General features: G+C 62.4%; 182 protein-coding genes, 1 tRNA gene, 1 pseudogene and 1 riboswitch (1 of these 185 cut by a window edge). Of the genes and pseudogenes, 99 read left to right on the top strand and 85 right to left on the bottom strand.

Features of this window, described 5'->3' with window-relative positions; genetic code table 11:
• Nucleotides 1-63: 63 nt before the first annotated feature.
• Nucleotides 64-1209, bottom strand: a complete 1146-nt coding sequence (locus H8A92_RS02340; protein ID WP_229194253.1) for an alpha/beta fold hydrolase — start codon at nucleotides 1207-1209, stop codon at nucleotides 64-66.
• A 102-nt stretch (nucleotides 1210-1311) separates the two neighbouring features.
• Here H8A92_RS02340 and H8A92_RS02335 point away from each other — a divergent pair, with 102 nt between their 5' ends.
• Nucleotides 1312-1812, top strand: coding sequence for a hypothetical protein (locus H8A92_RS02335; protein ID WP_229194252.1), 501 nt, complete (start codon nucleotides 1312-1314; stop codon nucleotides 1810-1812).
• Between the two features lie 227 nt (nucleotides 1813-2039).
• Here H8A92_RS02335 and H8A92_RS02330 read toward each other — a convergent pair whose 3' ends face one another.
• Both H8A92_RS02330 and H8A92_RS02325 read right to left on the bottom strand, forming a co-directional pair.
• Nucleotides 2040-3584, bottom strand: coding sequence for an acyl-CoA synthetase (locus H8A92_RS02330; RefSeq protein WP_229194251.1), 1545 nt, complete (start codon nucleotides 3582-3584; stop codon nucleotides 2040-2042).
• 188 nt (nucleotides 3585-3772) lie between these two features.
• Nucleotides 3773-4945 (bottom strand): acetyl-CoA C-acetyltransferase, encoded by a 1173-nt coding sequence (locus H8A92_RS02325; RefSeq protein WP_229194250.1) that lies wholly within the window; start codon nucleotides 4943-4945, stop codon nucleotides 3773-3775.
• Between the two features lie 108 nt (nucleotides 4946-5053).
• On the opposite strand from H8A92_RS02325, the gene H8A92_RS02320 reads away from it, so the two are divergent.
• From H8A92_RS02320 to H8A92_RS02280, 9 genes are all read left to right on the top strand, one after another.
• Nucleotides 5054-5782 (top strand): TetR family transcriptional regulator, encoded by a 729-nt coding sequence (locus H8A92_RS02320; RefSeq protein ID WP_420831279.1) that lies wholly within the window; start codon nucleotides 5054-5056, stop codon nucleotides 5780-5782.
• A gap of 45 nt (nucleotides 5783-5827) precedes the next feature.
• A complete protein-coding gene (locus H8A92_RS02315) occupies nucleotides 5828-6586 on the top strand; it encodes an SDR family NAD(P)-dependent oxidoreductase (RefSeq protein WP_066513200.1) in 759 nt (252 codons plus the stop codon).
• A gap of 162 nt (nucleotides 6587-6748) precedes the next feature.
• A complete protein-coding gene (locus H8A92_RS02310; protein WP_229194249.1) occupies nucleotides 6749-7555 on the top strand; it encodes an enoyl-CoA hydratase/isomerase family protein in 807 nt (268 codons plus the stop codon).
• Between the two features lie 41 nt (nucleotides 7556-7596).
• Nucleotides 7597-9462, top strand: a complete 1866-nt coding sequence (locus tag H8A92_RS02305) for an AMP-binding protein (RefSeq protein WP_229194248.1) — start codon at nucleotides 7597-7599, stop codon at nucleotides 9460-9462.
• A gap of 164 nt (nucleotides 9463-9626) precedes the next feature.
• Nucleotides 9627-10754 carry an acyl-CoA dehydrogenase family protein gene (locus tag H8A92_RS02300; RefSeq protein ID WP_229194247.1) on the top strand — a complete coding sequence of 376 codons (1128 nt, stop codon included), beginning with the start codon at nucleotides 9627-9629 and terminating at the stop codon, nucleotides 10752-10754.
• Nucleotides 10755-10767: 13 nt separating this feature from the next.
• Nucleotides 10768-12015: an acyl-CoA dehydrogenase gene (locus H8A92_RS02295; protein WP_229194246.1), complete on the top strand. Its 1248-nt coding sequence runs from the start codon at nucleotides 10768-10770 to the stop codon at nucleotides 12013-12015.
• A 26-nt stretch (nucleotides 12016-12041) separates the two neighbouring features.
• A complete protein-coding gene (locus H8A92_RS02290) occupies nucleotides 12042-13286 on the top strand; it encodes an acyl-CoA dehydrogenase (RefSeq protein WP_229182002.1) in 1245 nt (414 codons plus the stop codon).
• Nucleotides 13287-13288: 2 nt separating this feature from the next.
• On the top strand, nucleotides 13289-14002 hold the full coding sequence (locus H8A92_RS02285; protein WP_229194245.1) for a nitroreductase: 714 nt from the start codon (nucleotides 13289-13291) through the stop codon (nucleotides 14000-14002).
• 78 nt (nucleotides 14003-14080) lie between these two features.
• A complete protein-coding gene (locus H8A92_RS02280) occupies nucleotides 14081-14491 on the top strand; it encodes a hypothetical protein (RefSeq protein ID WP_229181998.1) in 411 nt (136 codons plus the stop codon).
• Here H8A92_RS02280 and H8A92_RS02275 read toward each other — a convergent pair.
• A complete protein-coding gene (locus H8A92_RS02275) occupies nucleotides 14488-15492 on the bottom strand; it encodes a helix-turn-helix transcriptional regulator (protein WP_229194244.1) in 1005 nt (334 codons plus the stop codon). The genes H8A92_RS02280 and H8A92_RS02275 overlap by 4 nt on opposite strands.
• 82 nt (nucleotides 15493-15574) lie before the next feature.
• On the opposite strand from H8A92_RS02275, the gene H8A92_RS02270 reads away from it, so the two are divergent.
• A complete protein-coding gene (locus tag H8A92_RS02270; RefSeq protein ID WP_229194243.1) occupies nucleotides 15575-16228 on the top strand; it encodes a glutathione S-transferase family protein in 654 nt (217 codons plus the stop codon).
• A 12-nt stretch (nucleotides 16229-16240) separates the two neighbouring features.
• The gene (locus H8A92_RS02265) at nucleotides 16241-16675 is read left to right on the top strand and encodes a DUF6157 family protein (RefSeq protein ID WP_229194242.1); all 435 of its coding nucleotides are present in this window, start codon (nucleotides 16241-16243) and stop codon (nucleotides 16673-16675) included.
• Nucleotides 16676-16884: 209 nt separating this feature from the next.
• On the opposite strand, the gene H8A92_RS02260 is transcribed toward H8A92_RS02265, so the two are convergent.
• Together H8A92_RS02260 and H8A92_RS02255 are read right to left on the bottom strand one after the other, a co-directional pair.
• On the bottom strand, nucleotides 16885-17670 hold the full coding sequence (locus H8A92_RS02260) for an enoyl-CoA hydratase/isomerase family protein (protein ID WP_229194241.1): 786 nt from the start codon (nucleotides 17668-17670) through the stop codon (nucleotides 16885-16887).
• Between the two features lie 11 nt (nucleotides 17671-17681).
• The gene (locus H8A92_RS02255; RefSeq protein ID WP_229194240.1) at nucleotides 17682-18794 is read right to left on the bottom strand and encodes a cyclic nucleotide-gated ion channel; all 1113 of its coding nucleotides are present in this window, start codon (nucleotides 18792-18794) and stop codon (nucleotides 17682-17684) included.
• A gap of 338 nt (nucleotides 18795-19132) precedes the next feature.
• Between H8A92_RS02255 and H8A92_RS02250 the strand changes: the two genes are divergently transcribed.
• Together H8A92_RS02250 and H8A92_RS02245 are read left to right on the top strand one after the other, a co-directional pair.
• Nucleotides 19133-19801 (top strand): Crp/Fnr family transcriptional regulator, encoded by a 669-nt coding sequence (locus H8A92_RS02250; protein WP_229194239.1) that lies wholly within the window; start codon nucleotides 19133-19135, stop codon nucleotides 19799-19801.
• Nucleotides 19802-19830: 29 nt separating this feature from the next.
• Nucleotides 19831-20712 carry a DUF6537 domain-containing protein gene (locus H8A92_RS02245; protein WP_229194238.1) on the top strand — a complete coding sequence of 294 codons (882 nt, stop codon included), beginning with the start codon at nucleotides 19831-19833 and terminating at the stop codon, nucleotides 20710-20712.
• A 68-nt stretch (nucleotides 20713-20780) separates the two neighbouring features.
• Here H8A92_RS02245 and H8A92_RS02240 read toward each other — a convergent pair whose 3' ends face one another.
• The 3 genes from H8A92_RS02240 to H8A92_RS02230 are packed head-to-tail and all read right to left on the bottom strand — an operon-like array spanning nucleotide 20781 to nucleotide 21483.
• Nucleotides 20781-20999 carry a hypothetical protein gene (locus tag H8A92_RS02240; RefSeq protein WP_229194237.1) on the bottom strand — a complete coding sequence of 73 codons (219 nt, stop codon included), beginning with the start codon at nucleotides 20997-20999 and terminating at the stop codon, nucleotides 20781-20783.
• A 58-nt stretch (nucleotides 21000-21057) separates the two neighbouring features.
• Nucleotides 21058-21273: a hypothetical protein gene (locus H8A92_RS02235; protein WP_229194236.1), complete on the bottom strand. Its 216-nt coding sequence runs from the start codon at nucleotides 21271-21273 to the stop codon at nucleotides 21058-21060.
• Nucleotides 21274-21291: 18 nt separating this feature from the next.
• A complete protein-coding gene (locus H8A92_RS02230) occupies nucleotides 21292-21483 on the bottom strand; it encodes a hypothetical protein (RefSeq protein ID WP_163160618.1) in 192 nt (63 codons plus the stop codon).
• A gap of 231 nt (nucleotides 21484-21714) precedes the next feature.
• Here H8A92_RS02230 and H8A92_RS02225 point away from each other — a divergent pair, with 231 nt between their 5' ends.
• From H8A92_RS02225 to H8A92_RS02215, 3 genes are all read left to right on the top strand, one after another.
• The gene (locus H8A92_RS02225; protein ID WP_163160617.1) at nucleotides 21715-21921 is read left to right on the top strand and encodes a hypothetical protein; all 207 of its coding nucleotides are present in this window, start codon (nucleotides 21715-21717) and stop codon (nucleotides 21919-21921) included.
• A 98-nt stretch (nucleotides 21922-22019) separates the two neighbouring features.
• Nucleotides 22020-22382 carry a PRC-barrel domain-containing protein gene (locus tag H8A92_RS02220; RefSeq protein ID WP_229194235.1) on the top strand — a complete coding sequence of 121 codons (363 nt, stop codon included), beginning with the start codon at nucleotides 22020-22022 and terminating at the stop codon, nucleotides 22380-22382.
• Between the two features lie 197 nt (nucleotides 22383-22579).
• The gene (locus H8A92_RS02215) at nucleotides 22580-23341 is read left to right on the top strand and encodes a Crp/Fnr family transcriptional regulator (RefSeq protein ID WP_229194234.1); all 762 of its coding nucleotides are present in this window, start codon (nucleotides 22580-22582) and stop codon (nucleotides 23339-23341) included.
• Between the two features lie 161 nt (nucleotides 23342-23502).
• Here the strand turns inward: H8A92_RS02215 and H8A92_RS02210 are convergent, their stop codons facing one another.
• A complete protein-coding gene (locus H8A92_RS02210; protein WP_229194233.1) occupies nucleotides 23503-24903 on the bottom strand; it encodes a TAXI family TRAP transporter solute-binding subunit in 1401 nt (466 codons plus the stop codon).
• 428 nt (nucleotides 24904-25331) lie between these two features.
• Here H8A92_RS02210 and H8A92_RS02205 point away from each other — a divergent pair, with 428 nt between their 5' ends.
• Nucleotides 25332-25685, top strand: a complete 354-nt coding sequence (locus H8A92_RS02205; RefSeq protein WP_229194232.1) for a DUF3307 domain-containing protein — start codon at nucleotides 25332-25334, stop codon at nucleotides 25683-25685.
• Between the two features lie 170 nt (nucleotides 25686-25855).
• Entirely contained in the window at nucleotides 25856-26263 is a 408-nt protein-coding gene (locus H8A92_RS02200) for a hypothetical protein (protein WP_229194231.1), read from the top strand.
• A 7-nt stretch (nucleotides 26264-26270) separates the two neighbouring features.
• Here the strand turns inward: H8A92_RS02200 and H8A92_RS02195 are convergent, their stop codons facing one another.
• Both H8A92_RS02195 and H8A92_RS02190 read right to left on the bottom strand, forming a co-directional pair.
• Nucleotides 26271-26606, bottom strand: a complete 336-nt coding sequence (locus H8A92_RS02195; protein WP_229194230.1) for a YkgJ family cysteine cluster protein — start codon at nucleotides 26604-26606, stop codon at nucleotides 26271-26273.
• Nucleotides 26606-27304 carry a helix-turn-helix transcriptional regulator gene (locus tag H8A92_RS02190; RefSeq protein WP_229194229.1) on the bottom strand — a complete coding sequence of 233 codons (699 nt, stop codon included), beginning with the start codon at nucleotides 27302-27304 and terminating at the stop codon, nucleotides 26606-26608. The genes H8A92_RS02195 and H8A92_RS02190 overlap by 1 nt, the downstream gene beginning before the upstream one ends.
• Nucleotides 27305-27475: 171 nt before the next feature.
• On the opposite strand from H8A92_RS02190, the gene H8A92_RS02185 reads away from it, so the two are divergent.
• Together H8A92_RS02185 and H8A92_RS02180 are read left to right on the top strand one after the other, a co-directional pair.
• Entirely contained in the window at nucleotides 27476-27709 is a 234-nt protein-coding gene (locus H8A92_RS02185) for a hypothetical protein (RefSeq protein ID WP_163160609.1), read from the top strand.
• Between the two features lie 64 nt (nucleotides 27710-27773).
• On the top strand, nucleotides 27774-28505 hold the full coding sequence (locus tag H8A92_RS02180) for a glutathione S-transferase family protein (RefSeq protein WP_229194228.1): 732 nt from the start codon (nucleotides 27774-27776) through the stop codon (nucleotides 28503-28505).
• Here H8A92_RS02180 and H8A92_RS02175 read toward each other — a convergent pair.
• Nucleotides 28502-29137: a pyridoxamine 5'-phosphate oxidase family protein gene (locus H8A92_RS02175; RefSeq protein WP_229194227.1), complete on the bottom strand. Its 636-nt coding sequence runs from the start codon at nucleotides 29135-29137 to the stop codon at nucleotides 28502-28504. The two genes, H8A92_RS02180 and H8A92_RS02175, sit on opposite strands and share 4 nt — an antisense overlap.
• Nucleotides 29138-29266: 129 nt before the next feature.
• On the opposite strand from H8A92_RS02175, the gene H8A92_RS02170 reads away from it, so the two are divergent.
• Nucleotides 29267-30160: a LysR family transcriptional regulator gene (locus H8A92_RS02170; protein ID WP_229194226.1), complete on the top strand. Its 894-nt coding sequence runs from the start codon at nucleotides 29267-29269 to the stop codon at nucleotides 30158-30160.
• 17 nt (nucleotides 30161-30177) lie between these two features.
• Here the strand turns inward: H8A92_RS02170 and H8A92_RS02165 are convergent, their stop codons facing one another.
• Both H8A92_RS02165 and pobA read right to left on the bottom strand, forming a co-directional pair.
• Complete coding sequence (locus tag H8A92_RS02165; RefSeq protein WP_229194225.1) at nucleotides 30178-30633, bottom strand: PaaI family thioesterase; 456 nt, start codon at nucleotides 30631-30633, stop codon at nucleotides 30178-30180.
• Nucleotides 30634-30920: 287 nt separating this feature from the next.
• Nucleotides 30921-32090, bottom strand: coding sequence for a 4-hydroxybenzoate 3-monooxygenase (pobA, locus tag H8A92_RS02160; protein ID WP_229194224.1), 1170 nt, complete (start codon nucleotides 32088-32090; stop codon nucleotides 30921-30923).
• 271 nt (nucleotides 32091-32361) lie between these two features.
• Here pobA and H8A92_RS02155 point away from each other — a divergent pair, with 271 nt between their 5' ends.
• The 9 genes from H8A92_RS02155 to H8A92_RS02115 all read left to right on the top strand — a co-directional run bounded on the left by H8A92_RS02155 (nucleotide 32362) and on the right by H8A92_RS02115 (nucleotide 41495).
• On the top strand, nucleotides 32362-33384 hold the full coding sequence (locus H8A92_RS02155; RefSeq protein WP_229194223.1) for a TRAP transporter substrate-binding protein: 1023 nt from the start codon (nucleotides 32362-32364) through the stop codon (nucleotides 33382-33384).
• Between the two features lie 131 nt (nucleotides 33385-33515).
• On the top strand, nucleotides 33516-34082 hold the full coding sequence (locus H8A92_RS02150; protein WP_229194222.1) for a TRAP transporter small permease: 567 nt from the start codon (nucleotides 33516-33518) through the stop codon (nucleotides 34080-34082).
• A gap of 18 nt (nucleotides 34083-34100) precedes the next feature.
• Nucleotides 34101-35405, top strand: a complete 1305-nt coding sequence (locus tag H8A92_RS02145) for a TRAP transporter large permease (RefSeq protein WP_229194259.1) — start codon at nucleotides 34101-34103, stop codon at nucleotides 35403-35405.
• A 4-nt stretch (nucleotides 35406-35409) separates the two neighbouring features.
• Complete coding sequence (locus tag H8A92_RS02140; protein ID WP_229194221.1) at nucleotides 35410-35871, top strand: DUF3237 domain-containing protein; 462 nt, start codon at nucleotides 35410-35412, stop codon at nucleotides 35869-35871.
• A gap of 344 nt (nucleotides 35872-36215) precedes the next feature.
• Nucleotides 36216-37010 (top strand): crotonase/enoyl-CoA hydratase family protein, encoded by a 795-nt coding sequence (locus H8A92_RS02135; RefSeq protein ID WP_229194220.1) that lies wholly within the window; start codon nucleotides 36216-36218, stop codon nucleotides 37008-37010.
• Complete coding sequence (locus tag H8A92_RS02130; RefSeq protein WP_229194219.1) at nucleotides 37007-38890, top strand: feruloyl-CoA synthase; 1884 nt, start codon at nucleotides 37007-37009, stop codon at nucleotides 38888-38890. The genes H8A92_RS02135 and H8A92_RS02130 overlap by 4 nt, the downstream gene beginning before the upstream one ends.
• Before the next feature lie 20 nt (nucleotides 38891-38910).
• Nucleotides 38911-39672 (top strand): SDR family NAD(P)-dependent oxidoreductase, encoded by a 762-nt coding sequence (locus H8A92_RS02125; RefSeq protein WP_229194218.1) that lies wholly within the window; start codon nucleotides 38911-38913, stop codon nucleotides 39670-39672.
• Nucleotides 39673-39733: 61 nt separating this feature from the next.
• The gene (locus H8A92_RS02120; protein ID WP_229194217.1) at nucleotides 39734-40153 is read left to right on the top strand and encodes an acyl-CoA thioesterase; all 420 of its coding nucleotides are present in this window, start codon (nucleotides 39734-39736) and stop codon (nucleotides 40151-40153) included.
• 190 nt (nucleotides 40154-40343) lie between these two features.
• Nucleotides 40344-41495 carry an ABC transporter substrate-binding protein gene (locus H8A92_RS02115; RefSeq protein WP_229194216.1) on the top strand — a complete coding sequence of 384 codons (1152 nt, stop codon included), beginning with the start codon at nucleotides 40344-40346 and terminating at the stop codon, nucleotides 41493-41495.
• Between the two features lie 351 nt (nucleotides 41496-41846).
• Here H8A92_RS02115 and H8A92_RS02110 read toward each other — a convergent pair whose 3' ends face one another.
• The 3 genes from H8A92_RS02110 to H8A92_RS02100 are packed head-to-tail and all read right to left on the bottom strand — an operon-like array spanning nucleotide 41847 to nucleotide 45390.
• A complete protein-coding gene (locus tag H8A92_RS02110; protein ID WP_229194215.1) occupies nucleotides 41847-42578 on the bottom strand; it encodes an ABC transporter ATP-binding protein in 732 nt (243 codons plus the stop codon).
• Entirely contained in the window at nucleotides 42575-44344 is a 1770-nt protein-coding gene (locus tag H8A92_RS02105) for a branched-chain amino acid ABC transporter ATP-binding protein/permease (RefSeq protein ID WP_229194214.1), read from the bottom strand. Before H8A92_RS02105 ends, H8A92_RS02110 begins: the two co-directional genes overlap by 4 nt.
• Nucleotides 44345-44349: 5 nt before the next feature.
• On the bottom strand, nucleotides 44350-45390 hold the full coding sequence (locus H8A92_RS02100; RefSeq protein WP_229194213.1) for a branched-chain amino acid ABC transporter permease: 1041 nt from the start codon (nucleotides 45388-45390) through the stop codon (nucleotides 44350-44352).
• Nucleotides 45391-45569: 179 nt separating this feature from the next.
• Between H8A92_RS02100 and H8A92_RS02095 the strand changes: the two genes are divergently transcribed.
• On the top strand, nucleotides 45570-46088 hold the full coding sequence (locus tag H8A92_RS02095) for a MarR family winged helix-turn-helix transcriptional regulator (RefSeq protein WP_229194212.1): 519 nt from the start codon (nucleotides 45570-45572) through the stop codon (nucleotides 46086-46088).
• A 52-nt stretch (nucleotides 46089-46140) separates the two neighbouring features.
• Here H8A92_RS02095 and H8A92_RS02090 read toward each other — a convergent pair whose 3' ends face one another.
• From H8A92_RS02090 to H8A92_RS02040, 11 genes are all read right to left on the bottom strand, one after another.
• Nucleotides 46141-47424: a glycerate kinase type-2 family protein gene (locus H8A92_RS02090; RefSeq protein WP_229194211.1), complete on the bottom strand. Its 1284-nt coding sequence runs from the start codon at nucleotides 47422-47424 to the stop codon at nucleotides 46141-46143.
• A 21-nt stretch (nucleotides 47425-47445) separates the two neighbouring features.
• The gene (locus H8A92_RS02085; protein WP_420831281.1) at nucleotides 47446-48633 is read right to left on the bottom strand and encodes an ABC transporter substrate-binding protein; all 1188 of its coding nucleotides are present in this window, start codon (nucleotides 48631-48633) and stop codon (nucleotides 47446-47448) included.
• A 251-nt stretch (nucleotides 48634-48884) separates the two neighbouring features.
• Nucleotides 48885-50111: an ABC transporter substrate-binding protein gene (locus H8A92_RS02080; RefSeq protein WP_229194209.1), complete on the bottom strand. Its 1227-nt coding sequence runs from the start codon at nucleotides 50109-50111 to the stop codon at nucleotides 48885-48887.
• Between the two features lie 158 nt (nucleotides 50112-50269).
• Entirely contained in the window at nucleotides 50270-51496 is a 1227-nt protein-coding gene (locus H8A92_RS02075) for an ABC transporter substrate-binding protein (RefSeq protein ID WP_229194208.1), read from the bottom strand.
• 240 nt (nucleotides 51497-51736) lie between these two features.
• Nucleotides 51737-52963 (bottom strand): ABC transporter substrate-binding protein, encoded by a 1227-nt coding sequence (locus tag H8A92_RS02070; RefSeq protein WP_229194207.1) that lies wholly within the window; start codon nucleotides 52961-52963, stop codon nucleotides 51737-51739.
• A gap of 117 nt (nucleotides 52964-53080) precedes the next feature.
• Nucleotides 53081-54310 (bottom strand): ABC transporter substrate-binding protein, encoded by a 1230-nt coding sequence (locus H8A92_RS02065; protein ID WP_163160469.1) that lies wholly within the window; start codon nucleotides 54308-54310, stop codon nucleotides 53081-53083.
• A gap of 29 nt (nucleotides 54311-54339) precedes the next feature.
• Nucleotides 54340-55356, bottom strand: a complete 1017-nt coding sequence (locus H8A92_RS02060) for a branched-chain amino acid ABC transporter permease (protein ID WP_229194206.1) — start codon at nucleotides 55354-55356, stop codon at nucleotides 54340-54342.
• Nucleotides 55357-55358: 2 nt separating this feature from the next.
• Nucleotides 55359-56237 carry a branched-chain amino acid ABC transporter permease gene (locus H8A92_RS02055; protein WP_163160471.1) on the bottom strand — a complete coding sequence of 293 codons (879 nt, stop codon included), beginning with the start codon at nucleotides 56235-56237 and terminating at the stop codon, nucleotides 55359-55361.
• A 12-nt stretch (nucleotides 56238-56249) separates the two neighbouring features.
• A complete protein-coding gene (locus tag H8A92_RS02050) occupies nucleotides 56250-56963 on the bottom strand; it encodes an ABC transporter ATP-binding protein (protein ID WP_028339070.1) in 714 nt (237 codons plus the stop codon).
• Nucleotides 56960-57757, bottom strand: coding sequence for an ABC transporter ATP-binding protein (locus tag H8A92_RS02045; protein ID WP_095731499.1), 798 nt, complete (start codon nucleotides 57755-57757; stop codon nucleotides 56960-56962). Before H8A92_RS02045 ends, H8A92_RS02050 begins: the two co-directional genes overlap by 4 nt.
• A gap of 69 nt (nucleotides 57758-57826) precedes the next feature.
• The gene (locus tag H8A92_RS02040; RefSeq protein WP_163160473.1) at nucleotides 57827-58693 is read right to left on the bottom strand and encodes an IclR family transcriptional regulator; all 867 of its coding nucleotides are present in this window, start codon (nucleotides 58691-58693) and stop codon (nucleotides 57827-57829) included.
• Nucleotides 58694-58873: 180 nt separating this feature from the next.
• Here H8A92_RS02040 and H8A92_RS02035 point away from each other — a divergent pair, with 180 nt between their 5' ends.
• The 5 genes from H8A92_RS02035 (at nucleotide 58874) to H8A92_RS02015 (ending at nucleotide 66434) form a co-directional block, all read left to right on the top strand.
• Nucleotides 58874-60970 carry a 3-hydroxyacyl-CoA dehydrogenase NAD-binding domain-containing protein gene (locus tag H8A92_RS02035; RefSeq protein ID WP_229194205.1) on the top strand — a complete coding sequence of 699 codons (2097 nt, stop codon included), beginning with the start codon at nucleotides 58874-58876 and terminating at the stop codon, nucleotides 60968-60970.
• A 175-nt stretch (nucleotides 60971-61145) separates the two neighbouring features.
• Entirely contained in the window at nucleotides 61146-62837 is a 1692-nt protein-coding gene (pimA, locus tag H8A92_RS02030) for a dicarboxylate--CoA ligase PimA (RefSeq protein WP_229194204.1), read from the top strand.
• Between the two features lie 188 nt (nucleotides 62838-63025).
• Entirely contained in the window at nucleotides 63026-64216 is a 1191-nt protein-coding gene (gene pimC, locus H8A92_RS02025) for a pimeloyl-CoA dehydrogenase large subunit (RefSeq protein ID WP_229194203.1), read from the top strand.
• Between the two features lie 160 nt (nucleotides 64217-64376).
• Nucleotides 64377-65522, top strand: coding sequence for a pimeloyl-CoA dehydrogenase small subunit (pimD, locus tag H8A92_RS02020; protein ID WP_229194202.1), 1146 nt, complete (start codon nucleotides 64377-64379; stop codon nucleotides 65520-65522).
• Between the two features lie 138 nt (nucleotides 65523-65660).
• On the top strand, nucleotides 65661-66434 hold the full coding sequence (locus tag H8A92_RS02015; RefSeq protein WP_163162334.1) for an SDR family NAD(P)-dependent oxidoreductase: 774 nt from the start codon (nucleotides 65661-65663) through the stop codon (nucleotides 66432-66434).
• Between the two features lie 202 nt (nucleotides 66435-66636).
• Here the strand turns inward: H8A92_RS02015 and H8A92_RS02010 are convergent, their stop codons facing one another.
• Nucleotides 66637-67830 carry an O-succinylhomoserine sulfhydrylase gene (locus H8A92_RS02010; protein ID WP_229194201.1) on the bottom strand — a complete coding sequence of 398 codons (1194 nt, stop codon included), beginning with the start codon at nucleotides 67828-67830 and terminating at the stop codon, nucleotides 66637-66639.
• Nucleotides 67831-67907: 77 nt separating this feature from the next.
• Nucleotides 67908-67987: riboswitch (SAM riboswitch) on the bottom strand.
• Between the two features lie 118 nt (nucleotides 67988-68105).
• Here H8A92_RS02010 and H8A92_RS02005 point away from each other — a divergent pair.
• From H8A92_RS02005 to H8A92_RS01995, 3 genes are all read left to right on the top strand, one after another.
• On the top strand, nucleotides 68106-69212 hold the full coding sequence (locus tag H8A92_RS02005) for a 2'-deoxycytidine 5'-triphosphate deaminase (RefSeq protein ID WP_229194200.1): 1107 nt from the start codon (nucleotides 68106-68108) through the stop codon (nucleotides 69210-69212).
• 193 nt (nucleotides 69213-69405) lie between these two features.
• On the top strand, nucleotides 69406-70455 hold the full coding sequence (locus tag H8A92_RS02000; RefSeq protein ID WP_229194199.1) for a hypothetical protein: 1050 nt from the start codon (nucleotides 69406-69408) through the stop codon (nucleotides 70453-70455).
• Between the two features lie 241 nt (nucleotides 70456-70696).
• A complete protein-coding gene (locus H8A92_RS01995; protein ID WP_229194198.1) occupies nucleotides 70697-72139 on the top strand; it encodes an MATE family efflux transporter in 1443 nt (480 codons plus the stop codon).
• Nucleotides 72140-72321: 182 nt separating this feature from the next.
• On the opposite strand, the gene H8A92_RS01990 is transcribed toward H8A92_RS01995, so the two are convergent.
• The 4 genes from H8A92_RS01990 to H8A92_RS01975 all read right to left on the bottom strand — a co-directional run bounded on the left by H8A92_RS01990 (nucleotide 72322) and on the right by H8A92_RS01975 (nucleotide 74711).
• Nucleotides 72322-72738 (bottom strand): SRPBCC family protein, encoded by a 417-nt coding sequence (locus tag H8A92_RS01990; RefSeq protein ID WP_229194258.1) that lies wholly within the window; start codon nucleotides 72736-72738, stop codon nucleotides 72322-72324.
• A gap of 127 nt (nucleotides 72739-72865) precedes the next feature.
• Nucleotides 72866-73225, bottom strand: a complete 360-nt coding sequence (locus H8A92_RS01985) for a VOC family protein (RefSeq protein WP_229194197.1) — start codon at nucleotides 73223-73225, stop codon at nucleotides 72866-72868.
• A gap of 57 nt (nucleotides 73226-73282) precedes the next feature.
• Entirely contained in the window at nucleotides 73283-74122 is an 840-nt protein-coding gene (locus H8A92_RS01980) for a helix-turn-helix transcriptional regulator (protein WP_229194196.1), read from the bottom strand.
• 10 nt (nucleotides 74123-74132) lie between these two features.
• Nucleotides 74133-74711 (bottom strand): methylated-DNA--[protein]-cysteine S-methyltransferase, encoded by a 579-nt coding sequence (locus H8A92_RS01975; protein ID WP_229194195.1) that lies wholly within the window; start codon nucleotides 74709-74711, stop codon nucleotides 74133-74135.
• Nucleotides 74712-74880: 169 nt separating this feature from the next.
• Here H8A92_RS01975 and H8A92_RS01970 point away from each other — a divergent pair, with 169 nt between their 5' ends.
• Both H8A92_RS01970 and H8A92_RS01965 read left to right on the top strand, forming a co-directional pair.
• Nucleotides 74881-76428, top strand: coding sequence for a glycosyltransferase family protein (locus H8A92_RS01970; protein WP_229194194.1), 1548 nt, complete (start codon nucleotides 74881-74883; stop codon nucleotides 76426-76428).
• Nucleotides 76429-76727: 299 nt separating this feature from the next.
• The gene (locus H8A92_RS01965) at nucleotides 76728-77975 is read left to right on the top strand and encodes a tyrosine-type recombinase/integrase (protein WP_229194193.1); all 1248 of its coding nucleotides are present in this window, start codon (nucleotides 76728-76730) and stop codon (nucleotides 77973-77975) included.
• A 278-nt stretch (nucleotides 77976-78253) separates the two neighbouring features.
• Here the strand turns inward: H8A92_RS01965 and H8A92_RS01960 are convergent, their stop codons facing one another.
• The 4 genes from H8A92_RS01960 to H8A92_RS01945 form a co-directional block, all read right to left on the bottom strand.
• Nucleotides 78254-78925, bottom strand: a complete 672-nt coding sequence (locus H8A92_RS01960; protein WP_229194192.1) for a response regulator — start codon at nucleotides 78923-78925, stop codon at nucleotides 78254-78256.
• 194 nt (nucleotides 78926-79119) lie between these two features.
• Complete coding sequence (locus H8A92_RS01955) at nucleotides 79120-80292, bottom strand: type IV secretory system conjugative DNA transfer family protein (protein WP_229194191.1); 1173 nt, start codon at nucleotides 80290-80292, stop codon at nucleotides 79120-79122.
• 982 nt (nucleotides 80293-81274) lie between these two features.
• Nucleotides 81275-81535, bottom strand: a complete 261-nt coding sequence (locus tag H8A92_RS01950) for a hypothetical protein (protein ID WP_229194190.1) — start codon at nucleotides 81533-81535, stop codon at nucleotides 81275-81277.
• Nucleotides 81532-81960 carry a hypothetical protein gene (locus tag H8A92_RS01945; RefSeq protein WP_229194189.1) on the bottom strand — a complete coding sequence of 143 codons (429 nt, stop codon included), beginning with the start codon at nucleotides 81958-81960 and terminating at the stop codon, nucleotides 81532-81534. The genes H8A92_RS01950 and H8A92_RS01945 overlap by 4 nt, the downstream gene beginning before the upstream one ends.
• Before the next feature lie 242 nt (nucleotides 81961-82202).
• Here H8A92_RS01945 and H8A92_RS01940 point away from each other — a divergent pair, with 242 nt between their 5' ends.
• The 3 genes from H8A92_RS01940 to H8A92_RS01930 all read left to right on the top strand — a co-directional run bounded on the left by H8A92_RS01940 (nucleotide 82203) and on the right by H8A92_RS01930 (nucleotide 85522).
• The gene (locus H8A92_RS01940; protein ID WP_229194188.1) at nucleotides 82203-83759 is read left to right on the top strand and encodes a glycine-rich domain-containing protein; all 1557 of its coding nucleotides are present in this window, start codon (nucleotides 82203-82205) and stop codon (nucleotides 83757-83759) included.
• 81 nt (nucleotides 83760-83840) lie between these two features.
• Nucleotides 83841-84605, top strand: coding sequence for an FkbM family methyltransferase (locus tag H8A92_RS01935; RefSeq protein WP_229194187.1), 765 nt, complete (start codon nucleotides 83841-83843; stop codon nucleotides 84603-84605).
• A 203-nt stretch (nucleotides 84606-84808) separates the two neighbouring features.
• Nucleotides 84809-85522, top strand: a complete 714-nt coding sequence (locus tag H8A92_RS01930; RefSeq protein ID WP_229194186.1) for a TIGR02391 family protein — start codon at nucleotides 84809-84811, stop codon at nucleotides 85520-85522.
• A gap of 451 nt (nucleotides 85523-85973) precedes the next feature.
• On the opposite strand, the gene H8A92_RS01925 is transcribed toward H8A92_RS01930, so the two are convergent.
• Nucleotides 85974-87563 (bottom strand): recombinase family protein, encoded by a 1590-nt coding sequence (locus tag H8A92_RS01925; protein WP_229194185.1) that lies wholly within the window; start codon nucleotides 87561-87563, stop codon nucleotides 85974-85976.
• A gap of 202 nt (nucleotides 87564-87765) precedes the next feature.
• On the opposite strand from H8A92_RS01925, the gene H8A92_RS01920 reads away from it, so the two are divergent.
• From H8A92_RS01920 to H8A92_RS01905, 4 genes are all read left to right on the top strand, one after another.
• Nucleotides 87766-89109 (top strand): hypothetical protein, encoded by a 1344-nt coding sequence (locus H8A92_RS01920; RefSeq protein ID WP_229194184.1) that lies wholly within the window; start codon nucleotides 87766-87768, stop codon nucleotides 89107-89109.
• Nucleotides 89110-89370: 261 nt separating this feature from the next.
• Complete coding sequence (locus H8A92_RS01915; RefSeq protein WP_229194183.1) at nucleotides 89371-89742, top strand: helix-turn-helix transcriptional regulator; 372 nt, start codon at nucleotides 89371-89373, stop codon at nucleotides 89740-89742.
• Nucleotides 89736-90254: a hypothetical protein gene (locus H8A92_RS01910; protein WP_229194182.1), complete on the top strand. Its 519-nt coding sequence runs from the start codon at nucleotides 89736-89738 to the stop codon at nucleotides 90252-90254. The genes H8A92_RS01915 and H8A92_RS01910 overlap by 7 nt, the downstream gene beginning before the upstream one ends.
• Nucleotides 90255-90321: 67 nt before the next feature.
• Nucleotides 90322-90657, top strand: coding sequence for a DUF3768 domain-containing protein (locus tag H8A92_RS01905; RefSeq protein ID WP_229194181.1), 336 nt, complete (start codon nucleotides 90322-90324; stop codon nucleotides 90655-90657).
• Nucleotides 90658-90972: 315 nt separating this feature from the next.
• Here H8A92_RS01905 and H8A92_RS01900 read toward each other — a convergent pair whose 3' ends face one another.
• From H8A92_RS01900 to H8A92_RS01865, 8 genes are all read right to left on the bottom strand, one after another.
• Nucleotides 90973-91245, bottom strand: coding sequence for a hypothetical protein (locus tag H8A92_RS01900; protein ID WP_229194180.1), 273 nt, complete (start codon nucleotides 91243-91245; stop codon nucleotides 90973-90975).
• Between the two features lie 16 nt (nucleotides 91246-91261).
• Nucleotides 91262-92266, bottom strand: a complete 1005-nt coding sequence (locus tag H8A92_RS01895) for a nucleotidyl transferase family protein (protein WP_229194179.1) — start codon at nucleotides 92264-92266, stop codon at nucleotides 91262-91264.
• Nucleotides 92259-94100, bottom strand: coding sequence for a hypothetical protein (locus tag H8A92_RS01890; protein ID WP_229194178.1), 1842 nt, complete (start codon nucleotides 94098-94100; stop codon nucleotides 92259-92261). Before H8A92_RS01890 ends, H8A92_RS01895 begins: the two co-directional genes overlap by 8 nt.
• 382 nt (nucleotides 94101-94482) lie before the next feature.
• Nucleotides 94483-94863 carry a hypothetical protein gene (locus tag H8A92_RS01885; RefSeq protein WP_229194177.1) on the bottom strand — a complete coding sequence of 127 codons (381 nt, stop codon included), beginning with the start codon at nucleotides 94861-94863 and terminating at the stop codon, nucleotides 94483-94485.
• A 264-nt stretch (nucleotides 94864-95127) separates the two neighbouring features.
• A complete protein-coding gene (locus tag H8A92_RS01880; RefSeq protein ID WP_229194176.1) occupies nucleotides 95128-95499 on the bottom strand; it encodes a helix-turn-helix domain-containing protein in 372 nt (123 codons plus the stop codon).
• A 578-nt stretch (nucleotides 95500-96077) separates the two neighbouring features.
• Nucleotides 96078-96872, bottom strand: a complete 795-nt coding sequence (locus tag H8A92_RS01875; protein ID WP_229194175.1) for a lysozyme inhibitor LprI family protein — start codon at nucleotides 96870-96872, stop codon at nucleotides 96078-96080.
• A gap of 170 nt (nucleotides 96873-97042) precedes the next feature.
• Nucleotides 97043-97246, bottom strand: a complete 204-nt coding sequence (locus tag H8A92_RS01870) for a hypothetical protein (protein ID WP_229194174.1) — start codon at nucleotides 97244-97246, stop codon at nucleotides 97043-97045.
• A gap of 70 nt (nucleotides 97247-97316) precedes the next feature.
• Nucleotides 97317-97850 (bottom strand): tail fiber domain-containing protein, encoded by a 534-nt coding sequence (locus tag H8A92_RS01865; RefSeq protein WP_229194173.1) that lies wholly within the window; start codon nucleotides 97848-97850, stop codon nucleotides 97317-97319.
• Between the two features lie 98 nt (nucleotides 97851-97948).
• Between H8A92_RS01865 and H8A92_RS01860 the strand changes: the two genes are divergently transcribed.
• Nucleotides 97949-98176 carry a RodZ family helix-turn-helix domain-containing protein gene (locus H8A92_RS01860; RefSeq protein WP_229194172.1) on the top strand — a complete coding sequence of 76 codons (228 nt, stop codon included), beginning with the start codon at nucleotides 97949-97951 and terminating at the stop codon, nucleotides 98174-98176.
• A 242-nt stretch (nucleotides 98177-98418) separates the two neighbouring features.
• On the opposite strand, the gene H8A92_RS01855 is transcribed toward H8A92_RS01860, so the two are convergent.
• Entirely contained in the window at nucleotides 98419-99426 is a 1008-nt protein-coding gene (locus tag H8A92_RS01855; RefSeq protein ID WP_229194171.1) for a hypothetical protein, read from the bottom strand.
• Nucleotides 99427-100150: 724 nt separating this feature from the next.
• Complete coding sequence (locus H8A92_RS01850; protein WP_229194170.1) at nucleotides 100151-101584, bottom strand: hypothetical protein; 1434 nt, start codon at nucleotides 101582-101584, stop codon at nucleotides 100151-100153.
• Between the two features lie 826 nt (nucleotides 101585-102410).
• Between H8A92_RS01850 and H8A92_RS01845 the strand changes: the two genes are divergently transcribed.
• From H8A92_RS01845 to H8A92_RS01835, 3 genes are all read left to right on the top strand, one after another.
• Nucleotides 102411-103307 (top strand): S1/P1 nuclease, encoded by an 897-nt coding sequence (locus tag H8A92_RS01845; protein WP_338026491.1) that lies wholly within the window; start codon nucleotides 102411-102413, stop codon nucleotides 103305-103307.
• Between the two features lie 306 nt (nucleotides 103308-103613).
• Complete coding sequence (locus tag H8A92_RS01840) at nucleotides 103614-105476, top strand: recombinase family protein (RefSeq protein ID WP_229194168.1); 1863 nt, start codon at nucleotides 103614-103616, stop codon at nucleotides 105474-105476.
• Between the two features lie 122 nt (nucleotides 105477-105598).
• Nucleotides 105599-105814 carry a hypothetical protein gene (locus tag H8A92_RS01835; protein ID WP_229194167.1) on the top strand — a complete coding sequence of 72 codons (216 nt, stop codon included), beginning with the start codon at nucleotides 105599-105601 and terminating at the stop codon, nucleotides 105812-105814.
• Between the two features lie 105 nt (nucleotides 105815-105919).
• Here H8A92_RS01835 and H8A92_RS01830 read toward each other — a convergent pair whose 3' ends face one another.
• Nucleotides 105920-106072, bottom strand: a complete 153-nt coding sequence (locus H8A92_RS01830; RefSeq protein ID WP_229194166.1) for a hypothetical protein — start codon at nucleotides 106070-106072, stop codon at nucleotides 105920-105922.
• Between the two features lie 159 nt (nucleotides 106073-106231).
• On the opposite strand from H8A92_RS01830, the gene H8A92_RS01825 reads away from it, so the two are divergent.
• A complete protein-coding gene (locus H8A92_RS01825) occupies nucleotides 106232-108841 on the top strand; it encodes a P-loop NTPase (protein WP_229194165.1) in 2610 nt (869 codons plus the stop codon).
• 3 nt (nucleotides 108842-108844) lie between these two features.
• Here H8A92_RS01825 and H8A92_RS01820 read toward each other — a convergent pair whose 3' ends face one another.
• The 5 genes from H8A92_RS01820 to H8A92_RS01800 all read right to left on the bottom strand — a co-directional run bounded on the left by H8A92_RS01820 (nucleotide 108845) and on the right by H8A92_RS01800 (nucleotide 113100).
• Nucleotides 108845-109153, bottom strand: coding sequence for a hypothetical protein (locus H8A92_RS01820; protein ID WP_229194164.1), 309 nt, complete (start codon nucleotides 109151-109153; stop codon nucleotides 108845-108847).
• A gap of 188 nt (nucleotides 109154-109341) precedes the next feature.
• Nucleotides 109342-109536, bottom strand: a complete 195-nt coding sequence (locus tag H8A92_RS01815) for a hypothetical protein (RefSeq protein WP_229194163.1) — start codon at nucleotides 109534-109536, stop codon at nucleotides 109342-109344.
• Between the two features lie 12 nt (nucleotides 109537-109548).
• A complete protein-coding gene (locus H8A92_RS01810; protein WP_229194162.1) occupies nucleotides 109549-110505 on the bottom strand; it encodes a replication-relaxation family protein in 957 nt (318 codons plus the stop codon).
• Between the two features lie 122 nt (nucleotides 110506-110627).
• Complete coding sequence (locus H8A92_RS01805; protein ID WP_229194161.1) at nucleotides 110628-112733, bottom strand: ATP-binding protein; 2106 nt, start codon at nucleotides 112731-112733, stop codon at nucleotides 110628-110630.
• Entirely contained in the window at nucleotides 112723-113100 is a 378-nt protein-coding gene (locus H8A92_RS01800; protein ID WP_229194160.1) for a hypothetical protein, read from the bottom strand. Before H8A92_RS01800 ends, H8A92_RS01805 begins: the two co-directional genes overlap by 11 nt.
• A gap of 1396 nt (nucleotides 113101-114496) precedes the next feature.
• Between H8A92_RS01800 and H8A92_RS01795 the strand changes: the two genes are divergently transcribed.
• From H8A92_RS01795 to H8A92_RS40925, 6 genes are all read left to right on the top strand, one after another.
• The gene (locus H8A92_RS01795) at nucleotides 114497-114874 is read left to right on the top strand and encodes a hypothetical protein (RefSeq protein ID WP_229194159.1); all 378 of its coding nucleotides are present in this window, start codon (nucleotides 114497-114499) and stop codon (nucleotides 114872-114874) included.
• A 331-nt stretch (nucleotides 114875-115205) separates the two neighbouring features.
• A complete protein-coding gene (locus tag H8A92_RS40930) occupies nucleotides 115206-115499 on the top strand; it encodes a helix-turn-helix transcriptional regulator (RefSeq protein ID WP_338026490.1) in 294 nt (97 codons plus the stop codon).
• A gap of 92 nt (nucleotides 115500-115591) precedes the next feature.
• Complete coding sequence (locus H8A92_RS01785; protein ID WP_229194158.1) at nucleotides 115592-116227, top strand: NYN domain-containing protein; 636 nt, start codon at nucleotides 115592-115594, stop codon at nucleotides 116225-116227.
• Nucleotides 116228-116332: 105 nt separating this feature from the next.
• Nucleotides 116333-119161 (top strand): TrlF family AAA-like ATPase, encoded by a 2829-nt coding sequence (locus H8A92_RS01780; RefSeq protein WP_229194157.1) that lies wholly within the window; start codon nucleotides 116333-116335, stop codon nucleotides 119159-119161.
• 202 nt (nucleotides 119162-119363) lie between these two features.
• Nucleotides 119364-119437, top strand: a tRNA-Gly gene (locus H8A92_RS01775).
• A gap of 44 nt (nucleotides 119438-119481) precedes the next feature.
• Nucleotides 119482-119877 carry a DUF3551 domain-containing protein gene (locus H8A92_RS40925; protein WP_338026489.1) on the top strand — a complete coding sequence of 132 codons (396 nt, stop codon included), beginning with the start codon at nucleotides 119482-119484 and terminating at the stop codon, nucleotides 119875-119877.
• 443 nt (nucleotides 119878-120320) lie between these two features.
• Here H8A92_RS40925 and H8A92_RS01765 read toward each other — a convergent pair whose 3' ends face one another.
• Complete coding sequence (locus H8A92_RS01765; RefSeq protein ID WP_229194156.1) at nucleotides 120321-121340, bottom strand: LLM class flavin-dependent oxidoreductase; 1020 nt, start codon at nucleotides 121338-121340, stop codon at nucleotides 120321-120323.
• Between the two features lie 247 nt (nucleotides 121341-121587).
• Between H8A92_RS01765 and H8A92_RS01760 the strand changes: the two genes are divergently transcribed.
• Nucleotides 121588-122754 carry an NADH:flavin oxidoreductase/NADH oxidase gene (locus H8A92_RS01760; protein WP_229194155.1) on the top strand — a complete coding sequence of 389 codons (1167 nt, stop codon included), beginning with the start codon at nucleotides 121588-121590 and terminating at the stop codon, nucleotides 122752-122754.
• A gap of 36 nt (nucleotides 122755-122790) precedes the next feature.
• Nucleotides 122791-123720, top strand: coding sequence for a dihydrodipicolinate synthase family protein (locus H8A92_RS01755; RefSeq protein WP_229194154.1), 930 nt, complete (start codon nucleotides 122791-122793; stop codon nucleotides 123718-123720).
• A 6-nt stretch (nucleotides 123721-123726) separates the two neighbouring features.
• On the opposite strand, the gene H8A92_RS01750 is transcribed toward H8A92_RS01755, so the two are convergent.
• The 4 genes from H8A92_RS01750 to H8A92_RS01735 all read right to left on the bottom strand — a co-directional run bounded on the left by H8A92_RS01750 (nucleotide 123727) and on the right by H8A92_RS01735 (nucleotide 127455).
• A complete protein-coding gene (locus H8A92_RS01750) occupies nucleotides 123727-124896 on the bottom strand; it encodes a cytochrome P450 (protein ID WP_229194153.1) in 1170 nt (389 codons plus the stop codon).
• Nucleotides 124897-125005: 109 nt separating this feature from the next.
• Entirely contained in the window at nucleotides 125006-125803 is a 798-nt protein-coding gene (locus H8A92_RS01745; protein WP_229194152.1) for a helix-turn-helix transcriptional regulator, read from the bottom strand.
• Between the two features lie 233 nt (nucleotides 125804-126036).
• Nucleotides 126037-126399 carry a nuclear transport factor 2 family protein gene (locus H8A92_RS01740; protein WP_229194151.1) on the bottom strand — a complete coding sequence of 121 codons (363 nt, stop codon included), beginning with the start codon at nucleotides 126397-126399 and terminating at the stop codon, nucleotides 126037-126039.
• A gap of 108 nt (nucleotides 126400-126507) precedes the next feature.
• Nucleotides 126508-127455 (bottom strand): LysR family transcriptional regulator, encoded by a 948-nt coding sequence (locus tag H8A92_RS01735; RefSeq protein ID WP_229194150.1) that lies wholly within the window; start codon nucleotides 127453-127455, stop codon nucleotides 126508-126510.
• A gap of 68 nt (nucleotides 127456-127523) precedes the next feature.
• Here H8A92_RS01735 and H8A92_RS01730 point away from each other — a divergent pair, with 68 nt between their 5' ends.
• Both H8A92_RS01730 and H8A92_RS01725 read left to right on the top strand, forming a co-directional pair.
• Nucleotides 127524-128600: an aromatic ring-hydroxylating dioxygenase subunit alpha gene (locus H8A92_RS01730; RefSeq protein WP_229194149.1), complete on the top strand. Its 1077-nt coding sequence runs from the start codon at nucleotides 127524-127526 to the stop codon at nucleotides 128598-128600.
• A 351-nt stretch (nucleotides 128601-128951) separates the two neighbouring features.
• Nucleotides 128952-129947, top strand: coding sequence for an alpha/beta fold hydrolase (locus H8A92_RS01725; protein WP_229194148.1), 996 nt, complete (start codon nucleotides 128952-128954; stop codon nucleotides 129945-129947).
• Between the two features lie 62 nt (nucleotides 129948-130009).
• On the opposite strand, the gene H8A92_RS01720 is transcribed toward H8A92_RS01725, so the two are convergent.
• Both H8A92_RS01720 and H8A92_RS40730 read right to left on the bottom strand, forming a co-directional pair.
• Entirely contained in the window at nucleotides 130010-130360 is a 351-nt protein-coding gene (locus tag H8A92_RS01720) for a RidA family protein (protein ID WP_163153534.1), read from the bottom strand.
• A gap of 107 nt (nucleotides 130361-130467) precedes the next feature.
• Nucleotides 130468-130590: a hypothetical protein gene (locus H8A92_RS40730; protein ID WP_274613184.1), complete on the bottom strand. Its 123-nt coding sequence runs from the start codon at nucleotides 130588-130590 to the stop codon at nucleotides 130468-130470.
• 613 nt (nucleotides 130591-131203) lie between these two features.
• On the opposite strand from H8A92_RS40730, the gene H8A92_RS01715 reads away from it, so the two are divergent.
• A complete protein-coding gene (locus H8A92_RS01715) occupies nucleotides 131204-131455 on the top strand; it encodes a histidine kinase (RefSeq protein WP_229194147.1) in 252 nt (83 codons plus the stop codon).
• Between the two features lie 274 nt (nucleotides 131456-131729).
• A complete protein-coding gene (locus H8A92_RS01710) occupies nucleotides 131730-135113 on the top strand; it encodes an adenylate/guanylate cyclase domain-containing protein (RefSeq protein WP_229194146.1) in 3384 nt (1127 codons plus the stop codon).
• Nucleotides 135114-135256: 143 nt separating this feature from the next.
• Here the strand turns inward: H8A92_RS01710 and H8A92_RS01705 are convergent, their stop codons facing one another.
• The gene (locus H8A92_RS01705) at nucleotides 135257-135739 is read right to left on the bottom strand and encodes a lipocalin-like domain-containing protein (protein ID WP_229194145.1); all 483 of its coding nucleotides are present in this window, start codon (nucleotides 135737-135739) and stop codon (nucleotides 135257-135259) included.
• A 295-nt stretch (nucleotides 135740-136034) separates the two neighbouring features.
• On the opposite strand from H8A92_RS01705, the gene H8A92_RS01700 reads away from it, so the two are divergent.
• Together H8A92_RS01700 and H8A92_RS01695 are read left to right on the top strand one after the other, a co-directional pair.
• Nucleotides 136035-136490, top strand: a complete 456-nt coding sequence (locus H8A92_RS01700) for a lipocalin-like domain-containing protein (RefSeq protein ID WP_229194144.1) — start codon at nucleotides 136035-136037, stop codon at nucleotides 136488-136490.
• Nucleotides 136491-136848: 358 nt separating this feature from the next.
• Nucleotides 136849-137205 carry a hypothetical protein gene (locus tag H8A92_RS01695; RefSeq protein WP_229194143.1) on the top strand — a complete coding sequence of 119 codons (357 nt, stop codon included), beginning with the start codon at nucleotides 136849-136851 and terminating at the stop codon, nucleotides 137203-137205.
• A gap of 343 nt (nucleotides 137206-137548) precedes the next feature.
• Here the strand turns inward: H8A92_RS01695 and H8A92_RS01690 are convergent, their stop codons facing one another.
• Entirely contained in the window at nucleotides 137549-139207 is a 1659-nt protein-coding gene (locus tag H8A92_RS01690) for an FAD-binding dehydrogenase (protein WP_229194142.1), read from the bottom strand.
• Nucleotides 139208-139483: 276 nt separating this feature from the next.
• On the opposite strand from H8A92_RS01690, the gene H8A92_RS01685 reads away from it, so the two are divergent.
• The 6 genes from H8A92_RS01685 (at nucleotide 139484) to H8A92_RS01660 (ending at nucleotide 144817) form a co-directional block, all read left to right on the top strand.
• Nucleotides 139484-139948, top strand: coding sequence for a hypothetical protein (locus tag H8A92_RS01685; protein ID WP_229194141.1), 465 nt, complete (start codon nucleotides 139484-139486; stop codon nucleotides 139946-139948).
• Nucleotides 139949-140097: 149 nt separating this feature from the next.
• Nucleotides 140098-140286, top strand: coding sequence for a hypothetical protein (locus tag H8A92_RS01680; protein WP_163153520.1), 189 nt, complete (start codon nucleotides 140098-140100; stop codon nucleotides 140284-140286).
• Between the two features lie 18 nt (nucleotides 140287-140304).
• Nucleotides 140305-140895 carry an SCO family protein gene (locus tag H8A92_RS01675; protein ID WP_229194140.1) on the top strand — a complete coding sequence of 197 codons (591 nt, stop codon included), beginning with the start codon at nucleotides 140305-140307 and terminating at the stop codon, nucleotides 140893-140895.
• Nucleotides 140896-141052: 157 nt separating this feature from the next.
• Nucleotides 141053-141994: a transporter substrate-binding domain-containing protein gene (locus H8A92_RS01670; RefSeq protein WP_420831280.1), complete on the top strand. Its 942-nt coding sequence runs from the start codon at nucleotides 141053-141055 to the stop codon at nucleotides 141992-141994.
• Between the two features lie 239 nt (nucleotides 141995-142233).
• Nucleotides 142234-143874, top strand: a complete 1641-nt coding sequence (locus H8A92_RS01665) for a lysine--tRNA ligase (RefSeq protein ID WP_229194138.1) — start codon at nucleotides 142234-142236, stop codon at nucleotides 143872-143874.
• A 157-nt stretch (nucleotides 143875-144031) separates the two neighbouring features.
• Nucleotides 144032-144817, top strand: coding sequence for a class II aldolase/adducin family protein (locus H8A92_RS01660; protein ID WP_229194137.1), 786 nt, complete (start codon nucleotides 144032-144034; stop codon nucleotides 144815-144817).
• A gap of 179 nt (nucleotides 144818-144996) precedes the next feature.
• On the opposite strand, the gene H8A92_RS01655 is transcribed toward H8A92_RS01660, so the two are convergent.
• A complete protein-coding gene (locus H8A92_RS01655; RefSeq protein ID WP_229194136.1) occupies nucleotides 144997-145650 on the bottom strand; it encodes a S24 family peptidase in 654 nt (217 codons plus the stop codon).
• 199 nt (nucleotides 145651-145849) lie between these two features.
• Between H8A92_RS01655 and H8A92_RS01650 the strand changes: the two genes are divergently transcribed.
• On the top strand, nucleotides 145850-146194 hold the full coding sequence (locus H8A92_RS01650) for a DUF952 domain-containing protein (RefSeq protein ID WP_229194135.1): 345 nt from the start codon (nucleotides 145850-145852) through the stop codon (nucleotides 146192-146194).
• Nucleotides 146191-147288 carry a quinone-dependent dihydroorotate dehydrogenase gene (locus tag H8A92_RS01645; RefSeq protein WP_229194134.1) on the top strand — a complete coding sequence of 366 codons (1098 nt, stop codon included), beginning with the start codon at nucleotides 146191-146193 and terminating at the stop codon, nucleotides 147286-147288. Before H8A92_RS01650 ends, H8A92_RS01645 begins: the two co-directional genes overlap by 4 nt.
• Before the next feature lie 198 nt (nucleotides 147289-147486).
• Here H8A92_RS01645 and H8A92_RS01640 read toward each other — a convergent pair whose 3' ends face one another.
• The 5 genes from H8A92_RS01640 to H8A92_RS01620 all read right to left on the bottom strand — a co-directional run bounded on the left by H8A92_RS01640 (nucleotide 147487) and on the right by H8A92_RS01620 (nucleotide 153004).
• Nucleotides 147487-148809: an MATE family efflux transporter gene (locus tag H8A92_RS01640; protein WP_229194133.1), complete on the bottom strand. Its 1323-nt coding sequence runs from the start codon at nucleotides 148807-148809 to the stop codon at nucleotides 147487-147489.
• A 120-nt stretch (nucleotides 148810-148929) separates the two neighbouring features.
• Nucleotides 148930-149664: an MBL fold metallo-hydrolase gene (locus tag H8A92_RS01635; protein WP_229194132.1), complete on the bottom strand. Its 735-nt coding sequence runs from the start codon at nucleotides 149662-149664 to the stop codon at nucleotides 148930-148932.
• Nucleotides 149665-149686: 22 nt separating this feature from the next.
• Complete coding sequence (locus tag H8A92_RS01630; protein WP_229194131.1) at nucleotides 149687-149992, bottom strand: DUF6460 domain-containing protein; 306 nt, start codon at nucleotides 149990-149992, stop codon at nucleotides 149687-149689.
• 97 nt (nucleotides 149993-150089) lie between these two features.
• Nucleotides 150090-151949 carry a cisplatin damage response ATP-dependent DNA ligase gene (locus tag H8A92_RS01625; RefSeq protein ID WP_229194130.1) on the bottom strand — a complete coding sequence of 620 codons (1860 nt, stop codon included), beginning with the start codon at nucleotides 151947-151949 and terminating at the stop codon, nucleotides 150090-150092.
• The gene (locus tag H8A92_RS01620) at nucleotides 151946-153004 is read right to left on the bottom strand and encodes a ligase-associated DNA damage response exonuclease (RefSeq protein WP_229194129.1); all 1059 of its coding nucleotides are present in this window, start codon (nucleotides 153002-153004) and stop codon (nucleotides 151946-151948) included. Before H8A92_RS01620 ends, H8A92_RS01625 begins: the two co-directional genes overlap by 4 nt.
• A gap of 130 nt (nucleotides 153005-153134) precedes the next feature.
• Between H8A92_RS01620 and H8A92_RS01615 the strand changes: the two genes are divergently transcribed.
• The 4 genes from H8A92_RS01615 to pdeM all read left to right on the top strand — a co-directional run bounded on the left by H8A92_RS01615 (nucleotide 153135) and on the right by pdeM (nucleotide 159198).
• Nucleotides 153135-154061, top strand: coding sequence for a methyltransferase domain-containing protein (locus tag H8A92_RS01615; protein ID WP_229194128.1), 927 nt, complete (start codon nucleotides 153135-153137; stop codon nucleotides 154059-154061).
• 172 nt (nucleotides 154062-154233) lie between these two features.
• A complete protein-coding gene (locus H8A92_RS01610; protein WP_229194127.1) occupies nucleotides 154234-155460 on the top strand; it encodes an ABC transporter substrate-binding protein in 1227 nt (408 codons plus the stop codon).
• 234 nt (nucleotides 155461-155694) lie between these two features.
• The gene (locus H8A92_RS01605; RefSeq protein WP_229194126.1) at nucleotides 155695-158463 is read left to right on the top strand and encodes a ligase-associated DNA damage response DEXH box helicase; all 2769 of its coding nucleotides are present in this window, start codon (nucleotides 155695-155697) and stop codon (nucleotides 158461-158463) included.
• Between the two features lie 63 nt (nucleotides 158464-158526).
• The gene (gene pdeM, locus H8A92_RS01600; RefSeq protein ID WP_229194125.1) at nucleotides 158527-159198 is read left to right on the top strand and encodes a ligase-associated DNA damage response endonuclease PdeM; all 672 of its coding nucleotides are present in this window, start codon (nucleotides 158527-158529) and stop codon (nucleotides 159196-159198) included.
• Between the two features lie 215 nt (nucleotides 159199-159413).
• Here the strand turns inward: pdeM and H8A92_RS01595 are convergent, their stop codons facing one another.
• Nucleotides 159414-160277 (bottom strand): LysR family transcriptional regulator, encoded by an 864-nt coding sequence (locus H8A92_RS01595; protein WP_229194124.1) that lies wholly within the window; start codon nucleotides 160275-160277, stop codon nucleotides 159414-159416.
• 96 nt (nucleotides 160278-160373) lie between these two features.
• On the opposite strand from H8A92_RS01595, the gene H8A92_RS01590 reads away from it, so the two are divergent.
• Together H8A92_RS01590 and H8A92_RS01585 are read left to right on the top strand one after the other, a co-directional pair.
• The gene (locus tag H8A92_RS01590; RefSeq protein ID WP_229194123.1) at nucleotides 160374-161297 is read left to right on the top strand and encodes a DMT family transporter; all 924 of its coding nucleotides are present in this window, start codon (nucleotides 160374-160376) and stop codon (nucleotides 161295-161297) included.
• Nucleotides 161298-161387: 90 nt separating this feature from the next.
• Nucleotides 161388-162716 carry an NRAMP family divalent metal transporter gene (locus tag H8A92_RS01585; RefSeq protein ID WP_229194122.1) on the top strand — a complete coding sequence of 443 codons (1329 nt, stop codon included), beginning with the start codon at nucleotides 161388-161390 and terminating at the stop codon, nucleotides 162714-162716.
• A 30-nt stretch (nucleotides 162717-162746) separates the two neighbouring features.
• Here the strand turns inward: H8A92_RS01585 and H8A92_RS01580 are convergent, their stop codons facing one another.
• A complete protein-coding gene (locus tag H8A92_RS01580; RefSeq protein WP_229194121.1) occupies nucleotides 162747-163220 on the bottom strand; it encodes an Lrp/AsnC family transcriptional regulator in 474 nt (157 codons plus the stop codon).
• 152 nt (nucleotides 163221-163372) lie between these two features.
• On the opposite strand from H8A92_RS01580, the gene H8A92_RS01575 reads away from it, so the two are divergent.
• Nucleotides 163373-164674: an aspartate aminotransferase family protein gene (locus H8A92_RS01575; protein WP_229194120.1), complete on the top strand. Its 1302-nt coding sequence runs from the start codon at nucleotides 163373-163375 to the stop codon at nucleotides 164672-164674.
• An 8-nt stretch (nucleotides 164675-164682) separates the two neighbouring features.
• On the opposite strand, the pseudogene H8A92_RS01570 reads toward H8A92_RS01575, so the two are convergent.
• The 5 genes and pseudogenes from H8A92_RS01570 to H8A92_RS01550 all read right to left on the bottom strand — a co-directional run bounded on the left by H8A92_RS01570 (nucleotide 164683) and on the right by H8A92_RS01550 (nucleotide 172071).
• A pseudogene (locus H8A92_RS01570) lies at nucleotides 164683-165464 on the bottom strand (TIGR02186 family protein).
• Nucleotides 165461-166390, bottom strand: a complete 930-nt coding sequence (locus H8A92_RS01565) for a TSUP family transporter (RefSeq protein WP_163160703.1) — start codon at nucleotides 166388-166390, stop codon at nucleotides 165461-165463. The pseudogene H8A92_RS01570 and the gene H8A92_RS01565 overlap by 4 nt, the downstream one beginning before the upstream one ends.
• A gap of 267 nt (nucleotides 166391-166657) precedes the next feature.
• Nucleotides 166658-167509: a COG3904 family protein gene (locus H8A92_RS01560; RefSeq protein ID WP_229194119.1), complete on the bottom strand. Its 852-nt coding sequence runs from the start codon at nucleotides 167507-167509 to the stop codon at nucleotides 166658-166660.
• 115 nt (nucleotides 167510-167624) lie between these two features.
• The gene (locus H8A92_RS01555; RefSeq protein ID WP_229194118.1) at nucleotides 167625-171206 is read right to left on the bottom strand and encodes a tetratricopeptide repeat protein; all 3582 of its coding nucleotides are present in this window, start codon (nucleotides 171204-171206) and stop codon (nucleotides 167625-167627) included.
• A 277-nt stretch (nucleotides 171207-171483) separates the two neighbouring features.
• Nucleotides 171484-172071, bottom strand: coding sequence for a PadR family transcriptional regulator (locus H8A92_RS01550; protein ID WP_229194117.1), 588 nt, complete (start codon nucleotides 172069-172071; stop codon nucleotides 171484-171486).
• A 162-nt stretch (nucleotides 172072-172233) separates the two neighbouring features.
• Between H8A92_RS01550 and H8A92_RS01545 the strand changes: the two genes are divergently transcribed.
• From H8A92_RS01545 to H8A92_RS01530, 4 genes are all read left to right on the top strand, one after another.
• Entirely contained in the window at nucleotides 172234-172641 is a 408-nt protein-coding gene (locus tag H8A92_RS01545; RefSeq protein WP_028334612.1) for a nuclear transport factor 2 family protein, read from the top strand.
• A gap of 216 nt (nucleotides 172642-172857) precedes the next feature.
• On the top strand, nucleotides 172858-174645 hold the full coding sequence (locus H8A92_RS01540) for an acyl-CoA dehydrogenase C-terminal domain-containing protein (RefSeq protein ID WP_229194116.1): 1788 nt from the start codon (nucleotides 172858-172860) through the stop codon (nucleotides 174643-174645).
• A 137-nt stretch (nucleotides 174646-174782) separates the two neighbouring features.
• On the top strand, nucleotides 174783-175991 hold the full coding sequence (locus H8A92_RS01535; protein WP_229194115.1) for an acetyl-CoA C-acetyltransferase: 1209 nt from the start codon (nucleotides 174783-174785) through the stop codon (nucleotides 175989-175991).
• A 19-nt stretch (nucleotides 175992-176010) separates the two neighbouring features.
• Nucleotides 176011-178224: an FAD-dependent oxidoreductase gene (locus H8A92_RS01530; RefSeq protein ID WP_229194114.1), complete on the top strand. Its 2214-nt coding sequence runs from the start codon at nucleotides 176011-176013 to the stop codon at nucleotides 178222-178224.
• Nucleotides 178225-178542: 318 nt separating this feature from the next.
• Here H8A92_RS01530 and H8A92_RS01525 read toward each other — a convergent pair whose 3' ends face one another.
• On the bottom strand, nucleotides 178543-178770 hold the full coding sequence (locus H8A92_RS01525; protein WP_229194113.1) for a hypothetical protein: 228 nt from the start codon (nucleotides 178768-178770) through the stop codon (nucleotides 178543-178545).
• 315 nt (nucleotides 178771-179085) lie between these two features.
• Complete coding sequence (gstA, locus tag H8A92_RS01520) at nucleotides 179086-179703, bottom strand: glutathione transferase GstA (RefSeq protein WP_229194112.1); 618 nt, start codon at nucleotides 179701-179703, stop codon at nucleotides 179086-179088.
• 129 nt (nucleotides 179704-179832) lie between these two features.
• On the opposite strand from gstA, the gene H8A92_RS01515 reads away from it, so the two are divergent.
• The 3 genes from H8A92_RS01515 (at nucleotide 179833) to H8A92_RS01505 (ending at nucleotide 182515) form a co-directional block, all read left to right on the top strand.
• The gene (locus tag H8A92_RS01515) at nucleotides 179833-180345 is read left to right on the top strand and encodes a MarR family winged helix-turn-helix transcriptional regulator (RefSeq protein WP_229194111.1); all 513 of its coding nucleotides are present in this window, start codon (nucleotides 179833-179835) and stop codon (nucleotides 180343-180345) included.
• Between the two features lie 93 nt (nucleotides 180346-180438).
• Complete coding sequence (locus tag H8A92_RS01510; RefSeq protein WP_229194110.1) at nucleotides 180439-181809, top strand: glutamate--cysteine ligase; 1371 nt, start codon at nucleotides 180439-180441, stop codon at nucleotides 181807-181809.
• 151 nt (nucleotides 181810-181960) lie between these two features.
• On the top strand, nucleotides 181961-182515 hold the full coding sequence (locus tag H8A92_RS01505; protein ID WP_420831278.1) for a PAN domain-containing protein: 555 nt from the start codon (nucleotides 181961-181963) through the stop codon (nucleotides 182513-182515).
• Between the two features lie 142 nt (nucleotides 182516-182657).
• Here H8A92_RS01505 and H8A92_RS01500 read toward each other — a convergent pair whose 3' ends face one another.
• From H8A92_RS01500 to H8A92_RS01480, 5 genes are all read right to left on the bottom strand, one after another.
• Complete coding sequence (locus H8A92_RS01500; RefSeq protein WP_229194108.1) at nucleotides 182658-183224, bottom strand: nucleotidyltransferase family protein; 567 nt, start codon at nucleotides 183222-183224, stop codon at nucleotides 182658-182660.
• A 108-nt stretch (nucleotides 183225-183332) separates the two neighbouring features.
• Nucleotides 183333-183677: an MmcQ/YjbR family DNA-binding protein gene (locus H8A92_RS01495; RefSeq protein WP_229194107.1), complete on the bottom strand. Its 345-nt coding sequence runs from the start codon at nucleotides 183675-183677 to the stop codon at nucleotides 183333-183335.
• 146 nt (nucleotides 183678-183823) lie between these two features.
• Nucleotides 183824-184594, bottom strand: a complete 771-nt coding sequence (gene lepB, locus H8A92_RS01490) for a signal peptidase I (RefSeq protein WP_229183437.1) — start codon at nucleotides 184592-184594, stop codon at nucleotides 183824-183826.
• A complete protein-coding gene (gene tldD / locus H8A92_RS01485; protein ID WP_229183436.1) occupies nucleotides 184594-186018 on the bottom strand; it encodes a metalloprotease TldD in 1425 nt (474 codons plus the stop codon). The genes lepB and tldD overlap by 1 nt, the downstream gene beginning before the upstream one ends.
• Nucleotides 186019-186295: 277 nt before the next feature.
• Entirely contained in the window at nucleotides 186296-186751 is a 456-nt protein-coding gene (locus H8A92_RS01480) for a winged helix-turn-helix transcriptional regulator (protein ID WP_338026487.1), read from the bottom strand.
• A 115-nt stretch (nucleotides 186752-186866) separates the two neighbouring features.
• Between H8A92_RS01480 and H8A92_RS01475 the strand changes: the two genes are divergently transcribed.
• The 3 genes from H8A92_RS01475 to H8A92_RS01465 are packed head-to-tail and all read left to right on the top strand — an operon-like array spanning nucleotide 186867 to nucleotide 188399.
• Nucleotides 186867-187259: a DoxX family protein gene (locus tag H8A92_RS01475; protein ID WP_229194106.1), complete on the top strand. Its 393-nt coding sequence runs from the start codon at nucleotides 186867-186869 to the stop codon at nucleotides 187257-187259.
• 10 nt (nucleotides 187260-187269) lie between these two features.
• Complete coding sequence (locus H8A92_RS01470; RefSeq protein WP_229194105.1) at nucleotides 187270-187773, top strand: DsrE family protein; 504 nt, start codon at nucleotides 187270-187272, stop codon at nucleotides 187771-187773.
• Nucleotides 187774-187805: 32 nt separating this feature from the next.
• Nucleotides 187806-188399 (top strand): TlpA family protein disulfide reductase, encoded by a 594-nt coding sequence (locus H8A92_RS01465; RefSeq protein ID WP_229194104.1) that lies wholly within the window; start codon nucleotides 187806-187808, stop codon nucleotides 188397-188399.
• Between the two features lie 21 nt (nucleotides 188400-188420).
• Here the strand turns inward: H8A92_RS01465 and H8A92_RS01460 are convergent, their stop codons facing one another.
• Nucleotides 188421-188975 (bottom strand): invasion associated locus B family protein, encoded by a 555-nt coding sequence (locus H8A92_RS01460; protein WP_163159557.1) that lies wholly within the window; start codon nucleotides 188973-188975, stop codon nucleotides 188421-188423.
• 586 nt (nucleotides 188976-189561) lie between these two features.
• Between H8A92_RS01460 and coxB the strand changes: the two genes are divergently transcribed.
• The 6 genes from coxB to H8A92_RS01430 form a co-directional block, all read left to right on the top strand.
• Complete coding sequence (gene coxB, locus H8A92_RS01455) at nucleotides 189562-190401, top strand: cytochrome c oxidase subunit II (RefSeq protein WP_229194103.1); 840 nt, start codon at nucleotides 189562-189564, stop codon at nucleotides 190399-190401.
• 81 nt (nucleotides 190402-190482) lie between these two features.
• Nucleotides 190483-192099, top strand: a complete 1617-nt coding sequence (gene ctaD / locus H8A92_RS01450; protein ID WP_163159555.1) for a cytochrome c oxidase subunit I — start codon at nucleotides 190483-190485, stop codon at nucleotides 192097-192099.
• Between the two features lie 63 nt (nucleotides 192100-192162).
• On the top strand, nucleotides 192163-193101 hold the full coding sequence (locus H8A92_RS01445; RefSeq protein ID WP_229194102.1) for a heme o synthase: 939 nt from the start codon (nucleotides 192163-192165) through the stop codon (nucleotides 193099-193101).
• A gap of 38 nt (nucleotides 193102-193139) precedes the next feature.
• Nucleotides 193140-193304, top strand: coding sequence for a CoxF protein (locus H8A92_RS01440; RefSeq protein WP_212012421.1), 165 nt, complete (start codon nucleotides 193140-193142; stop codon nucleotides 193302-193304).
• A 5-nt stretch (nucleotides 193305-193309) separates the two neighbouring features.
• A complete protein-coding gene (locus H8A92_RS01435; RefSeq protein WP_163159552.1) occupies nucleotides 193310-193939 on the top strand; it encodes a cytochrome c oxidase assembly protein in 630 nt (209 codons plus the stop codon).
• A 91-nt stretch (nucleotides 193940-194030) separates the two neighbouring features.
• Nucleotides 194031-194715, top strand: partial view of a cytochrome c oxidase subunit 3 gene (locus tag H8A92_RS01430; protein WP_229194101.1) — the 5' portion only. 212 nt of this gene lie beyond the right edge of the window; 685 of the gene's 897 nt are visible here — the first part of the coding sequence; the start codon lies at nucleotides 194031-194033; the stop codon falls past the right edge of the window.

The following is a 194715-nucleotide window of genomic DNA, read 5'->3' as shown; positions in this document are numbered from 1 at the left end:
GGCCGATTCAACTAAAACCCATCCCGCTCTAGAGCGACTGATTCGATCAGAACCGAAGTGGCTCTACCTTGCGCGAGCGAGGAACTGAAGCAGCAGCCGGCTCACTTCGTCCGGCTGCTCCTGCTGCACCCAATGGCCGGCGCCGTCGACCAGGTGACAGCCGATCATGTTGGTACAGGCTCTCGTCTGCATCACCTCGAACACGCCGGGCCGCTGATAGGTGCCCCAATCCTGCTTGCCCGAGATGAACGCCGATGGCTGATCGATGCTGCGGCCGCTCCAGGTCTGCAATTCCGGCGTGAACGCGCCTGACGTACCGCAGCGGTACCATTGCAGCCCGCCCTGGAACCCGGTGCGCTGATACTCCGCGCTGTAATAGGCGAGGTCGCGATCCGGCAGCCAAATGTTGGCGGCGATCGCCTCGCGTGACGGCATCTCCTCGGCCACCGTCGCGGCCATGTCCTTGGCGAGGTCCATTACGTAATAGGTCGGCAACTTTGCCAGCTCGCCCGCCGACCAGGATTGCAGTGGATAGGGCTTGTTGCCTTCCCAGTCCGCGCTCTTGTGATGATAGTAGGCGCGCAGGAAGTCGTGCACGCCTTGCGGCGCGCGATGCATATCGTCATTGGCCTGATACGTCGAATAGTACCATTGGTAATGCTTGCGCGGTCGCGGCAGCGCGGCCAGCTCCCGATGCACGGGGTCTTCGCTCGCGGATTTGGCCGGTTCATTGGCCGTATTGAACGGCAGCGACGGCGGGCCGGAGAACGGCGCGCTCATCATCACGACCGCGCGGAACACGTCGGGGCGGATCAGCGCGCACCACGCCGCGACCGACGAACCGAAATCGTGCCCGATCACGGCGTCGACGTGGGTGTAACCGAATGCTGCGACCAGCCCGAGCGCATCGCGCACCAGATTGGGCAGGCGGAACACGGCGAGGTCGCCGTCGTAATCCGCGCTCCAGCCGGTGGTGCGGCCATAGCCGCGCTGGTCGGGCGCGATCACGTGATAGCCGGCCGCAGCGAGCTTCGGCATCACCTTGCGCCAGGAAAACGCCAGCTCCGGAAAGCCGTGCAGCAGCAGCAGGCAGGGCCGGCCGGGTGTTTCGAAGCCGGCTTCGAGCACATGCATGCGAAGGCCGTTGATCCCGTCGACATAGCGCGAGCGGATGGTGGAGGGCAGCGGGACGTCGGGGAGCGTTTCCATCTGAGATCACCTGTCGGGCGTCGTCGCAGAACCAGCGCATTTTGCTGTATGCTGACGGCCATTGATTCACGATAGCAACTTTGCCCAGGGGATGCATACCGCATGCGCCACGCGAGGATTGCAGAGCTGACCGGCTCGATGTCGCGTCTCGGTCTAACGGTCGTGGCCCTGATGCTGATTCCGGCGGTTCGTGCCGCCGACATCAAGGAGGTGACCGAAAAACTGCCGCACGCCTATATCGGCGAATTCCTGTGGGACGACGACAACACGGTGCAGAACGTCGTCATTACTTTCGACAAGGTGCAGGCCTTGAACGAGCAGAACGCGGAAGCGCGTGGCTGCGGTTCATATGAGGTCGGCCGGAGCGTGACCAAGATCGGCGTGCAGATGTTCATCCGGCTGTCCGATCTCGAGGTCGAGATTTTTGAGCGTTCGCCCGACGGCAATGGAGCGTTCGAGACCGAGGGCAGCCATCGCGGCAAGCTGTCGGACGATCTTCAGCAGATCGATGCGCAGTGGACGACCACGGCCGATGGCAGGCACGGCCAGCTGCATCTCCGCGCCGCGGCTTCCGCCGCCTGCGAGCCGGCCGCAGCATTGTAGGTCGAAGGGTCAGGCGCAGGCGGGTATCCATGCGCTCCTCGCCCTCCCTGGAGGGTAGGCGTGGATTGCTTTGCATGACTTCGGAATATTAGAAATGTATCCCTGAGTTGCCCGACGTGTCAAGTTGCCCTGTCGAACGCCGGCAGCCGCCGGCTCCTTTGCATGGGGTTGTTTTCGATATTTTGGCCGCGCGCCCGCGGCGCCCTCGAGAAGAGGGCGAACCGCGATCACGGCCTGGCAGGCGCCTTCGGCCAATACCGGTCGCGCAGATGGCGCTTCACCAGTTTGCCGGTCGGCGTGCGCGGCAGCTCCTGCTCGAAGTCGATGCTCTTCGGGCATTTGATCGGCGACAGATGCTGGCGGCAGAACGCGATCAGCTCGGCCTCGAGCGCCTTGCCGGCCTTGGCGATGTCGTGCGGCTGCACCACGGCCTTGACCTCTTCGCCCATCTCGTCGTTCGGCACGCCGAACACCGCGACGTCGGAGACCGCGGGATGCGTGATCAGCACGTCCTCGGTCTCCTGCGGGTAGATGTTCACGCCGCCGGAGATGATCATGTAGCTCTTGCGGTCGGTCAGATAGAGGAAGCCCTCTTCATCGAGATAGCCGACGTCGCCGAGCGTCGACCAGCCCTTGGCGTTGTAGGCCTTCTTCGTCTTCTCGGGATCGTTGTGATAGGTAAAGACAGGCGCGTCGGCGAAATAGACCTGGCCGATCTGGCCCGTCGGTACCTCCGCCTCGTTCTCGTCGAGGATTTTGACCTTGCCGACCACCGCGCGGCCGACCGTGCCGCGGTGGGTCAGCCATTGCTGCGAGGTCGAGACCGTGACGCCGTTGCCTTCGGAGCCGGCGTAGTACTCGATCAGGATCGGCCCCCACCATTCGATCATCCTGGCTTTGACGTCGACCGGGCAGGGCGCCGCGGCGTGGATCGCGCCCTTCAGCGATGAGACATTGTAGCGGGCGCGCACCTCGTCGGGCAGCTTCAGCATGCGCACGAACATGGTCGGCACCAGCTGCGACTGCGTCACCTTGTGCTTCTCGACCTGTTTCAGGAATTCCTCGGCGTCGAAATGCTCCATGATGACGGAGGTGCCGCCGAGCACCGTCGCCATCATGTTGAAGCGCAGGGGAGCAGCGTGATAGAGCGGCGCCGGCGACAGGTAGATGCTGTCGGCGTTCATGCCGCACATGTCGGCGGTGAGGATCTGCAGGAACGGGTTCGGCACGTCGATCCGGTTGCCCTCGAACTCCTTCTTGATGCCCTTGGGGCGGCCGGTGGTGCCGGAGGAATACAGCATGTCGTAGCCGGCGACCTCGTCGGCAACAGGCGTGGTCGGCTGCGCACCGGCTTCCTTGTCATAGGAGCGGAAGCCCGGCGCCGGCTCGTCCATCATGTAGAACAGCGGCTCGCCGGGTTCGCCCTTGACCAGGCCCTTCACCTTGTCGGCGCATTGCGGGGTGGTGATGAACACCTTGGCGCCGCAATCCTTGATGATGTAGGCGATCTCCTCTTCCGTCAGGTAGCGGCTGATCGCCGTGTAATAGAGGCCCGAGCGCTGCGCGGCCCAGCAGATCTCCATGAAGGCGAGGCGGTTTTCCATCAACAGCGCGATGTGATCGCCGGGCTTCAGCCCGAGCGAGCGGAACAGATGCGCGCCCTGGTTCGAGAGCTCGTCGAGCTCGCGATAGGTGATCGCCTTGCCGCTGCCCGCCATCTGGTAGGCGATCTTGTTCGGATGGTTACGCGCGTGGATGGACGGATGGGTCATCGTGTTTCCTCAGGACGTCAAAAGTGGTCGTCCCCGCGAACGCGGGGACCCATCACCACCGATTTTTGTTGTTGGACTGGGTTGTGGCCCCAGCCGGGCCTAACCACGGGCATCTGTGGTTATGGGTCCCCGCGTTCGCGGGGACGACATCTGTTGCGTGGAGGCTGCGTGCCTCGTTTCTCGCGACGTTACAGACGTTCGACAATCGTGACGTTGGCCATGCCGCCGCCTTCGCACATGGTTTGCAGGCCGTAGCGCTTGTTGCGCTGCTTCAGGGCATGCAGCAGCGTCGTCATCAGCTTGGTGCCGCTGCCGCCGAGCGGGTGGCCGAGCGCGATCGCGCCGCCATTGACGTTGAGCCGGGCCGGGTCGGCGCCGGTGGTCTTCAGCCACGCGGTCGGCACCGAGGCGAACGCCTCGTTGACCTCGAACAGGTCGATGTCGTCGATGGTCATGCCGGCCTTCTGCAGCGCGCGCTGGGTTGCCGGCAGCGGCGCTTCCAGCATGATCACGGGGTCGCCGCCCATCATGGTGAGGTGATGGATGCGCGCCATCGGTGTGAGGCCGAGCGCCTTGAGGCCCTTCTCGTTGACGACCATGACGCCGGAGGCGCCGTCGCAGATCTGGCTGGCGCTGGCCGCGGTCAGCTTGCCGTTCTCGGCGATCAGCTTGACGCCCTTGATGCCGTCGAGGCTGGCGTCGAAGCGGATCCCTTCATCGATGTGGTGGGTGTCGGTCGAGCCGTCGGCGCGGGTGATCTTCACCGGCACGATCTCGTCCTTGAAGTGGCCGGCTTGTGTCGCCGCGATCGCGCGCTGGTGGCTGTTATAGGAATATTCGTCGAGTTCATCCTTCGACAGGCCGTACTTCTCGGCCATCATCTCCGCGCCGGTGAACTGGCTGAAGACGATGTTGGGATACTTCGCCTCGATGCCGGGGCTCTTGTAGTGGCCGAAGCCGTTCTTGGCGGGCAGCGAGGAGGCGAGGCCCATCGGCACGCGGGTCATCGATTCCACGCCGGCGGCGATCACGCAGTCCATCGTGCCGCTCATCACGGCCTGCGCCGCGAAGTGCAGCGCCTGCTGCGAGGAGCCGCACTGGCGGTCGATCGAGGTGGCGGGCACGCTCTCCGGCAGCTTCGAGGCCATCACGGCGTTGCGCGCGATGTTGGTGGATTGCTCGCCGGCCTGCATCACGCAGCCCATGATCACGTCCTCGACCTGCGCGGGGTCGACACCGGTGCGATCGACCAGCGCATCAAGCACGGTGGCGGCCAGATCGGCCGGATGCCAGCCGGCGAGACGCCCTCCCTTGCGGCCGCCCGCGGTGCGAGCGGCGGCGACGATATAGGCCTCGGCCATGTCTGATCTCCCTGATGTTTCTGGATTGGGCTGGTAAGTTGGGCCGGATTTAAGGGGCAGCTCAGCATTTAGTCAATCAATCAATTAACTCTTGAGTGCAGCCCCGCCATGGGCTTATGTGCGGCCTCGATTTACCGTCGAGCCCCAAAACAGAGCGGGACCAGAGCGCAGTTGAACACCAGCGTACCGACGAAACTTCCGGCCGGAAAGAATGCCACTGCCGACAAGCTATTGGTGGCAGCGAGCGAGCTGATGATCGAGCGCGCCTCGATCGAGGTCTCGCTGTCCGACATCGCGCAGAAGTCGGGCGTCAACGCCGCGCTGGTGAAATATCATTTCGGTAACAAGGACGGGCTGTTGCTGGCGCTCTTGGCGCGCGACGCCGCCACCGAGATGTCGCAGCTCGAATATCTCATCGGCCAGCCGATCACGCCGTCCGCGAAGCTGCGCCTGCATATCGGCGGCATCATCCGCGCCTATCACCAGTTCCCCTATATGAACCGGCTGATCCACTATCTGCTGCACGAGAGTTCGCCTGCCGCGGCCAACGAGGTTTCGAAATTCTTCGTCGCGCCGCTGCTGGATTTTCACCGCCGGCTGCTCGCTGAAGGCATCAAGGCCGGCGAATTCCGCAAGATCGATCCGGTGCTGTTCTACACCAGCCTGATCGGCGCCTGCGATCACCTGTTCTTCGGCCGCCACGCGATGTCGCGCGCGGTCGGCGTCGGTCCGGTCACCGACGAGGTCTGCCGCGAATACATCAAGCACATGGAAGCCTTGATCTTCGGCGGCGTGCTCAATCCCGATAAGGAAACGGCAGCGGTCGCCGCCGGATAACAAGTTCAAGTCTAGAGAAGAAACGCTCAAGGAAAGGTTGTTCCCATGCAGTTGAAAGACGTTGCCGTTCTCATCACCGGCGGTGGCTCCGGCCTCGGTGCCGCAACCGCGCGCGCCATGGCCGCCAAGGGCGCCAAGATCGGCGTGATCGACCAGAACAAGGAAAACGCCGAGAAGGTCGCGGCCGAAGTGAAGGGCGTGGCCCTGCACGCCGACGTCACCGACGAGGAAGCGATCAAGGCGGCGATCGCCAAGGCCGAGGCCGCGCACGGTATCGCGCGCGTGCTGATGAACTGCGCCGGCATCGGCGGCTCGCAGCGCATCGTCGGCAAGGACGGCGTCTATCCGCTGGCGAAGTTCGTCCGCATCATCAATGTCAACCTGATCGGCACCTTCAACGTGCTGCGTCTGTTCGCCGAGCGGCTGGCGACCGAAGCCCCGATCGGCGAGGAGCGCGGTGTCGCGATCAACACTGCGTCGGTCGCGGCCTATGAAGGCCAGATCGGCCAGATCGCCTATTCCGCCTCGAAGGGCGGCGTCGTCGGCCTGACGCTGCCGGCCGCGCGCGACCTCGCCAGCCTCAAGATCCGCGTCAACACCATCGCGCCCGGCCTGTTCCTGACGCCGCTGCTGATGGGTCTCAACGAAGAAGCCCGCAAGAGCCTCGGCGCCCAGGTGCCGCATCCGGCCCGCCTCGGCGACGCTTCGGAGTACGGCAACCTCGCCGTCCACATCGTCGAGAACCCGATGCTCAACGGCGAAACCATCCGCCTCGACGGCGCCATCCGCATGGCCCCGCGCTAGCGGCGAATTCCACTGTCGTCCCTGCGAAAGCAGGGACCCATACTCCGCGGCGTCTGTAACAGGCAAACCTGGCAGACGCCGCGCAAAACAACAAAAGCCTGCGGTTATGGGTCCCGGCTCGCGCTTCGCTTGGCCGGGACGACGGTCGGGAGGACCATGCGCGTGTCTCAGCCGCTGCTGATCGAACATCACGATGGAACAGATTGGGTCACGCTCAATCGCCCGGAAAGCCTCAACGCGCTCGATCCCACGATGATCGATGCGCTAAATACTTACTTCCAGGGCCTGCAGCGCAACCGCGACACCCGGGTCGTGGTGCTGAGAGGCGCCGGTGCGAATTTCTGCGCCGGGCTCGATCTCAAGCACGCGATGGCGCGCCGCGGCGGGCAGACCGAGCCGCCCGGCGTCACCGAGTCGCTGGACTCGCAGCGCCGCATTGCCGACATCGTGATGCTGATGCGGCGTTGTCCGCAGCCGATCATCGCGCTGGTGCAGGGCGCGGCCGCCGGCGGCGGCTTTGCACTGGCGCTCGCCGCCGACATCCGCATCGCGGCGAAGAACGCGCGGATGAACTGCGCTTTCATCAAGCTCGGCTTGGGCGGCTGCGATATCGGCACCAGCTATTTCCTGCCGCGCCTCGTCGGCGTGTCGGTCGCTTCCGAGCTGATCCTCACGGGACGCTTCATCCACGCTGAGCGCGCCCTTGCGGTGGGCCTGGTGTCCGAGGTGGTCGAGGCCGCTGATCTCGACGCTGCAGCCAATCCTTACGTCGATGCGATGATGACGGCCTCGCCTGTAGGGCTCCGCCTCTCGAAAGAATGCATCAACATGAGCGTCGATGCCGGCTCGATCGAGGCCGTGATTGCGATGGAGGATCGCAACCAGGTGCTGTGCAGTCGCTCCGAAGATTTCCAGGAAGGCATCAGGGCCTTCCTCGAGAAACGAAAGCCTGTCTATATCAGGCGTTGAGAACAGATCCTCAAAAGGACAAGAATTCCGGCAGGCGCAAAATGGATGGAGACGCGGCGATGCTGACGAAACCGGCCTTTCGCAAGGTGGATTGGCTCGCGCGTGACATCGCGGTCGAGCGGCGCGCTGATGGTACCGTCGTGCTGAAGTCGCGGATTCCGCTGCAGGCCTACGAGACGCACATCCCGGCCTACCTCGCCAAATGGGCGACGCAGGCGCCGGAGCGGATCTGGCTGGCGCAGCGCGGTGGTCCCGACCGGCAGTGGCGCAAGGTCTCCTACGGTGAAGCCAAGCGCACCGTTGATGCGGTGACCCAAGGCCTGCTCGATCTCGGTATCGCCGACGGCCGGCCCGTCGCCATCCTGTCAGGCAATTCGATCGAGCACGCGCTGATGACGCAGGCCGCGATGCAGGCGCGGTTGCCGGCCGCGCCGGTGTCGCCGGCCTATTCGCTGATGAGCCAGGATCATCTCAAGCTCAAATATCTGTTCAATCTGATCAAGCCCGCCGTCGTGATGGTGCAGGATGGACCTGCCTTCGAAAAGGCGCTGAAGGCGATCGATCTCTCCGGCATCACGGTGGTCCACGTCCTGCGGCCCTGCGAGGGCATCGAGAGCGCGGCGTTTGCCGAACTCGCGGGAACGAAGGTGACGGCCGATGTCGACGCGTCGATCGCGAAGATCACGCCGGACACCGTCGGCAAGCTGCTGTTCACCTCAGGCTCGACCGGCATGCCGAAGGCCGTCATCAACACCCAGCGGATGATGTGCGCCAACGCGGCGATGATGATGCAGGTGCGCCCGCGTGAAACCGCCGGCCCGATCCCGACCGTGCTCGACTGGATGCCGTGGAATCACACCATGGGCGGCAACGCCGCGTTCAATCCGGTGCTGGTCGACGGCGGCACGCTCTACATCGACGACGGCCGGCCGATGCCGGGCCAGCTCGAGGAAACCATCAGGAACCTGCGCGAGGTGTCGCCGACCTATTACGCCAACGTGCCGGCCGGCTATGCGGCGCTCGCGGCTGCGATGGAGAAGGACCAGGCGTTGTGCGAGAGCTTCTTCAAGAACCTCTCGATCATGGCTTATGGCGGCGCCCGGCTGCCCGACGATCTCTATGACCGCATGCAGGCGCTTGCGGTGAAGACCACGGGCGAGCGCATCGTGTTCTACACCGGCTGGGGTTCGACCGAGACCGCGCCGACCTCGACCGGCACCTACTGGGACACCGAGCGCGTCGGCCTGATCGGCCTGCCGTTCCCCGGTGTCGAGCTGAAGATGGTGCCGTGCGGCGCGAAATACGAATTGCGGCTGCGCGGGGTCAACGTCACGCCAGGCTATTTCGGCCAGCCGGACCTCACGGCGAAGATGTTCGACGAGGAAGGCTTCTACTGCATCGGCGATGCCGGCGTGTTCGTGGATCCTGCTGATCCGCTGAAGGGCATCATCTTTGCCGGCCGCGTGGTCGAGGACTTCAAGCTGACCACCGGCACCTTCGTCCATGTCGGCTCGCTGCGCACCGATGCGATCGCTGCCGCGACGCCGGTCGTGCATGACGCGCTGGTCGCGGGGCAGGATCGCGAGTTCATCGGCCTGCTGTGCTGGCCGAACCTGCACGCCTGCCGCCAACTCGTCGGCAGTGCGGATGCGAGCTACGAGGACGTGATCCGGCATCCCGAGGTGGTCGCGTGTCTCAAGAATGGTCTGCAGGCGCACAACGCATCCACCACCGGCAGCAGCATGCGCATTGCGCGTGCGATGCTGATGGTCGAGCCGCCGTCGATCGACGGCAACGAGCTCACCGACAAGGGTTACATCAACCAGCGCGCGGGCCTCGAACGCCGCGCCGCGCTGGTGGAGAAGCTCTATGCCGGCAAGCCCGGCGACGACGTGATCGTGCTGTGATGAAACCAGACTCTCTCCTCTCGTCAGTCCGGGATGCACCGCAAGGCGCAGGCCCGGAATCCGTCAAGCCGCATTATCCGTTGATCGATGGATTCCGGGCTCGCGCTTCGCGCGCCCCGGAATGACGGCTAATTGAAACGACAAGAACGAAAAAGGAAAACGCCATGAATTTCGATTTCTCCGACGAACAGAAGCAGATGCGCGACGAGGCGCGGAAATTCCTGAGCGAACAGTGCCCGCCGAAGGCCGTGCGCGAGGTGCTCGACGGCAAGGCGCCCTACGACAAGGCGCTATGGAAAGGCCTCGCCGAGATGGGGTTCCTGGGCGTGGCGATCCCGGAGCAGTTCGGCGGCGCGGGTGCCGGTCATCTCGAACTCTGCGTGATCGCCGAGGAAATGGGCCGCGCGCTGGCGCCGGTGCCGTTCTCCTCCACCGTCTATCTCGCCGCGGAAGCGATCCTGATCGCAGGAAGTGACGCACAGAAGCAGAAGTGGCTGCCGAAGATCGCCTCCGGCGACGCCATCGGCACGCTGGCGCTGTTCGAGGGCAAGGGCAATCCGTCGCCGAAGGCGGTCAAGGTCACGGCTAATGGCGGCGTGCTGAACGGTATCAAGAAGCCGGTCGCTGACGGTGCGATCGCTGATTTCGCCGTGGTCGCTGCACGCACCGGTTCGAGCGGGCGCGAGTCCGATATCTCCCTGTTCATCGTCGATCTCAAGGCCGGTGGCGTCGAGGTCAAGTCGCTGACCAATATCGATCTCACCCGCGGCCAGGCCGAGTTCACTTTCAAGGACGCCAAGGCCGAGCCGCTCGGCGCGACCGGCGAGGGCTGGAGCGTCATCACCCAGGTGCTGGATCGTGCCGCCGTTTTGACGGCGTTCGAGCAGGTCGGCGGCGCCGACCGCGCGCTGGAGATGGGCCGCGACTATGCGCTCGACCGTATCGCGTTCGGCCGTCCGATCGGCTCGTTCCAGGCGGTCAAGCACATGCTGGCCGACATGTATGTGTCGGCGACGCTGGCGCGCTCGAATTGCTACTACGGCGCCTGGGCGCTCTCGACCAATGCCGGCGAATTGCCGGAAGCGGCCGCAGCGGCGCGCATCAGTGCGACGCAGGCGTTCCAGCACTGCGCCAAGAACAACATCCAGGTCCATGGCGGCATGGGCTTCACCTGGGAGTTCGACTGCCACATGTACTACCGCCGCGCCAACGCGGTGGCGCTGGGTCTCGGCAGCCTGTCCTATTGGGAAGACGCGTTGATCGACCGCATGCGCAAGAAGAACGCGGCGTAAGCGGGGGACCGTCATGAATTTCGACGACACCCCGCAGGAGGCCGCATTCCGCGCCGAGGCGAAAGCCTGGATCGCGGCCAATGCGCCCAGGCAATATGAGGACGAGCTGCGCAAGGCCTCGCTCGGCCGCGTTGCGCTCAAGGGCGCCAATATCCTCGAAGTGGCAAAAGCCTGGCAGAAGAAGAAGGCGGATGCCGGCTGGGCCTGCCTGCACTGGCCGAAGGAGTATGGCGGCCGCGGCGCCTCGCCGATCGAGCGCGTGATCTGGCAGCAGGAGGAGGGCCCGTTCGGCCGCCTCAGCTCGATGTTCATCATCGGCCACGGCATGTGCGGCCCGACCATGATGGCGTTCGCCGGCGAGGAGCAGAAGCGCAAATATCTGCCGCCGCTCGCCTCCGGCGAGAAGATCTGGTGCCAGCTGTTCTCGGAGCCCGCCGGCGGCTCCGACGTCGCCGGCCTGCGCACCCGCGCCGAGAAGCAGGGCGACGAATGGGTCATCAACGGCCAGAAGATCTGGACGTCAGGAGCGCATTATTCCGACTACGGCATCCTGCTGACCCGCACCGATCCTGACGTCGCCAAGCACAAGGGCCTCACCATGTTCTTCCTGGACATGAAGAGCCCGGGCGTCGAGGTCAGGCCGATCAAGCAGGCGAACGGCGCCTCCGACTTCAACGAGGTCTATTTCACCAACGTGCGGATTCCGGACTCGCAGCGGCTCGGCAATGTCAATGACGGCTGGAACGTGTCGCTGACCACGCTGATGAACGAGCGGATGTCGATCGGCGCCGGCGTCGCCACCGGCTTCCCCGAGCTGTTCGATTTCTGCAACAGCCTGATGCTGGAGGATGGCCCCGCAATCGAGAACCGCGCGGTGCGCTCCAAACTTGCGAACTGGGCGGTGAAGGCGAGCGGGCTGAAATACACCAGCATGCGCGCGATCTCCGCGCTGTCGCGTGGTGAACGCCCGGGACCGGAGAACTCGATCGGCAAGCTGGTCGCCGGTTCGATGATCCAGGACGTCGCGACCTACGCGCTCGATCTGCAGGGTGCCGCGGGCGCCTTGAGCGGACCCGAAGATGCCGAGGTCGCCGGCAAATTCCAGGCGATGCTGCTGCGTGCGCCGGGCACCCGCGTCGAGGGCGGCACCGACGAGATCATGCGCAACATCATCGCCGAACGCGTACTCGGTCTGCCCGGCGACATCCGGGTCGACAAGGACGTTCCCTTCAACAAGATCCCGACCAAGGGCCGCGCCTGAGCGCGCGCAACTGAAAGAGGTTCGCCATGAATTTCGATGACACGCCGCAGGAAGCCGAATTCCGCGCCGTCGCCCGCAAATGGATCGCTGCCAACGCGCCGAAGGAATTCGAGGAGGAGCTCTCGAAGTCCTCGCTCGGCCGCATCCGGCTCGCCAAGCACGACATGGTCGAGGTCGGCAAGGCCTGGCAGAAGAAGAAGGCGGAAGGCGGCTGGGCCTGCCTGCACTGGCCGAAGGAATATGGCGGCCGCGGCGCCACGCCGATCGAGCGCGTGATCTGGCAGCAGGAAGAAGGCGTCTACGGCAAATTGACCCAGCCGTTCCAGATCGGCGAGGGCATGTGCGGCCCGACCGTGATGGCCTGGGGCAGCGAAGACGCCAAGCGCCGCTATCTGCCGAAGCTCGCCTCGGGCGAAGAGATCTGGTGCCAGCTGTTCTCCGAGCCCTCGGCCGGCTCCGACGTTGCCGGTCTGCGCACCCGCGCCGAGAAGAAGGGCGACAACTGGGTCGTCAACGGCCAGAAGATCTGGACCTCTGGCGCGCACTATTCCGACTACGGCCTGTTGATCGCGCGCACCGATCCGAATGTGCCCAAGCACAAGGGCCTCACCATGTTCTTCCTCGACATGAAGAGCCCCGGCGTCGAGGTCCGGCCGATCAAGCAGGCCAACGGCATGCAGGAGTTCAACGAGGTCTATTTCACCGACGTCGTGATCCCGGACAGCCAGCGGCTCGGCGCAGTCGGCGAGGGCTGGAGCGTGTCGCTGACCACGCTGATGAACGAGCGCATGTCGATCGGTTCGCGGCTTGCGACCGGCGTCCCCGAGATGTTCGAGTTCTGCTCCAATTTGATGCTGGAGGACGGTCTTGCGATCGACGATCCGGCGGTGCGCTCCAAGCTTGCGAGCTGGGCGGTGAAGGCGAGCGGGCTGAAATACACCAGCTACCGCGCCATCTCGGCGTTGTCGAAGGGTGAGCGTCCCGGTCCGGAAAACTCCATCGGCAAGCTCGTCTCCGGCCTGATGCTGCAGGACATCGCGACCTATGCGATGGATCTTGAGGGCGCGGCAGGCAGCCTCACGGGCACCGATGAGGAGCAGGCCAACGGCCAGTTCCAGCAGATGCTCTTGTCATCGCCCTCGATGCGCATCGCCGGCGGCACCGACGAGATCCTGCGCAACATCATCGCCGAGCGCGTGCTGGGTCTGCCTGGCGATATCCGCGTCGACAAGGACGTGCCCTACAACAAGATCCCGACCAAGGGGCGTTGAGCATGGACGCGAAGACACCCGGCGCGCGCTACCCGACCGAAGACCGCATTGGCGCGCTCGAGGAATTGCTCAACGAGCGCTATTCGGTACGCGCGTTCCAGCCGCGCGAGGTGCCGCGCGACGTCATCGAGCACATTCTCACCACCGCGCAGCGCACCGCGTCCTGGTGCAACAGCCAGCCCTGGGAAGTCCTGATCGTCTCCGGCGAGGCCAAGGAGCGGTTTCGCAAGGCGATCTATGCCGAGGCCTCGCGCGGCCTCGGCGATGATTACGACTTCACGCCGCCGCGCGAGTATGTCGGCGTCTATCTGGATCGCCGCCGCGAAAGCGGCTTCCAGCTCTACAATACGCTCGGCATCGCGCGCGGCGACAAGGCGGCCTACGCCAAACAGGCACTGGAGAATTACAATTTCTTCGGGGCGCCGCACATTGCCGTGATCCACACCAACGAGCCGCTCGGAATCTATGGAGCGATCGATTGCGGCGGCTATGTCTCGAACTTCATGCTGGCCGCGCAGGCGCTCGGGCTCGGCACCATCCCGCAGGCTGCGATCGCGCGTCATTCCGGCCTGATCCGCCGTCACTTCAACCTGCCTGATGACCGCCGGGTTGTCTGCGGCATCTCGTTCGGCTATGCGGATCACGGGCACAAGGTGAACAGCTACCGCACGTCGCGCGCAACTGTGGCGAATACTGTCACATTCGTCGATGTATAATTTCCTCAAGGCGGGAAGGTCGGTTCACCCTTCCGCCGAGGACAAGAAGAAACGGCAAGAAGAACGTCTTGAACAACAATGGCGAATAACGCCTCCCTGACGCCGGCTGAGATCAGCTGGCAGCTGCACCGTCTGCCTGCGCTCGAGCGCGACGCGTTCATCGCTTCGCATTATCTCGGACAGCCCGTCGCCTGGAAGACCCGCTTCTTCGATGCGATCGACTGGGGCGCGGGCTCAGTGCTGCAATTCAGCTTCCTGCAACGCGGCTGGCACCGCCATTCGCGGCTCGACAATCCGATTTATGCCTATATCGACATCGAGCAACATCCGGAAACGCGCGGCCTGCGCCGCGGCCGGCGGATCGATCTCGAAGGCACGATCAAGGGCATCGATTTCGTGACCGGGATTACGCTCGCGCTGGACCGGTTCGAAATCCTGCCGGTCAATTTTCTCGACCGCTTCGTCATCAGCTCCGACAGCCGCTACTAGCGCTTGCGTCCCGCCACCGCGCGGCGCGGTGTCGCCTCGACATAGCGTGCGGCCATCGCGCTGGTGAATTCGGTCATCTTCTCGCGCAGCTCGTCGGGCGCGATCACCTCGGCCTCGGCGCCGAGCCGCAGCAGCTCGGTCGCGGCATGCCACACCGTCTTGCCGACCGGCATGGTGGCGACGTGCCATCCGTCGGCGTCGGTGTTATCGGCGAGCCGCATCCGCGCCTTCACGTAAGGATGCGCCAGCGCATCGAACAGCTTCAGCCCGAGCGGCGACAGCCGCACCGTGGCCTCGTTCGGATGCAGTTCGGCTTCGAGCCGCTCGATCGAGGCGCGCCAATAGGCAGCGAGATCGAAATCCGCCGGCCGTGTGAACGGCGTCTCGAGCGCCGTGCAGTCCAGCACCCGCGCGACGCGGTAGCTGCGCACGCTGCCGTCGACGAGGCCGGCGAGATACCAGCTGCCGCCCTTCAGCACGAGACCGAGCGGCGCCACCCGCCGCCGCTTCTCCGCCTTCCAGCTCTGGTAGCGGATCTGGATCAAATGTTCGCGCAGCACCGCGCCGGCGATGGCGCGCAGGTGCTTCGGCTCCTCGGTTTCGCCGAACCAGCCGGGCGCGTCGAGGTGGAAGCGCTGCTGCATCCCTCTCGCGTTCGGGCGCAGGTTCTCCGGCAAGGCCGCCATCAGCTTGGTTTGCGCCGCCACCATTGCGGCGTCGAGCCCGAGCGCGGCGGCGGGGCCGGGCAGGCCGGCCATGAACAGCGCCTCGGCCTCGCCCTGCGACAGCCCGTTCAGCCGAACGCGGTAGCCGTCGAGCAGCCGGTAGCCGCCCTCGGCGCCGCGATCGGCATAGACGGGGACGCCGGCGGCGGCGAGCGCGTCGATGTCGCGATAGATCGTGCGCACCGAAACCTCATTGGCTTCCGCCAATTCGGGCGCGGTGACCTGCCCCCGTGCCTGCAGGGTGGTGAGGATGGAAAACAGCCGGCTCGCGCGCATCGTCAGATCATACCTGACACAAGATGTCAGGTATAGGCGGACATAAGGAGGCCATGCCCCCGACGGCGCAAGGAGACTGCCCATGACCACCTCTGCCACCACCGACCGCGTCACGCTGTATTACTCGCCGCAGAGCCGCGCCACCGGCACGCGGGTGCTGCTGGAGGAACTCGGCGCGCCCTATGATCTGCACGTCCTCAACATGAAGGCGGCCGAGCAGCGCAACGCCGCCTATCTCGCCATCAATCCGCTCGGCAAGGTGCCGGCGATCCGCCATGGCGACGCGCTGATCACCGAGCAGGTCGCGATCTTCATCTATCTCGCCGACCTGTTTCCGCAGGCCGGCCTGACGCCGGCGCTGACCGATCCGCGCCGCGGCCCGTATCTGCGCTGGATCGCCTATTACGGCTCGTCGTTCGAGCCGGCGGTGATCGACCATTTCATGAAGCGCGAGCAGGCGCCGATCACGCAGTCGCCCTATGCCGATTACGACACCATGCTGGGTACGCTGGAAGCACAGCTCGCAAAGGGGCCCTATCTGCTCGGCGAGCGGATCACGGCGGCCGACATCCTCTGGGGCATTGCGCTCTCCTGGACCATGATGTTCGGCATCGTGCCCAAAAGGGACGTGTTCGTCCGCTATGTCGAACGCATCACCGCGCGCCCGGCTTTCCAGCTGATCTCGAAGGCCGATGACGAGATGGCGGCGCAGCATGCAGCGGCGACCGGCGTGTGATACGATCGACGGATGGTCAAGGAGCTCTACACCACCAACGTCGTCAACACCTTCATCCGTGTCGCGGAGGATTGCCCCGCGCGCGTCGGCGAGGAGCCGCGGCCCTATGGTGGCAAGCCGACGGTAGGCGCGCTGCAATACGCCATGCTTGCCGGCGCGCCCTACAAATACACGTCCGACGACGTCGTGTTCGCGACGTCGTCGGCCGGCCGCGCGCTCGGTGCGAAGGCGACGAAGAAGGAACGCAGTGCGGCCCGCGAGACGTTCTTCTCGAAAGGCCAGGCCTGCATGCGCGCCTCGCCGCTCGGAAAACGCTTCGGCTGGGGCGTTCACGCCGACGCCGAAGGCCGCATCGCGATCTACGCCGTCGACAGCAAGCGCTATCAGGCGCTCGCCCGTGACCCTGAGATCGCGCAGACGAGCGCGATGCGGTCGAAGCGGGTGTAGCGACACTCCGTAGCGGATACGACGGGCCCGCACACCGATAGCCCCGTCATCCCCGCGCAAAGGCTTCGCCTTTGTCGCTGGAGCAAGCCTTGCGGCGCAATTGCGCCGCTGGGCGAGCCTCGAAGGATGAATCGGCCACCAGCCGGGCCGCCGACCCTTCAAGACGCGCGTTCCGCGCTCCTCAGGGTGACGGCGTTGATAGTGCCGACTTAGAACTGCGGTGCCCGCTTCTCCGCGAACGCCTTGATGCCTTCCTTGATCTCGTCGCCGCGCATGCTGTCGCGGTGGCGCTGGTCGGCGGCGGCTTCGTCCAGTTCGCCGCGGGCGAATTCGTTGACCGCGCGCTTCATGCCGGCCATCGCCTTCGGCGCATTGCCGGCCAGGATCGTCGCAAGCTTGTCGACCTCCTCGTCGAGCAGGTCGAGCGATACCATCGCGGTGAGGTAGCCGATCCGCAGCATCTCCGGCGCCGAGATCTTCTGCGCGGTCAGGAACAGCATCTTGGCGTTATCGACGCCGAGCCTCGTGACGTAGCGCTGGATGCCGCTCTTGTAATAGTGCAGGCCGAGCCGCGCTGCCGGCATGAACATTTCCGCGGTATCGACGCCGATGCGGAAGTCGCAGGCGAGTGCAAGGTCGGTCGAGCCGCCATAGACGCCGCCATTGAGCCGGCAGATCGTCGGCACGCTCAGATCCTCGAGGCGGTTGACCACCACCTCGAATGCCGAGCCCGCGCTCTGCTGCTCGTAGGCGCTCACCGCGCGCTCGGCCACCGAGTTGAGGTCGTAGCCGGCCGAGAACGCGCGTCCGGTTCCGGTCAGCACCAGCACGCGGATCGCAGGATCCGCCTCGATCCGGTCGAACAGTCTGACGAGCTCGCCGAGGTCCTCGGCCTGCAGGCGGTTGAGGTGCTTCGGCCGGTTGAGGCGGATCGTGGCGCGTGCGCCTGATATTTCGAGCACGGGTCCGCTGGCGGTGTCGGCCAACTCGGCCATATCGGTCTCCATCATTGATTCTCGAGTTCGCGTCGCTTCGCCTCGGCGTCGATGGTCTCGGCGAGATCGGGATGCCTTGCCATCAACAGGCGGAAATCGACCAGGTCAAGCACCAACAGCTTGGTGACCTTGCTGGTCGAGACGTTGGCGCCCCGCTTGGCGTTGCCGAGCAGTGCCATCTCGCCGAAGAACGCGCCCTCGCCGAGCTTCACCTTGCGTCCGGGCAGGTCGACCTCCACCTCGCCGGCGGCGACGAAGTACATGCAGTCGCCATTGGTGTCCTTGCGGATGATCATGGTGCGCGGCGGCAGGTCCATCGTCCGCAGCACCTGGGTGACGTCGGCGATCGCGGCAGGGCCGAGATGCGCGAAGAACGGCACCTTGCTGACGGTCTCCCAGGTTCTCAGAAAATTGTCGCGGCGGGTTTCGGCGGCAAAGCCGGTCGCCAGAATACCGGTCCACAGCCCGAACACGCCGAGGCCCGAGATCATAACCATGGCGGCGACGATGCGGCCGAGCGGGGTGATCGGCACCACGTCGCCATAGCCGGTCGTGGTCAGCGTCACCACCGCCCACCACAGCGCGGCCGGCACGCTGCCGAAGGTCTGCGGCTGGACGTCCCGCTCCAGGAAATATTCGGCGACAGAGGCCAGAAACACCACCATCAGGAAGATCACGAGCACGCTGAGCAGCGGGCCGGACTCCACCACCAGCACGCGGCGGAGCTGGCGCAGGCCGGGGATGCCCGGCACCACCTTCAGCACCCAGAGCACGCCGAGCAGCCATGCGGTCTTCGGCTCGAGGCCGGCGAGCAGCGCCAGCGGCACGGCCAGCGCGCCGATCGCATCGACGATGCCGGCGCTGGACAGCTGGTAGAACCAGAACTTGTCCTGCCGCCGCATATGGCGCACCCGCACCAGCCATTCGAACACGAAATAGGCAAGGCAGGCCCAGAGCAGCGCATCGACCCAGTGCGGCACCGCGTCATAGGCCGGCGCGACCGTCAGCAGCGTCATCATCGCGACACCGACGGTGACCGCGACATAGGCTGCCGTGGTCATGTTGCGGCCGGCGGTGGCGGAAACGAAGCGCGTCAAGGCCGGAAGGACGAGCGGCTTGGACATCGGAACGGAGCTTGCCTGTCGCTGAACTGCTGGAATCGAGGCCCTGCGAATGGCGGGGCGTGCGTCACAAACTGCCTCTCCCGGTTGAGGCCGTCAACGCGCAGGCTTGCTGCGGCATGATCACGGCGAAAGTCCGATATGTTGGACAAATGGCCTAACCTTGTTGGCCCGATTTTGCGCCCGCGAATGTGAGAAATCAGACAAATCGTCGCTTTTTCCCCGTATATCGGGGATGCTGGGCGACGCGATGGCTATGCGGTGCGGGCAGGCAACCCGGTCAGGAATGAAGCGACTAATAAGGCGATCTCATTCACTTCTTGAGAATTGGCTGGTTTCCGATGGATACCTCACATCTCGCGCAGCACGCCGGCGCCGCCGGCAGTTTCTTCGCATCGATCTTCGTGGTCGCCACGCTGTCGATGCGCACCATGATCCCGCTCCGCGTCTTCGCCATCCTGACCAACATCATCCTGATCGCGACCGCGGTCCCGACCCACAATTACCCGACGCTGATCCTGCATGCCGTGCTGCTGCCGGTGAACACCTATCGTCTGCACCAGATGCTGCAGCTGGTCCGCAACGTGAAGCGATCGGTCAACAGCGATCTCTCGATGGATTGGCTCAGGCCGTTCACGACGGAGCGCAAATTCAAGGCGGGCGAAGTCCTGTTCTACAAGGACGAGAAGGCCGATAGCATGTTCTACATCGTCAGTGGCCGCTTCCGCCTGGTCGAGTCAGGCATCGAGCTGCCGGTCGGCGCCCTGGTCGGCGAGTTCGGAATGCTGTCGCCGTCGAACACGCGAACCCAGACGCTGGAGTGCGTCGAGACCGGCATGGTGCTGTCGGTGACCTATGACCAGGTCGAGCAGCTTTACGTCCAGAATCCGGCGTTCGGCTTCTACTTCCTGCGTCTGTCCAGCGCCCGCCTGTTCCAGAATATCGCGACGCTCGAGCAACGGCTCGCGCAGCACGCCACCCCACAAGTGGCGGAGCCGAAACCTGCATGAGCCCGGCGACGAGTTCTGGAGGCGCCGCAGTGCCGGATGACGACAGTCTGCTGGCTTCGCTTCGCTATCTCTTCGCCGACATCATCGGCGACGAGGACGCGGGGCCACCGGTGCTGCCTGACGCCTGCCCGGACCATCTGAGGCCGACCGTCACCGAGGCCATCGATCTATTGATCGCCTATCAGAGCACGAGCTACGCCCAGCTCTATATCGACCGGCTCAAGCGCTTCGTCGGCCGCCGCGGCGTTGACGATGCGCTGCTTGCCGAGATCGCGCGGCTGATGGCCGAGCGCATGGCCTATGAGGACGCGATCCGCATCGCCCAGCTCAAGCTCGGCGAAGTCCATGCGGCGGGCGGCCTCGCGGCGCGCTCGGTCGACGACGTCAAGAAGCTTCGCCTCGACGAGTTGATCGATGCCTTGCCGGCGATGGTCGCCGATCCGGTCCTTGGCGTGCTCGATCAGTTCGGCTGGCGCCGTCGCCGGGTCTCGATCCGCTTCAGTGCCAACAACCGCTTCAGCGTTCGCCGGCTCAGGATCGAGGCTGGCCTGAAGCGCTGGCGGCTGTTCTCGGGGCGCTATGCCAAGGAGCGTGCCTGGGTCGAGCGCTGGCTGCACATGATCGACCGCAGCTTGACCAAGCAGCCGGGCGCAGCCCCAGCTGTCGTAGAGACCGCGACCATGATCCAGGGCTACGGCGATCCCTATCGCCAGGGCATCGCGGACTGGCACGTGATCATCGACGGGCTGGTCAAGCCGACGTTCGACGGCGTGCTCGAGCTTCCCGACCTTGCCGCCGCCATCAATGAAGCCCGCGAAGCTATCATGCCCGACCCGCGGCAGGCCGCGCTGAAGCGCAAGATCGCCGAGATTCGCGCGCGGGCGCCGGCAAACCCATCACCGTCAACCTGAGGTGCGCGAAGCGCGTCTCGAAGGGTCGGCGGCTCGAGTGAAGGTGCTTGCGTCTCTCCAAGACTACTCTACCGCTTCATGTGTGGCGGCTCGTCGTAGCCGTGGCGGCTGGAATAGAACAGCAGACCCATCAGACCAGCGCAGACCGCAGCGAGAAGCACGATGCCGATCGTGAACAGGACGATGCCATAGGTCGGCACCGGAGCCTCGACAGTGAGCCCTTCATAGGCGTAAGCGCCGACGGCGACGAGAAGCACCAGCAGGCCGATGCTGATTGCAATGCGCATGTGAATCTGCCTCTGCTGAAGGCCAAGGGCAGATGGCAGCTAAGGCAGCTTGCGCTGACTATCCCGCTGCGGCGGTGACCTTGGCCAACGCCTGTCGCCCGGCTTCGGTGAGCTCGGAAAGCGTCGTCCTGCCGTTCTTGGCGCATTTGATGATGTATCGGGCAACGCGCCGGCGGGTGTCATGTTCCTCGCCATGCAGCGCGTCGGCGCAGACCTGGTCGAGCGCAAAGTTCATCGCAGCGAGCGTACGTGAATCAAATCGTTCCTCGATCATCGCAGCTCTCCCTTGAGGCTATTTGCGGAGCGTCAGTGATTCGCTGATCTCCATCACGGCCTCGCTCTGTCTGGCCTTCTTCATCAGCGTTTCGCGTTCCCGTCCCGGCGGCAGCTTGCGTGCTGCAATGCGTGAATCCTCGGCGAATTTCTGCAGGCGGTCTTCGAACGATCCGGGAGGCCGTGACCTGTTGCGCTTCTTCTTGATCATGCCGCCTCCGAGCTGGAACCAGCGATACTAGGCATGCTCCCCGCGACCCGTCGTTAACCCATGACATCGGGTCGACCGAAATCGTCGGCAGGACCGCAGGAACGATCTCCGGCGCCACGCGTAAGGCCCATGCGTTCGCTGCCTTGCTCCCCGAAAGGTGGCAGACCACTCCGGTGCCGGGCCTCGGCGAATTTCATCGCCGGGGCCCGCATATCTTCAGGGAGATCAGAAATGGCACATTCCAATCACGGCATCGTCAAGGACGACAAAGGTCAGGAACAGCCAGTCGACAAGCAACGCGCGCAGACCGCGCACAAGACCGACACCCGCAAGCCGCGGGCGCGCGAAGCGACGCGGGATCCGAAATTAAGTGACCCCAGCAAGACACCTGGCTCGGGCATGACGTCAGACGATGACGGCGAGCCGCCGACCGGCTGAATCGCATTTCGCCGTGCAGCAACTGCGGCAATGCGGCAGGAACGATCACTTTTCTCCGTTGTTGGCTGTTGGCCTGAGAGAGCAATGGAGGATTTGACATGGCGATGGACGAGAAAGAGCTCGGAAACCTGATCGGCAGCGACAAGGTCGAGGGCACCGCGGTTTATGGATCGGACGAACGCAAGATCGGCTCGATCGAGCGCGTGATGATCGACAAGGAGAGCGGCCGGGTATCGTACGCCGTACTTGGATTCGGCGGTATTCTCGGTCTCGGCAACGATCATTATCCGCTGCCATGGCAATCGCTCAAATACGACACCAGACTGGGCGGCTACGTAACAGGCGTGACCGAGACCCAGCTGCGCGGCGCACCGAAATACGGCAGCGAGCGGGATTGGAATTGGGCCGATATCGGCACCACACGTGCGGTGAACGATTACTACGGCGTGCCGTTCGTCTGAGCGGCGTCCGCCAAGGGCCAGCATTTCCCCGGTGACGCCCGCCGGAGACTGAGTTGTACGGCGCCTGAGGATGTAACCGTCGCATCATCCGGCGTCTGTACACTAGTGAACAGACGTCAATAGCTGTGCAATGTAACATACGTTATTGAAGACGGCCCGGCAGTTACCCGATTAAACATTCGGGGAGATCAATGTCGTTGGCGTCGCTAGTCCGGAAATTGGAGCAGTTCGTACGGCTTTCGTCGGTAGACCACGCCATTCTCAATCGCGCGTCGACCGAGCGCGTCCGGCATTTCGGTCCGCGCGTCGATATCGTCCGTGAAGGCGAGAAGCCGAAGGACGTTCATTTGATCCTGTCCGGCTGGGCCTGCCGCTACAAGCAGCTCGAGGACGGAAGGCGCCAGGTCGTGTCGTTCTTCCTGCCCGGTGATATCTGCGACGTGAACGTCTTCATCTTGCGCGAGATGGATCATTCGATCGGCACCATCACCGCGGTGTCGATCGCCGACCTCTCGCGCGAATTCTTCGACAAGGTCGCAGCCGCGCATCCGCGGATCGTGACCGCGTTCTGGTGGGAGACCTTGGTCAATGCGGCAATCCAGCGCGAATGGACCATGAGCCTCGGCCAGCGCACGGCGCTGGAGCGGATGGCCCATCTGCTCTGCGAGATCTGGCTTCGCCTGCGTCTCGCCGGCCTGACCCGGGGCGACAGCTGTGACTTCCCGCTGACCCAGGGCGATCTCGCCGACGCCACCGGGCTCTCGAAGGTGCACGTCAACCGAACCTTGCAGGAGCTGCGCGCCGACGGCCTGATCGTGCTCAAGGGAAAGACCCTGGCGGTGCCCAAGCTCGACCGGCTGATGCGTGCAGCCCTGTTCAACCCGAACTACCTGCACATGGATCACGAGGGACGGCAGTTCGATGCCGTCATGACGCCGCCGGATGCGGTGGCCGGGTGATGCGCCGCGCGGCGCGGCAATGTCGCGAGAGTGCGGATGCATGACGCATTGCCCGCGCCACACAGTCGCTGTCGTCCCTGCCTAGTGCGCAATTGCGCACGGGTGCGGGGACGACAGTAGGGTGTGAGGAGTTGCCGGCGCATGCCGACGACCGCCCCGCCTCACCCGTTCGCGGTCTTCACCACCACGAGATTCTCGTCCGCTGCCGGCGGGTGGCGCTTGAGGTGATCGCGGCGCAGCGCGATTTCGTCGCGGACCAGCTCGTAGCCGAGCTTGAACGTGTCCATCCCGTCGCCGGAAACGGTGCCGTCGCGCAGGCCGATCACCGCGCCGCGCAGGATCGCCTCGAGCTCGTCCTGCAATGCGTGGAGGTCGTCGGCGCAGGTGGTATGCGCGACGCGCTCGCCGATGTCGAGGATCCGGCCCGCCAGTTCGCTGGCCTTCTCCGGGGCGACGCGGGTGATCTTGGTGTAGATCGCGGCGAAGATCGAGCCGATGATGCTGAGCGCGGCAGCGGCGAGATACATCACGTCGCTGTAACGATCCATGAACGACTTGGTGTCGTCGTTGATGTATTCGGCCGCGCCCTGATGCGCGACGATGAAGGCGTCCTTGTCGGTCGCCGCGGGCTCGATCTTGGAGGCGAAGCCGTCGTCGAGCGCGAGCTCGGACTTGTTCTCGTAGACGATGCGCGCGAGCTCGGCGGCCGTCGTCGTGGACATCGAGGATTGCGCCACCAGCAGCCATTCCAGCCCGATGGTGTCGACCTCGTCGTCGGGAATCGCCGGCGCGGATGACAGCATGCCGGTCGAGACGGTCTCCTCCGATATTGCCGGGTATTTGCGCGCCAGCGCCTTGGCCGCGTCGATCGCATTCAAGGTGAAGCCGCCGGAGCGCTTGGCATATTGCTCGTAGGCCTTGTCCTTGACGATCTTCGAGGCATGCTCGATCGCAACCACGGCGCCGAAACCCGAACCGAACAGTTTGTCGAACGGCGTGTTCGGCGGCGCCTGCTGCACCCGCTGCGCCGCATCCGGGCTGTCGGAAATCTCCAGCGCGCTGCGGACGAAATTCACGCTGTTCTCGCCGTCGCCGACCACCGCGATCCGCTTCTTCTTGAGCTCGGCCAGCGACTTGATCTTCTTGCCGCCGGGGCTGAGCACCAGCACCACATCATGCTCGAGGATCGCGATGGCGCGGGCGCGCGGCGGCACCTTTGCATCGGTGCGCAGGATGGCAAGCGTTGCGTCGCGGCGATCGAACTGCGCCAGCGCCTTGACGTTGTCGGGATTCGTCGCGATCTTCAGCCGCAGCCGCGATGAATTGGCCTTCAGCACGGCCGCGAACTTGGCGGCGAACCTGGCCTCCGGGCCATTGGCGTCGCCGACCGCGAACACCAGCGTTTCCGAATCGCGCAGCCAGAGGCGGCCGCCGGCCACGGTGATCGCGCTCAAGAACAGCGTCAGCAGGGTGAAGATGATGATCTGCGCACGGTTGCTTTTGGCGACCGGTGGGCGTGGCCGTGGCGGCATCGGCGAAGGCGCGGAGGCTTCGGCGCTCATGGCTTATGACCTGGCTCATCACCCGTCCGGGACGGCCCGCCGCCCGCAAATCCAATCGGCGCCGCGCTGCCCGGTGAATCCGTAAATGACTATAAAAGAAAGAAAATTTCCTATGCTGCTGACGATATACCTCCCCGGAGGGAATGCAAACCGGACACCGGCCGTAACCTTAATCTCGGTTGGTCTGCGCCGCGATGCCACATGACCATCGCCACTATCGACGCCCCAACCCAGATGTGATTTTCGAGAGAGCCGCAGGTGCATTCCGCCGCCGGAGGTGTCATAAATGAGACACGCTTGGTTTTTCGGAATCGTGCTGACGGCCTGACCCGGATTTCTTGCAATCACATTCACCGAAGTAAAAGGGCGTCAGCTTGTTGTTTCCTGCCATGTCATCGTCGGTGTCGGTTGGTGCCCTGGTGGGATGGATGTTGCTTCTCACGGCGAAGCACATCATCGCTGACTTCATGCTGCAGAACGCCTGGATGGCGATCGGCAAGGACCAGAGGACCGGCTGGGCCAAGCCGCTGCTCGCGCATTGCCTGATCCATCTCGCGGTCGCGCTGGCGCTGATCCTGGTGGTGGCGCCGCGGTTCTGGTACGTCGCCTTCATCGACTTCGTGATCCACATCATCGTCGATCGCTGCAAGGGCATCTGCGCTTCGCATTTCGGCGTGACGCTGGAATCGGGGCATCCCTGGTTCTGGACCCTGATCGGGGTCGACCAGGCGCTGCACCACCTCACCGGATTTGCGCTGTCGATCTACATGGCCGCGAACTGAGCGGCTGACGGACGGCTCTTCCTTCATTTCGAGTAACCGACCACCGCGCTTGCGGCGGGTGGATGTGATTCGCGTGCAACGGGCAAGCCTCTCCGGGGACGACCGGGGGCCGTGGTTAACCTTTCGTTAGAGGATTGCGCGGCATCTTCCCGATCGAGGGGGATTTGCAAATGTTTTCAAGCCGCGACGCCTTCGAGAACGATGCCTGCCCAGTTGCGGACGACCTGCTCGGCCAGATGTACCGCGCCAATCCCAACGGGCTTTCGCTGCTGGTTGCCAATGTCGCGCCCGATGACAGGGCGAGGCTGGCGCTGTTCTGCTATCGCCGCAGCCATCTGCATGCACTCGCGGTGGCGATTGCGTCGAGCTGCAGCGAGTGGCAGTTGGTGAATTTCGGCGGCCGTGTCGGGTCGACGCTCTACGCGCTGTCGCGTGAGCCGGCCCGCGTCGCGACCGTGTCGCATGGCGGCCGCAAGCCGATCACGCTGTCGACCAAACCGTTGTCGACCTTCGCGCCTGTTGTCGATGACGAACTCGACGACGAGGACGTCAGCGAGACGGTGACTGTGACGGCCTAAGCCGCGCTCAATCCGGCTGCGCGCTCGCGATGAGCGGCAGCCCGTGACGGCGCCGCGCCATCGCGCATTCCGCGTCGCCCGGCTGGCAGGTCCGGCACACCTCCGGCCGCACCGCATAGACCACGCAGCGCGTTGCCTCTCCGATCTTCCCCGACAGCGCCGAGCAACGGTCGCCCTCGCAGCGCATGCCTGATTGTCGCGCATTGACGAATTGCGCCGGGATCAGATCGAGCTGCGCGTCATCCTCGATCGTGAAGCGCGGCCAGTTCTCCGAATAGCTGCAGCAGGCGCCGCAGGATTGGCAGGGGCTTTCGCCGGCCGTGTCGATTGCGTCGCCGGCCATCAGGTGTCCTTCGGTGCTTCCCAGACCAGGCTGCGCCGCCAGCGTGCCCTGAGCAGGTCGCGCCGCTCCGGATACTTCTCGTCGTGATAGACCGCCGTGACCACGCGGTCGGTGCGGAAGCTGCGGAAATCCCTGCGCAGCTCGCACCAGGCGGCGAGCAGCCGCACCGCCTCGTGATAGCCGACCGCGATCGGCCAGATCGTGCGCTCTGAGTCGCGGCCATGCTCGTCGCGATAATTGAGCGTGATCTTCTTGCCTTCGTGGATCTGGCTGCGGGTCCGGACCATATCGATGCGGTCCGGCTCCCGGTTCCAGGCCGAGCGGGCGCGGCTTGCCGGCTCCAGCACGAACGGCCGCAGGCGATCGGGCACGGTCTCGGCGATCTTGGCCATCAGGTCCTCGGCGGCGCGCGCCAACGCCGGATCGGCATGGCCGACCACCCATTGTGCGCCGAGCACGCAGGCCTCGATCTCATCCGGTGTCAGCATCAGGGGCGGCAGGTCGAAACCCTTCTCGAGGATGTAGCCCATGCCGGCCTCGCCGCGGATCGGCACCCGCTGCTCGATCAGGCTCGCGATGTCGCGATAGATCGTCCGCTTCGAGGTCTCGAGCTCGGCTGCGATCGCATCTGCGGTCAATGGCTTACGGGTGCGGCGGAGCACCTGGATGATCTGAAACAGCCGGTCGGCGCGTCTCATGGCAGTTCTCTCGGCAATTCTCTTGGTCGCTCTCTTGACGAGTGTCTTGACGGGTTTCGCAGCGTCTCGGCGCGTCGGCTTTTCTGCGTCCCGTCCGGCTGCTGCTGACAGCATGTTGGCAGCAGGTGGGGGCTATATCAGGACAACACCTCAAGTGAAGGGAATTTGTCCATGACGAATCTTGATGAACTCGGCTTCCGGCAAGCGCAGAGCTTCGCGCTGGAACAAATGGTCACGGTCTACTCCACCTCCGGCGACCTGCGCTGGGCCCTGGTCGCGCTGATCGCACAGTCGATCAGCACGGTTTGGTCCTACGGCCGGGCCCGGCTGGTCAAGCGCGTTCGCGAGGCGGTTCGCCGCCTCGCGCCGGTCGGCCCGCTCGACAGTGAATGCCACTACTGCTGACACCATGCTGGCAGCAGGAGGCCGCTAGCTTCAATTCACGACAACAGGCGATCGGGAGCTTCATATGATTACGCTTTTTGGCTTTGGCGCGGGCTTCGGTCTGCCTGAAATCAGCCCCTTCGTGACCAAGACCGAGGTCCAGCTCAAGATGGCCGGTCTTGCCTACACCAAGGAAAAGGCGATGCCGCCGGCCTCTCCCAAGGGCCAGCTGCCGTTCATCGCCGATGACGGCGAGACGATCGCCGATTCGACCTTCATCCGCGCCCATATCGAGGGCAAATACGGCTTCGATTTCGACGCGCCGCTGAGCCTGCAGGCGCGCGCCCAAGCCTGGGCCTTCGAGCGCATGATCGAGCATCACGTCTATTGGGCGCTGGTCGGCGCGCGCTGGATCGACGATACCAATTTCGCCAAGGGGCCTGCGCATTTCTTCGACGGCGCGCCCGATCATATGCGCGACAAGATGCGCGAGGATGCCCAGTTCCGCGTTGCCGAGAACTATCTGCTCAGCGGGCTCGGCCGTCACGGACCCGACGAGGACATCGATCTCGCGCTCCGTTCGTTGTTTGCGCTGTCGGTGCAGCTCGGCGACAAGCCCTATCTGATGGGCAACGCCCCATGCGGCACCGATGCCACCGCGTTCGGCGCCTTGGCGGGAATCCTGACGCCATTCTTCGATTCGCCGCTGCGCGAGCGCACCGAGAAGTTCGACAATCTCACCGCCTATGTCGGCCGGATGATGCAGCAATACTATCCGGAATTCGCCTGGGCACCGTTGCAGCAGCAGGCAGCCTAAGCGGGCGCGGCAGGAGCAGGCCGGCCCTTCAATGCGGCCAGCTCCGCCTCGAGTTCGGCGATGCGCTGGTCGCGTGAGGCCAGCGCTGCTGCCACGTCGGCCGCGTCGAATTTCTGCGGAATGTGCTGCGGGCAGTTGGTGTCCCACGCCGCGATCTTGAACAGGATCACCTGCTCGGGCCGCGCGCGATAGCCCTGCGGCATCAGCGAACGCGTCAGTGCCGGATCGTCTTCGACGACACGCGCTTCGCCCCACAGCTTCACGCGCTGGCGATGCGCATAATCCATCACGAAGATATAGGCCTTCGCATTCTCCGAGAGATTGCCCTGCGTGATGAACTGTCGGTTGCCGCTGTAATCGGCGAACGCGATGGTGTCCTTGTCGAGCACCTTGATGAAGCCCTTCGGACCGCCGCGATGCTGGATGTAGGGTTGGCCGTCGGCCGAGGCGGTCGCGAAATAGAAGCTGTTGGTGTTGGCGAGGAAGGCGGCCAGGTTCTCATCGACCTCGGTGCGCCAGCCGCCGTGCGCCTCGACCTCGGCATAGGTGTCGCGCGAGCCCTTGCGGGTCTGGATCGCCTTCACCGCCGGACTGAATGCGATATCGCTCGCGTATCTGCGAACGTCTGACATCTGAGCCTCCAGGAAGGGTGCCATGACGGGCGCCAAAACGGTCATGCCCGCGCCGTAAGATGGGCGTTTCCGGATCGCAAGCAATCTTGTGAATTGACACTTCACTATTGCCGATTATGCAATAGTTCCATGGACCGGATCGATGCCATGCAGGCCTTCGTCGCGGTGGCGGACCTCGAGGGGTTTGCCCCCGCTGCCCGCAAGCTTGGCCTGTCGCCCTCGGCCATCACGCGGCTGATCGCGGCGCTGGAGGAGCGGCTTGGCGCGCGGCTGCTGCAGCGAACCACGCGGCAGGTGACGCTGACCGACGCCGGCTCCCGCTATCTGGAGCGGGCGCGGCGGATCCTCGCCGATGTCGAGGAGGCCGAGGACGCCGTGGAGAGCGAGCGTACCCGCCCCGAAGGCCGCCTCGTGATCTCGGCGCCGTTCGGCTTCGGGCGGCTGCATGTCAGCCCGGTCGTGACAGCCTATTTGAAACGCTATCCCGATGTCGGCGTCGACCTGCGGCTGTCGGACCGCCGCATCAATCTCGTCGAGGACGGCGTCGACCTCGCGGTCAGGCTCGGCCACCTGTCGGATTCGACGCTGGTGGCACGGCATGTCGGCCAGATGCGCCGCATCGTGGTGGCCTCGCACGGCTATCTCAAGCTTCGTGGCGAGCCGAAGCGGCCGGCCGAGCTCACTGCCCATGACACCATCCAGTTCGGCGCCATGACGGCTGTGCCGGATTGGCGCTTTATGGAAGACGGCCAGGAAATTCGCATCACACCTACGCCGCGCTTCACCAGCAACAGTTCGGATGCCGCCATCCAGTACGCCGAGCAGGATGGCGGGCTGACGCGGGTGATGGCGTACCAGGCCGCCGAATCACTGAAGGCGAAGCGGGTCCGAATCGTGCTTGCCGCGTTCGAGCAGCCGCCGGTGCCGATCCACGTCGTCTACCCGACATCCCGGCTGCTGTCGGCCAAGGTGCGGACCTTCATCGATCTCGTCACCGAGATCACCGACTGGCACTTCGGCTAGATCAGCGCGAAAGCGCTTTAGCTCGCCGGCGGCTTCTTCGGCACGACGCGGAACGTGCCGCTGGCACGCGCGATCGTCACGCCATCGGCCTTGATCAAACTCTGCGCGAAGCAGATCGTGCGGCCGGTCTTGATCACATCGCTCTCGATCGCGAGCCATTGCCCGACATCGGCGGAGCCGACGAAATCGACCGTCAGCGAGATCGTCACATACGAGGTGGTCCAGCCGGTCGCTTGGCCGCAGCTATAGCCCATCGCGTTGTCGGCGAGCGCTGCGATCAGCCCGCCATGGATCAGGCCGCGGCCGTTGGTGTGCGGTCTCGCCAAGCGGAGACCGATGATGACGGACCGCTCGGTCTTCTTCTGGTACAGCGGCTCCCATGGCTCGGTGAGCGGGCTCTTGCGGAACAGCGGCTCGAAGCCTTGCGGGACGTCCTGGGGAATGTCGGGGGCGACTTGCGTTTCGGTTGTCATCTGAAATCTCGCTAGTGACGTTGGGTTGACGCCATTGAACGCGATGTCGATGACGGTTTCACCGCCTACAAAGTTTTAAACGGGATTCGCTGACGTGTTTGAATGCGGCCCGGGTCTGTCGCCACACCTCCAGCTGTCATCGCCCGGCTTGACCGGGCGATCCAGCATCCCAGAGACAGTACAGCATGAATCGAGAAGCCGCGGCATACTGGATACCCCGCATGCGCGGGGTATGACGGCTGAGGGTGCAACGGCGAGGTTGCTCGACGAAAGGGGCGGCGACCTATCTAGAACGGCAGGCCCACATAGTTCTCCGACAGCGAGGTCGATGCCGCTTTCGAGCTGACGAGATAGTCGAGCTCGGCGATCTGGATGCGCGCGGCGAATTCGCCCTCGTCGGGGAATTTGTGCAGCATCGAGGTCATCCACCAGGAGAAGCGCACCGCTTTCCAGACCCGTGCCAGCGCCTTGGCCGAATAGCCGTCGAGCCCGGCGGAGGATTTCTCGTCGTAATATTCGCGCAGCGCCTGAGATAAATAATGCACGTCACTGGCGGCGAGATTGAGGCCCTTGGCGCCGGTCGGCGGCACGATATGCGAGGCGTCGCCGGCCAGGAACATGCGGCCGAACCGCATCGGTTCGGCGACGAAGCTGCGCAGCGGCGCGATGCTCTTTTCGATCGAGGGGCCGGTGACGATCTCGTCGGCGGCCTTCTGGTCGAGGCGCCGCTTCAATTCATCCCAGAACCGCTCGTCCGACCATTGATCGACATGATCGTCGAGCGGACACTGCACATAGTAGCGGCTGCGATGGCTCGAACGCATCGTGCAGAGCGCAAAGCCGCGCTCGTGGTTGTTGTAGATCAATTCCGGCGAGACCGGCGGCGTCTCCGACAGGATCCCGAGCCAGCCGAACGGATACACCCGCTCGTAGCTCGTGATCGCCGACGCCGGCACGCTGGCGCGGCTGACGCCGTGGAAGCCGTCGCAACCGGCGATGAAATCGCACGTGATTTCGTGGCTGACGCCGTCCTTGACGTAAGTGACGCGCGGGTGGTCGGTGTCGAAATCATGCGGCTTGACGTCGGCGGCGGAGTAGACCGTGGTCAGGCCGGCGGCCTTGCGGGCGTTCATCAGATCGAGCGTGACCTCGGTCTGGCCGTAGATCGTCACGGTCTTGCCGGTCGTCGCATGCATGTCGATGCGGTGCCGCGCGCCGCCAAAGGCCAGTTCGACGCCGTGATGCACCAGGCCTTCCTGATGCAGGCGGGCCCCCGCGCCGACACTGTCGAGCAGCGACACCGTGCCTTCCTCGAGCAGGCCGGCGCGGATCCGTCCCAGCACGTAATCCGGGGTCTGCCGCTCAAGAATGACGTTGTCTACGCCGAAAGTATGAAGTAGTTGCCCAAGCAACAGTCCGGCCGGACCGGCGCCTATGATTGCTACTTTTGTCCGCAATACCTGCTCCTCCCGATCGGATAGGCTTGATCCGGGCACCCGCATCTCGGCGAGCGCCGTCAACTTGCCAAGGCAACTATATCATATAACAGTTTTGGCAAGGCGGATTTGCAGGGGATGTGCGTTCGCCGCAGCGCAAGATGCCGGAGGGACCGGGTGCGACGTGGCGTCCGCCGAGCGGATTTCGGCTTGAATATTCGCGCGAATTAGATAACATGTTAAGTAATGAGACCGGGCACGAAGCCCGCCGTCCTGGAGAGGAGGAGACGTGATGAGGAAGAGTTTGCTGGCGCTGCTGATGGCGGCCGCCGTCGTGCCGGCCGCGGCACCTGCCGTGGCGCAGGACAAGACCGTCAATCTCAAGGTGTCGCTGTGGGTCCCGCCGGCGCATCCGCTGGTGCCGGCGACGCAGGCCTGGGCCGCCGACATCGAGAAGGCGTCGGGCGGCACCATCAAGGTCACCGTGTTCCCGTCCGAGCAGCTCGGCAAGGCGTTCGACCATTACGACATGGCGCGTGACGGCATCGCCGACGTCACCTATGTCAATCCCGGCTATCAGCCCGGCCGCTTCCCGATCGCGGCCGCCGGCCAGCTGCCGTTCGTGTTCTCCGACGGCAAGAAGGGCACGCTGGCGCTGAACGAGTGGTACCACAAATATGCACCGACCGAGATGAAGGACACCAAGCTCTGCTTCGCCTTCATCCACGATCCGGGCGCGCTGCACGGCAAGAAGAAGATCGTGCTGCCGAGCGACCTCTCCGGCGTCAAGGTGCGGCCCGCGCAGAGCACCATCGGCGAGATGGTCAAGATGTTCGGCGGCACCAACGTGCAGGCCTCCGCGCCGGAATCGCGCGACGCGATCGAGCGCGGCGTTGCCGACGAGATCACCTTCCCCTGGGGCTCGATCTTCCTGTTCGGCATCGACAAGGTGGTGAAGTACCACATGGACGTGCCGCTCTATACGACGGTGTTCACCTACAACATGAACCTCGCCAAATATAATGCGATGTCGGATGCCCAGAAGAAGGTGATCGACGATCACTGCTCGCCTGAATGGGCCTCCAAGGTCACCGATCCCTGGACCGATTTCGAAGCCAACGGCCGCACCAAGATGAAGGCGCTGCAAGGCCACGAGGTCTATCCGCTGACCGCGGATCAGCTCGCCGAATGGAAGAAGGCGGTCAAGCCGCTGCACGACAGCTGGGCCGAGGCCGTGAAGAAGGCCGGCGGCGACGCAGAGAAGATCGATGCCGATCTGCAGGCCACGCTGAAGAAGTACGAGGCGGGGATTTAAGGCGCTGCCGAGGCAAATGAGGTCGTCATGCCCGGGCTTGTCCCGGGCATCCACGCCTTACTGCTGAACGGTAACGAAGACGTGGATGGCCGGGACAAGCCTGGCCATGACGCGGGGTGGGATCTCGAAGCATGGCTGCCAATTCAGAAGTTTCCCAAGACGGCGCGATCACCGGGCCTCCCGAGCCGGCGCGCAAGAATTTCATGGACCGCTTCATCGATTCGATCGAATGGGTGGCGGCCTTCTTCGTCGGCGTCGTCGCGCTCAACACCTTCACCGCGGTGTTCATGCGCAAGTTCTTCGCGGTGACGATCCCGGACTACTATAATTTCGGCCAGTTCCTGCTCGGCATCCTGATCTTCTGGGGCATCGCGGCGACCAGCTATCGCGGCACCCACATCACGGTCGATCTGGTCTGGGCCAATGCCACGCCGCGCTACCAGCGCTGGATCGACATCTTCGCGACGCTGGTGCTGCTGTTCGTGGTGAGCGTGCAGACCTACACGCTGATCGACAAGGTGATCGACACCAAAAACAGCCACATCGTCACCATGGATCTCGGCGTACCCGTCTGGCCGTTCTTCCTGGTGTCGTGGATCGGCGACGTCTCCGCCGTGCTGCTGATCGCGATCCGCACCTACCGCCTGATCTTCCATCCGGAAGATATCCACGATGCCAAGATCAAGACTGCGGAGTAGAGGTCCATGAGTCTTGATCTGAGTCCCGAGGCTGTCGCCGTCATCGGCTTTGTCAGCCTGTTCGTGCTGATGCTGCTGCGCGTGCCCGTCGGCATGGCGATGGGCCTCGTCGGCATCACCGGCTTCGGCTACCTCACGGGCTTCGCGCCGGCGCTCAAGCTGGTCGGCCAGACCACCATGCGCACGGTGACGGATTACTCCTTCGGCGTGATCCCGATGTTCCTCTTGATGGGCGCCTTCGTGTCCGTCTCGGGCATCAGTCGCGAGTTGTTCCGCGCCGCCAACACCTTCGTCGGCCACTGGAAGGGCGGGCTCGGCATTGCGACCATCGCGGCCTGCGGCGGTTTCGCCGCGATCTCGGGCTCGTCGGTTGCGACCGCCGCGACCTTCTCGGCGGTGGCCTATCCCGAGATGCGCCGCTTCGGCTATCCGCAATCCTTCTCCACCGGCGTGATCGCGGTCGGCGGCACGCTGGGAGCGATGCTGCCGCCATCCACCGTGCTCGCGGTCTACGGCATCATCACCCAGCAGGACATCGGCAAGCTGTTCATCGCGGGCGTCGTCCCGGGCCTGCTCGCGATCCTGATGCACATGATCACGATCGGCATCATCGGCGTGACCCGCCCGGGCTTCCTGCCGGCCGGCAAGAAGGCGTCGTGGGGCGAGCGCGCCATGGCCATGCGCGACGTCTGGTCTCCGCTGCTGCTGTTCCTGTTCGTGATCGGCGGCCTCTATGGCGGCTTCTTCGTCCCGACCGAAGCCGGCGCGGTCGGCGCGGTCGGAGCCTTCATCATCGGCATCCTCAGAGGCAAGCTGACCAAAGAGGGCATTCTGCAATCGCTGCTGCAGGCGACGCGCACCGCGGCAGCGGTGTTCACGGTGCTGATCGGCGCGCTCTGCTTCGGCTATTTCCTCACCATCACCCAGACGCCGCAGAACGTCACCGAATTCCTCACCGGCCTCGGCATCGGCCCCTACGGCGTGCTGGCGCTGATCCTGCTGATGTATCTGGTGCTGGGCTGCCTGATGGATGCGATGGCGATGGTGATCCTCACCGTGCCGATCGTGTTTCCGGTGGTGACGTCGCTCGGCTTCGATCCGATCTGGTTCGGCATCATCATCGTCATGACGGTGGAACTCGGCCTGATCCATCCGCCGGTCGGCATGAACGTGTTCGTGATCAAGAGCGTGATCAAGGACGTCAACATGTCGACGATCTTCGTCGGCGTGCTGCCGTTCGTGATCACCGATCTGATCCGGCTGGTGATCCTGATCCTGTTCCCGCTGCTTGCGACCTGGCTGCCGCAACGCATGATAGGCTAAATCCATGACTCCGGAGCTTCAGACCAGATACGTCTTCACCATCACCGCCCGGATCGCCGAGGTGACCTCCGCCGGCGACATCGGCACCGGCGTCCGCCGCATCATTCCGATCATCGGCGGTGAGGTGAAAGGCGAGGGGATCAATGGAAAGGTGCTGCCCTTCGGCGCCGACTTCCAGATCATCCGGCCCAACGAGCTGACCGAGCTGGAGGCAAAATATGCCTTCGAGACCGACGACGGCGCCGTCGTCTATGTCGAGAACAAGGGCATCCGCTTCGGGCCGGTCGAGCTGCTCGAGAAGCTCAAGCGCGGCGAGCCGGTCGATCCGAAACTGATCTATTTCCGCACCGTGCCGAAATTCGAAACCGGTTCCGAAAAGTACCGCTGGCTCATGGAGCACATCTTCATCGGCTCCGCCGCCCGCCACGCCGACCGCGTCGTGATCGACGTGCATCAGGTGTTGTGAGGGCGCGCGTCACCGTCCAGCGGACACTGCTTCGTTCGGCATCTTGGATCGAGACCCATCTTCACCGTCGTCCCTGCGAAAGCAGGGACCCATACTCCGCGGCCTCTGTTGTGAATGGGACTCGTCATTCGGCGTCGCGCAACAATGACCATTTGTGGTTATGGGTCCCTGCTTTCGCAGGGACGACGGCTAGAGAGAGTTGCGTATATCAGCTCGAACCGATGATGGGTGGTGGTCGTGGGGGCAATGCAGACCGTTGCTCCCGGATGCCCCGATCATCCCGTCTTGACTCCTGCGATGATAGTTATAAAACATAACTATTCTGAACAGGAAACAATAACGCCATGGGAAACGCTGCCGACGCGGGTGATGCCTCGCTGCTCAGGATCGAGACGCGAGGGGCGGTGCTGACGGTCGGGCTCAACCGGCCCGCCAAGCGCAATGCGCTGAATGACGGCATCATCCTGGCGCTGCGGGATTGTTTTTCGGCCATCCCTGAGGACGTCGGCGCGGTCGTCATCCATGGCGTCGGCGATCATTTCTCGTCTGGTCTCGATCTGTCCGAACTGACCGAACGCGACGCCACCGAGGGCCTGGTGCATTCCCAGATGTGGCACCGGGTGTTCGACCGCATCCAGTATTGCCGCGTGCCCGTGATCGCTGCACTGAAGGGCGCGGTGATCGGCGGCGGGCTGGAGCTGGCCTGCGCCGCGCATATCAGGGTTGCCGAGCCGTCGGCCTATTTCGCGCTGCCCGAGGGCCAGCGCGGCATCTTCGTCGGCGGCGGCGGATCGGTGCGGCTGCCGCGGTTGATCGGCGTGCCGCGGATGGCGGACATGATGCTGACCGGCCGCGTCTATTCGGCGACCGAGGGCGCAGCCTATGGTTTCTCGCAATATCTCACCGAGGCCGACGGCGCGCTGCCGAAAGCGCTGGAACTCGCCGAACGCGTCGCCGCCAATGCGCCGCTGACCAACTTCGCCGTGTTGCAGGCGCTGCCGATGATCGCCGAGGCCAATCCGCAGACCGGCCTCCTGATGGAATCGCTGATGGCAACGGTGGCGCAGAGCGACAAGGAAGCCAAGAAGCGGATCCGCGCGTTCCTGGATCGCAAGACCGCCAAGGTGAAGCCGACATGAGCGTCAGGGCTGACATATCTGCGTCCGCGTCCACTGCGAGCGCGCATCCGTTGCGCCCGATCTCGTTCGGCAACCCCGATGTCACCGTCGAGCGCCGCGACGACGGCACGATCTATCTTCGCCCGAAGCTCAGGCTCGCCGAGTTTCCCGTTCGCCTCACCGACCGGTTGCATCACTGGGCAAACGCCGAGCCGAACCGCGTGTTCATGGCCGAGCGCGCAGCCGGCGGCGGCTGGCGGCAGATCACCTACGCGCAATTGTATGAGGCCACGCGGCGCATCGCTTCCGCGCTGATCGCGCGCGGATTGTCAGCCGAGCGGCCGATCGTGATCCTGTCGGGCAATTCGATCGATCACGCGCTGATCGCGCTGGGTGCGCTCTATGCCGGCATTCCGTTCTGCCCGGTGTCGCCGGCCTATTCGCTGGTGTCGCGCGACTACGGCAAGCTCGGCTTCGTCATCAAGCTGTTGACACCGGGCCTGGTCTTCGCCGACGACGCCGATAAATTTGCCGATGCGTTGCGTGCCAATGTCGGACCCGATGTCGAGATCGCTGCAAGCCGCGGCGCGGTGCCTGGCCGCGAGGTGACGCGACTTGCCGACCTCATGGCAACGGCGGAGGATCCACGCCTCGATGCGACGCATGCGGCGATCGGTCCGGATACGATCGCGAAATTCCTGCTGACGTCGGGTTCGACGGGAAATCCCAAGGCCGTCATCAACACCCAGCGGATGATCTGCGCCAACCAGGTGATGCTGCGCGAGACGCTGGCGTTCCTGAAGGACGAGCCGCCCGTCATCGTCGATTGGCTGCCGTGGAATCACACCTTTGGCGGCAACCACAATGTCGGGCTGACGCTGTTCAACGGCGGCTCGATGTATCTCGATGAGGGCAAGCCGATCCCCGGCGGCATCGAGGAGACCGTGCGAAACCTGCGCGAGATCTCGCCGACGGTCTATTTCAACGTGCCCAAGGGCTATGAATCGCTGCTGCCCTATCTGCGCGATGACGCGGCCCTGCGGGCGAAATTCTTCCATCGGCTGCATGCGATGTTCTTTTCGGGCGCCGCGCTGTCGCCGTTCATCTGGAACAGCCTCGATGCGCTCGCCGTGCAGGAGAAGGGCTACCGCGTGCCCATGCTGACTGGGCTCGGCGCCACCGAGACCTCGCCGTTCTTCATGTCGGTGCGGCCCGATACCAGCCGTTCCGGTCACGTCGGGCTTCCGGTGTCGGGCAATGACGCGAAGCTCGTCCCCAACAACGGCAAGCTCGAAGTCCGCGCCAAGGGCCCGAACGTGACGCCCGGCTATTGGCGGCAGCCAGACCTGACCGCCAAGGCGTTCGACGAGGAAGGCTTCTACAAGTTCGGGGATGCGCTGAAGCCCGCCAACCCCGGTGATCTCGATGCCGGCTTCGATTTCGACGGCCGCATCGCCGAAGATTTCAAGCTGGCGAGCGGCACCTGGGTCAGCGTCGGGCCGTTGCGGGCGCGCTTTGTCGGCACCTGCGCGCCGCTGGTGCGCGACGTCGTGATCGCAGGAATCAACCGCGACGAGCTGGCGGCGATCGTGATCCTCGATCTCGATGGTTGCCGCCTGATCAATCCGGCGCTTGCCTCCGGCGACATCGCGGCCGCGGCCAACGATCCGCTGGTGCGTGCCGCCTTTCGCGAACGCTTCGCGCGCGTGCTTGCGAGCGCCACCGGTTCGTCGAACCGGATCGCGCGGGCGATCCTGCTCGATACGCCGCTGTCGATCGATCGCGGCGAGGTCACCGACAAGGGCTCGATCAACCAGCGCGCGGTGCTGGAGCATCGCACCGACATCATCGAAGCGCTCTATGCGCCGGTGCCGCAGGCATCGGTGATCACGTCAGTCTGACTCTCAGAGAGGAGAACGCCATGCAGTTGAAGGACCAGGCCGCCATCGTCACCGGCGGTGCATCGGGATTGGGCGCTGCGACCGCGCGCCGGCTGGCCGCGCAGGGCGCCAAGGTCGCGGTCTGCGATCTCAATGCCAAGCTCGCCGAGAGCGTCGCGGCCGAGATCGGCGGCATTGCCGTGGTCTGCGACGTCGCCGATGCGGCGGCCGCCGAGGCCGCAATCGCTGCCGCCGCCAAGGCGCATGGTCCGGCGCGGGTGCTGGTCAACTGCGCCGGCATCGGAGTGGCAAAACGCGTGATCGGCCGCGAAGGCCCGATGGCGCTCGCCGATTTCGACAAGGTGATCAAGGTCAACCTGATCGGATCCTTCAACATGCTCCGGCTCGCGACCGCTGAGATGGCGAAGCTGGAGCCGCTCGCGACCGGCGAGCGCGGTGTCGTGATCTCGACGGCTTCGGTCGCGGCCTATGACGGCCAGATCGGGCAGGCGGCCTATTCGGCCTCCAAGGGCGGCATCGTCGCGATGACGCTGCCGATCGCGCGCGAGCTCGCGCAATTCGGCATCCGCGTGCTGACGATTGCGCCCGGCCTGTTCATGACGCCCTTGCTGGCCGGCCTGCCGCAGGAAGCGCAGGATTCACTCGCCGCCGCGATCCCGTTCCCGCGCCGGCTCGGCCAGGCCGACGAGTTCGCCTCGCTGGCGCTGCACATGATCGACAATCCCTATCTGAACGGCGAAGTGGTGCGGCTCGATGCCGCGCTCCGGATGGCGCCGCGCTGACGCATGATCCGGAAGAGCTTGCCGCTCTTCCGGATCGATCACGCTCAATCGAGGACAAACCATGTTCGTCAATCGGCGCGACGTACAGATCCAGTGGGGCGATTGCGACCCCGCCAATATCGTCTATTACCCGCGCTACTTCGCGATGTTCGACGACTCGACCTCGATCATGTTCGAAGCCGCCGGTTGCTCGAAGCAGGACCTCGTCCACAAATATGGCCTGGTCGGCATTCCCATGGTCGACACGCGGGCGAAATTCCAAATCCCGTCGACCCATGGCGACTGGATTACCATCGAGAGCCGGATCGAGAGCATCAAGCGCTCGAGCTTCGAGGTAGTGCACCACGTGTTCAAGGGCGAGGCGCTGGCGATCGAGGCATTCGAAACCCGGGTGCTGGTCGGCCGCCATCCGGACGATCCGGCCAGGCTGAAATCGGTGCCGTTTCCGCAGGAGATCATCGACCGCTTCATGAAGGGCTGACGTGTCCGTGATGGGCTGACTCGCGGCCCCTCATGACTCGACTTTTGGAGCATGATCCCCGCGCAAACGCGTTCCGCGTTTGTCGCGAGGGAAAACCGGTTTCCACTTTTCCGGATCATGCTCTAAAGAAGGGGCTGAATTGGCCCGTAAAACCGGTTTAAACCAAAAACTTACTTGCAGGGAGGAATGAATGAGGAAGGCCACTCTCGCCGCAGCAGTGCTCGCAGCAGTCATCGCGCTGCCGGGCGCGCCCGCACTGGCGCAGACCAATGAAATCACCATCGGCATCTCGCTCTCGACCACGGGCCCCGCCGCGGCGCTCGGCATCCCCGAGCGCAATGCGCTCGATTTCGTGCCGAAGGAGATCGCCGGCGTGCCGCTGAAGCTGATCGTGCTCGACGACGGCGGCGATCCGACGGCTGCGACCACCAACGCGCGACGCTTCGTCACCGAGTCCAAGGCCGACATCATCATGGGCTCCTGCATCACGCCGACGACGATCGCGGTGTCGACGGTCGCCAACGAGGCCGGCATCCCGCATTTCGGTCTCGCGCCGTTCCCGATCAACGACGCCCGCGCAAAATGGTCGGTCGACCTGCCGCAGTCGATCCCGATCATGGGTAAAGTGCTCTACGAGCACATGAAGGCGCACAACATCAAGACCGTCGGCTATATCGGCTATTCGGATTCCTACGGCGACCTCTGGGTCAACGACTTCAAGGCGCAGGCCGTGCCGATGGGTCTGACCATGACCGATGAGGAGCGCTTCGCGCGTCCGGATACGTCGGTCGCCGGCCAGGTGCTGAAGCTCGTCGCCGCCAATCCCGACGCCATCCTGATCGGCGCCTCCGGCACCGCCGCGGCGTTGCCGCAGAGCGCGCTGCGCGAGCGCGGCTACAAGGGCCTGATCTACCAGACCCACGGTGCTGCCACCATGGATTTCATCCGCATCGCCGGCGCGTCCGCGGAAGGCGTCATCATGTCGGCCGGCCCGATCATGTCGCCGGAGACGCAGGCAGACGGCGCGCTGACCAAGAAGCCGGGCCTTACGCTGAACGCGGCCTATGAAGCCAAATACGGCGCCAACAGCCGCAGCCAGTTCGCCGGTCACTCCTACGACGCGTTCCAGGTGCTGAACCGCATCATCCCGGTGGCGCTGAAGACCGCAAAGCCCGGTACGCCGGAATTCCGCGAGGCGATCCGCCAGGCGCTGATCTCCGAGAAGGAGATCGTCGCGACCCAGGGCGTCTACAACTGGACCGAAAAGGACCGGTACGGCCTCGACGACCGCTCGCGCATCCTGCTGACGGTCAAGGACGGCAAATACGTCCCGGCGATGTGAGCCGGCCACGATCCGTGAAATGAAGAAGCCGGTCCTGAGGGGCCGGCTTTTTTCCTAGCGTCCGCTGGAGAGTCATCTCCTCCGAAAATTGCGTAAGGCGGGCACGTTGCTCGGGCTCCCTCCCCCCTTGCGGGGGAGGGGTGGGGAGAGGGGTAAGCCCCGGGCAAGATGATCGATAGGAGCGTCGCTATCGCAATCTCGGTCGTGCCTAGTTAAAGCGCGTACTGCGAGAGCATGCCGTGTGGCACCCCTCTCCCTAACCCTCCCCCGCAAGGGGGGAGGGAACCCTACCGCCGGTGACTCCCTCACATCAATCCGGTCGGCGATCCGTCCGCCTATCACCATCCGCCCTCAAATCGCGCTCTCGCCTTCGTGCTGGAAGCCGAGATAGCTGGCGGCGACGCCCTTGTTGGCGGCGATGTCCTTGGCGGTGCCGGACAGCACGAACTCGCCGAGCTCCATCACATAGGCGCGGTCGGCGATCTGCAGCGCCGCCTGGGCATTCTGCTCGACCAGCAGCACCGAAACGCCGGCCGAGCGGAGCTCGCCGACGATGCGGAAGATGTCGGCGACGATGATCGGGGCGAGGCCGAGGCTCGGCTCGTCCAGCATCAAGAGTTTCGGTGCGCCCATCAGCGCGCGGCCCATCGCCAGCATCTGCTGCTCGCCGCCGGACAGCGTGCCGGCGAGCTGCTTGCGCCGCTCCTTGAGCCGCGGAAACAGCGTGTAGACCCGCTCCAGCGAGACGGCAGCCGTCGATTTTGCAATCCGGAAGGCGCCAAGCTCGAGATTGTCCTCGACATTCATGGTGCCGAACAATTCGCGATGCTCGGGCACGAGGCTCAGGCCGGTGGCGACGCGGTCCTCGATGTCTGATGGCGCCATGTCGACGCCGGCGAAGGTGGTGCGGCCCCTGACCGGCAGCACGCCCATGATGGCGTTGAGCAGCGTGGTCTTACCGGCGCCGTTGGCGCCGATGATGGTGACGATCTCGTTGGCTGCGACGTCGAGCGAGACGCCGCGCACGGCCTCGACCTTGCCGTAGGAGATGTGGACGTCGGTTACCGACAGCAGCGCGCTCATGCGGCGGCTCCGAGGTAAGCCTTGATCACGTCGGGGTTGCGCTTGATCGAGGCCGGCGTGCCCTCGGCGATCTTGGTGCCGAAATCGAGCACCACGATGCGGTCGGCGAGATCCATCACGAACCCCATGTCATGTTCGACCAGGAGCACCGACATGCCGCCGTCGCGCAATTGCCGGAGCAGCGCGGCCAGCCGCTGCTTCTCCATGTGGCGCAGGCCGGCGGCCGGTTCGTCGAGTAACAGCAGCATCGGATCGACGCACAGCGCGCGCGCAATCTCGACGATGCGCTGCTGCCCGAGCGACAGCGAGCCGGCGAGCTGGTCGATCTGGTCCGAAAGCCCGACGCGCGCGATCTGGCGCGCGGCTTCCGCCAGCAGCTTCGCCTCGTCAGTGCGATCGAGCCGCAGCATGCTGGAGATCGCGCCGGAATTGCCGCGCAGATGCGCACCGATCGCGACGTTCTCCAGCACGGTCATGTCGGGCACCAGCTTGACGTGCTGGAATGTTCTGCTGACGCCGAGCTTGACCACCTCCTGTGGCGGCGCATTCGCGACCTCGTTGCCGAGCACGGCGATCTTGCCGCTGGTCGCGGCGAGGACGCCGGTAATCAGGTTGAACGTCGTGCTCTTGCCGGCGCCGTTCGGGCCGATCAGCGCGACGATCTCGCGGGCGTTAACGTCGAACGACACGTCGTTCACCGCGAGCACGCCACCGAACTGTTTTCGCGCCCTGTCGATGTGCAGCAGCACCGATGATGTTCCCGGCGCGCGCTCGCGATGCTCGAGCTTCACCGATGTGTCCGGCGTCTTGCGGGCCGGCTTGAACGGCAGCTTCGACATCAGCCAGGGCCAGACGCCCTGCGGCGCGAGCTGCAACAGCAGCACCAGCATGATGCCGAACACGATGGTCTCGAGCTGGCTCTGGCCGCCGAAGATGTAGGGCAGGTAGCTCTGCAGCACTTCCTTGAGGATCACGACGATCGCGGCGCCGAGCACGCCGCCCCAGACGTAACCGGCGCCGCCGACGACGGCGATGAACAGATACTCGATGCCGGCCTGCGCGCCGAACGGCGTCGGGTTGGCGGCGCGCTGGAAATGCGCGTAGAGCCAGCCGGACAGGCCGGCCAGCACTGCCGCGTAGATGAACACCAGGAGCTTCGCGCGCGGCGTCTGGACGCCGAACGCTTCAGCGGCGATATGACCGCGCCGCAGCGCGCGGATGGCGCGCCCGGTGCGGGAGTCCAGCAGGTTCATGGTCAATAGTGCCGCGAGCAGCACCGCGACCCAGATCGCGTAATAGATCGTATCCGGGCTCAGCATCTTGAATGAGCCGATCGAGAGCGGCGGGATGCCGGAAATGCCGTCGTTGCGGCCGAGGAATTCGAGCTTGCTGAAGAGATAGAACAGGCCGATGCCCCAGGCGATGGTGCCGAGCGGCAGATAATGGCCGGACAGCCGCACCGTGACGAGGCCGAGCAGCACGGCCGCAATGCCGCTGACCAAGAGCGAAGCCGGCAGCGTCAGCCACGGCGAGACGCCGTAGGCGGTGGTCAGCACCGCGGTGGTGTAGGCTCCGAAGCCGCAGAACGCGGCCTGTCCGAACGAGGTGAGGCCGCCGACGCCGGTGAGCAGCACCAGCCCCATCGCGACCAGCGCGGCGAGGCCGATATTGTCGAGCAGCACGATCCAGAACGGCGGGATGCCCGGCAGAAGCGGGATCACCGCCAGCACGAGCGCGAAGATGATGAGAGGGAGTCGCTGCGTCATCGCGCTCAATCCTTCTCTTCTTCGACCTGGGGTGCTGCGAGCGAACGCAGCACCAGGACGGGAAGGATCAGCGTGAACACGATGACTTCCTTGAAATTGCTTGCGTAGAACGACGAGAAGGCCTCGACGATGCCGACCACGATGGCCGCGACCGCGGTCAGGGGGTAGCTGACCAGGCCGCCGATGATCGCGGCGATGAAGCCCTTCAGGCCGATCAAAAAGCCGGTGTCGTAATAGAGCGTGGTGATCGGCACGATCAGGATGCCGGAAATCGCGCCGATCACGGAAGCGAGCAGGAATGCGATCTGGCCCGATAGCGTGGTGCGGATGCCGACCAGACGGGCGCCGAGCCGATTGACCGCGGTGGCGCGCAGCGCCTTGCCGGTCCTAGTGTAGCCGAAGAACAGCCACAGGGCGACGATGAAGCCGACCGTCAGGCCGTAGACCGCAAGGCTCTGGCCGGTGAAGCGAAGCGGACCCGCGGTTACCGCGGCGCTCGACAGCGCCGGGCCGCGCAGGCCTTCGGCGCCGAAGAACACGAGGCCCAGGCCCTGCAACGCCAGATGGCAGCCGACCGAGGCGATCAGCAGCACCAGCACGGAAGTGTGCGCGATCGGCTGGAAGGCAATGCGATAGAGGAACAGTCCGATCGCCGCCACGATCAGCAGCGCGAGCGCGATGTTGACGGCGACCGGCGTGTGGGGACCGACCAGCGCGTAGACGAGGCCGAGCAGCGCCACAGGGAAGACAATGTTGAGCGCGACCGAGCGCATCACCAACCGGGCGTGCAGCGCCTTGCGGGCGAAGAACAGGTCGAGGGCGAAAGCGACGAGGCCCATCGCGACGGCGAGCCGCGCCGTGCCCGGCACCTGCCCGGTCGCCAGCATGGCGTAGCTCAGCGCGCCGTAGGTCACGAATTCGCCCTGCGGGATCAGGATCACCCGCGTCACGGCGAACACCAGCACCAGGGCCAGCCCGAGCAGTGCGTAGATCGCGCCGTTGGTGATGCCGTCCTGCAGCAGGAACAGCATGATCGTTGTGTTCAAGGCCGAGCGCTCCCCCTTAAGCGTCGGGCCGCCGCAGCCGGCTGTGCCGGTCGGGTCGGCCGATATCGACTGTTGATAGCCGTCGATATTAGATATAGCGGATAACAATTATTAGATATAATCTCAAGGTCCCCGATCGTCCCGCCGGGTTTTTGTACCGGGATTGCGAGCCTGGAGCGATGACTGTTTCCAAGACCGCCGCCGATGCCGTCCGATCGTCGCGTGCCCTGCGCAAGGAACCGGTCGATCCTGCCGGGGACGACAGCATGCTGCAACTGGGCGAACTGTCCGGATTGCTCGGCTATTCGCTGAAGCGTGCGCAGCTCAGGGTATTCGAGGACTTCCTGCGCTGCGTCGCGCCGTTGCAGCTGACGCCGGCGCAGTTCTCGGTGCTGCTGCTGCTCGACAAGAATCCCGGCCGCAACCAGACCGAGATCGCCAACACGCTCGGCATCCTCAGGCCGAATTTCGTCGCGATGCTCGATGCGCTGGAAAGCCGCGACCTTTGCGCGCGGATGCGCTCGACCAACGACCGCCGCTCCCACATCCTGGTCCTGACCGACAGGGGCCGCGCCGTGCTGGCGCGCGCCAAGAAGCTGGTCGCCAACAAGCACGAGGCGCGGCTGATCGAGGTGCTCGGCCCGGCCAACCACGCCGCGTTGCTGGAGATGCTGGCAAAGCTCGCGCAGGAGTTTTGAGGCACGGTCATTCCGGGCTCAGCCCTTCGGGCTGCCCCGGAATGACCGTGAATTAGTCGACTAAAATCACCCTGACATCATTCACGTTGGTCAGCGTCGGCCCGGTCAACAACAGATCCCCGGTCTGCGCGAAGAAGCCGGTGGCATCGTTGTTCTCGAGATAGGCCTTGGGATCGAGGCCGATCGATTTCACCTTGGCGAATGTCGCCTGATCGATCACCGCGCCGGCAGGATCGGTCGCGCTGCCGGCGCCGCCATCGGCGCCGTCGGTGTCGGCGGCAAGCGCCGCGATGTCGGGTGTGTCCTTGAGCAGGTCGGCCAGCGCCAGCGCGTATTCCTGGTTGGGGCCGCCGCGGCCGTTGCCGCGCACGGTCACCGTGAGCTCGCCGCCCGAGATGATCGCGACGCGCTTGCCTTCGCCGCGTGCCTTCAGCGCGAGCTGCGCGTGCGCAGCCGCGACGTCGCGGGCCTCGCCTTCGAGATCGGCGCCGAGCGCGATCGTCTCGTAGCCGGCGTCCTGCGCGACCTTCACCGCGGCGTCGATCGAGGCTTTCGGCTTTGCCAGAAGCTCGAATGTCGCCCGCGCAAAGGCGGGATCGCCGGGCTTGCAGCTCTCGTTCCGGGGGTCGTCGAGCGCGCGGCGGACCGCGTCATCGACGGAGAGATTGTATTTGGCGACCAGCGCGCGGGCATCGGCGAGCGTGGTCGGATCCGGCACCGTCGGGCCCGAGGCGATCGCGGACGGATCGTCATGCGGCACGTCTGAGATCGCCAGCGTGACGATCTCGGCGGCGTGCTGCCCGGCGCGCGCCAGCCGTCCGCCCTTGATCCGCGACAGATGCTTGCGGACGATGTTCATCTCGCCGATCGGCGCGCCGGAGCGCAGCAGCGCGCGGTTGACCTGCTGCTTCTGCGCAAAGCTCACCCCCTCGACCGGCGCGATCCAGTTCGCCGAGCCGCCGCCGGTCAATAGCACCAGCAGCAGATCGTCCGGCGTGGCCTCTGCCGCGAGCCGCAGCGTATCGTCGGCCCCGCGCAGGCCGGCTTCGTCGGGCACGGGGTGGCCGGCCTCGACCACCTTGATGCGGCGGGTCGGCACGCCATGGCCGTGGCGGGTGGTGGCGATCCCGACCAGCCGCGACGGCTCGAGGCCAAGCGTGTCGAGATAGTGCCGCTCCGCCGCCGCGGCCATCGCGCCGGCGCCCTTGCCGGCAGCGAGGCAGATCACGCGCCCCTTCGGTGCCGGCCGCAACCGCGATGCCAGCACCACATCGGGATGCGCAGCCGCGACCGCAGCATCGAAGATCGAACGCAGGAAAGGACGACGGTCGGTCATGGCTGTGCTTTCGCTAAGTGGTCAGTTTCCGGCGATCTCGCCGCTGATGACGTCGCCGAACAATTGCCAGCGCTCGCCCTTGAACTGCATCAGCTGCAATTGCTCGATCGGCTGGAAGTCGGCAGGACCAGTCGACAGCGTTACGCCCGGCAACAGTCCACCTTGTGCAAACTGCTTCAGGCTTGCGGCCTGCTTCATCACATTGGCGCGGGTGAGGTCATCGCCGCAGCGGCGCAGCACCTCGACCATGGTGGTCGCCATGTTGTAGCCGGTCATCGCCGAGGCATCGACGCGGTTGGTGTCGGGCATGTACTTGGCGAGCAGCTCGTCGAACGCCTTCATGCCGGAATCGTCCTTCCACTGCGGATCGCTGGCATCCTTGGCGTAGGCCGCCGAGATCACGCCCTGCGCATTGTCGAGCCCGGCCGGCCGCATCACGGTTGCGGTGGATGCCGAGACGTTGGAGACGATCGTCACCGGCTTCCAGTTCATCTCGCCGAGCTTCTTGATCGCCTGGGCGCCGAACTTCGGCGTGGTGAAGAAGATGATGACATCGGGGTTGGATGATTTCAGCCGCACCACATGGGAATCGATGGTCGGCTCGGCGACCTCGTAGCTTTCCTTGGCGACGATCCGCGCCGGATCGCCGGCAAAGCCGTCCTCCAGGCCCTTGAGGTAGTCCTTGCCCATGTCGTCGTTCTGGTAGAGCACGGCGACCTTGGCGGCGGGCTTCTCCTTCAGCAGATATTTCGCGTAGATCCGCGACTCGCTCTGGTAGCTGGGCAGCCAGCCCATGGTCCATGGGAAGGTTTTCGGGTCGTTCCACTTGGTCGCGCCGGTGGCGACGAACAGCTGCGGCACCTTCTTGGCGTTGAGATATTTCTGGATCGCGGTGTTGGAGGCGGTGCCGAGCGTGCCGAACAGGAACAGCACCTCGTCGCTCTCGACCAGCTTGCGCGCCTGCTCCACGGCCTTCGGTGGCGAATAGGCGTCATCATAGGAGATGAAATTGACCTTGCGGCCGTTGATGCCGCCGTCGTCATTGACCTTCCTGAACACCGCGGCCATCGCCTTGCCGACCACGCCGTAGGCCGACGCCGGGCCGCTATAGGGCACGATGTTGCCGATCTTGATCTCGGTATCGCTCGCTCCGGTGTCGTATTTCTTCTGCGCCAGCGCGGCGCTGCCGCTTGCGGCGAGCAGGGTCAGGCCGAAGAGGGCGGTTGCGGCACGGTGAAGGACGGGCGTGGACAATTTGCGGATCTCCTGTTCTTGCGCGCCCGGCGGGCGCGCTCGGCTTCTTGTTGGCTCTGCCGCTTCGATACCTAGCGTATCGTCCGCCGAAGTGTAAACGGCCCGTGTCCTTCGGTTTTCCGGATAGAGCGATGGCAACCGAAAGGCAAAGAAAAAACCCTGCGATCGGGTCGCAGGGGGCAGATTTTTCACGATGTGGAAAGGTCTCAGCCGCCGACGTCGGCGCTGATGACGTCGCCGAACAGTTCCCATTTCTCGCCCTTGAACTTCATCAGCTGCAACTGGCTGATCGGGGCGAAATCATTCGGGGCGGTATTGATCTTGACGCCGGGCAGCAGCACTTCGGTGCGGAAGTCATGCAGGCTGGCGGCCTGCTTCATGATGTTCTCGCGGGTGAGGTTGTCGCCGCACTGCTTGAGCACCTGAACCAGCGTCTGCGCCACGCCGAAGCCGACCACGGTGCCGCCGTCGAGCTTGTCGCCCTCGGGGAAATCCTTGGCCATGAAAGCGTAGAATTCCTTCATGCCGGGATCATTGTCCCATTGCTTGTCGGAAGCATCCTTCAAATAGGCGGCGGAGATGATGTCCTGCGCGTTCTCGAAGCCGGCCGGCTTGATCACGCTGCCGACCGAGGCCGACACGTTGTTGAGGAAATGGGTCGGCTTCCAGCCGATCTCGGCGACCTTCTTGATCGCCTGGGCGGCGAATTTCGGCGTCGCGATGTCGATGAACACGTCGGCGTTGCTGGCCTTCAGCTTGACGATGTTGCTGTCGATGGTCGGCTGCGACGTCTCGAAGCTCTCCTCGGCGACGATCATGCTCGCGGCCTTCTGGCCGAGGCCGTCCTTCAGCCCCTTCAGATAGTCCTTGCCGTAATCGTCGTTCTGGTAAAGCACCGCGATCTTGGCGTTCGGCATGTTCTTCAGGATGTACTTTGCGTAGATCTGGGTCTCGCTCTGGTAGTTGGGCTGCCAGCCCATGGTCCAGGGAAAGTCCTTCGGGTCGTTCCATTTGGTGGCGCCGGTGGCGACGAATAGCTGCGGCACCTTCTTGGAGTTCATGTATTTCTGGATCGCCGAGTTCGACGGCGTGCCGAGCGAGTTGAAGATCAGCAGCACTTCGTCGCTTTCGACCAGCTTGCGGGCCTGCTCCACCGCCTTCGGTGGCGAGTAGGCGTCATCGTAGGAGATGAAGTTGATCTTGCGGCCGTTGATGCCGCCGGCGTCGTTGATCTTCTTGAAATAGGCGGCCTCGGTGCGGCCGATGATGCCGTAGGCGGAGGCCGGTCCGCTGTACGGCATGATGTTGCCGATCTTGATCTCGGTGTCGGTGGCGCCGGTGTCGTATTTCTTCTGGGCAAACGCAGCGCTGCCCGATGTCGCGACGAGCGCCAGCGCGGCCCCGAGGACCGCGAGTCTTGTGGTAGCGGACATTGATGTCTCTCTCCCTGTTGTCAGACGAATGTGTCATGGCCCCCTGTTTCGAGGGCTCTGTTGTTATCGGATGAAATTACCAGCTTAGGCGGGCCGCCTCAATGAAAAGCCCCTGCGACAATGCCGCAGGGGCCGCGTCTTTAGTCGACAATTCCCGGCTAGCCGCCGACGTCGCCGCTCAAGATTTCACCAAAGCGGTCCCAGGTCTCGCCCTTGAACCGCATCAATTGCAGCTGCGAAAGCGGCGCGAAGTCGGTCGCCGAGGTGTTGGCCTTGATGCCCGGCAACAGGCCGCCGAGCTCGAGGTCGCGCAGGCTGGCAGCCTGCTTCATGATGCTCTCACGCGTCAGATTGTCGCCGCACGCCCGCAACACGTGCTCGAGGCCCTGTGCGACGGTGTAGGCGTACATCACGGACGCATCGGCGCGGTTTGCGTCGGGATAGTACTTATCCAGGAATTCGTTCCAGGCGATCATGCCCTTGTCGGTCTTCCACTGCGGATCGGTCGGATCCTTCAGGTACTGCGACGAGATGATGCCCTGGGCGGCCTCGAAGCCCGCCGGCTTGATCACGCTGCCGATCGAGGACGAGACGTTGTTGAGGAAGTGCAGCGGATGCCAGTCGAGCTCGGCGTTCTTCTTGATCGCCTGGGCCGCGAATTTCGGCGTCGTGATGTTGAAGAACACGTCGGCGCCGGAGGCCTTGAGCCTGACGATGTGGGAATCGATTGTCGGCTCCGTCACCTCGTAGCTGTCCTCGGCGACGATCATGGACGCTGCCTTGGCGCCGAGCCCGTCCTTGAATCCCTTCAGATAGTCCTTGCCGTAATCGTCGTTCTGGTAGAGCACCGCGATCTTCGCGTCCGGCTTGTTCTTCAGGATGTACTTCGCATAGATGATGGACTCGCTCTGGTAGTTGGGCTGCCAGCCCATCGTCCACGGAAACTCCTTCGGGTCATTCCACTTGGTGGCGCCGGTGGCGACGAACAGTTGCGGCACCTTCTTCTGGTTCATGTATTTCTGGATCGCCGAGTTCGGCGGCGTGCCGAGCGAATTGAAGATCATCAGCACTTCGTCGCTTTCGACCAGCTTGCGCGCCTGCTCGACCGTCTTCGGCGGCGTGTAGGCGTCGTCGTAGCTGATGAAGGTGATCTTGCGGCCGTTGATGCCGCCCTCGGCGTTGATCTTGCGGAAATAGGCCTCCTCGGTCTTGCCGATCACGCCATAGGCGGAAGCCGCTCCGCTGTAGGGCATGATGTTGCCGATCTTGATCTCGGTGTCGCTGGCGCCGGTGTCGTATTTCTTCTGGGCAAGTGCTGCGCTGCAGGATGCGGAGACGAGCGCGAGCGCAGCAGCAAATGCCGCCAATTGTCGTGTTACGGACATGCGGTTTCACTCCCTGATGGCAGATGATGTGTCGCGGCCCCCTGTTTCGAGAGCTCTTCATTAATCGCAAAAGCTATCATTTTACCTGGAGGCTCTCAACGAAAAGCCCCCGCGGCATGGCCGCGGGGGCTGCGTCTTTAGTCGCGCTCGCCGATCTGCCCGAGTTGTCCGCGGAGATTGCGGCGCGTTGAGGTAACGCTGTCGAGTTGAGCGCGCGGATGCCGACGAAAATCGAGAAGTTCAGTTGCTCAGATTGCTCGAAATGATGTCACCGAACAGCTCCCACCTTTCGCCCTTGAACCGCATCAGGCGCAATTGCTTGATCGGCGCGAAATCGGTGGCCGAAGTGTTGATGCTGATGCCCGGCAGCAGCGTGCCGGGGACATAATCCTTCAGGCTCGCGGCCTGTTTCATGATGTTGGCACGGGTGAGATCGTCACCGCACATCTCCAGTACCTGCACCATGGTCTGCGCGGCGGCGTAACCGTAGGAGGTCGCGCCGTCGAGCTTGTTGGCGTCGGGATAATTCTTCTTGAGGAAGGCCAGGAATTTCTCCATGCCGGGATCCTTGTTCCATTGCGGATCGGCGCCGTCCTTGAGATAGGACGCCGACAGGATGCCCTGCGAATTCTCGAAGCCGGCCGGCTGCATCACGCCGCCGACCGAGGCCGAGACATTGGCGACAATCTGCATTGGCGTCCATGCGATCTCGGCGGCCTTCTTGATCGCCTGCGCGGCGAATTTCGGTGACGTGATGCTGATGAAGGTGTCGGCGCCGGCGGCCTTCAGCTTGACGATGTGATTGTCGATCGTGGGTTCGGAGGTTTCATACGCCTCCTCGGCGACAATCATCGAAGCCTTGTCGCCGAAGGCCTCCTTCAGGCCCTTGAGGTAGTCCTTGCCGAAATCGTCATTCTGGTAGAGCACGGCAACCTTGGCGTCGGGCTTGTGCTTCATGATGTATTTTGCGTAAACCCGCGCCTCGTCCTGGTAGGACGGCTGCCAACCCATGGTCCACGGATAGTTCTTGGGGTCGTTCCACTTGGAGCCGCCGGAACCGACGAACAGCTGCGGCACCTCCTTCTCGTTCATGTACTTTCGGATCGAAGCGTTGGTTGCGGTACCGACCGAGCCGAACACCAGCAACACCTCGTCGTCTTCGACCAACTTGCGGGTTTGCTCCACGGTCTTGGCCGGCGAGTAGCTGTCGTCATAGGAGATGAATGTGATCTTGCGGCCGTGGATGCCGCCGGACTCGTTGATCATCTTGAAGTAGGCGGCCTCGGTCCTGCCGATCACGCCATAGGCGGAGGCGGGACCGCTGTAGGGCACGGTGTTGCCGATCTTGATCTCGGTGTCGCTGGCCCCGGTGTCGTACTTCTTCTGCGCCAGCGCGACATTGCAGCTCGTCAGGATCAGAGCGAATGCGGACAACAGCGCCGCCAGGGACGGACGTACGGCAGTCATGTTTCCCCACCTCGGGTTCTTGGTTCTGAGTATTCAATACGATCGGCACAGGGCGTCAACAAAAAGCCCCCGCGACTGAGATCGCGGAGGCCCGTTGTTTATTTCCGCAGTGCAACGTTATTCTGAGGGAACGTCGCCCGAAATGATGTCACCGAACAGTTCCCATTTCTGACCCTTGAAGCGCTGCATCTGCAGCTGGGCGATCGGGGCGAAGTCGGTGGCCGAGGTGTTGATCTTGACGCCGGGCAGCAAGGTGTCGGGCGTGAAGTCCTTCAGGCTCGCGGCCTGCTTCATGACGTTGGCGCGGGTCAGGTCGTCGCCGCACATTTCGAGCACCTTGGCGAGTGTCTGCGCGGCACCATAGCCGTAGACGTAGCCGCCGTCGGTCTTGTCGGCGCCCGGCATGTACTTGTCGAGAAACTCGGCCCACTTCTTCATGTTCGGATCGTTGGCCCACTGCGGATCGGCGCCGTCCTTGGCATAGGCTGCCGACAGCACACCCTGGGCGTTGTCGAAGCCGGCCGGCTGCATCACGCTGCCGACCGAGGCCGATACGTTGGTGATGATCTGCAGCGGCTTCCAGCCGAGCTCGGCGGTCTTCTTGATGGTCTGCGCGCCGAATTTCGGCGTCGTGTAGATCAGCAGGACGTCCGGATTGGCGGCCTTGATCTTGACGATGTGGCTATCGATCGACGGCTCGGAGATCTCGTAGCTCTCCTCCATGATGATGCTGGAGGCGGCCTTGGCGCCAAAGCCGTCCTTGGTACCCTTGAGGTAGTCTTTGCCGAAATCGTCGTTCTGATAGAGGATCGCGACCTTGGCGTCGGGCTTCTCCTTCATCAGCCATTTGGCGTAGATCTGGGCTTCGCTCTGGTAGCTCGGCTGCCAGCCCATGGTCCACGGGAAGTTCTTCGGGTCGTTCCACTTGGTCGCGCCGGTGGCGACGAACAGCTGCGGGATCTTCTTGGAGTTCAGGTACTTCTGGATCGCGGTGTTGGACGGCGTGCCGAGCGGATTGAAGACCAGCAGGACCTCGTCGCTCTCGACCAGCTTGCGCACCTGCTCGACCGCCTTGGGCGGCGAATAGGCGTCGTCATAGCTGACGAAATTGACCTTGCGGCCGTTGATGCCGCCGCGATCGTTGATCATCTTGAAGTAGGCTTCTTCGGTCTTGCCGATCACGCCGTAGGCGGAGGCCGGTCCCGAATAGGGGATGATGTTGCCGACCTTGATCTCGGTATCGCTCGCGCCGGTGTCGTATTTCTTTTGGGCGAATGCGGCAGTGGACGTCGCGGCAACAGCGACGATCGCCGCGGAAATCGCGGCGATCCGAACGGTAGAACGCATAATGTCTCCTGGTTGGGTTCTAAGGACTCTTAGTTTTTCTTGAGCTTTGCGGCCAGTTGCTGGGCGATGATCGCAATCTGCCTGGCGCCGTGCGGCACGAGGAAGATGACGAGGAACAGCAGCACGCCGAACACGGCACCGGAAAGGCCCTTGGAAATGCCTTCCGCGATGTTGGGCACGAAGATGATGAAGGCGCTTCCGACGATCGAGCCGGGTAGCCAGCCGACGCCGCCGACCACCATGCCGAGGAACAGCGAGATCGCGAGCTGGATGGTGTAGCCATCCGGCGCCACGAACTGCACCGCGATTGCGCCGAGACCGCCGGCGACGCCGGTGATGCCGGCCGAGACGCCGAACGCCAGCGTCTTGTACAGCGCGACGTCGACGCCCATCGCGGAGGCCGCGATCTCGTTGTCGCGGATCGCCATGAAGGCGCGGCCGGACCGCGAGCGCAACAGGTTCACCGAGGCGAGGTAGATTCCGATCGAGACCGCCAGGGTGAAGTAATAGAGCCACATGTCCTGCGACATCGGCAGGCCGAACGGCGCATCGGGCTTGGTGACCACGAGGCCCTGCACGCCGCCGGTCCAGTGCTCGAAATAGCCGAGCTTGAGGAGCTGCGGCATCGCGGTGGCGAGCGCAAAGGTCGCGAGCGCGAGATAGACGCCGCTTAGCCGCAGCGCCGGCTGGCCGAACAGGAAGCCGAAGCCGAAGCAGACGATGCCGGCGATCGGCAGCGTGAGGGCATAGTTCATGCCCGCATGCTCCATCAGGATCGCCGACGTATAGGCGCCGACGGCGTAGAACGCGCTCTGGCCGAGCGAGAACTGGCCGCTTCCGCCGGTCAGGATGTTGAGCGCCATCACCGCCAGCGCGTAGATCAGAAGCATCGTCATCTGGAAGATGATGAAGTTCTTCACGAACAGCGGGATCAGGATCAGCGCGGCAAGCACCACGAGCGAGGTGCCATAGCCGAGCGTCATGGCGCGCTTGGGCACGGCCTCGACGGCGGGGGCTTCTGTGACGATTTCTTCAGCGGCGCTCATGATCAAACTCGCTTGACGATGGCGCGGCCGAACAGGCCTGCCGGTTTAACGACCAGGACGACGATGATCAGCGCAAGCGCGATCGGAAGTTTCAGTTCATTGCCGACACCGGGGATGTAGGTGCCGACCAGGTTCTCGAAGATGCCGACCAGGAAACCGCCCATCACAGCGCCGAACGGACTGGTCAGGCCGCCGAGCACGGCTGCGGCAAATCCGTAGATCAGCACGCCGAGCATCATGTTGGGCTCGAGGAACACCACAGGGGCGATCATCATGCCGGCGATCGAGCCGATCGCGGATGCCATGCCCCAGCCCAGTGCGATCATCCACGAGGTGTTGATACCGACCAGGCGGGCCGATTCCGGCAGCGACGCGGCCGCGCGCATCGCAAGACCGACCCGGGTGAAGCGGAAGAAGAAGAACAGCAGCGCCAGCATCAACAGCGTGATGCCGATCATGCCGGCCTGATGGGTCGAGATCAGCTGGCTGCCGAGGAACGGCGAGGAGCCGAACGGCGTCGGATATTGCTTGATGGTGAAGTCCCAGATCAGGCCGGCGACCGAGTTGATGATCGCGTAAAGCGCGATGAAGCCGGCGACGTTGGTCAGGATGGGGGCCTTGGCCAGCGGCTTGAACAGCAACCGTTCGATGACGATGCCGGCGGCAAACGAAAAGGCGACGGTGAGCACGAAGGCGCCCCAATACGGCACACCCCATTGCATCAGCTGCCAGGACACGAAGGTCGAGAACATCGCCATTTCGCCCTGGGCGAAATTCAGATGGTCGATGGCCTGGTAGATCATCACGACCGCGAGCGCCATGCAGGCATAGATCGCGCCGGTGGCGATGCCGGCCAGGACCTGGTTGGCAAAAAGCTCCATTGTGCCAGCTCCTCAGTAGCCGAGATAGGATTTGCGGACGTCTTCGTTGTTCGCGATGTCCTTGGCATTGCCCGACATCACGATCCGTCCGGTTTCGATCACATAGGCCTGGTCGGCGAGCTCGAGCGCGAGCTGCGCGTTCTGCTCGACCACCAGGATGGTCACCTTTTCCTCGCGATTGATCTTGCCGAGGATACGGAACAGGTCACGCACGATCAGCGGCGCGAGGCCGAATGACGGCTCGTCGAGCAGCATCAAGCGGGGCCGGAGCATCAGCGCGCGCGCCACCGCGAGCATCTGCTGCTCACCGCCGGACAGCGTGCCGGCCTGCTGGGTGTAGCGCTGCTTCAGCACCGGGAAATGCTCGTACATCCGCTCGATGTCGGAGCCGATCGCCTTCTTGTCCGGACGGCTGATGGCGCCGAGCTGCAGGTTTTCCTCCACCGTCATGTTGGTGAAGGTGCCGCGGCCTTGCGGCACATGGGCGATGCCGAGCCGGACCACGTTCTCGGTCGAGCGCGTGCCGATCGGCTTGCCCTCGAACTCGATCGCGCCGGTCGAGCGCACCATGTTGCAGATCGCCCGCAGCGTGGTGGTCTTGCCGGCGCCGTTGGCGCCGAGCAGGGTGGTCAGCGAGCCCTCGTTGAGGGAAAAGCTGAGGCCGTGCAGGGCCTGGACCTGGCCGTAATAGGCACGCAGGTCCTTGACGTTGAGCATCGTGGTCATTGGTCCTTGCTCCCCAGATAGGCCTTGATGACATCAGGGTCGGCCTGGACCTGGGCCGGCGTGCCTTCGGCCAGCTTGCGGCCGAAATTGAGCGCGACGACGTGGTCGGCGATCGACATCACGAGACCCATGTGATGCTCGACCAGCAGCACCGTAATTTTACGGTCATCGCGGATTTTGCGGATCAAATCGCCGAGCACGTAGACTTCCTCGTGATTGAGGCCGCCGGCCGGCTCGTCGAGCAGCAGGATCTTCGGATCTGCGGCCAAAGCGCGCGCCAACTCGACGCGCTTCTGGGTGCCGAAGGGAAGTCCCGAAACCACGGTGTGGGCGACGTCCTCGAGATCGAGATAGCCGAGGATGTCGTGCACCTTCTTGTTCATGTCGTTCTCGCCGCGGCGAACCCAGGCGAGCCGCAGCGAGTCGCTGACGATGTCGCTCGAGGTGCGGGCATGCGCGCCGACGCGCACATTGTCGATCACGGACAGGTTGGGAAACAATGCGACGTTCTGGAAAGTGCGGCCGATGCCGATCTCGGCGATCCGGTGCGGCGGGCGCGACAGGATGCTCTTGCCTTCCATCAGGATGTCGCCGGACGACGGCTGATAAAGCCGCGACAGGCAATTGAACAGCGTCGTCTTGCCGGCGCCGTTCGGCCCGATCAAGCCGAGGATCTGTCCATGGCGCATGTCGAACGACACGCCATTGAGTGCGATGATGCCGCCGAACACGACGCTGACGTCGCGAACCGCGAGCAAGGGATCATTCCCCTGCGCGAGCTGTGCCTGCGTCATCTCGTCTCGCCCGCCGTCTTCGAGCGGTGCGAGCCATCCTGCGATGTGCTTCGCAGGATGTGATGGAGGCTATCTGATCCCCTCGGCCAAACGTGCAACTTTCCCTCCTACTCTAGACTTTTTGCTTTGTTCTTTTTTGGATTGCGGCGCCATTCCACCGAGCGCCTGCTCGATGTTCCTTACCATCGCGACAAGACGAGGTCCAATGTCGTTGAGCAATCTATCTTCCGTGAAGCGGAATGCCGGCGCGCCGCAATTGAAGGCGTAGGGGCCGGTTCCGTCGTTCAGTCTCAATGCAACGCCAACCGCGGCGACGTCGTTCTGCCAGTCGCCGGTCGACATGGTGAAGCCGTGCTTCGCCACCGTCTCGCCGGCGCGCTCGATGCCGTCGCGCATCTTGGCCCAGCGGCTGCCGTAGTGATCCCGCAGCTCGCGCAATAAAGCCGCACGCTCTTCGGGTGGCAATGCCCAAATATAGGCACGTCCCATCGCGGTGGTTGCGATCGGCACGCGCGAGCCGACGTCGAGCTGAACGCCGAGCGCCAGGCCGTTCCGGCTCTGGCCGAAATAGATCATGCTGTGGCGATCACGGCCGCCGACCGCGACGGCGCCGCCGGTCGCGCGCATCACTTCTTCTCGATAGGGCTCGGACAAATGCCGAACGCCGAGATTGGCGAGCGCGGCATAGCCCAGCGCCATCGCCGACGGCGCAAGCTGATACTTTTCGAATTTCGGTACAGGTGTAAGGTATCCCAGCTTGGTCAGCGTGTAGGTCAGCCGGGAAATGGTTGGCTTCGGTAACTTGGTGCGGGCTGCAATCTCCTGATTGCCGAGCAGCCCGTCATTGGGTTGAAATGCGCGCAGGACGTCCAGTCCGCGGGAAAGCGCGACGACGAAATTGCGATCGGTCGCTGCTTTCTTGCTGGCGCGCTTCATCCCTATCCTTGTCCTGCCCTTGTTATGCTCGTTGACAAGGCTCGTGCTTCAAAATAACCCTCCGTGTCAAGATGTGGAATTAAATTTCGCAGTGCGAAATTGGTCTAATCGTAGCGGCTCGACGCAAGTCGTGCAGCTACTCAACACAAGTTCAAGAACAAGCATCCAGGGAGAGTCCCGGTGAGTGAAGTCGTCAAGCTCGAACGTCATGACAACATTGCCGTCGTCACGGTTAACAGTCCGCCAGTGAACGCGCTGAGCGCGGCCGTGCGCGGCGGCATCTTCGATTGCATCAAGAGTGCGATCGATGACGCGCAGGTTCAGGGCATCGTGCTGACCTGCGCCGGCCGCACCTTCATCGCCGGCGCCGACATCACGGAATTCGGCAAGCCGCCGAAGCCGCCCGGCCTTGCCGAGGTGCTGAGCCTGATGGAATCTTCGCCGAAGCCGATCGTTGCCGCGATCCACGGCACCGCGCTCGGCGGCGGCCTCGAGGTCGCGCTGGCCTGCCACTATCGCGTCGCCACCAAGGACGCCAAGCTCGGTCTGCCCGAGGTGAAGCTCGGCCTGCTGCCGGGCGCCGGCGGCACCCAGCGCCTGCCGCGCGCGGTCGGTCCCGAGCTCGCGGTCAAGATGATCGTCGGCGGCGACCCGATCAGCGCGGACGCTGCGCTGAAGGCCGGCCTGATCGAGGAGATCGTCGAAGGTCCGGCCTCGGGCGGTGAGGCATTTGCGCGCAAGGTGGTCGCCGAGAAGCGTCCGCTGCGCAAGCTGCGCGATGACGACTCCAAGCTCGCCGCGGCCAAGGCCGACCGTTCGATCTTTACCAATGCGGTCGCTGCGCTGACCAAGAAGTCGCGCGGCCTCGAGGCGCCGTTCGCCGCGGCCGATGCCGTCGGCGCCGCGATCGACCTGCCGTTCGACGAAGGCCTGAAGAAGGAGCGCGAAGGCTTCCTCAAGCTGATGAACGGCGACCAGTCCAAGGCGCAGCGCTACGCCTTCTTCGCCGAGCGCGAGGCCGCCAAGATCTCCGGCGTCCCCGAAGGCACCAAGGGCCGCAACGTCGCCCGCGTCGCCATCCTCGGCGCCGGCACCATGGGCGGCGGCATCGCGATGTCGTTCGCCAATGCCGGCATCCCGGTCACCCTGATCGAGACCGGCGAGGAGCAGCTCAAGCGCGGCATGGGCATCATGCAGAAGAACTACGAGGCGACCGCCGCGCGCGGCGGCATCCCGGCGGACGCGCCCGCCAAGCGGATGGCGCTGATCAACGGTGTCGTCGGCATCGAGAACGTCGGCGACGCCGATCTGGTGATCGAGGCGGTGTTCGAGACCATGGCGGTCAAGAAGGAAGTGTTCGGCAAGCTCGACCAGTATGCCAAGCCGGGCGCCGTGCTGGCCTCCAATACCTCCTATCTCAACATCGACGAGATCGCGCAGTCGACCAAGCGTCCGCAGGACGTGCTCGGCATGCACTTCTTCTCGCCGGCCAACGTCATGAAGCTGTGCGAGATCGTGCGTGCCGACAAGACCGCGCCCGATGCGCTGGTCACCGCCGTCTCGATCGCGCGCAAGATCGCAAAAGTGCCGGCAGTGGTCGGCGTCTGCGACGGCTTCGTCGGCAACCGTATGCTGGCGCAGCGCGGCAAGCAGTCCGAGAAGCTGTTGTTCGAAGGCGCGCTGCCGCAGCAGGTCGATGCCGTGGTGACGAAGTTCGGCATGCCGATGGGCCCGTTCGCGATGGGCGATCTCGCCGGGCTCGATATCGGCTGGCGCTCGCGCAAGGACCGCGGCATCAAGTCGGAAATCGCGGACGCACTCTGCGAAGCCGGCCGCTTCGGCCAGAAGACCGGCAAGGGCTACTACAAGTATGAGCCGGGCTCCCGCTCGGCGCTGCCTGATCCGGAAGTCGAGAAGCTGATCGACGAGACGCTGGCGCGCCTCGGCCGCAAGAAGCGTGTCGTCAGCGACGACGAGATCCTCGAGCGCATGATGTACCCGATGATCAACGAAGGCGCGAAGATCCTCGCCGAAGGCATCGCGGCGCGTCCGTCCGACATCGACGTGGTCTGGCTCTATGGTTACGGCTGGCCGATCTATCGCGGCGGCCCGATGTACTGGGCCGATACCGTCGGCCTCAAGCACATCGCCGATCGCCTGGCCTACTACGCCAAGGAGACCAACGATCCCTCGCTCGAGCCGGCGCCGCTGCTGAAGAAGCTCGCCGACGAAGGCAAGACCTTCGCCTCGCTCGCCGCGGCGTCGAAAGCGGCGTGATTGGCTTCGACGACGCGAAGGCGGTGACAGGGTTCCCTCCCCCCTTGCGGGGGAGGGTAGGGAGAGGGGCGGCGGCATCGGGACTGCCCGAATGGTACCCCTTCCCCCCACCCCTCCCTGCAAGGGGGAGGGGAGCCCGCGCGCCGGTGCTCACCTTACGAAAGCGAAGACGTTCATGACTGGTCATCCCGGCGAACAATATTATCCGAGCGGCGTGAAGTGGAGCGATGAGATTACGCGCGGCACGCTGCCGGACCTGCTCTCGAGCGCGGCGGCCGAATACGGCGCCCGCCCGGTGCTCGAATTCCGCGACCGCCAGATCAGCTACAGCGAGCTCGAGTCGCTGGTAGAGACCGCAGCCGCTGCCTTCCTGCGCGCCGGCTACGGCAAGGGCACCTCGGTCGCGCTGTTCCTCGGCAATTCGCCTGATCATCCGATCAATTTCTTCGGCGCGCTCAAGGCCGGCGCCCGCGTCGTGCATCTGTCGCCGCTCGACGGCGAGATCGCGCTGTCGCACAAGCTGTCGGATTCCGGCGCGCGCGTGCTGGTCACCAGCAATCTGTCAGCGCTGTTGCCGACTGCGTTGAAGTTCCTCGCCAAGGGTCTGCTCGACCGCCTGATCGTTTGCGAGGACGACAATTGGGGCAAGGCCGGCACACAGCAAGCCGCGCTGCCCGACAATCCCGCGATCATCACCCACAAGCAGTTCATCGACGGCGCGACCAAGCCGGCGCAGTGGCCCACGGTCGACGTCGAGGACGTCGCGCTGCTGCAATATACCGGCGGCACCACGGGCCTGCCCAAGGGCGCCATGCTCAGCCACGGCAATCTCACCGCGGCGGTGTCGATCTATGACGTCTGGGGCAGGCCCGCGCGGCTCGAGCGCAACGCGGTCGAGCGCGTGATCTGCGTGCTGCCGCTGTTTCATATCTATGCGCTGACCGTCGTGCTGCTATCGGCGATCCGGCGCGGCCATCTGATCTCGCTGCATCAACGCTTCGACGTCGAGGCCGTGATGCGCGACATCGAGGTCAAGCGCGCGACGGTGTTTCCCGGCGTGCCGACGATGTGGATCGCGATCGCCTCGCTGCCCGATCTCGACAAGCGCGATCTCTCGTCGCTGGTGGTCGCCGGCTCCGGCGGCGCGCCGCTGCCGGTCGAGGTCGCAAAGGTGTTCGAGCGCCGCGTCGGCATGAAGCTGAAGAGCGGCTGGGGCATGACCGAGACCTGCTCGCCCGGCACCGGCCATCCCAAGGAAGGCCCGGAGAAGCCGGGCTCGATCGGGCTGATGCTGCCCGGCATCGAGATGGACGTGGTGTCGCTGGAGGATTCCACCAGGGTGATGCCGGTCGGCGAGGTCGGCGAAATCCGCATCCGCGGCCCGAACGTCACCAAGGGCTACTGGAACAGGCCGGCGGAGACCGCGGAGGCCTTCGTCGGCGACCGCTTCCTGACCGGCGACATCGGTTACATGGATGCCGACGGCTATTTCTATCTGGTCGACCGCAAGAAGGACATGATCATCTCCGGCGGCTTCAACGTCTATCCGCAGATGATCGAGCAGGCGATCTACACCCATCCTGCCGTGCAGGAGGTGATCGTGATCGGCATTCCCGACGATTACCGCGGCGAGGCGGCCAAGGCCTTCATCAAGCTGCGCCACGGCGAGAAGGCGTTCTCGGTCGACGAGCTGCGCACATTCCTTACCGGCAAGGTCGGCAAGCATGAATTGCCGGCGGCGGTCGAGTTCGTCGCCGAGCTACCGCGCACCCCGGTCGGCAAGCTGTCGCGTCACGAACTGCGCCAGCAGCAGCCGAAAACATCTCAAGGCACACAACAACAGACTGCATCAGGATCCCGCTCATGACCGGTGCGGCGCATCGTAACGTAATATCGTCGTCCCGGCGAAAGCCGGGACCCATACGCCGCGGCTCTTGCAAGGGGCACAAGCGGCAGCCGGCTTCGCCAATCCCGACGGCCGGTGGTTATGGGTCCCGGCTTTCGCCGGGACGACATCGAGATTGACGAAGCATTGAACTTCAAAAGGAGGATCCGATGGATCTCGCTTTCACCAAGGAAGAGATAGCGTTTCGCGAGGAGGTACGGGAGTTCTTCAAGAACAACGTGCCGCCGGAGATCCGGCGCAAGCTGCAGGAAGGCCGTCATCTGTCGAAGGACGAGATGGTCACCTGGTGGCGCATCCTCAACAAGAAGGGCTGGGGCGTCACCCACTGGCCGAAGGAATATGGCGGCACCGGCTGGACCACCGTGCAGCACTACATCTTCAATGAAGAGCTGCAATCCTATCCCGCGCCGCAGCCGCTCGCCTTCGGCGTCAGCATGGTCGGCCCGGTCATCTACACCTTCGGCAACGAGAAGCAGAAGAAGGAATATCTGCCGCGCATCGCTAATGTCGACGACTGGTGGTGTCAGGGCTTCTCGGAGCCGGGCTCCGGTTCGGACCTCGCTTCGCTGAAAACCACGGCCGAGCGCAAAGGCGACAAGTGGATCATCAACGGCCAGAAGACCTGGACGACGCTCGCCCAGCACGCCGACATGATCTTCTGTCTCTGCCGCACCGACAAGAACGCGAAGAAGCAGATGGGCATCTCCTTCATCGTGTTCTCGATGAAGTCGAAGGGCGTCACCGTGCGCCCGATCCAGACCATCGACGGTGGCCACGAGGTCAACGAAGTGTTCTTCGACGACGTCGAGGTGCCCTACGAGAACCTGATCGGCGAAGAGAACAAGGGCTGGGATTACGCGAAATTCCTGCTCGGCAATGAGCGCACCGGCATCGCCCGGGTCGGCGTGTCGAAGGAACGGCTGCGCCGCATCCGTGCACTCGCCTCCAAGGTCGAGTCCGGCGGCCGTCCCGTCATCGAGGATCCGGCGTTCCGCGAGAAGCTCACGGCCTGCGAGATCGAGCTGAAGGCGCTGGAACTCACCCAGCTCCGCGTCGTCGCCGACGAGGGCAAGCACGGCAAGGGCAAGCCCAACCCGGCGTCCTCGGTGCTCAAGATCAAGGGCTCGGAGATCCAGCAGACCACAACCGAGCTGCTGATGGAGATCATCGGTCCGTTCGCCGCGCCCTATGACGAGCACGGCGACGCCGGCTCGAACGAGAGCATGGATTGGACCGCGCAGATCGCGCCGAGCTACTTCAACAACCGCAAGGTTTCGATCTACGGCGGCTCCAATGAGATCCAGCGCAACATCATCAGCAAGGCGGTGCTGGGGCTGTAGGCCACAAGTTCGGTGTCGTCCCCCGCGCATGCGGGGGACCCAGTACGCCGAGGCGGTCATGATTCCCAATGAGCGCCGCGGCGTACTGGATCCCCGCTTTCGCGGGGATGACGAGTGGAGATCAGGGCAGGCGCCCGCGTGATTTTGGAGAGATGGTAAAATGGATTTTGATCTGTCCGAGGAGCAGCGGCTTCTCAAGGAAAGCGTCGACGGGTTGCTGGCGGATGCCTACGACTTCGATGCGCGCAAGAAGTACATGAAGGAGAAGGGCGGCTGGAGCAAAGCGCTCTGGGACAAGCTCGCCGAGCAGGGCCTGCTTGGTCTGCCCTTTGCGGAGACCGATGGCGGCTTCGGCGCGGGCGCGGTCGAGACCATGATCGTGATGGAAGCACTCGGCAAGGCGCTGGTGGTCGAGCCGTATCTGGCCACCGTCGTGGTCGCCGGCGGCTTCCTGCGCCATGGCGGCTCGGCCGAGCAGAAGGCCAAGTACATCCCGGGCATCATCGACGGCAGCAAGACCTTCGGCTTTGCCCAGCTCGAGAAGAACTCGCGCTATGACCTGTTCGACGTCGTGACCACGGCCAAGAAAAAGGGCGACGGCTGGGTGATCGACGGCGAGAAGTTCGTCGTGCTCAACGGCGAGAACGCCGACACGCTTGTCGTGACCGCACGCACCAAAGGCGGCCAGCGCGACAAGGCCGGCATCGGCGTATTTCTCGTCCCGTCGGACGCCAAGGGCGTCACCAGGAAGGGCTATCCGACGCAGGACGGCCTGCACGCGGCCGACATCACCTTCACCAATGTCGAGGTCGGTGCGGATGCTGCGATCGGCGATCCCGAGAACGGCCTGCCGTTGATCGAGCGCGTCGCGGACGAAGCCCGCATTGCGCTGTGCGCGGAAGCCGTCGGCGCGATGGACGAGTCGCTGAAGGAGACCGTCGAGTACATCAAGACCCGCAAGCAGTTCGGCGTTGCGATCGGCTCGTTCCAGAGCCTGCAGCACCGTGCCGCCGACATGTTCGTGGCGCTGGAGCAGGCCCGCAGCATGTCGATGTTCGCGACCATGGCGTCCGACTTCACCGATGCCAAGGAGCGTTCGTCCGCGGTCGCGGCCGCCAAGGTGCAGGTCGGCAAGTCGCTGAAGTTCGTCGGCCAGCAGTCGATCCAGCTGCACGGCGGCATCGGCATGACCATGGAAGCCAAGATCGGCCACTACTTCAAGCGGCTGACCATGATCGAGAACACGCTCGGCGACACCGACTACCACCTCCGTCGCGTCAGCGAAGGCGGCGGCCTGTTGGCGTAAACTACGCGAGACTGCACCTGCACCAAGATCGTCATGCCCGGGCTTGTCCCGGGCATCCATGTCTTGGCGGGACAAAAGACGTGGATGGCCGGACGAGCCCGGCCATGACGGGAACAAGAACACAAGGGAGCACGTCAAATGAAAAACACCCCGTTCGATCTCACCGGCCAGGTTGCGGTCATCACCGGCTCGAGCCGCGGCATCGGCCGCTCCTCGGCGGAGCTTTTGGCAAAACTCGGCGCCAAGGTCGTGGTCTCCTCGCGCAAGGCGGATGCCTGCCAGGAGGTCGCCGACGGCATCAAGAAGGCGGGCGGCGATGCGCTCGTCATTCCCTGCAACATCGCTCGCCGCGCGGAGGTCGAGGCACTGGTCTCGGGCACCATCAAGCATTACGGCAAGATCGACATCCTGGTCTGCAACGCCGCGGTGAATCCCTATTACGGACCGCTGCTCGACATCACCGATGAAGCCTTCGACAAGATCATGGGCTCGAACGTCAAGAGCAACATCTGGCTTTCCGCACTGGCGATCCCGCAGATGGCTGAACGCGGCAAGGGCTCGGTCGTCATCATCTCCTCGATCGGCGGCTTGCGCGGCTCGACCGTGATCGGCGCCTACGGCATCTCCAAGGCGGCGGACTTCGCGCTGTGCCGCAGCCTCGCCGGCGAATGGGGACCGAAGGGCGTGCGGGTCAATTGCGTGGCGCCGGGCCTCGTGAAAACCGATTTCGCCCGCGCGCTGTGGGAAGATCCGGACAATCTGAAGCGTCGCACCGCCTCGACGCCGCTCCGCCGCATCGGCGAGCCCGACGAGATCGCGGGCGCAGTCGCCTATCTCGCCTCCGACGCCTCGACCTTCATGACCGGCCAGACCATCGTGGTCGACGGCGGTGTGACGACGGCGGCGACGTAAGCGCTGTTCCCTCGGGATGACGCGGTGATTGCTCAGCTTGCTCAGTGTCATCACCCGCGCATGCGGGTGATCCAGTATCCCAGAGACCGCAGTGCTTGAGCCGAAGGGCCGCGGCGTACTGGATCGCCCGGTCGAGCCGGGCGATGACAAGGGGCATATGCGATAGCTTTCCTGCGCAAGCGAGAGGGGAGCTCAGCCCGCCTCACACCTGCTCCAGCGCGCGCTGGAAATCCTCGATCAAATCGTCGGGATGCTCGAGCCCGGCCGAGAAGCGAATGAAGCCTTCGCTGATGCCGAGCTCGGCGCGGGCCTCCGGCGCCAGGCGCTGATGCGTCGTGGTGGCGGGATGCGTGACCAGGCTCTTGGCATCGCCGAGATTGTTGGAGATGCGCGAGATCTTCAGCGCGTTGAGGCAGCGGAAGGCGCCGGCCTTGCCGTCCTTGACCTCGAAGCCGACCAGCGTCGAGCCGGCGCCCATCTGCTTCTTCACCGTCGCGGCCTGCGGATGATCGGGGCGGCCGGGATAGACCAGCCGCGTGATCTTCGGATGTTTCGCGAGCGCCTCGGCGATCTTCGCCGCGTTCTCGGTCTGCGCGCGAACGCGGACGCCAAGCGTCTCCAGCCCCTTCAGCAGCACCCAGGCGTTGAACGGCGACAGCGACGGGCCGGTCTGGCGCATGAAATTGTGGATGTGCTCGGCGATGAAGGCCTCCGACGACAGGATGACGCCGCCGAGACAGCGGCCCTGACCGTCGATGTGCTTGGTCGCGGAATAGACCACGACGTCGGCGCCGAGCGACAGCGGGCTCTGCCAGATCGGCGTCGCGAACACGTTGTCGACGATCAGCCGGGCGCCGCCGCTATGCGCGATCTCTGCGATCGCAGCGATATCGAGCACGTCGAGCGTCGGGTTGGTCGGGCTCTCCAGGAAGAAGGTCTTGGTGTTCGGCCGCAAGGCGCGCTGCCACTGGTCGAGATCGAGGCCGTCGACCAGCGTCGTCTCGATGCCGTAACGCGGCAGCAGGTCCTGCACGACGTAAAGGCAGGAGCCGAACAGGGCCTTCGACGCCACCACGTGATCGCCGGCCTTCAGCGGCGCGAGGATCGCAGTGGTCACCGCGGCCATGCCGGTCGCAGTCGAGCGCGCGGCTTCCGCGCCCTCGAGCTCGATCATGCGGCGCTCGAACATCGCAATCGTCGGGTTGGAATAGCGCGAATAGATGAAGCCGGGGTCCTGGCCCTTGAAGCGCGCCTCGCATTGCTCGGCGGTGTCGTAGACGTAACCCTGGGTGAGAAACAGCCCTTCCGACGTCTCCCCGAACTGCGAGCGCAGCGTGCCGCCATGGACCAGGCGGGTTTCGGGACGGAAGCGGGCGGTACCTTCAGATTCAGACATGTGACCTCCGAAGTGGCCATTTTCCTTTCGAAAACGGCCACAAAAAAACCGGCCTGGAGAAACCTCCACAAGCCGGGATCACACTGTCCCCGGCCTGTTTAGCGACTTATTTAACGTGGCTGCAAGCCGGCCGGCTCAAATCACCACGGGATAAGTGCAGCTGATATTCCCTCGCGCCCTTTCCGTCAAGACGGTCATCGGATAACCCGTAAAAGCCCATATTTTGGGGCTTGATGGCCGCCTGGAGATTTTGGGCCATCCCGAGGGACCGTGCCGTGTCGTTCACGCTGGAAGATGAATCCAACGGAATCCTGCCCGACCGCATGATCGCGGAGATGGCGGAGGCCGGCCTCATTCTGCCCGCCTACGACTTCGTCGAGAGCCAGATCCAGCCGGCGAGCCTCGACCTGCGCCTCGGCGACATCGCCTACCGCGTCCGCGCCAGCTTCCTGCCGGGGCCCGATGCCACCGTTGCCGAGCGGATCGACCAGCTCAAGCTGCATGAGATCGATCTCTCCGACGGCGCGGTGCTGGAGACCAATTGCGTCTACATCGTCCCGTTGCTGGAGAGCCTGGCGCTGCCGCCGGAGATCGTGGCTGCCGCCAACCCGAAGAGCTCGACCGGACGGCTCGACGTCTTCACCCGCGTGATCGCCGACGGCACCCGCCGCTTCGACATGATCGGCGCCGGCTATCACGGTCCGCTCTACGCCGAGATCTCACCGAAGACGTTTCCCGTCCTGCTGCGCGAGGGTTCGCGGCTCAGCCAGGTCCGCTTCCGGATCGGTGAAGCAACGTTGACCGCCGACGAGCTCGATGCGCTGCATGCTGCCGAGCGGCTGGTCGATGCCGACAATGCCGATCTCACCCATGGCGTCGCGCTGTCGGTCGATCTCTCCGGCGAGAGTTCGGGCGGCTTCGTCGGCTATCGCGCCAAGCGCCACACCGGCGTGGTCGATGTCGATCGCCGCGGCGGCTATTCGGTCGACGAATTCTGGGAGCCGATCAAGGCGCGCTCCGACGGCAGCCTCATCCTGGATCCCGGCGAGTTCTACATCCTGGCGTCGAAAGAGGCCGTGCAGGTGCCGCCGGATTACGCCGCGGAGATGGTGCCGTTCGACCCGCTGGTCGGCGAATTCCGCGTCCATTATGCCGGCTTCTTCGATCCCGGCTTCGGCTATGCCGGCGCCGGCGGAAAGGGCGCGCGCGCCGTGCTCGAAGTGCGCTCGCGCGAGGTGCCGTTCATTCTCGAGCATGGCCAGATCGTCGGCCGTCTCGTCTATGAGCGCATGCTCGAGCGTCCCGACGCGCTCTACGGCCAGCGCATCGGCTCGAACTATCAGGCGCAGGGCCTGAAGCTCTCCAAGCATTTTCGCGTGTAGCGGAATTCCTCGGCTGTCATTCCCCGCGAAAGCGGGGAATCCAGTACGCCGCGGCCTCTCGATCGATAACGACCGTCTCTGGAATACTGGATCGCCCGATCAAGTCGGGCGATGACACCGAGTGTGTGCTGGTTGCGTCGTCTCGCTGGCGATGACACATTCCGGCGAACAACAACAACAAACGGGAGCAGACATGACCGGAGAGCAAAACGCGCGCGAGGCGCAGTGGCGGAAGTGGCGCAGCGTCGCCGATCTCTATCACGCCTTTTTCACCGGGCTGATCCTCACCGTGGTCACGCGGCGCGACACGGCTGACGCCGCCGAATTCGTCTTCCGCGTGTTTCGCCGCCAGCAGCAGGAGCGCTTCCTGCCCGGTCTGAAGAAGCTTGGCCTCGACGGCCTGCCGCCGGCGGTCGCCGCCGCGCAGTATCATTATCTCTCCAACTGGATCGGCGGCGTGCATGTCGAATACATGTACGAGACCGACCGCAAGGCCTGGATCCGCTATCCGCCGCCGCGCTGGATCTGGAAGGGCACGGCGATCTGCGGCGTGCCCGGCGAGGTCTCGCGCGCGATGCTGCGTGGCTGGCACGCCAACAATGGTGCAGCCCTCGGCGATCTCAGGCTCGGCTTCGTCTGCACCAAGCAGAGCGTCGACGGCCAGGACGGGCTCGAGGGCTATTACTGCGAATACGATCATCCGCTCGAACTCGACCAGCGCCTGGTGTTCGCGCGCCATCTCGAGGCGCCGCTGTTCGATACCAGGACCGCGCCGGCGTTGCCGGTCGACAGCTGGCCTAAGCCGCGGCTCGAGAAGGCCTATCGCAACTACGCGATGGAATATGTGAAGACGGCCGCGCCCGTCATCGTGCAGGTGTTCGGGCCCGAGGATGCGAGCTATCTGTTGCATCTCGCCGGCAAGCTGATTGGCATGCAGTATTTCGATGAGGTCGCGCAGGCGCTCGGCGGTAGTCCTGGCCGCGCCACGGAATTTGCCGCATTCCTGCGCACGCTGTTCGAGTCGCAGGACGACGTCGCCGAGATCAGCGAGTCCGAGGGCCAGTTCGAAATCCGCCAGCAGGGCTGGAAGCTGATGGCCGACGTCGCCGATTATCATCCGGCCTGCGCCAGCGTGCTGACAGGTCTGCTTGAAGGGCTGGCGGCCGGCTGCGGGCGGCATATTCCGGTGCATCTGAAGCCGAATAGCAGCGCCGGCGCGCCGTTCGTCTGGTCGGTCGGCTAGATCAGAGGTTCATCTGGGTTCACCTGCAATCGCGCAGGCCCCCCTTGCGTCCCGCGCACGTGGATTCCGCCGCTGCCATGGTAGGGAAACACCATGGCGCGGCTCCCAGACTGCGCAGAGCGCGATCAGCAAAAGTGGGTACCGGTTTTGCGCCTGATCGCGCTCTGAATCATAAATTTAGGCGCATGACCTCTTCGCCAAACCGCCCACACTTTGGCGGGTCATGCGCCGTGGAGCAGAAATGTCCGACCTCGGCCTCGCCGAAATACCTGTCGACGAACAAGAGCGGCCGCTGCCGCCGCCGGTCACCAGACCGGCGCGCAACGCACTGCTCGACGGGCCGATCCTGCGCACGCTGTTGTGGCTGGCGTGGCCGAACGTGATCGCGCTGTCCGCCGGCACCTGCGTGGTGATCGCGGAGACGTCCTATATCGGCCGGCTCGGCGTCGAGTCGCTCGCGGCGATGGCGCTGCTGTTTCCCTGCGTGATCCTGACCATGACGATGTCCGGCGGCGCGATGGGCGGCGGCGTCGCATCCGCGATTGCGCGTGCGCTCGGTGCCGGCGAGATCGACCGTGCCTCGACGCTTGCGATGCATGCGCTGATGATCGGCCTGACCTTCGGTTTGACGTTCATGTTCGGCATGCTGATCTTCGGTCCGCGCCTGCTCGAATTGCTCGGCGGCCGCGGCAACGTGCTGGCGCAGGCGATCGCCTATTCGCAGATCTTCTTCGGCGGCGCGATCCTGCCCTGGCTGATGAACACGATGGCCGGCATCCTGCGCGGCACCGGCAACATGAAGCTGCCGTCGACCATGATCCTGTCCTCGGCGGTGTGCCAGATCATTCTCGGCGGCACGCTCGGGCTCGGTCTTGGTCCGGTGCCACAGTTCGGCATGCGCGGCGTCGCCGCGGGTTCGCTGATCGCCTATTCGATCAGCATCAGCGTGATGGGCTGGTATCTGTTCTCGGGCCGCGCCCGCGTGAAGCCGAAATTGAAGGGGCTGCGCGTGCAGTGGGCGATGTTCATCGACATCCTCAGGGTCGGCGCGGTCTCCTGCTTCTCGCCGCTGCAATCGGTTTTGACGATCTCGATCTTCACCCACATGCTGGCGCAGTTCGGCACCGCGGTGCTCGCCGGCTACGGCATCGGCGCGCGGCTCGAATTCATGCTGACCTCGGTCGCGTTCGCGGTCGGCATCGCCTCGGTGCCGATGATCGGCATGGCGGTCGGCGCCGACCGCGTTGCGCGTGCCCGGCGCATCGCCTGGACCGCCGGCACGCTGTCGTTCCTTTCGGTCGGCATCGTCGGCAGCTTCATCGCCGTGTTCCCCGATCTCTGGGTCAATCTGTTCACCAGCGATCCGCATGTGCGGGCGACCAGCCATCAATATCTGTCGACCGCCGCGCCGATGTACGCCTTCATCGGCCTCGCGATGTCGATGTATTTCTCCTCGCAGGGCGCGGCGAAGGTGCTGGGCCCAGTGCTGGCACAGACCGCGCGGCTGATCTTCATCGGCACCGGCGGCTGGTGGCTCTCGACCCATGAGGCGAGTGCGCAAAACTTCTTCACACTCGCCGCTGCCTCGATGGGTGTGCTCGGCGTGCTGTCCTGCCTCAGCGTGATCCTGACGCGCTGGGGCAAGTCAGCACCGGTCGCAGAAGTGCAGCCGGCGCTGTCGTGAGCCTATTAGACCCGTCATCCTGAGGAGCCGCGAAGCGGCGTCTCGAAGGATCGGCGGCCCCGCTGCTTCGGCGCTCGCTCCTGGAAGCAGCCGGGCTGTCGCCCTTCGAGACGGCCGCTTCGCGACCTCCTCAGGGTGACGGGCACGGTCCGATTGCGTGGCCGGTCGTGCAACCCAACAGCTTACGCCGCGTCCTCTCCCCTGGCCGATCGGGCCTGCGCGGCCTGCATCGCGGCCGCGCCGAGGTCCATCTGCGCCGACATATAGGGCGCGATCTCGTGCGGCAGCACGTCGGCGATCCACACCACCCGGCAGCGCGCGTTGCCTTCGGCATACACCTGCACCGAGGCGGAATGCTGCTTCAGCCGCTCGCTGGTGATCGCGTAGACCAGCCGTCGCCGCTTGTCGTCGCAATCGACCAGCGTTTCGCGCGCCACGGAGCCGTTGCTGAACGTGACGGTGCGGACGTCGCCGTCGAGCTGCGTGTCGGTGACGAAGCCCGGCACCAGCCGGGTATGCAGCGCGCCGAAATCGCGCAGCGCGTCCCAGACGTGGTCGGCCGGCGCGTCGATCGGGATGTCCTTGTGGATGGAAGCTATGGAGTTTGGTCCTTGCTATTTGGGATTGAAAGACCGTCATTGCGAGCGAAGCGAAGCAATCCATCTCACAGCGGCATGAAGGCGTGGATTGCTTCGTCGCTTCGCTCCTCGCAATGACGATTGGGGCTTACGTCGACACCGCCTCGATATTGTTGCCGTCGGGGTCGAGCAGGAACGCCGCGTAGTAGGTCGGGCTGTAGTCCTTGCGATGGCCCGCCGCGCCGTTGTCCTTGCCGCCGGCCTTCAGGCCCTCGGTGTGGAATGTCTTGATCGCGTCGTGGCTCGGTGCGCGGAACGCGATATGTGCGCCGCCTTGGCTCTTGCCCTTGTGCACATGCAGCCAGAGCGCGGGCTCGCCCTTTGGGCCGAAACCCGCGCCGCTGTCGTCACGCGAGCAGAGCACGAAGCCGAGCGGCGCCAGCACCGCAGTGTAGAAGCGCACGCTGGCGTCGAGGTCGCTAACGCGCAATCCGATGTGGTCGTACATGATGGGGTCTCCAGTCGATGGGCGCGTCGATCAACGCGCGGACCGGACGAACCCTAGCTATTGCAGCGCAAGGCGTTCTTGGAGAATCTTGCGGTCGCCGCGCGAGGCCTGCCGGAACTTCAGCGGCGAGGCACCGGCGGCGCGGTGGAAGCTGCGCACGAAGTTGGAGAGATCGCCGAAGCCGACGTCATAGGCGATGTCGGTGATCGCGCTGTCGTCGTCGACGAGCCGCCGCGCCGCATGGCGCAGCCGCGAGCGCACGAGGTATTGATGCGGAGTGACGCCGAGCACCGCGGAGAACAGCCGCAGGAAATGGAATGTGCTTAAGCCCACCTGCTCGGCGGCATCGTCGAGATCGATCTGATGATGCGAATTGCCGTCGATCCACAGCGCAGCCTCGACGGCGCGGCGGCGATCGCGCAGGCTCGCGGTGAGGGGCCTTGCCTTGCGGTCGGACACCAGTTCGACAAGGCGGCTGGCGAGGAGGTGGCCGACCTCGTCGAGCCCGACATCGCTATTGCCATCTGCCGCCGTTTGGGCGAGCTCTCCGATCACCATCAATTCCGGCAGCGGCGGCACCGAGCCGACCTGCCAGACCGACATGCGGTCGCCGATCGTCTCGACCAGCTCCGGGTCCAGGAAGAACGACAGGCATTCGTCGCCGACCACATGGTCGTGCGTGCAGGTGTATTCGTCGCCGGGGTGACCGACCAGGATCGAGCCTGCCACCAGCTCATGGAAGCGGCCGCGGCAATGACAGCCGAAGCTGCCGCTGCGCACATAGGACACGGAGTGACATGCGAACTGCTCGACGAATGGTTTGTCGCCGGGCTCCGCCGTGCAGCGAAACTGGTTCACCGTGATGCGATCGCGCTGCAACAGCGTGGTGTGGGTCATGCCCTGTGATCTAGGCTTGCGGCCGGGGCCGCGCAACGGGCAGCAGCACGTCAAACAGGGTCTTGCTGGTGGTCGGCTGGGCGCCTTCGATCGAGAGCAGCCGCCGCTTGGAGACGCTGCCGCCGTTTGGCGAGATCCGGTCGGCGTAGTGGCCGGCCTCGAGCACGCGGTGGCAGGGCACGATGATCATGAAGGGGTTGCGGCCGAGCGCCTGCGCTATCGAATAGACCGCGCCGGACGTGCGCAGGGCGCTCGCGACCTCGTCATAGGTCCGGGTCTCGCCGCGGGGAATGGCGCGGACAATCTGATAGACGCGCTGGTCGAAGGCGGAGATGCCGCTCATGTCGAGCGCAACGCCGCCGAGATCGCCATTGCCGCCACGCAAGGTGGCCGCGATGCCCTCGATCGCGACATCGACCTCCTCGGGAGGCCGCATTTCGCGCGCGTCGGGGTGAAGCTGGAACAGCCGTTTGCGGGTCTCGATTTCGCGGAGCTCGGGAAGCTGGACACCGGCGACGCCACCATCGCCCCATGCGATGCCGCATCGGCCGATTGCCGTGTCGAAAATGGTGTACCCACGCCCCGTCATGACGCCACCAACCCCCAGCTCGACCATAACATCGCCGCGGTTCGGCGCATCCGGAATCTTCACGTTTAGTTAAGCATGTCGCGGCCGGTGCTGTGTGACCTCGACAACGTCCGGTCACGGACTTGCGGTCACGCATCTTAAAGGCTTTGCCCGCTATCTGGACGCCAGCATGCTGCTCCAAAAGACGATCGGCGGAACGATGACGGGCACGAGCGTCGAGCCCGCGCCCGGCAGTGCGGGAATGGTCGGGCGCGCGAGCGGGCGTGTTCACCCGCTCGTTGCGGTGCTGTTGTTGGCGCTGGTCATACGCGTTGGGGCCGCCGCCTGGCCCAACGTGATGTATCCCGACGAGATCTTTCAATATCTCGAGCCAGCGTGGCGGATGCTTGGCCATGACGGCATCCTGACGTGGGAATGGCGCGACGGTATTCGCGGCTGGTTCCTGCCGACATTGCTGGCCGGGCCGGTCGCCCTCGGTGATGCGATTGCGCCTCATGGTGCTGGTGCGTTTCTGGTGCCGCGTCTGGTCGCCGCGTGTGCGTCGCTATCGATCGTCGTCAGCGCCTGGTTCTTCGGCGCGCGGGTCTCGCGAACCCATGCCGTCGTCGCAGGCTTCGCCACTGCGGTCTGGTTCGAATTGATCATGCTCGCGCCGCATACGCTGGGCGAGCCGTTGGCGACAGCGCTGATCGTGCCGGCGGCGTTGTTGGTGACCGATCATCCGTCGCAGCGGCGCCTTGCAATCGGCGGTGCCTTGCTTGCGTTCGCCTTTGTCTGCCGTTTTCAACATGCGCCCGCGATCGCCGTGCTTGCCGTCGGTGCCTGCTGGACGCGTTGGCGAAACCTGATTCCGCTGGTCGCCGGCGGGCTCGTTGCGCTGTTGCTTGCCGCCGCAATCGATCTTGCCCACGGTGCGGTGCCGTTCGCCTGGTTGATCGCGAATATCAAGGAAAACCTTGTGCACGATCGCGCCACCGGATTCGGTGTGACCCCGCCTGCGGCGTATCTCGTCAATTTCCTGATCGTATGGTCGGCTGCGATCGTGCTGCCGCTCGCGGCGATCTGGCGCGGCTGGCGGCACGCACCGCTGCTGCTGGCGACAGCGCTCGCCAACCTCGTCTTCCACAGCCTGATCGCACACAAGGAAGACCGCTTCGTCTTCCTGTCGGTGGTGCTGTTCATCATCGTCGCGGCCCTGGGGTCGGCGGATTGGGTGCAATCGCTGCGCACCAACGACAAATGGCGCCGCGCGGCGTTGCCGGTCGTCCTCGGCGGCTGGGCGATGCTCTCGGTGGCGCTCGCCGGCGCCAGCGAGGAGATGCGCGACTACTGGACGCGCGGCGTCGGCGCGGCGGAGCTCGCCGCCAAATTGCGCAGCGATCCGCAGATGTGCGGCCTTGCGCTCTACAACGTTCGTTTCCAGCTGTTGCCGGGGCGGGAACGCTTGGTCGGCCCGGTGCCGCTCTATGTGCTTGCGCCGGCCGATCCGCTCGCCGAGCTCATCCTGCCGCCGCTGTTGCAGGCGACCAAGCCGGCCTTCAACCGCATCCTTGCGCGGCCCGAGGCGGCGGGCGACTTGCCGGCGGACTTTTCACGGCAGAGCTGCGCCCATGTCGGCATCGCCGATGCCTGCATCTACGCGCGTAGCGGTAGTTGCGACGCGTCTGCCGCTGCACCCTTCGTCATCAATGACGCGCTTGTGAGAATGGGCCACTAGCGGCGATAGCAAGGCGATCCGCCAGAATGTACGCTTGATCCTCTGCCTCCGCCCGGGCTATGGTCCGGCCGGTCGTATCCGAGCGGGTCGACCTCAAGCAATTGAGATCGCGGGCGTAGTTCAATGGTAGAACGGCAGCTTCCCAAGCTGAATTGAGCAAAAAATCTTAGCTGCTCATCTCTACCCATAGCGACCGTAAGTCACTGACCCTTCTTGAATTTCCGGAAAATCTGTACTCCATACCTGCTCGTATTTTCTCGGCACTACGCAACGCATTCCCGAGCAAAAAGCGAGCAAAAATGGCGACCATTCATTTCACCGATATCACCATTCGCTCCCTCAAAGAGGGCAACTTCTACGACGACAAAACCCCAGGCTTCGGCATCCGCATCGGCAAGAAACGCAAGACGTGGCACGTCGTCAAGCAGCCGTCGCGCACCAAGGTGAGTATAGGTTTCTGGCCAGAACTAAGTTTGGCGGATGCGCGCAAACGTGCACTTATTGCCTTGGGGACCTCCTACGAACCCTCGAAAGCGCCATCCTTCGAGGACGCTCGCGACGAGTACCTAGAGCAAGGGGAGTGGAGCGAGCGCGAGAGCTACGAGACTAACAGGCTCCTCAAAAAATACTTCTCTTGGACAAAGACCATCGACAAGATCACGCACAAGGATGTGCAGGACGCCATCAAAGCCGTCAAAGCAAAGTCGGAAGCGGCACACGCCTTCAACGACATCCGCACGTTCTTCAATTGGTGCACTCCTCGGTATCTCAAAAGCAGTCCTTGCACGGGGCTAGAGAGCCCGTACAGCTATATACCTCGCCGACGCGTCCTCAGTGATGCGGAGCTGAAAACGGTGCTCCTCGGGGCAAATAAACTCGATTACGAACCGTACAAGGCGCTCATATGGCTTTTGGCACTCTGCGGCCAGCGTCTCACCGAGAGTTCGCATTTTCCCGAATATAAGTTTGAGAACGGGTGCGTCACCATTCCTGCTGACGGCACCAAGAATGGGTACGAGCACACGGTGCCGATACCGAACATGGCTGCTGCTTTCATAAGTAGGGTACGGCCATCGACAAATTGGCAGCGGTACAAGCCGAAGCTCGACAAGCTCTGTGGCGTTACCAACTGGACGCACCATGATCTGAGGCGCACCTACGCGACAATCATGCAGCGGCTTGGTGTCCCGCTCGAAGTGACCGAGCAACTCTTAAATCACGTGTCGGGTACGCGCAGCGGCATCGTCGGCATCTACCAGAACTACAAGTATCAAGCTGAAATGCGAGACGCCGTTGATAAATACGAAGGGTTTATAAAGCAGCTACTCGCTTCGGAGCTAACCCGAAGTATCGAAGCGCTTCCCGAGCTTGAAAACGCTTGTAATGAAACTGAAACTGCTATCCAAGAACGAAGTGAGAGCCTCACTCCCTATTCTCATGTGCATGGAGCCGAGCTTGAAGATGCTGGCAAATTCTCCAACCGTGTACGGACCTGGCGAAGGTCCCAGATCCCGGGTCGAGCTATCGAGCGTGAGATAGTAGATTAGATTGCACAGCCCCGCTTTAGGGCGAAATAGTCCCGAGTGGGGGCGGGGTGTCAGGTCCAACTGGCACCCCTTTGTTTGTGCATTTTCGGGATCGAGATCCTGATGGGACTCATCAGGATGCACAAAGCAAATACCGACCTCCTTAGGCGTCGAACATTCGTGCCTTGGCCGCTGTTCGGACGCCGGCCACGAGGAGCGCGTGGATAGTCCCGCCATCCCGGCATCCGAAAACCTGCACATGAGCAGCCACTATTCATTTGCCGGACAGGCACGGACTGTTATGCGCCGTCGGCGGCTGATTTTACTTTGCGATCTATCCACTCTAGCAGCTCAACGGGCGAAGCTGTTGCTCCATCTCCGCCTGCAGATCTAACTTCCGCGCTATTCCGCGCAGCGTATTTTTGCGACGAGTATACAAGAAAAGGAACATTGTATCCGGCGCGCCTCAAAGCGTTTAGGAACATAAGACCGGCTTGCGATCGGTATGTACCATGTTCGCGCCGCCCCATGTCAGAAACGATAGCATCAAATGAAAGATCATTGTTTAGGATAGCCATCGCATCGTCTGTAGACTCCGCCTGAGTAACGTCAATCCCCCGTTGCCTCAGCTGAGCTATCTCGAGCGCGTTACCGGTCGGCTTGTCGTCAACCCAAAGGATTCTTGGAGACTTTTTGGCAACCGCGCTCGGTACAGGAGGCTCGGTGAAGTCCAGGCCTGATCCGGCTGGCTGCTTGTTAGAGCGCAAGAGCAACACTTGCTTTTGAAGGTCCGAAATTTGGGTTTGAAATTGCTCAGTTGCATCTTGGACGCTTACTTCCATGCCGGCGATCTTCACTGAGAAGCTTCGCGACGTAACGATTCCTCTTAAAATTGGAAACAGCTTCCACAGGAGAATGGCTACCATCAGTGGCCATGCGAGCGGTGTTAGTGCCTTTATCAGCTCGATCATCTCTGAACGCTCGAATTAAATGTACGACTGAAAATCGAACCGCAAGCTGCGACATCAATCTGGTTAGGTCAACGTCCATTTCGAATACTGTCATGGCTTATGCTTGGTCCATGGCACGCCCACATGTCCGTTCCGGATCATTTTCGACGGATGCAGCGAGGCGGATCGCCTGTGTGCAATGCACTCTCGTCGACTTATTTTCCACGCAACAGCGTTACCGCGCTGAATGGCCGGCTCGGCATGCCATCGATCATGAGCTTGAGATACATGTGATGATTTTCGAGATTGAGGAGATCCACCGCTTCAAAGCGGGACTGAAACTCGCGGGCAAGGTACGGCGCGTCCTCGGCGCCGACTCGGAAGGAAATGATTGTCCCGACGTTGCCGAGAACGGCATGCCGAATACTTGGCTCCAATTGATGCAGGTACTGATGGGCGACCGCAAATCCAACCCGGTACTTGCGTAATTCCGAGAGCATGTTCGCGAGCGCGAGCGTCGTGAAGCTCTGAAATTCGTCGATGTATACGAAAAAATCGCGCCGTCGAGTCGGAGGAAGGTCAGCACGCGTGTACGCTGCGAGCCCGATCATGGTGACAAGGAGCCCACCAAGCAGGGAAGAGCTGTCGTCTCCGATTCGACCCTTTGCGAGATTTACGATGAGGACCTTACCTTCATCCATGGCCTGCCTAAGGCGCAAGTCCTGCTGCGGGGCAGTTAGGATACGGTTGAGTAGGGGGTCCGTTAGAAAAGCGCCGATCTTGTTTTGGATGGGCGCGATGCCGTCCGCGCGGTACCCCGAGGAAAATCGTTCGAATTCGGTCTCAAGGAAATGGCGCACTGTTTCGTTCTGCAGTGATTGCGTTAATCGCCGCCTGAACGCTTTATTCGAAATGACTTTTAATACGTCGTGCATCGTTGCAGAAGGTTGCTCCAGGAGGGCCATGAGCACGTTACGCAAGATGTGCTCCATACGAACGCCCCAGGCGTCCGGCCACATCTTTTTGAATACTTCCATGAGACCTGAAGCAGCCAGCGCGGTGTACTGGGGAGCAACGTGCCGCAGCGGATTATACCCCCATGGCTGCGATGGATCGGCGGCGTTGAGGTAAATCACTTCATTCCGCCGAGAAGCCGGCACGCTTTCGAAAACGCGCTCAGCTAGATCGCCGTGCGGATCGATGAGGGCGAAACCGTTGCCGTACTCCAGATCTTGACGAGCCATGCTCTCCAAAAGCGTGGATTTGCCGACGCCGGTCTTGCCAATAATGTAGGTATGAGAAAAGCGATCTTCGCGTTTGATGCCGAACGCGCGCTGATCATCTCGGTAGTCGACTCTGCCAAGTCGAACGATCTGATCGGATAGCATGGCTTCAGTATGACAGCGTCGCCGTGTTCTGAACGAGGCGCTGTTGCATCTATTTGATGCACATCTCGCCTCTGCGACTGTCCAGAACGTACAAATTAAGCGGCGGCCTGGCTGATCTCCGGTCTACCTCATTAGCAGCCCAAGAGCATACATTCTCCGAGGAAGTAGATGGGCCAATAGTAGGAAGCGGCTTTGTGTTCTTGCACTGTCATCACGGGAGACCCGGCTACTCTCCGTCCTCGGTGAGACATCTTTCACGATTTGGGAAGAATGAAGCTCTTCGAGGTGCAGCATGAGCTAATTTGCCTCAGTTGAGCGAGTTCCTGTGCGTGAAATTTCTAGAGATGAATTTCCGATCCCCGTCTAAAGAACAATCGCACGTCCGCCTTCTTCGTCGACCCGAAGGCGGCGGACAGCCCTCGTCCTACGTAGGACTGCTCGGGGCGACCTAGAAAGAAGCTAGCTGAATTGGGTACACGGAGAGCCCATGTAGCAGACGGCAGGAGCTTTCCTGGCAAAATCAGCGCTACGTGTCCAGGGTGACGATCAACAGACGGATAAACCGCAATCACAGCATAACCTAGGTTCGCTTTTTCCTGGGCAACCGCTAGGTTGGATTGTTGAGCTGCTGATCCTATCTCTGACCACAAAGATGCTTTGCCGCGGAGTGCAACAGCAATATCATCTGCGCTCAGAAATCCATCCGTTGATCTGAAATCATCGATCTCAAACACTTCGTGTAGGACATGTCCTACTAGAAAGTTACACGGTGAGCGGTCATTTGCTGGTTCCGCTGCTTTACAAACAAACAGCTGGCGCACGGTGTCCGTAAGGTGAGCCTCCCAACGAGTTTTGTTTGCCCACCACAATGCCGCCATTGCCGCGGACTGTTCCTTGGTGGCACTTAGTGCTGGCGTCGGCGAAGTCAGGCCCACCACCGCAGCGAATAGAGCGGTAACGAATCTGCACTTAAGCTGAACGGTCACTTCGGATCCTCTTTCGGATCGTTCGCGGTCTCTGGTGGGAGCGTTTCCCAATCATTTGGATGCTCGTCCGGCGGTCTTGGCTCGAATGAAATGCCGTCATCTCGAAACTCGACAGGTGCTTCATCGCTAGGGTGAGACACCGTTGCGGAGCCAGATGGTTCATCGTCGGCCACGGCATTTTCACTCGAAAGCCAGAAGCCGAGAAACAATGCCAACATCATGACTGGAGCGAACCGCGTCATTGATATAATCTTCATAAGCCTTTTCCTTGGAAAGGCCTAAAGCCGAAATCTCTTTCAATGGCTTCCAACATGAGCCCGCGCCGTGGCACATCTCGGAGTGTTCCAAGCACAATCCCATGCCCGGTCGCGACGTGTGAGCAGCTCGTCGGGTACATAAAAATCTTCAACGACTTCGTATCGATGGAGCCCTTAATGACCTTATCTACCCGAGCGTTCATTATCCACATAACAACACCTGCATCGATCACGAACGATTTGTCGTAGATTGTCGCTTCGATTATTACCGGGGCGTCTATATCGGGCGGTACATGGTCGAATATGATGCCTGGATAGTGCGGCCCCATGCACGCTTCCGCGCTGCTGTAAGAAATGCAGCAAGCAACCAGACAGAGGGTGCCTGCGCGTAAGACACTCACCGTTTTCTCGAACGCGTTCTTCATCCAAATCCCCGTCGGTGGCACAGGCCCATCCAAAAGCAGTCGCAGCTAACCGATCTATTATCGTCCCTTCGCACACCAACCTGCCTTCGAAATCGACAGCAGTCGCGATCTATTTCGTTCCGGCCCAAGACGGGTCACTTGCTATTTTGATCGGAGGTGCGGGGCTTATCAACACGCGGACTTTGTTAGTATCGTCGCGACAACATACACTGAAGGTATTATGAGCTGTACATTATTTATACATGAGACAATTCACCAGGGTTAAGCGTTTTAGTGCTGTCGGTGTGCTCTTAATAGGAAGCCTTCTATTTGCGACGCTCGCTATTGCCGACATAATGCCGGGATCTTCGAATACGAGCCTCTCGCAAGACGTTGCGTACACGCAAGTCAGCCTCAGTAAGCCAAGGGACGCCGTCGCAGGCGACATGTTGATTGCCAGCATATCGGTCAACGGTGGCGCGCCGGCAGTAGTGACCGCTCCAAGCGGTTGGACGCTGATCGCAAGGACCGACAACGATTCGAATGTCGGTATTGCATCGTACTACAAATTCGTCGGTTCATCCGAGCCTTCTTCGTACACGTGGACCATCAGCCCGCAGACCAGAGCTGTAGGCGGAATTACGCGGTACACGGGCGTCGACTCGGGTTCTCCGATTGATGTGGTGGCCAGTTCCACAGGAAGAGGGATCAGTGCTACTGCGCCTTCAATAACAACTAGCCAGGCGAGCGATACCGTAATCGCGCTCTTTGCAGCCGATACCGGCACAAACAATAGCCCGCTCTTCAGTACGTCGACAGGCATGACGACGCGGTATGGCGTTAAGAATACTCCATTTGGTCCAACTGCAGCTGAACAAGATCGGGCCCAGGCTGTGGCAGGAACAGTGGGATCGATGTCGTCCACGTTCAGCAGTGGCCCCCAGCACGATTGGGCTGCACAAACCATTGCGGTGAAAATGCAAAACAGGGCTGATGTGTCACTACTCGTCGCAGCCGGCGGCGGCGGCGGTGGCGGTAGTGGTCCTAACGATAGCGGCGGAGGTGGTGGATCGGGTGGTGTAATAATCAGCACCGCGAATGTCGGAGTGGGCAGCTACACAATTGTGGTTGGTGCGGGCGGTACCGGTGGTCCGTCGACTACTACGGGTGATCCGAGCAATGGTACACAGGGAGGTAATTCATCAGCTCTGTCTTATACGGCTATTGGAGGCGGCTACGGTTCATATAATGGTGGCGGCAATCCGTCAGGTGCACCTGCAGGCGCTGGAGGCAGCGGTGGCGGTTCGGGGGGCAGCGGAGCTTATAGTAGCCAAGGTGGTACAGCGACCACGGGCCAAGGCAACAATGGTGGCATGAATATCGCGAACGTTACTGGCGGCGGCGGAGGAGGAGGAGCCAGCACGGTAGGTCAAGATGGCCAATTAAACTTCAACGGCGGCAATGGCGGTGACGGCGTGTCCTCCGCAATAAGCGGCACGACGTCGACCTATGGCGGCGGTGGAGGCGGCGGTACTGGCGCCGGCGGCAACAATGGAACGAGCGCGGGTATTGGCGGCAGTGGCGGCGGCGGGAATGGTGGACTTCAAGCAAATGGCTCGAACGCTACAGCCAACACTGGCGGTGGCGGCGGTGGTGCTGGCTGGGGGTATCACGTCGGTGGTGATGGTGCGTCAGGTGTTGTCATTATTTCCTATCCAACCGGTTCACTGACTGCAACCGGTGGAACGGTCACCACATCGGGCGGATATACCGTGCATACCTTCACGAGTAGCGGCACGTTCACTGTCACGAATATTTAGCTTTCTAATTCGGACGAAGCAAAAAGCTGCCTCTTTCGGGGCGGCTTTTTGTATCGATTTACGATGTGCTACAATCGACCAATGGAGAAAATATTTAAGGCACTACGAGAGGGAGGCGCATCGTTGTTATTTAGGAGGATCATCTGGGTTTTGTCCGACAAGTTCCCCCTTTTCCCGCCTTCGGTAACTCTTTTTGGCACGTCACTTTCCGGAAATCACAAATTGTTGGGTAAGGTGATAAACGACGTCGTTGTCGGCAACCAGTACCATATCGAGTTGATCAAAAAGGGTGGTGTCGTAGTAGATGCGGGAGCACATGTAGGCGTTTTCTCCCTCTTTGTTGCAGAGATGAACCCAGATGCAAAAATCTATGCCTTTGAACCAACGCCATCGACGTTCAAATACCTAAAAGAGAACACCGAAGGTCGCCCAAATATTCATTGTTTCAACTATGGTCTCGGGGACAAAAATGAAACAACTTCAATCGTGGAGACGAACAATGCTGCGGGCAATTACATCGGCAAAAAGGGTGCTCCAGGCCCCGTGAAGACTGCGGCCGCTAGTGAGTACACAATAATAGGCGAGACTCCCTGTGAAATAAAAACTCTGGACTCGCTAAATCTGCCGCAAGTTGATTTCATAAAAATGGATGTCGAGGGTTTTGAGTCAAAACTGCTCATGGGAGCAAAAGAGACAATAAGGAAATACAAACCGATCATAAGCATGTCTGCTTATCACAAGCCGGAGGACAAGACCGAACTTCCTGCCATATTAAACAGCATTGCACCCTACACTTGTGTACTTCATACCGAAGCCGAAGAGGATTTTGTTTGTAAACCGAACTGATGGTCTTTGGTATCCACTAGCCAGTTTCCTGGCAGCGGCGCAGCACCGCTCTTCGGCATCGAAGCCTATGCGACGCTTGGGGAGAAGGTGGTCATCATCTTCTACACCATTAACAAGCGGCAGATCTTCCCCAACGACAATAAGCGCATGGGGAGTTTGTGCAAGCACGCGAGGGGCCGCTAGAGTATGATGGAGGTATGACCATGTATTCTCAGATTTATCCGCTACCGGAAGCGGTGCTTGAGATGGAGCCGGAGGATCTGGCGCCATTCGTGCTCAAGCATTTGAGCAAAGCAGGTCAAAGCAAGCTCAACCGCCACAACTTCCTTATCAATACTGACCGCGAATTGATCGACTGGGCAGGGTCGTACCAACAGGCGGAGAAAGTGCTGCAGCGCCTTTCACCCGCATGGATGTGGCTGGAGCGGGAGATGCTCATTGCGCCCCAGCCTGGCAACAATGACTGGATGTTCATCACGCCTCGGGGCGAAAAAGTTCTCGAGTCTCAGGATTTCAGCGCATACCGTCAGGGCTATCTCTTACCATCGGAGGGTCTTGATCCTGTGCTCGTGCAAAAAGTGAAGCAGTCCTTCATCCGCGGAGACTACGACACGGCAATCTTTCAGGCCTTCAAGGAAGTAGAAGTGCGTGTGCGCAGCAGAGGAGGATATACCGACAGCGATATTGGTGCGTCGCTCATGCGGAAAGCATTTGGCAAAGACGGGCCGCTAACGGACAAGAGCGTCGATGGCGGCGAGCAGGTCGCGCGCATGGAGTTCTTTGCCGGCGCGATGGGAATGTTCAAGAACCCGTCGAGCCACCGCTATGTAGATGTTAAAGACCCTCGCGAGGCTGCAGACGCAATCCATGTTGCAAACGTTCTTCTTAAGATCGTTGAAGGGATTACTGCTAAGTAAGAGATGCTGATTTCTTCAGGCCGCCAGTCGCGATGCGGTCCGCCTGGTACTACTTCGTCATACGTTGCGTGACCGATGGAGAGCATGGCTCAACTAGCATTTCGGACGCTTTTTAGCGGCTTGGACTCAGGATTGAGCCAACGGCTGGTCCACGAACTTTGCACTAATCATACGCAATGTTCCCCCTAGCAATCCTTGTGCGTCCGAAGAGAATTGGGTCATGCCTTGCAAGACAGTAGCGCCTCTCGCGCTCCGAACTCATTCGCGAGATCGATTTGCTAACAGCAAAATCGTATGACCATCAGCGATGAAAGCCTGCGACGCTTCATGGCCGCATATAAAGAGTCGTTCGATGAAGAGATAGGGGAGGATGAGGCCCGCGCGATGGCAGGAAGGTTGGCGTTTCTCTATGAGCATCTTGCCCGTCCGCTCCCTGAAGAGCAGGAAGCACTCAAGCAGCGTCCTGCAATGTCGAATGGCCCTCCATCCTCTCCTCCAGCTGTTTGATGTTTCGTAGCATTATTCCAAGCTCGGTATCGTGGAGCATGGTGCGAACGTTCTCCATGAACGCCAGCATTTCAGGAATCTGTGTGTTTTTTGGAAAACGGGCGAACGGTTTTCTGGCTTCACCGTTGAATATTTTGTCAGTTAACGTGTAGTTCGAACCGACGGTTTCAAGAATGAGACGTTTTGTATCGATGTCACCAGTCTCGAACCAAGAAATGGCTCTGTTGCTAAACGAAATCAGCGAGCGCGCTGGTTCGAACCAATCGTTGCTCCCATTATTCTCTTGATGAAGCGTTTGCCGCAATCGAAGCAATTCGGCCTGGAGCTCAGTGCGTTTTGCAATGAACTCGGCGTCGTCTATGATGCTCCGGATACGGAGGTCAGTGAGAGTCTGTAGCTGCCTGTCCACATCTGTTGCGGTTTTGTGGAGAGTTTCGAGGCGCATGGCTCGTGACCTATGATGGTTGTCCCGCGATTCATGCAGGTGAGCCAATCCCCATTCGTGAAATGCTCCCGGCATTTCAATACTGCGCAGAAAGCAAACAATTTGATCTTCAAGCGCCGCTACTTCAACTGACGGCTCTTGGCAGCGCGGCCTGAGCCTTCTCGTGCAGTGATAGTAGACGTAGCGTCTCCCTGAAGGTTTCTTCTTGTCCTCAGCGGTTACAAATAAACCACACCTGCCGCAGCGAATGAGGCCCGTAAAGGCAAACCTGTGCTTCTGAGGTCGAGGTCGACCTGGCCTACCGAGCAGGGCCTGCACTCGCTGAAATTCGTCGAGAGTGATCATCGCCTGATGCTTCCCGGGATAAATCCGCCCCTGCCAAGGAAGAACGCCCGCATAAAACGGGTTTGTCAGTAAGTGGTACGTAGCGCTGAGTGTCAACGGCTTGCCGCCGAGGACTTTGTGCTGGGCGGTTCGAAGGCCCCACTCGTGCGATAACTGCCAGATACGCGGTGGTCTATATGCGCCCGAAAGCATAAACTGCCACATTTGTCGGACGATCGGAAACTGGTCGGGGTCGGGGACCAAAGACCTTGTCGCTGGGTCGAGGCGATATCCTATGGGAGCTTTGTTCGGCCATTCGCCGCGCTCCAGTTTGGTGCGCAGGCCACGTTTGACATTCTCTGAGAGAGCATCGGAGTAGTACTTCGACTGCCCAAACATGATCTGCAGCATGAATTTGCCTTGCGGATTGTTCTCGAACGTGAACGTCGCGAACCGAAGGTCTTTAAGGACGGCTTGATCGAGCAGATAAATGAGGCGGCCGCCGTCGATGGAGTTGCGGGCAAGGCGGTCGGGGTGCCAAGCAATGACGCCCTCAGCTTCGCCCTGTTCAATTCTCATGAGCATCTGCCCGAACAGTGGACGGCCAGGAGATTTTGCGCTCATTGATTCTTGATATATGTGAACAATCTCGACGCTGGCAGCGCGTCCGAAATGTTTTTCGATTTCTCTGAGTTGAGACTCGATCGAAAGGACTTGTCTGTCTTCAGATTCGGACGACTTTCGGCAATATACGAAGTATCTCATACGACAAGTGTGAATCTAACACCGAAACGCGCTTGACGCGAATCGCCCCGCGTTCTGTCAGGCTTGTGCTTCAGTGTAGCGTAAGAGAACGTTTCGAGGGGAGCGGGTAGGGTGCCTTGATGTGATGCCTACGACCCTCTAGGTGGGAGCGTCGTGTTGCCACATAGTGCTCGTAATGGAACGAGCGCATGGGGAAGAAAGGATGCGACCAGAGCAGGGGATACCGACGGTCTCCGAGTGTTTCGACGACGGTTCAATAGTCGAGCTGTTGTATAATCCCCAAGAACGCAAAACCTTGCTCGCGCTCTACCAATCCACTCAGTGGACGCTCCTGCCGCACATCGATCTTGCTACGGGTCGGCGGCTCGTTCCATTCTCGCCTGAGAACAACCTGATCAAGAACAATGTCGTCCTGTTGCCTTCGGAACCCGCCGCCTATGACACCGAAGAGCGCCTCGTCTCCGATATCCGCCAGTTCATTCACCGGTATGTCGACCTCTCCTCGACGTTCGAACACCTAGCCACCTATTATGTCATCCTCTCTTGGCTATACGACGCCTTCGCCGAGTTGCCGTATTTGCGATTGCGCGGTGATTTCGGCACTGGCAAGACTCGCGCGCTTCTGGTGATCGGCTCGATTTGCTACAAGCCCTTCTTCGCGAGCGGCGCCTCCACGGTCTCACCGCTCTTCCATACGTTGGACGCATTTCGTGGAACTATGATATTCGATGAGGCGGATTTCCGGTTCAGCGACGAGCGGGCGGAGATCACAAAAATATTGAATAACGGCAACGTCCGGGGCCTGCCGGTTCTGCGTACTATGATGAACCGGCAGCGCGAATTTAACCCGCGGGCGTTTCAGGTCTTTGGCCCCAAGATAGTGGCGACGCGCGGCATCTACGAAGATAAAGCCCTTGAAAGCCGCTTCCTTACCGAAGACATGGGCGGGCGTCCGCTGCGTAGCGACGTGCCGATCAACCTGCCCGACGAGATGCACGAAGAAGCGCGGGAGCTACGCAACAAGCTCTTGCTGTTCCGGTTTAATCGCAGGTTCGATACTGTGATCGATCCGTCGCTCGCTGACGCAAAGCTCCATCCGCGCGCCAATCAGATACTGCTGCCGCTATTAAGTATCGTCAAAGACCCAGCGCTGCGCGATGAGCTTCGTTTGATCGCGCTCAACACGCAGGAGGGTATCGTCGCAGAGCGCGGGCTCCATACGGAAGCGCAGGTATTAGAGATTCTGGCCGGCAAGATGTTGGCCGCCGGGGAACACGCGACAATCTCGCTTGCCGACATTACCGCCGCGTTTATAGACCGTTTCGGTGCCGAGTACGGTCACCCGATCACGAATCGCTGGATTGGCGGCATCCTTCGGCGGCGACTGCATATCAAGACGCACAAGAGTCACGGCATCTACGTGGTCCCGGGGATGGAGAAGGAGCGCATCAGACAACTTTGTGACCGCTACGGCGTGCAGCGCACGCGCAGCGATGTGCAGTCTCACGTACAATTGGGGGACGTGGGGACATGGGGGACGTCTTAGCGGACGTCTTTTTGCTGGCCGGTTGTAGCGCTGTAAGGTCGATATAGCGCACGCCAATCGGCGTGACATTACCATTTTCTAAGTCCCTACGTCCCCACGTCCCCGGATCGGTCCTTCGGTAACTCACCGCGATCGTCTGGTCGCTTGTAAGGACCGCTTTTCAATATTCCACTTGCTGCATCAAAACGATGCATTCTGCCCTCTTCGAGGAACGCAAGCGACAGGTGAAGATAGCGCGTGTGCCGATCGGTCGATACCGGCATGCACATTATGAAGATTAGAAAAAGATATCTCCGCTCGTATCGCCTGCGATTTGCGTTAAGCCAGGCCGAACTTGCGTATCTCATCGGATGCAAGGGCCGAAACCGCGTCTCGGATCTGGAAAGGGGAGTGCGAGAGCCAACCCTTGCCGAGATGCTTTCCCTCTACATCCTCTTTGGCACGGAGGTTGTTGAGCTGTTTCCCGCATTCTTTGCTGAAATTGAGGGAGCAATACTCTCGCGCGGAAACGACCTGTATGAACGACTGCAGGGCATACCGTTGCAAGCCACTCCAGCGAAGCTGGATTGCCTTGAAGCGATGTTCAAACGAGTGGAGGAAAGGAAGAATAGACAAAAACGCATCATATGCTGAAACGTTACGACCTCATCATGGCGGTCTACGTTACGCGACACGGCTTCGCATTTGCCCTGTTCGAAGGTGCGTTGGCGCCCCTTGATTGGGGTATCATCCGGCGCGGCGAGCCGAACAAGAACCGGCGATGCATCAAAGCGGCGAAAGCGCTCATCGAGCGCTGCCGGCCCGATTGTATCGTGTTGCAGGATACCTCATGGACCGGTACTCGCCGCTCCCAGCGCACTACAGCGCTCAATGCCGCATTCTTTGAGCTCGCGGACGACAATGATATTCCGGTCTGTGCCTTCACCCAGGAACGGGTGCATGCGACGTTCGTAACTATGGGGCAGATCACCAAGCACGCCATTGCCGAAGCGATCGCCAAGCGAATTCCAGCCTTCGAACGTTACGTGCCGCCGCGCCGTCGGCCTTGGATGAGTGAAGACGACCGCATGGGTCTCTTTGATGCGGCGGCGCTTGCGCTGACGTTCTTTAGAGAGGCGGGCGAGAGCCGGCACAAAGTCGGATGATCGTCCGACGCTTCCCCTCGCTATCCAGCGCCCGAATTCCTCGGGGGCCGGTAGCGAGGAGAAGCGCATGTCCAAGATCGAGACAGCAAAGAAGATCGCCGCACTCAACGACGCGTTCCGGAAATCGCTTTCTGGAGGGCAGGTGTTGATGACGCCCGGCGTATGTGGGCTTCCACCCATGGTCGTGGCGGCGGTGATACTAAAGGTGACCGAGTTCAGTGATTTCTCGGCGGATAATGACCCGCATGGGGAACATGATTTTGGGACCTTCGAACTGTGTCAGCGAAAGTTCTTTTGGAAGATCGACTACTACGATCAGAGGTGTGAGTCTGGCTCAGAAGATCCGACCGACCCCACCAAGACAACCCGTGTGCTCACGTTGATGCTCGCGAGTGAATACTGAGCGATTGCGTAGAGCTCTGCGCAAGCAGGGAATGTGATCGCCAGCCATCGCGACGCGAGCAGATTTCCACTTTGGCAGGGCAAGTGCTGTTCGCGGGCTACGTCTGGAGACTTGCCATGGAAGCGCTTCTGCATGGGCTTCTGTGCTCCCACCGGTGCGGTCACGCGGGAGCCTCGTTACGGCGAGGCTCCCGTTTTGTATAACGGCCTCGTCTCATGGCGATTCGCATTATTATCGACAACGGCGCCGTTTTCGGAGCTGCAGGCGCGCTGCTTCACAAAAAAAAGGGCCTCCGCAAGGAAACCCATTTTAAGTCTAACCAGAACGAGAGCTGCGAGATCCGTGCAAGGCAAATGCCTCTTCAAAATCCTTCCATCCGAGGTGATTGGCACGGAATGCGAGTATTTCTGCTTGAACGGTGAAGCCAGTTAGCTCCACTTTTTCACTGAGAAGAGCGCCTGCAGCATCGATGACTTCGGCACTCGTGAACTTATAGAGCTGGCAGATGCGACCGCGCTCTGTCTTACTTACCACCTCAAGCGTTCCTTTTGGAAGCTCGAGTGCTTGGCTCGGTGTCGAGATGTGCATTGAGTAGGCTCCGCTGTCAGAAACTTCGAGAAGATCTGGTTCCTACGTTATAATATAACATATCCTCAAGAATGGCGAGGGTGTCGCGCATCTCTCTCCTTACCCGCTGTTGTCCGGCTTGAAGGATTTCTTCGATGTCTGAGTCTGACATCGAATTCTCCTTCTTTCGTTCGCGGGCCTTATCAAAGTATTTGAAGAACTGCGTCTCGACGAGCTTGCGGGCATCGTCTTGATCGACCTCTGCCTCACGATACTTCGCGCTGACATCGGCGGCGTCTTCCGCCGTTGACATGAGTTGGAAAAGTTGAAAGCAAATATCGGTATCGGGGTTTATCGCTTCGCGTCGGCGAACCTTGGCAACGGGTATCTGCTGAAAGCATCTTCTAATGGCTCGGTCGTCTCCGAAGATTGGGATAATGTTCTTGTTGGTGCGAGACATCGTAAGCCCGCCTGGACCGGAAATTACGTTGGACGTTACGCAGCTCCACCGGGGAACAGGAAGAGCAAGCTTCTTCGCCGCGGAGTTGATGAATCCGGCAATTTCCTGACAATATGATACGTGATCAGCCTCGTCAGGTCCCACATAGACCTGACTCGCACGCAAACCCAACACGTCCGCCGCCATCAACTGAGGGTACAGAACGCGAGCGAGCGAAGGGTCGATGGCTCCCGTGTAATCCTTCCTGTCCAGCAGTTCCTTGGCAGGCGTGTGGCAATTTAGCAGCCACATAATCGTAAACAGCTCGCGAATATCGGATTGTCGATAAATGACTGTGCGCTGCGGGTTAAATCCAAGGGCGAGAAACTCTCTAACGAGAGCGTAATTCTGTCCGATCAGGTCGACATCCGCGTCAAAGTCCACCAGATAGTGACGATCCGCGATGAAGAGAAAATTGTTTCGAGCGTAAATATCTTGTCCGTTGAGTGAGCCCTTCAACGCTCCGAAGAAATTTCCAAGATGCACAACTGCATCGCTCTTCAGCGCAGAAATACCACGTTCCAGGAATACTGAATCAGGCATGGGCAAGCTTCGTGGTCACCAACTGGACATCGGGCTTTCGCCCCGTCATTGAAAACGCTGCCGTTTGCACGAAATCCAAAGCGGCTTCGAAATCTCCTTCGGGTAGCTTTGGAGCTCCGAAGACCACAAACAAGAGTTCTTTGAAGTTATTTCCATTCGTCTCCGCAACCGAGGTGCGTCGATCGGAGCCTTGCACATAAGAGGCAAACGCGCGGACCTCGTCGGCGAGAATCAGTTCTTCAGATTTCAAGGCCACCGTCTTGCCATTCATACTTTCAAAGTGTTGTCCTTCCGACGCTGTAGTTACCCGAAGGGGATACCTAAGCCCGCTTCCATCGTGCAAACCCATAAGAAGCCCGGTAGACAGCTCTAGCGATAGCAACAATCTCGAAACCGGTCTCTCGGGGAGGCCGTTTTTCATGGCTTCTTTAAGCTGCTTCTTAAGCGGAAACGGCTTTCCGTGCCTCGCGAAAATCGGGTCGTAGTAGCTGAACAATTTGCTCAATGCATAGTTTGCGTCGCGAGACAAATCTTTCAACCGATCCTTGGTTTGATCGGCGAGACTCTCGATTGCTTCGGCAAATGCGGTACCTGGAACGTCGCGCGCAATAATAAACCCTATCCTTATTCCCAAGAGATCGACAGATGTGACGAAAGCGTTTTCCGATACGGCTCGTCCCGTTGGAGGCGCTTTTTTTGCATCGACTTGCGTAAAGAGCCCCGGATTTTGAAAGTGTTTTTCGAGGTACGTCACACCTTCCTCTCCGGTGCCAACTGTACCCTCAGGAAGGTAGCGGCGGGCGATACCGAGATGAAGGTTGCGCCAGCTCTGCAAGCTGCGGTCGAGCCCAAAGAGTTCGGCGCGGAGACTCGATGCGAGCCCCACGCTGGAGCGTTCTACTGATGAAAGTAGACCTTGCAGGGTAGCTTCAGGTCCCGGTCTCCAGTCGGCAAGCCACGACAACTCTTTTTTGGTTCGTAGAGCGGACCGCTTTTCTTCCGAGATGCCGCGACTGATGATTTCAAGATGTTGGAACTTTTCAGATTGGACAGCGCTCGAATCGCCCGTAGCCACTCGAAATCCATCGAAAAAACTCTCATAGGGCATGGTGTGAAATACTGATAGAGCGCGCACAATGAATTCGGCGAAGAATTTACATTCCTTTAAAGCAAGCAGCGTTACGCCCAGCTCGTCTCTCGCGTATGTTTGGGTAGCTGCACGGATTCCAGTAATGATTGCCCAAAAACATACTTCCGTAAGATGCAGCGTTCGCAGAAATAGATATTCGTCGTGAAAGTCGGATTGAGGTAAGGCGCTCAGGTGGGCCAATCCAACGGCACCATCATGTTCGAGCGCGTAGTAGATCCAATCGATTGGGTGTTTAGCAGGTACACCGTTGTGAATCGACGCAATGGTTGGCCGATCCACGCTCGCCAGGAATGAACAGAGGAGCTCAAGAGCCTCGATCCGCTTGCGAACGGCGTTCTCCGGAAAATTTCGCCCTGGTGTTTCAGTCGCGCCCGTCTTCGCCCGTTCGAAACACTCCAAGGCGTGTCGCTCGAAAGACAGCCAATCATCGCACAGTACGGCTAGGGCCTTTCGACATCGCGCCCATGTATCTTGGATGCTCGGATGTGAATAGACGCCGATGAACCGGTTGAGGATCGCAAGATTTGTATAGATGGGATATCGCGGTATCGGATGATCCAGAAGTGCGCGCTCTGAGCTCAGAATGTCACTCACTAAGCTCGACAAGCGCTCTTCTTCGTGACTGAGGTTTGCGGCCGTCGCATATGCCGACGAGACACGCTCAAGTGTAGTAACCAACTCCATCCGTGCGGATCGGTCGACCTTTCCCCGGCCCGTTTCCCGACATACTCGAATGTAGTCGCTCAGACTCACTGTGCTTAGCAGTTCGATAATGGGCTTTGAAATCATGCGCGGTCGGAGGGTGAGCAAATGGCTTCAATAAATCATCCAACCATAAGGCGATCGGTGCTGCTCTAGCAACCAGTTTGTTTCGACCCTCATCAATTGGTACGGATCGCGCCCTTGTGATGTAATCGGAGTACACCTGTAGAGCGTGTGAGTTGGAGCCTGAATTTCTCAGTCATTCGGCCAAGTATCCCTGCCAACGTCGCTGGCGCGGTCAGCGCGACTGGACCGGTTGGGCACGGGCGCAAAAATCGGGACGGTTGATTGTTGTTCAGTCGGCTCACGATCTGACTTGTCGGATGGCAGCCTCGCTTGCAATTGCCCCCAGCACATCCGCCAAGCCGCCCAAGAAGCTTGCATACCAATCTTCCTCGTTAGGCATCTGCCACAACCGCAAGCCAGCGACGTAGCGGGTCAGAGCGATTGTGCCGGCCATTGTGGTCGGCTTTGAGCGCATAAGGAGCTTTGTTTGCCTCTCGAGAGGAGCGTGCTTTTTGTCGACAATCTTCCCTGCGGCCTCATATTCGGGCCCTGAGATAAATTTTGACCATATGGCGCCGGCGTCATCGTAGTCCTTTGATACGTCCCGGTGGCGCGCGATCACTTTGAAAATCGGATCGGCTAAATTATTGGCCTTCGCGCGTTGGCGTCCTTTGGTCATGTATTTCCATTCTTTGGATTCGAGTATCGAGATCAAAGGTCCTGGCTACAATCTACCCATTCCTTAGTGGCTGCGCCCTTGCAGAACAGGCCAGGACAGCGCTCTTGGGCCGGAGCAGAGTCGGGAAGTTACGCTATAGGTCCTCGCCCCAGCCATCGAGTTGTCGAGCTCTCTTCGACTCGAGCACCTGCAAAACCTTGTCCATCGCAGGATGAACGACGGACTCAGACGAGTTGATGTCGTGTGGTTCTTAGCTAAGCCATTTCAATCTTCGTTGGCTGCAATCGACTCCATCAAGGTGACTAGCTGGCGTTGGACTGCCTGATCTTTGATGTTGCTATAGGCGCGCAGCAGCCGCAGGCTGAACGCGCTATCGAGGAACAGCAAGCTGTCGACTTCGCGTGTCTTGTTGTCGCCGTCGTAGAAGAAGGTGACCGGTACGTCGAGCACGGTGGCGATCTGCTGAAGACGGGCTGCACCCACGCGGTTCACGCCCTTCTCGTATTTCTGAACCTGCTGGAAACTGATGCCGAGCTTGTCGCCGAGCTCCGACTGCGAGATGTTCTGCTCGACACGGCGCAGACGAATCCGTTTGCCCAACTCGATATCCGGCTTGCCGGCGCTGCGCTGCTTCATCTTCTTTGCTGCTGATCTGTTCATTTCCGTGATCCGTCCTTTAAATCGAGGATCCTAGCCCCGTTGGACCAGGGACACTTTCATCTGCGCGAAGCCCGAGTAGATCGTCAGTTCGTCGTCTGAGCTAGAAATCCAAATAATCGTGGAATGATCTCCAATATGTATTTGCGCGGGAATCGCCCCGTGCTGTGCAGGCGGTCGGCGATCTAAAATCGATCGCGTCGTCTCTCGACACTCCACCTTCAACATCTGGCAAAAAATTGGCCAAATTTCAACTATCAGGTGTGACGGATTTTGCACGTATGCTTACCGACAGTGCAGACTTGTCCCGGTATTCTTACGGGAGCTTCGAAACACTACGAGCGTTTTGACCTGGACAGAAGCGTTGTGGGCGTGCGTTGGTTTGGTAGATGGCGCATCAGCGTTCTATTAGTCGACCATATGAAGACTGGACACATCAACGACCTTCCGTCTTGCTTCGGCTTGAGATTCGATGGCGGAGGGGCGGGGAGGTGGTCACCAACGACTCCAACGTCAAACCCACTTTGCGAGAGCGCGAGAGAGGGAGCTGCAGCGCTTTACTTAGACGCAGGATGTGATTGTTCGACCCTAATCCAAGTGTCCGCCATGAACTGGCGTTTATCCAGCCGCATCGCATCCAAAACCTTTGGGGTGGTCCCAGAGCATTTCCACGATGCCGGCGAGTTGCCAATCACTGACATCGGGACAAACTTCGTATTCGGCGATCGCGCACAGAAGGCGAGTATCGCCTTGGTAGGTGCCGCGCTAGAGCTCATCTTTTGGCACGCGCTGCCGCTGGCGCCCATACCGCAGACCAACACATCACTATCCATGCAGCGCCAAGCATAGTTATTCGTAACCGCGGCTGCGGCCAGCGCTTCGTCGCTGCTGGCGTCCAGTTGCACATTTTGAGGATCATCCAAATTCTTCACTGCTTTGCAGAAGGCAAACACGTCGACATTGCTAATCGAGGGCGGCGCATTTGCCGCCACAGGGGCTGTGGACACGGAGATCCCGAACTCCCTGAGGCGCGCCTTGAGCGCGTTTGTGACGCAGCTCTTACTGCGATCTTCCTGACACCGTTGGTCGATCTCGCTTAGCCAGGCGGCATTCGCTTGTTGGAGTTGCGCTCGCCCGGCTTCGTCAGTCTTCATTTGTGCCGCATGGTAAGCTGCGTTCAGTTGCTGGGATAGCTGCGCGGCCTCGGCGTCATTGCAAACCCAATGACCGAGCGGATACTCCTGATCGACAGCGTTACAGGCCAGCCCAAGCCTGTATGATGGTGGTTGTTGGGCTACTGCCGCCGAATTGGAGAGGAAGAGAAGTGCCGTAATTATGCCGATCAGCCGCATCGAATTACATCCTTGTGGCAACGCAGATCGATGAGCTGATCGAGCCGTTCTACCGGGAGAGCTGTGAGCAGCTTGCGGACAAGAATTGAAGCGTGAAGGGCCGGAAGTGATCGAGCCTTGTTCACGCTGCAAGCCGATCTCGCTATCGCGATATCGTGGCGTCGCAAGCGCTACTTGTCGGCGATACGGTGCAACGTCGCGGACGCATACGCCTGATGATACTCCTGTGCCTCTTTCGCCCGTTCCTCGACTTTGCTCGTGCCAAACAGGGCATCGTCGATGCGGTCGGAGATCGACGGCGACGGCGGGGCCGGTTCGCGCCCGCTCGCGCCGTGATGTGCACCAGCTCGCGCCGCATTCCAATACTGTGTCATGGTCTTTTTCCTCTTCCGGGGTTGATACGCAGGGTGACTGAGGCGAGTGTGGTACTCGATGTCAGCTCCGCTATTGCAGCCGCCTGAATGAGACGCCAATCGCGTGGTAGTTGACTTTGAGATAGCCGGTACGATCGTGGATCACGGCATCGGGTCGTGTGCGCCTGACTTCCTGGGCCAAGACGCCAACGTATTCGTCATCGCTCCAGAGATACCGGAAGCGGTAGGTCTGAAACCCGTTCTCGACGCCATAGGGGACGATGTCGCGCTTGAGACGTTCATCTGAGAAGGCGGCAAAGAGACTGAGAGCTGTGAGGGCTGCGCCCGCGCCGGCCATGCCTCCTTGAATGGTCTGCGAGTCTGCCTGTTGCTTTTGGATGATGGCTGCGTGCTGATCAGCAGCCTCATACCCCGCAACACAATTTAGAAACTCCGGCGAGCCCCGCCTGAGGCCGACATTGGCGCAACGGCCTTCACGCGCGGCCTGGAGCGCGGCGGGATTCTGTACGGTGGGCTGGTCGGTTTGGCAGGCGGCAAGCAGGAGGCAAAGGGGCAATATGGTTCGCATAAAAAGCTTCCCAAAGAATGCCGTCGAAATTCGCATGGATTATCATTGATTGTCAATGAAAACCAACAAGGATCAACGAAGCGTAAGGATTTCAATAGGTTGTGCGTTAAAAGGGAATCTCTTACTCAACGCCCATGCGCGTTGTCCGAAAGGCAACCTTCAAACGGTTGCGCCAGATTCGAGAAGACTTGGGGCTTGAGGTTGCAGATATTGCTGCAAAGCTCGGCGGGAAGCCGAGCATCGCCTCTATCTACCGTCTCGAACAGGGGCAGGCTATTCGTGTGGCTCAGGCCCGTCGTGTGTTTGACGTGGTGAACATTGACGGCAAGCTTAAGCCCGAGCAGGAGCTCGAAGACGCTTAGCCCCGCTAAAGCCGGGCAAAACTTTGCACATGGTATGCAACTACACTCGCGAGAGTGTCCAAGCTTGCTCCATGGCAGCCTACGTCTTTGCCGCCGCTCGGGCCTCCATAGAGGCGCAGCCCCGGTTGTAGCCGGGCAGGCAGGGGCGGAAACCACTGCCGCACAATGCGTCTAAGCGAGCTGCGATATTCGGCGTGCCGCTACGGGTGGATAGTCTGACAAGCGATGAAGCTTGGTCCTGATTAAAGCTTTGGCTGAGACAGGCGGACCTTCTCCCCATGAAGCGTGAACCGGATGAGGGATATGTCCGCGCGGGCGAGAGCGCGCGCCACGTCGGCAGGGATGGCTTCGCCATCGGGCAGAACAAGGAAGCGCTTGCAAGCACCATTCCTGGTATCGTCGTGAACCACGACTTGACCGATCGCGGTGTAGAGCGCTTGTCGCTCACAGCTTGACTTGACTTCATAGATTTCACGCAAGACGCCGCCGGCCTGCACTCCGAGATCAACATAGCCATCCTTGAAGATCGCTTCGTTGCTTCGAAGCGTGCGCTCTCGCCAGTCATGCACGGCGCGAACGATATCGCCATGCCGGGAGATGTATTCGACCTCTTCGAGACGACGCCTCCGCTTCTTGCCCGAGAACTCGTCGAAATACTGTCCGAATCGACGCTGTGCGGTGAGCGCCTGCGGCGTCGTCGTTTCTCCTCTCGCGGCGGCTTCCTTGAAGTCGATGGCCAATTGTACGAAGCGTGCAACGTCAGCGACTGTGCTGCTCCCATCAACCGGCGCGACAACCACCGCCGGTCGGGTACCATCTCCGCCGGCAACCGGAACTAGTTCTGGATTTGACCACGCTAGAAACGGAATGCGGCCAACGCCCTTTCGGCCGCCACCTACTCCGCCGTCGTGCATAAGGTAGACGGCGCCCGTCTCAGCGTCTCTTGCAAAGAAGCCGGACACGCGCTTGTCGTTAGACCATGGAATGTTGAGCTCGACGGCGGCATCAAGATCGCCGCTTTCTCGATATTCTCCAAACGGGTACCAATGGCGGGGGATCGAAACTTCTTTTGCGCTGAGCGGTACCGATCCATACCAGTATCTACCGTTGTGGTGCACTGTGATGCGCCGGCTGTCGGGACGCCAGACCACGACGCGTTTTTCCTGCTTCCGCCATGCCGTTTGAAGCCGAGCCTCCAGCTTCTCTTGTGCAAAGATCTTCTCTATCGTCGTATCGATCAAGTTCAACATAAAACCCCTCCCGGGCGGCCCCATGCGACGCCCATCGATAGTTTTCAGCGATTATAATCTTGGCCAGGATTGCTTTAGCGCGCATAGAGACGGTCGTGTAGTGCTGTGCGGCCTTGATCGACCTGCGTCTTCCCGGGGCATTCAGGGCAACGTTGGGATCGAATAGAAGACGTTGGAGTTTTGCTCTGCGCCGTGCGTGCACACGCGGCCGAGGCGCGACAGGATCGCAGACTGCCCACTAGCCTGACTCGTCCAAGCCCTCCCCACGCTACGCTCCTCTCGCCCGGGATACGAGTCTGACCGAGTTCTTCCGGAATGCTCAAGCATAAACGAGCAGACCCATGTTTGCCGCGATCCCCGGATTAGATGGCTTTGTTGAATTGGGTGCAAATTTTTCCGTGACACTCACCTATCTACTCGACGAATGGACGATCGGTCCGCATAGTGCGCTTTTTCACCGAGTGCGGCGACATTGCATCCGGTCAGCGTGTCGAGCCCGCGCCGTCGCGGATCTCAACCCGGCGGCTTTATTTTCAAGGTGCATGCGCGCCGGACGCGCTTCGCTACGATTGTTTGCGGGAGCATCGCAACTATATGGCTCAGGCCCGGCGCGTATTTGACGTGGTGAATATGACGGCAAGCTTAAGCCCGAGCAAGGTCTCGAAAGACGCGTAGGCCGCACCACGGCAGCCAACCGCAATAACCGGAGAATACACCCGGACCGTCAGCGTCTGGGAACTGATTCTGGAAGCCTCCGTATGGGGAGCCGTAAGTTGTAATAATCAATATAGCGGTCGCTGCACTTTGTTATGCCGGCGAGCATTCGGTGAAAGAGGATCTTGAGTATTTTGCTGTTAAGGATTGCGTCGATCGGGCTATCGGAAATTCCGCCGTGTGCTGACATATTGCGGTGCTTCCACGACTTCGTCTCGACTTCGCCGATTGCAAGACCCAGCGTGTCGAGCAATCGCTCGAGGATCAGATTTTGTGGAGCCTGATTCAGCGAGGAAACCTTGCCCTCCAGAATCGTCCTGACATCAAGTTCAAGTTGCGTCGTCTTGAGCCAGCATTGGATCGTGGAGTTCAGTGCGTTCCAAGTCTCCTCAGGCAGCAATTTCCCCCGAGTCGCGCCGGTAGCTTTGTTGTAGTTATTCTGCAATTGTTCAATCAGGCTTCCAAACTGACCGGCAGCGGCGTGAATGGGGGCGAGCACTGCATGCCAATAAGTCCAAGACACCTCGTTGAATTTAATGGCATCAAAATTCTTGAGCAGTATCTCGACCATGTCGGCAACGCGCTTGGGATCCAAGACGTTCTCATATCGCGGGTCACTGATCGGGTAGGGAGGCAGATCGGGCAATTTGAACGCTGCGCCGCCAAACGAAAGTGCATCAACTGACCTCATAGAGGTCGGCTGCCAGTCGTGACAATACTCCGTGTGCCCCAGGTAAACGATCGGCTTTCCCAAAACAAAAGATACGCACGTTCGCACCTTGTCGCGGAATTCTTGACTGGGGCAGCCCCGATAAACGATTTGTCCCGGCTTTTTATCCCTCTCGCTCTTGTCAATTGATGGCATCACGTAAAGATCGACTCCGGAAATTCTCAGATGCAGCGCCAGGCCACCTCCGCCGGTTTCTGAAGACGCGTTCATCTGTATTTCGGCTTCACCCGCGCCAACGGATTTCGTAGAGGTCTCGATGGATTTAAAACGAACGGGCTCGGGCCAGATGTAACCATCGGGAATGTTCAAAATCCACTCAACGACATAAGCGGGTTGGACCGGCCTCTGAAGGTCCAATTCAATCGAGTGGGCGGAATATGTTTGAACCGTTTCGGTTTGCCCATCAGCAGCCCGGCATGAACGAATGCCGCGATCGATCACGCCTCGCGCTGAAGCAATCGGCCCAGCGGAATGACGAAATTCGATCGTCTCATCGGCAGACCGCACTGTTCCGGCTGGATATTGCTCCGGTCGATCGATGATCGGCATCCGCGACGTGAACTCGAAGATAAGATCGAGATCGTCATTCCGACGTAGGCTGATGCGGGTTGTCGGAGTCTGAATCAACTCACTCTTGGTGACGGACATTTGTCCGTTATTGAAGTAGTCGAAGATATTTTCAGAAAGAAATTCCCGCATGATGACAGTCTTCAAGTCGCGCGTGAAGGTTTCACTGATTGATCTCTAAGGGCGTCGAGTAAGTCAAGACGGTCCAATCCGAACGTCTTCCCCTTGGTGAGACATTCGCTCCATCTTGCCGGCGCCTCGAATTTCGTTCTCGTCGATACCACGACCGGCGGTCTTTCTACTTCATAACCCGTGACAACTCCGGCTGGACCGTCAGCCGGTATGCAATGAACTTGTCTCCGCTGAATTGCTCGAGCGCGGTATCGCAAACCGGGCAGCGATATTCGCCCTTGGTCCCGGGCTCTGACGTGAGCTGGATGCGCCGAAAGCCGGACCCGCAACTAGGGCAAGTTATGTCGCTCTTGTGCATGGTAGGTCCTTGCAGAATAAGGCTCAACGCGGCGCTTCCCGAGGACCTAAAGTTTGGGATCTGCTAGCCGGAATCAAGGTTCAGACAGGATGCGTGACCTGCAAATCGTACATTTCGTACATTGCCTCCCATGAAAGAAAATCACTCTGAGGTGGGGTTATGAAAGCAATAGCTCTGTCCGTTTCGCGCGGAGCGTCATGTTGCATTCATAGCATTTTGTACTCTCCTGACCTTCTTTTGGGGCGCACAGTCGCGCACGCGTGTTTACCGCAAGCTTTACCAACCGCCATCGTCGCTGGACGATCAGCCAAGCATCGTTCGCAAGAAAGATCGACGTGCTGAAAGGTTCAGTCGATAGGCTGCGGATTGACATTCACGCAATCTCTGCGAGAGTCGAGCCACGTTGAGCACTATCTGTGAGGACGCCAGGGCTCTGGGTATTTGCAGACTTCGCTGTTCCGTTGCTAATTTGAGGAGGTAATTTTGATCCGAGTCGTATCGAGCTTGGCTATCCTCGCCTGTGGAGTAGTTCTCAGCTGCTCAAATATAAGGAGCGCCCTCGCTTGGGGCGATGAAGGCCATGAAGTGGTGGCTCTGGTGGCGCAGTCTTTTCTAGATGCGGATGTGCGCAAACGGGTGAATGCTCTCCTGGCCGCAGATACTGATCCTCTGACCGCTCATGATATAGCGTCGGCAGCTACGTGGGCAGACAAGTATCGGGACGCGAACGTAAACAATGCTCGCGAACGAACCCGGCAGTGGCATTTTGTTGATATTGAGATTGCTGCTCCGAATTTCGACGAAGCCTGCTTCAATCATCCGGCCGTGCCAAATGGCTCGCCCGCTTCTGACGGGCCGCCGGCCGATTGTGTGGTCGACAAGATTCAGGAGTTTGCGGCCGAGCTCGCCAATCCCGCGACAGATAGCGAGGAGCAGGTCGCCGCGCTCAAATTCTTGCTTCACTTCGTCGGCGATGTGCACCAGCCATTGCACAGTTCCGACGATCACGATCGAGGCGGCAATGCCAAGCGGGTATCGGCGGCTGGATTAAGCGCCGGCAACCTTCACCATTTCTGGGACACCGAGTTCGTAGACCAGTTGGGCCCAGACCCTCGAACGATTGCCTCCGATCTCATTGGGCACATCACGAACGAACAGCAAACGCAGTGGCAGGCGGGAAACGCGGACGACTGGGCCAAGGAAGCATTCGCTTTGTCCAAGGATGACGTGTACGGTCAGCTTCCAACCCCCAATGCACGCGGAAGCTTTCGTTTGCCAGACGACTATGTGACGACCGCAACAAATGACGTCGCAATCCAGCTAAGCAAAGCGGGCGTGCGGTTGGCAATGATCTTAAATCAAGCGCTGCGCAAACCGTAAGAATGCACGAGGTAGATAGGCGGCCGGGTTTGCAATGCAGATACGCGCGACCCAGCCGCCTCAAAGCTGCCAAGCTATTAGCGCGTGCCTCACCCAGAGCTTTCTACCGCCCTTCCGCAGGCACGTGCTTCCTAAGGGGACAAGTCGTCGGACCGAGCGAGAATGACCGGGTTTATGCGATGAAACACCGCGCTACCTTGTCTGCACTCGAACATCCTTGACGGCAACACGGTTGAGATCGAGTTCTGCTCTCGGTAAGCAACAGTCACGCCAACGGGCGAGCTCCATGCTCCGTCGTTACGCATCATGAGCATACATCCCCACAACGGTCAGACGCGCGCGGCACAATACCTTCGCATGTCGTCGGAAAATCAAATCTATTCGACCGAAAACCAGCAGAACGCGATTGCTGAGTATGCGGGGCAGCATGGCTATGCCGTGGTCGCATCCTATATTGACGCCGGGAAAAGTGGTCTATCCCTAACAGGCAGAGACGCGCTGAAACAGTTGCTCAGCGATGCGCTTGCGACACCACGCGCTTTCGATGTCATCCTGGTTCTTGACGTCAGCCGCTGGGGGCGGTTTCAGAATCCCGACCAAGCCGGTCACTATGAGTTCCTGTGCCGACAGGCTGGCGTGCGCGTCGTCTACTGCGGCGAGCCATTCGGGGACGACGTTGCTCCCATCACAACCATCGTCAAGCACCTGAAGCGGGTTATGGCGAGCGAGTACAGTCGCGAGCTTTCCGCAAAACTGTCGCGGGCGCATCGACAGCAAGCGCTACTTGGTTTCCGCCAGGGCGGTGGTCTTCTCTACGGTTTCAGGCGGCTGCTTGTGGATGCGAAGCGAAACCCGCGACAGTTCCTGAAGAGAGGCGAGTACAAAGCGCTCAGCAACGACAAAGTGGTAGTTGTTCCTGGACCAGCCGAAGAACTTGAGGTGATCCGGCGCATATTCAGGCTCTACGTGCGGGACAAGTTGTCGATTTATGAGATAGCCCGGCGCCTGGCAAAGGCTGGTGTAAAGGGCCATGAGGGCAAGGCGCTTTCGGAGACGACCATTCACAGGATCCTCGCCAGCGAACTCTGTGTGGGCCAGATGACTTACAACGTCACGAGCAAACTGTTACAGGGGCGCACCGTAAAGAATCCGGAATCGACATGGACGCGCTTTCGAGCATTCGAGCCGATCGTGCCGCCGGGACAGTTCCGCAAGGCGCAGGAGCGGTTGGCCGTTGGCAACCGGCCATGGAACAAAGAGGCAATCATCGCGTCACTCACGCGGCTGCTTGAAACGAAAGGCCATCTCTCCCAAAGACTGCTAAACAGCACCAAGGGCGCACCTTCCGCGGACACCGTCGACCGCCATTTCGGCTCCCTTAGCGCGGCCTATGCCGCGGTCGGTTACGATCCCACGACCAGGATGTTTTTCGGGAACAACGGCAGATATTGGACGGAGATTGCAGTCATTACAGGACTACAGCAGCTTCAAGCCACGAGGGGCCGGATCTCGAACAGGCTGATCGAGCTTTGCCCGGACCTACCTTGTCCGAGGCATATCCGTCTTCGGTTCGGCTCTCTCGCGAATGCGCTGCGCAAGGCGGGCTTGCCCGCTCCGAACCACAGCGAAATACAGCGCGACGGATGGAAACGCAGGAAAGATGGCGGCGGCGACGACTATATTCATGGCGTCCACTGGAGCAATGCGGAGCTTCTGCAGGCCTTGCGCTGCCTTCACGACAAGCATGGATACGTCACGCAGAATCTTCTCGACTGGGACAAGGATACGCCCGGCGCCTATTATTTCGTGAAGCGGTTTGGTTCGCTTACCCAGGCGAAGGCTTTGGCCAAGCTGCCGCTCGAAACGCATTCGCAAATGATGCTGGCTGCCTGCCAGCGCGCGCGTGAAGGCAAAACAATCGGGCGCCAGCGCCGCCATCCCAGCCAGCGTCCCAACCTTGGCTACCGCACGGATGATCTTTTGCTGGGACTCAAGCGCCTCGTGGATCGAGAGGGCGCAATTTCCGCTCGATTGATTAATGACGATCCCGAGTTGCCATGGTCGGCGACTGTGGCTCATCATTTCGGAAAGCTATCCAAGGCCTACCGGTTGCTCGGTCTCGTCCGCTTGAAGGGTAAGCGCGCGCGATTTGGCTTGCGACAAAGCTAGCTGGTCGCCATCGCTACCCTGGCTTCAGACCAATCATAACGCTTGTTCAGTACCTCGCGCAGACGCATGTTTGCCGCGATCCCCGCATTAGATGACTTCGGTTAACTTGAGTGCAAAACATTATGTATTTCAGCCTTCAAATCGAGAACAACAGGATGCTATCGACCCCGGCGCAAGATCGTTGCGAAGCGCTTGCGATCTTCGGCAAAGAGTTAAGTCTAATGCTCACGTCGGAAGATCCGGGGCTTTCCGCGACCACTTATCTGCTCGACGAATGGACGATCGGTCCGCATTGGGTCAACCCGACCATTCCGATCTATGCAACGAGCCGACCCTAACGGTGTGTTTCTTCGCCGAACGCGGCGGATACTGCGTCCAGTCAAGGACTGAAGAGCAGCAGGCCCCGAGCAACGTCGGGGCCGCTTCTTCCAAGCGCCCTTATACTAGAGATCGTCACCAAGGTACGACTTGTCGCCCTTGATCCGCTCCCACATTTCTCGATAAGACTCCTTTTCTCGAGCTGCCTCTGACCTACGGGCATCTTCGCGGTCTTTCAGAAGTTCTTTCGCCAAGCGTTCGACTGCAGAATTTTCCATGATAGTCTCCTGAGGTTGATGCTTGTGGTGCAAGACCACGAGCGGAATAAGACCGTTTGTACGAATTATCCTCCACCCCCGATTTGAGTTAGCCAGCTGGCGAACATTTTGGGCGTCAGACTTGGTCATGGAAGGCTGGCATCTGACAGGCTGAGTATCATGGACGAAGCAATACCACCTCCTCCCAAGCCTTTGATTGATCTGGTGGCCGACTTTTTCGGTTGGGCCTACCTTGCCTACGGGGATGCCGAGATACTGAAGGGGCACGAGCGAATGAAAGAGCTCTTCCATGATTGCATCGGATTTCCACAGCCGGAATTGAGTTCTTGGAGAAAGGCGGCGCACAAGAATCGAAAAAAAAGAGATCCTCTAAAACCTCAGCTCACCTCAACGAGAAAACTACTAGCGGTGCTCGCGCACGATGGATATCACCCAGAATGGCAAAAAAAGGCCAGACGAGTTTGCGCGCGCCAAAAAGGTAGTTGGGAAAGTTTTGAAGCTGTACATTCCGCACAGCAGCTAACGTGGGAGAGGCTGTCAAACATCATAGTGCCACGTTTAACGGACTATCTGAATGAATTGAAAACCATAGAGCTTAGTAGGTACGACGCTCCTGGCGTGGTATCGTCAATCGACGCTACTCCGTTTCATCATTGGACTGCGCAGCCGCCAGGAGTGAGGCGGCTGTATCTCTCAGATTTCGAGGCGGGCGTCGATTTCACCGAGCGGGCTTCCGAGTTTTTGAGGGGGCATGCACCCACTCCGGCTGCTGCGATCCATTCGGCCGTGCGACGTCCGGTCGTTTCAGAAATAGTGGAGTCCTCGACCCAGTTCGATATTGTAATTGTTCATGGGCCTATCGGAGAAGGCACCAGCACGGTATTGCTGCAATCTGCTTTCGAGGCGCTAAAGCTCAAACGGTGCGTATTTCGCGTCGCGACACCGGAAGCACTCGAGGCGGTGGGTAACGAGCTTCCTCGAGAAGGAGCTTTGATCGTCTTCGACGACGCCGGCCGGTTGGCTGCCATCCCATCGTGGCTGCGAAACCGATTTTCGGATGAGCCGTTTGGTTGCCTTCTGCTGGGCACCCAAACTCGTTACCGAAAGAAGGTTGCGGACTTACTTTCAGGTGTAGTTGGCGAAAAGAAGCACATTGCCGTGCCGCCAGTGCGTCCGAGTGAAGCGCAACAATTCGTCGACGTGATCATCAGCAATAGAGTAGCGCCCCCGAACCTCGCGAAAGGTGATCTAGAGAAATTGTTCAAGAGTGGGTTGACCATTCGTGGCGGACTGTCCGGCCTTTGGCCTGCACAATATCAAGCAACGCGCGGCGTCTTACTGGATCAGAGGTTTGGCAGACTACTTAGCGAGCTCGATCAAAACGGTCAGCGAGCCTTGTCTCTGGTGGTCTTTGTTCAGTTTCTACGAGATCACACGCCCACACATCAACCCCCGTCTGATCTGCGAACGTACATCGCGTTGTTAAATTATCTGGACCCGCCTTTGAATGAGGACACAATTGTAGCTTGTCGGCATCATCTGAAGGAGCTGCCGTCAGTTCTTGATGGCGAGCTGCGAAATGACTTCTCAGGTTCACATGCGTCCCAGCTTAATAACTTCCGGTTGGAGTTTAGACATCCGGCTTTGACTGCGAGCCTATTTCGGTGGTGCTTCGGGGCCGCCAGGCAGAGTTGGGGTGAATTTCGATTTCCGAAGTGGCAGCTCTATGGGGCGGTAGCGCTTACAGTCTATCAAGGTAATTCGACGTCCGCCGGATGGACGGCGTATGCGATCCTCCTGCAAATGCTTTCAGCGACTCGCTGGGATAGCAAATCTGGCGGTGAACTAGGGCGGCGACTGGTAGACGAAGAACATCCAAAAATTGGAGATTGGATTCTGGCAGCCGCACGTTCAATAAGGGCGACGTGCGCTGCGGACATTCCGGAAGGAGGCGAGGTTTCCAGACGCATTAGCCTCGTGGAGGCGGACGCGTTACTTCAAAGTGGTAGGGGTCGGTCCGAAGATGATATTCTTCGAGCAAAAGAACATATTACAGCGGCGCTCGCGAACGCGTTCGACGAGAAGGACTATGCAGTTATTCGAAACGCGGCAGCTCTGGCTATCGAGATTAGCTACACCCACGAATTTTCGATAGACGGCCAAGCTGCTATCGTCGACTGGAGGACTTTGATTGCCATCGCGGAGAGGATGGAGGAGCTCCGCGGCAATATGAGGCCGACCCACTCCTCTTGTGATTATCTGACATTGCTGCTTAAGAACAAGCGTAGTCCGAAGCAAATGGATGAGCTTCTTGGAGTTATCGATCGTTCGCAGTTTTTGACCAACGATGAGGTCTGGGGAGAGCGCAGATTAAAGTTGTTGCGGACAATTCTGAACCTATTCCGCGGGCGGGGACAGAAGTTGCTTCCCTTGTGTGGTATTAGCTTCGGTTCGATCAGCGCCATTCAATCGATATACGCTGCGTTCTGGGCCGAGCTTTACAGGCTCCAAGAACGGAATCCATCCTTCGCGCTGCATTCGGCATTTGCCGGTATTAAGGGCACGTTAATTGGCGGTCTTGTCGAGTCGACATTGCGAGACTGGTGTTCGGACTTTGAAGGTGAGGATTGCTGGCCACAAGGAGTGATGGAACTGGTGAAAGCTTCCCGAGCAGATCCTGGCAGTTGGCTGTCATTCATTCGCGCGTATGCCGATTTCCCAGATCTAAAGCGCTCGGGCGCAAGAAAAACCCCGGCGACGCCGGGGTAAGAACTACTTTGATTTCAGACGAGAGATTTTCTGCTGAAGATCTTCCGCTGCGCTTCTTAGAATTCCGGCAGCCCCCTCTAAACCTTCAAGCTGCACCGCAAGGTCTGTTCGGAGTACACATCTTGCTTCGTGAACAGGTTGAGTACGGAACCAGATTTGGATTGCGATTTCTTCCAGACGATTGAGCTGGCAGTGAAAATTGACCGCAGCATTTGCTTGTTGCCGTTTCTTTCCCATGGTTGCGCCTTTCGTGAACAGGCATCGCTGTAACGCTTTGCAGCGATGCCTGTTCACGACGAGCGAGAACGTCATTGAAAGATCAATAGACCGGTTCTTGCAGCATGGAACGCGCTGGTGAGTCGCGCGTTGCAACTATAAATTGTGTTGCAGAAGTTGTCAATGCATTGACGGTAAGATGTAGGAGCCTTCGGTTGAAAGATAACGGGATACGAAAGGCTCCCGAAAGCGCCGGGCTGGCTCAGTTCTTGCGTGATTTCTCGTTACAGCGACGCGGCCGGCAGGTCGGTTTCCTTTTCAGTGCATGTTCTGGCCGAATGCCCCTCCTTGCCGCATTTGGAGCATTTCTGCGCAACTCGTTGTTTGGTCAAGCCACCGCAGAAAATGGCGACAAGTTGCCGATCAATTTCTTCACGCTGTTCGATCAGTTCCTTAGCCTTCGCGATATCGTAGTTCATTTCAAATCTCCTTTATGGCTTGTGGATCTCGAATGGTTCATGGCCCGCGCGCTGCCACGGCGCGGTTAGCAAGTATGTGTCGGGTGAGGGCGCCCTTTCGAGGGACGCCAGGGATGGCATAGTCTTGAAGAGCAGGTAGCTCGCGCCCTTCTCGCCGCAGAGATCGCGAACCAGCGTTAGGATGTTATCCATGTGCGCGCTGCTGGTCGTGACTGTAAGCACCAACAAATTGGGCAAGCCCCAGTGCGTCTTGTAGGCGCCCTTCGCGATCTCCCGATATTGGAGGACTTTACGAAGATAGGACGTCTGCGACAGATCGTTGCGAAACACCGGCTCGTTGTTTCGATCCGCCTCTAGTGCAAAGAACCGGTAGGATCGTGAGGGGATGTATTCGATGCCGAAGACGGCATCGGGTACGACTGCCTTCGTTGAGTGATGGATGGTGGCGCTGCGCGAGAACGTGAAAGAGATAGAGCAGGGCAGTTCGAGCGGATTGTCTCGGTTCCGTGTGCTTTCAGGCAACTTCCCAGCGATTTCTTCCCACGGGACGAGACGCAGCGAAGGAGCGGCCCTTACGGCAAGCTCCATGGACGCCAGGATGTCGCAGACCATGATCGAGTGTTGATAGAGCCTGCTCGGAACCGAGCTGACCGAGATCCCATTCGCGCGCAACGTCTGCGTCGCTTTGGTTCCGAGTTCATATACTGCGGGCATGTACCGCGCATTGATCGCTTGCCACTGCTGTGCGGGTCTATCGAGATAGCCTTCGTGATAAAGGACGCCGAGGCGTTTTATGAGCGCGATCTTGTTGCCGCCGACGAAAGCGTGGATGAAGTTTGAGCGGAGATAGCGATACCGGTTGAGGATCTTGAATACTTCCAAATCGCGCGGCGTCAGTGCGATCGCCTGGCCAGTAGATTTGCGGTGGAGGCGCGAGCGGCGGCACGCTTTGTGGAGGTCCGATGTCATGTGCGAAGTCAAAGCCGAAAACAGCGAGTTTGGAAACGGTCGCGATGTGCCGCTATGAGCGGCTGTGCGCCCCGGCGATACGTAATGTGCCGAATAAACTTTTGCGGAAAATTAAAGCGCGACTAACCCCAGTCGGTTGATGGGCGCGTATCTATCTCCTCGGGCTCCAAGGCGGGAGCTACCTCTGGAGTTGGCGGAAGTTGCAAAGGCTCGGCCGAGACACAGTATCTCAGGCGCATCTCGTTTTGGAGCGCCTGCTGATCCGGCGCGCTCATACGGGGCCGCTCCTCCAACTGGAAGAAGGGCACTGTCAGCGAGAGCGCATGGCCGGTGACGCCTCTGATGCTGGTCGCAAACGCGCGCTCCGGCTGACGAGTCAGAAACTCTGGCGTAGTCTGCATATTGCGGGCAAGCGTATGCGCATCGCTGTCGCTGAGGGCGCGGGCCTGCTTAATGGCCACGTTACACAGTGCGTCGAGCACGTTGGGGGATATTTGGGCACATCGCTGGTTCGCGAGAACAAGCCCGATATTCATTTTGCGGGCCTGATCGAGCAAAGTGGTGATATTCGCATCCTTCGCGATGTAATCGTGGCACTCGTCGATGTAGCAGAACGTCGCCTTGCGTTCTTCTCGGGCGAGCGATGCGCGTTCCTGGGCGCTTTGCAGAAGCATCGCGATGAAGAAGCGGCCGAACATTTCAGTCCGCTTCTCTTTGAGGAGATCCTTATCGGTGTTGATCAGGATGACCTTGGAGGATTGAAGTTCGGTGAAGAGGTCGAGCTTTGATCTCGGGTTGGAAAACATGCGCTCGAAGGTCGGGTTCTCCAATAGATACATGAGCCGCCAGGCGACTTCCTGCTTGGTCTGTTTGAATTGGACGTCGTTGAATTGCGTGGCGAAGAAGAGCTTCGTCGGTCCGTCCAGTTGGTCGATGTATGGCTGATGTTTAGGGTCGCCCGATAGGACCTCGGCGAACGTGTGGATAGTTGCGTCCGGAATCTGCATGCAGGCGCGTAAGACATATCGAAAGAGCGTTTGCTGCTTCGGCGTCATCTCGGTTTCCGAGAGTCCGCCGATGACGTACGTCAGAAGTTCCAGGGTGCTGTTGATGAGCCGTTCGCGATCGCGATTGGAATACGCGTCAAGCCGCTCTTTCCCCATATCGAAGATGTTCAACGCCAATGGGTAGTCGGGATCGGGTTCGATCACGATGAGCTTACCTTCAAGCACTTCGCCGGGCGCAAAGCATTTCAGCCCCGCGATGTTGCGGATCAAATCGCCCTGGCTGTCCATGACGATAATACTGCCCTCATTCCGGGCGACTTTCGGAAGGTCACACAAGAATTGAAATTGGATGGCCTGTGTCTTGCCCGCGCCTTGAGGCGCAAGGATCCATTGGTGTGCGAAGCGGATCTGTTCTGGAATAGGGAAGGGAACGTCAGCGAGAAAAAGTCGAGGGAAGGGCGTGCCTGAGAGAAAGGTGGCGACCAGTTCGCGTGGTGTCTGGGCGGTAATCGTGGTGGGTGTCTTTACAGGCTTGTGTGGGTTGGCTTCCTGGGGATTGATGTTGCTAACTCGTCTGAGATTATCCTCAAAGGACTTCCGTACTTCGTAGAAGAGCTCGGCACGCACCGCATCGTCGTCGTAGGCGGTAGCCATAGTTTGTTCGATTGTCTCAGCTGGACGCGGAAAAACGTCTATCAGAGAGACCGTAAAGCCCGGCTCGCCGCTTGCAAGTGAGGGATCAAAGATAAAGCGCGGAAACTGGTCTATGAGAGCTTCCAGTAAGCTTGTTGTCTTCTCGTGCCAAAGGTCCGTGTAGAAAGCAGGATCGTTCAGGACACGATCTTTGACCGTGAGAAGGCGTCGCCAATGCCGTAGAGCATCGAAGGAGAGATGGGTGAAGTCCGGGGGCTCGGGCATGCCAAAGATCACGGGGTCGGTGAACAGAAGTTCCCAGACCGCTTCGCAAAACGCTGTCCGTACCGCGCTTGGAGGCGCTCGGTCCGCGCGCTGGAAGGCACCTTCGACAACGCGATCAACGAAATCGAGCGCAGCGTCTTTGCTGGAGAATGTTGAGCGCGCGTATTGGCGCTCTACGCGGGCGTACAATTGCGCAACTTCTTTGCGGTCGCGATTCGCCATTGAACCGACGAAAAAGGCGCGCAAGTTGCTCCATTGCAAAACGTTAGAGAACACCCAATGGAAAATGTTCTCAGAGTTCAATGGCCTCTTCTCCGCCGAAGTGGGTGGCTGCGTTGAGGACGAGCTTGAAGGTTTTCGCGGCTTCCCGAACTTGGTCCTCCACGGCTAGCATTTCGATTATGCTGCGGCACTCCACTCGTTTGCCATGTACCAGGTCGCCGACCGAGATCGAGATGTTGAGGGCGCGAAAGAGGAGCCGCGAGATGAGGCCAAGCAGCCCGCGACCACGCTCCACCACGATATGTTTGGTGTAGAGGACCGTGCTCTTTAACCGGTAGTGTTCGATGCATTTCATTTCAGCCGGCTCGATCTCGGCGTGGACATCGAGCCTAAAGATGACCTTCCCGGTTAAGCTTCTGCGCTGGTCGCGCCGCAATATCAAAAACATTCGTCCCTCAAAGATTGAAAAGTTCAAGTGTGGCGCAATTGGTGTGCTCGTTCAAGTCGCATTGAAAACTTTCAAGTTTGTTGCCTAAAGCGCTCCAACGATTGCGGCGACGATGGTTTTCCGCGAGATCTTCGTACGGAATGAACAAACAAAGGCGCCATCAAACTGTAAACCAGTTTTTGTAGAAAGGTTTGATTTGCCAGCGCCGAGAGTTGCTGACGCTTTTTAGGCGCGTACTGACAAATCCGGGATGTCCGCTTTCTCGGGCACGCACGGTAGTGGATGTAGGCATCGCTCTAAAAATGGAGGATCGCAATGAGAACAATAACATTGGCATGGGCGTTTTCTCTTGCTGCTTCGCTGCCTGCTGTGGCGGACGATATGGGCGCGGCGAAGCTGCGCGTTGCAGGCACCGCGACAGAGCAGGCATGGACTAATTGTCTCAATAGTTGTGGCGCTGCATACAATGTGTGTGTCAACAGCGCGCTTCCCCAGACGTGCGAAAAGCAGAATGACAATTGCAAGAATAGTTGCAACAGCACATATGGCCCGCGTCGGTAACTAAAAGCAGCTCGCGTCAGACGGCTCGGCGTCGAGAGGTCATAAGTCTACTCCCGACCATCATGCCGAGGAAAAAACGGGCGGGCGGCCCACGGTTACCTTCCCCGGTCCAAGATCTCTAGCGCAGGGGTCCTAGTTCGTAGCAGCCCACCTAGTCGCGCTTGTAGAACGTCCATTGCTTTAGCCACATTGCTAGCGGCAGGAAGAGCCGGCAGTTCATCGAGCGCGCGTCCGCGGGACGCGGCGCGCGCGAGAAGAGAGATCAAACAAAGATACTAGGAGTCGCGGCGTGATGCTCGACGGCTCGTTTGCGGAAGATGTTGAAATACATGGAGAAGTTGCGTTTCGCGCTTCGCTATACAGTATAGCGACGTGCTTTGCCGCAGCTTGTTCAGACGGCCATTGCTATTCGAGCAAAATGCCTTCGCGCCTCACGAGATGAGAACGCAATAATCTTCGATCACAGCATGAAATCTTTTCGGTTGCTGCAGACGCAGTGTTCTACGTAGCCAAGATCCATGGCGGCAAGGCGGTGTCAATCTGGCGGCACGAATAGGTTGTAGACTGCAGATCGCACATCCGTTATAGTCCGCCGATCCTCGGAGAGACCGTCGATAATTCGATCCGTGGAGTTGTTTGCGAACAAATCAAAACATGGAGCGATGGATTTATGCAGCGCGCTCCAAACGACGACGCTCGTTATAATCTAGGGCGCCTCGCGATATCGAGTCTTTGTGGATTTCTCTTTTTGATTCCATTCGCGAACATTGCTTTCGCCGACGCGAATGACCGCGACCACTAAGAAATTCATTATTGCAACTAAGGAGGATTTCTAATGAGTGCCGTTGACGTTGTAAAAGAGATCTTGGACCAAGCAATCCCCGAACTCCAAAAGCAAATGGCATCTATGAGCCAAGGTTGCTCGGGCGGTGATCACGGAGTGCCCCCGGAGAATTGGCAAGCGAGGCAGGCACCCGGTAACTCAGCGATACAAGCGTTCAGCGCTGCGAGGGCGGCTTTGGGAGAAGGCCGGATACCGGATACCAAACAACAGATCATTTCTGCTCTGACGCAGTGGGATACATTAATCAACAGTCTCGCTTTGAGCTGTTCAGGGGGCGAGCACGGTCGGGACCCTGACAATTATGGCAACTATTTGCGTTTTAGGGATTTGCTGAAGGAGCGACTGCTGACGGCGCTGCGTTTCTTATAGGATTTGTTTTGTCCCCGCGACTGTCGCAGCAAACCGACAGTCGCGGTGAAGCATTGAGTTTTGATACTTGTCGATGCCCGGCCATTCTGGAGAGAGCTTTCGACAACGAACGTGTTGGGGCAACGCGCCTCTCTCGGCTGCTTCTGACGGTAATCTGGACATCGTGCGGCGGGCGGATTTATCTGACTGCGCGCCCCCGTGATCGTCGAATTAATTGACTTGCCACAAGACATGCAGACTCCGAGCTCTGCAGCTCTTCGCCAGACGTCGAACATCCCAACTTCCTAGAGTGCGGCTTGGAGATCCGCCGAGCACGCAGCCATGCGCATCTATGTTCTGGTTGCACATTCAGCTATCTGCACGTATGTTTTGGTCGCCCGCTAGCTGGTTCCTCAAACCATGGGCGTCGACGCTCTTCATGGAGTGTTCGATGAACATGTTGAGAAGGCTGGTAACGAAGAAGGAGCTGAAATCGATCTACGGCATTCCGTACTCGCCCGCGCACATTGCTCGTCTTGAGAAGGCCGGGAAATTTCCTATCCGGATTAACCTCGGCACCTGCAGGGTGGCATGGTACGCGGACGAAGTGGAGACTTGGATCGCTTCACGTCCTCGCGCTGCATAAATCGCAGACACTTTTTGAAGGGTACTTTGGGCGGCGAGGTTCGAAACTCGCCGCCACTTTTCTGAGTCGGAACATTATTACGGAAGAAACTGATGGCAAAAGTTCACGTGTTTTGGGACAATTCAAATATCTACATTGGTGCACAAGCGGTACTACAAAAACTCGGACGTCGCACAACTGGCGCCCGTATCGACTTCGAGAACCTGCTGAAGCTCGCCATCGGCGGCCGCCAGCTGGCGCGCGGACACTGTGTTGGTTCTGTCCCTCCGGAGGTTTGGGCTGTTTGGTTACAGCTGGCTAAAAAGACTGGCATCAAGCCCGAGTTGTTCGAGAGAGGCGCCGCCAGCGGCAAAGAGCAGGCCGTAGATCAAGCCTTACAAGTTCAGATGTTGCGCGCTGCGATCGATGAGACGCAGCCCCAGGTCGCTGTTCTTCTTACTGGGGACGGCCGTGGCTATGCCGACGGCGTCGGCTTTCACGCAGACTTGCAGCGCCTCTACAACAAGGGTTGGGCCATTGAAGTGCTGTCATGGGATGATACCTGCGCGAAGGCCCTCAAGACCTGGGCCGCACAGGTCGGCTGCTTCATCAGGCTCGACGACTACGCGGAGTGCATCGTCTTCGAGCAAGGAGTCACGAACGTGAAACCTCTCAACATGCGCAGACGTCCGACTGCCAAAATGCCCGCCGCAAGTTCTGCAGCGGCCACTCCGAACAAATCGACGTAAGGCCGGCGCCACGTTGCGTGCGTTAACAACCTCTGGCCGCGCCAGACGTGCTTTGCAAGGCGTTCCGTAACTAGACTATACTGTAATCATTGCGCATTTCAGCATATGGAAAAGGAATTTGAGGTGGATAACGGCGCTCACTTTTATAAGTGTGATTTCCAGGTACATACCCCGCGAGATCGCAACTGGAAAGGTTCAGAATGCATCACGCCCGAAGACCGCAAGCAATATGCCGCATCCCTAATAGCCGCCTGTCGAGCAAAAGGGCTTGATGCTGTCGCCATCACTGACCATCACGACCTTTGCTTTGTGAAATTCATACGCGATGCTGCACGTGCAGAGCGCGACGAACACGGAAAGCCGGTAGCTCCGGGAAAGCAGATCGTCGTCTTCCCCGGAATTGAACTTACACTAGGAGTTCCTTGTCAAGCGCTGCTCATTCTTGATGCGAGTTTGCCGGAAGATCAATTCGGATTGGTCCTTAATGCCTTAGGAATTGTGCCAAGCGCTGACACCGAGTCGAAGACTATCGAAACGAAACGGCTGGACCACATCACCACCCTGGTGAAACTAAAAGAGGAACTGGACAAGTTTACATATCTAAAAAACAAATACACGATTCTTCCAAATGTGAGCGAAGGCGGTTCAGACACGCTGTTGCGAACTGGAGCTGCGGGGAAATACGCCGCGATGCCCTGTGTGGGCGGCTATCTTGATGGTGCGGTCACTCAGCTCGGCAAGGGCAATCGAAATATCTTGGACGGAAAAGCGGGTAGCTACGGCAATAAGCGAATTGCGCTCTTTCAAACGTCTGATAACCGAAGCGAAAATCATGCGGATCTAGGCAAACACACCACTTGGGTTAAGTGGGCCACTCCAACGGCCGAAGCGTTGCGACAAGCCTGCCTGGCTCAAGAATCGCGAATCGCGCAAGAACGCCCGACTATACCAGCCGTAGCCATTACATCGCTAAATGTCACCAATAGCGTGTTCCTCGGACCGATCCAGATCGAGTTCAATCCACAATACAACGCTCTGATCGGTGGGCGGGGCACCGGCAAGTCAACGATCTTGGAATATCTACGATGGGGGTTGTGCGACCAGGTGCCGACTCCGTTAGCCGATGATGAATTGCCGAACTATCAGCACCGAAGGCGAGTGCTGGTTGAGAAAACTCTGCAAGCCGTGAACGCTACGGTGCAAGTCGGTTTTACCGTCAACGGTATCGAGCACGTCGTGCGCCGAAATAGCAAAACTGATGAACTCTTATTGAAAGTTGGGACGGGTTCGTTTGCCCCATGCACGGAGCTCGATATCCGAACGTTGCTGCCGATCCAAGCATATAGCCAGAAGCAATTGAGTAACGTGAGTGTCAGACTCGAAGAGCTGTCAAGGTTTATAGAATCGCCAATTCGCGGAGATCTGGACGATCTTGAGAAGCAGTTTGACCGGACCTCTGCAGAAATCCGGCAGGAGTACGCCGCGGTGTCTCGGCTGCGAAAGCTTCAGCAACAAGCTTCCAACGATGAGCTGCTACTCGCATCGCTGGTCGAGCAGACTGCCAACATGCGAGCGTCGTTGACCGGCTTATCTGAGGATGACACGAAAACTCTCGACCAAAAGCCGCTTTACGACACGGCTAATGAGGCTGTCGCAGTGTGGCTCAGCGATGTTGACGCCATTTCTACCGAGATTAGAAATTTCAAAATGTCGCTGGAGCCGCTGCCATCAGACGCCGAGGTGGCGCCATCAGCGCTCCCCGAAACAAGAGTGATCACAGAGATTCAAGATGCGGCGGCTGATTTTGTAAGGAAAGCAAAAGATGCGGCAGACCGGTTGTTGGCGGTAGAGCGCGAATTTAAGAACGAAGATGACGAATACGTAGGCAAGCTCAAGAAATCCGTTGAGGCCTGGCAAACCGCGCTGGAGGCGTTCAATGAGAGGTATGAAAAAGCGAAACAGCGCGCATCTACGCATCAGTCGACGTTAGCCCAACTCGCTCAAATGGAGCAGCGCATTGCGGCGCTGCGGAATACGTTGGCAAATACGCGCAAGGAAATTGCTGGGTTGGGGAAGCCCCAAGAGCGGTATGAGGCAGTTCGGAAGAAATGGCTTGCTGCTAAAGCGGCCCGCGCGAAGCGAATTACGGCGGAGTGTGCGAAGCTGACAAAGTTATCGTCCGGAGAAATTCGCGCTACGGTCAAAGTCGGTGCGGGCGTCGACCAAGTGATGAAGCGATTGCGGGACGTTGTCGCGGGGTCTGGCGTCAGACGCGATAGATTTGATGCCATCGGAGGGGCTGTTCAAAGCGCGAAGGATCCCAATGCGCACTGGATGGTAATCTTGAACGAACTTGAGCAACTGGCGACATACGATCCTCAGGGCGGAGCAAAGACCGTTCCGAAGTGCGCGGCGCTCGTGGCTGCGGGAATCGGGGCGTCCGATTTGGCAAAGATTGGCGGCAAGTTAGACGCTGACGCTTGGCTGGAGTTATCGCTTTCGCGCCTGGAAGATGAGCCCGTTTTCGAGTACCGCGTGAGAGAGGGGGATTATATTCCGTTTGCCAATGCGTCCGCGGGTCAGCAAGCAACGGCTCTTTTGAAAGCGCTGCTGAACCAGTCGGGGCCGCCCCTCATAATCGATCAACCTGAAGAGGATTTAGATAATCCAGTTGTTCTGGAGGTCGTGGAGCAGATCTGGAGGGCAAAAAGAGAGCGTCAAATCATAATTGCGAGCCACAACGCTAATCTTGTCGTCAACGGAGACGCCGAACTGGTTGCTTGGTGTGACTACCGGGTCGTAGGCGAGCAGTCTGGAGGTAAAATTAGCGCGACTGGCGCGATCGACATTCCGGAAATCTGCGAAGCCATTAAGCGGGTCATGGAAGGCGGAGAAAATGCGTTTAAGCTTCGCAAAGATAAATACGGTTTCTAGCTTGCACGGCCCATGGTGGGACTGTCGACGTGATTTTGCTATAAGGGTGGACTCGATCTCTTTACAGCTTCGTTCTTAGTATCGTCTGCAAGGCGTGTGCTGTTGTACTGTTGACGCCGACTCGCCCCTTAGCGTACATAAAGGGTGCCGAGCAAAAAGCGAGCAAATTGAAGTCTCCGGTTGCAAGGAAGTCATTGATTTTGCGGGCGTAGTTCAATGGTAGAACGGCAGCTTCCCAAGCTGCATACGAGGGTTCGATTCCCTTCGCCCGCTCCAGTCTCTGGGCGCAGTATTTTACGGGCAATCGCAGGAGACCTGACGTGAAGTTGCTGGGAGCGCTGTTGCTTGCGCTGAGCGTGCTTTGGATGACAAGGCCGGCATCTGCACAGACCTACGATCCGCGCTACCCGGTCTGCATGCACGTTTACGGTGCGTTGATCGGCGAGCGGATGGACTGCGTCTTCACGTCTCTGGATGCGTGCCAGGCCGGCGCTAACGGGCTGCCGGCGACCTGTCTGGTCAACCCCTACTACGCGCCAAGGTCGCGCGCCGTTACAGGCTTGAACGATAACTTTTGGGCTCGCGATCGCGAGCGCCCAGTTGAGATCAATGCATGGAATGGTGGTACTTCGCACTCCTTGCGATCGTTCTGGTCGGATGCGTATTTGTCGTACGCGCCCGTCGGAGCAGCAATTCGCAAGAAGATGAGGAACTGAACCGGCGACTCGATGAACGCGTCGATCGTCTCCGCGATGATCTCGCTCGCCGTGATCTCGATCGCGACCAGGATTCCTGACTCGGGCACATCCTCGGACCGGCTTCCCGCGATTAGTCCGGGATATTACGGCGATCTGTTCACGCAACGTGCGTGCCTAACGAACTGTACTCAACCTGTTCTTCTCACAACGCGCAGTTATGTTTCCGTAGTTCTCCGCGTTTGAGAACGGAGTTCCGCCGGAACGATCTCGCGGGTTCCGGCATTGGCCCTGTAGAACCGGCCAGCCTCCGGTAGAGAACGGTCGGTTCAAGCCCGCGCTGGCCGTTCGCCCCCCAACCACACCCCTAGAAGGACGGTCGGCGCGGGTCCTTGATCTTGATCCTGCTCCGCGCGACGAACCGCCTGCCGCGGTCATTCTCTCACGGATCAGAGAGCTGGCGTTCAGCGCCAGCCGAGTGCTGGTGCGATCTGGGTCAGGATCGTCTCGATCACATGTGCGTTGTAGGCGACGCCGAGCTGATTGGGGACGGTCAGGAGCAGGGTGTCGGCCTCGGCGATCGCCTCGTCCGTCTTCAACTGCTCGATCAGCTTCTCCGGCTCGGCGGCGTAGCCGCGGCCGAAGATCGCGCGCGTCCGCTCGTCGATGAAGCCGATCTGGTCTTCCTCCTGCCCGTTGCCGAAATAGGCGCGGTCGCGATCGTCGACCAGCGCGAAGATGCTGCGGCTCACCGAGACCCGCGGCTCGCGGGTGTGACCCGCTTCCTTCCAGGCGGAACGATATGCGCGGATCTGCGCGGCCTGCTGGACATGGAAGGCTTCGCCGGTCTCGTCGCTCTTTAGCGTCGAGCTCTGCAGGTTCATCCCGAGCTTCGCTGCCCAGACCGCGGTGGCGTTGGAGCCGGCGCCCCACCAGATCCGCTCGCGCAGGCCTTCCGAGAGCGGTTCGAGCCGCAGCAGCCCGGGCGGATTGGGAAACATCGGCCGTGGATTCGGCTGCGCAAAACCTTGTCCGCGCAGCATGTCGAGGAAGATCTCGGCATGACGGCGGCCCATGTCGGCGTCGGTCTCGCCCTCGCCGGGCTGATAGCCGAAATAGCGCCAGCCATCGATCACCTGCTCGGGCGAGCCGCGGCTGATGCCGAGTTGCAGGCGTCCCCTCGCGATCAGGTCGGCGGCGCCGGCGTCCTCGATCATGTACATCGGATTTTCGTAGCGCATATCGATCACGGCGGTGCCGATTTCGATCCGGCTGGTCTTGGCACCGACCGCCGCCAGCAGCGGGAAGGGCGAGGCGAGCTGGCGTGCGAAATGATGGACGCGGAAATACGCGCCATCCGCGCCCAGCTCTTCAGCGGCGACCGCGAGGTCGATCGATTGCAGGAGCACATCTGCGGCCGAGCGGGCCTGGGATTGCGGCGAGGGCGTCCAGTGCCCGAACGAGAGGAATCCGATTTTCTTCATGACGGCTATGTAGGCATGTCCGGTGCGAATTGCGAACCGTGGCTCGACCCCACGGTGACGGAAAGTGTTTACCAGCCGCGATGATTTTCTGCAGCAAATGTTGCGGGTTTCGCCGATTGCGCCGCTGCGTGCGTGCCACATGCGCGCAGGTCTTGCCGCCTGCGTCGCGGTGCGACTTGCGATCCCCCGGCGCGCCGCCTAGCTTTCCGCCACGATTTCTCCAGCCAACACGTTCCCGCAGGTCCCGATGTCGCAGCCGCTTCTGTTTCAGCCGATCACGCTTCGCGGCGTGACCTCCCGAAACCGCATCCTGATTTCACCGATGTGCCAGTATTCGGCGACCGACGGCCTCGCCAATGATTGGCACCTTGTTCATCTCGGTAAATTTGCCCAGGGCGGCGCCGGGCTCGTGATGGTCGAGGCCGCGGCGGTGGCCGCCGAGGGCCGCATCACCCATGGCGATGTCGGCATCTGGAACGACGAGCAGATCGCGCCGCTCGAGCGCATCGCCGCCTTCCTGAAGGACAATGGCGCCGTGCCCGCGATCCAGCTCGCGCATGCCGGCCGCAAGGCCAGCATGCAGCGCCCCTGGTACGGCAATGCCGCACTCGACGAGGCCGACCAAGCCCGCGGCGATCTGCCGTGGCGGACGGTGGCGCCGAGCGCGATCCCGATGGAGGAAGGCTGGTTGATGCCGCACGCGCTCGAGGTCGATGAGCTCGCAGCGTTGCGCGAGCAATGGCGGCGCGCCACGCTGCGCGCGGTGGAGGCCGGCTTCGAGTTCGTCGAGGTGCATTGCGCGCATGGCTATCTGCTGCACGAATTCCTCTCGCCATTGTCGAACCGCAGGAGCGACGCCTATGGCGGCGATCGCGCCGGGCGGATGCGCTATCCGCTCGAGATCATCGAGACCGTGCGCGCCGCCTGGCCCGCGGAGCGGCCGCTGTCGGTGCGGATCTCCTCGGTCGACGGTGTCGACGGCGGCCTGACGCTCGAGGACCAGATCGCGTTCGCGCGCGAAGCCAAGGCGCGCGGCGCCGATCTGATCGATTGCTCGTCGGGCGGCCTGCTCGGCTCGGCGACAGCGGCGCGGATCCCGCGCGGCTACAGCTTCCAGGTGCCTTATGCGGATGAAATCCGCCGCTCCGCCGAGGTCGCCACCATCGCGGTCGGCCTGATCCTGCATCCGCAGCAGGCGGAAGATATTCTGGCGGGCGGCCAGGCCGATCTGGTCGCGATCGGCCGCGAGGCGTTGTTCGATCCGAACTGGCCGCTGCATGCCGAGCTTGCGCTTGGCGGCGGAAGCGGCGAAGTGTTCGCGTCCTGGCCGAAGCAGTATGGCTGGTGGCTGGAGCGGCGCGAGCCGGGCCTGCGTAAGCTCGGAGGCCCGCCGCTGCCGTTCCGCAGCGTTTAACGAGAACAGCTGACAGGAAACCTGGGAGGTCGTCATATGGCAACAGTCGCAAAGCGTCCCTATCGCGGTGTCTTCCCGGTCGCGCCGACCATCTTCGACGCCAACGGCAACCTCGATCTCGACGGGCAGCGCCGCTGCATCGATTTCATGATCGATGCCGGCTCGCACGGCATCTGCATCCTCGCCAATTTCTCCGAGCAGTTCGTGCTGACCGATGCCGAGCGCGAGACCGTGATGCATGCCGTGCTCGAGCACGTCGCGGGCCGCATCCCCGTGATCGTCACCACGACGCATTTCTCCTCCGCGGTGTGTGCCGCGCGCAGCCGCGAGGCGGAGGCCGCCGGCGCTGCGATGGTGATGATCATGCCGCCCTATCACGGTGCGACCTTCCGCGTCGGCGAGCCGGCGATCCATGAGTTCTATCGCGTGGTCTCCGACGCGATTCGTATCCCGATCATGATCCAGGACGCGCCGGTCGCCGGCACGCCGCTGTCGGTCGATTTCCTGGCCCGGATGGCGAAAGAACTCGCCAATGTCAGGTATTTCAAGATCGAGGTCCCGATGGCGGCGAACAAGCTGCGCGGCCTGATCGAGAAGGGCGGCAGCGTGATCGAGGGGCCGTGGGACGGCGAGGAGGCGATCACGCTGATGGCCGATCTCGATGCCGGCGCCACCGGGGCGATGACCGGCGGCGGCTATCCCGACGGCATTCGCCAGATCATGGATCCGTTCCTCGCCGGCCGCCGCGACGAGGCCGTGCAGGCCTATGCGCGCTGGCTGCCGCTGATCAATTACGAGAACCGGCAATGCGGGCTGCAGGCCTGCAAGGTGCTGATGCGCGAGGGCGGCGTCATCAAGTCGGACGCGGTGCGCCACCCGTTGCAGCCGCTGCATCCGGCGACGCGCGCAGGCCTGATCGAGATCGCGCGCACACTCGATCCGGTCGTGCTGCGCTGGGGGAGGTAATAGCCCCTACGCGTCCCACGTCACAGGCAAATCCAGCAGGCCGCGGAACGCCCAGCCGCCGATCCGCGGCGGCTTGTCCGCGATCAGGCGCAGGTTGGTTAGCCTGTTGAAGATCGCGGGCAGCGCGACGTCGGCGACCATGGCGCGCGAGGCCCAGGCGCCGGCGCAGAAATGCGGACCGGCGCCGAACGCGATGCTCTTGCTGGCGTCGCGGCGGACGTCGAACCGGTCGGGCTCGCTGAAATGCTTCTCGTCCCGGTTCGCCGAGCCGAACATCAGGAACACCCGTTCATTGGGCTCGAATGCGACGTCCCGGATCGTCCATGGCTTTGCGATCCGCCGCGGCGACATCCCGATCGGCGAGATCCAGCGCGCATATTCCTCGAACACCTGCAGCCACGGGATCGCACCGCTCACAGCCAGCGCAAGCTGGTCGGGATGGGTCAACAGCGCCCACACCGTGCCGGCGATGGCGTCGCGCGGCTCGTTCTGGCCACCCGAGATCGCGAGCTTGATGTTGGCGCGCACGCTCTCCATCGGCATGTCGGTTTGCAGCAGCACCCCGAGCAGGCTGAGGTCGGGCCTCTTGCGCAGCCTTGGCGCCATGTCGTCGATCGCAGCGTCGATCCCCGAGGTTGCGGCATGGCAGCGCGCCTCGATCGCGGGATCGCCGACGTAGTTGGCGATGCCGTCGATCATGCCCTGCGACCAGGCGTTCATGTCCTGGAAGCGCATGTTGGTGAGGCCGGTGATCGATTTCAGGCATTCGGCCGAGAACGGCAGCGCGAAGGCCTGCACGAAATCGACCACCCCATCCGGCTTCAACTCGTCGAGGATGCGCGTGGCGTGTCCGGCGAATTGCGCGGTCCAGTGCGATCTGACGGTCTTCGGCGAGATCGCCGGGAAGATCGCCTTGCGCTCGTTCATGTGCGCATCGCCGTCCTTGCGCATCATGTTGTGGCCCATCAGTCTGTTCATCAGCCCTTCGGGCTGGTGCGATGAGAACACGTCGATCTGCTTTTCGGAGACGAAGATGTCGTCGCGGTTGCACAGCAGCGTGCTGCCGAGCTGCGGCACGAAGGCGATCGGCGCCTCCTTGCGCATGCGTGCGAGCGTCGGATAGGGGTCCTGCCAGAAGGCAGGGACGTCGATGTCGAAATGGGGAGCGGTGCTCACGGCGTGATCTCGGGGTGGCCTCGGGTTTCGGGCCAAGCATAGGCGCCCGAGTGTCGCCGGTCTGTCCCTACCGTTTGGGACAGACAGGCCCATCGTTCAAGGCACCCCCTCAATTCAGCCGGCGTCCGGACGCCATCAGCCGCAGCGCGATCGCGAACAGCTCGTTCTGCGAGGAGATGCCGAGCTTGTCATAGGCGCGCTTGCGATAGGTGAGGGCGGAATGCAGCCCGATGCCGAGATCGGCCGCGATGGCTTCCGAGCTGAGGCCCGACAGAATCCGCAGGCAGACCTCCTGCTCGCGCCCGGTCAGTCTTGCGAGCGGCTCAGTGGTCGCAAACAGGGTCTTCAGCCGTTCGATCGGGTCGACATCCAGTGCCGGCTCGCGCTGGAAGTGTCGCGCCACCGCCGCCGTCAACGCGGGCGCGACCACGGTCAGGCGCGCGATCTGCTCGCGGCTGAAGCGGCCCTGCTCGGTGATCTGGTAGAAATTGACGTAGAAGCAGGTGTCGCCGGTCCAGATCGCGGAGGCGAATTTGTCGACGATGTCGGAATCGTCGAAGAAGATCTTGCGGTAGCCGTCGCTGTACATGCGGCGGGCGAAGGTCGGCAGCACGATCGGCGCCGCCTGCGCCTGCCCTTCGAACACCGCATCCCTGTTCGGGTCGGCCTGATGGAAATGTTCGGAATAGGCGACCCCGAGATCGTGCCCGGTCGGGATGTTGCCGACGTCGAGCAGGCAAGCGGCGGATCGCGGGCCCGTGAACGAGAACACCATGCAGTGACCGACACCGGCGACGCGGCGCAGCGCGCCGATCAGCGCCTGCGGAAAGCCGTCGCGGCCGATCGCCAGCAGCGCCGGCGTGATGTCGCTGATGACAGAGCTTTTGAAGGCGAAATCGGCCTTCATGGTGTCCTCCCTGTGTTTCGGGAAGACTAGCAGCGACATCGCGGGCGTGGAAGCGGCAGCGGTCTTGGCTATTGGGGTAGGAGCAGCTCTATCCGCTCGTCATTCCGGGGCGACGCGCAGCGTCGGGCCCGGAATCCATTTCACCATTGAGTTCGCGGCCCGATGGATTCCGGGCTCAGCCCTTCGGGCTGCCCTCAGGTGCGCAATTGCGCACCGGGGAATGACGGAACTGGTTAAGCGCCCGGCACCTGGTCGAGGAAGCCGGTGATGCTCCTGATCCGGCCGTCCTTCAGCATGGCGAAGTCGGTGCCCTTGATCGGGCTGTCGACGCCGTCGGGCCCGAGGCCCGAGGAGAAGCGGACATGGTCGCCGAAGCCGTTCGGCTCGCCGAGCAGCTTGAAGGTGAAATCCGGAAACTTCTGCTGCACGCCCGCGATCAGCGCGTCGACGCCTTCATGGCCGTCGCCGCTCATCATCGGATCGATATAGCGTGCGTCGGCAGTCCAGTTCTCGCTCAGCATCTCGCGGCGCCGGCTCGGCGTCCGCTCGTTCCAGAGCTCGATATAACGGCGGGCGATGGTGGCGTGATCGGTCATGGTGCTCTCCTTCGATGTGCCGGACTGTGCGGCGGTCCGGACTATCGAAGGTTTGCTTGCGCCGATCGATTACCTCTGACGTCATCGTGTGCGGAACGGTGCCGCCGGCTACGGTCTGATATAGGCCTCCGGGTCGCCGCGCGCGTGCGCCTCCATCGCGTCGAGGAAGCAGCGCACCTTGGCCGGGACAAATTGCCGCGCGGGCAGCAGCGCGTGCACGTTGAGCGGCTCGCAGGCATGGTCCGGCAATAGCCGCCGCAACTCGCCGGCCGCGACCGCGGCGCGGGTGTAGCTCGCGGTGACCCGCAGCACGCCATGGCCGGCGAGCGCCGCCTGCAAACGGACATGGGCATTCGAGCTGGTGAGGCGCGCGCGATCCACCGCGAGATGCTCGACCGCGCCGCCGGGCGCGGTGATCGCCCATGGTGGATCGCTGGGGCCGGTCAGCAGCGGCAGCTGTCTCAACTCATCCAGCGTGCGCGGCTCGCCGGATTTCTCCAGCAGCGCCGGTGCCGCGAACAGGCCGCGCTCGAGGGTGAAGACGCGGCGGATCACGATGCCGGCCGACGGCAGCGGCGCCTCCAGCATCGCGAACACGATGTCGTAGTTCTCGGCGATCGGATTGACGATGTCGTGCTCGACGTCGATCCGGATCGCGAGTTCCGGATAGCGGCCCATCACCGCGCAGGCGACTGGCCCCGCGTGATGCGCGCCGAACTCGTACGGCGCCTTGATGCGCAGGGTGCCCGCGACCGCGCTCGACATCGCCAGCGCCTCGCTATGGGTGTCGTGCAGTGCCGCGAACAGCGGGCGCACCTTGCGGTAGATGGTGTCTCCGGAATCGGTCAGCCGCAGGTGCCGCGTGGTCCGTTCGATCAGCCGCAGCCCGAGATTGGCCTCGAGGCGCTGCACCGCAGCACTGAGGCTCGATTTGGGATGTCCGAGCACGCGCGCGGCCGCAGTGAAGCCGCCATGCTCGACAACCTCGCAAAACAGCTCCCAGTCGCGCCACTCCATGGCCGATTGTCCATCCACCGGTACAGTGTGTCCAGCCAAATCGGATTATCCCGATGGCCGGGATCACTTAAACCTCATTGCAAGCAACATTGCATCGGGAGGGTGATATGGCAGTTGACTTGGCTGACGACGGAATTTTCCTGCGCAACGCCTGGTATGTGGCGGCGCTGAACCACGAGCTGATCGACGGCAGGAAGCTGGCGCGCACGATCCTGGAGCGGCCGATCGTGATCTATCGCGGCGCCAGCGGAAAGGTGGTCGCGCTCGACGACCGCTGTTGCCATCGCGCCGCGCCGCTCTCGATGGGGCGCGTCGAGGGCGACGACATCCGCTGCATGTATCATGGCATGAAGTTCGCGGCCGACGGCAAGTGCATCCAGATCCCCGGTCAGGACGCGATCCCCGCCAAGCTCGGCGTGCGCAGCTATCCCGTGGTCGAGCGCTACAACATGATCTTCATCTGGACCGGCGATCCCGAAAAGGCCGATCCGAAGCTGATCCTCGACTATCCGCCGCTCGAAGATCCCAAATGGCGTGGCCTGCCGGGCTACATGCACTACAAGGCCAACTGGCTCCTGATCGTCGACAACCTCAGCGACTTCGCGCATCTCGCCTTCGTGCACACCAACACGCTCGGCGGTTCCGAGGAATACGCCTACAAGACCAAGCCGGTCGCGATCGAGAAGCTGGACGACGGTTTCCGCGTCGAGCGCTGGCACATGGGCGCCGATGCGCCGCCCTACCACAAGAAGGTGATCCCGAACAAAGCCGATATGGTCGATCGCCGCAATGTCGGCCGCATGATCGTGCCGGGCATCTTCACGCTCGATACGATGTTCGCGCCGGCCGGGCAGGGCGCGGAGAAGGGCGTTCAGGTTCCGGGCACCCGGCAGTACCGCAACGCGCAGTTCATGACGCCGGAGACGCGCTCGTCGACGCACTTCTTCTGGAACTATCTGCACGATTTCGACACCGACAATCCGAACATTGCGCTGTCGCTGCGGCATTCCCTCGAGGAAGCCTTCAACGAGGACAAGGATTTCATCGAGGCGCAGCAGAAGGTGCTCGACGCCGATCCGGATTATCAGCTGCTCGCGATCGGCGCCGATGCGCCGCTGACCTATTTCCGCTGGCTGTTCGCACGCCGGCTCGATGCGGAGAAGGGCACGGCACGCGCCGCATAGTCGGTGGCGCGGCGGTGTCACCGCCTGGGCGCAAGCCACGCCGGGATCGCGAGATCGTGACGTCCCGGCGTGGCTGCCGTCCAAGCGGGTTTGGCGTAAAGTGATCAACGTGAATTCGTCGGTTCTTGATCCGGGTCAAGGTTTTTGCCCGCGCCAGCCAGACTATCTCGGTGGCGATCAAATCGGTGAACGAGCTTGCACGAAGAGACGGATCCATCGGAACGAAGTGCAGCTCCCAGCTGGGTGCAGTACGCCTGGTTATGGCCGTTTGAAGCCACGCGATTGGCGCTCGAAATCTACTCGCAGATGTATCCCGCTCGCGCGTCCGGGCCCATGGATGCGCCGTGCGAAGTGGCTACGCTGCCTTGGACGACGGCCCATTCGGTGGCGCTGCAGCTGTCATCGATGCGCCTGCTGGATTTCTCGAGAGCTGTCGAAGGCTCGCCGCTGCTGGTCTGTGCGCCCTACGCGCTGCATCGCGCGAACATAGCGGACCTTGCACCCGGCCACAGCTTGATGGAGGCATTGCAGGCGGCGGGTATTGCGCGCCTCTATCTCACGGATTGGCTCTCGGCGGCACCGGAGATGCGATATTTCTCGATTGACACCTATCTGTCCGACCTCAACGTGGCCGTCGACACGATCGGGCCGCCCGTCGACCTTGCCGGTCTCTGTCAGGGTGGATGGCTGTCACTGCTCTATGCGGCGCGCTTTCCCGACAAGGTGCGGCGGCTGGTGCTTGCGGGCAGCCCGGTCGACGTGTCGGTGCCGTCGGAGCTTTCCAGGATGGTCGCCTCGCTCCCGCAGCAAGGCTTCGAGGCAATGGTGCGGCAGGGAGAAGGGATCGTCAGCGGCAAGCACATGCTGCAGCTCTGGAGCATTCCGTTCAGCCTGCTTGACGTGGAGACGGCGCTGCAGCGGCCGCTCGACGGCACGTCGGAGGATGCGCGGGTCCTGCTCGATCGCTTCACGTGCTGGAACCGCGAGACGCTTGATTTGCCGGGCACCTACTATCTCGAAGTGACAGACTGGATCTTTCGCCAGAACCGGATTGCGGCTGGAGACTTTGTCGCGCTTGGCAGCAAGGTTGATCTTGCTGCGGTGAAGCTGCCCGTCTTCCTGCTCGCTGCGGAGAACGACATTGTTGTTCCGGCCGATCAGGCATTTGCGACGTTGCGGCTGTTGGGCACGCCGCCCGCGTGGCTGGAATGCGACACCGAGCCGTGTAGTCATCTCGGCCTGTTCATGGGCTGCAGGGCTCTGGCCGGTCCGTGGCGCCGGATTGCCCGCTGGCTGCAGTCCGATCTCGGTGAGACCGCGAGCGAGCGATCGCGGATCAGCGCGTGAGTGAAAAATGAAAATGCCCCGAATTGCAATTTTGCAATCCGGGGCGATGACCTGCGCCGTGCTTACTTCGCCGCGACGACCATGATCTCGACATTGTACTGCGGCGCCGCGAGCTTGGCCTCGACGGTGGCGCGGGCCGGGGTGTTGCCCTCCGAGACCCAGGCGTCCCACGCCGCGTTCATTTCGGGGAACGTCTTCATGTCGGTGATGTAGATGGTCGCGCTGAGCAGCTTCGACTTGTCGGTGCCGGCCTTGGCGAGATGGCCGTCGATGATCGACAGGATGTCCTTGGTCTGGTCGGTGACGCTGCCGCCCGCGGCCTTGCCGGCGACGACGCCGGCGAGATAGACGGTGTTGCCGTGCACGACGGCCTGGCTCATGCGCGGGCCGGTTTCGAAACGCTGAATGCTCATTTGGGTCTCCACTTGAATGGCGGGCACTGTCTACAGTGCCGCGGGGCTCGCCGCTACTGCGCAATTTGCAGCACCGTTCATCGAAATCGCACAGAATTGCTCCGAGATCACGTCGGCGCGATCAGGTTGGTGGATTCAGGCCGTTCGTCCAGCGCGCGAACAGCGCAATCCGTTCGGCCGGCCAGGCGCGTCGTCTCGAAATAGCCGGACACGACGAAGACCCGGGTCAAGCTCGCTTTTGGCCCGTCGGAGACAAGCCAACTGCACCGAGCGATGTCCGCATTTTGGGGGCCCGGAAGACATGTGCTCATGCTGGGTTCTTCTCAGTTTGACCCTGATCAGACTTTGGGCCCCGTTGCCGCTCAAGCCCGATTCCCTCTGGCTGCTTAAGGGCAAAATGCTAGTCTTAAGCAATTCCACAAGGCATCGCCCTGACTCTGAGGAACTATGCTGCCACTCGCAGCGCGCGCCCAGCAAACTTCATGTCATCTATGACGGTGGTTGAGGAATTGCGATGACAGATTTATTCGGGCGACACGCGATAGTGGTCGGAGCAGGTATTGGCGGTCTCACCGCGGCGAACTTGCTGTCTTGACCCGCCGCTTCGAAATGCGGCTGTTGCCGCACGCTGAGGTCTGGCCCCTTCAGCGCGTTACGTTACGCCCCGCAAAGGGGCTGCCGATGCAGTTGGTTCCGAGGAGAGAGCTTTAACCGTTCGAAACGTTTGCCGAGTGGAGGAGGCACACGGCCAGACAGAACAGAACTCGGTAAGGATCGCAGCCTGACGGGCCGACTTTTTCGAGCTTGGCCCGCCGAACAAGCAAAAGGCATGGAGGAGAGGATATGCTGCGTTCAGTCTTGTTAGTCGCACCGGCAGTCGTGATGATAACCGCGACCGCGGTCCTGGCGGACAACAAATCCGATTGTCAGAAGGGTCTTGAGATGATCAAGGCCGAGCTCAGGAAGAAACATCCTGCTCCAGTGATGGCAACCTTGCGCAAGGCGCTTAGCGGTGCCGAGACCGAGGTGATAGAGGAAGATTGGCCCGAATGCATGGACTACATCAAGACCGCGCGTGCTGCGCTAAAACAATGAGTGCTACCGCAAACGAGTAGTGGTCATTTTGCTCCCGTCGCAAACGAGAGACTCACGCAGGCTCGGCAACCTGGCGGCGGCACTTCTGTTATTGACCCGATGCAGCCGATTGGCGCGGTGCGGCAAGCGTCGGCTTTCGGATCGAGACCGGGTCAGCCAAGACCGGCTGTCGAAAGCCAAGTCTGACCCGAAACGGTCATTTTAACCTGCAATGCCCTGGACAGGCTGCGCCGCCGGGGGGATCATTAATCGCGGGCAAACCAGGGGCGCCGCCATGGATGTCGGAGGTTGGCTGCGGAGGCTTGGCCTCGAACGATACGAAACGGCATTCCGCGAGCACGAGGTAAGCGGGGAAGTTCTTCCGAGCCTCACGCAGGAGGACCTCAAGGAAATCGGCGTTGGTCCAGTTGGTCACCGCCGCATACTTCTCGAAGCAATCTCTGCCCTAAAAGCCAATGCGGGCAGAGGCGACTCCTCTGCTGACGTTGCGCCGACCTCAAATGCCCTTAGTGCCCGAACCGAAGACCGCGCAGAGCGTCGCCAGGTTACGGTGATGTTCTCAGATTTGGTCGGATCAACCGCACTATCGGCGCGCTTGGACCCGGAAGATCTGCGAGAGGTCATCACCGCCTATCAGAAGATGGTCGCCGAGACCGTGGGCCGTTTTGGTGGCTTCGTTGCAAAGTACATGGGCGACGGTGTGCTGGTGTATTTCGGTTATCCTCAGGCCCACGAGGACGACGCCGAGCGGGCCGTGCGCGCGGGGTTGGCCCTGGTCGCCGCGATCACTAATGTGAAAACCCACGCCGCTCTCCAGACGAGGATCGGAATTGCGACGGGAGTGGTCGTGGTGGGCGATCTGATCGGATCGGGGCCTTCCCAAGAACAAGCGATCGTCGGGGATACGCCGAACTTGGCAGCCCGCTTGCAAGGCCTTGCAAAGCCGAACAGAGTGGTGCTTGCCGATAGCACCCGCAGGCTCGTAGGCAGCCTGTTCGAGCTTGAGGACCTCGGGCCGCAGAAACTTAAGGGCATCTCGGGTCCGACACCAGCCTGGGCGGCATTGCGACTGGCTGCAGTGGAAGGCCGTTTTGAAGCAATGCATGCGAGCGGCCTGACCGACCTTGTCGGGCGGGAAGAGGAATTCGACTTGCTGCTACGGCGCTGGTCGAGGGCCGAATCCGGTCTGGGACACGTGGTCCTGCTCTCCGGCGAACCTGGCATCGGCAAGTCACGATTGACGGCTGCGCTGCTCGAGCACCTGGCTAACGGACCGCCTACACGTTTGCGCTACTTCTGCTCGCCGCAACACACTGAGAGCGCATTGTATCCGCTTATTGGCCAGATGGAGCGCGCCGCCGGACTGGGGCACAACGACAAGCCGCTAGCAAAGCTCGACAAGTTTGATGCGATGCTCGCACAGTCCTCAACCTCACCTCAGGATGCCGCACTTTTGGCTGAGATGTTGTCGCTGCCCAACGACGGGCGCTACCCGGCGCTCGACTCAGCCCCGGAGCAGCGCAGGGAAAAAACGCTTCAAGCGCTGACCTTACAAATTGCTGAATTGGCCAGACGGCAGCCGGTGCTGATGATCTTTGAGGACGCCCATTGGGCTGACCCCACGAGCCTGGAAGCGATCGGCCGGATGGTGGACCGGATCACAACCCTTCCGGTCCTCCTGATCGTCACATTCCGCCCCGAGTTCAATGCGCCCTGGGTGGGCCAGTCGCATGTAACGAGCCTGACGCTCAACCGGCTTGGCGACAGTGACGCCGCCACCATCATCGCACGGCTGGTCGGGAACAAGACGCTGCCAGCCGACGTGCTGGCGGAGATCGTCGGACGCACCGACGGGATTCCCCTGTTCGTGGAGGAGATGACGAAGGCGGTTTTGGAGGCCGAGAGCGAGGGTGCGGCCCGGCGCACGGTCGGCGTGGTTCCTTCTTCCGTCTTGGCGGTGCCGGCAAGCTTGCACGCCTCGCTGATGGCGCGGCTCGACCGGCTCGGTCCTGCCAAAGAGGTGGCGCAGATCGGATCGGCCATCGGACGGGGGTTCTCGCATGCCCTGCTGGCGGCGGTGGCGCCGAAGTCCGAGACGGAGCTGATCTCGGCACTCGATGGTCTCGTTCAGGCCGGCTTGTTGTTCCGGCAGGGAGATCCACCGCAAACAGACTATTTGTTCAAGCACGCGCTGGTGCGCGATGCTGCCTACGGCACGCTGTTGCGCGGCACGCGCCGGACGCTCCACTCACGCATCGCCGATGTTCTCGAGCAGGACCCGCCGAATTCCGTTTCGACGCCGCCTGAAGTTCTGGCGCACCATTACACGGAGGCCGGCGCGATCGAAAAAGCCGCAGCCTTGTGGGGCGAGGCCGGCCGTCGTTCCCGCGCACGATCGGCGTTGGCTGAAGCCGAAGTTCACTTGCGGCGGGCGCTTGGCCAGATCGCGACGTTGCCGGCGACCGCAGCGCTTCGCCGTGAACAGATTGCTCTTCAGGTCGAACTCGTCACCGTGCTCATGCACACCAAAGGTTACGGCGCGGCGGAAACCAAAACCGCGGCGGAGCGTGCCCGCGCCCTGATAGAACAAGCGGAAGCGATTGGGGAGCCACCCGAAGACCCGTTGCTGCTGTTCTCGGTGATCTATGGCTTCTGGGTTCTCAATGTCGCGGGATTCAACGGCGACGCGGCGCGTGAACTCGCTACTCAGTTCTGGCAGCTCGCAGCAAGGCAAGCCAGCAGCGGGCCGATCCTGCTCGCCCGTCGCATGATGGGGATGACATTGATGTCGGTCGGCAGCCCGGTGGAGGCGAAGGAGCATCTCGATAGCGCCCTCGAGATGTACAACGCGGCTGAGCACGGTGGGCTTGCAGCCCATTTCGGCACGGATGCCCGGGTTGCGATCCTGGAATGGCGATCGCGGACGCTTTGGCTGCTTGGATATCCCGACGCCGCACGCGGCGATGCCCTCCGCTCGTTTGCATGCGCGCGGGAGATCGATCAGGCGGCGACGCTGATGCACGCGCTGGCGCACTCCACCGCGACTCTGATCCTCTGCGGAGATGTTGACGAGGCCCGCCTCAGCGCCGCCGAGTTGGTCGCGCTGGCCGAGAGCAAAGGATCTTCATATTGGAGCGCGAACGGCAGAATTTGGGAAGGATGCTTGCTTACGCTTGCCGGTCGCCCGTCGAAGGCGGTCGAAATGCTGACCTCGGCGCTCGATGATTATCGCGCGACGGGCGCAACCATCTATGTTCCCTTTGCGATGTCCTACCTGGCCGCGGCTTATGCCCGGCTCGGACGGCACCAGCACGCGCTCGACGCGATCGACAACGCGCTCGCTATGGCGCAGAGCACAGACGAACGTTGGTGTGAGGCTGAACTCTATCGAATTAAAGGCGAACTCACCCTGGCATTGCCCGACGCGGATCAGGCTGCTGCCCAGGCACTCTTCGAGCAGGCGCTCGCGATTGCGCGTCTACAGCAGGCGAGATCATGGGAGTTGCGTGCTGCGACCAACATCGCGCAACTGTTGCGGGACCGCGGCGAGCGGCAAGCTGCGTGTGAACGGCTTGCACCCGTATATGAATTGTTCACTCAAGGCTTCGACACGCCCGATCTTCAGAAGACCAAGGCGTTGCTGGACACGCTTGAGTGACTGCGCTGTCGGGTAACCAGCGATCTCCGGTTCTGGGCCCTTTTCCGAAACGCCGCGCTTGCTATCGAAAGTCCGGTGTCGGGGGCAAGCTGACGTCACAGCGCTTCGGCGTGCAAGAACGTCGAACACTGGCCCGGCCGGTCTTAGCGTTCGCGCTCCCAGGCGAGGGTTCCGACTACCGTCTTGCCGGGATAAACGGCACTGGCTTGTTCAGCCGTTCGTATGGTCAGCTTGTCGCCCTGCAACCTGAAAAATCTCACCTGGTCCTGCCCGGTCAAAAGCTCATTCCAGGATATATCGACCTTGGTCGTGAATTTGTCGTCCTCGATGGTGAATGGGCCGGTGTAAACCATCAGCGTCTTGAGGAGAGCTGCTGACTCTGCATCGTTTGCCGCCGGCTTGCGATTTGCCGCCGCGATGACGAATGCCGCGTACCCGTCCGGCGTGATGAGCGCCCTGCCTTTCGGATCGTGACCAAACGGTTCGGCGACGTCTCCACCGATGATCTGAATGGTCCACGAAGTCAGCTTCCAACTGCCGGCCAATTGCCTCGCTGTGTCCTGCGCGAAAGCCAATCCAGGCGTAAAATAGCAATACACGACAACAGCGAGGGCGAAGAAACGCATATGCTGTCCTCCTATGAAGGAACAGACTTCGAGTACGGCCATACTAACCACGGGGAATGAAACCTGCGAGCCCCGCGACGACCGCCTCCCGGCCCGCCACGCCCAGTTCTTCGGGCAGGCGCCAGGTTCGGTATTGGCTCCAGTGCGGACATGCCGGCCTTTATCTTACCCGGCTCGCCCGCGCATGGTAACGTCCGGAGTGCTCGACTGATGCTATCGATCCTCCGTTTGGAATAGACCAATGACTTTGCGAGCAATTTTCGCCGCATGCGCTGTTGCGGCTTTTGGATCGTTCATGATCACAATCGACGCGCTTGGTCAGAAACAATCGCTAAAAGATCAATTGGTGGGCACGTGGACGCTGCTCTCGTGGGAGCAGAAGAAAGGCGACGGCACCAAGATCGAGCGTTATGGGGCCGCTCCGAAGGGCATCGCGTTCTTTGATGCGGGTGGGCGATACATCATCACGGTGATGCGCTCGGATCGAGCCAAATACGCGAGCAATACCCTCTGGCAGGGCACACCCGAGGAAAACAAGGAAACCGCCGACGGCACGATAACCTACTTCGGAACGTATTCTGCTAACGAGGCAGATAGCAGCATCGCGATCCACGTCGAAGGCAGTTCCTTTCCAAACTGGAATGGCACCGAACAGAAGCGCTTTGTCGCCATTGCGGCAGACCAGCTGACGCTGACCGTTCGTCCCCCGGCGGGAGATATAGTCGACGTAATTTGGAAACGAGCGAACTGATCCGGCCATCACGTCTGCTGTTGGCCTATCGTGACCCATCGTGCTGCGGACGAACCTGGTCGCTATGAGAACAGAGCGGACGTGTCACCTGCCGGACTTATGGGTACACGGCCTGGCGCAAGATGAGATCAAGCTGCGGCGGGACATTTACGCAATTTCTGAATATTAGAAATGTATCCCTGAGTTGCCCGACTTGTCAAGTTGCCTGGTCGAACGCCGGCACCGCCGGCTACTTTGCATGGGGTTGTTTTCGATATTTTGACAACGCCCCTGCGAAGAACGGCTTTCCGGCCGGAACCCAAAGCAAGGAAAGGCCGTTGTCGCGGGATGTTGGGGGCAATCAACACAAGGAATGCTCATGCGCATCCGCATCTCGACGGCATCCATCGTTGCTGCTGCACTTTCGCTCGGAACACCTGTTTGGGCGCAAACGCAGGGAACGCAGCCGAAGCCGCCGCAGGCTCAATCCGAGGAATCCACCGTCATCCGGAGCATACAAGTCGTGGACGTCAAGGAACTCAAGCCTGAGGTCCGGTCGAGGGTCGAGGCTGTCATCGCAAAGGCAAGCGAAGAAGACCTGAAGAGCCTGCGGGGTTCCATCGACGCCTCCACGGAGGCGACTTCCGCGCTGAAGGCGAAGGGACTGAGCTCGGCACAGGTTGTCGCTGTCAATCTCAGCAACGGCATTCTCACGCTCTTTACCAAGCTGGCGTGAGCGCCTAGCTAAGGAAGTCCGGACTCAATGACAAGAGCCCGCCGGCCCAAACCCGGCGGGCTCTTCCATGTCCGTTTCGCCGTCTCTTCCGTGGCGAGGGACGCGCCTTGGGCATGATAAGATTAGCCCGAGCTACAACCGTATCGAAAGTTCACCTCTCCCTTGGGAGAGGTCGATTTGCGCAGCAAATCGGGTGAGGGGTTACGGTCCATCGAGAGGGCAAGAGCCCTCACCCGGATCGCTCTGGACGATGCTTCGCATCGCCAGGCGCAATCCGACCTCTCCCCGGTGGGGAGAGGTGAACAGAGGCCGCCAAGCCGATTCAGTCAAAACTCATCCCGCCTTAATTCACCGCCTTTGCCGCCGCGCGCCCGGCGTTGCGGCCCGAGAACAGGCAGCCGCCGAGGAATGTTCCCTCCAGCGAGCGATAGCCGTGCACGCCGCCGCCGCCGAAGCCGGCGGCTTCACCGGCGGCGTAGAGTCCGCGAATGATCTGCTGATCGCTGCCGAACACGCGCGAATCGAGGTCGGTCTCGAAGCCGCCGAGCGTCTTGCGGGTCAAGATGTTGAGCTTCACCGCGATCAGCGGGCCATGCTCGGGATCGAGAATCCGATGCGGCTTCGCGGTCCGGATCAGCCTGTCGCCGATATAGCGCCGCGCATTGTGCAGGTTCATCACCTGCGCATCCTTGACATAGGGATTGGTGATCTCGCGGTCACGCGCCTCGATCTGCGTCTTGATGGCGTCGAGCTGCAACAGGTCATTGCCGGCGAGCTTGTTCATGGCGCTGACGAGGTCGGCGAGATTGTCGCGCACGATGAAGTCGGCGCCGTGCTGCTTGAACGCCTCCACCGGCGCCGGCGCCCCCTTGTTGGTGGCGCGCTTGATCGTCATGCGCCAGCTCTTGCCGGTGAGATCCGGGTTCTGCTCGGAGCCCGACAGCGCGAACTCCTTCTTGATGATGCTCTGGGTCAGGATGAACCACGAATAATCGTAGCCCGTGCCCATGATGTAATGCAGTTGCCCGAGCGTGTCGGAGCCCGGGAACAGCGGCGCCGGCAGCCGCTTGCCTGTGGCGTCGAACCACATCGACGATGGTCCCGGAAGAATACGGATGCCATGACGCGGCCAGATCGGGTTCCAGTTCTGGATGCCCTCGACATAGTGCCACATGCGGTCGCGGTTGATCAGCCGGCCGCCCGCTTGCTCCGTGATCCCGATCATGCGGCCGTCGACATGTTCGGGCACGCCGGAGATCATGAACTTTGGCGGTGCGCCGAGCCGCTGCGGCCAGTTCTGCCGCACCAGATCATGATTGCCGCCGATGCCGCCGGAGGCGACGATCACCGCCGGCGCACGCAAGCTGAAATCACCGACGACGTTGCGCGATGAACTCTTGCCGCGCTCGACCGAAGTCGATTCCAGGATCGCGCCGCTCACGCCATCGACCGCGCCGTTGGTGACGCTGAGCGCATCGACGCGATGGCGGAACTTGAATAGCAGATGTCCGCCCCTGGCAGCCTCGCGCGCGCGCCGTTCGAACGGCTCGACGATGCCGGGGCCGGTGCCCCAAGTGACGTGGAAGCGCGGCACCGAATTGCCGTGGCCCATGGCGTCGTAACCGCCGCGCTCGGCCCAGCCGACCACCGGGAAGATGCGATGGCCCATCGCGCGCAGCCAGTCGCGTTTCTCCCCCGCCGCGAACGCGACATAGGCCTCGGCCCATTTGCGCGGCCAGTGATCCTCCTCGCGATCGAAACCGGCGGTGCCCATCCAGTCCTGCAGCGCGAGCTCGACCGAATCCTTGATGCCGAGCCGGCGCTGTTCCGGCGAATCGACCAGGAACAATCCCCCGAACGACCAGAAGGCCTGGCCGCCGATGCTCTGTTCCCCTTCCTGGTCGAGCACGATGACGCGCTTGCCCGCGTCGGCGATCTCGGTTGCGGCGACCAGACCGGCAAGCCCGGCGCCAATCACGATCACATCTGCGTCGTCAGCCATTCTGATTCCCCCGTCCGCCGGAATTCAAGACCGCGTCGTTGCGCGCGGTCAACGCCAATTGGACCTTGCCTGTGGCGGCGAGGCACCAAGTCGTTGCGGCAAGTTGTTCCAGTTTGGGACCTTTTCCACGCTCCACTGCAGCGTGGGCGCAACACCCGATTTGAATTTGTTTTGACCGGCTTCACTCGTCTGGACAAAATTCCGCGGCCGCAACACGCTCACGATTGTCTTGCATCACAGACCAAACAGATTCGGTTTCGACTGGGGCTGGCCAAAATGAAGTTGATGACGGGGTTGCTCGCTGCGGTTCTCCTGCTGGCGGGAATGGGGGCGTCTCACGCAGTGGTCAGGATCGCCGACGATCGCGGCGGCAAGATCGGCGTCTATGTCGACAGGTATCAAGACCTGCGCACGTCGGGCGAAACCGTGATCATCGACGGGCTGTGCGCCTCTGCCTGCACCATCGTGCTCGGCAAGGTTCCTCACGACCGGATCTGTGTGACGTCACACGCCAGTCTCGGCTTCCATGCGGCCTGGGACTACGGCGACAACGGCCGCCCGGTCCCCAATCCCGAAGCCACCCATATGCTGTACCTGATGTACCCGCCGGCGGTTCGCAAATGGATCACGGATCGCGGTGGCCTGACCCGGCGCATGATCTTCCTGCAGGGCAAGCAACTGCAGGCGCTGTACAAGCCGTGTTATCTCAACGCCCAGGCCTCGGCGAAGCCCGTGCATTGATCTGCCGGTCGCGGTTTGGCGTCCTCTCGCGTCATGGCCGGCAACCCCGGCATGGCGGGGCAAGCACCGGAAACCGCCTCGCTATCATTTGACGGCCTGCGACCGCCATTGCGCTTGCTGCCTGCCGGAACCCGGCCTATCTCAACCCAATGGTTCAGCCGATCTCCACCCGATCCGAGCTCATGACGGCTCCGCAGGGCCGGGTGGCGTCTGCGATCCTGTGGGGCGCCGCCGGCATCGGCGGATTGGCCCTGCTTGCCGCTGCCGCGCTCTGGTTCCACTACGGGACCGCGGTGTTTTTCGAAATGATCACGGCCGGCATCTCCGCCTGCTTCTGACAAGGACGCCCTCGCATCATGCCCCGGACCACGCGCCCATTGGTGATCTTCGCTGCCTTCGCGGGCAGCCTGGCGGTCGGCCTGTTCCTCATGCTGTGGGCGGTCGGCGGCTTGCGCACCGTCGCTGCGCCGGCCGCGATCGGCGGCCCGTTCCAGCTGACCGACCAGGTCGGCCAGACCGTCACCGACAAGAACCTTCAGGGCAAGCCGACGCTGATCTTCTTCGGCTTTACCCATTGCCCGGACATCTGCCCGACCTCGCTGTTCGAGATTTCCGAGGTCCTGAAGGCGATGGGCAAGGATGCCGACCGCGTGAATGCCTATTTCGTCTCGGTCGATCCGGAACGCGACACCGCTACGGCGATGAAGGACTACCTTTCGAGCTTCGATCCGCACCTCAAGGGCCTGACCGGCGATCCCGCCGCGATCGCCAAGGTGCTGTCGAGCTATCGCGTCTACGCCAAGAAGGTGCCGCTGAAGGATGGCGACTACACGATGGATCACACCGCGCTGATCTATTTGATGGACCGTGACGGCCATTTCGTCGCGCCGTTCAATCTGAAACGGACGCCGGAAGAGGCCGCGGCCGATCTCAAACGGTATCTCTGATCGCTATTTCCGATTGAGAAATAGCCCAATCGGCGCTCGCATCAGGCGCCGGATGGTCTATAAGCCGTTCAATTTCCTGAAATTGCCGGTTATGCCAAATTTGTCTGCCCAGCCCTTTGCCGTCCGCTCGCGCCAGTTTCGCCTGGCTGCGGGAATGATGGCGGCCGTCGTGCTTGTCATGGCGGGGCCCGCGGTTGCGCAGACGCCGCCGGCACAGGCCCCGGCTGCGAAGAACGCTCCGGCTCCGGCCCCCTCCACCAAGGCGGCCCCTGCACAAGCGGCGCCCGCTCCGCCGGCCACGACCCTGCCGCCCAAGGCCGCGGCCGAAGCAGCGCCCCAGGCGGTGCCCGGCTTCTGGGATCCGCGGCGGCGCCCGGACCGGCCCGACCTGTCGCGCCTCACCGTGATTCGCTTCCTGACCGAGACCGATTATCCGCCGTTCAACTTCACCGGTCCGGACGGCAATCCGGCCGGCTTCAACGTCGACCTGGCGCGTGCGCTCTGCGACGAGATCAAGGTCACCTGCACCATCCAGATGCGGCGCTTCGAGACCCTGATCGATGCGCTCGCCACCAACCGCGGTGATGCCATCATCGCCTCGATGGCGGTGACGCCGCAGCTGCGCGCCAAGGTCGACTTCACCGATCCCTATTACCGTGCGCCGGCGCGCTTCGTGTCGCGCCGTGACAATGTGATGCCGGAAATCCGTCCCGAGTATCTCGAGGGCAAGAAGGTCGGCGTCATCGCCGGCACCTCGCACGAGGCCTACCTCAAGGCGATGTTCACCGACGCCGAGATCCATTCCTATCCGGATAACGACGCGCTGCGCGTGGCGCTGCGCCGCGGCGAGGTCGACTTCATCTTCGGCGATGCGATCTCGCTCGCGTTCTGGATCAACGGTACCGATTCCGCCGAATGCTGCGCGTTTTCGGGCGGCCCCTTCGTCGAGAGCCGCTATTTCGGCGAGGGCGTCGGCATCGCGGTGCGCAAGGGCAACGACCTGCTCCGGCAGTCGTTGAACTGGGCGTTGTTCCGGATCTGGGAAAAAGGCCGCTTCACCGATCTGTGGCTGCGTTATTTCTCGATCAGCCCGTTCTGAGGAACGAGTGTCTTCACCTCGCCCCGCCTGCGGGGAGAGGTCGGAATTCAAGCGCAGCTAGAATACCGGGTGAGGGGGACTCGCCGCGATTCAGGCTCTTGCCGTTGATGCGGATCGAGCCCCTCACCCCAACCCTCTCCCCGCAAGGGCGGGGCGAGGGAGCAGGCACCGCTGCCGTCGTTTTGCATTTTGCCGCGAAAGCGTTAGTTTTCGCGGCCTTTTTGGAGAAAGCCTGAAGAATGTCCGTGATTGATCTTGCTGCCAGCCCGAGCGACCTGCGGGCGCTCGCCGAACAATCCAACGCCTGGCCGTTCGAGCAGGCGAAAGCGATTGTGGCGCGGTTGAAGAAAAATCCGAAGGACGAGGTGCTGTTCGAGACCGGCTACGGCCCCTCGGGCCTGCCGCATATCGGCACCTTCGGCGAGGTCGCGCGCACCACGATGGTGCGCCACGCCTTCCGCGTCCTGACCGAAGACAAGATCAAGACGCGCCTGCTCGCCTTCTCCGACGACATGGACGGGTTGCGCAAGGTGCCGGACAACGTGCCGAACAAGGAGATGCTCGCGCAGCATCTCGGCAAGCCGCTGACCAAGGTGCCCGATCCGTTCGGCACCCATCCGAGCTTCGGCCAGCACAACAATGCGCGGCTGCGCGCCTTCCTCGATCAGTTCGGCTTCGACTACGAATTCGCGAGCTCGACCGAGTATTACACCTCCGGCCGGTTCGATGCCGCGCTGCTGCGCATGCTGGAGCGGATCGAGAAGGTGATGGCGATCATGCTGCCGTCGCTGCGCGAGGAGCGGGCGGCGAGCTACTCGCCGTTCCTGCCGATCTGTCCGCGCACCGGCCTCGTGCTCTACGTGCCGGTGACCGCGCACGACGCCAAGGCTGGTACGATTTCCTACGAGGATCCCGACACCAAGGAGAGCGTTACCGTTCCCGTCACTGGCGGCCGCTGCAAGCTGCAATGGAAGCCGGATTGGGCGATGCGCTGGTATGCGCTCGGCGTCGACTACGAAATGGCCGGCAAGGACCTGATCGACTCGGTGAAGCTGTCCGCCAAGATCTGCTCGGCGCTCGGCGGCACGCCGCCCGAAGGCTTCAACTACGAGCTGTTCCTCGACGAGAAGGGCCAGAAGATCTCGAAGTCGAAGGGCAACGGCCTGACGATCGACGAATGGCTGCGCTACGCTTCACCGGAATCGCTGTCGCTGTTCATGTACCGCGAGCCGAAGGCGGCGAAGCGACTCTATTTCGACGTCATCCCGCGCAATGTCGACGACTACCAGCAGTTCCTCGACGGCTTCACGCGGCAGGAGGCGCGGCAGCAGCTGCAGAATCCGGTCTGGCACATCCATTCCGGCAAGCCGCCGCAGGCCGACATGCCCGTCACCTTCCAGCTCCTGCTGACGCTGGTGTCGTCGTCGAACGCTGAGAATGCCGAGACGCTGTGGGGCTTCATCGGCCGCTATCGTCCGGGCGTGTCGCCGCAGACCCATCCGAAGCTGGACGCGATGGTCGGCTACGCCATCAATTATTATCGCGACTTCGTGGCGCCGACCAAGCAGTTCCGCGAGCCGACCGAGGGTGAGCGCGCAGCGTTGCAGGACCTGCGCGATGCCCTTGCCAACATGCCTGCCGACGCGACCGCGGAAGACATCCAGAACGTGGTCTACGAGATCGGCCGCCGCGAGCCGTTCCTCGACATGGTCAAGAAGGGCAAGGACGGCCGTCCCGGTGTCTCGCTCGACTGGTTCAACATGCTCTACCAGGTGCTGCTCGGCCAGGAGAAGGGCCCGCGCTTCGGCTCCTTCGTCGCAGTCTACGGCGTGCAGAATGCGGTCAACATGATCGACGGCGCGCTGGCGCGCTCGTCGTAGGCTTCGATCCCTCCCAAGGGGAGGGACAAAGAGCCGCAAAAGCGGATGGCAGTCCTGCCCCAATTTCAGCGAGGGTTCGAGCGGGATTGCGCTAAACTCGCTCCCATAAAATCAGCACGGCCTCCGCAGAGAGGCCGGCACAGATGGGAGCATGCGCATGCAGTTCAGGGTTTCGCCGACATCGCTGCAGGACAGTTCGAGCGCCGAGGAATGGCAGGCGCGGGTCGATCTCGCGGCGGCGCATCGGCTCGCCTACATCCATGGCTTTTCGGAAGGCATCTTCAACCATCTCACCTTCGTGGTGCCCGGCCGCACCGATCGCTATTACCAGATCCCGTTCGGCATGCACTGGTCGGAAGTCACCGCGTCGTCCTTCATGGAGGTCGGCATCGACGATGCCGAGGTGAAGCGCGGCGAGGGTGAGGTCGAGCGCTCCTGCTTCTGCATCCATGCGCCGATCCACAAGGCGTTGCCGCAGGCCAAGGCGGTGTTCCACACCCACATGCCGTATGCGAGCGCGCTGACGCGGCTCGAGGATCCGCGCATCAAGGAGATCGGCCAGACCGAGGTCGGGCTGTCGGAGGCGATCGCCTATGACGATCTCTACACCGGCCCTGCGCTCGATCCCGAGGAAGGCGCACGGCTCGCCAAGGTGATCGGCAACAAGACCATCCTGTTCATGGCCAACCACGGCATCTCGACCGTCGGCGAGACGGTCGCGGATGCCTATGACCGGCTCTATTACATCGAGCGCGCCGCGCAGGTGCAGATCTATGCGATGTGGACCCGGCAGCCGCTGAAGCAATTGCCGCAGCCTGTGGTGGAGAAGACCAAGCGCGATTTCCGCGACGACCATCTCTACAACGGTCCATCCCCGGCGCAGCGGCATTTCGATGCGCTGAAGCGTATGCTGGACCGCAAGGAGCCGGACTACGCGACGTAAGGAGGCTCGGACGGCACTACAACTTCCCCTGTCGTCCCTGCGAAAGCAGGGACCCATAACCACAGGGTTGAGTTGTTGAAGCGCGCTGTGGCCCCAGCGTGGTGCAGCAACGATCGTCGGTGGTTGGGTCCCGGCTTTCGCCGGGACGACACCGTTGTTGCGGTCGGCGACTCGCTCAGCTACTGGCTCGCCCACACGACGCGCGCGATCCATGTGACCTCCTCAGTATCGAGCAGGCGGTCGGGATGCTCCGGATTGAGCGAGGCGAGCTCCAGCACCTTGCCGGTGCGGCGCTTCAATTCCTTCACCATCACCTCGCCACCGGTGGTGCGCACCACGACGCGGTCGCCGCGGCGGATCGCGGTCGCCGGTGACACCACGATGATGTCGCCTTCGCGATAGGCCGGCTTCATCGAGTCGCCCTCGATCTCCAGCGCATAGGCGTGCTCGTCGGTTGTCGCCGGCAGCGCCACCTCATCCCAGCCCTTGCCGGCGGGAAAGCCAGAGTCGTCGAAATAGCCGCCGGCGCCGGCTTGGGCGAAGCCGAGCAACGGCACTGATTGGCCGGCGCGCGGGCCATCGCCGAGCAGCTGCACGAACGTCTCCATGCCGGCATTGCTCGCGGCCAGCGCCTTGGAGAGCGATTCGGTCGAAGGCCAGCGCTCGCGGCCGTCGCCGGTCACGCGCTTGGACTTGTTGAAGGTGGTGGGATCGAGACCGGACTGCTTGGCGAGGCCGGACGGTGACAGGCCGGCGCGTTCGGCGAGCCGGTCGATCGCGGCCCAGACCTGGGCGTGGGTCAGCGGTCGCGCGGCTTTGGGCTGTTTGGCCATCGAGGACACCCCGGATGGTAGGAATTATTGCCTGAAACTTCGATTTTCGCAAATCTGCCGCCGGATCTGTCCCGGCACCGCTTGAGTTGCGCGGCTGCCGCCGATACGGTCCCTCGCTCGCCACATGGCGTCTGGGGCATTTCCCCTCAAATCCGGATAAAACCCCAAGAGACTCAAGGACAAAAGGGAAGGCCGGGCCGTGCCTATGATCTACAAAATCACCCCCGCTTCGGCCTGGCGCGAGGCCGAGCGGCAGGGCGTGTACCGGGGCAGTGCGGACGACAATCGCGACGGCTTCATCCATTTTTCCACCGCCGCCCAGGTGGCCGAGACCGCGCGCAAGCACTACCACGGGCAAACCGGCCTGTTCCTGGTCGCGGTCGATGCCGATGCGCTGGGCGACGCCCTGCGCTGGGAGCGGTCGCGCAATGACGAGCTGTTCCCGCATCTCTATGGCGAACTCGACCTGGGCGCGGTCACCGAGATCCTCACCCTGCGCGCGCGCTCCGACGGTGGCCACGACATTCCGGAGCTCAAGCCGTGATCCGTGCCTTCGACGCCTTCTCGCTGCCGCTGCTGCGCTGGTTCGATCCGGAAGATGCCCATCGCATGGCGATCCAGGGCCTCAAGCTGTTGCCGCCGATCCGGCAACGGGTGGATGATCCCAAGCTCGCGGTGCGCGCCTTCGGACTGAACTTCCCGAACCCGATCGGCATGGCGGCGGGATTTGACAAGAGCGCCGAGGTGCCGGACGCGCTGCTGCGGCTTGGTTTCGGCTTTGTCGAGATCGGCTCGGTGACGCCGAAGCCGCAGGCCGGCAACCCGCGGCCGCGGTTGTTTCGCCTGGAGCGCGACGAGGCCGTGATCAACCGCATGGGCTTCAACAATGACGGCGCGGATGCCGTGCTGCGCCGGCTCGCCGCGCGCGGCGGCGCCGCCGGCATCGTTGGCGTCAATGTCGGGGCCAACAAGGATTCTTCCGACCGCGTCGCCGATTATGTGAAGCTGATCGAGACCTTTGCGCCGGTTGCGAGCTATTTCACCGTCAATGTCTCCTCGCCGAACACGCCGGGCCTGCGCAATCTGCAGCAATCGGCGGCGCTCGACGATCTGCTGGCGCGGGTGATCGATACCCGTGAGCGCGTGCGCAAGAACGCGGGCGACTCGCCGGTGCTGCTCAAGATCGCGCCGGACCTGAGTCTCGCCGAGCTCGACGACGTCGTGCACATCGCGCGCTCGCGGCGCGTCGACGGCATGATCGTCGCCAACACCACGCTGGCGCGTCCGTCGACCTTGCGCGAGGACATCCGCGCCAAGGAGCAGGGCGGTCTGTCGGGCCGTCCGCTGTACCGGCTGTCGACGCGCATGGTGGCCGAAACCTATGTCCGCGTCGAAGGCGCGTTTCCGCTGATCGGCGTCGGCGGCATCGACTCCGGTGGCGCGGCGCTGACCAAGATCCGCGCCGGGGCCAGCCTGATCCAGCTCTACTCTTCGCTGGTCTACAAGGGCATCGGCCTGGTCGACGACATCAAGCGCGACCTGTCCTCGACCTTGCTGCGCACCGGCCGCGACTCGCTGTCGGAAATAGTCGGCGCCGATGCCGCGACCATCACGGCCGAGGATTGGCCGGTGCGGTAGGTTGCAAGTCACCTCGCCCCGCTTGCGGGGAGAGGTCGGATCGCATCCCAGATGCGATCCGGGTGAGGGGGAGCTTCCGCATATTCGACTCCCACCTCCTTCGTGGGAACAGCCCCTCACCCCAACCCTCTCCCCGCAAGAGTGGGGCGAGGGAGTAGGGTGTCGCTCCATCCGGGGCCCGTTACCCCATCTACGAATCTACGATTTGAATGACTTCTTCAGCAGCGCCGGATAGCGCAGGCCCTGCAAGCCACCGCGCGCGACATAGAAGCCGAGCAGCGCGATCCACAGGCCGGTGTTGCCGTATCCGCTCAGCACCCACCAGGTGGCGAGGAACATCGCGAGCGAGGCCAGCATCAAATTGCGCATCTCGCGCGCCCAGGTCGCGCCGACATAGATGCCATCGAAGCCGAACGCGAACACGCCGGGCAGAGGGGCCAGGATCACGAACACCAGGAACTCGCGCGCGTAGCGGCGCACGTCCTCGCTGGTCGTCATCAAATTGATCAGCGCCGGTCCGAACAACGCGAACAGCACCGATACGACCAGCGCGAAGCCTGTGCCCCACAGCAGCACCAGCCGGGTCGAATCGGCGAAGCCGCGTCCGTCGCGCGCGCCGAAAGCGCGGCCGCACAGCTGCTGGGCGGCGTTGGCGAGGCCGTCGAGGAAGAAGGCGCTGACCAGCAGGAAATTGTTCAGCACCGAATTCGCCGCCAAGGTCACGTCGCCTTCGCGCGCGCCTTTGGCGGTGAAGAACAGGAACACGACGATCAGCGCCGCGGTGCGGATCATGATGTCGCGGTTGACCGCCAGCATGCGCGTCAGCTTGGCGCGATCGAACAGCGTGGCCGCTGGAACCGCAAAGCCGCCTTGCGAGATCCGCCACGCCACGGCGATGCCGGCAACGAAGCCGGTGGTCTCGGCGAGCGCGGCGGCGATTGCGGCGCCGGCAATGCCGGCGCCATAGGCCTGCACCAGCAGCACGGTTGCGATCATGTTGATGATGTTGATCACGATCTGCAGCGCCAGCGCCAGATTGGCGCGCGCCTGGCCGACCAGCCAGCCCAGGATGACGTAGTTGGCGAGCGCCAGCGGCGCCGACCAGATCCGGATCATGAAGTAGTTCTTGGCCGCACGCGTGACGCCCTCGCTGCCGCCCATCAGCTGGAACGTGATTGCGGCGAGCGGCACCTGCAGCGCGATCAGCGCCGCGCCGATCAGGCCGGCGACGATGAAGCCGCGCACCAGGATCGGAGCGAACTCTTGAGGCTCGCCGGCGCCCTGCGCCTGCGCGGTGAAGGCCAGCGTGCTCATGCGCAGGAAGGCGAACAGCCAGAACAGGCAGTCGAAGATCACCGAGGCCATCGCCACGCCTCCGAGCAGCGCGGCATCGTCGAGCCGGCCGATCGCGGTGGTCGAGACGATGCCGATCAGCGGCGTGGTCAAATTGGCGACCATCGCGGGGCCGGCGATGGCGAAAACCTGGCGGCTCGTGATCTTCTGGTGAACGGGGGCGTGCATGGCTACAATTGTGAGGAACGTCCGATTTTATCGCGTCGTCGGTGGCGCTGCCATGCTCGAATTGTTCTCAGAGCAATGCGGTGGCGAGGGGGCTGGGCAGCCCGCGAAGCAATTGCATCGTCAGAACACCACGACCATGCCGTCGCTTGCTGCCGTGTAAGGCAGCTCGTCGACGCGGCCGAGCATGTCGTCGCTCATGTGGGTCAGCACCACGCGCTTGGCGTTGATCGCTGGCAAACGCGCTTCCAGTGTTTTCAGGCTGAGATGGTTCTTGACCAGCTTGTCGTAGGTATAGGCTTCGGCGATGAAGAGGTCGGCGTCCCGCGCCGCCGGGATCAGCGCGTCGCTCCACTCGGTGTCGGCGCTGTAGCTGACGACGCAACCTTCCGCCTCGATGCGATAGGCGAGGAACGGTCCGCCGGATTCGCCGTGCACGACAGGATACGGCGTCACCGTCACCTCGCCAAAGCTGCATGGTTCCTGCGCGGCGAGCGTGACGACGGACAGATCGAAGCGCTGCTTGGTCCTGGAGGAATGCTCGAACATCACCTCCATCACCGCAGGCAGTTTCGTTTCGATGCCTTCAGGACCTGCGATCACCAGCGGCCGGGTGCGGCGGGAGAACTGCGCATCGAGCAGGAAGAACGGCAGCCCGGCAAAGTGATCGCCGTGGAAATGCGTGATCAGGATCAGGTCGATCGCGTTGCGATCGATCTCGAGCCGCTTCAGCGCCGGGAGTGAGGACGCGCCGCAGTCGATCAGGAAATTGGCGCTCGCGCCGGTGACATGGAAGCAGGTGTTGAACCGGCCGCCGGAGCCGAATGCATCGCCGCAGCCGACAAATTGCAATTGCATCGGCTGCGGGCCTTCCCTTGGATCACCGGCCGCGCGGCGCGCCGAACAGCCGCGACAGCAGCCAGATCGGGATCACGATCACGGCGCCGAGCAGGAAATAGCGCCAGGCCCAGTTGATCGCGTCGAAGCCGAAATCCCAGATGCTCTGGAACAGCCTGCGGATGCTATGGAGAATGTTCCACGGGTCGAGGCCTATCGCGGCGAGCACGACGCCGACCAGGATCGAGAGCAGGATCAGCCGGAACGCCACCGACAGCGGCGAGCCGCCGAGAAAGCGGTACAGGCCGTCACTGTGCCCGGCCGGCAAGTCTCGGATGTTGTCTGGCATCATGATCTCCTGGCGGAATCGCCCGCATTATAGGTCACGGCGGAGCACATGGGAAACCCGCGGGGCGCGATCAATGGCTGCCATGCGGCTTGCGGGTTTAACTTCCTGTCATGGAGATTAACATCCGTTCAAGTGTCTCCAGCCGATCGGCTTCGCGCGGCGGCTTGTCCCAGCGCAGCCGGCTGATGCGGGGAAAGCGCATCGCGACGCCGGATTTGTGCCGCGACGAGCGCTGCAGGCCTTCGAAGGCGACTTCCAGCACCAACCCCTGATCCGCTTCATGCACGACGTGCCGCACCGGCCCGAATTTCTCGGTGGTGTTGCGGCGGACGAAGCGGTCGATCTGCAGCAGCTCCTCGTCGGTGAAACCGAAATAGGCCTTGCCGACCGGCACCAGCTCGTCGCCGGCCTCGCCACGGGTCCAGACCCCGAATGTATAGTCGGAATAATAGGACGAGCGTTTGCCGTGGCCGCGCTGGGCATACATCAGCACCGCGTCGATGATGTGCGGATCGCGCTTCCATTTCCACCACGGGCCTTTCGGCCGTCCGGGCAGATAGGGTGCGTCGCGCCGCTTCAGCATCACGCCCTCGACCGCGTCGGCATCGTCGCCGGCGCCTGCGCTCTTCGGATCGGCACGCGCCGCGGCGAGTTCTTCCCAGCTTGCGAACGGCACGGTCGGCGACAGGTCGATGCGCGGATCGTTCAGCTTGGCGACGAAGGCTTCGAGATGTGAGCGGCGTTCGGTGAACGGCAGCTCGCGCAGATCGTTCTCGTCGTCGCCCAGCAAATCGTAGGCGCGCAGATGGATCGGGAATTCCTTGATCAGCTTCGGCGAGACCACTTTCCGGTTAAGTCTCTGCTGCAAGACGTTGAAGGTCTGCACGCGGCCGTCGCGCAGCACCAGCAATTCGCCGTCGATCGCGCCGGGCAGGTGCAGTGATGGCACCAGGTCGGGGAAGCTGCCGGTGATGTCGTCGCCGGTGCGCGAATAGAGCCGCGCCTGGATGTGCCCGTGCGCATCGCGGCCGGCGACAGCCTGCACGCGGATGCCGTCCCACTTCCATTCCGCGCTGAAATCGGCAGCGTCGAGATTGGCGAAATCGCTGTCCTCGACCGCGTGCGCCAGCATCACTGGGCGGAACGGGGTCGGGTCGCTGTTGACAGGCTTGTCGCCGCGGCCTTCGAGCCAGGCAAACAGCTCGAGATAGGGCGGCGACAGCCCCGGCCACATCAGCTCGATCTCGTGCGGGTCTTTGTCGCCGAGAGCGGCCGCTGCGGTCTTCGCCAGCCGCGCCGAGATCCCGATCCGCATCGCGCCGGTAACGAGCTTCAGCAACGCCCAGCGCCCGGTCTCGTCGAGCTCGTCCAGCCAGCGCGCCAGCTGCGCCGGCAGCTCGGCCTTGCCGAGCGTGCGCAGGGTTGTGACGACGTCGGTCAGCGTGGGAGGAGGCGGGTTGTTGTGCGTGCGTGGAATCTCACTGCGATCTCGCCCGCGGTACCCCTCTCCCTCGCCCTCCCCCGCAAGGGGGGAGGGAACCCAGCCACCGGTGCGTCCCTCACCAACTTCAGTCATCTCAACATCGTTGTGAGGTGACCGCGGTGGTTGGGCTCCCTCCCCCCTTGCGGGGGAGGGTTGGGGAGAGGGGTGGCCCAGGAAAGACTCGTTGTGAGATGCACCAGTCGCCTTCGGCCACATCAGCGCAACCGTCTCGGAGAGGTCGCCGACGTAGTCATAGGAATAACCGAACAGCACCGGGTCGGCGCGTTCGGTGATCAGGTCGCGGATCAAGCCCGGCTTGGCGTGCTTGAACGACAGCGCGCCGGTCAGTGCCGCCAGCGCGTAGCCGCGGTCGGGGTCCTCAGTCTCGCGGAAATAGCCGACCAGCAACTTGATCTTGTTATTGCGGCCGGGCTCGTAGGCGAGGCGGTCGAGCAACTCGGCGAAGCGGTTCATGCTTTTGCCTCGCCGGCGGGCTGGGCCTCGCCCGTGACCGCCGCCGTCTCGCCTTCATCTTCGTCGCCATAGCCGACCAGATCGAGCGGCCGGGCGGTAAGGCCCTTGGTCTTGCACCAATGCACCAGGGCATCTTCCTGGCCGTGGGTGACCCAGATCTCGCCGGCGCCGGTCGCTGCGATCGTTGCCGTCAGCCCATCCCAGTCGGCATGATCCGAGATCACCAGCGGCAGCTCGATGCCGCCTTGCCGGGCGCGGGCGCGCACGCGCATCCAGCCCGACGCAAAGGCAGTGACCGGATCGGGGAACCGTCGCGTCCACACATCCTGTGTCGCGCTCGGCGGCGCCAGCGTGATGGTGCCGGCAAGCTCGGCCTTCTTCATGCCGCGCGCCGGCCGAAGCTCGCCGAGCGGAATGCCGCGCTCCTGATAATAGTAGGTGATCTTCTCCATCGCGCCGTGCAGGTGGATCGGCGCGTCGTAGCCGGCCTCGCGCAGCAGCGCGATCACGCGCTGCGCCTTGCCGAGCGAATAGGCGCCGACCAGATGCGCGCGCTCCGGAAACAGTTTTACGGAGGCCAGCAGCTTGTTGACTTCGCCGGCAGCATCGCCGTGGCGGAACACCGGCAGGCCAAAGGTCGCCTCCGTGATGAAGACGTCGCAGGGCACCAGCTCGAACGGCGCGCAGGTCGGGTCGCGCGCGTCCTTGTAGTCGCCGGAGGCGACGATGCGCCTGTCCTTGCAGGTGACGGATATCTGGGCGGAGCCCAAGACGTGGCCGGCGGGATGAAACGACACCGTGACGTCGCCGAGCCTGATCTCCTCGCCATAGGCAACCGCCTGCACAGAGCCGGCGAAATTCTCGCCGTAGCGCAGCCGCATCATGTCGAGGGTTTCCTGGGTCGCGAGGACAGCGCCGTGGCCCGCCCGTGCATGGTCGGAATGGCCATGCGTGATCAGTGCCCGTTCGACCGGCCTGACAGGATCGATGTGGAAGCCGCCGGGCTTGCAGCAAAGCCCCGCCGGGAGGGGCATCAGGATGTCTTGCGGGCGCATGCCGCACATATAGGCATTGATTCCGCGATATCTAATCGTCCTGCGCGGGCTTGACCGGCGCGCCCATCTCCGGAAAAAGTCCGTGCTTTGATGGATGGCCGTATCGGCCGAGATTGGTTCCTTAAAGCGAATGGCTCCGCGCCTGTTTCTGTCCTCCGGCGACCTCGTTGCCGACCGCCGCTACGAGTTCGCGCGCGACCTGCAACTGAAGGGCGATCTGCCGGCTGCCGCCGAGTTGCTCGAACAGGCGATCGAGCTGGTGCCGAATTTCCCCTCGGCCTGGCACACGCTGGGCAAGATCCGCCTCGAACTCGGCCAGCGCGAGGCCGCGATCGCAGCCTTCCGCGCCGCGCGCGATGCCGATCCCGAAGACCGCCATGGCGCCGGCCTGCATTTGATGCAACTCGGCGTCGAGGCCGTCAGCGCGATGCCGCCGGGCTATGTGCAGACGCTGTTCGACCAATACGCGCCGCGCTTTGAGGCGGCGCTGGTCGGCGATCTCGGCTATCGCGGTCCGGCGCTGCTGTTCAAGGCGGTGCTGTCGGTGCGCGCGGGCGCGAAGAAGCCGGCGTTCTTCAAGCGCGCAATCGATCTCGGCTGCGGCACGGGGCTCGCGGCCGGCGCGTTCGCACGGCATGTCGACCACTTCATCGGCGTCGACCTGTCGCCGCGCATGATCGACAAGGCGCACGCCACCGGACTCTATGCCGAGCTCGAGGTCGACGACATGTTGAAGGGCATTTCGACCAAGCCCGATGCCAGCGCCGAATTGATTCTTGCTGCCGATGCGATGGTCTATGTCGCCGATCTCGCGCCCGTGCTCGCCGAGGCCGCGCGCGTGCTGGTGCCAGGCGGCGTGGTCGCCTTCACGACGGAGACCCATGACGGCGAAGGCGTCATCCTCGGCCAGGGCCTGCGTTACGCACACAGTACGGCTTACGTGCGTGCCTCGGTCGCTGCCGCCGGGCTGACACTGGCCTTGCTCGACGATCTCTCGGCGCGCAATGAGGACAACGTCCCGGCGCCCGGGCTTGTCGCCGTGGCCGTGAAGCCGTGACGCTCTGACCCCCAGGGGAGGATAAGAAGGCGATCCCATACATCTCGCCCTCCAACTTGGGTCTACACGCTACGCATTTGCCGTGACGCGGCATTGCGCCGCAAAGTGGTGACTTCGCGCTTGCCCGGCGCTGGGCGGAATGCGAGAGCTTTCCGCCTCAGGGAGAGAAATAATGAAAAAACATACGCGGCGCGAATTCGGCGCCACCGCATTGTCCGTCATCGCAGCGTCCGTGCTGCCCGCGCCGTTCGTTCGGGCCGCGGACAAGAAGTACGATCCGGGTTCGAGCGACACCGAGATCAAGCTCGGCCAGACCGTGCCGCATTCCGGTCCGGGCTCGCTCTACGGCGTGCTCGGACGCGTCGGCGAAGCCTATTTCCAGATGCTGAACGACAGGGGCGGCATCAACGGCCGCAAGGTGAAATTCCTCACCATGGACGACGCTTACAGCGCACCGAAATGCGTCGAGGCGACGCGTCGGCTGGTCGAGCAGGAAGAGGTGCTGGCGCTCTATGGCTCGCTCGGCACCGCGCCGCAGACCTCCGTGCACAAGTACCTCAATTCCAAGGGCGTCCCTCAATTGCTGTTGAACACCGGCGCCTCGAAGTGGAACGACCCGAAGAACTTCAAATGGACCATGGCGGGTCTGCCGCTCTATCCGACCGAGGCGCGCATCCTCGCCAAGCACGTCGTCAGCGTGAAGCCCAACGCCAAGATCGGCATCCTCTACCAGAACGATGATTTCGGCCGCGACTTCCTCGGGCCGTTCAAGAAGGTGCTCGCCGATGCCGGCGGCAAGGCGCAGGTGATCATGGAGCAGACCTACGATCTCACCGATCCGACGGTCGATTCCCAGCTCATCAATCTGTCGAAGTCGGGCGCCGACGTGTTTTACAACATCACCACCGGCAAGGCGACGTCGCAGTCGATCCGCAAGGTCGCCGAGCTCGGCTGGAAGCCGCTGCAGCTGTTGTCGGCGGGCTCGACCGGCCGTTCGATCCTGAGCGCCGCCGGCCTCGAGAACGCCAAGGACATCGTCGCGATCCGCTACAACAAGGAAGTCGGCGTGCCGCGCTACGAGAAGGATGCCGACGTGGTCGCGTTCGAGGAGCTGCGCAAGAAGTATCTGCCGAACATCGATCCCGACAACACCATCGCCTTCGCCGGCTACGGCCAGGCCGCGACGATGGGCGAGATCCTGCGCCGCTGCGGCGACGACCTGACCCGCGCCAACGTGCTGAAGCACGCGACCACACTGGCCGGTTTCCACTCGCCCTATTTCCTTGACGGGATCAACTACAGCTACACGCCCGACGACTACACGCCGATGAAGACGCTCTATGTCTCGATCTTCAACGGCAAGGACTGGGACCTCTTCGGCGAGCCGATGACGGAGTAGAATTTGCACTGCGCTATCGTCTCCCTCGCCCCGCTCTTCGCGGGGAGAGGGCGGGGTGAGGGGCTGCTTCCACGAGCGGTGAGCGTGGTGAGACCTGTATCCCCTCACCCGGATCGCATCTGGCGATGCGATCCGACTCTCCCCGCAGGCGGGGCGAGGTGAAGTACCCTTGCCACCTGCCGCCATTTCCGCCCCGCCCTCGACGAAACCGACTGAACCACTTACCTCTTGGGCGTGTCGACGCTCGATCTCTTTCCTGTCCCGCCGTCGGAAACGGCCGATCTTTTGCCGCGCCGGTTTCGCGACTGGTTCGCCTCACGCGGCTGGTCGCCGCGTGAGCATCAGCTTGCGCTGCTGGCGAAGGCGCGCGAGGAACGTTCCGCGCTGCTGATCGCGCCCACGGGTGCGGGCAAGACACTGGCGGGTTTCTTGCCGACGCTAGTGGAGTTGAGTGGGGAAAGCGAGGAGAGAGGTCGGACACAGTCGACGCGTACCCCATCGCCACCTCCCCCCTTGCGGGGGAGGTCGACGTCCGCTGACGCGCAATCGCGCGTCATAGGACGGCGGGAGAGGGGTACGCCGCTTGCTCAAAACGATACGGCTTACCCCTCTCCCCAGCCCTCCCCCGCAAGGGGGGAGGGAGCCCTGCCAGCGAGCGCTGCGGAGCCAAGAAAGACGCTCATCTCCACCGGCCGCAGCGTTCGCCGTAGCGGTGGGCTGCACACCCTCTACATCTCGCCGCTGAAAGCGCTCGCGGTGGATATCGCGCGTAATCTGGAGACGCCGGTTGCCGAGATGGGTTTGCCGATCAAGATCGAGACCCGCACCGGCGACACGCCGGTGTCGCGGCGGCAGCGGCAGCGGCGCTATCCGCCGGACATCCTGCTTATCACGCCGGAGCAGCTGGCGCTGTTGCTGGCCTCCGACGACGCGCCGTTTCTGTTCTCTTCGCTGAAGCGCATCGTGCTCGACGAGCTGCATGCGCTGGTCACCTCCAAGCGCGGCGACCTGCTGTCGCTCGGGCTGGCGCGGCTCTGGACCATCGCGCCACAAGCCCGCGCCATCGGCCTCTCGGCAACGGTGGCCGAGCCCGAGCAACTGGCGCGATTCCTGGTGCCGCAGCCGGTCGGCGAGAACGCATCCGCCGACGTCGTCACGGCAGGCGGCGCCGCACCGCCGGTGGTCGAGATGCTCGACACGCGGGAGCGGCTGCCGTGGTCAGGCCACAGCGCGCGTCATGCGCTGCCCGAGGTCTATGAGCTGATCAAGCGCAACAAGACCACGCTGGTGTTCGTCAACACCCGCAGCCAGGCCGAGATGCTGTTCCAGGATCTCTGGCGCATGAACGACGACGGGCTCGCAATCGCGCTGCATCACGGCTCGCTCGACGTCGCGCAGCGCCGCAAGGTCGAGGATGCGATGGCTGCAGGCCGCCTGCGCGGCGTGGTCTGCACCTCCTCGCTCGATCTCGGGGTCGACTGGGGCGATGTCGACCTCGTCATCAATATCGGCGCGCCCAAGGGATCGTCGCGGCTGATGCAGCGGATCGGCCGCGCCAACCACCGCTTCGACGAGGCCTCGCGCGCCGTGCTGGTGCCGGCCAACCGGTTCGAGGTGCTGGAATGCGCCGTCGCGATCGATGCGATCGCGGAGAATGCGCAGGACACGCCGCCCTTGCGTTCGGGTGCGCTCGACGTGCTGGCCCAGCACGTGCTCGGCTGCGCCTGCGGCAAGCCGTTCCTGTCCGACGAGCTCTACGATGAGGTCAGGACCGCGGCACCCTATGCCGCTCTGTCGCGCACCGACTTCGACGATGTGGTCGACTTCGTTGCGACCGGCGGCTACGCGCTGAAGACCTATGAGCGTTTCGCGCGCATCAAGCAGGACAAGCAAGGCCGCTGGCGCGTCACCAATCCCAAGGTGCGGCAGAGCTACCGCCTCAACGTCGGCACCATCGTCGAGGATACCATGCTGAAGGTGCGGCTGGTGCGCTCGCGTGCCGGTGGTTCCGGTTCGACCGGCGCGATCGCCCGTGGCGGCCGCATGCTCGGCGAGATCGAGGAGGTGTTCATCGAAGGCCTCGTGCCCGCCGACACGTTTGTCTTTGGCGGTGAAGTGGTGCGCTACGAGGCCTTGGTCGAAGACCAGGTCTATGTCTCCCGCGCCAATGATAAGGATGCAAAAGTGCCGTCCTATATGGGCGGCAAGTTTCCGCTCTCGACCTATCTCGCCGAACGGGTCCGCAAGCTGCTCGACAACAGCCGGGCCTGGAACGGCTTGCCGGACCAGGTGCACGACTGGCTGTCGCTGCAGCGGAAATTCTCACGCGTCCCGGCGGTGCGCGAGCTGCTGGTCGAGACCTTTCCGCGCGGCGGCAGCCATTATCTGGTCTGCTATCCCTTCGAGGGGCGGCTCGCGCACCAGACGCTCGGCATGCTGCTGACGCGCCGGTTGGAGCGCGCCCGCGCTCGTCCGCTCGGTTTCGTCGCCAACGAATACGCGCTCGCGGTCTGGGGCGTCGGCGATCTCTCTTTCATGATCCGGCACGGCAAGCTCGATCTCAACGCGCTGTTCGATCCCGACATGCTCGGCGACGACCTCGAGGCGTGGCTTGCGGAGTCCGCGCTGATGAAGCGGACCTTCCGCAACTGCGCCATCATCTCCGGCCTGATCGCGCGCCGTTTCACCGACGAGGAGAAGTCGCGCCGCCAGGTGCTGTTCTCGACCGATTTGATCTACGACGTGCTGCGCAAGCACCAGGCCGATCACGTGCTGCTGCGCGCGGCGCGCGGCGACGCCGCCACGGGATTGCTCGATCTCCGCCGTCTCAGCGACATGCTTTCGCGCATCCACGGCCGAATCACCCACAAGGATCTCGATCACGTTTCTCCGCTTGCCGTCCCCGCGCTGCTGGAAATCGGCCGCGAGTCAGTTTATGGCGAAGCATCCGACGAGCTTCTGGCCGAGGCGGCCGAGGAACTCGTGCGGGAGGCGACGACGTAGCGCTGGTACTTTGGGGAACAGGACGTGACGGCAAGCGCACTAGCTTTGCGAGACGGTGACGATATGCGCGTTGCGAGGGTCACGGTGGCGGATGTCGGCTTCGTGGCGGATTTTTCCGGCGCGCTGTTCTGGGAAGCGCAGCGCCTGCTCGTGGTGTCCGACCTGCATCTGGAAAAAGGTTCGAGCTTCGCTGCCCGCGGCGTGCTGCTGCCGCCCTACGACACGGTGGCGACGCTGAGCCGGCTCGCCGCCGTCATCGCGCGGCACGATCCGCGACAGGTGATTGCGCTCGGCGACAGCTTTCACGATCGCGATGCCCATGCGCGCTTGTCGGATCCGGATCGCGAGGCGCTCGCGGCGCTGCAGGTGCGGCGCAACTGGATCTGGATCGCCGGCAACCACGATCCGGCGCTGCCGTCCAGTCTCGGCGGCGTAGTCGCCACTGAAGTTGCGATCGGCCCGATCGTGTTCCGCCATGAGCCGACGGGAGCTGCCGGCGAGATCGCCGGGCATCTTCATCCCAAGGCGCGGGTACCGACCCGCGGCCGCTCGATCGAACGGCGCTGTTTCGCCAGTGACGGCGAGCGCGCGGTGATGCCGGCGTTCGGCGCCTACACCGGTGGCTTGAGTATCCGCGATCGGGCGTTTGCCAAGATATTCGGGTCGCCGGGCTTCATGGCCCATGTGCTCGGCGACAATCGCGTCCACGCGTTCGTGGCGTCGCGGTGTTATTGACGGTCGCGATCAACTCGCTCCTACCTGCTACCATTCGTACATCGCGCCAAACACTCGGTGTCGTCCCGGGCAAGCGAAGCGCGACCCGGGACCCATAACCACAGGGCTTTGTTGTTGAACAAGGCTGTGGCTCCAGCTTGCCCTCTCGTCACGTCCTGTGGTTATGGGTCCCTGCTTTCGCAGGGACGACAGTGGAGTAGCGGCGCGACCGCGCCCTAAGCCGCCTTCGCTTGCACGCTCTCGCAATACTCCGCCAGCCGGTCCGCGAGCCGCAAGGTCGCGGGGCGGGCTTCGGGGGCGGCGACGAGGGCGACCTCGGTCCGCTCGATCGGGGCAAAGCCGTCCTTCGCCGTCAGCACGCGATGCTCGGCCTGGATCGACATCTCCGACAGGATGCTCAACCCGAGGCCTGCGGCGACCGCGGCCTGGATGCCGGCGAGGCTGGAGGACGTGTAGGCCATGTGCCAGTTGCGGCCCGCGCTCTCCAGCGCATGGATGGCGTGGGCGCGATAGAGGCAGCCCGAGCCGAAACCGATCAGCGGCACCGAGCCGGCCGTCGTGTCGCGCGGGTGGCTCTTGCTGGTCACCCAATGCACGCGTTCCGGCCACACCGCGATGCCGCCTTTCTCGCTCGCAGCGCGCTTGATCAGCGCGAGATCGAGATCGCCGCGCTCGAGGTCGCGGTACAGGTAAAGGCTTTGGCCGGAACGCACATCGAGCCGCAAATTCGGATGGCTGCGCGAGAAGGTCGCGAGCAATCGCGTCAGCCGGTAGGCGGCAAAATCCTCGGTGATGCCGATCCGGATCGCGCCTTCGCTGCCGGGGCGCGACACCACGTCACGCGCCTCCTCGGCGAGTGCGAGCAGCCGCCGCGCATAGGTCAGCAGCTGATCGCCGGCCTCCGTCGGAGTGACATCCTTGCCGCTGCGGATCAACAGCGGCTGGCCGACATCCTCCTCCAGACGCTTGATCTGCTGGCTCACCGTCGATTGCGTGCGGTGGACGCGCTCTCCGGCGCGGGTGAAGCCGCCGGCATCGACCACCGAGACGAAACTGCGCAGCAGCTCCAGGTCGAGCATCGCAGCCTCCATTCATAAATCCACTGGATGTCAGTCTATCATTTAATTTCCAAATAGCAAGGTAGCGGCCTAGATCATGCGCGAAGGAGAAATTCCATGTCCGCCGCATCCTCAATTGCCGCCCCCCGCGCCCGCTTCAACACCCTGCCGCTGCTGATCGCCCTGTTCTGCCTGCTCTGGAGCTACGCTTTCGTGGCCGGCAAGATCGGCGTCACCGATTGCCCGCCGTTGATCCTGCTCGCGGCGCGATTTTCGCTCGCCGGAGTCTTGGTCCTCAGCATCTCCTGGCTGCGCAGCGACAAGTGGGACCTCACCTGGCGTGACGCGGCCGTGTTCGCCGTGATCGGCGTCGCCAACAACGCGCTCTATCTCGGGCTCGGCTATACCGGCCTCAAGACCGTCTCGGCCGGGCTCGGCGCGCTGATCGTCTCGGCCAATCCGGTGTTCACCGCCATGCTGGCGGCCATGTTCCTCGGCGAGAGCATGACCTTGCGTAAGGTGATCGGGCTCGTGCTCGGCATCATCGGCGTTGCCTTCATCGTCTGGCATCGGATCAAGGTCGGCAGCGACAGTCCGCATGGCATCCTGTTCACGCTGGCCTCGCTCGCCTCGATCGTCGCCGGCACCATCCTGTTCAAGCTGCTGGCGCCGAAGGGCAGCCTGTGGATCGGCAACGGCATCCAGAACATCGCCGGTGGCCTTGCGGTGATGCCGTTCGCCTTCACGCTGTCCAGTGTCAGCGACATCGTGCCGAGCATGCGGCTCGCCGGCGCCTTCGCCTTCCTCGTGCTCGGCGGCTCGATCCTGGCCTATCTGCTCTGGTTTCATCTGCTGAAGGTGTGTGGCGCGACTGCCGCCAGCGCCTATCACTTCCTGATGCCGCCGCTCGGCATGCTGTTCGCCTACCTCGTACTCGGCGAGCATGTCGAATTCCGCGACCTGCTCGGGATCGTTCCGGTCGCGCTCGGCATCTATCTGGTGACCCGCCCCGCGGCCGCCGCTGCGCCCAAATCGGCGTGACCTGCGCATGCGACAGCCAATAGGGCCCCGGGTTTCATCATAGGAACATTGACGGTATCCGGCTCGTTGTCGCGACGGCCGGAACCGGACATGACGCAGCACAGGATGACCTCTCAAAAGCAGAACGGCCGGCCCGTCGACGAGGCGGCAAAGCGCCAGCCATTCAGCATCCGCAATATTCTGAAGACGCTCGGCCCCGGCCTGATTACCGGAGCCGCCGACGACGATCCATCCGGTATCGGCACCTACAGCCAGGCCGGCGCGCAGCTCGGCTACGGCATCGGCTGGACCATGCTGCTGACGTTCCCGCTGATGACCGCGATCCAGGAAATTTCCGCGCGGGTCGGCCGCGTCAGCGGGCACGGCATCGCGGGCAATGTCTGCCGCCATTATCCGGGCTGGCTGCTGGTCATCGTGGTGGCGCTGCTGTTCATCGCCAACACCGTCAATATTGCCGCTGATCTTTCGGCGATGGCGGACGCGGCCAGGCTCCTGATCGGCGGTCCAGCCATCCTCTATGTCGTGTTGTTCGGCGTGACTTCGGTGGCCGCGCAGATCTTCATGAACTACCGGCGCTACGTCGCGGTCCTGAAATGGCTGACGCTCAGCCTGTTCGCCTATGTCGCGGCACTCGCCTTTGCAAAAGTGTCGTGGACAGAGGCGCTGGCCGGCGTGCTGCTGCCGCACCTCACCTGGAGTGCGGACTATTTCACGACCATCGTCGCGATCCTCGGCACCACGATCTCGCCCTACCTGTTCTTCTGGCAGGCTTCGCAGGAGGCCGAGGAGCAGCGGATCGATCCCGATAAGCATCCGCTGATCAAGCGGCACTACGGCGTGCGGCGCGAGTTTTGGCGCATCCGTGCCGACACCATCACCGGCATGGCGTTTTCAAACGTGATCGCGCTGTCGATCATCATCACCGCCGCGGCGACCCTGCACGCCGCCGGCAAGACCGATATCCAGACCTCGGCCCAGGCGGCCGAGGCGTTGCGCCCGATCGCAGGACCCTTTGCCGAAATGATCTTCGCACTCGGCATCGTCGGTACCGGCCTGCTGGCGATCCCGGTGCTCGCGGGCGCGACGGCTTATGCCGTCAGCGAAGGGCGGCGATGGCCGGTCGGGTTGACGCGCAAGCCGAGGGAGGCGATCGCGTTCTATTCGGTGTTGGCACTGTCGGGCGGCATCGGCGTTGCGCTCAACTTCACCCCGATCGATCCGATCTCGGCATTGTACTGGAGCGCGGTCGTCAATGGCGTGCTGGCCGTGCCGGTGATGGTGCTGCTGATGTTCATGGCCCGCCACAAGGAAGTGATGGGACGCTTCGTCATCGGTGGGTGGCTCTACTGGCTCGGCTGGCTCTCCACGGCTGCGATGGCGCTCAGCGTGATCGCGATGGGGCTAGGGCTGCTGATCTAGGTCAGCAGGTGTTATCGCGGCGTCGATCGATCAGAACAGCGAGCTATCGATCTTGGTGGTCGATTTGATCTTTCGCAGGATGATGGTGGTGCGATAGCTCGCGATATCGCTGTCCGGATGCATGAGGCGGTCGAGGATGAAGGATTGATAGCGTGCGAGGTCGGACGACACGACCCGCAGGGAATAGTCCCAATCGCCGGCAATCATGCAGCATTCGACGACCTCCGGAAGGCCGGTCACCTTTTTCTCGAAGCGTGCGAAGGATTCCCTGGTCTGTTGCTTGAGGCGGACCTCGACGATCACGTCGAACCCGAGTCCGACGCGCGCAGCGTCCACCAACGCCACGTAGGACTTGATGACGCCGGTCTCCTCGAGGGTCCGGACGCGTCTCATGCAGGGAGCGGACGAGAGGCCGATCCGTTCGGCAAGCTCGAGATTGGTGATGTGCCCGTCGGCTTGCAGCACGTCGAGGATCTTGCGGTCGATCTCGTCAAGAACGGTCATGGTTCCCATTTCTTTCGCATTTTCGACATTTGACGCAATTGATTGCAGAAGAAGGCGTAAAATGCATCCCAAATCGCAATGTCATTGCTGCCGGGCGCGCATAGGATGATCTGCGAGGGTCTTCAACGGCGGTGTCACAGCAAGGAATCGGCATGACCGGAAATGACGACAAATCCTTTTGGGATCGTGCGCGGCGTCACCTCATTCGCTATGGCGGGACGTTCGCACCCGTCATCATCGAGCGCGCCTCCGGGTCCTTCGTCTACGACGCCGACGGCCGTGCCATCCTGGATTTCACTTCCGGGCAGATGAGCGCCGTGCTCGGTCACGGTCATCCGGAGATCGTCCGGACCATCAGCGAGCATGCCGAGCGGCTCGACCATCTGTTCAGCGGCATGCTGACGCGCCCGGTGGTCGCGCTCGCCGAACAACTGGCGGAGCTTTTGCCGCCGGGGCTTGATCGCGTCATGCTGCTGAGCACGGGGGCTGAGTCGAACGAGGCGGCCATCAAGATAGCCAAGCTCTCTACCGGCGGCTTCGAGACCGTCGCGTTCGCGCAGTCCTGGCACGGCATGACGTCGGGCGCGGCGGGGGCGACCTATTCGGCCGGCCGCAAAGGTTATGGTCCGGCGCCGGTCGGCTCGCTCGCGATTCCGACGCCGAATCCCTATCGCCCGCGCTTCGGCAATGCCGCCGACTGGCGCGCCGAATTGGCCTACGCCTTCGATCTGATCGACCGCCAATCGACCGGCTCGCTCGCCTGCATGATCGCCGAGCCGATCCTCAGTTCCGGCGGACTGATCGATCTGCCGGACGGCTACCTTGCTGCGTTGAAGGAGCAGTGCCGCGCGCGCGGTATGTTGCTGATCGTCGACGAGGCGCAGACGGGACTCGGCAGAACCGGCGCCATGTTCGCCTTCGAGCGCGACGGCGTCGTGCCAGATATCCTGACTTTGTCGAAGACGCTCGGCGCCGGCCTGCCTTTGGCTGCGGTCATCACCTCAGCCGAGATCGAGGAGTGCTGTCACGAACGCGGCTTCCTGTTCTACACCACCCATGTGTCGGACCCGATGCCGGCCGCCGTCGGGCTCAAGGTCATCGAGATCATCCTGCGCGACCGATTGGTCGCGCGCGCCGGGATCGCGGGGGCGCGGCTGCGGGATGGGCTGCTCGCCCTTCAGAACCGGTTCGAATGCATCGGCGATGTGCGCGGCAGGGGGCTGATGCAGGGCATCGAGATCGTGCGCGACCGCTTCAGCAAGGAGCCTGACGAGGCGCTCGGCACGCGTGTGTCGCAGCGCTGCATGGAGCTCGGACTGAGCACCAACATCGTGCAACTGCCCGGCATGGGCAGCGTATTCCGCATCGCTCCGCCGCTGACGATCAGCGATGACGAGATCGATCTGGGCCTCTCCGTCCTCGGCGACGCGTTCGAAAGCGCGTTACAGGGATAGGGGCTAGATCAATCCTTGCGGAACACGATCGAGGCCATCCAGCCGGTCATCAGCGCCATGAACGCGGTGACGAGGCCGTAGACCAGGCCGTTCTGCCGCGCGGTGGTGGCGACGAACTGCTCGAAGCCGATCTTGACGATCTCGAACGCGCTCTCGGTCTTGGTCACCAACGCGCCGTCGGAAAACAGCTTGATCTCGACATTGTAGGTGCCGATCGGCACCTCGGCCGGCAGCGGAATGCCGGTGCGGAATAGGGTCGGCGTCAGGAACGTCACCGCCGAGGTCGCCTCGCGGTATAGGTCGTGCTCGGAACGCAGCCGGACGAAGGCGCTGCGGAACGGATCGTTCGGCACCACATCGGCAAAGTCGGGCCGACCCGCTGCACCAGCGTAACATTGTTGAGCCCGAGCTGCTGCCGCCGCTGCACCTCCGGTGAGGCGATCTGGTCGAACGGGCGGTTGGAGAACAGCGCGAGATAGCCGGGGACTTGCAGGAAGTGCCGCGAGTCGGTGTTGATCCAGATGCCGAATTTGCGCTCCTTGCGCCGCGTCACCATGTCGGCGCGCGGGCCGGCCACGGTGACGACGAGATCGTAGTTGCTGCGATTGGCCGGCGTCTTGTCGTCCTTCTCCACAGAACCGAACAGCACGAGCTCGCCGCCGGAATAGTTCGGCGTCACCGTGACGCGGTGGTTGGAGACCGACACGATCAGCCGTTCGGCAGAAGCGGGCGCCGCCGCCAAGGTGACGGCGACGAGGCCGATGATCGCAAGCGGCGCGCGCAGCCTCATGGCGGCGCTCCGCCGGTTTCGCGGATGCTGTAGAGGTCCTGCGGCCGGATCACCAGCTCGACGGCAAAGCGGATGCCGACCGCGAGCACCAGGAGGCCGAGCAGCAGGCGCAGATGCTCGCCGCGGATCTTCTGTCCGGCGCGGGCGCCGAACTGCGCGCCGGTGACGCCGCCGATCATCAGGATCAGCGCCAGCACGGCGTCGACGAGATGGTTGGTCACCGCGTGCAGCATGGTCGCGAACACCATGGTGACGAGGGTGAGCACCATCGAGGTGCCGATCACGGTCGAGGTCGGCACCCGCAGCACATAGATCATCAGCGGCACCAGGATGAAGCCGCCACCGATGCCCATCACGGCGCCGATGAACCCGATCACGAGCCCGACCACGACCACCGGAATGACCGAGAGGTAGATCTTGGAGCGCTTGAAGCGCAGCTTCAGCGGCAGGCCGTGGATCCAGCCATGGCTGCCGGGCTTGCGCAGCGCCACCGGGCGTCCACCGCGGGCACGCAACATCGCGCGCAGGCCTTCCCAGAACATCAGCCCGCCGACCGTCGTCAGCAGGATGACGTAGGACAGCGCGATCATCAGGTCGAGCTGGCCGAGCGAGCGCAGGAAGGTGAAGGTCCACACCCCGAGCGCGGTGCCGAGCGTGCCTCCGACCAGCAGCACGGCCGCCAGCAGCGGGTCGATCGCGCGCCGGCGCCAATAGGAGATCGCGCCGGAGAACGACGAGGCTGCGATGTGGCTGGCAACGGAAGCAACCGCGACCGCGGGCGCGATGCCAACAAAGATCAGCAGCGGCGTCATCAGGAAGCCGCCGCCGATCCCGAACATGCCGGAGACGAATCCAACCGCCGCGCCCATCGCCAGGATGAGGAAGACATTGACCGGAATGTCGGCGATCGGGAGGTAGAGCTGCACGCGCGTCGCTTCTTGTCGGTTCGCCGCGAGCTGGGGCGCAAGGCCGCATCACGGCGTGATGTCGTTCTGGTCGGGCATTCTCCGGCTGAACGAATCCGGTCGGCGCGCAAGATGCAGGCGAACGCGGGTCGATTGCCGCGTTCTTGCATAACCGAAATCGGCGAGAGGAGGGACTAAAGATTCTGCCTCGGGCGGCATTTTTCGCCGCAGGCTGCCGCTCTGATGCGCACGTGGTTGATAATTCAGATTAATGATGCCCGCGTCGGCTCAGGGCTGGTCGACCGGCTTGGTGATCAGGTTCAGCGCCAGCGCTTCCTTTTGGCTCAGCCAGCGGATATCCGAGGTCTGTGACATCGCCTCGACGATCGCGGAGGAGACGCCCATCTTGGTCATGTAGCCGAGCACCATGCCCTGGATGCGTTGCGCCTCGGCGAGGGGATCGCTGACCGGTGCGCTGGTCGTGAAGCGATGCACGCCGAGCCGCGAGCCTGCGACGCCATAGCGGGCCACACCGCCGGCATAGACCAGGACGCAGGCGCTGGCGCAGGCCGCGGGGCGGAGCTTGCCCGCGGCATCGGCGGTGGCCACCGCCGTGACAAGCCCATGCGTGCGGATCACCTCGCCCATGATGGCGGCCTGGTTCAGCGCGCCGCCCGGTGACGACAGCAGCACCGCATCGCCTGGCGCGAGACGCGCCTCGCTCAGCCGGTCGCGGAACCAGCTCGCGCTGGCCGAGCCGATTTTGCCGCTGATCGCGAGCGCCCGCCTTCCGTGGCCCGACCCGTCGATGTCGACATCGGAAATCACCGCCGACGTCATGCTCGCGGCGATATAGGTCTCGCGCCAGAAGTCCCAGGCACCCGGCCTCGATAGATCCCGGTAGGCCTGAATGGCGACGCTCGAGAGCAGCAGCACGAAGATGATGATGGACGGGAGCGAGAACCGGAAAATGCGGGTCGGCGATGCCACGTTCGCTTGCGGAGGCGGGGGTGGAGGCGAAGGCCGGGCCTCAGGGCGCGCGGCAAACGGAGATGCAGTCTGGCGCGGCGGCGCGACGCGGGGACCGGTCGGCGACGAACGATGGCCCGTTCCATCATCCTGACGATCGTCGACAGACAAGACTGACCCTCCGGAGCACGTGCGCAATCGGCGCGGGACTGCGCGCCTGTCTACACGGCAGAAGGGCGGAGGTACAGGACAGCGGCGCCATCAAGGCGCCGCACATATTGTTGTCTTAGTGAGCTGGGGCGGCCAGCGCCGCGGTCCGCTTTGCCGGCTTGACCGACTTCGCCGCTGCGGGCTGCGCAGGGGCGCCGTCCCAGCCGCCGGCCGGGGCCGGCACGTTGACGGCATCGCTCGGCTGCGGCTCGGGGGTAAAGGTCTGGATCGCAAGCTTCGCTGCGGCCAGCGACTGCGGGTCGAGCCGCTTGGCGATATCGTCGCGCTTGTGGCCGGCGTCGGCGTCGCCCTGCGCGGCCGCCAGGCTGAACCACTTGAAGGACTCGGCGAGGTTCTGTTCGACGCCGATGCCGCGCGCATAGAGAATGCCGAGGTTGACCTGGCTGTCGGCGACGCCGCGATCGCCCGCCTTGCGGAACCACTGCGCGGCACTCCTGTAGTCGGCGCCCTTGCCGCCGCCATCGGCGTCGAGCACGGCGAGATTATGCATCGCCTTGGCGTTGCCGCGCTCGGCCGCCTGCATGTAATAGCGCCGCGCCACATCGAAGTCGCGTTTCACGCTGAGGCCCTTCTCGTAGAAGGTGCCGAGCCGGAACATCGCCGGCACCACGCCGGCCTGCGCCGCGCGGCCATACCATTTGGCGGCCTCGTCGACATTGGCGGGCACGCCCTTGCCCTCGGCAAAGCGGACGCCGACCTCATAGGCCGCGGCCGCATCGCCCTTGATTGCGGCGGTGCGCAGCGCCGGACCGCCGATCGCGTCGGGCAGCTTTTCGCCCGCCGGAATCTGGATCGTGCCGAGCTTGCCGCCGAGCGGCGGCGCGGTCGGAATCGTGCCGGTGATATCGCTACTGGGGGCGACCGGTGGCGCCGCGGCCGGCTCCGGCGCCATGGCGGGCGCGGATGCCTGAGGGATCGTCACCTGCGCGCTGTCGAGCGTGTTCGGCGCCGGGCTGTTGTTGGACTGGCGACCGAGTGGAGTCGGCGAGGTCATCGACGGTCCGGGCACTGACGGCCCGGGCGCGCCGGAGGGCGCCGTTGGTGCCGGTGCGGTGTAATTCTCGACCGGCGGCTGCGCGGAGGGCGCGGCCGGCTCGCTGTGCTCGATCGCCGGCGCCTGCGGCGCAGAGCTGGTGTCGAGCAGGTTCATCGCCATCTTGGCGGTCGAGAGCAGGATCACGACCACGCTCGCGCCGACCAGCAGCGAACGAATCTTGGAGGTGATGGTCGAAGGCTGCGCCTCCGGCGCGCCGGTCGCCGAAGCGCCGGCTGCGGGCGTGCCAGCCTTGGTGGCGGCGGCCTTCGCGGCCTTGTCGGCCTTCTCCTTGGCCTTGGCTGCGGCCTTGCTCGCTGCACGCGCCGCCTTCTCGTTGACCGGTTGCGCGGCTGCGGCCTGCGCGGCGCGGCGCGCGGCGGCGATGAAGCTCGACGTCGAGACCGGCTCCTTCTTGCCGGCGGGAAGGTCAGAGATCGCGCGCTCGGAGTCCGCGATCCGCTCCGACGGCGACGACACGCGGCCCGAGGGGCGCGTACCCGGCTCGAGCGGATGATCCGGCGGCAGTTCCGGCGCGATCGCAGCGCGCGCGGATGCCGCATGCGGTTCGAGGATCTCGCTGATCGCGCGCGGCGGCAGCGGCAGCGGCGGCGGCGCGGTCTCGACCGGCTGCGCGGCATGGAATTCGCGCGGCGCGGACATGAAGTGCTCCTGCGCCTGCGCAGGATTGGGCAATTCGGGCCGGTACGATTCAGGCTGGTATGTTTCGGGCCTGGGCTGCGCGATCGGCTGCGGCATCGCCGCGCGCGGCATCTCCATCCGCGGTGCGTCCATCCGCGGCTCGACCGGCGCGGGGGCGGGCGGAGCCGGCGGCGGCGCGCTGCGCTCCGTGCGCAGATCGTTCTCGATCATCGCCAGCCGATCGACGACGTGGCCGAGCGTGTTGTGAACGGTCTCCAGCGAATCCTGGGTGCGGCGATCGGTCTCCGACTGGCTGAAGCGGATGTCCGAGAGCTCGCGCTTCACCAAATCGACGATGCCGCTGTCCATCATCGGCTGCGGGGCGAAGGTGTTGACGTTGTTGCGGGTGGCGTCGGCGAGCGAGGCGATGTGGGCGTGCTGCGCCTCGAGGTGGCGCATGATGTCATGCAGTCCTTCCTCGACCCGGCCGAGATTGCCGGAGCGCTGGTCGGCCGACTCCAGGCGCTCGAGCAGATACGAGACGCGCTGTTCAAGATGGGTGAATGCCGACGAGCTGTCGTTGCCGACCTGTAGCCGGTCGATCCGCTCCGACAGCGAGCGCAGGGCGCCCTCGATGGCGTCGGTATTGTCATGGCCGGTCGGCCGTTCGCGGCTTTCCAGCGATGAGGCCAGCGCGGCGATGCGCTGTTCGATTCCGGCGAAGGCGTCGCCGTAGGAATCGCCGCGCGACATCTGCGACAGCTGGTCGACTTTCGCCGCCAGCGCGTGCACATCCCCGGAGAGCTGCAGCAGCGCGTCGTTGGAGGCGACATTGGAGACGATGGCGCGAAGTGCGGCGATCGCGCTCTCGAGCTGATGCACCGTCGATGGATCGTCGTTGGCGCGCAGGATCATGTCGAGCTTGGCGCCGAGATTGCGGATCGCCTCGTCGTAGCCGGTGAGCTGCTCTGCGGGCGTCAGCGTGCGCAGCGCCTCGCGGATTTCCGACAGCGCGCGTTCGATGCCGGCGATCGCCTGGCCCTGGCCGTTGCTGCCCTCGTGGCGAATCTCGTCGATCCGGTGATGCAGCGAGCGGATTTCGTTCTCGATCGACTCGATCGCGCGCCGCGGCATCGCCTCGGTGATCGCCTGGCGGATTTCCGCAAGCTCGCCGCGGAAGGCCGCGATCGATTGCTCGATATGGTCGGGCCGCTGCAGCGCCTCGATCTGGCTCGTGATCTTGAGCAGATGACGCTCGAGCGAGGAGAAGTCCGGCCCGGCTGGTGCCGCGGGCGGCGGCGCATAGGCGGCCATCGGCGGCGCCGATTGCTGCACCGGCGGTGCATTGCGCGGCGGCATCTGCCGGGGCGCGGGGCCGTCGAGCTCGTTCTGGCGCGCGGCGATTTCCGCGATCGCTGAATCGAACGACGCCGGGCTCAGCGGCGGCGAGGGGCGGTAGACTTGCGCGGCAGCGCGCTCGACGGCTTCCGCCTGGCGCAGCCTTTCCTCCAGTTGCCGGTCCTGCATCTGCGGCTCCCGCTGCATCTGCGCTTCACGCATCGGCTGGGGCGGCGGCTCACGCGCGGGCTGCGGCCGCGAAATCTGCGACAGCCGTGCATCGAGGCGCGAGATCGCCTCGTTCAGCTGCCGTGCGACGGCGGGCTGGCCGCGCGGCACTTCGGCGCGCACGGCTTCGGCGCGCGACAACGGCTTTGCAATCTGTTCGATCTGGCGGGTGATCGCGTCGAGCCGCTGGTGGATATCCGCGACCTCGCGGCTTTCCCGGCTCGGCATCGGCTGGCGTTGCTCGGACGCCATGCGCCAATCCGGCGGGCTCGGTTCGCCGACCGTGGAATTGAGCCAGTCGTTCAGCGACATGCCGGCGCGGCGCGCAGCCGCTTCGGCCCTGTCGCGGACGGAGGGATCGATGCCGTCAACACTCCACGATACGCGCGAATTCATGATTCCGTCCGGTCCCGACTCCGGCGCCATACTCTGCGCCCGCAGCCTCCCCGCGCATTCCCGTTAAGAGACAATCGAATTCTGCGCTGGTCGTCTGCTTCAGCTGCTGACTTTTTCCCGTCACGGTAAATAACGGGTTAAGGAATGCGCTCGGCGGGCCTTAAAGTTAGGGAATCCGGGAACCTGTTGCGCCGGATCAGGACAGGCCTGTTGTTTTCAGGCAAAGTGGCATTCCACCTCGCGTGGCGGCGCGCGCAGGATGACGTGAGACTAGTTGTTAGCCCTTGCCTTCGCGCTTGCCGTCGTCGAGCGGCAGCACATTGCCGCGACCCGAAATCGCCGAGATCGCGTCGAGCGCTTCCTCGCACCATTCCACCACGACGCGCTCATGGCGCATCCCGATGCGAAGCCCGAGCATCTTGCCGACATCGGCCGGCGGCGCGGTGCCGTCGGGAAAGCGCTTGTTGAGCAGACGCTCGTAGCGCTCATAGCGATCGCGGTGATGCTCCAGCCGCGCCATCAGGTCGGTGCGCAGCGGTTCGATGTCGACGCAGTCGAGCGCATAGAGCCGGACCAGCAAATCGTCCTTGATCGAGGGCGGAACGCTCGGCCGCGCCGCCCAGTGCTTCAGCGCCGCGCGGCCCTCGGCCGTCAGCGTATAGACCAGCTTGTTGGGCTTGCCGGATTGCACCACCTCGCGGCCCTGGACATGCCCCTTGTCGCGCAGCCGGGAGAGCTCGCGGTAAATCTGCTGATGGTCGGCCTTCCAGAAGAAGCCGATCGAGGCATCGAACGTCTTGGCGAGCTCATAGCCCGTCATCGGACGTTCCGTGAGGCAGGCGAGGATTGCGTCACCGAGTGCCAACGCCCACCTCCATCTCAGTTCCCAAATCGGCCATTTCCTAAGTTCGCTTGACTTTATGCGTTACTGTGCATATGCGTCAATATGCATATGGTGATCGGCGTGCCGCCTTGTCGCGCGCGGCCGATGTTCAGGCTTCCTAAACCCGCTGCAGGAGACGTCCGAATGAGCAAGCCGGGCCTCGACAAGTGGTACGCCTACATGAAGTCCCACGACACCGCCGCTCTGTGGGATCTGCTGCATCCCGACGCGGTGTTCGAAAGTCCCGTCGTGCACACGCCGCAGCGCGGCCGCGACATCACCTTCAAATATCTGACCAGCGCCGCCAAAGTGCTGGGCGGCCCGACCTTCAAATATCTCGGCGAATGGCGCAACGACACCGGCGCGGTGCTCGAGTTCGAGAACGAGATCGACGGCATCAAGCTCAATGGTGTCGACATCATCACGTTCGATGGCGACGGCCGGATCACCCATTTCAAGGTGATGGTGCGTCCGCTCAAGGCGATCAACCTGCTGCATCGGATGATGGGCGAGGAGTTGATGAAGCAGAGCGGCGCAACGTCGCAATCGTAAGCATGATCCGGAAAAGTGCGAAGCGGTTTTCCGAAAAGATCGCGCTCAAACAAAGGGCTAAAGCGCGATGACGGTTCAATCCAATCTCATCGCGATTAAGTCTCGCTAGGACCTGCCGCGGACCCGCCGAACCGGATAAGGTCCGCTCCAACAACCCAAGGACACGCTGCGCAGCATCGGTCGTGAATGCGATCGCGAGCCAGCCGGGAGATCAGCATGCCAACCTACAAAGCCCCCGTCGAAGACGTCAGCTTCCTGTTGAACGACGTTTTCCAGATCGACCGCTACGGCAATCTTCCCGGCTTCACCGATGCGTCGGCCGATGTGCGCGAGGCTATCCTAGGCGAGGCCGCCAAGCTCAGCGAAGAGGTGCTGCAGCCGCTCAATCGCACCGGCGATCTCGAAGGCTGCAAGCGCAATGACGACGGCAGCGTCACCACGCCGAAGGGCTTCAAGGACGCTTTCAAGCAGGTCGCCGAAGGCGGCTGGCTCGGCCTCTCGGCGCCGACCGAATTCGGCGGCCAGGGCCTGCCGGTGACGCTCTCGCAGGCGGTCAACGAATTCCAGATCTCCGCCAACATGGCGTTCTCGATGTATGGCGGCCTGACCATGGGGGCGACCGCGGCACTGCTGGTGCACGGCACGCCCGAGCAGAAAAAGACCTATGTGCCGAAGATGATCGCCGGCGAGTGGACCGGCACCATGAACCTGACCGAGCCGCAATGCGGCACCGACCTCGGCCTGCTCCGCACCAAGGCGGTGCGTCAGTCGGACGGCAGCTTCAAGATCACCGGCACCAAGATATTCATCTCCGCCGGCGAGCACGACCTTGCCGACAACATCATCCATCTCGTGCTGGCGCGCATCGAGGGCGCACCGGCCGGCATCAAGGGCGTCTCGCTGTTCGTCGTTCCCAAGGTGCTTGTCAATGCCGACGGCTCGCTCGGGCAGCGCAATGGCGTCACCTGCGGCTCGATCGAGCACAAGATGGGCATCCACGGCAATTCCACCTGTGTGATGAACTACGACAGCGCCACCGGCTGGCTGATCGGCGAAGAGAACAAGGGCATGCAGGGCATGTTCGTGATGATGAACGAGGCCCGTCTCGGCGTCGCCGTGCAGGGCCTGGCGCAGTCCGAGGTCGCCTATCAGAACGCGGTCGCCTATGCGCGCGAGCGTCTGCAGGGCCGTTCGCTGACCGGCGTCAAGGCGGCCGACAAGCCGGCCGATCCGATCATCGTGCATCCCGACGTGCGCCGTACGCTGCTCACCATCCGCGCCTTCAACGAGGCGGCACGCGCCATGGTGGTGTGGACCGCGCTGAAGAGCGACGTCGCGCACCGCTCGAACGATCCGAAGGATCGCCAGGCCGCGGACGATCACATGGGCCTGATGACGCCGGTGCTGAAGGGCGTGCTGACCGACACCGGGTTCGCCAACACGGTCTCGGCGCAGCAGATGTTCGGCGGCCACGGCTACATCGCCGAGCACGGCATGGAACAGTTCGTCCGCGATGCGCGCATCGCGATGATCTATGAGGGCGCCAACGGCATCCAGGCGCTCGACCTGGTCGGCCGCAAGCTGCCGCGCGACGGCGGCCGCGCCGCGATGGCGTTCTTCGGCGAGGTCACAGCCTTCGCCAAGGAGCACGGCGCCGACGAGGCGATGAAGCCGTTCATCACCCCGCTTTCCACCGCGCTCGGCCATTTGCAGCAGGCCACCGGCTGGCTGATGCAGAACGCGCTGACCAGGCCCGACAATGCCGGGGCGGCCGCGACCGACTTCATGAAATTGTTCGGCCTCGTCGCGCTCGGCTACATGTGGGCGAAGATGGCCAAGGTGGCGCAGGACAAGGCCGCCGCCGGCGCCACGCCCTACCTCAACACCAAGCTCGTGACCGGCCGCTTCTTCATGGAGCGGCTGCTGCCGGAGACTTCCGTGCATCTGGCCCGGATCCAGAGCGGCAGTGCCACCACGATGGAACTGGCCGCGGAAGCGTTCTGAAGCGTTTTCCGGCGAAGTGGATACCGGTTCGCATGAAGAAAACGCGTCAAGCAAGAAAGCCTTGAAAATTGCCGTCGCATTGCTGCGGCGGCGCTTCCTTCCGTATATATTATGATCCTCATATCAAGGAGGGCGTCATGCCTGAGGCATACATCTACGATCACGTTCGTACCCCGCGCGGCCGCGGCAAGGCCGATGGCGCGCTGCACGAGGTCACCGCGCTGGCGCTCGCCACGGTGCCGCTGAAGTCGCTGAAGGAACGCAACAATCTTCCCGAGAACTCCGTCGACGACGTCGTGCTCGGCGTGGTCGATCCGGTCGGCGAGGCCGGTTCCGACATCGCGCGCTTTGCCGCGCTGAACGCCGGTCTCGGCGAGAAGGTGCCGGGCGTGCAGATCAGCCGCTTCTGCGCCTCCGGCCTCGATGCCGTGAATTTCGCCGCGGCCCAGATCATGAGCGGCCAGCATGAGCTCGTGATCGGCGGCGGCGCCGAATCGATGAGCCGCGTCGGCATCGGTGCCTCCGGCGGCGCCTGGCCGATGGATCCCTCGATGGCGGTGCCGGCCTATTTCATGCCGCAGGGCATCTCAGCCGATCTGATCGCCACCAAATACGGTTTTTCGCGCGATGACGTCGACGCTTATGCCGTGCAGAGCCAGCAGCGCGCGGCGAAGTCGTGGGATGAAGGCCGTTTCAACAAGTCGGTGGTGCCGGTCAAGGACGTCAACGGCCTGACCATCCTCGCCAAGGACGAGCACATGCGCCCGACCACGACGATGCAGTCGCTGGCGCAGCTGCAGCCGTCGTTCGCGGCGATGGCGGCGATGGCCGGCTTCGACGCGGTGGCGATTCAGTCGCACCCCGAAGTCGAGAAGGTCAATTACGTGCATCACGCCGGCAATTCCTCCGGCATCGTCGACGGCGCCGGCGCGGTGCTGCTCGGCAGCAAGGAGGCAGGCGCCAAGCACGGCCTGAAGCCGCGCGCGAAAATCCGCGCGTTCGCCAATATCGGCTCGGAGCCCGCGATGATGCTGACCGGCCCGGTCGACGTCACCGAGAAGCTGTTCGAGCGCTCCGGCATGAAGAAGTCGGACATCGACCTGTTCGAGCTCAACGAGGCGTTCGCCTCGGTGGTGCTGCGCTACATCCAGGCATTCGACATCGACAACGCCAAGATCAACGTCAATGGCGGCGCGATCGCGCTCGGCCATCCGCTCGGCGCGACCGGCGCGATGATCCTCGGCACTGTGCTCGACGAGCTCGAGCGTACCAACAAGGAAACGGCGCTGGTCACGCTGTGCATCGGCGGCGGCATGGGCACCGCCACCATCATCGAGCGCGTCTGAGGCGAGGGGAGCGAGCAACATGGCTTACAAGAATTTCAAGTTCGACGTTGACGCCGACGGCATCGCACTCGTCACCTGGGACATCCCGGGCCGTTCGATGAACGTGTTCGACGAGGTCTCCACGCAAGAGATCGGCGAGATCATCAAGCAGACGACCAGCGATGCCGCGATCAAGGGCGTCGTGATCACTTCGGCCAAAGAGGCGTTCTGCGCCGGCGCCGACCTTTCGATGCTCGAGGGCATGAACCGCAGCTACGCGCAGCTCTTCAAGGAGAAGGGCGAGGAAGCCGCGAACCAGATGCTGTTCGAGCAGAGCCGCCAGATGTCGCTGTCGTTCCGCGCGATCGAGACCTCGGGCAAGCCGTGGGTCGCGGCGATCAACGGGCTTGCGCTCGGCGGCGGCTTCGAGATCACGCTGGCCTGCCATTACCGCGTTGCGGCCGAGAACCCGAAGACCCGGCTCGGCCTGCCCGAGATCAAGGTCGGCCTGTTCCCCGGCGCCGGCGGCACCCAGCGCGTGCCGCGCCTGGTGTCGCCGCAGGACGCGATGCAATTGCTGCTCAAGGGCGAGGCGGTCAATCTCACGCGTGCGAAGGCGCTCAACCTGATTCACGCCGTGGTGCCCGCAGCCGACCTGATCACGGCCGCCAAGGACTGGATCAAAGGCGGCAGCAAGGCCGTCGCGCCGTGGGACGAGAAGGGCTTCAAGCTGCCCGGCGGCCCCGTCTTCTCCAAGATGGGCATGCAGATGTTCCCGGCCGGCAACGCGATCTATCGCCGCGAGACCTACGACAATTATCCGGCCGCGCGTGCCATCATGAGCTGCGTCTATGAAGGCCTGCAGCTGCCCATCGACGCTGCACTGCGGGTCGAGTCGCGCTACTTCACCAAGGTGCTGCGCTCGAAGGAAGCGGCGGCGATGATCCGCTCGCTGTTCCTGTCGATGCAGGAATTGAACAAGGGCGCGCGCCGCCCGGCGGGCGTGCCGCCGACCAAGGTGAAGAAGCTCGCCGTGATCGGTGCCGGCTTCATGGGAGCCAGCGTCGGCTATGTCTCGGCACAGGCCGGCATCGACGTCGTGCTGGTCGATCGCGACCAGGAAAGCGCCGACAAGGGCAAGGGCCACGCCAAGACCGTGGTCGACGGCCTGATCGCCAAGGGGCGGATGAAGCAGGAGGCGGCCGATGCCATCCTGGCGCGCATCTCCGCCACGGCAGACTACAACGTGATTTCGGAGTGCGACCTCGTCATTGAGGCGGTGTTCGAGGATCGCAAGGTCAAGGCCGACACCTATGCCAAGGCACAGCCGCTGCTGAAGTCGGGCGCGATCTTCGCCTCCAACACCTCGACCCTGCCGATCAACTCGCTGGCCGAGGAGTTCAAGGACCAGGGCAAGTTCATCGGCATCCACTTCTTCTCGCCGGTCGAGAAGATGATGCTGGTCGAGATCATCCTGGGCAAGAACACCGGCGACGTCGCGCTGGCGACCGCGCTCGACTATGTCCGCGCGATCGGCAAGACGCCGATTGTGGTGAACGACAGCCGCGGCTTCTTCGCCAACCGCTGCGTGATGCGCTACATCTCCGAGGGCAACGAGATGCTGCTCGAAGGCGTGCCGCCGGCGATGATCGAGAACACCGCCAAGATGGCCGGCATGCCGGTCGGGCCGCTGTCGCTGCAGGACGAGGTCGCGCTCGATCTCGGTCTCAAGATCACCAAGGCGACCGAGGCCGATCTCGGTCCCAATGCGATCGACCAGGCGCAGAAGAAGCTGATCGTCGAGATGGTCGAGAAGCAGGGTCGCTTCGGCCGCAAGAACGGCAAGGGCTTTTACGACTATCCCGAGAAGGGCAAGGGCCAGAAGAGCTTGTGGCCGGGGCTCGCCGATCTGCAGCCCAAGCAGCTCGATCCCGACACGCTCAGCGTCGAGGAATTGAAGCAGCGCTTCCTGGTGGTGCAGGCGGTGGAAGCCGCGCGCACCGTCGAGGATCACGTCATCACCGATGTGCGCGAGGCGGACGTCGGCTCGATCCTGGGCTTCGGCTTCGCGCCGTTCACCGGCGGCGCGCTGTCCTACATCGACTTCATGGGCACCAAGAACTTCGTCGCGCTTTGCCACGCCTTCGAGAAGAAGTACGGCTCGCGCTTCACGCCGCCGAAGCTGCTCGAGGAGATGGCTGCCAAGGGCGAAACCTTCTACGGCCGCTTTCCGCCGAAGAAGCAGGCGGCGTAAGCGCCGTCTCTCTCCGGCACACGTCGCACAGGATCAAGCCGGTCATCGATCCGACTTGATCCTGTTGCCGGACTGTCGCAGCGGTCAAAGTCCCGCCACGCTTGCTCCCCACTCGCACCACGCTGCTGGCATCACTCTTGCTGGTTGATCGACAAGACGATCAGCAAGACGATCAGGCTGGGGTGTCGTGCAATGCGTGCCGTGCTCAAGGAAGGTGCTGCTGAGACCGCGGGCGAGCGTTCTTTCCCGCTCTCTCCGCCACGACGTCCGAATCTGTTGCGCTTGCGGGGCAAGGGTCCGTCGTGGACCGGCCTGGTGCTACTCGTTCTGGCCGTGGACCTTGTGCTCGCGGCCGCGGCCTGGAATGCCGTCGATTTCTTCCGCCATTGAGCCGTCATTGTCCGGCGACAGCAAGGCGCCGGCGAGATAGGCGATCTGGTTGAATGCGAGGCAGGCGACGACGATCGGAGCGCCGGTGGCAAATGCATAGCCGTCGGACTGGAGTACGATTGCCGCGAGCACCGCGATCAGCGGCGACACCAGCATCAATGTCCAAACCCGAAAGTACAAACTGGTAACCAGCCCAACGAGCGTGCTGGTCAATAAAAGCGTTAAGGCGATCGTCACATTTTCAGACCCGTTGGAGCGGAGGGCGCGCCGCAGCTCATAGTCGGTCAGTTGGATCGCACGAACAAGGACAGCTACGCCCTCAGCCGGAAGTACACCGACTTAGTCTTAATCGGTACAATGCAGGTCAAATTGAGACGTTCCACCTCCGGTTGCCGAAGAATGACAATCGGCGGCGCAAAAAGGAGCCGGATCGGCTGATCCGGCTTCTTCGATTCGTGGTCGGTGGCAGGCTCAAGCCGCCTTCAGCAGGCCTTCCTTCTTCAGCGCTTCCTGCACCTTCGGGCGCGCCGCGACGCGGGCCTTGTAGGCGGTCACGTTCGGCAGGCCGGAGAAGTCGAAGCCGAGCCGGTCCTGTGCCCACATGATCATGGTGAAGAGGTAGCCGTCGGCGACCGTGAACTGGTTGCCCATCAAATATTCGCGTCCGGCGAGCTGGCTCTCAACATATTTGAACTTGCCCATGGCGCGGTCCTTGAAGAAGGCCTTGGCGTCGTCCGCGAGCGCCGGCGAGAACATCGGGCCGAGATTCTTGTGCAGCTCGGTCGTGATGTAGTTCAGCCATTCGAGCAGCTTGTAGCGCTCGTTGGAATCTCGAGCCGGCGCCAGCTTCCGGTCGGCGACCCGGTCGGCGATCATCTGAATGATGATCGGCCCTTCGGTGACCATCTCGCCGGTATCCAGCGCCAGCGCGGGCACCTGGCCCTTGGGGTTCACTTGCAGGAAATCGTCGCCGTTTTCGAGCTTCTTGGCGCGCAGATCGACCTTGACCAGGTCATAGGGCAGGCCGGCCTCGAGCAGGGCGATGTGGGGGGAGAGGGAGCAGGCACCGGGGGAGTAATAAAGCTTCATGGGGTATTCCTTCCCTTGTTCTTGGCGTCCAGAGAGGGATTGCCTACATGCACCTGCATGAAATAGTCAAGATTGATGCAGATGCATTCAGTGCGGTACAGTCGGTGCCGGGACCTTATGGGCTAGACCATGAAACGCAAGCTATCGAGCGAGGCGACGGCCGCCTGGATCCGCCTGATGCGGGTGCCGAGCCGGGTGCTGGACTGCGTCGAGCAGGATCTGAAGAAGGCCGGCTATCCGCCGCTCGCCTGGTATGACGCCTTGCTCGAGCTGTCGCGCGCGCCGTCGGGTGAGCTTCGCCCGGTCGAGCTCGAGCGCCAGATGCTGATCCCGCAATATTCGACGTCGCGGCTGATCGACAAGCTGGTCGACGAGGGACTCGCGGCCCGGCGCGAATGCAAGATCGACAAGCGCGGCCAGTTCGTCGAGATCACCGAGGCCGGTCGCGAGCTCCAGAAGAAGATGTGGAACGCCTATTCCACGGCGATCGACAAGCATGTCGGCTCGAAATTGTCCGATGCCGACGCGGCCAGGCTGTGCGGTCTGCTCGATCGTCTCGGCTGTTCCTGCGACGACGTCAAGGCCGATGCAAAGAGCGACACCAAGGCTGCGCCCGCGCGAGACGGCGTGCCTGCCCGATGATAGTCCTGATCCCACCATCCGCGGCCGTTGCGGCCCACGGATGTCCCTGCCACCGCGCGACTTCGATCGAAGCGCCCTTGAGTTGGATTTTCTATGGCGCGTGACCAGATCGACATGACGCCGCTGCAATCGCGCGACGAACTCGTGGCGTGGATTGAAGCCGGCGTGAAACCTGAGTCCGAATTCCGGATCGGCACCGAGCACGAAAAGACCCCGTTCACGCTCGAGGGCCACCAGCCCGTGCCCTATGAGGGCGCGAAGGGCATCGGCGCGCTGCTCGAAGGCATGAAGCTCCTGCTCGGCTGGGAGCCGATCATGGAGCGTGGCAATATCATCGGGCTCTATGACGTCACCGGCGGCGGCGCGATTTCGCTCGAGCCGGGCGGGCAGTTCGAATTGTCGGGCGCGCCGGTCGAAACCGTGCATCAGACCCAGTCGGAATTGATGGCGCATCTGGCGCAGGTGCGCGAGGTCGCAACCCCGCTCGGGATCGGCTTCCTCGGCCTCGGCATGACGCCGTCCTGGTCGCGGGCGCAGATCCCCGTGATGCCGAAGGGGCGCTACAAGATCATGCGAAACTACATGCCGAAGGTCGGCAAATACGGCCTCGACATGATGTTCCGGACCTGCACGGTGCAGACCAATCTCGACTTCTCCTCCGAAGCCGACATGGTGAAGAAGCTGCGGGTGTCGCTTGCGCTGCAGCCGATCGCGACCGCCTTGTTCGCCAACTCGCCGTTCACCGAAGGCAAGCCCAACGGGTTCCTGTCGTTCCGCTCCGAGATCTGGCGCGACACCGACAATGCGCGCTCGGGCATGATCCCGTTCGCATTTGAGGACGGCATGGGCTACGAGCGCTATGTCGATTACGCGCTCGACGTGCCCATGTATTTCGTCAAGCGCGGCGAGGAATATATCGATGTCGCGGGCTCCTCGTTCCGCGATTTCTTCGCCGGCAAGAATGCCGCCTTCCCCGGCGAGCGGCCGACCTTGTCGGACTGGGCCAACCATCTCTCGACGATCTTCCCCGAGGTGCGGCTCAAGCGTTACCTCGAAATGCGCGGCGCCGACGGTGTGCCGTGGGGCCGACTGCCGGCGCTGCCGGCGTTCTGGGTCGGGCTGCTCTACGACAATGACAGCCTCGATGCCGCCTGGGACATCGTCCGCCACTGGACCGCGCCGGAGCGGCAGGCGCTGCGCGACGACGTGCCGCGCTTCGGCTTCAAGTCGCGGATCAAGGACCGCTATCTGTTCGAGATCGCCAAGGAGTGCCTGGTCCTGTCGCATGCCGGATTGCGGCGGCGCGGCCGGATCGACCATCTCGGACGCGACGAAAGCCGCTTCCTCGAACCGCTCGAGCGCATCATCGAGACCGGCCGCTCGCCGGCGGAAGAGATGCTGGAGAAGTTCAACGGCCCCTGGAAGGGCTCGGTGGAGCCGGCCTATCAGGAGTACGCCTTCTAATCCTGCCTACCCAAATCCGGGCGCGCCACGCACCCGGATGGCGGTGCCCTCGCACCGGCCGCCGCAGCGCCGTTCATCAGCCGTACAGGTTCACGGCGTTCAAATGACGCCCGCGGAATGCGCGGGGCTGCGCGAATTTGAAAGCAATCTCATGGGGATAGGCCGCCACTTTAGGGCGTATGTGGTGATGTTCGCGGCACTGTTGGCCGTTGTCGTCGCGCGCCCGGCATTGGCGCAGACCAATTTCGACCGTCCCGGTGGTGACTATTCGAGCGCGCCGGTCACGACCGGCGATCCCGCCGATTGCGCGCTGACCTGCGAGCGCGACCGCCGCTGCCGGGCCTGGAGCTTCAACTATCCGACCGACGCCAACAACGGCGCGGTGTGCTGGCTGAAGAACAGCGTGCCGCCGCGTGTGCAGGACGTCTGCTGTGTCTCCGGGGTGCGCGGCGCGGGCGTGGTCGAGCCGCGCAGCGGCGCCATCGAAACCTCGATCGACCGCCTCGGCGGCGACTACAAGAATTTCGAACTGAAGGGCAGCGACGGCGACGAGGCCTGCCAGGCCGCCTGCACCGCCGACAACAAATGCCGCGCCTGGACCTACGCCCGGCCCGGCTATGCCGGCCGCGACGCGCATTGCTTCCTGAAGAAAGAGATCAAGCCGCCGCGCCGCAAGGCGGGGTTCACGTCGGGCGTGGTGCGGTAGCGCCGCACATAGATCTGTCGTCCCTGCGAAAGCAGGGACCCATACTCCGCGGCAGATGTATTGAATGGGACTCGTCATTCAGACATCGCGCAACAACAAGCAGCTGTGGTTATGGGTCCCTGCTTTCGCAGGGACGACAAGCTCACTCCGCCGCCAGCACCGTGATCTCCGGCCACAGCGCCTTCCACCGAGTGGCCTTCGTCGCATAGTTCGCCACGGAAAAATTCGCGGTCCGGTTCGGCCGCACGATCATGCCGGCGACATCGCCAAAGCCGTTCGGCGCATAGACGTCGTAGCCGTCCGCGCTGCGGCGGATGCCGACCTGCACGTTGCCGCTGAGGAAGCGATCGATGCCCTCGGTCGAACGCGACAGCGCAGGGTAGGGCACACCGTGCTTGCCGGGATACCAGAGATGGACGCGGGCCTGGTTGCGGACCTCGATCGCGACGCCGAGGTGGCCGAGCCGCGCCGTGAGGTCGCGGATCACGGCGTCCTCGGCCTCCCACGACGTATCCGGATCGAAATAGAAGACATCGTAGTCGTTGATGCCGTGATCGAGCGGCCGCTTCGTCAGCACGTTCCACACGCTCTGCACCAGGCAGCCGGCCACGAGCCAGGCATCGGGCAGGCCGAGGCGGTCCAGCTCGTCGACGATGGCCCGATTGACCGGGTTGCGCAGCGCGGCTGTGAGGAATTGCTCCGAGGTCATGCTTCCATATCTCCCCCCGTCATTGCGAGGAGCGGAGCGACGAAGCAATCCATCGATCCGTTATGCCGTGACATGGATTGCTTCGCTGCGCTTCGCAATGACGAGAAACTATTGCCCGATCGCGTCGTAATCCCTGACCGCCTTCTTCGACGCCAGCGAGCGCCAGTGCCGGCGCAGCAACGGCTCGACGGTCTGGCGCTTGGCCTTGGCGTGGCGGATCAGGACGATCGGATAATCGCGGTAGTGATCGGTGAAGTAGAACAGCTTGGGCTGGGTCTCGACCAGCATGTCGCGCTCATCGGGCGGCACGCCGGGCATCACCAGGCTGTCGCCGTCCTCCTTGAGCCGCACCAGCATCTTCTCGCGCACCTTCAGCGCCGGTGTGCCGTACGAGGAGCCATCCTCGACCTCCGGCCACGGCAGCGCGATGTGCCTGATGTCGTCGAAGGTCACGACTCCGCTCTCCCAAGGAAGGCTTCTCTATCCCCATCGTCATGCCCGGGCTTGTCCCGGGCATCCACGTCTTCGGCGACCAGAAGGCAGGAAAGTCGTGGATGGCCGGGTCAAGCCCGGCCATGACGGAAAAGAGCGAGGGTGCCTTACTGCACCGAGGTGAAGAAGCGCGCGAGGCGGAAGCCGGAGAGCCAGGTCCAGACCGGCTGGCTGCGGATGCCCATGTCCCACGAGCCGACCACCGCGTCGGCGCGGCCGATCAGATTGTCGATCGGCAACAGGCCGACCCCGCCGTCGCGCACCGGCACGCGGCTGTCGGCGGAATTGTCTCTGTTATCGCCGAGCACGAACAACTGGCCCGGCGGCACCGTCACCTCGGCGGTGTTGTCGAGCCGGCCGTTGTCGCGGATCTTGAAGATCGCGTGGCTGACGCCGTTCGGCAGCGTCTCGATATAACGGTAGGCGTCCTCGCCGCCGCCGCGATCGTCTTCGGCAAAGCCGGTGCCGTCGGGCTTCAGCGCTGCCGGATGATCGTTGATGAAGAGCTGGCCCTGTCGCATCTGGATGCGATCGCCGGGCAGCCCGACCACGCGCTTGACCCAGGCCTGCGAGCGATCGCCCGGCCAGCGGAACACGACGACGTCGCCGCGCTTCGGCGTCTCGCCGAACACGCGGCCGGTTTCCGGCAGCGTGATCTGGATCGGCAGCGACGCCGCGCCGTAGCCGTAGGGGAATTTCGAGGCGACCAGTGCGTCGCCGATCAGCAGCGTCGGTTCCATCGAGCCTGACGGCACGTAGAACGGCTCGGCGATCGCGCCCTTGGCGAGGAACACGACGGCCACGATCGCAGCCAGTTGCACGGCCTGTCCGCGCCAGCTTGTCGGCTTGGCCGCCACGACTTCGTTTCCGCTGCTCACTAGCCCGTTCCTCCGACCGTAATCCGTTCCATCCTGAGCGTCGGCTGGCCGACGCCGACCGGCACACCCTGGCCGTTCTTGCCGCAGGTGCCGATTCCCGTATCCAGGGCAAGATCGTTGCCGATCATGGTGATCCTGTGGAGATCGGTCGGTCCATTGCCGATCAGCATGGCCCCCTTCAGCGGCGCGCCGAGCTTGCCGTTCTCGATCTTGTAGGCCTCGGTGCACTGGAACACGTATTTGCCGGAAGTGATGTCGACCTGGCCGCCGCCGAAATTGGCGGCATACATGCCGTTCTTCACCGAGGCGATGATCTCGGCCGGGTCGCGGTCGCCCGACAGCATGTAGGTGTTGGTCATGCGCGGCATCGGCACATGGGCATAGCTCTGCCGGCGTCCGTTGCCGGTCGGCTTCATCCCCATCAGGCGGGCATTCTGGCGGTCCTGCATGTAGCCGACCAGGATGCCGTCCTCGATCAGCACGGTGCGGTTGGTCGGCGTGCCCTCGTCGTCGATCGAGAGCGAACCGCGGCGCGACGCCATGGTGCCGTCGTCGACCACGGTCACGCCCTTGGCCGCGACCTGCTTGCCCATCAGGCCGGCGAAGGCGGAGGTCTGCTTGCGGTTGAAATCGCCTTCGAGCCCATGGCCGACGGCTTCATGTAGCATCACGCCGGGCCAGCCGGCGCCGAGCACGACGTCCATCTCGCCGGCCGGTGCCGGCACCGATTCGAGATTGACCAGCGCCTCGCGCAGCGCGCCGTCGGCGGCGTCGCGCCAAGCCTTGGTCTCGATGAAGCGGGCATAGCCTTCGCGGCCGCCATAGCCCTTGCTGCCGCTCTCCTGCCGGTCGCCCTGACCGGCGACGACGGAGATATTGACGCGCACCAGCGGCCGGATGTCGCGATAGCTCTCGCCGTCGGGCCGCAGGATTTCGACCACCTGCCAGGTCGCGGTGAGGCTGGCGGAGACCTGCCGCACCCGCGGATCCTTGTCCCTGACATAGGCATCGATCTCGCCGAGCAGTTTGACCTTGGCCTCGAACGCCGGGCCATCCAGCGGGTTCTCGTCGCCGTAGAGCTTGACGTTGGTATGCGCCGGCGCCGCGGCAAAGCTGCCGGCATAGCCGCCGCGCACCGCGGCGACCGCATCCGCCGCGCGGATCAGTGCCGGGATCGAGACGTCGGAGGAATGCGCATAGCCGACGGCGTCGTCCTTGACGGCGCGCAGGCCGAAGCCCTGCGAGGTGTCGTAGGTCGCCTGCTTCAGCCGGCCATTGTCGAACACCAGCGCCTCGGTCTGCCCGAACTCCAGGAACAGTTCACCGTCGTCGGCGCCTTCAAGTCCGCGGGCCACCTCGCGGCGGACGGCATCGCGGTCCAGATTGGCGCGGTCGAGCAGGGAGGTCGTGGCGGGATTGGTCATGGTCACTCCGACGCAATGCGATTCCTTGGCATTCCTTGTCATCCTTGCCTGAAGCGCAACTGTTTGCCAGTGCGGAACCGGAAGCAGGGATTTCGGGTCGATTGAAGCAGAGACGAGCGGTAAACTCATCTTACAACCCGGAAACCTGCGCCCGTCCCGGTTCAGGCCCGGACGGCGATCGCCAAACATAGTGGTTTGGGTGCCAAACCGGGAGTGCCTGCGACCATGCGGTCGATCACGGCAGCCCCGCGCGGTTGTCACCTTGTCGTCATCACCTTCAGCGCCGCCCGGCCTTCCGCGGCTGGCTTTCGGGTAAATCGCCATCGCCCGACGGTTCGGGCTTGGGTTGGGCGGCACCCTGCGCCGAGGTCGGAAAACCGTGCTCCTGCGCCCACCGGTACAGCTCGTCGAACACCGGCTTCAGCGCCTTGGCCGATGGCGTCATCTCGTACTCAACCCGCGGCGGCACCTCGGGATAGACCGTGCGCTTCACCAGGCCGTTGGCCTCGAGATCGCGCAGCTGGGTGGTCAGCATGTGCTGGGTGACGCCGGGAATCGACTGGCGCAATTCGCCGAACCGCCGCTTGCGCTCGACCAGCTGCCAGAGGATGTCGCCCTTCCATTTCCCGGCCAGCACCGACAGTGCGCGATGAAATTGGGTCGACAGGTCGCCGTTGCACGGCTCAGACGCCGCCGCCGGAGGCTCGGCAGACTGAATAGTCAGTTTTTTCATACTACCTCACAAAAAGCATCCTACTTGTTCTTTTCATCTTACTCCCGAATTTAGTGTACCGGAAGCCGCGGGCAGGTTGGTGCGCGGTGCGGTTCGAACCTCTCGGGAGCTATCGATGTCAGTTGCTGTTGCCGCGGCGCCGTCGCGCTGGAAATCCGTCACCTTGTGGGTCGTCAGGGGACTGCTCGCTCTGGCCTTTGCCGCCGCGGGCGCCGCCAAGCTGTACGGCGTGCCGATGCTGGTCGAGGAATTCGAGCATATCGGGCTCGGCCAGTGGTTCCGCTATTTCACCGGATCGCTGGAGCTGATCGGCGCGCTCCTGATCCTGCTGCCCCCGGTCGCAGCCTTCGGCGGCGTGCTGCTGAGCTGCATCATGGTCGGCGCCACCATCACGCATCTGTTCGTGGTCGGCGGCTCGCCGGTGCCCGCCCTTGTGCTGCTGACCTTGAGCGCGATCGTCGCCTACGCCAAGCGCAGCCAATTCGCCCTGCTCGCGAGCGCGCCGTGAGGCGGCCGCGATGCGTCTTAGCCGCCGCCTCCTGACGGTTGCCGCGGGGCTCGTGCTGGCATTCGGGGTGCCGTTCGCCGCGACATTGCTGCTCACCGGCTCGGTCGCGGCGGTCTCCAAACCAGAACCGAAGAAGCCCGAGCCGCGCGTGCATCATGTGGTGCTGCCGATCAACAGCGACGATCCGACCACGATGCGGGCGCTGATCTCGACCGCGCTCAACCTCCCGAAATATTATCGGGAGCGCAACGAGCCGTTCGAGATCGAGATCGTCGCCTACAATGCCGGCGTCCACATGCTGCGCGTCGATACCTCGCCGGTGAAGGAGCTGCTGCGGGTGGTGCGGGGGCTGACGCCGGACATCCGTTTCGTGGTCTGCGAGGCCACCAAGCTCGGCATGGAGCGTGCCGAGGGACATCCGCTGGTGCTGCTCGACAATATCGACCTGGTGCCGAACGGGCCTGGGCACATCGTCGAATTGCAGGAAGCCGGCTGGTCCTACATCCGGTCGTGAGCGATGCGGATAGTGCAAGGGAAGAACACGACATGACCTCTGTTCGCGTGCCCACGCGCCGTGCCGTCGTCGCCGGCATGATCGGCACCGGCGCCGCGTTCGCGATGCCGGTACGCGCAGCGTCGGGACCGCCGCAATTCGGCACCATCCGGCATCAGTTCACGCTTGTACAAGGCGCCCGCCCGGTGCCGCCGGTGGCGATCCCGGCGCTTGCCGGCGGTGCGCTCGATCTCACCGCGTTCAAGGGCAGACTGGTGCTGGTGAACTTCTGGGCCACCTGGTGCGCGGCGTGCCGGACCGAGCTGCCGATGCTGGACCGGCTCGCCGCCAGCGGCCGCAGCGACCTCAAGGTCGTCGCTGTCAGCACCGATCGCAACCGCGCACTGGTGCCACCCTACGTCAGGCAGTTCCTGCTCCGCCACCTCGCGATCGGCTTCGATCCGGGCGGTCTGGTCTCGCGCGTCGATGCCGCCGAGGTCGATACGCCGTTCGCGCTCTACGGCATGCCGATCTCGTTCCTGATCGGCGTCACCGGGCAGGTCGAGGGCTACATGACGGGAGAAGCAGACTGGCTGTCCGCCGACGCGAATGCGTTGTTCGACTATTATGCGGGCGGCGGGCGGTGAGCTTGCCGCGCAGCAGTCTGCCTAGGGCAATTTCTCATAGCCCTCCGCCAGGCCGTTCAGGCTGAGCGGAAAGCCGATGCCCTCTTCAGGGGTCTCGAAGATGATGAATGTCGCGGTCTTGGCGTTCTTGAGCTGGCCGAGCAGCTTGTCGTCCATCACGACCTCGGCGACGCAGCCATTGGGCAGGCAGCGGACAAAGCCGGCGCGGCCGACGTCCTGATTGTCGAGCTTCAGGCCGAGGCCGGAGGGCAGCAGCACGCCGAGCGGGGCGACCACGCGCATCAGGCGGCTCTTCTGGTCGGCGGTCTTCAGCACGATCACGGTCAGGCCGGCATTGGAGCGGTCTTCCGCTACCACGCTCTGGATCAGCGCGCATTGCTCGGCCTGAGCGCCGGGCGGGGTGTCGCAGCGAATCTGCCAGTCGCCATGGACCGAGCGCACCGCGCCTTGCGCGTTCGCGGGCCGGGTCACGCCGAGGCAGAGCGCAAGAATCACGAGGCCGCCGAGCCAGCCGGCCATCGTCAAACGCAAACCTTTGGCCTGCAAAGCTCTGGCCTGAATGTTCGAAGCGCCCATCCGGGTCGATCCTTTGATGTTCGGTCGGTCCAGCCGTCCGCCCGGCTGCCGCTAGCACGCCCGATCATGATGCGCCTCGAAAATCGCACCGTGATCTCATCTCTTTGTTTGAGCATGATCTTTTCGGAAACCGGCTGTCCCTGTTCCGGATCGTGCTCGTTAGCCGACTGATACCGCAATGACGGCGCCTTGAAGGCGATCTTGAAGCCATTCCCGCGCCGGATTGCGGCAGCCCGCAGCGAATCAGCTTCCTGTGGGCTGTCCCGTCTGTGCCTACATCCGGTAATCCCCCTGTCAACTGCGTGCGGCGGCGTTTCGGCGACTTTCGCTTGATTTTGCGGGAAAAATCGCAAGCGGCGGCTTCATCGCAGGCGCATGGCTTTCGGCCCCACTACTGCATTGCGAGCGCCTGAGAATTATGGTTTGAGAGGCTGGATTTCGACGCGTTCTAGCGATCTGGCTCCCGTACCCACCTTGACTTAGAGACGGGTATGTCCGGAAGGCCGTTTGTCAGGGCGGATCGTGCTGCATTTTCGGCCACATGCCGGAGGTGCTTTGGGGAATAATGCAAGGGAGCGCGAACGGCATGAAGATGTCGATTGGCCGGTTGGGCAGGCAATTGCTGGGGTTGGCGGTAGCGGGTGTGGCGTCAGTCGCCGCGGGATCGGCATTTGCCGAAATGGGGCAGCCGGCGCCGTGGGAGCACACGCTGCAGGCGGCGGCGACCCCGGTGATGGAAAACATCATCACCTTCCACAATCTGCTGCTCGCGATCATCACCGTGATCACGCTGTTCGTGCTGGCGCTGCTCGTCATCGTAGTGGTGAAGTTCAACGCCAAGGCCAACCCGGTTCCCTCCAGGACCACCCACAACACGCTGATCGAAGTGGCCTGGACGCTGATCCCGGTGCTGATCCTGGTCGGCATCGCGGTGCCGTCGTTCCGCTTGCTGTTCCTGGAGCTCGACGTGCCGAAGCCGGACCTGACCGTGAAGGTCACCGGCAAGCAGTGGTATTGGTCGTACGCCTACCCGGATAACGGCAAGTTCGAGTTCGACTCGCTGCTCGACAAGGACAAGCAGCCCCGCCTGCTCGGCGTCGACAACGAGATGGTGGTCCCGGTCAACAAGGTTGTCCGCATCCAGACCACCGGCGCCGACGTGATCCACTCGTTCGCGGTGCCATCCTTCGGCGTGAAGATCGACTCGATCCCCGGCCGCCTCAACGAGAGCTGGTTCAAGGCTACCAAGACCGGCGTGTTCTACGGCCAGTGCTCGGAACTGTGCGGCAAGGACCATGCCTTCATGCCGATCGCGGTCAGGGTCGTCAGCGACCAGGAATTCGCGTCCTGGGTTGAAGGGGCGAAGAAGAAATTTGCGACCAACCCGGCGAATTCCTACGCCTCGGCTGGTCAGGCGGCGCAGTAGGCCTCACGGCTTACGGCGCGGATGGAATAAGGGCGACGGGACCGCAAGGTCCGAGAGGGACTGCAAGGCAGGATTTTGAACATGGCGACAGGCGCAGCGACACACGACGATCACGCCCATGATGATCACGCCCACCATCCGACCGGATGGCGGCGCTATCTCTACTCCACGAACCACAAGGATATCGGTACGATGTACCTTATCTTTGCGGTGATCGCGGGCGTCATCGGCGCTGCGATGTCGATCGCGATCCGTGCCGAGTTGATGTACCCGGGCGTCCAGATATTCCACGAGACGCACACCTATAACGTGTTCGTGACCTCGCACGGTCTGATCATGATCTTCTTCATGGTCATGCCGGCGATGATCGGCGGGTTCGGCAACTGGATGGTGCCGCTGATGATCGGCGCGCCGGACATGGCGTTCCCGCGCATGAACAACATCTCGTTCTGGCTGCTGCCGGCCTCGTTCGCGCTGCTGCTGCTCTCGACCTTCGTCGAGGGTGAGCCGGGCGCCAACGGCGTCGGTGCGGGCTGGACCATGTATGCGCCGCTGTCCACCTCGGGCCATCCCGGTCCGGCGGTCGATTTCGCGATCCTCTCGCTGCATCTTGCCGGTGCCTCGTCGATCCTCGGCGCCATCAACTTCATCACCACGATCTTCAACATGCGCGCGCCGGGTATGACCCTGCACAAGATGCCGCTGTTCGTGTGGTCGATCCTGGTGACGGTGTTCCTGCTGCTGTTGTCGCTGCCGGTGCTCGCCGGTGCGATCACCATGCTGCTGACCGACCGCAATTTCGGCACCACCTTCTTTGCGGCTGACGGCGGCGGCGATCCGGTGCTGTTCCAGCATCTGTTCTGGTTCTTCGGTCACCCCGAAGTGTACATCCTGATCCTGCCCGCCTTCGGCATGGTCAGCCAGATCGTCTCCACCTTCTCGCGCAAGCCCGTGTTCGGCTATCTCGGCATGGCCTACGCCATGGTCGCGATCGGCGGCATCGGCTTCGTAGTGTGGGCGCACCACATGTACACCGTCGGCATGTCCTCGGCGACGCAGGCCTATTTCGTCGCCGCCACGATGGTGATCGCGGTGCCGACCGGCGTGAAGATCTTCTCCTGGATCGCCACGATGTGGGGCGGCTCGATCGAGTTCAAGGCGCCGATGATCTGGGCGGTCGGCTTCATCTTCCTGTTCACCGTCGGCGGCGTCACCGGCGTCGTGCTGGCCAATGCCGGCGTCGACCGCGTGCTGCAGGACACCTACTACGTGGTGGCGCACTTCCATTACGTGCTCTCGCTGGGCGCCGTGTTCGGCATCTTCGCCGGCTGGTACTACTGGTTCCCGAAGATGTTCGGCTACATGTACTCGGAGCGGATCGCCAAGGCCCACTTCTGGTTCACCTTCGTCGGCGTCAATCTGGTGTTCTTCCCGCAGCATTTCCTGGGCCTGTCGGGCATGCCGCGCCGCTACGTCGACTATCCGGATGCGTTCGCCGGTTGGAACCTGATCTCTTCGTACGGCTCCTACATCTCCGGCTTCGGCGTCCTGATCTTCATCTACGGCGTGATCGATGCCTTCGTCCGCAAGGAGCAGGCCGCGAACAATCCGTGGGGTGCGGGTGCGACCACGCTGGAGTGGACGCTGACCTCGCCGCCGCCGTTCCACCAGTTCGAAGTGCTGCCCCGCGTGCAGTAAGTCCAAGACAACGCGGCGCACCCAAGGTGCGCCGCGCCTTTTGAAGAGAAGCGAGACCTGATCTTGTCGGTTGTCGATCACAACGCCATCGAGCTGCCCCGGATCTCCGAGGCCGAAGTGGGCGACTACATCGCGCTCTTGAAGCCGCGCGTGATGTCGCTGGTGATCTTCACCGCGCTGGTCGGGCTGATGATTGCGCCGGTGCACGTGCATCCGGTGCTGGCGTTCACCTCGATCCTCTGCATCGCAGTCGGTGCTGGCGCTTCCGGCGCGCTCAACATGGCCTATGAGGCTGATGTCGACGCGCTGATGACGCGCACGGCCAACCGGCCGATCCCGCGCGGCCGGATCACCCCGGCCGAGGCGGCCGCCTTCGGCCTGACGCTCGCCTTCTTCTCGGTGATGACGCTCGGCATCCTGGTCAACTGGGTGGCGGGCGCACTCCTTGCCTTCACCATCGTCTTCTACGCCGTGATCTACACGATGCTGCTGAAGCGCTGGACCGCGCAGAACATCGTGATCGGCGGTGCCGCCGGCGCGCTGCCGCCGGTGGTGGCGTGGGCCGCCGCGACCGGCTCGCTCTCGGTCGAACCGATCCTGCTGTTCCTGATCATCTTCTTCTGGACCCCGCCGCACTTCTGGGCACTGGCGCTGTTCCGCAGCGACGACTACGCGCGCGCCGGCATCCCGATGTTGCCGGTCGTTGCCGGCCCCGACGCGACCCGTCTGCAGATACTGCTCTACACCATCGTGCTGGTCGCGGTTGCGCTGGCGCCGTGGCCGCTCGGCTATTTCGACGCGATCTACGGCATCACCTCGCTGGTGCTTGGCGCCGGCATGCTGTGGCTCGCGATCGAGGTCTACCGCCGCCGCGAGGGTGTTGCGGCCAACCGCGCCACGCGCCGGCTGTTCGCCTTCTCGATCCTTTATCTGTTCGCGCTGTTCGCCGTCCTCCTCGCCGAGGTCGTGGTCCGCGCGATCCTGCCTGTCTTCATCGGGTAGGGACGCCGGGGGGCGAGATGGGTGCGCACGGGATACCAATGGACGACAAGAACGAACCAGAAGGCATCGTCCTCACCGAGGCGCAGCTCAAGAGCCGCCGCCAGCGCTCGATCGCCATTGCGCTCGCGCTCGGCGTCATGGTCGTGCTGTTCTTCGCCGTCACGCTCGTCAAGGGGCCAGCCGTGCTGGTGCGGCCGCTGTGAGTGAGATGGCGAACCAGGGACCGCAGCAAAGTGAGGGCGCCAAGGTCACGCGCCGCACGCTGACCCGCGACGCCATGGTCGCCTCGATCTGCGGCTTCGTCGTGGTGCTGATGCTCGGCGCCTCCTACGCCGCCGTGCCGTTCTACAACTGGTTCTGCCGTACCACCGGCTTCAACGGCACCACCCAGGTGGCGACCTCGGTGCCTTCGGATGCGCCGCTCGAGCGCACCATCGCGGTCAGCTTCGATTCCAACGTCGCGCCGGGCCTGCCCTGGAAGTTCGAGGCCGAGCAGACCACGATCGACGTCAAGATCGGCCAGGTCGTCACGGTCTATTACACCGTGACCAACCAGTCCGCGCGCACCACCACCGGTCAGGCCGCCTACAACGTCGCGCCGCTGACGGTCGGCGCCTATTTCCAGAAGATCAACTGCTTCTGCTTCACCGAACAGACCATGGCGCCGGGCGAAAAGCGCGAGATGGCCGTGGTGTTCTATGTCGATCCGGCGCTGGCCAAGGACAGCGAGAACGACACGCTGAAGAACATCACTTTGTCCTACACCTTCTTCCCCGTGCGCGACGCCGCGCCGAAGCCCGTGGCGGCGGGCGAGGCGGAGCAGCGCAAGGGCGGCTAGAGCATGATCCGGTTTTCCGAGAAGATCATGCTGATGAGATTGGAATTCAAGATTAAGACGTGCCTTGCGGCACGCGAATGGAGAGACGGCAATGGCTGAGGCGCAAGTCAAGCATCACGACTATCATCTCGTCGACCCGAGCCCGTGGCCGGTGGTCGGCTCGGTCTCGGCCTTCATCATGGCGCTCGGTGCGATCGGCTGGATGCACCACATGTTCTCCGCGGCCCCGATCGTGTTCGGCGTCGGCACCATCGGCGTGCTCTACACGATGGCGAGCTGGTGGGGCGACGTGATCAAGGAAGCCCAGTACAAGGGCGACCACACCCGCGTGGTGCAGATCAGCCACCGCTACGGCATGATCCTGTTCATCGCCTCCGAGGTGATGTTCTTCGTCGCCTGGTTCTGGGCGTTCTTCAATTCGGCGCTGTTCCCGGCCGATGCGGTGCATGCCACGCGCGATGCGGTGTTCGGCTGCGGCGCCGGCACGGCGATGGGCGCCTGCTCCGTTCCCGGCACCTGGCCGCCCCACGGCATCGAGACCTTCGATCCCTGGCATCTGCCGCTGCTCAACACGCTGCTGCTCCTGACCTCGGGCACCACGGTCACCTGGGCGCACCATGCGCTCTTGGAGAACGACCGCCAGGGCCTCAAGCAGGGGCTGATCCTCACCGTGATCCTCGGCGCCCTGTTCACCTGCGTGCAGGCCTATGAGTATGCCCATGCGACGTTCTCGTTCGGCGGCAACGTCTATGGCGCGACCTTCTTCATGGCGACCG

The sequence above is a fragment of the Bradyrhizobium acaciae genome (assembly GCF_020889785.1).
In the GTDB taxonomy this organism is placed as follows: Bacteria; Pseudomonadota; Alphaproteobacteria; order Rhizobiales; family Xanthobacteraceae; genus Bradyrhizobium; species Bradyrhizobium acaciae.
Note: the sequence above shows the minus strand (reverse complement) of the source record. Positions and strands in the feature narration are given on the sequence as shown.

What these genes read in the sequence shown, in the direction of transcription:
- H8A92_RS02340 (WP_229194253.1), bottom strand. Translation starts at nt 1,209, where the DNA reads ATGGAAACGCTCCCCGACGTCCCGCTGCCCTCCACCATCCGCTCGCGC.
- H8A92_RS02335 (WP_229194252.1), top strand. Translation starts at nt 1,312, where the DNA reads ATGCGCCACGCGAGGATTGCAGAGCTGACCGGCTCGATGTCGCGTCTC.
- H8A92_RS02330 (WP_229194251.1), bottom strand. Translation starts at nt 3,584, where the DNA reads ATGACCCATCCGTCCATCCACGCGCGTAACCATCCGAACAAGATCGCC.
- H8A92_RS02325 (WP_229194250.1), bottom strand. Translation starts at nt 4,945, where the DNA reads ATGGCCGAGGCCTATATCGTCGCCGCCGCTCGCACCGCGGGCGGCCGC.
- H8A92_RS02320 (WP_420831279.1), top strand. Translation starts at nt 5,054, where the DNA reads ATGGGCTTATGTGCGGCCTCGATTTACCGTCGAGCCCCAAAACAGAGC.
- H8A92_RS02315 (WP_066513200.1), top strand. Translation starts at nt 5,828, where the DNA reads ATGCAGTTGAAAGACGTTGCCGTTCTCATCACCGGCGGTGGCTCCGGC.
- H8A92_RS02305 (WP_229194248.1), top strand. Translation starts at nt 7,597, where the DNA reads ATGGATGGAGACGCGGCGATGCTGACGAAACCGGCCTTTCGCAAGGTG.
- H8A92_RS02300 (WP_229194247.1), top strand. Translation starts at nt 9,627, where the DNA reads ATGAATTTCGATTTCTCCGACGAACAGAAGCAGATGCGCGACGAGGCG.
- H8A92_RS02295 (WP_229194246.1), top strand. Translation starts at nt 10,768, where the DNA reads ATGAATTTCGACGACACCCCGCAGGAGGCCGCATTCCGCGCCGAGGCG.
- H8A92_RS02290 (WP_229182002.1), top strand. Translation starts at nt 12,042, where the DNA reads ATGAATTTCGATGACACGCCGCAGGAAGCCGAATTCCGCGCCGTCGCC.
- H8A92_RS02285 (WP_229194245.1), top strand. Translation starts at nt 13,289, where the DNA reads ATGGACGCGAAGACACCCGGCGCGCGCTACCCGACCGAAGACCGCATT.
- H8A92_RS02280 (WP_229181998.1), top strand. Translation starts at nt 14,081, where the DNA reads ATGGCGAATAACGCCTCCCTGACGCCGGCTGAGATCAGCTGGCAGCTG.
- H8A92_RS02275 (WP_229194244.1), bottom strand. Translation starts at nt 15,492, where the DNA reads ATGCGCGCGAGCCGGCTGTTTTCCATCCTCACCACCCTGCAGGCACGG.
- H8A92_RS02270 (WP_229194243.1), top strand. Translation starts at nt 15,575, where the DNA reads ATGACCACCTCTGCCACCACCGACCGCGTCACGCTGTATTACTCGCCG.
- H8A92_RS02265 (WP_229194242.1), top strand. Translation starts at nt 16,241, where the DNA reads ATGGTCAAGGAGCTCTACACCACCAACGTCGTCAACACCTTCATCCGT.
- H8A92_RS02260 (WP_229194241.1), bottom strand. Translation starts at nt 17,670, where the DNA reads ATGGCCGAGTTGGCCGACACCGCCAGCGGACCCGTGCTCGAAATATCA.
- H8A92_RS02255 (WP_229194240.1), bottom strand. Translation starts at nt 18,794, where the DNA reads ATGTCCAAGCCGCTCGTCCTTCCGGCCTTGACGCGCTTCGTTTCCGCC.
- H8A92_RS02250 (WP_229194239.1), top strand. Translation starts at nt 19,133, where the DNA reads ATGGATACCTCACATCTCGCGCAGCACGCCGGCGCCGCCGGCAGTTTC.
- H8A92_RS02240 (WP_229194237.1), bottom strand. Translation starts at nt 20,999, where the DNA reads ATGCGCATTGCAATCAGCATCGGCCTGCTGGTGCTTCTCGTCGCCGTC.
- H8A92_RS02235 (WP_229194236.1), bottom strand. Translation starts at nt 21,273, where the DNA reads ATGATCGAGGAACGATTTGATTCACGTACGCTCGCTGCGATGAACTTT.
- H8A92_RS02230 (WP_163160618.1), bottom strand. Translation starts at nt 21,483, where the DNA reads ATGATCAAGAAGAAGCGCAACAGGTCACGGCCTCCCGGATCGTTCGAA.
- H8A92_RS02225 (WP_163160617.1), top strand. Translation starts at nt 21,715, where the DNA reads ATGGCACATTCCAATCACGGCATCGTCAAGGACGACAAAGGTCAGGAA.
- H8A92_RS02220 (WP_229194235.1), top strand. Translation starts at nt 22,020, where the DNA reads ATGGCGATGGACGAGAAAGAGCTCGGAAACCTGATCGGCAGCGACAAG.
- H8A92_RS02210 (WP_229194233.1), bottom strand. Translation starts at nt 24,903, where the DNA reads ATGAGCGCCGAAGCCTCCGCGCCTTCGCCGATGCCGCCACGGCCACGC.
- H8A92_RS02205 (WP_229194232.1), top strand. Translation starts at nt 25,332, where the DNA reads ATGTTGCTTCTCACGGCGAAGCACATCATCGCTGACTTCATGCTGCAG.
- H8A92_RS02200 (WP_229194231.1), top strand. Translation starts at nt 25,856, where the DNA reads ATGTTTTCAAGCCGCGACGCCTTCGAGAACGATGCCTGCCCAGTTGCG.
- H8A92_RS02195 (WP_229194230.1), bottom strand. Translation starts at nt 26,606, where the DNA reads ATGGCCGGCGACGCAATCGACACGGCCGGCGAAAGCCCCTGCCAATCC.
- H8A92_RS02190 (WP_229194229.1), bottom strand. Translation starts at nt 27,304, where the DNA reads ATGAGACGCGCCGACCGGCTGTTTCAGATCATCCAGGTGCTCCGCCGC.
- H8A92_RS02185 (WP_163160609.1), top strand. Translation starts at nt 27,476, where the DNA reads ATGACGAATCTTGATGAACTCGGCTTCCGGCAAGCGCAGAGCTTCGCG.
- H8A92_RS02180 (WP_229194228.1), top strand. Translation starts at nt 27,774, where the DNA reads ATGATTACGCTTTTTGGCTTTGGCGCGGGCTTCGGTCTGCCTGAAATC.
- H8A92_RS02175 (WP_229194227.1), bottom strand. Translation starts at nt 29,137, where the DNA reads ATGTCAGACGTTCGCAGATACGCGAGCGATATCGCATTCAGTCCGGCG.
- H8A92_RS02170 (WP_229194226.1), top strand. Translation starts at nt 29,267, where the DNA reads ATGGACCGGATCGATGCCATGCAGGCCTTCGTCGCGGTGGCGGACCTC.
- H8A92_RS02165 (WP_229194225.1), bottom strand. Translation starts at nt 30,633, where the DNA reads ATGACAACCGAAACGCAAGTCGCCCCCGACATTCCCCAGGACGTCCCG.
- H8A92_RS02155 (WP_229194223.1), top strand. Translation starts at nt 32,362, where the DNA reads ATGAGGAAGAGTTTGCTGGCGCTGCTGATGGCGGCCGCCGTCGTGCCG.
- H8A92_RS02150 (WP_229194222.1), top strand. Translation starts at nt 33,516, where the DNA reads ATGGCTGCCAATTCAGAAGTTTCCCAAGACGGCGCGATCACCGGGCCT.
- H8A92_RS02140 (WP_229194221.1), top strand. Translation starts at nt 35,410, where the DNA reads ATGACTCCGGAGCTTCAGACCAGATACGTCTTCACCATCACCGCCCGG.
- H8A92_RS02135 (WP_229194220.1), top strand. Translation starts at nt 36,216, where the DNA reads ATGGGAAACGCTGCCGACGCGGGTGATGCCTCGCTGCTCAGGATCGAG.
- H8A92_RS02130 (WP_229194219.1), top strand. Translation starts at nt 37,007, where the DNA reads ATGAGCGTCAGGGCTGACATATCTGCGTCCGCGTCCACTGCGAGCGCG.
- H8A92_RS02125 (WP_229194218.1), top strand. Translation starts at nt 38,911, where the DNA reads ATGCAGTTGAAGGACCAGGCCGCCATCGTCACCGGCGGTGCATCGGGA.
- H8A92_RS02120 (WP_229194217.1), top strand. Translation starts at nt 39,734, where the DNA reads ATGTTCGTCAATCGGCGCGACGTACAGATCCAGTGGGGCGATTGCGAC.
- H8A92_RS02115 (WP_229194216.1), top strand. Translation starts at nt 40,344, where the DNA reads ATGAGGAAGGCCACTCTCGCCGCAGCAGTGCTCGCAGCAGTCATCGCG.
- H8A92_RS02110 (WP_229194215.1), bottom strand. Translation starts at nt 42,578, where the DNA reads ATGAGCGCGCTGCTGTCGGTAACCGACGTCCACATCTCCTACGGCAAG.
- H8A92_RS02105 (WP_229194214.1), bottom strand. Translation starts at nt 44,344, where the DNA reads ATGACGCAGCGACTCCCTCTCATCATCTTCGCGCTCGTGCTGGCGGTG.
- H8A92_RS02095 (WP_229194212.1), top strand. Translation starts at nt 45,570, where the DNA reads ATGACTGTTTCCAAGACCGCCGCCGATGCCGTCCGATCGTCGCGTGCC.
- H8A92_RS02090 (WP_229194211.1), bottom strand. Translation starts at nt 47,424, where the DNA reads ATGACCGACCGTCGTCCTTTCCTGCGTTCGATCTTCGATGCTGCGGTC.
- H8A92_RS02080 (WP_229194209.1), bottom strand. Translation starts at nt 50,111, where the DNA reads ATGTCCGCTACCACAAGACTCGCGGTCCTCGGGGCCGCGCTGGCGCTC.
- H8A92_RS02075 (WP_229194208.1), bottom strand. Translation starts at nt 51,496, where the DNA reads ATGTCCGTAACACGACAATTGGCGGCATTTGCTGCTGCGCTCGCGCTC.
- H8A92_RS02070 (WP_229194207.1), bottom strand. Translation starts at nt 52,963, where the DNA reads ATGACTGCCGTACGTCCGTCCCTGGCGGCGCTGTTGTCCGCATTCGCT.
- H8A92_RS02065 (WP_163160469.1), bottom strand. Translation starts at nt 54,310, where the DNA reads ATGCGTTCTACCGTTCGGATCGCCGCGATTTCCGCGGCGATCGTCGCT.
- H8A92_RS02060 (WP_229194206.1), bottom strand. Translation starts at nt 55,356, where the DNA reads ATGAGCGCCGCTGAAGAAATCGTCACAGAAGCCCCCGCCGTCGAGGCC.
- H8A92_RS02055 (WP_163160471.1), bottom strand. Translation starts at nt 56,237, where the DNA reads ATGGAGCTTTTTGCCAACCAGGTCCTGGCCGGCATCGCCACCGGCGCG.
- H8A92_RS02050 (WP_028339070.1), bottom strand. Translation starts at nt 56,963, where the DNA reads ATGACCACGATGCTCAACGTCAAGGACCTGCGTGCCTATTACGGCCAG.
- H8A92_RS02045 (WP_095731499.1), bottom strand. Translation starts at nt 57,757, where the DNA reads ATGACGCAGGCACAGCTCGCGCAGGGGAATGATCCCTTGCTCGCGGTT.
- H8A92_RS02040 (WP_163160473.1), bottom strand. Translation starts at nt 58,693, where the DNA reads ATGAAGCGCGCCAGCAAGAAAGCAGCGACCGATCGCAATTTCGTCGTC.
- pimA (WP_229194204.1), top strand. Translation starts at nt 61,146, where the DNA reads ATGACTGGTCATCCCGGCGAACAATATTATCCGAGCGGCGTGAAGTGG.
- pimC (WP_229194203.1), top strand. Translation starts at nt 63,026, where the DNA reads ATGGATCTCGCTTTCACCAAGGAAGAGATAGCGTTTCGCGAGGAGGTA.
- pimD (WP_229194202.1), top strand. Translation starts at nt 64,377, where the DNA reads ATGGATTTTGATCTGTCCGAGGAGCAGCGGCTTCTCAAGGAAAGCGTC.
- H8A92_RS02015 (WP_163162334.1), top strand. Translation starts at nt 65,661, where the DNA reads ATGAAAAACACCCCGTTCGATCTCACCGGCCAGGTTGCGGTCATCACC.
- H8A92_RS02010 (WP_229194201.1), bottom strand. Translation starts at nt 67,830, where the DNA reads ATGTCTGAATCTGAAGGTACCGCCCGCTTCCGTCCCGAAACCCGCCTG.
- H8A92_RS02000 (WP_229194199.1), top strand. Translation starts at nt 69,406, where the DNA reads ATGACCGGAGAGCAAAACGCGCGCGAGGCGCAGTGGCGGAAGTGGCGC.
- H8A92_RS01995 (WP_229194198.1), top strand. Translation starts at nt 70,697, where the DNA reads ATGTCCGACCTCGGCCTCGCCGAAATACCTGTCGACGAACAAGAGCGG.
- H8A92_RS01985 (WP_229194197.1), bottom strand. Translation starts at nt 73,225, where the DNA reads ATGTACGACCACATCGGATTGCGCGTTAGCGACCTCGACGCCAGCGTG.
- H8A92_RS01980 (WP_229194196.1), bottom strand. Translation starts at nt 74,122, where the DNA reads ATGACCCACACCACGCTGTTGCAGCGCGATCGCATCACGGTGAACCAG.
- H8A92_RS01975 (WP_229194195.1), bottom strand. Translation starts at nt 74,711, where the DNA reads ATGACGGGGCGTGGGTACACCATTTTCGACACGGCAATCGGCCGATGC.
- H8A92_RS01970 (WP_229194194.1), top strand. Translation starts at nt 74,881, where the DNA reads ATGCTGCTCCAAAAGACGATCGGCGGAACGATGACGGGCACGAGCGTC.
- H8A92_RS01965 (WP_229194193.1), top strand. Translation starts at nt 76,728, where the DNA reads ATGGCGACCATTCATTTCACCGATATCACCATTCGCTCCCTCAAAGAG.
- H8A92_RS01960 (WP_229194192.1), bottom strand. Translation starts at nt 78,925, where the DNA reads ATGATCGAGCTGATAAAGGCACTAACACCGCTCGCATGGCCACTGATG.
- H8A92_RS01955 (WP_229194191.1), bottom strand. Translation starts at nt 80,292, where the DNA reads ATGCTATCCGATCAGATCGTTCGACTTGGCAGAGTCGACTACCGAGAT.
- H8A92_RS01950 (WP_229194190.1), bottom strand. Translation starts at nt 81,535, where the DNA reads ATGAAGATTATATCAATGACGCGGTTCGCTCCAGTCATGATGTTGGCA.
- H8A92_RS01945 (WP_229194189.1), bottom strand. Translation starts at nt 81,960, where the DNA reads ATGAAGAACGCGTTCGAGAAAACGGTGAGTGTCTTACGCGCAGGCACC.
- H8A92_RS01940 (WP_229194188.1), top strand. Translation starts at nt 82,203, where the DNA reads ATGAGACAATTCACCAGGGTTAAGCGTTTTAGTGCTGTCGGTGTGCTC.
- H8A92_RS01935 (WP_229194187.1), top strand. Translation starts at nt 83,841, where the DNA reads ATGGAGAAAATATTTAAGGCACTACGAGAGGGAGGCGCATCGTTGTTA.
- H8A92_RS01930 (WP_229194186.1), top strand. Translation starts at nt 84,809, where the DNA reads ATGTATTCTCAGATTTATCCGCTACCGGAAGCGGTGCTTGAGATGGAG.
- H8A92_RS01925 (WP_229194185.1), bottom strand. Translation starts at nt 87,563, where the DNA reads ATGAGATACTTCGTATATTGCCGAAAGTCGTCCGAATCTGAAGACAGA.
- H8A92_RS01920 (WP_229194184.1), top strand. Translation starts at nt 87,766, where the DNA reads ATGCGACCAGAGCAGGGGATACCGACGGTCTCCGAGTGTTTCGACGAC.
- H8A92_RS01915 (WP_229194183.1), top strand. Translation starts at nt 89,371, where the DNA reads ATGCACATTATGAAGATTAGAAAAAGATATCTCCGCTCGTATCGCCTG.
- H8A92_RS01910 (WP_229194182.1), top strand. Translation starts at nt 89,736, where the DNA reads ATGCTGAAACGTTACGACCTCATCATGGCGGTCTACGTTACGCGACAC.
- H8A92_RS01905 (WP_229194181.1), top strand. Translation starts at nt 90,322, where the DNA reads ATGTCCAAGATCGAGACAGCAAAGAAGATCGCCGCACTCAACGACGCG.
- H8A92_RS01900 (WP_229194180.1), bottom strand. Translation starts at nt 91,245, where the DNA reads ATGCACATCTCGACACCGAGCCAAGCACTCGAGCTTCCAAAAGGAACG.
- H8A92_RS01895 (WP_229194179.1), bottom strand. Translation starts at nt 92,266, where the DNA reads ATGCCTGATTCAGTATTCCTGGAACGTGGTATTTCTGCGCTGAAGAGC.
- H8A92_RS01890 (WP_229194178.1), bottom strand. Translation starts at nt 94,100, where the DNA reads ATGGAGTTGGTTACTACACTTGAGCGTGTCTCGTCGGCATATGCGACG.
- H8A92_RS01885 (WP_229194177.1), bottom strand. Translation starts at nt 94,863, where the DNA reads ATGACCAAAGGACGCCAACGCGCGAAGGCCAATAATTTAGCCGATCCG.
- H8A92_RS01880 (WP_229194176.1), bottom strand. Translation starts at nt 95,499, where the DNA reads ATGAAGCAGCGCAGCGCCGGCAAGCCGGATATCGAGTTGGGCAAACGG.
- H8A92_RS01875 (WP_229194175.1), bottom strand. Translation starts at nt 96,872, where the DNA reads ATGCGGCTGATCGGCATAATTACGGCACTTCTCTTCCTCTCCAATTCG.
- H8A92_RS01870 (WP_229194174.1), bottom strand. Translation starts at nt 97,246, where the DNA reads ATGACACAGTATTGGAATGCGGCGCGAGCTGGTGCACATCACGGCGCG.
- H8A92_RS01865 (WP_229194173.1), bottom strand. Translation starts at nt 97,850, where the DNA reads ATGCGAATTTCGACGGCATTCTTTGGGAAGCTTTTTATGCGAACCATA.
- H8A92_RS01860 (WP_229194172.1), top strand. Translation starts at nt 97,949, where the DNA reads ATGCGCGTTGTCCGAAAGGCAACCTTCAAACGGTTGCGCCAGATTCGA.
- H8A92_RS01855 (WP_229194171.1), bottom strand. Translation starts at nt 99,426, where the DNA reads ATGTTGAACTTGATCGATACGACGATAGAGAAGATCTTTGCACAAGAG.
- H8A92_RS01840 (WP_229194168.1), top strand. Translation starts at nt 103,614, where the DNA reads ATGAGCATACATCCCCACAACGGTCAGACGCGCGCGGCACAATACCTT.
- H8A92_RS01835 (WP_229194167.1), top strand. Translation starts at nt 105,599, where the DNA reads ATGTATTTCAGCCTTCAAATCGAGAACAACAGGATGCTATCGACCCCG.
- H8A92_RS01830 (WP_229194166.1), bottom strand. Translation starts at nt 106,072, where the DNA reads ATGGAAAATTCTGCAGTCGAACGCTTGGCGAAAGAACTTCTGAAAGAC.
- H8A92_RS01825 (WP_229194165.1), top strand. Translation starts at nt 106,232, where the DNA reads ATGGACGAAGCAATACCACCTCCTCCCAAGCCTTTGATTGATCTGGTG.
- H8A92_RS01820 (WP_229194164.1), bottom strand. Translation starts at nt 109,153, where the DNA reads ATGACGTTCTCGCTCGTCGTGAACAGGCATCGCTGCAAAGCGTTACAG.
- H8A92_RS01815 (WP_229194163.1), bottom strand. Translation starts at nt 109,536, where the DNA reads ATGAACTACGATATCGCGAAGGCTAAGGAACTGATCGAACAGCGTGAA.
- H8A92_RS01810 (WP_229194162.1), bottom strand. Translation starts at nt 110,505, where the DNA reads ATGACATCGGACCTCCACAAAGCGTGCCGCCGCTCGCGCCTCCACCGC.
- H8A92_RS01800 (WP_229194160.1), bottom strand. Translation starts at nt 113,100, where the DNA reads ATGTTTTTGATATTGCGGCGCGACCAGCGCAGAAGCTTAACCGGGAAG.
- H8A92_RS01795 (WP_229194159.1), top strand. Translation starts at nt 114,497, where the DNA reads ATGAGTGCCGTTGACGTTGTAAAAGAGATCTTGGACCAAGCAATCCCC.
- H8A92_RS40930 (WP_338026490.1), top strand. Translation starts at nt 115,206, where the DNA reads ATGTTCTGGTTGCACATTCAGCTATCTGCACGTATGTTTTGGTCGCCC.
- H8A92_RS01785 (WP_229194158.1), top strand. Translation starts at nt 115,592, where the DNA reads ATGGCAAAAGTTCACGTGTTTTGGGACAATTCAAATATCTACATTGGT.
- H8A92_RS01780 (WP_229194157.1), top strand. Translation starts at nt 116,333, where the DNA reads ATGGAAAAGGAATTTGAGGTGGATAACGGCGCTCACTTTTATAAGTGT.
- H8A92_RS01765 (WP_229194156.1), bottom strand. Translation starts at nt 121,340, where the DNA reads ATGAAGAAAATCGGATTCCTCTCGTTCGGGCACTGGACGCCCTCGCCG.
- H8A92_RS01760 (WP_229194155.1), top strand. Translation starts at nt 121,588, where the DNA reads ATGTCGCAGCCGCTTCTGTTTCAGCCGATCACGCTTCGCGGCGTGACC.
- H8A92_RS01755 (WP_229194154.1), top strand. Translation starts at nt 122,791, where the DNA reads ATGGCAACAGTCGCAAAGCGTCCCTATCGCGGTGTCTTCCCGGTCGCG.
- H8A92_RS01745 (WP_229194152.1), bottom strand. Translation starts at nt 125,803, where the DNA reads ATGAAGGCCGATTTCGCCTTCAAAAGCTCTGTCATCAGCGACATCACG.
- H8A92_RS01740 (WP_229194151.1), bottom strand. Translation starts at nt 126,399, where the DNA reads ATGACCGATCACGCCACCATCGCCCGCCGTTATATCGAGCTCTGGAAC.
- H8A92_RS01730 (WP_229194149.1), top strand. Translation starts at nt 127,524, where the DNA reads ATGGCAGTTGACTTGGCTGACGACGGAATTTTCCTGCGCAACGCCTGG.
- H8A92_RS01720 (WP_163153534.1), bottom strand. Translation starts at nt 130,360, where the DNA reads ATGAGCATTCAGCGTTTCGAAACCGGCCCGCGCATGAGCCAGGCCGTC.
- H8A92_RS01715 (WP_229194147.1), top strand. Translation starts at nt 131,204, where the DNA reads ATGCTGCGTTCAGTCTTGTTAGTCGCACCGGCAGTCGTGATGATAACC.
- H8A92_RS01710 (WP_229194146.1), top strand. Translation starts at nt 131,730, where the DNA reads ATGGATGTCGGAGGTTGGCTGCGGAGGCTTGGCCTCGAACGATACGAA.
- H8A92_RS01705 (WP_229194145.1), bottom strand. Translation starts at nt 135,739, where the DNA reads ATGCGTTTCTTCGCCCTCGCTGTTGTCGTGTATTGCTATTTTACGCCT.
- H8A92_RS01700 (WP_229194144.1), top strand. Translation starts at nt 136,035, where the DNA reads ATGATCACAATCGACGCGCTTGGTCAGAAACAATCGCTAAAAGATCAA.
- H8A92_RS01695 (WP_229194143.1), top strand. Translation starts at nt 136,849, where the DNA reads ATGCGCATCCGCATCTCGACGGCATCCATCGTTGCTGCTGCACTTTCG.
- H8A92_RS01690 (WP_229194142.1), bottom strand. Translation starts at nt 139,207, where the DNA reads ATGGCTGACGACGCAGATGTGATCGTGATTGGCGCCGGGCTTGCCGGT.
- H8A92_RS01685 (WP_229194141.1), top strand. Translation starts at nt 139,484, where the DNA reads ATGAAGTTGATGACGGGGTTGCTCGCTGCGGTTCTCCTGCTGGCGGGA.
- H8A92_RS01680 (WP_163153520.1), top strand. Translation starts at nt 140,098, where the DNA reads ATGGTTCAGCCGATCTCCACCCGATCCGAGCTCATGACGGCTCCGCAG.
- H8A92_RS01675 (WP_229194140.1), top strand. Translation starts at nt 140,305, where the DNA reads ATGCCCCGGACCACGCGCCCATTGGTGATCTTCGCTGCCTTCGCGGGC.
- H8A92_RS01670 (WP_420831280.1), top strand. Translation starts at nt 141,053, where the DNA reads ATGGCGGCCGTCGTGCTTGTCATGGCGGGGCCCGCGGTTGCGCAGACG.
- H8A92_RS01665 (WP_229194138.1), top strand. Translation starts at nt 142,234, where the DNA reads ATGTCCGTGATTGATCTTGCTGCCAGCCCGAGCGACCTGCGGGCGCTC.
- H8A92_RS01660 (WP_229194137.1), top strand. Translation starts at nt 144,032, where the DNA reads ATGCAGTTCAGGGTTTCGCCGACATCGCTGCAGGACAGTTCGAGCGCC.
- H8A92_RS01655 (WP_229194136.1), bottom strand. Translation starts at nt 145,650, where the DNA reads ATGGCCAAACAGCCCAAAGCCGCGCGACCGCTGACCCACGCCCAGGTC.
- H8A92_RS01640 (WP_229194133.1), bottom strand. Translation starts at nt 148,809, where the DNA reads ATGCACGCCCCCGTTCACCAGAAGATCACGAGCCGCCAGGTTTTCGCC.
- H8A92_RS01635 (WP_229194132.1), bottom strand. Translation starts at nt 149,664, where the DNA reads ATGCAATTGCAATTTGTCGGCTGCGGCGATGCATTCGGCTCCGGCGGC.
- H8A92_RS01630 (WP_229194131.1), bottom strand. Translation starts at nt 149,992, where the DNA reads ATGCCAGACAACATCCGAGACTTGCCGGCCGGGCACAGTGACGGCCTG.
- H8A92_RS01625 (WP_229194130.1), bottom strand. Translation starts at nt 151,949, where the DNA reads ATGAACCGCTTCGCCGAGTTGCTCGACCGCCTCGCCTACGAGCCCGGC.
- H8A92_RS01620 (WP_229194129.1), bottom strand. Translation starts at nt 153,004, where the DNA reads ATGCGCCCGCAAGACATCCTGATGCCCCTCCCGGCGGGGCTTTGCTGC.
- H8A92_RS01615 (WP_229194128.1), top strand. Translation starts at nt 153,135, where the DNA reads ATGGCTCCGCGCCTGTTTCTGTCCTCCGGCGACCTCGTTGCCGACCGC.
- H8A92_RS01610 (WP_229194127.1), top strand. Translation starts at nt 154,234, where the DNA reads ATGAAAAAACATACGCGGCGCGAATTCGGCGCCACCGCATTGTCCGTC.
- pdeM (WP_229194125.1), top strand. Translation starts at nt 158,527, where the DNA reads ATGCGCGTTGCGAGGGTCACGGTGGCGGATGTCGGCTTCGTGGCGGAT.
- H8A92_RS01595 (WP_229194124.1), bottom strand. Translation starts at nt 160,277, where the DNA reads ATGCTCGACCTGGAGCTGCTGCGCAGTTTCGTCTCGGTGGTCGATGCC.
- H8A92_RS01590 (WP_229194123.1), top strand. Translation starts at nt 160,374, where the DNA reads ATGTCCGCCGCATCCTCAATTGCCGCCCCCCGCGCCCGCTTCAACACC.
- H8A92_RS01585 (WP_229194122.1), top strand. Translation starts at nt 161,388, where the DNA reads ATGACGCAGCACAGGATGACCTCTCAAAAGCAGAACGGCCGGCCCGTC.
- H8A92_RS01580 (WP_229194121.1), bottom strand. Translation starts at nt 163,220, where the DNA reads ATGACCGTTCTTGACGAGATCGACCGCAAGATCCTCGACGTGCTGCAA.
- H8A92_RS01575 (WP_229194120.1), top strand. Translation starts at nt 163,373, where the DNA reads ATGACCGGAAATGACGACAAATCCTTTTGGGATCGTGCGCGGCGTCAC.
- H8A92_RS01555 (WP_229194118.1), bottom strand. Translation starts at nt 171,206, where the DNA reads ATGAATTCGCGCGTATCGTGGAGTGTTGACGGCATCGATCCCTCCGTC.
- H8A92_RS01545 (WP_028334612.1), top strand. Translation starts at nt 172,234, where the DNA reads ATGAGCAAGCCGGGCCTCGACAAGTGGTACGCCTACATGAAGTCCCAC.
- H8A92_RS01540 (WP_229194116.1), top strand. Translation starts at nt 172,858, where the DNA reads ATGCCAACCTACAAAGCCCCCGTCGAAGACGTCAGCTTCCTGTTGAAC.
- H8A92_RS01535 (WP_229194115.1), top strand. Translation starts at nt 174,783, where the DNA reads ATGCCTGAGGCATACATCTACGATCACGTTCGTACCCCGCGCGGCCGC.
- H8A92_RS01530 (WP_229194114.1), top strand. Translation starts at nt 176,011, where the DNA reads ATGGCTTACAAGAATTTCAAGTTCGACGTTGACGCCGACGGCATCGCA.
- H8A92_RS01525 (WP_229194113.1), bottom strand. Translation starts at nt 178,770, where the DNA reads ATGCTGGTGTCGCCGCTGATCGCGGTGCTCGCGGCAATCGTACTCCAG.
- gstA (WP_229194112.1), bottom strand. Translation starts at nt 179,703, where the DNA reads ATGAAGCTTTATTACTCCCCCGGTGCCTGCTCCCTCTCCCCCCACATC.
- H8A92_RS01515 (WP_229194111.1), top strand. Translation starts at nt 179,833, where the DNA reads ATGAAACGCAAGCTATCGAGCGAGGCGACGGCCGCCTGGATCCGCCTG.
- H8A92_RS01510 (WP_229194110.1), top strand. Translation starts at nt 180,439, where the DNA reads ATGGCGCGTGACCAGATCGACATGACGCCGCTGCAATCGCGCGACGAA.
- H8A92_RS01505 (WP_420831278.1), top strand. Translation starts at nt 181,961, where the DNA reads ATGGGGATAGGCCGCCACTTTAGGGCGTATGTGGTGATGTTCGCGGCA.
- H8A92_RS01500 (WP_229194108.1), bottom strand. Translation starts at nt 183,224, where the DNA reads ATGACCTCGGAGCAATTCCTCACAGCCGCGCTGCGCAACCCGGTCAAT.
- tldD (WP_229183436.1), bottom strand. Translation starts at nt 186,018, where the DNA reads ATGACCAATCCCGCCACGACCTCCCTGCTCGACCGCGCCAATCTGGAC.
- H8A92_RS01480 (WP_338026487.1), bottom strand. Translation starts at nt 186,751, where the DNA reads ATGAAAAAACTGACTATTCAGTCTGCCGAGCCTCCGGCGGCGGCGTCT.
- H8A92_RS01475 (WP_229194106.1), top strand. Translation starts at nt 186,867, where the DNA reads ATGTCAGTTGCTGTTGCCGCGGCGCCGTCGCGCTGGAAATCCGTCACC.
- H8A92_RS01470 (WP_229194105.1), top strand. Translation starts at nt 187,270, where the DNA reads ATGCGTCTTAGCCGCCGCCTCCTGACGGTTGCCGCGGGGCTCGTGCTG.
- H8A92_RS01465 (WP_229194104.1), top strand. Translation starts at nt 187,806, where the DNA reads ATGACCTCTGTTCGCGTGCCCACGCGCCGTGCCGTCGTCGCCGGCATG.
- H8A92_RS01460 (WP_163159557.1), bottom strand. Translation starts at nt 188,975, where the DNA reads ATGGGCGCTTCGAACATTCAGGCCAGAGCTTTGCAGGCCAAAGGTTTG.
- coxB (WP_229194103.1), top strand. Translation starts at nt 189,562, where the DNA reads ATGAAGATGTCGATTGGCCGGTTGGGCAGGCAATTGCTGGGGTTGGCG.
- ctaD (WP_163159555.1), top strand. Translation starts at nt 190,483, where the DNA reads ATGGCGACAGGCGCAGCGACACACGACGATCACGCCCATGATGATCAC.
- H8A92_RS01440 (WP_212012421.1), top strand. Translation starts at nt 193,140, where the DNA reads ATGGACGACAAGAACGAACCAGAAGGCATCGTCCTCACCGAGGCGCAG.
- H8A92_RS01435 (WP_163159552.1), top strand. Translation starts at nt 193,310, where the DNA reads ATGGCGAACCAGGGACCGCAGCAAAGTGAGGGCGCCAAGGTCACGCGC.